The sequence below is a fragment of the Janthinobacterium sp. GMG2 genome, from assembly GCF_033949445.1.
In the GTDB taxonomy this organism is placed as follows: domain Bacteria; phylum Pseudomonadota; class Gammaproteobacteria; order Burkholderiales; family Burkholderiaceae_D; genus Janthinobacterium; species Janthinobacterium aestuarii.
Genome location: NZ_JAXAWA010000001.1, coordinates 57672 through 287291, shown reverse-complemented (window position 1 = coordinate 287291; position 229620 = coordinate 57672). Strand labels below are relative to the sequence as shown.

Here is a 229620-nt window from a genome sequence, read left to right as displayed (position 1 = left end):
CGGCCAGGCGTGCCAGTCCCAGTCCCGCCAGCGCCAGTTGCCGCAAGGCTTCGCCATCGCTGGCCTGTGCATTGCCCGTGACCGGCACGACGACGTCACCCTCGGGCAGGCGCAGCGGCCAGCCCGAGCGGGCGCGCGCGTAATTGGCGTCGAGCAGATTGTGCGAGACCAACTCGGTGGCTAGCTGCGGCGTGCCGCGCCGCGCCAGGTAGGCTGGCGATGCCACGATGACCATGCGCGTCTGGCCCAGCTTGCGCGCCAGCAGGCTGGAGCTTTTCAATGGCCCCGCCCGCACGGCCACGTCCGTGCGCTGCTCGAGGATATCGACGACGGCGTCCGTGAGCACGATGTCGAGCGTCACCTCGGGATAGCGTTCGAGAAACAACGGCGCCAGCGGCAACAAGAAATGCTGGCCGAAGGGCACGTTCGCATTGACCTTGATTCTGCCGCGCGGCACGTCCTGCACGCCAGCGCAGCGCTCGGCCTCGTCCAGCGCCGCCAGCACTTGCTGTCCCCGTTCGTACAGGCCGCAACCCTCGGCCGTCAGCTGCAGCTGGCGCGTGGAGCGGTTCAGCAGGCGCGCGCCCAGGCGCTCTTCGAGCCGCGAGACGAGCTTGCTGACGGCCGACGGCGTCATGCCGCAGGCGCGCGCGGCAGCGGAAAAGCCGCCGAGCTCGACCACGCGCACGAACACTTCCAGCTCGCCGGAGCGGTTCACTTCCAGTCTGGCCATTGTGAATTCAACTCATAAATGTTCTTCGATGAGATAGTCTAGTACATAAATGGCTTTGCTTTCATCATGCAGGCATTCCCCTTGATGAAGCGAGCCGCCATGCAACGATTGTCCCTCTTCCCCGCCATCCTGCTGAGCCTGGCGCTGAGCACTAGCCCCGTCCAGGCAGCCAATGGCGATACCTCCTGGCTGGCCAGCTGGACGGCCAGCCCCCAAGCCGTGTGGAGCAGCGATTTCCTGTTCCCCAGCAATGTGCCCGCCGTGCTGCACGGGCACACCGTGCGCCAGGTGGCACGCCTCAGCGTGGGCGGCCCGCGCGTGCGCATCGTGCTGTCGAATGCGTATGGCAAGGTGCCGCTACGCATCGGCGCGGCCACCGTGGCGCTGGCCTCTTCCGGTTCGGCCATCGAAGCGGGCAGCCTGCGCACGCTCACATTTTCCGGCCAGCCGGCAGCCAGCGTGGCGCCGGGCGCGCCGCTCGTCAGCGACCCCGTTGACCTGTCCGTGCCGGACCTGGCTCGCCTGACGGTGAGCATCCACCTGCCGCAAGCCAGTCCCGTCTCCACGTTTCACTGGGATGGGCGCGAGACGGCGTGGATCGCCCCGCAGGACCAGACGCGGACCGCGCGCATCGATGACGCGCCCGGCGTGCAGACCACCACGGCCCGCCTTGTACTGAGTGCCATCCAGGTGGAAGCGGCGCCGGGGGCGCAGGGAGCGCAAACTGTGGCCATCCTCGGCGATTCAATTACCGATGGCGCCACTGCCAGCCTGGGGATGGATGCGCGCTGGCCCGATTTCCTGGCCAAGCGTCTGGCGCCGCACGGCGTGGCCGTGATCAATGCGGGCATTTCCGGTGCGCGGCTGTTGTCCGATGGCATGGGAGACAATGCCCTGGCCCGTTTCGAGCGCGACGTGCTGGCGCAACCAGGCGTGCGCACGGTGATCGTCTTGTTGGGAATCAATGACATCAGCTGGCCCGGCACGGCGTTTGCGCCACGGTCAAAACGGCCGACGTTGGAGGAGTTAACAAACGGCTACACCCAACTGATCGCCCAGGCGCACAGCCGCGGTGTGCGCGTGATCGCGGCCACCCTGACGCCGTTCGCCGGCGCCCTGCCCGGCACGCCCTTGAGCAACTATTATCAGCCGGAAAAAGATGCGCTGCGCCAGCAATTGAATGCGTGGATACGCGCCAGCGGCAGCTTTGATGCGGTGCTCGACTTCGACGCATTGGCGCGCGACCCTGCGCACCCGCTGCGCCTGCTGCCCGTCTACGACTCGGGCGACCACCTGCACCCGGGCGACGCAGGCAACCGGGCGCTGGCGGAAGGGACAGATCTGTCCCTACTATTTACAAATCAGTCGCCCAAGCCCGCGTACAAAGCCGTGCTCAGGTAGCGCTCGCCGAACGACGGGATGATGGTGACGATGTGCTTGCCCGCGTTTTCCGGACGGCGCGCCACTTGCAGGGCAGCCCACAGGGCGGCACCCGACGAGATGCCGACCAGCAAGCCTTCATCGCTGGCGGCCAGGCGCGCCGTGGCGAAGGCGTCGTCGTTCTTGACGCAAATAATTTCATCATAGATGGCCGTGTTCAAAATCTGCGGCACGAAACCGGCGCCGATGCCCTGGATCGGGTGCGGTCCCTTGGTGCCCTTCGACAGCATCGGCGACGCTTCCGGTTCCACGGCGATCACTTGCAGGCCGGGCTTGCGTTCCTTCAGCACTTCGCCGATGCCGGTAATCGTGCCGCCCGTGCCCACGCCGGCAACGACGATGTCCACTTGCCCATCCGTGTCGCGCCAGATTTCCTCGGCCGTCGTGGCGCGGTGGATGGCGGGATTGGCGGGATTGTTGAATTGCTGCAGCATCAGGTAGCGCGGATCGGCCGCCACCAGTTCCTCGGCCTTGCGGATGGCGCCCAGCATGCCTTCGCTGCCGGGCGTAAGCACCAGCTCGGCGCCATAGGCGCGCAGCAGGATGCGGCGCTCGCGGCTCATGGTGTCGGGCATGACGAGGGTGCAGCGGTAGCCGCGCGCGGCGCATACCATGGCCAGCGCGATGCCCGTGTTGCCGCTGGTGGGCTCGACGATGACGGTATCGGAATGGATCTTGCCTGCGGCTTCCGCGGCGACGATCATGGCCAGGCCGATGCGGTCCTTGACGCTGTGCGCGGGATTGTAGAATTCGAGTTTGGCCAGGATGGTGGCCACACTGCCGGCGGCGATGCGGTTGATGCGCACCAAGGGGGTGTTGCCGATCAGTTCAGTGACGTCGTTGGCGATGTTCATGGGGGTGGTCTCCACAGCAATTTCAGGAGAACCCAGTCTACCGCGTTTCAGAGCGTAAATGGCGGCGGCGCGGGCATGCGCCGCCGCCAAACTGAACAATTACTTCACGTCCAGCAATTCCACGTCGAAGATCAGTGCCGAGTTCGGCGGAATGTCGCCATTGCCGGCGCCGCGCGGGCCGTAGGCCAGTTCGCCTGGAATGATCAGGGTGCGCTTGCCGCCCACTTTCATGCCGGCCACGCCCTGGTCCCAACCCTTGATGACCATGCCCTTGCCGAGCGGGAAGTCAAACGGGCCACGACCGACGGAGCTGTCGAACTTCTTGCCGCGCGAATCTTTCGCCAGCGGACGGTACAGCCAGCCCGTGTAGTGCACGGTGACGTTACTGCCGACGGACGCTTCCTTGCCCGTGCCGACCTTGTTGTCGATCAGGATCAATTTATCGGCGACAGGGCCGGGGCTCAGCGAGACGGCCGAGGCGGGAACAGGCGCTGGCGCCTGTGCCTGCGCCAGCGACGCGGCGACGGAGCAGATCAGGGCAAACAAAACGGAGCTACGCGTCATGATGTATTCTTTCAGTGAGTTTCGGTAAGATCCCTGCCAGTGCAAGTGGGCAGGGAACGCCAATAATAGCAAACCGCCGCAACGATAGGAAAAACTTGTCGCCCGATACACACTGCCCCCGCCTGTTTTACGCGCTGTGGCCCGATGCGGCCACGCGCGCGGCCCTGGCCGCCTGGCAGGCGCGTCTGGAAGGCAAACCCGTGCGTCCGGACAAGCTGCACCTGACCCTGGCCTTCCTGGGCCAGCGCCCGGCCAGCGACCTGCCGCCTCTGCTGGATATTCTGGCGCACACACCGGCGCATCCCATGCCCCTGCTGTTCGATCACGCCAGCCATTTTACGAAGCTGGCGCTGGCCTGGGCCGCCCTGGCGCAGCCGTCGCCCGCCCTGCTGGACTTGCGCTCGGCCTGCATGCGTAACTTGGCGGAACAGGGACTGGCGCCCCGCTTCGAGCACGACCGTTTTACGCCGCACGTGACCCTGGCGCGCCAGGCGCCGCCGCCGGCCATCGGGGACTTCGCGCCCATCGCCTGGCTGGCGGACGAGCTGGTGCTGGTGGAATCGCTCAAGAGCAGCGGCGACTACCGCATCCTGGCCAGCAGGAAATTAAGCTAGGCGGCGTCCGGTATCGACACAGCTACCTCGGCTAATTTGTCCTGGCGCAAGCTTTTCAGCGCATGCGCGGCCGCCACCATGCCGAAGCTGGCCGTCACCACCACGCTGGAACCGAAGCCCGCACAGTTCAGGCCAGTGACGCCGGCGGGCGCGCCGCCATCGATGGCGCACGCTTCAGCGCTCTCGGGGGTGCTCAACGGCTCCATGGAAAACACGGCGTCGACATTGAATTTGTTTTTCACGCCACGGGGGAAACCATATTCGGTACGCAAGAGTTTGCGTACTCGCTTGAGCAGCGGCTCCTGTTCCGTTTTCGACAGGTCGCGCACGGCGATCAGGGTCGGGTCCGTCTGCCCGCCCGCGCTGCCGATGGTCAGCATGGGAATGTTGCGCGCGCGGCAATATGCGATCACGGCCGCTTTCGCCTTGGCATTGTCGATGGCATCAACGAGGTAGTCGAAATCGCGCCCGCCCAGCAGTTGGTCCAGATTATCGGGGGTAATAAAATCCTCGATCTGCGTGACCTGGCAAAACGGGTTGATCAGTTCGATGCGTTCAGCCAGGGCCGTAATCTTGGCCTGGCCAATGGTGTCGCTCATGGCCTGGATCTGGTGGTTGATGTTCGATTCGGCAACATTATCGAGATCGATCAGGGTCAGGCGGCCGATGGCGCTGCGCGCCAGCGCTTCGACGATCCAGGAACCGACGCCGCCCACGCCGATCACACACACATGGGCGGCGCGGAAACGCTCCAGCGCGGGCGCGCCGTACAGGCGGGCGATGCCGCCGAAACGCCGCTCAAAATCGATCTCGGTCAAGTCCATGGAAATTAGTTCATTGGTGGAGGTATGCATGGCGCCATTTTAACGGACACTGCGCTGACGGATATTCTAAAATAGCCGAATTGACACAGCGACAAGCCGTACTGTCGCCACGCCCCCACACCGCCCACCACGAGAACTCGCCATGACCTCTCCCCTGTTCGACTCCGTTCCCGGCTTTGACCAGCCCATCGCCGTGCTCAAGCATTGCCACGACAAGATCCGCAAGCAGCTGACGACCCTGCAAAAACTGCTGGGCCATTTGGCGCAGCACGGCAACACGGCGGATGCGCAGCAGGCGGCCAAGGCGGTGTTGCAATATTTCAATAAAGCCGCCCATCTGCACCATGACGATGAAGAGCAGGACTTGATGCCCATGCTGCAAGCGACCGCCACGGGCGACGATGCCGCCCTGCTGACGACCCTGGTGCCGGAAATCCTGGCCGACCACCAGCGCATGGACCAGGCCTGGCTGACCCTGCGCCCGGAACTGGACGCGATCGCGGCCGGTACGGGCACGCAGCTGTCCGCCGATGGCGTGGCCGCCTACGTTGCCGCCTACCATGCCCATATGAGCAAGGAAGAGGGCCAGCTGGCGCCCATGGCCAAGCGCCTGTTCAGCGCGCAGCAGATGGAGCAGCTGGGCACGGCCATGCAGCGCCGCCGCGGCATCGCGCCCGATGTGCCAGAAGTGGCGGACGCGGCCGCCGTGCTGGCCGCCATGCGCACCGATTACGTCCAGTCCAGCCTGAGCGAGACGGACGTGCTGGCCGATCCCATCGCCCAGTTCCAGAAATGGTTTGCCGAGGCCATCAACGCGCAAGTGATGGAGCCGAACGCCATGGACTTGTCCACCGTCAGCCCTGATGGCAAGCCTAGCTCGCGCATCGTGCTGATCAAGCAATTCGACGAGCGGGGTTTTACCTGGTACACGAATTACCACAGCGACAAGGGCCAGCATCTCGAACACAACCCGCACGCCGCCCTGCTGTTCTTCTGGCGCGAGCTGGAGCGGCAAGTGCGCATCGAGGGCACGGTGGTAAAAACCACGGCGGCCGAGAGCGACGAGTATTTCAATGTGCGTCCCCTGCAAAGCCGGCTGTCGGCGATTGCCTCGCAGCAAAGCGCGCCCATCGACAGCCGTGCCGCGCTGGAAAGCAATTACGAAGCCGTGGCCGCCGCCGTTGGCGACGCGCAGCCGCCGCGCCCGGCCCACTGGGGCGGCTACCGCCTGCAGCCGGAGCGCATCGAATTCTGGCAGGGGCGCCGTTCGCGCTTCCACGACCGCATCGTGTTTACGCGCGGTGCTGACGGGCAATGGAGCATGCAACGCTTGCAACCATAAGCAGGATAGCCAAGGCGGCGCAAAGCAAGCTGGTCAATATCGGTGTAGGCTATGACGTTAGAAGTTACTAAATGACATTGTTTCTCAATTTGCGGCTCCAGCCGGGGCCGCTTCATTGGAGGCCATTTTGTTTGTACAAAACCAACTCAAGTCCTGGATCGCCAGCATCCGCAGCAAAACCGCCTTGCCGCTACGCATAGAATTGTGGAACGGCCAGCACGTCGACCTGTCCAGCGAAGCGCCCAGAGTCACCATCCGCCTGCCAACCGTCGCCTCGGCCCGCTATCTGCTGAACCCGTCGCTGGCGAATCTGGGTTCGGCCTATGTGGAAGGCAATATCGAAGTCAAGGGCACGGCCCAGGACATGATTTCCATCTGCAATGCCCTGGCACGCAATACCCTGAAGCCGGAAGGCAAGCTGGCCCGCATCGTGCGCAGCTTTACGCACGACAAGAGCAAGGATGCGGAAGCCATCCGCTATCACTACGATGTGTCGAATGCCTTCTATGAGCAGTTTCTCGACCCCGGCCTCGTGTATTCCTGCGCGTATTTCGAACAGGGCGATGAAACCCTGGCGCAGGCGCAAGTCAAGAAAATCGACCATATCCTGAAGAAAATCCAGCTGCAGCCGGGTCAGACCCTGCTCGACATCGGCTGCGGCTGGGGCGCGCTCGTCATACGTGCAGCGCAGCAATATGGCTCCCGCTGCGTGGGCGTGACCCTGTCGGAAAACCAGTACGCGCTGGCGCGCGAGCGCGTGGCGGCGGCCGGCTTGGCGCACCTGATCGATATCCGCCTGCAAGACTACCGCGACGTGACGGGCCAGTTCGACCGCATCACCAGCGTGGGCATGTTCGAGCATGTGGGCCTGAAACATTTGCCCAACTACTTTTCCATCATCAACAAGCTGCTGGCGCTGGACGGCATGGCGATGAACCACGGCATCACCTCGACCGATCCGGACAATGGCGAAACGCCGTACGGCGGCGGCGAATTCATCGAAAAATATGTGTTCCCGCACGGCGAATTGGCCCACATCGGCAATGTCCTGAAAACCATGCAGCAGGGGGGACTGGAAGTGCTGGACGTGGAAAACCTGCGGCGCCACTATGCGCGCACGTGCGCCCTGTGGACGGAAAATTTCGAAGCCCATGCCGAGCAGATCCGTCCGCTGGCGGGCGAACGGCGCTTCCGCATCTGGCACGTCTACCTGGCCGGCTGCGCCTATGCCTTCGAGCAAGATTTGATCAGCCTGTACCAGATCGTCTGCGTGAAGGCGGGGCGGCGTTCGTCCACCTTGCCCTGGTCGCGCAACTACATGTATGCGCAGGAGAATACGCAGGAAACAAGGCCGGCGCCCGTGCTCACGCCCTGACAGACGGACACGTGCGGGGCGCTTACTTCAGGCGCCCCGCATACATGGCGCGGAATTTCTCCACCTTGGGCGCGACGACGAGCGCGCAATAGCCCTGCAAGGGATGCTGCTCGACATAATTCTGGTGGTACTCCTCGGCCGGATAAAAGGTGGCTGCCGGCGCCAGCTGCGTGACGATGGGCGCATCCCACACGCCGGCCATCTCGGCGAGCACCTTGCGCGCCACCTTTTCCTGCTCCGCCGACTGGTAATGGATGACGGAGCGAAATTGCGTGCCGACATCGTTGCCTTGCCGATTCATGGTGGTGGGGTCGTGCAAAGTAAAAAAGATTTCCAGCAAGTCGTGATAACTGATGACGGCGGGATCGAATTCCAGGCGCACCACTTCCGCGTGGCCTGTCTCGCCCGTGCACACCTGTTCATATGTGGGGTTGGGTACGCTGCCGCCCGTATAGCCGGCCTCGACGCGCGTCACGCCGCGCACTTCCCCGTACACGGCATCGAGGCACCAGAAACAGCCACCGCCGAATACCGCCACTTCCGTCTGTTGATGCATGATGTCCTCCCGCAACGCCTCTGCGACGTATCATTTCATTACTGTAACGCAAAGCGCCATGGCCTGCAGTGCCGCTTGAAACGGTGCGTGGTGCACCGCACATAAGGGGCATGCCGGCCACGATTGCGCTGGCGCGGCCGATTTTTGGCATAATGTCAGCAAATAGACAGGTCACCCATGAACACACGCTCTCCCCGCGCGCCAGCGCAAGAATTCGATACGGCACATTTCCGCCAGGCACTGTCGCAGTTTGCCACCGGCGTGACGGTCATTACGACGCGCCTGGCCGACGGCAGTTTCCGCGGCTTGACGGCCAGTTCCTTCAATTCCGTCTCGCTGTCGCCGCCGCTGGTGCTGTGGAGCCTCGGTTCCGTGGCGAACAGCATGCCCATCTTCAGCGGCAACTCGCATTACGTCATCAACGTGCTCGGCGCCGAACAGGCGGAACTGGCCACGCGCTTTTCACGCCGCACCCCGAACCCGTTCGACGACGTCGAATACGAACTGTCGCGCACAGGCCAGCCCATCCTGAAAGGCGCGTCGGCCTGGTTCGAATGCCACAACCGCAGCCGCTATCCGGAAGGCGACCACGTCATTTTCGTGGGCGAAGTGGAACAATGCGCGTTTGCCGCGCAACCGCCCCTGATCTTCCACAATGGGAAGTTCAATACACCGCCAGCCTGAGCGGGACAAAAAAAATCCGCCGAGGCGGATTTTTTGTTTTACAGGGTAAAGTTATACCCGATGCTGACACTCACGGCGAGCGGGTCGAGCGTGATGCTCTGCGTCTGCCCCGTCGAGAATTTCGCCTTGGTTTTCAGGAAAGTCTTGACCACGGCCACGTCGGCAAACCAGCGCTCGTTGATCGCCAGGGTGCTGCCAACCACCAGGCTGCCTGCCAGCTTGTTGTCCAGGCGGTAGGTGACCGGTTTTCCACCCGGATCGAGCAAGGCCGTCATCTGGCCCGAGCCTTTTTCTTTCTGGAAATAGGCATATGTCAAACCCGCGCCCACGTAAGGACGGATCATCGCATTGGGCTGGAAGAAGCGGTACTGGATGAAGGCCGTCGGCGGCAAGGCTTCCGCCGTCCCCAGCTTGCCCGTACCCTTGATGGAACCATCGCCGACCAGCTCATGCTTGTACGGCACGCCCAAGATCATTTCAGCGGAAATATTGTCCGTGATCATGTAGGCAAAGGTCAGGATGGGCTTGGTGTCCGCCTTGACGTCGGCCTTGGTGTTCGGCAATGCCGGCGCGGAAATGTCGCCACTGTCGACGTGCGGCGTGATCTTGTTGACGCCGGCCTTGACCATCCAGGTGCCTGCGCTTTGCGCCGAAGCGCCCGTCGCCATGGCCATCGCGGCGGCCGCGGCCAGCACGCGTACAGCGGTATTCAAACGATTCTTCATCTTGTCTCCTGATTCATTGTGTGCGGAGTGTTCCGCTATCGAGTCTTGTCGCTGCCAGCGCCAGCCGCGCCCCGGGGACGCAGCTGGCGCGGCCATCCTTACAGCCAGCCCCGCACAACCATGTCCTTGGCCACATAACGGGCCAGCAACAGGTTGTTGAACGGCGTAGGATGCACATCATCGGCATACGAGTAGTGGCTGACGTCGCCCGCTTTCAGGTTCGTGCCATTGCAGACCAGCGAGCTGCCCAGAATATTGCCTGGCGCGCTCAAGTCGCACGCCGTCTCGCTGACGTTGGTCAAGCCATACGGGCCAGGGTTGGTGGCCTGGTCATGGCTGACGGCAAACACGTCGACCAGCAAGACTTTCGCATTGGCGCTCAGGCCGCCACTGAGTTCGCCGTTGAAAGCGCTGACCATGGCGTTGATGAGCGCCTTGGTATTGGCATCCTTGCTCAGGCCCGACGGCGTACCGGCCACGTCAGGCAGATTGTTGACGATGACATAGTTGGCGCCCTTGGCGATGATCTGGTCCTTGACCAGCGCCACCAGTTCGGTACCCGCTTGTTTCATGGCGGCAACCAGCGTCGGTCCCTGAGCCACAGCGTAATCGGCACCGGCCTTGGCGCCGGCAGCGTTGCCCGTCACCGTCGCATCGGCTTGCGCCTTGGCGGCCAGGGCGGGGGCCAGGGTTGGGGCATTCGTATTGCCGGCAATCACGGCGGCTTGCACGGCGGCGCCGACGATGGTCGTCGACGTGGCGCCCGGCGCGGCGCTGGCCGTCTTGATGGCGGCGCCGATGGCAGCTGCTGCCGTCGCAGGGTTGGTGGCGCCAGCGGCCAGAGCCATGGCCAGGTTGGTGGCGAAAGCCTGGGCGCCTGCGGCCGCGCCTGCAGCCTGGCCAGCAGCGGTCGCACCTGCTTGCAATGCGCCCAGCTGGAACAGCACGTCATTGCCGCCGGCCATCACGAAAACGGCTTCCGTGCCGCTGAACTTGCCGCCGGAAACGGCCAGGTGGTTCGCGATCTGCGTCACCACGGGGACGGTCAAGGCGCCCAGCGGGCTGCCCGTCAATTTGTTGTTCGGACCGACGGGGTTGGTGACGCGCGAACCGCCCATGGCGTAGCCGTAGCAGCCGGCATGCTTGACGCGCGGTACGGAAAGGCCTTGCGCCGCATTCCCCTCCAGACCCGTCTCGGCGGCGCATGGCGCGGCCAGGCCGAATTGCGCGGCCAGGTGCTCGGTCCAGTTCTTGCCCGTCAGTTCAGGATTGATCTTGGTATTGTCGCCATTGATGGTGAACTTGCCGCCACCTTTGGCCTGCACCGTACCCACGGCATACGAGCCGACATCGGACAGGCTGTCGCCGAACGACACCTGCGCCGTGTATTTGACTTTCAAGGCTTGATCACCGCCACTGGCGCCGCCGCAACCTGCCAGGACAGCCGCAGCCAGCACGGCCAGCGCGAATTTTGTTTGATGCATTTTGTCTCCTCGGTCTTTTTTCTGGTTTCTAAACGAACGGGCGTGCTATTCGCTACCCAACTAATATGCCATCGTTCCTCAGGCTTGTATAGAAAATATGTTTTAAAAATCAACGAAATAACAACATCGCCAGCGCCCTGTCACGAGCGGCCGATCTGCTGAATTATGGAGGATTTACTATGTTTCGTGGCAAGCATTGCTATTGCGCTGCATCAATAAAAAGCCCCTTGCGGGGCTTTTTTCAGACGGACAGGAATTGCTGCAAGATACCACTTGAGCCGAACGCGGCACGCCGCAAACGGTCATTGACGCCCAGCCACTCAGGGCCGGTCGGAGGCGCTTCGACGAGTATCAGTTCGGCGCCGACCTGGTCCATCGTGCGCAGCGAGGCATACAGCGCATGTGCGTAGTTTTCCGGCTTGGCGGCCAGGCGCACGCTGGCGCTGGCCGGCGGCAGATCCGAGTAATGGATCAGGGCCACGCGGCGCCCGTCGTTGAGCAGGCGGTTCAAGGTGGCGCTCACGTCATCGCTGTGCTGCATCGCAACAGGCGTATGTGGCGCGTAATGCGATTCCAGGGTACCCGAGGCGCGCGGCGCGGCTGCATCGGCAACAGCCGGTGCGCGGCCGATGACGGCGGCGATCTGCTCGCTGCTGATATGGCCGGGACGCAACAATACGGGACCATGTGTGGCCAGGCGCGACAGGTCGACGATGGTCGACTCGATGCCCACGTCGCTCTGCCCGCCATCGAGCACCGCGCCCAGCAAGCCGCTGTCGAGTTCCGCCGCGAATTCATCGCGCACGTGCTGCGCCGTGGTGGGGCTGACGTTGCCGAATTTGTTTGCCGACGGCGCGGCCAGGCCGCCCTTGCCGCCCTTGAAAGTGCGTAGCAATTCGATAGCCACCGGGTGCGACGGGCAGCGCAAACCCACCGTATCCTGGCCGCCGGACACGGCGTCGGGGATATGCGCGGCGCGCTTGACGATCAGGGTCAGCGGACCGGGCCAGAAAGCGGCCACCAGTTGCTGCGCTTCCTGCGGAATATCGTCGGACCAGTGCGCCAGGTCGGCGCCGGGCGCCACGTGCACGATCACCGGGTGGTCCGAGGGACGGCCCTTGGCTTCATAGATGCGCGCCACGGCGGCCGGGTTTTCCGCATCGGCGCCCAGGCCATACACGGTTTCCGTCGGGAAGGCGACGAGGCCGCCCTCTTCCAGCACGGCAGCGGCCGCCGCCAGGTCTTGTGCGGGCACGCTCACGGCGCGATTCCCAGGATCAGGCAAGCGTCGCTCAACCGCTGCTGCGCCTGCGGCAACGTGGCGGCGATGAAGGTCAAATGGCCCATCTTGCGGCCACGGCGCGGATCGTCCTTGCCATATAGATGCAGACAGGCGCCCGGCAACGCCAGCACCTGGTCCCACGCCGGTTCAGTGACCACATCGCTGTCGCCGGCAAACCAGGCGTCGCCGAGGATGTTGAGCATCACGGCCGGCGAATGCTGGCGCACGTCGCCCAGCGGCAAGCGCGCCATGGCCCGCACCTGCTGCGCGAACTGGCTCGTAACGCAGGCATCCATCGTGTAGTGGCCGCTGTTATGCGGGCGCGGCGCCATTTCATTGACCACCAGGCTGCCGTCTTCCAGCACGAAAAATTCGATGCACAGCACGCCGACGTAACCGAGTTCGGCCACCATGGCTTGCGCCGCGCGCTGCGCCTTGGTGGCGCAATCGTCGGACACGTTCGGGCCCGGCACGGTGGTGGTAAACAAGACGCCGTCGCGGTGCACATTCTCGGCGATCGGATAGACGACCGATTCGCCATCCACGCCGCGCGCCGTCAGCACGGACACTTCATACGCCAGCGGCAGCATCTTTTCCAACAGGCAAGTTACTTGTCCCATTTCCGCAAAGGCGGCGCGCACCTCGTCGCGCGTGCGCACGCGGAACTGGCCCTTGCCGTCATAGCCCATGCGCACGGTTTTCAAGATACCCGGCAACAAGTCGTCGCCGATGGCGTCGATATCGTCTTGCGTGGCGATCACCATGTGCGGCGCCGGCAGCACGCCCGACTTGGCCGCGCAGTCGACAAAGAAACGCTTTTCCGCGATGCGGTTCTGCGCCACCGATACGCCATGGGCGTTCGGCGCCACGAACACGCGTTCGGCCAGGCGCGACAGGCTGTCGGCCGGCACATTCTCGAATTCCGTGGTGACGGCCAGGCATTGCGCCGCCAGAGCGTCGAGACCGGCTGCATCGCTGTAGCCAGCATTGATGAGGCGCTGCGCCACCTGCCCCGCAGGGCAAGTGTCGGCCGGTTCCAGCACAGGTTCAAGAACTGCAACCTGATAGCCCATGCTCTGGGCGGCCTGGGCAAACATGCGGCCGAGCTGGCCGCCACCCATCACGCCCAGCCACGCCGGTGGATTGGCGGCGGGCAGCAATGGGGAAGTCGATTTACTATTCATTATTTTTCAAACACATTAATCAGGCAAGACCATGGCCTTGGCGGCGGCCGTTTGCGTGGCACGGAACGCTTCCAGGCGCTCGGCCAGGGCGTCGTCATTGGCGGCAAGCATCGCTACCGCCGTCAGCGCCGCATTCGCCGCGCCCGCTTCACCGATGGCGAACGTGGCCACCGGCACGCCCTTGGGCATTTGCAGGATGGACAGCATGGAATCTTCGCCGCGCAAGTATTTCGACGGCACGGGTACGCCCAGCACGGGCACGATGGTCATCGCCGCCACCATGCCAGGCAGGTGGGCCGCGCCGCCGGCGCCGGCGATGATGGCGCGCAAACCGCGCGCGCGTGCGCTTTTCGCGTACGCATACATCTCGTCGGGCATGCGATGCGCGGAAATGACTTGCGCTTCGTACGGCACGCCAAACTGTTTCAGCATGGCGACCGCGTTCTGCATCACGTCCCAGTCCGAAGACGAGCCCATGATGACGCCGACCAGTGGCTTGTTTTGCTCAATCATCTCAGGCCTTCAGCTTCTCGCCCGTCAGGCGTTCGATGGCTTCGAAGTACTTGGCCTGGGTTTTTTCGATGACGTCGGCCGGCAGCGCTGGCGCCGGTGCGGTCTTGCCCCAGGTCAGCGTTTCCAGGTAGTCGCGCACGAATTGCTTGTCGAACGACGGTGGCGAAATGCCAGGCTGATACGAATCGGCGGGCCAGAAGCGCGACGAGTCGGCCGTCAGCACTTCATCCATCAAATGCATGACGCCATTGTCGTCCAGGCCGAATTCGAACTTGGTGTCGGCGATGATGATGCCGCGCGTGGCAGCGTATTCGGCGGCCGTCTTGTAGAGTTGAATGGCGACGTCGCGCATCTTGGCGGCCAGTTCGGCGCCGATGCGCTCTTCCATTTCAGCAAAGCTGATGTTTTCGTCATGCTCGCCCAGCTCGGCCTTGGCCGCCGGCGTGAAGATCGGCTCCGGCAGTTTTTCCGCCTGTTGCAGGCCCGCTGGCAGCTTGATGCCGCAGATGCTGCCCGTGTCCTGGTAATCTTTCCAGCCCGAACCGATGATGTAGCCGCGCACGACCGCCTCGACCATGATCGGCTTCAAGCGCTTGGCCACGACGGCGCGGCCCTTGACTTGTTCCACTTCCTCGGGCGCGACCACAGATTCCGGCGCCACGCCGGTCAGGTGGTTCGGCACGATATGGCCCAGTTTCTCGAACCAGAAATCGCTCATCTGGTTGAGAACCTTGCCCTTGCCGGGGATAGGCTCGTTCATGACGACATCGAAGGCCGACAGGCGGTCCGTAGTGACGATCAGGATCTTGTCGTCGCCAACGGCGTAATTGTCGCGGACCTTGCCGTGGCCCAGCAATGGCAGGGAGTGGATGGAAGTCTGATAGAGGCTGTTCATAGCGGGGGAATAGTTGGATGAAACGAAACCGGCAGGCAAGGGGTGCCTGCCGGTCGAGAAAATCGGGCACGGAGGATTGCCTCCGGCCCGTTCCAGACAGAATTTTACTTCACAATTTGCGACAGCTCGCCGGCCTTGTAGCGCTCGGCCATTTTTTCCAGTGGCATGGCCTTGATTTTCGACGCCTGGCCTTCGCAGCCGAATGCCTGCATGCGGGCGCGTACGATTTGCTCTGCGGCAAGACGGGCTGGCTTCAGGTAGTCGCGCGGGTCGAATTTCGACGGGTTCTCGAACAGGTACTTGCGGATCGCAGCCGTCATCGCCAGGCGGATATCGGTGTCGATGTTGATCTTGCGCACGCCGTGACGGATGCCTTCCTGGATTTCCTCGACTGGCACGCCGTAGGTTTCCTTCATGTCGCCGCCGAATTCGCGGATGATGGCCAGCAATTCCTGCGGCACCGATGAGGAACCGTGCATCACCAGGTGGGTGTTCGGGATGCGCGCGTGGATTTCCTTGATGCGGTCGATGGCCAGGATGTCGCCCGTCGGCTTGCGCGTGAACTTGTAGGCGCCGTGCGAGGTGCCGATGGCGATCGCCAGGGCGTCGCACTGGGTGCGCTGCACGAAGTCGGCCGCTTGTGCCACGTCCGTCAGCAGTTGCTCGCGGGTCATGGTGCCGTCGGCGCCGTGGCCGTCTTCCTTGTCGCCCTTCATGGTTTCCAGCGAACCGAGCACGCCCAGTTCCGCTTCCACCGTCACGCCGATGGCGTGCGAGAATTTTACGACTTCACGCGATACTTCCACGTTGTATTCGTAGGAAGCAACCGACTTGCCGTCCGCTTCCAGCGAACCGTCCATCATCACGGAAGTAAAACCCGAGCGGATGGCGGCCATGCAGACGGCCGGCGACTGGCCGTGATCCTGGTGCATGACGACGGGGATGTGCGGATACGCTTCGACGGCGGCGTCGATCAGGTGGCGCAGGAACGCTTCACCGGCGTACTTGCGCGCGCCAGCGGACGCTTGCATGATCACCGGGCTGTTGAGCGCATCGGCGGCGGCCATGATGGCTTGCACTTGCTCCAGGTTGTTGACGTTGAAAGCAGGAATGCCATAACCGTTTTCGGCGGCATGGTCCAGCAGTTGACGCATGGATACGAGAGACATGGTAATACTCCAGATAACAATAGAAACCGTTGTGGCGCTTCGCGGTCGATGACCGCGGCGGCGCCTGAATTCTTTCAACAAAACCAGAACGTCCAGCAAACTGCTCAGGGCTAGGCGCGTTGCCGAAGGCAGTACGACTAGTACGACGAGGCAATGCAACAACGCCCTGGGCGGTTTGTGGGCGTTCTTACTCGAATTCGCCGACCGTGACGATTTTCAAGGCATTCGTGCCGCCCACCTGCCCCATCGGCTCGCCCCAGGTGACGACGATCATGTCGCCCTTGCGGACGATGCCCTGCGCCACCAGCAGCTCTTCCGCCTGCTTCAGCACTTGCGCGCTGGGGGCGTTCTGCATCAGATGATACGCCCGAACATTGCGATACAGCGCGGCTTTGCGCAAAGTCGTGACGCTGGGTGTCAGTGCATAGATCGGCGTGTCGATACTGTGGCGGCTCATCCACAAGGCGGTGGAACCGGATTCCGTCAGCGCCACGATGGCTTTGACGCGCAAATGGTGGGCCGTAAACAGCGCGCCGTACGCGATCGACTGGTCGATGCGGGTAAACGTGACGTTGAGGAAATCGGCATCGAGCTTGTTGTATTCGGACTGTTCCGCTTCCACGCAGATGGCGGCCATCATTTCCACCGTCTCGATCGGGTACTTGCCCGAGGCCGTTTCGGCCGACGTCATGACGGCGTCCGTGCCGTCGAGCACGGCATTGGCCACGTCGGACACTTCCGCGCGGGTCGGCACGGCGTTGACGATCATCGATTCCATCATCTGCGTGGCCGTGATCGCCAGCTTGTTCGATGCGCGCGCCATCTTGATCATGCGCTTTTGCAAGGCCGGCACGGCCGCATTGCCCACCTCGACCGCCAGGTCGCCACGCGCCACCATGATGCCGTCGGAAGCGTCGAGAATCTCTTGCAGCGCAGGAATGGCTTCGGCCCGCTCGATCTTGGCGATCATCATCGGCTTGTGGTGGTACGGTTCGCCGGCGATATTGGCCAGCTGGCGCGCCATTTCCATGTCGGTCGCGCATTTCGGGAAGGAAATAGCCAGATAGTCGGCCTGGAAACTCATGGCCGTCTTGATGTCTTCCATATCCTTGGCCGTCAGGGCCGGGGCCGACAAGCCGCCGCCCTGGCGGTTGATGCCCTTGTTGTTCGACAACTCGCCACCGATCTTGACGGTCGTGTGGATTTCGCTGCCGTGGATGCGCTCAACGATCAGCACGATGAGGCCGTCGTTCAGCAGCAGCACGTCACCCTTGTGCAAGTCGCGCGGCAAGGCCTTGTAGTCGAGGCCGACTCTTTCCTGGTTGCCCAGTTCACCGTTTTCGCCCCACTTGGCGTCGAGGATGAAGCGCTCGCCCGCTTCGAGCTGGATGCGCGTGTTTTCAAACTTGCCGACGCGAATCTTCGGCCCTTGCATGTCGGCCATGATGGCCACTTCGCGGCCGCACTCGGCGGCCGCCAGGCGCACCAGCGCCGCGCGGTCGATATGGTCTTGCGCCTTGCCGTGGGAAAAATTCAAGCGCACCACGTCGACACCCGCACGTATCATTTTGACCAGGATATCGAAGTCAGTGGAAGCGGGGCCGATTGTTGCTACGATTTTTGTACCGCGTGGCATAGGAGTCCTTGTGCGCGAGCGAAGGTGAGCAAGACCTGGCGGCTGAGCCGCCCGGCAAGGTAAAAGCGCAGCGGTCAGGCTGCGCTTGGTGGCACGACAGTCAGGCCGGATCAGCCTGCGCGTTGCATCAGGATCTCAACTGCTGGGAGTGTCTTGCCTTCCAGGAATTCCAGGAAAGCGCCGCCACCGGTCGAGATATAGCTGATTTTATCGGTAATATCGTATTTGGCAATCGCCGCCAGGGTGTCGCCACCGCCGGCAATCGAGAAAGCTTTCGAGTCGGCAATAGCCAGGGCCAGGGTCTTGGTGCCATTGCCGAACTGGTCGAACTCGAATACGCCGACGGGGCCGTTCCACACGATGGTACCGGCGGCGGCGATCTGCTGCGCCAGCAGGGCCGCCGTTTTCGGGCCGATATCGAGGATCATGTCGTCGTCCGCCACGTCGGCCACGTCCTTGACGGTGGCGGCTGCCGTTGGCGAGAATTCCTTGGCGCACACGACGTCGACGGGAATCGGCACTTGCGCGCCGCGCTTGGCCATGATCTCGATGATGGCTTTCGCCTCTTCAACGAGCTCCGCTTCCACCAGCGACTTGCCGACGTTCAAGCCGACGGCCTTCATGAAGGTGTTGGCGATGCCGCCGCCGACGATCAGGTTATCGACCTTGTCGGACAGGGCTTTCAAAATGGTCAGCTTGCTCGATACTTTCGAACCGGCAACGATGGCCAGCAATGGACGGGCTGGTGCGTGCAGCGCTTTGCCCAGCGCATCGAGTTCGGCGGCCAGCAGCGGGCCGGCGCAGGCGACGGGCGCGAACTTGGCGATGCCGTGCGTGGACGCTTCGGCGCGGTGGGCCGTGCCGAACGCGTCATTGACGTAGATATCGCACAATTTGGCCATTTTTTGCGCCAGCTCATCGCTGTTTTTCTTTTCGCCCTTGTTGACGCGCACGTTTTCCAGCAGGACGACCTGACCGGCAACCAGGTTTTCCAGGCCGGCGCCATCGATCCAGTTTTGTTTCAGTGCAACGTCCTGGCCCAGCAGCTCGGACAAACGTGCCGCCACGGGCGCCAGGCTGTCGGCTGGCTTGAACTCGCCTTCCGTCGGACGGCCCAGGTGCGACGTCACCATGACGGCGGCGCCAGCGTCAAGGGCGGCGCGAATGGCCGGCACCGAGGCGCGGATGCGCGTATCTTCGGTGATCTTGCCACTGTCATCTTGCGGGACGTTCAGGTCGGCGCGGATAAACACGCGCTTGCCTTGCAGTGCATTTTGGGCGATCAAATCTTGCAGACGGATGAAGTTGAGAACAGCTGACATGGCGATCCAGATGACGAGTGGAAGGAAGTGCGCTATTTTACCGCAAGGACCAGACCAAATCGCCGATTTGTCCTGCTTTACTGAAAAACATGCAACAGTCGCAAGCCCGTGAAAACCAGCATGCCGAAGACGATGGTTTGCAGCATATTGCGGCGAATCACGAAAAAGAGCGTGGCGGCAATACCCGACAAGAGTTTCAAATTGGATAAGTCGAAGTGCACTTGCTGCTCTTCCATCAGCAGGTCGGGCGCGATGATGGCCGCCAGCGCGCAGGCCGGCGCATAGCGCAGCATCTCGCCCACGCGGCGCGGGATGGTGATGTGATGGCCGATCAGCCAGAAGGTGCTGCGCGTGGCGGCCGTTGCCACCACCAGCACGGCGATGGCGATCCACACGTCTGCCCTGCCCCAGTCGATGCCGTCAATCATGGCGTTTTGCCCATTTTTCAGTCAATTCTTCCACGGCCATGGCGCTGACCATGCCCACCACGACGGCTACCAGCAAGCCCAGCTTATACGGCAGGCTGAAGGCCAGCACGGCCACCACGCCCGCCACCAGCACGCCGCATAGGGCGGCGCGGCTGAGGATCAGCGGCACAGTCACGCACAGGATCGCCAGGGTGCCGGCAAAACCGAGCCCCCATTCGGCCGGCACGACGGCGCCCAGCACGATGCCGATGAAGGAACCGATTTGCCAGGCCAGCCAGTTGGGGTAGATCAAGCCTTTCAGGAAAGGCAGCTTGGCCGGGTCCGGCGTTTCATGGGGGTAGCGTTGCAGGAACAGGCCCACGGTGATGTCGCCGGCCACATAGCCGAGCGCAAAGCGCTGGCGCCACGGCAGATGGGAGAAATGGGGGGCCAGCAGCACGGAAAAAATGACAAAACGCAAATTGACGACGAGGGCCGTGGCAAAGATCACCCACACGGGCGCCTGCGCGGCCAGCAGGGGCAAGGACGCGAGCTGGGCCGAGCCGGCAAAGACAAACAGGGTCATGGCCCCCGCCTGCGCGACAGTCAGGCCGCTTTTCACCATGGCCACGCCCACCACCATGCCCCAGGCGGCGATGCCCAGCAGGGTGGGCGCCCCCAAGTTCAGGCCGGCGCGCCAGGCATCTTTCAGCAGGGCGTCGTCCTTGGCGGCCGGGACGGCGTTCACGCGGCGCTCCGGCCGAGGTAGTGTGGTAACTGCACAACAATGGTGCGCGGAGAACGGCTCCGCAACGGTGATACCGGCAAGGCAAATCCAGTCAGGGTGGCGCTACGGCAGCCATATTGTCGCGAAAAACCGCGCCGCAGCCGAAGATGATCAAGCCGACATTTTAGCCATGATTTTTGCTGTCTGCCTGAATCCGTTAAAATCGTGCTTTTGGCAGCAGCCGACTTCCTTCCATACAGCCTCACGGAGCATGACAAGATGACAAAAACCACCCAGCCAGCGGTCGAACTCGACAGTAAAGACTTGCCAGCCCACTGCCCTAACCCGGCCATGCCGCTGTGGTCGTCGCATCCGCGCGTGTTCCTGGAATTTAACAAGGACGGCGTCGCCAAGTGCCCGTACTGCGGCACGGCCTACACGCTGAAGGAAGGCGCCAGCGCCGGCCATCATTAAACTGCCCAGCGGCGCGCCCCCAGCGCGCCGTTTTTATTTGCATCAAGTTATAGCGATCAGCCCGGAGTCGTCATGAAACGTCTGAAAGAACTCAATGGCAGCGCCGCCGAAGTCGAAGCGGCGTTCTACGATGCCTTGCACCGCGCCGACCTCGAAGCGCTGATGGCGCTATGGGCCGACGATGAAGAGATCGTCTGCATCCACCCGGGTGGCGCGCGCCTGATCGGCCATGCCGCCATCCGCGCCTCGTGGGAAACCATCCTGGCCGGCGGCGGCCTGCACATCGTGCCGGCGCAGCTGCATGAAACGCACAATCTGATGAGTTCGGTGCACACGGTGATCGAAGGCGTGACCCAGGAAGAAGGCGGCCCGGCGCATCTGCTGGCCACGAATGTGTATGTAAAAACGCCGCGCGGCTGGCGCATCGTGCTGCACCACGCTTCCATCGCCCCCGGTGGCGCACCGGCCGACGCCGCGGGGACGCAGATCCTGCACTGATGGCTTTGTCTCTTTCCTACACCGCCCCGCTGTGGCTGCCTGGCGGCCACGCGCAAACGATTTATCCGGCCGTATGCCTCGCCAAGCCGGCCGTGGCCTTCCGCCGCGAACGCTGGCAAGCGCCCGATGGCGATTTCGTCGACGTCGACCTGGTCGACGGCCAGCCTGGCCAGCCCTTCGTGGTGCTGTTCCACGGTCTGGAAGGCTCGTCGAACAGCCATTACGCGCGCTCACTGATGGCCGAGGTGGCCGCGCGCGGCTGGTCGGGCGCCGTGCCGCATTTTCGCGGCTGCTCGGGCGAGGCGAACCTGGCGCCCCGTTTTTACCATTCGGGCGATGCGCAGGAAGTGGATTGGATCGTGCAGCGCCTGCGCCCGCGCGCCACGGGAAAGTTGTATGCGGCCGGCGTCTCGCTGGGCGGCAACGCCCTGCTGTGCTGGCTGGGCCAATCGCAGCACCAGGCCGATTTCATCGATGCGGCAGCGGCCGTGTCCGCCCCGCTGGACCTGGCGCAAGGGGGCAAGGCCCTGTCTTCCGGCGCCAACCGGCTCTACACGCGCATGTTCCTGAACACCTTGAAGCCGAAATGCCTGGCCAAGCTCGAGCAGTTTCCCGGCCTGTTCGCGCGCGACGCCATGCTGGCCGCGCGCGATCTGCACGCCTTCGATAATGTCGTCACGGCACCGCTGCACGGCTACCGCGACGCCGACGATTACTGGCACCGCGCCAGCGCCAAACACGTCTTGCAAGATATCACCGTGCCGACCCTGGTGCTGAATGCGCAAAACGATCCTTTCCTGCCCGGGCGCTTCTTGCCGCGCAGCGCCGCGCCGAAGGTCACGCTCGAGTATCCGCGCCACGGCGGCCACGTCGGCTTTGCCGCTGGCAAGCTGCCGGGAAGCTTGTATTGGCTGCCGCAACGGCTGCTTTCCTTCTTTGAAAACGGCAACATGGCGCCGTTCGCACCGCAAAGCTGGCACGCTGGCGGTGCGCGCACTCACACGGAAAACGCTACACATGGATGAACTCGTCAAGCAAGCCCTGGTCAAATGGCCGAACGTACCCCACTGCTACGGCTGGCTGGGCCTGGACGCGCGCGGCCACTGGCGCATGCGCGACCAGCAGGCGCAACAGCAACAACTGCCCGGCGACAAGATCGCCCACGCGGCCCTGTTGAATTTCATCAACCGCAATTACGCCCAGGATGAACGCGGCTGCTGGTTTTTCCAGAATGGCCCGCAGCGCGTGTATGTGAACCTGGAAGCGACGCCGTACATCGCCCGCAGCGACCCGCAACACGGTTTTGTCTTGCAGACGGGCGCGCCACTATCGAGAATCGAGCAGGTTTACCTGTGCGACAACGGCGCGCTGATCTTGCGCCACGCCGATATCGTGGCGCAGGTCGACGACCGCGACATGGCGCAAGTGCTGGCGTCGCTGCGCGTTGATGGGCTGGCCTTGAGCGACGAGACCCTGCTAGCCTGGCTGGAGCATGCTCAAGGCAATTTGATGTTATTGCATGACAGCAAGGAGATCGCCGTGCAGCCGCTGGGCTATGACTCCGTGCCGCAGACCTTCGGCTTCCAGCGGGCGCCGCAAGCCGATAAAAACTAGCCCTTCTGGTCCTTGATCTGCTCGCGGCGCTTTTCCTGCAGTTCACGCTCGCGCGCATCGATCACGGCCTGGTCATAAAAGGTCGCGTCCGTCGATTTGCGGGCGATCGTCAGCTGGTCCAGCGCGGCCATGGTGGCGCCCTGCAGCACGTAGGATTCAGCCAGCGCCATGTGCTGCAAGGTCATCTTGCCCTGGTCCGCATAGGCTTTCGCCAGTAAATCGTACAGTTCCGGCTCTTCCTTGTAGAGCTGCACCTGCTCGCGCAAATACACGGTCGATTGCTCCAGCTTGCCCGCAGCCATCAGCGCTTCCGCATACTGATGGGCAATACCGCGCGAGAGGGGAAATTGCTGGCGCGCAGCGTCCGCCGCCTTCAGGGCTTGCTGCGCCACTTCCTTCTTTTGCGCCGGCATCAACAGCACTTCCAGCCCCATCGCCGTCAGCAAGGAATTGGGCGCCTGCGTGCCGCCCGAGGTAAATACATTCGGCCCGACCGGCTGGTGCAGGGCCGCATTGGCGGCATCGAGTTCCTTTTGCGCCTCCGCCGGCTTGCCCTGCTTGACAGCGACAAAGGACAAACCGTAATGGGCGGCCGTCACCTGGAAGCGGCTTTGCTGCTCCAGCTGCGTCTTGAAGACGGCCTTGGCGTTCAACAGGCCTTGCACGCTTTCATCCTGCAGCACGCGGGCGCGCGCACGGGCCAGATGGAAACTCAGGCTGTCCGCACGCTGCTTGTAGGGCTGCTCGCGGATGCGCGCCTGGATGTCGGCGATGCGCTCCGTCGTCAGCGGATGGGTCTGCAGATAGGCGGGCATCAAGTCGCTGTACGAGCGGCTGGCCGCCTGCATGCGGCCAAAGAAGGCCACCATGCCGGTGGTGTCAAAGCCGGCTTCGCCCATGATCTGGAAACCGATACGGTCCGCCTCGCGTTCGGCGTCACGGCCGAAATTGAGCTGGCGCTGGATGGCCAGGCCCTGGCCGGCGGCAAACACGCCCATGGCCACATCGCCGCCTGCACGCGAAGCGAGCGCCGCCAGCAGCATGGCCGCCAGCGGCATCAGGGCATCCTGGCGCTGCTGGCCCAGCATGCGCGCGATATGGCGCTGCGCCACATGGCCGATCTCGTGCGACAGCACGGACGCCAGTTCCGCCTCCGTTTGCGCTGCCAGCACCAGGGCCGAGTGCACGCCGATGAAGCCGCCGGGCAAGGCAAACGCGTTCAACTGGGGATCGCGTACGGCAAAGAAGAAATAGTCGTAATTCGTTTCGCCGCGCACGCTGGGGCGTGCCGCCACGAGCGCGTTGCCGAAGGTATTCAGGTATTCGAGCAGGGGCGCGTCGTCGAGATAGTCGCGGTCGCCGCGGATGCCGCGCATGATTTCCTCGCCGATCTTGCGCTCCATCGCCGGCGACAGGTCTTCGCGCGACGTGTCACCCAGGTTCGGCAGGTTCGGCGCCGACGGCACGGCCAGCGGCGTCCAGCCGCTTCCCGGCTTGGCCGCCACGCTGGCGGCCGGCACCGCTGGCGCGGACGTATAGGTTTGCGCCAGCGCACAGGGCGCCGCCAGCCACAAGGCAGCCAGCACGGACGCGCGCCGGGAGCCGCGCAGCCATGCCGCAGCGGCGTTTTCAACGATGATCGGAAGGGGAGTTTTTGAATTCACGGGTGCTATCATACCTTGTTAGCGGCGCCCATTCCCACGCGTCATGCCAGTGGCATGAGGTCGTGACAGGGCGTGCCGCGCTTCCCTTTTCTTACCTATTTTGACGCCATGACAACAGCAGACAAGCAAGCCCCCGCCGGGGAACTGACCCATTTCGACGCCACGGGCCAGGCCCATATGGTCGATGTGGGCAGCAAGGAAGACACGCGGCGCAGCGCCGTGGCCGCCGGCACCATCCGCATGCAGCCGGCCACCCTGGCATTGATCATTTCCGGCAACGCCAAGAAAGGTGACGTGCTGGGCATCGCCCGCATCGCCGCCATCATGGGCGCCAAGCGCACGAGCGACCTGATCCCCCTGTGCCACCCGCTGGCCCTCACGCGCGTCACCGTCGATTTTGAAGTGGATGAAGCGGCCAACAGCGTGCACTGCCGCGCCCAGGTCGATACGACGGGCAAGACGGGCGTGGAAATGGAAGCGCTCACGTCCGTGCAAATCGGCTTGTTGACGATCTACGATATGTGCAAGGCCGTCGACCGCGGCATGGTCATGACGAATGTGCGCGTGCTGGAAAAGCATGGCGGCAAGTCGGGCGATTGGCACGCCGAGGTGTAATTATTTTGCCTAGCGCGCAAGATGGCCCTGGACGCGGCGCAAGTCGCGCAGCAGCCAGACGGCACTGGCCAGGCACAGTACGATGATGGCCATGGACAGGGGCAAGTGGAATTGTTCCAGCCCTGCCAGTGCGAAGCCGGCGTGGATCAGGAACGTTCCCACGCCCAGCGCGGCGCAGACACCAGCGTACAGGGGCGCCCGCGCGGTGGCCAGCAGCACGTGCCGGTAACCGGCCAGCACCACGGTAATCGCCGCCAGGTTAAACACGAGAAAACCCTGCACGCCGCCCGGCAGATGAAACATCTCCCACTCTTTCCAATAGGCAGCGTCGATTTGATGCAAGATCAGGAACAACATGGTCCAGAAGTAGCTGCGCGGCATAAGATTTACATTCGTCAATATTGATCCCATTGTAAAGCCTGCACCACGCACCGGCATGTGCCCATGGCACTTTCGATGTAAAAATGAATTTCATTGATATAAATGCTTTTTCATCAAGAAATCATGCATACTGCGAGTCGTCCATATCCACATGAGCATCGCATGACAAGCAACAGACCCGCCGCGGAAACCAAGCTCCAGGACTTCGACTTCGAGGCCATGAATCTGCAGGTGGGGGGACGCATCCAGTTCATCACGCACCGCACCATCAAACCCATCCAGCATTTCTCGACCGTCATCGGCTATGTGAAAGACGAGTACCTGATCGTCAAGATTCCCATGGAAAACGGTGCGTCCATTGTCCTCAACGAGGGCGACAAACTGACTATCCGCGTGTTTTCCGGTGTCACCGTCTGTTCGTTTTCCTGCAGCGTGCTGCGCATCTTCGGCCGCCCGCTCAACTATGTCCACCTGAGCTTTCCCGATGCCATCCAGGGCACCAGTCTGCGCACGGCCATGCGCGTCAAGGTGGACATTCCGGCGCAGCTGAGCTACCGCGACGTGGCGGCCGTGCCCGTGTTCATCGTCAACCTCAGCGTCTCGGGCGCGCTGATCGAGGCGCCCAGCATGCTTACGCCCGATGACGAAGGCGTGGCGCTGAGCTTTACCCTGCTGGTGCAGCCGAACAAGCATCAGATGCGCGTCAACACGCGCGCCCGCATCCAGAACGTGAGCGTGGGCAAGCCGTCGAATGGCCACGCCACCGGGGTAGCTGAAATTCATACGTACGGCGTGCAATTCATCGACCTGGAACCGACCCACTACACCCTGCTGCAAAACCTCACGTATGAAGCGCTGATCGCGGACCGGCAAAAAATCGTCTGATACCCAACTGGCAAGCGCCACCTACAGCGTCGATGTCACGTCGGGAATGTTGCTTTTGGTAATCGCTTCCTTCGCTGCCGGATTCGTCACGGTGGTGCTATTGAACCAGGTCAGGCTGCTGGTGCCCGGCTTCATGGTCATCGTCACGGTTTGTCCACCGATACCGGTGCCCAGGTCGGCCGCCAGGGTCAGCTCGATATTGCCCTTGTCGACCTTTCCGCTGGCCACTTCGCGCGTGGCACTGAACACGGGGATGGCGCTGGGCACGGCCGGGGTCGGCGTGCTGCAGGCGGCCGCCTCGCCGCCATTTTCCTGCACGCACAGGGCCACGGCAGTCTTCAGCGGCGCAGCGGCCGCCAGCACATTGCTGACCTTGGCCCGCATCGTATAGTCGCCGTACTGGGGAATGGCCACGGCCGCCAGGATGCCGGCGATGGCCACCACGATCATCAGTTCTATCAGGGTAAAACCGCTTTGCGCGCGCATCGTATCCTCCCATTGTGCGTTGCTCGTGCCGTGCATGGTGCAAGCACCATGCCAGCGGCGCGCCCGGGCAGCGGCGGTACGCCTGGAAAGAAAAGCGACGCATTTGGGCGGGTTCGGACCAGCGCCGTCCGCCCAGGCCGGGAATTGGCCTGTCTTGCGGACAAAAAAAAGGAGCCGAAGCTCCTTTTTTGTACTGCATGAACCAGGCTGAAAATTACAGCATGGCTTTCAGCAGACGCGCCATTTCCGACGGGTTTTTGGTCACGGTGATGCCGCAAGCTTCCATGATTTCCAGCTTGGCTTGTGCCGTATCGGCACCGCCCGAGATCAGCGCGCCGGCGTGGCCCATGCGCTTGCCTGGAGGAGCGGTGACGCCAGCGATGAAGCCAACGACCGGTTTTTTCATGTTGTCTTTGATCCAATAAGCCGCGTTGGCTTCGTCCGGGCCACCGATTTCGCCGATCATGATGACCGCGTCGGTATCTGGATCGTCATTGAACATCTTCATGATGTCGATGTGCTTCAGACCGTTGATCGGGTCGCCGCCGATGCCGACTGCCGACGATTGGCCCAGACCCAGTGCGGTCAATTGACCCACTGCTTCATAGGTCAGGGTGCCCGAACGGGACACCACGCCGATACGGCCCTTCTTGTGGATGTGACCTGGCATGATGCCGATCTTGATTTCGTCTGGCGTGATCAGGCCTGGGCAGTTAGGGCCCAGCAGCAAGGTTTTGCTGTTGGCTTTAGCCATGCGGTCTTTCAGAGCCATCATGTCACGGACAGGAATGCCTTCGGTGATGCAAATGGCCAGATCCATTTCAGCTTCGACAGCTTCCCAGATCGCCGCTGCCGCGCCTGCTGGCGGTACGTAGATCACGGAAACGTTGGCGCCGGTTTCTTTTTTCGCTTCGGTCACGTTAGCGAAAATAGGAATGCCTTCGAAATCTTCGCCGGCTTTCTTCGGGTTCACGCCTGCCACGAAGGCAGCTTTGCCGTTCGCGTAGTCGCGGCAACCGCGGGTGTGGAACTGGCCGGTCTTGCCGGTAATCCCTTGGGTAACGACTTTGGTATCTTTATTGATCAGAATGGACATGTTGATTCCTTAATTAAGCTTGACCGGCAGCAGCGGCAACGACGCTCTTGGCTGCATCTTCCATGGTGTCGGCTGCGATGATAGGCAGACCGGAATCGGCCAGCATCTTCTTGCCCAGGTCTTCATTGGTGCCCTTCATGCGCACGACCAGCGGTACGTTCAGCGAGACGGCTTTCACTGCGGCGATCACGCCTTCAGCGATCACGTCGCAACGCATGATGCCGCCGAAAATGTTCACCAGGATGGCTTTCAGGCCTGGGTTTTTCAGCATGATCTTGAACGCTTCGGTGACTTTTTCTGCCGTGGCGCCGCCGCCGACGTCCAGGAAGTTGGCTGGCTCGCCGCCGAACAGCTTGATGGTGTCCATGGTGGCCATGGCCAGACCGGCGCCGTTCACCAGGCAACCGATGTTGCCGTCGAGCGAAATGTAGGCCAGGTCGAATTTCGACGCTTCGATTTCAGCTGGATCTTCTTCGTCCAGATCGCGCAGGGCGACGATTTCCGGATGACGGAACAGGGCGTTCGGGTCAAAGTTGAACTTGGCGTCCAGGGCGATGACTTTGCCGCTGCCGGTAACGATCAGCGGGTTGATCTCGGCCAGCGAGCAATCGGTTTCCCAGTACGCTTTGTACAGGCCTTGCAGGTTGACGCGGGCGTCGGCGATGGAACCGGCAGGCACGCCGATTTTGGCGGCGATGTCGTCTGCCTGGGCATCGGTCAGGCCGGTGCCTGGATCGATGGTGACGTGGTGGATCTTCTCAGGGTGGCTCTCGGCCACTTCTTCGATGTCCATGCCGCCTTCGGACGAAGCCATCAGGACGATTTTCTGGGTGACGCGGTCGGTGACCAGCGAAACGTACAGTTCTTGTTTGATGTCGGCGCCTTCTTCCACCAGCAGGCGGTTGACTTTCTGGCCTTCGGCGCTGGTCTGGTGCGTGATCAGCTGCATGCCCATGATCTGGTCAGCGTATTCCTTGACCTGTTCGATCGATTTTGCCACTTTCACTCCGCCGCCCTTGCCGCGACCACCTGCGTGGATCTGCGCCTTGACAACCCATACCGGGCCGCCCAGGGTTTCCGCAGCCTTGACGGCTTCTTCGACGGACATGCACGGAATACCGCGTGGTACCGTCACTCCGTGCTGCCGGAGGATTTCTTTGGCTTGATACTCATGGATTTTCATGCTGGCTTCCCTTCTGATACTGATTTGTAAAAATACGGTTAGTGGTGCAAAAAAAACAGGAAAAACAGAGCGCCGGGGTCACGCTTTGGCTACCCAGCGCGGGTAATACTGTGCCACCGCCCCGCCATCGGTGCGCAGGGCGTGGCATTTGTCGAGTTGAAACGGCTTTTCATGCGACAAGTCAGCATTCTCACCGTCACGGGTCGACCAGACATCGCCGGCAAATGCCTGAACCGTCGCAGTCGGCAAGACTTGCGCCAGTTCGGTCAAATGGGTACAGCCAGCGATTCCCGCCAGGCGCTGTTTCAAGTCGCGGCGGAAATTCTTCAATAAATTCAAACCGATCAGCGCCCTGTAAGCGGGGCCGATGGTATCGCAAAAACCGGGATAGGGCACGGCATCGGAGGCAGCTTCGGCCTCGACAATGGTCAGTTCGCGATCGACGGTAATGCGCAAGTGGAGGTCATGCAGAGGGGCGCCGGCGGGACGGAGCCCGGAGGCCAGGGTCGCGTCATAGCTTTTGATGTCGGTGATATGGGCGTCAATATCCCACAGGCCGTCGTCGCGCACATACGCTTGGACGTCGATAACGCGGGAGTGCCGTAGGGCGCGCCGGGATACGGGAGTTGACAGGGGCATAAGACCGATGCCGCTTGCGCGGCCATAATTAGTAAGCAGCCATGTGCCTAAAGCACTCTGTTCGCAGCTTCTACGAACAGCAACCGCACCTGCGGCGCCGCAAAAACCCTAAAAGTGTAGCACACAGGGCGCTAGTTGCGCCGCAACATAATTTTTTATTGGTCGTGCCGTCTGCCGCAAATCATTAACGAAAATCGCAAAATCAATGACAATTATTCACAATGCAAATAACTTGAAAGCAGGCCTGCGGCACCGGCGCACTGGCCGGCGCCGCGCCTCAGTCAGCTACACCCAGTGCGCGTAAAACGGGCAAGGTGCGCGCGGAAAAATATTCCGCGCGCGCCAGCAGTTCGGCCAGGTTTTCCTCTTCCGTCAACAAGGCCTGCCCGTCCTTCGTCAGCAGTTGCTCCAGGCGCAGCAGTACCGGCCACGTCGCGCGCACCCATTCTTGCGGCGTTGGACAACCTTGCTGTTTTGCCCACAGGAACAGTTGTTGTAAATGCGATACAACCACACCGCCGCCCGTCAGGGGACTGGCGAGGCTGTGCAAGTCGGTTCTTGCCAGCGCCTGCTCCAGCAAATGCGCATTCAGCCGCGCCGTCCGCGGCCGCGCCACGACGATGTCGACCTCGTCCTGGACGGCAAGCACGCTGCCCTTGCTGACCAGCACCAATATGATCTGCAGCAAGGCGGCCAGGCCGGCTTCGCTACCCGCCAGTTGCTGCTCCAGTTCGCCTATCGTGTACACGCGATGGTCGGCCATGGCGTCGAGCACGGGCGCATACACGCGCTCGTCCATATCGGCGTCGCCCAGCACCCCATGCACGCTCAACACCACTTCGTCGCGGGGCACGGCCAGCATCACGCGCACGGCCCGCACGGCGCTGACCTGGGCCAACGGCGTCAGCCTGCGCGCGCCCTTGACCCAGTAATCCTTGCGGAATTGCTCGTTGACGAGAAAGGCGCGCGTCGTCTCGCGGAAGACGGGATCGGGTATCTCGGCCAGGAATTGCTGGTGTTCGGCCGTCAGGTTCAGCATGTCGACCAGAGCGGTATAGTTGGCGGACGAGGCGAACTCCAGCTTGGCCTCGCCCAGCATGGCCGCAACGCTGGAAAAGGCCATCGGCTGCCAATCCGCATTGAAATATTCGTGTGCAATATAGTTGCGGTCCAGCGCTTTCAGCTTCTCGAAACGGTCCGCCAGCAGGGGATTGGCCTCCAGATAGCGAGGTTGCACGGCGATCATCCTGTCGACAAAATCGATGGCGCCGTCGACTCGTGCCAGCACGCCCACGCCGGGCGCGCTCATGACGCGGCTATGTTCGGCCAGCAAGTCGCGCATCGGCATCATGGCACTCCAGCCCGGCTGCGTGTTATAGCTGATATAGGCGACACCACCCACTTTCAGCTTGCGCTGCAGGAAATCGACGATCAAGGCGCGATTTTCTGCAGAGACCCAGCTCCAGATCCCGTGCAGGCAGATAAAGTCGAAATCGGGCAAGTCGTCACGGCAGCAAAACTGCGCGAACGATTCGTCCGTGAACTGTGCGCCGGCGCCGGCCACGCTGGCCAGCTCCTGCGCAAAGGCGGCCTGGGACGGATTGAAATCATTGCCATGCCAGCGCGTGGAAGACGCCGCCGCATGGATGTTGGCGCTGATGCCCTGGCCAAAGCCCAGCTCGCAAGCCGTGCCGCTATCCGGCAAGGCCAGCCCGGCAGCCAGCAGGGGCAGCCGCAGGCGCAGAGGATTCAATTCTTCGTAATAGCCATAGGTATAGGCAATTTCGGCCACATAGCCGGCATTCCAGTTGCTCATCTCGATCCTGTCACGGTCAGTGGTGCTGCGCGCATCGCACAGCGTTCGAGCGCCAGAATACCTTATCGCGCGGCGTCGCCATACTGGAAACAGACGGCGTTTGAAAGCGCAGTTCATGGGGCACGACGGAGGCCGGCCGGCGCGCCATGGCCAGCCTCATTCCTCGTCAGGATCCAGCCCCTTCAAGGCCGCTTGCACGGCGCGCTGGGAAAAGCCGCGCTGCATCAGGAAGCGCATCTGCTTGTTGCGCTGCTCGGCATCCTGCGCTACTTCACCAAACTTGCGGCGCCACACTTCGCAGGCGCGCGCAACTTCCCCTTCGGCCAGGCCCGCCTTGAGTTCCTGCAGCGCCTCGCCGCCGATGCCATGGCTTTGCAACTCCGCCATGATGCGGCTATTGCCGAAGCGGGCCGAGCGGCGGTGGATCAGCGACTCGGAAAAGCGCTCCTGCGACAGCCAATTGGCTTGCTCCAGGCTGTCGAGCAAGGCTTCCACGTCATCGCCCTCCTGCGCATGGCGCTGCAGCTTGCGCCGCAATTCCATGCGGCTGTGTTCACGCATCGACAAAAAGCGTAGCGCCCTGCCCTTCAGGCTTAGTTGTACTGCGGCCATACACCCACCTTGTCTTTCATTCCACAATCACATCACCCAAACACAATCGCCGCCCGGCGCAACAGCGCGGGACGGCGATCATGGTCCTACCTTGCGGCAAGCCATGCGTAGGTCGGATCAGGGCCCTTGGACCGTAATCCGACAACATTGTTGACGTCTGTGGTGTTGTCGGATTACGCGCGGCTTTGCCGCGCTAATCCGACCTACTCTGGCTTGGCTTCCGCAGCCTTGGCAGCCTTGTCGGCGGCTTTATCCGCTTTTTCCGGCTTTTCAGCAGCCAGCGGCGGCAGTTCGCGCACGCCCAGCGAAGCGCGGACCTTGTTTTCGATTTCGCGGGCCAGCGCCGGACGCTCCTGCAGGAAGGCGCGGGCGTTGTCCTTGCCCTGGCCGATACGTTCGCCGTTGTAGCTGTACCACGAACCGGATTTTTCCACGATCTTGGCATCCGAGCCCAGGTCCAGGATTTCGCCTTCGCGCGAAGTGCCTGCGCCGTACAGGATGTCGAAGTGCGCTTCCTTGAACGGTGGCGCGATCTTGTTCTTGACGACCTTGACCTTGGTTTCGTTGCCGATCACTTCATCGCCGGACTTGATCGAGCCGGTGCGACGGATATCCAGGCGCACGGAGGCGTAGAATTTCAGCGCATTGCCGCCCGTGGTTGTTTCCGGGCTACCGAACATCACGCCGATCTTCATGCGGATCTGGTTGATGAAGATGACCAGGGTATTGGTGCGGTTGATGGAACCGGTCAGCTTGCGCAGGGCTTGCGACATCAGGCGCGCTTGCAGGCCTGGCAGGGAATCGCCCATGTCGCCTTCGATCTCGGCGCGTGGCGTCAGTGCGGCCACGGAGTCGATGACGACGAGGTCGACGCTGCCCGAACGCACGAGGGCGTCGCAGATTTCCAGCGCCTGCTCACCCGTGTCCGGTTGCGAGATCAGCAATTCGTGCAGGTTCACGCCCAGCTTTTGCGCGTAGCCGACGTCGAGCGCGTGCTCGGCATCGATAAAGGCGCACGTGCCGCCCAGTTTTTGCATTTCGGCGATGGTTTGCAGGGTCAAGGTGGTTTTACCCGACGATTCCGGACCGTAGATTTCCACCACGCGGCCGCGCGGCAAGCCGCCCACGCCCAGCGCGATATCGAGGCCGAGCGAACCGGTCGACACGACTTGCACTTCTTCGATCGGTGCGCTGGCATCCATGCGCATGACCGAACCTTTGCCAAACTGCTTCTCGATCTGCGCCAGTGCGGCGGCGAGCGCCTTGGCTTTTTCCGATGCGGGTACTACAGCTTTTTTATCGTCCATATGTTCTTTCAGCCGTTCTACAGTTGCGGATTCACGTGACGCATCTACGTGAACCGTGCAGCCTGCGATAGCGCCAGTGGGTTAAATTCTTTACACAGACAGTACTGTATAAAAAAACAGTGATCAATGCAAGCGGAACGTGGATTTGTTTTGAAACAGATCAATACAACCGCGGATTTTCATAAAAATTCGCCACCTTGCGGAAAATGAAACACAATACAAGCTTCTACCGCCGCAAAGCATAGGAAGTGCACCATGCGTATTTTACTTGCCGAAGATGACAGCGTGCTGGCCGATGGCCTGACCCGCTCGCTGCGCCAGTCCGGTTATGCGATCGACTACGTCAAGACGGGTCAAGAGGCCGATACGGCCCTGTCCACCCAGGAATTCGACTTGCTGATCCTCGACCTGGGCCTGCCCAAAATGTCCGGCCTGGAAGTGCTGCGCCGCCTGCGCGCGCGCGCTTCGCTGCTGCCGGTGCTGATCCTGACGGCCGCCGATTCCATCGAACAACGCGTCAATGGCCTCGACCTCGGTGCCGATGATTATATGGCCAAGCCGTTCGCCTTGTCGGAACTGGAGGCAAGAGTGCGCGCCCTGACGCGCCGCGGCGCTGGCGGCGGCGCCACCATCATCAAGCACGGCCCCCTCAGCTACGACCAGGTGGGGCGCAGCGCCTACATCAACGACCAGATGCTCGACCTGTCGGCGCGCGAACTGGGCTTGCTGGAAATCCTGCTGGGCCGCACCGGCCGCCTCGTCTCGAAAGAGCAGCTGGTCGACCACCTGTGCGAATGGGGCGAGGAAGTGTCGAACAACGCCATCGAAGTGTATGTGCACCGCCTGCGCAAGAAGATCGAAGTGGGCGGCGTGCGCATCGCCACCGTGCGCGGCCTCGGCTATTGCCTGGAAAAATACTCGGAAGCGGCGCGCCTGAACGCTGAAGCGGGCGAGTCGGCAAGCGGACCCGCCAGCAAGTGAAGGCGCGCGAGGCGCCAGCGGACGAGCCGGATGATGACGACTGGTTCGAGCCGCCCACCACGGAGCAGGACGACACCATCGAGCATTCGCTGTTCGGCGAAATCCTCGACTGGATGCTGGCGCCCCTGCTGCTGCTGTGGCCGATGAGCATCGCCATCACCTATCTGGTGGCCAAGGGCATCGCCAATCAGCCGTTCGACCATGCGCTGGAAGACAGCGTGACCGTGCTCACGCAGCAAGTCAAGCAGGCCGATGGCGCCATGTTGCGCCGCGCGCCGGACAAGAACAGCAGCAATAATAATGGCCGCGACTTGCTGCGCGGCGACGATGTCGACACCCTGTATTACCTGGTGGTGGGTCCGCGCGGCGAATACCTGGCCGGCGACCGCGATTTGCCGCCGCCGCAGGATCCCGACAAATACCGCAGCGGCATGGTGCTGTTTCGCAACGACACCATCCACGGCACGCCCGTGCGCGTGGCGTTCAGCTATCTCGACATTCCTGCCGACAACGACGATGAGCCGCACCGCGCGCTGGTACAAGTTGCCGAAACCCTGGAGAAACGCGCCCAGCTGGCCAATGAAATCATCAAGGGCGTGATTTTGCCGCAGTTCATCATCCTGCCCGTGATCCTGGCTCTCGTCTGGTTTGCCCTGGCGCGCGGCCTGTCGCCGCTGGCGCAATTGCAGGAGCGCATACGCGCCCGGCCACCCGACGATTTATCGCCCATCGAATCGGGCCAGGTACCCGAGGAAATCACGCCGCTGGTCGGTTCGCTCAACGAGATGCTGGCGCGGCTATCGCTGTCGATCGACATGCAGAAACGCTTCATCGCCGATGCCGCGCATCAGATGAAAACGCCGCTGGCCGGCATGCGCATGCAGTCGGAACTGGCCCTGCGCCAGACCGACCACGACGAGATCCACCGCTCGCTGCTGCAACTGGCGAAAAGTTCGGAAGCGGCCACGCGCCTCGTCAACCAGCTGCTGGCCCTGGCGCGCGCGGAAAACCAGCCGCAGGCGGGCACGGCGTTCGAGCCGATCGAGCTGAGCGAACTGGCGCGCGGCGTGGTGCAGGACTGGGTGCAAGCTTCGTTTGCCCAGCATATCGACCTGGGCTTCGAGCAGCCCGCGTATTCGATCATGATTTCCGGCAATGCCATGATGCTGCGCGAGCTGCTGAGCAACCTGATCGACAACGCCCTGCGCTACACGCCGTCGGGCGGCAGCGTCACGGTGCGCGTGCGCAGCACCCTGGAACTGGCCATCCTGGAAGTGGAAGATACGGGTCCCGGCATTGCGCCGGCCGAGCGGGCCCACGTGTTCGAACGCTTTTACCGCATTCTCGGCAGCAATGTCGACGGTAGCGGCCTGGGCCTGGCCATCGTGCGCGAAATTGCGCAGCAGCATGGCGCCGAAGTCGATATTTTTAACAATCCGCGCGCGCAGTCGCCGAAGCTGCCGGGCACCCTGCTACGCCTGAGCATCGCCCTGCTGTTGCCGGACGCGCCAGAAGAGGATGACGTCACGTATGGATAAGCCGAGCCCACCCGTTGCCCCGGCGCGGCCATCGCACGCGCCCAGCCCCGAGCTGCAGGCGCGCCGCGACATCCACTGGCGCAAGACGCGGCGCCTGACGGCCATCCTGCTGCTGGTGTGGCTGCTGACGGGTTTTCTAACCGTATTCTATGCGCGCGAGCTGCTGCACCTGAACCTGTTCGGCTGGCCGCTGCCCTTCTATATGGCGGCCCAGGGCGCCTCGCTCGTGTACCTGGCCATCATCGCCTTCTATGCCTGGCGCATGCGACGCCTCGACCGCGACTTTCATGCCGAGGAGCAAGCATGAGCGGCCAGCGCAGTTTCTTTGCGCGGCTGAGCCGCTACTACCTGCTGTTTACGGCCGGTTTCGCCGCTTTCCTGCTGGCCTTGTCCGTGCTGGAACAGGAAGGCATGCCGCGCGCGTGGATCGGCTACCTGTTCATGCTCGTCACCATCACCCTGTACGCCACCATCGGCGTCATCAGCCGCACCTCGAACGTCACCGAATACTATGTGGCGGGGCGCCGGGTGCCGGCCATGTTCAACGGCATGGCCACGGCCGCCGACTGGATCTCGGCCGCCAGCTTCATCAGCCTGGCCGGCGGCCTGTACCTGAACGGCTTCGACGGCCTGGCCTTCATCATGGGCTGGACGGGCGGCTATTGCCTGGTGGCGCTATTGATCGCGCCCTACCTGCGCAAATTCAGCCAATACACGATTCCCGATTTCCTCGCCGCCCGCTACGGCAGCGGCACCGACAAGCGGGGCGCCAGCGTGCGCGTGGTGGCCGTGGCCGCCACCATCATCGTGTCGTTTACCTATGTGGTGGCGCAGATCTACGCCGTCGGCCTGATCGCCTCGCGCTTCACGGGCGTGGATTTTTCCGTCGGCATTTTCCTGGGCCTGGCCAGCATCCTCGTCTGCTCCTTTCTGGGCGGCATGCGCGCCATCACCTGGACGCAGGTGGCGCAGTACATCATCATCCTCGTCGCCTTTCTGATTCCCGCCATGTGGCTGTCGGTCAAGCATGCGGACAATCCCGTGCCGCAGATCGCCTACGGCAAAGTGCTGACGCAACTGAGCGCGCGCGAACACGTGCTGGAAACGGACCCGAAAGAAAACGAAGTGCGCGCCATCTTCCGCCAGCGCGCGCAAAGCTACCAGGCGCGCATCGACGGCTTGCCCGGTTCCTGGGAACAAGGCCGCCTGGCGGCCCAGCGCCAGCTCGATAGTTTGCGCCAGCGCAATACCTCGCTGTTCGACATCCGCAACGCGGAGCGCTACCTGATCGCCTATCCGAAAAGTCCGGACGAGGCACGCGTGCTGTGGCAGGCGGCGCAGGCGCAGAACCAGAAACGCGCCGAGCCGATCATTCCACACGCGCAGCCATTTCCCGCCGCAGACCGCGAGCAATCCGACATCAAGCGCAACAATTTCCTGGCCCTCGTGTTTTGCATGATGCTGGGTACGGCCGCCCTGCCGCACATCCTCATGCGATCGTACACCACACCCTCCGTGCACGAAACGCGCGTTTCCGTGTTCTGGACCCTGTTCTTCATCTTGTTGATCTATCTCACGATTCCCGCGCTGGCCGTGCTGGTCAAGTACGATATTTACTCGGCGCTCGTGGGCACGCAGTACGCGAACCTGCCCACCTGGGTGTCGTACTGGGCCAATGTGGACAAACTCAGTCCCCTGATCAGCATCGTCGACGTGAACCGCGACGGCATCGTGCAACTGGCGGAAATTTCCATCGACGCCGACGTGCTGGTGCTGGCCACGCCCGAGATCGCCGGCCTGCCCTACGTCATTTCCGGCCTGGTGGCGGCAGGCGGCCTGGCCGCCGCCCTGTCGACGGCCGATGGCTTGCTGCTGGCCATCTCGAACGCCCTGTCGCACGACGTCTATTACAAGGTGGTCGATCCCACGGCTTCGACGCAAAAGCGCGTGACGATTTCAAAATTGCTGCTGCTGGCCGTGGCCTTCATCGCCGCCTATGCGGCCTCGCAAAAGCCGGCCGACATTTTGTCGCTGGTGGGCGTAGCCTTTTCCCTGGCCGCCTCGACCCTGTTCCCGCCGCTGGTGCTGGGCGTCTTCTGGCAACGCGCCAACTTCCAGGGCGCACTGGCCGGCATGTTGACGGGCTTTGGCGTATGCCTGTATTACATGCTGCACACGAGCACCATGCTGGGCGGCAATGCCAGCGGTCAATGGTTCCACATCGCGCCCATCTCGGCCGGCATCTTCGGCGTGCCGGCCGGCCTGGCCGCCGCCATCCTCGTCAGCTGGCTGACGCCGGCGCCGGGACGCCGCAGCACAGGGCTGGTCGAACATATCAGGGCGCCGGAGTGAGCGTCCATAGGTCAATTTTTTATTCCAGGTTACAACACACCATGCCCCAGGCTTTCTTGCGTCTGCTACAGATCCTGGCCGCCTGCGCCAGCCTGTTCGCCCTTTCCGCACAGGCGCACACGGCCATCGCGCCGCCACCACTGTCGGCCTTCTTCGCCAACCCCGAATTCAGCGGCCCCCAGTTGTCGCCCGATGCGCGCCATCTGGCCGTGAAGGTAAGCGGCGCGAACAATCGCGAACGGCTGGCCATCGTCAACCTGCTCGATAACAGCATCAAGGTCGTGGCGCAATTCAGCGATGTCGACGTGGGCGACGTCGAATGGGTCAACAACGAACGCCTGATCCTGAACACGCGCGACCGCCAGACGGGGCCCGGCGACATGCGTTTCGGGCCGGGCCTGTTTGCCGTCAACCGCGACGGTGGCAACTTTCGCCAGCTGGCCGCCCGCAGCGCCATGCCCGATGCCTCCACCTCGATCTATAAACTGCTGCCCTGGCATACCTACCTGACGGGCCAGCGCGGTGCGCAGGATTCCCAGGCCGTGTATGTGCGCAGCACCGTGTACGCCTCGACGGGCGAAGTCGACTACGAAGGCTTGCGGCAGCTCGATACGCTCACGGGCCGCAGCACGGCCGTCAAGCCGCCAGGCAAGGTGCGCCGCTGGCTGCTCGACCAGCATGGCGAACCGCGCCTGGCCGTGACCCGGGAGCGCAATATCGAAAGCGTGCAGTACCTTGATCCGGCCAGCGGCGCCTGGCGCACGCTGGCGCAGTTCGACGCCTACCTCGGCGGCCCCGACGCCTTCACCCCGCTCTCCTTCGGCACGGACGGCACCCTGTACGTGAGCGCCCGCATGGGCAGCGATACGCTGTCCGTGCATGCCTACGACCTGGCCGGCAGCCGCATCGTGCCCACGCCCATCATCTCGCTCGACGGCTATGACTTCAGCGGCAATCTGATCGTCGGGCAAGGCAAGCTGCTGGGCGTGCGCCACCTGAGCGATGCGCGCGCCACGCGCTGGTTCGACCCGGTCATGACGGCCACCCAGGCACGTATCGACGCCCTGCTGCCAGCGACCATCAACCTGGTCTCGCTGGCGGCCCGCCCCGCCACACCCTTCATGCTGGTGACCTCGTATTCCGACCGGCAGCCGGGCAAATTCTCGCTGTTCAACAGCGACACGGGCAAGCTGAGCATCATCGGCGAAGCGCAGCCGCTCATCAAGCCGGCGCAGATGAGCGAGCAGCAGCTGGTGCGCTACAAGGCGCGCGATGGCCTGTCCATTCCCGCCTGGCTCACCGTGCCCGCCACGACTTCCGGCAAGCAGTTGCCGCTGATCGTGCTCGTGCATGGCGGCCCGTATGTGCGCGGCAGCTCCTGGCAATGGAATGCCGAAGTGCAATTTCTTGCCTCGCGTGGCTATGCCGTGCTGCAACCGGAATTTCGCGGCAGCACAGGCTTTGGCGCCAAGCATTTTCGCGCCGGCTGGAAACAATGGGGCTTGAAGATGCAGGACGATCTCGCCGATGGCGCGCGCTGGGCCATCGCCGAAGGAATCGCCGATCCGCGCCGCATCTGCATCGCCGGCGCCAGCTATGGCGGTTATGCCGCTTTGATGGGCCTGGTCAACGATCCCGACCTGTTCCGCTGCGCCATCGACTGGGTGGGCGTGACCGACATCAACCTGCTGTATAGCGGCCACTGGAGTTTCAAATCCGACCTCGGCGATGACTGGAAACAGTACGGCATGCCCGAGCTGATTGGCGACCGGACGGCCAACGCGGCCCAGTTCCAGTCCACCTCGCCCATCGCCCAGGCGGCGCGCATCACCCAGCCCCTGCTGCTGGCGTACGGCGCCGCCGATCAGCGGGTGCCGCTGTATCACGGCAAGCAGTTTTACGCGGCCGTCAAACAGCACAACCGCGATGTCGAATGGGTGGTCTACGACGAGGAAGGCCATGGATGGACATTGCCGAAGAACCGCATCGACTTCTGGGGCCGGGTGGAGAAATTCCTCGACAGGACTATCGGAAAAGACAGCGCCCCGGCAAAAAAGGAGTAGGCTGGAGGGCCGTTCCATTTACGAGGAAATCCTATGCCGTCTGGAAAAATTCTTGTCGCCCAGGGAGGCGGTCCCACCGCCGTCATCAACCAGTCGCTGGTGGGCGTGGTGCTCGAATCACGGCGCTTTCAGCATGTCACGCGCGTGTATGGCGCGCTGCACGGCGTGCGCGGCATCGTCAATGAAGAATTCGTCGATCTGACGCAGGAAACCAGCCACAACCTGGAACTGGTGGCCGCCACGCCGTCGTCGGCCCTCGGTTCCACGCGCGACAAGCCCGACATCGCCTACTGCCAGCAAATCTTCGAAGTGCTGCGCGCGCACGAAATCGAACATTTCTTTTATATCGGCGGCAATGACTCGTCCGACACGGTGCGCATCGTCAGCGAGGAAGCGCACAAGGCCGGCTATCCGCTGCGCTGCATCCACATCCCGAAAACCATCGACAACGACCTGGTGGGCAGCGACCATACACCGGGCTTTCCCTCGGCCGCGCGCTTCGTCGCGCAAGCGTTCGCCGGCGCCAACCTCGACAACGCAGCCTTGCCCGGCGTGTACGTGGGCGTGGTGATGGGCCGCCACGCGGGCTTCTTGACGGCCGCCTCGGCGCTGGGCAAGAAGTTCCCCGACGACGGCCCGCACCTGATCTACCTGCCCGAGCGCGTTTTCGTGCTGGAACAGTTTCTTGCCGACGTGAAGGCGACCTATGAAAAATATGGCCGCTGCGTGATCGCTGTCTCGGAAGGCATCCACGACGCCTCGGGCGAGCCGATCGCCAGCCTGCTCGCCCAAGAGGTGGAGCGCGATGCGCACGGCAATGTGCAATTGTCGGGCACGGGTGCGCTGGCCGACCTGCTGTGCGACGAAATCAAGGCCAAGCTCGGCATCAAACGCGTACGCGGCGACACCTTCGGCTATCTGCAACGCTCCTTCATCGGCTGCGTTTCCGACGTCGACCAGCGCGAAGCCCGCGAAGTGGGTGAAAAGGCGGTGCAGTTCGCCATGTGGGGCGACCGCGACGGTTCCGTGGCCATCAAGCGCACGGGCTTTTATTCCGTCGATTACGAGCTGCTGCCCCTCACCGAGGTGGCGGGCAAGACGCGCACCATGGAAGACGAATTCATCAGCGCCAGCGGCACGGACGTCACCGATGCTTTCAGGCTGTATCTGCGCCCGCTGCTGGGTTCGGGCATGCCCGACGCCTTCCGTCTTAGAGCCGCAAAAGTAGCGAAGGTCTTGAAACCCTAGCTGTTTTCCGCCAGCAACAGCGGCCGCAGTTTCACGGCCGCCTCCTTGAGCTGCGGCACGTGCTGCATCAATTGCTCCACGGATTTGCGCGCCACGGGCGCGTGGCAGGCGACGGCCGCCACGATGCGTCCGTCGGCCGCGCAGATGGGCACGGCCACGGCCACCATGCCGTGCACGAATTCCTCGTCGTCGATGCCGATGCCCATGCGGGCGATACGCACGATCTCGCGCTCGAGCAACACGGGGTCGGTAATGCTTTTCGGCGTGCGCGCTTCCAAGGTCAGCATGGACAGCAGCTCGCGCCGCTCCAGCAAACTCATATGCGCAAGGAATAATTTTCCGCTCGCCGTGCAATGCATGGGCGCGCGGCTACCCAGCACCAGGTGCAGGCGCAGCGGTTCCTGCGTTTCCACGCGGTCCACGTAGACGATCGCATTGCCTTCGGGAATGGCCAGGTTGCACGTCTCGCCCGTGATGGCCACCAGGCTGCCCAGGATGCTGCGGCTCACGCGGATCAGGGCATTGTTGCGCAGGGTCGCCAGCGCCAGGTTGGTCGAGGCGGCACCGGGCACATAGCCGCGCCCCACGGGCGTGCGCAGCACATAGCCATGCTGCTCCAAGGTATCGAGCAAGCGCATCATGCTGGCCTTGGGCACTTGCATGCGCGCGGCCAGCTGCGACAGGGTCAAGGGCTGGCTGGCGCTGGCCAGGTGCTCGATCAAACGCAGCACGCGCAATCCCCGCGCCTCGTCGCCATGGCTCGCCGTTGTGCCGGTCTCCACTTGGCCACCTTCTTCGGCCTCGCCCGGCCGTTTTTGAAACGCATCATGCATGTTCTGTTTCACCTCTCGCGTATGCGGCTGTTTCCGCTTGTCCCGGTGCCGCACGTCTTTTATAAATGGAACCAGAAGTTCCAAAAATAACCAATAAAGACCAGTGTATCGCAAAAAACGCCCGCTGAGGCGGTGCGATACCGCAACGCAGGAGACAAGAACAATGTTGCAAATACACTACGATTACATCGTTGTCGGCGCCGGTTCCGCCGGCTGCGTGCTGGCCAACCGCCTGTCGCACGACAGCAACAATCAGGTATTGCTGCTGGAAGCGGGCGGCAAGGACAACAATCCCTGGATACACGTGCCGGTCGGCTATTTCAAGACCATGCACGATCCCAAGCTCGACTGGTGCTACCGCACGGAAGCGGACGCCGGCATCGCGGGGCGCCAGCTGCAATGGCCGCGCGGCAAGGTGCTGGGCGGTTCCAGCTCGCTCAACGGCTTGCTGTACGTGCGGGGCCAGAAGGAAGACTACGACCGCTGGGCCGAACTCGGCAATGCAGGCTGGAGCTATGCCGAGGTGCTGCCCTATTTCAAGAAATCGGAGGACCAGGAACGCGGCGCCAGCGATTACCATGGCGTGGGCGGTCCGTTAAAGGTGTCGGACCTGCGGCTGCGCCGTCCCATCGCCGAGCATTTCATTGCCGGCGCCACGGAAAGCGGCATCCCCTTCAATGCCGATTACAACGGCGCCACGCAGGAAGGCGTCGGCTACTTCCAGCAGACGGCTAGCAAGGGACTGCGCTGGAGCACGGCGAAAGCCTTTCTTCGGCCGGCCCGCAAGCGCGCCAACCTGCGCGTGGAAGTGCGCGCGCAAATCACACGCGTGCTGTTCGAGGGCAAGCGCGCCGTCGGCATCGAATATCAGCAGGATGGCCAGCTGCGCCAGGCGCGCGCCAGCGGCGAAGTGATACTCTGCGCGGGCGCCATCGGTTCGCCGCAAATCCTGCAATGCTCGGGCGTGGGCCCGCGCGCCCTGCTCGATGAAGTGGGCGTGCCGCTCGTGCACGACTTGCCCGGCGTGGGACAGAACCTGCAAGACCATCTGCAAATCCGCCTCGTCTTCAAGACGCGGCTGAAAACCCTGAACGATGAAGTCAACAGCCTGTGGGGCAAGCTGTGGGTGGGCATGCAATATGTGTTTTCCCGCTCGGGACCGTTGACCCTGGCGGCCAGCCAGGTGACAGTGTTTACCAAGTCGTCGCCCGACGTGGAACGGCCCGACATCCAGTTCCACATGCAGCCGCTGAGCGCCGACAAGCCGGGCGAAGGCGCGCATCCGTTTTCCGCGTTCACGTCGTCCGTGTGCCAGCTGCGCCCGCACAGCCGCGGCCACGTGTCGATCAAGTCCGCCGATCCACTCGCTTATCCTGGCATCTACCCGAATTATCTGTCCGACCCGCGCGACCAGCAGACGGCGGTTGCCGCCCTGCGCGTGGCCCGAAAAATCGCTGCCGCCCCGTCGCTGGCGCCGCACATCATTTCCGAGTTCGTGCCCGGCCCGCAGTTCCAGAGCGATGAGGAACTGCTGGACGCGGCGCGGCGCTTCAGCCAGTCGATCTACCACCCGAGCGGCACCTGCAAGATGGGGCATGACGCCATGGCCGTCGTCGACGAGCGTCTGCGCGTGCACGGCATGCAGAACCTGCGCGTGGTCGACGCGTCGATCATGCCGGAAATCGTCTCGGGCAATACGAACGCGCCCACCATCATGATCGCCGAAAAAGCGGCCGACATGATTTTGGCGGACGCCGTGCGCCTGCCCAAGGCGGCCTGACTCTACCCCATTCCGTTCCCAAAGGAGGATGCCAGCGGCGGGCAGAGTGGCCCGCCCCTCAATGACTTGGCAATCAGCCAGGCATCAGAAAAAAACACATAATCGATATCGATAGGAGACTAGATATTATGGATAACAATACGAGCAATCCGAAAAAGGCCAAAGAGCTACGGAAAGTCGTGATGGCCAGCGTGATCGGCGCCACCATCGAATGGTATGACTTCTTTTTATACGGCGTCGTGGCCGGCATCGTGTTCAGCAAGCTGTATTTCCCGGGCGGCGATCCGCTCGTCTCGACCATGCTGGCCTACGGCACCTTTGCCGTAGGTTTTCTGTCGCGCCCCATCGGCGGCGTGATCTTCGGCCACTTCGGCGACAAGATCGGCCGCAAGAGCATGCTGGTGATGACCCTGATGATCATGGGGATCTCCACTTTCCTGATCGGCGTGCTGCCGACCTACGACCACATCGGCTACTGGGCCCCTGGCCTGCTGCTGTTCCTGCGCGTGCTGCAGGGTATCGGCCTCGGTGGCGAATGGGGCGGCGCCGTGCTGATGGCGTATGAATATGCGCCCCCAAAGGAGCGCGGCTTCTATGCCAGCCTGCCGCAGATCGGCCTGGCCATCGGCCTGTGCCTCGCTTCGGGCGTGGTGGCGATCCTGTCGTATACCTTGACGGATACGCAATTCCTGTCCTGGGGCTGGCGCGTCGCCTTCATCCTGTCGGCGGCCCTCGTCTTCATCGGCATGTGGATACGCCTGAACGTGATGGAAACGCCCGAATTCCAGGCCGTCAAGGAGAAGAACGCGGAGACGCAGATTCCATTCTTCGACCTGCTGAAACGCTATCCGGGCAATGTCTTGAAGGGTATGGGCGCGCGCTATATCGACGGCGTGTTCTTCAATATCTTTGGCGTGTTTTCCATCACCTACCTGACCAACACCATCAAGATCGACCGCACGGAAGCGCTGATGGGCGTGATGGCGTCGGCCGTCGTGATGTGCTTCTGCATTCCGTTCTTCGGCAGGCTGTCGGACCGCATCGGCCGCACCAAGGTGTTTTTCTGGGGCTCGTTGATCACGGGCGTGTCGTCGATTCCCGCCTTCTGGATCATGCTCAACCACGCCGACAATCCGCTGCTGCTGTGGTGTTCCGTGATCATCCCGCTGGGCGTGCTGTATTCGGCCGTGTACGGCCCGGAAGCGGCCCTGTTCTGCGACCTGTTCGACGCCAAGGTACGCTACACGGGCATCTCCTTCGTCTACCAGTTCTCGGGCATCTTCGCCAGCGGCCTGACGCCCATCATCGCCACCTACCTGCTCAAGACTGGCAATGGCGAGCCATGGCACATCGTCGGCTACATCCTGTTCGCCTCGCTCGTCTCGGCCGTCAGCGTGGCCATGATCGGAAAAGGAGGCTCGCAGCCGGATGGCCGCATGAAGACGGCGCACGCGCGTTAGACAACATCGTGGCGTAAAAAAGGCAGGCCCTATAAAGGCCTGCTTTTTCTATTGACGTTCCCGCATAATCCTGCAAACAGGAATTATTTACTTCAAAAAATTAACCATAACATAAATTAAAAAATTTCTTTTCAAAAAAAAAAGATAATCCTTATAAGAAAAACTTATTTGACGCACATCAATCAATAAAGCCAACACGGATCTACTATACCGTTCTAAATTAACAGTGTATTTTTAGAAAAATAAATAAACATCAAAAAACTCTTTACTAAAAAATTCAACAAAACTTCTTATTGATGCATTAAAGAATTTTAACAAGGAGGAATAATGAAAAATTATTTATTAAAAATTAGTGATACTGGCAACGAAGTCTTGGGCTTACAACTGGCTTTGGCAGAACGAGGCTTCAACCCCGGGGCGCAAGATGGTGTTTTCGGGCAAGCAACGGTTGCCGCCCTAACCTCTTTCCAGGAAAGCGAAGGCTTATTAGTTGACGGCATAGCGGGCCCACGCACCCTATCGCTGCTTGGCCTGTGCGACAACGACGACTTGCCTGACGTCAGGGCGCAAGTTTCGGTACAAGTGGTCAGTCAAATGTTTCCTGAGACTCGCATTGACAACATCAAGCGCTACCTACCCTCAGTGCTGGACGCATTGGGAAATCATGGCCTAGGGGACAAAGTCATGGTATTGACCGCGTTAGCAACAATCCGTGCAGAAACAGAGGCATTCTTGCCCATCGATGAATGCATTTCCAGGTACAACACCTCCCCCTCTTCCAACCGCCCCTACGATTTGTATGACTACAAAAAAAGTCTTGGGAATCAAGGGCCGCCAGACGGTGACCGCTTTCATGGCCGTGGCTTCATCCAATTAACAGGTAGAGACAATTATTCGCGCTATGGAACACGTTTGACGCCATCGCAAGATTTATTAAAATCTCCCGAGCGTGCAAATGCTCCTGAGTGCGCAGCCAATATTCTGGCTCTTTTTCTCCGCGATAAACAAATAAAAATCAAGCAGGCGCTATTGCAGCGTAACTTCATCTTGGCACGAAAACAAGTCAATAAGGGCAGCTATGGCTTGGAACGCTTCACTTCCGCATATTTAACCGGGGAAAAACTGATTAGCGACGGATTCAATAACTGATGAGCGCTAGTGCGCTATACCAAGAAAGGACAGGATCATGAACGCAAGCATAGAAAAACTGATTTTTCTCGCACGTAAAGAAAAAGGAGTGCGCGAAGGTCCGATCAATAACACCGGGCAGCGGATCGAAGAATTTCAGTCAGCAACCTGGATGACGCCTGGCGCATGGCCTTGGTGCGCGGCCTTTACTGCCTGGCTTATGCGCGAATGGCTACACGAAGAAAGCGTGCGTGATGCCTTGGAGATCGATTCCCTCAACGCCGCCGAAAAATGGCGCTGTCGTGACGCCAGTGCCTTTGGCTGGGAAAAGTGGGCGGCGCAAAAAAATATCCAGTTATTACCAGAAAGTGAAGTCGCCAAGGCGGGTGACTTCGTTGTCTATGATTTCTCGCATATTGGCTTGGTCATCAAGGATCAATCCTCTCAAGCCAATTCGATCATGACCATCGAAGGCAATACCAATGGCAAGGGTGAACGCGACAGCACGGGAGGCGATGGAGTGTGGGAAAAAGCGCGTGCGCCATCGCTGACGAAGTCGTACATCCGCCTGTTTGCCTGACACGACGGGCTAAAAAAAAGCAGGCTCTTGATGGAGGCCTGCTTTCTTGACTCACGCGACAGCGACTATCAGATCACGATGGTCTGGTGCTCGTCGCCGTTACGCGCGCGGATCGTGCCGATGCGCGACACGGTTTCGCCGGCCGCTTGCAGCTGGGCGATGGCGGCGTCCGCGTTCTCTTGCGAGACGATGACGGTCATGCCGATGCCGCAGTTGAAGACGCGGTGCATTTCGGCGTCAGCCACGCCGCCGTGCTGTTGCAGCCACGTGAACAGCGGCGGCATGGTCCATGCCTTCGAATCCAGCTCAGCGACCAGGCCAGGCTGCAGCACGCGCGGGATGTTTTCCACCAAACCGCCACCGGTGATGTGCACCATGCCCTTGACTTCCATGGCATCCATCAGCGCCAGCAGCGGCTTGACGTAGATGCGCGTCGGCTGCATCAACACGTCGGCCAGCTTGCGGCCGTGGAAGTCGCCTTCCAGGTCAGGTTTCGCCACTTCGATGATCTTGCGCACCAGCGAGTAACCGTTCGAGTGCACGCCCGACGAGGCCAGGCCCAGCACCACGTCGCCCGGGGCGATCTTGGTGCCGTCGATGATTTTCGATTTTTCCACGGCGCCGACGGCAAAACCTGCCAGGTCGTATTCGCCGGCCGGGTACATGCTCGGCATTTCCGCCGTTTCGCCGCCGATCAGCGCGCAACCGGCTTGTTCGCAACCCTGGGCGATGCCCTTGATGACGTCGGTGGCAATGGCCACGTCCAGCTTGCCGCAAGCGAAGTAGTCGAGGAAGAACAGCGGCTCGGCGCCTTGCACCAGGATGTCGTTGACGCTCATGGCGACCAGGTCGATGCCGACCGTGTCATGGCGGTTCAGTTCGAACGCCAGGCGCAATTTGGTGCCGACGCCGTCGGTACCCGAGACCAGCACCGGTTCCTTGTACTTCTTGCTGATTTCAAACATGGCGCCAAAACCGCCCAGGCCGCCCATCACGCCTTCGCGCAGGGTGCGCTTGGCAAACGGCTTGATTGCTTCGACTAAAGCGTCGCCTGCGTCGATATCGACGCCAGCGTCACGGTAGGAAAGGGAAACATTAGAAGTCTGGTTCATGGTGTGGTGGCAACGGAGGCGGTAAAATAGAAGGCGGATACCCGCCGGCACGCGCGCGCAAGCATGTTTTTCAACATCGTGCGGCAGGGCGCCAGCGGGTGAATTCGGTCGATCAAGTCGCTATTTTATCAAACTGCCCCGCTATTTCGTAATTAACTGCCTTTTTTTAACGCAACAGTACAAACTACATGCCATTCGCCATCACCGCCGAACAGAAGCAAACAGCATTTTGGATCGCGGTCTGGCTGGCATTTTTGCTGCTGCTCGTCAGCCTCGGCCCCATCCTGACGCCCTTCCTGGCCGCCGCCATCCTCGCCTACGTGCTCAATCCCGGCGTGGACCGCTTGCAGCGCCTCCATTACAAGCGCTTTTACGTGCCCCGTCCGCTGGCCGTGCTGGTCGTCGTAGTGTTGTTTTTCCTCGCCATCACGGCACTCGTGCTGATCGTCGTGCCCGTGTTGCAGAAGGAAATTCCGCTGCTGCAGGCGCAAATCCCGCAATTCCTCAGCAAGGCGAACGAGTTCCTGGCGCCGAAACTGCGCGACCTCGGCATCCGTGTGCGCCTGGACGGCACGGGCATCAAGCGCATGCTGAGCCAGCAAATGGCCACCAGCGGCGATGAAATCTGGAGCACGGTGCTCGCCTCGGCCCGCATCGGCGGCACTGCCGTGCTGGGCTGGCTGGCCACCGTGGTGCTGATTCCCGTGGTGCTGTTCTACCTGTTGCTGGACTGGCATCCGATGCTGGCGCGCATCGCCGGCGCCGTGCCGCGCCGCTGGGTCGGCCGCACGGTGGGCATGGCGCAGGAAGTCGACACCCTGCTGGCGCAATACCTGCGCGGCCAGTTGCTCGTCATGCTGGTGCTGGCCACGTATTACTCGGTGGCGCTGGCCATCGCCGGTTTTGAAGTGGCATTGCCTGTAGGCATCATCACGGGCTTGCTGGTGTTTATCCCCTACCTGGGCTTCGGACTGGGCCTGATGCTGGCGCTGATCGCCGCCCTGCTGCAATTTTCCGACTGGAGCGGCCTCATCGCCGTGGCCGTCATCTACGGCTGCGGCCAGGTCATCGAAGGCTTTTTCCTCACGCCGCGCCTGGTGGGCGAGCGCATCGGTTTAAATCCGCTGGCCGTGATCTTTGCCTTGCTGGCTTTCGGACAATTGTTCGGTTTCGTCGGCGTTTTGCTTGCTTTACCCGCTTCTGCCGTCCTGATGGTCGCTTTTAAGCATCTAAGACGCCACTACCTCTCCAGCAGCTTCTATAATACCTAGTAAAAGCGGATATCATATCAACCTAGCAATACCACGATGCACATGCAGTAATGAAAAACAGGACAAGGCGTACGCCATGAAACAACTGGTGCTCGATTTAGGCACAGACCAGGCGCACAGCCTCGATACCTTCGAGGTGGGACAGAATGCCGAAGTGGCGCAGCTGATGCGCCAGTTCGCCGCGCGCACTTCGCGCGAACATTTTGCCTACCTGTGGGGCGAACTGGCCGCCGGCAAGAGCCACCTGCTCAAGGCCCTGGCCAGCACCGAGCGCGCGCGCTACATTTCGCCATTCTCGATCGAGTCCGAATTCGTGTATTCGCCTGACGTCGACCTGTACCTGCTCGACGACTGCGAAAAGCTGTCGCCGCTGGCGCAGATCGACGCTTTTGCCCTGTTCAATGAAATCCGCGCCAACAAGGCGTTCATGGTCTGCAGCGGCGCCGTGCCGCCCGCCGTGCTGCCCGTGCGCGAAGACTTGCGCACGCGCATGGGCTGGGGCCTGATCTACCAGATCCACGGCTTGACCGACGATGAAAAAATCGCCGCCCTGACCCAGGCGGCCACCACCCGCGGCTTGACCTTGTCGCCCGGCGTGTTACCCTATCTGCTGTCCCATTTCCGGCGCGACATGCGTTCGCTGTCGACGATGCTGGACTCTCTCGACCTCTACTCCCTTGAAACCCAACGCCCGATCACCTTGCCATTGTTGCGCGAGTTGCTGCAGGCGGAAGCGAAAGAATGATGAATCTGGCCCTGTTTGACCTCGACCACACCCTGCTGCCCATCGACTCGGATCACGAGTGGGGCGAATTCCTGGTACGCATCGGTGCCGTGGACGCCGCCGAATTCACCCGCCGCAACGACGAATTTTTCGCGCAATACCAGGCCGGCACGCTCGATCCGGTGGAATACCTGGAATTCTCGCTCGGCACCCTGGCGCAATTCCCGCGCGAACGCCTGGAAGCGCTGCACCGCCAATTCATGGCGGAAGTGGTCATGCCGGTCATCCGCCCGGAAGTCGTGGCCCTGCTGAAACAGCACCAGGATGCGGGCGACCTGCTGGCCATCGTCACGGCGACCAACCATTTCATCACCAAACCCATCGCCGATGCGCTGGGCGTCGAGCACCTGCTAGCCGCCATGCCCGAATATGACGACGCAGGCAACGTCACGGGCAAGCTGGTCGGCACGCCGACCCTGGGCGCGGGCAAGCTGACCCACACCCACGCCTGGCTGGAAAAGATGGGCAAGGAACTGGGGCAGTTCGAGCGCAGCTATTTTTACAGCGATTCGCACAACGACATTCCCCTGCTGTCGGTCGTGACCCACCCTGTCGCGACCAACCCCAATACCGCTTTGAGCGCACACGCATCCCTCCACGGCTGGCCATCACTCCACTTATTCAATGATTAAAAAATTCATCCGCAAGATCCTCGGCGTTAAAAAAGAGGCAGCGCGCGACACCACGGCCCCCATCGTGCTCGGTCCTGCGCAACACGGAATCGACCCGAAACTGGTGTCGTCGAATGCCATCCGCGTCACCAGCAGCCTGCAGGAAGCAGGCTTCGAGGCCTTCGTCGTCGGCGGCGCCGTGCGCGACCTGCTGCTGGGCGTGAAACCGAAAGACTTCGACATCGCCACCAACGCCACGCCGGAACAGGTCAAGCGTTTGTTCCGCCGCGCCTTCATCATCGGCAAGCGCTTCCAGATCGTGCACGTGATGTTTGGCCAGGATTTGCTGGAAGTGACGACCTTCCGCGGCGCCGGCGCCGACTCCGCGCCCAAGGATGAACATGGCCGCGTCCTGCGCGACAACACCTTCGGCTTGCAGCACGAAGACGCGCTGCGCCGCGACTTCACCATCAACGCCATGTATTACAACCCGGCCACGCAGGAAGTGCTCGACTACCACGGCGGCGTGGAAGACATCCGCGCCAAGACCTTGCGCATGATCGGCAAACCGGAAGAACGCTATCGCGAAGATCCCGTGCGCATGCTGCGCGTCGTGCGCTTCGCCGCCAAGCTGAAATTCACCATCGAGCCGCATACGGCCGCGCCGATTCCCGTCATGGCGCCGCTGATCAACAACGTGCCCGCGCCGCGCGTGTTCGACGAAATGCTCAAACTCCTGATGAGCGGCCACGCGCTGGCTTGCCTGCAGCAGCTGCGCAAGGAAGGCTTGCATCACGGCCTGCTGCCGCTGCTCGACGTGGTGCTGGAACAGCCGCTGGGCGCGAAATTCGTCACCCTGGCGCTGGACGCCACGGACCAGCGCATCGCCGCCGGCAAGACCGTCTCGCCAGGCTTTTTGTTTGCCTCGCTGCTGTGGCACCAGGTGCTGGAAAAATGGACGGCCTACCGTGCCGCCGGCGAGTCGACGATCCCCGCGCTGCACCTGGCGGCCGACGACGTGCTCGACTCGCAAACGGAAAAACTGGCCTTGCAGCGCAAGATCGGTTCCGACATGCGCGACATCTGGTCGATGCAGCCGCGCTTCGAGCGCCGCGTCGGCAAGGCGCCGTACAAACTGCTCGAGCACCTGCGCTTCCGCGCCGGCTACGACTTCCTGCTGCTGCGCTGCGCCTCGGGCGAGATCGACATGGACATCGGCGAATGGTGGACAGCCTTTTATGAAGGCGACGAGGAAACGCGCGAAGCGCTGCTTGTCAGCGCCAATGCCGCACCGGGGGCCGTCAAGAAGAAGCGCCCGCCACGCCGCAGCACGCGCAGCAAGACCAGCACGGGCGGCGGTTCGACCACCGGCAGCACCAGCGGCGAATAATGACGGTCACCGCCTACATCGGCATCGGAGCCAACCTGGGCGACGCACGCGCCAACGTGCAGGATGCGATCGCGCGCCTGGCGCGCCTGCCCGGTGCATCGCTGGTCGACGCCTCCGCCAGCTACCGCACGGCGCCCATCGATTCGAGCGGTGACGACTACATCAACGCCGTGGCGCGCATTACAACCACCTTGCCGGCTGAAGAACTGCTGCTGGCGCTGCACGCCATCGAGGCGGCGCACGGGCGCGAGCGGCCATACCGCAACGCCCCGCGCACCCTGGACCTGGACTTGCTGCTGTACGGCGATGAACAGATCGCCAGCGCCACCCTGACGGTGCCGCATCCGCGCCTCACCGAGCGCGCCTTCGTGCTGGTGCCGCTGCTGGCCCTGACGCCCGCCATCGTCGTGCCCGGACGCGGGCCGGCGCAAGCCTTCCTGGCAAGCGTCGCCGACCAGGCCATCAGCCAGCTCTGAGCCACGGCGCCGGACATACACTACAATGCCGCCCCTGCAGCACGCCGCATAAAGTACTACACTAGCGGCGTCGCAATCGCATCACCCCCTTTCACTCTAGAGAATACCTATGTCCGCTTATTTGCAAGGAACAGATCTGGCAGCCAAAGACAAGGCCGCCACACCGGCGCCGGCGCCAGCCAAGCCTGTCGCCAACAAGGCCGTGACCATCCACACGCTGGCCACGCTGCGCGCCGCCGGCGAAAAGATCACCATGCTGACCTGCTATGACGCCAGCTTCGCGTCCCTGATGGACCGCTGCGGCGTGGAGATCCTGCTGATCGGCGATTCGCTCGGCATGGTCTGCAACGGCCACAATTCCACCCTGCCCGTCACCGTGGCCGAACTGGCCTACCACACGGCGTCCGTCGCGCGCGGCAGCAAGTCGGCCATGATCATGTCCGACCTGCCGTTCGGCGCGTACGGCACGCCTGAAACAGCCTATGCGAACGCCGTCATCCTGATGCAGGCTGGCGCGCACATGATCAAGATCGAAGGCGGCGCCTGGCTGGCCGAGACCGTGCGTTTCCTCACCGAGCGCGGCATCCCCATCTGCGCCCACATCGGCCTGACGCCGCAATCCGTGCACCAGCTGGGCGGCTATAAAGTACAGGGCAAGAGCACGGAAAGCGCGGCCGAACTGAAGAACGATGCGCTGGCGCTGCAAAATGCGGGCGCCGCCATCGTGCTGATGGAAGCGATGCCGACGCAGCTGGGCAAGGAAGTGACGGACATGCTGACGATACCGACGATCGGCATCGGCGCAGGTCCCGACTGCTCGGGCCAAGTCCTCGTCATGCACGACATGCTGGGCGTGTTCCCAGGCCGCAAGGCGCGCTTCGTGCGCAACTTCATGGAAGGCGCGGCCAGCATCGACGACGCCGTCACCGGCTATGTCAAAGCCGTCAAGGATGGCAGCTTCCCGGCGCTGGAACACTGCTTCTGATCCAAGTACCCCCCATAAATTATTGTGATTTCTGACCTCCATAACCGGCACTCTGCGGCGTTGCCCACCGCTCGCAGTGCTCGCACTGCGTCGCGGCGGACGCCTTGCATAGCATCCGGCTATGTTCGTCATAATTTCACAATAATTTCCTGAGGATTACTTAGCCTATTGAGGCGATATCGCCCCGGTACTTGCCGGGGCGATTTTTTTTTCGCGCAGCGTTTCTGTCCGTACAAACGCCACCTCCAGTCCAAAAAACTGTCCGATGCGATTCAGCGTCTGGATGGTCGGATTGCCCTTGCCGCTCTCGATTTCCTTGATGACCTTCGTGCTCACGCCCCGGTGCGTCGCAAACTCTGCCTGCGTCATGCGCGAGATAGCGCGCATTTCCTTGACGGCGTGCTGTAGCGTGATGGCTCCTGCTTCAATGGCTTCGTAAAGCACCGCCCTGCGCTGCCGCAGCTCCTCCTTGTCAACGGTCTTTTTGGTACGCGCCATGTCAGTGCTCTCCCAAGGCCTTGAGCTGTTCGATCTGCCCGGCTATATGTGGCCGAAGGAAAGCAATGATGTCATCATCCACGCCTGCCTCCTGCATATGCTGTTCCAGCGCAGTCAGTTGCTGGGCAAATCCGTATAGCGCGAGGCGAACCTGCTCGCGCTCGACGTCCGTCATGCCGATCGTAGCCAGTATCGTCGTCCAGTCATGCAGCTCGTTTTGGGTATCCGGGTGATACCAGCGCGCCGCGCGTGGTATGCCATCCGGGTCCAGATACATCGGTGCAAAATCGAACAGCGGCGTGAGGCGCACCTCGGCACCCACTTGCTGTACCGCCGTATTGCGTGCGTGATTATCGGTATTGCGCATGGCCAGGTTCAAGATATCGCGTTTGAGAAATTCAATGGTTTCCGCAGTCTTGTCGCTGACGACGGCGCGCAGCGCCTGCAATAATACAAACTGGCTGGGCGTGGCTTCAAAGCCAACGATACCTGCCAGCGAAGCGGCGCTTTCCTGATGCAGTCGCAGCACTTTTCCATCGCGGATGCGGCGGTCAAAACGGGGAATGAACAAGGTATCGTCCTGGTAGCGCAGTTGGCCTTCGGTGCGCAAGCCCATCGCGCGCGCCACAGTCATGTATGCGGCTTCATTTCTCAATACCTTGGCGTCGCTGGCGGTCTTTCCGCGCGGACGCTTGACGATGAAATGTGCAGCCGCATACTTGTCCGCCAGAGCGCCATCGGCATGCCAGAAACCAGCATGGTCGGTGGTCAGCAGATATTTCGGTGCCGCTCCTTGTACCCCCAGACTGCCGGCGGCCAGCATGCTATGCATCAGCATGCGCTCATTGAAGGCATCGCCGCGACCTATAATCTCCTCCAGTGAAAAGCCGGTCTGCGGCTTGCCCTTGTCGTGGCGATTCATATGGTGTGCGTAGTACTGCACGGCCTCGGCGATGCGCACGCGCCCGACTGGATTGAATGCACCGGCACACGCAAGCGGAAAATCGGCAGCCGGACCATCGGCCAGTTGAAGCTGCCCAAGCAGATATGCCCGGCCGCTTCCCTGGGGAATCAGGTCAAAGATAAAAGCTGGCCATTGCGCCAGCTTCTGCATTTCTGCCGTGACGGGAAAACGCAGCGAGACAGGTCCACTCTCAAGCTTGAAGAAGGCATAATCGAGGTCATACTCGAACAGGGTACCGGTGCGTGGATTGCCGCCTGCAGGATCAAGCAAAGTCAGCGATGCGCAATCGTGCCACGCATCATCATGAAAAATTTGAAAATGGCAGTGCATGACGGCTCCAATTGGATCTTATAGTAACTAATTGTGTTCAGTTTATCCTTAAATTAGCACTTATACGATCCAATTTCTAAAAAAATACATCGCCATGAAAACTTTAATGGATCCTAAAAGAACTATTTTAAGCCATTAATGCCATAAATTAGTCCTTTTAAGTTCTATTTTAAAAATTATCCCACCTGTATCCAGGTCGTCTTCAATTCCGTGTACTTGTCCAGCGCGTGCAATGACTTGTCACGCCCGTTGCCCGACTGTTTATAACCGCCAAATGGCACGGTGATGTCGTCGCCGTCGTACTGGTTGACGTGCACGGTGCCCGCACGCAGGGCGCGCGCAGTCTGGATGGCCTTGGTGATGTCGGACGTCCACACGGCCGCCTGCAAGCCGTACGGCGTGGCGTTGGCCTGTTTGATGGCTTCGGCGAGATCCGTAAAACTGAGCACGGAAAGGACGGGGCCGAAGATTTCTTCGCGCGCGATCGTCATGCCCGCATCCACGCCGAAGATGGTCGGCTGCACATAATAGCCGCCCGTCTCCGCGCGCACGGCGTCGCCGCCGCCCAGCAGCTGCGCCCCCTCCTGCTTGCCGGAAGCGATGTAGCCCATCACGGTCTTCATCTGCGTGGCGTCGACGATGGCGCCCATGACGGTGGCTTCGTCGAGCGGGTCACCGGGCTGGAAGCGGGGCAGCATGGCCTGCGCCTTGGCGATAAATTCTTCCCTGATCGATTCTTCCACGAACAGGCGCGAAGGCGCGTTGCAGCTTTCGCCCTGGTTGAAGAAAATGGAACCGACGGCGGCCGCCACGGCCTTGTCCAGGTCCGGGCAATCGGCGCACACGATGTTGGCGGACTTGCCGCCCAGTTCCGTCCACGCCCGTTTCAAATTCGACTGGCCCGCCATCTGCACGATCAGTTTCCCCGTGCGCGTGGAACCCGTAAAGCCGATGCAATCGACGTCCATGTGCAGCGCCAGCGCGGCGCCGGCCTCGTTGCCGTAACCTGGCAGCACGTGGAAGACGCCCGCCGGCACGCCCGCTTCCAGCGCGATGTCGGCCAGGCGCAGCGCCGTCAGCGGCGATTTTTCGGACGGTTTCAATATCACGCTGTTGCCGGCCGCGAGGGCGGGCGCGATCTTCCAGGCGGCCATGATCATCGGGTAGTTCCACGGCACGATGGCGGCGACGACGCCCACCGGTTCGCGCGTGATCAAAGCCAGGCTGTTGGCGGGGGTCGGTGCGATTTCATCGTAGACTTTATCGATCGCCTCGCCATACCAGCGCAGGCAGTTGGCCGTGGCGCCCACGTCCACGCTCTGGCTGTATTTGATCGGTTTGCCCATGTCCAGGGTTTCCAGCAGGGCCAGCTCGGGACCGTATTTCTGCACCAGGTCGGCGAACTTGATCAATACGCGCTTGCGCTGCGCCGGCGACTTACCTGCCCAGCGGCGGTCGTCAAAAGCGGCGCGCGCGGCCTGCACAGCCGCATCCACATCCGCACCATCGCAGCGGGCCACCTTCCCCAGCAAGCGCCCATCGATGGGCGACAGATTGTCGAAAGTCTGGCCGGATGTGGCCCAGGCACGCTCGCCGTTGATGAAGGCGCGGCCATCGATCGTGAGCGCTGCGGCCCGCGCATGCCAGCTGGTGTTTTCCGTCATGGTCGTCTCCTGCAAGGTGAAAACGCCAGCTTACTCCTAAGTAGGGCGTAATAAATTATTGTTATTTCTGACTTCCATACCCGGCGCTCTGCGGCGTTGCCCGCTGCTAGCAGTGCTCGCACTGCGTCGCAGCGGGCGCCTTGCAGAGCATCCGGTTCTGTTCGTCATAACTTCACAATAATTTCCCACGACCTACTTAGTCTTCCAAATACGCCGCGGACAGTTGCTTGCGGCGTCTGCGGTCGGCGCGCGCCAGCATCACGGCATACGCGATCACGGCGAGCGTCACGACGAGGATCGTCAGCGCAGCGATGGCGTTCACGCGCGGATCGAGCCCCAGGCGCGCGCGCGAGAAGATCACCAGCGGCATCGTCGTCGAACCGGGGCCGGACAAAAAGGCCGAGAGCACCACGTCGTCGAGCGACAAGGTAAACGTCAGCAGCCAGGCCGACGCCAATGCCTGCGTGATGTTCGGCAGGGTCACGAGGAAGAACACCTGGTGCGCGCGGCAGCCCAAGTCCATGGCCGCTTCGGCCAGCGATTTACTCATCTCCTGCAGGCGCGATTGCACCACCACAGCCGCATACGCCATGCCCAGCAGGGTGTGGCCGAGCCAGATGGTCAGCACGCCCCGTTCGGGAAAACCGAAGACCTTTTGCATGGACACGAGCATCAGCAGCAGGGACAGGCCGATGATCACTTCCGGCATCACCAAGGGCGCGCTGACCATGGACGAGAACAAGGTACGGCCACGGAAGCGCTGGTAGCTCGTCAAGGCAAAGGCGGCAAACGTGCCGAGGATGACGGATGATGTGGCCGACATGAAGGCGATCTTCAGTGACAAACCAAAGCCCGAAATGATTTCCGTATCGCTCATCAACTCGCTGTACCAGCGCAGCGAAAAGCCGCTCCACACCATGTCCTGGCGCGAGCTGTTGAAGGAAAAGACGATCAGCACGATGATGGGCAGGTAGAGGAACAGGTAGCCGAGCGAGAGCCAGCCGCGGCCGAACCAGCGCTGCAGGAAAGTACGTCCGTTCATGTGCGCTCCTCCGCGTCCTGCTCCGTCTTGTATTTGTTAAAAATCCCCATCGGCACGAGGATCAGCAAGACCACCAGCACCGTCACCGACGACGCCATGGCCCAGTCGTTATTGGTGAAATATTCATCCCACAGCACGCGGCCGATCATCAGGGTTTCCGGGCCGCCCAGCAGCTCGGGAATCACGTATTCGCCCACGGACGGAATGAATACCAGCATGGCGCCGGCGATGATGCCCGACTTCGACAGGGGCACGGTGATGCGCCAGAACGCCTGCAAGGGCGTGGCGCCCAGGTCGGCTGCAGCTTCCAGGTAGCGCATGTCCATTTTCACCAGGTTGGCGTACAGGGGCAAGATCATGAACGGCAGATAGGCATACACCATGCCGACGACCAGCGAGAACGAGGTGTTCATCATGTGCAGCGGTTCGCTCACCACGCCCAGCGCGATCAAGAGATCGTTGAGCAAGCCGTGGTTGGCCAGGATGCCCTTCCACGCATACACGCGCAGCAGGAACGAGGTCCAGAACGGCAGCATCACCAGCATCATCAGCACGGGGCGGATCGACGGCTTGGCGCGCGCCATGAAGTAGGCGAACGGATAGCCGATGAACAGACAGATGGCCGTGGTAATCGCCGCGTACTTGATGGAACTGAGGTAGGTGAGCAGATACAGTTCATCGGCGGCGATGAACAGGTAGTTGGCGATTTTCACCTTCAGCACGACGATGCCGTCAACGTACGACAGCAAGCCGCCGAACGGGCTGCCCGCCGTGTCCATGTCGGACAGGCTGATACGCAGCACGATCAGGAAGGGCACGAGGAAGGCGGCCGCCAAGAACAGCGACGGCACGGCGATGACGGCGTTGCGCCCGGTGGCCCAACGCAGGGTGACCAGGCTACGCAGCGATTGCAGGAGGGACGTCATGATGGCCTCAGCTGGTCAGCACGACGATGTCGGCGCCATCCCACCACACCCACACGCGCTGTTCACGCTCGAGGCGCGCGGCGTCGTGGCGGGCCGCGTTGGTGCGCGACACCTTCACCACCGTGCCGCTGTCGAGGCGCACGTGGTAACTGGTTTCATTGCCAAAATACGCCATGGCGACGATCACGCCCTGGGCGCAGTTGTAGCCGTGTTCATTTGGTGACGCACGCTCCTCCAAAGCGGGTGGCGCGGTCTGGATGCCGATTTTTTCGGGGCGCACGGCCACCGAGACATCCATGCCCAAGTTGCCCGTGATGCCGTGCGAAACATAGTGCTCGCCATCGGGCGTGGCGATCACCACGTGATCGGGTTCGTCCTGTGTGATGCGGCCGTCGAACAGGTTGACGCTGCCGATGAAATCGGCCACGAAACGGCAATTCGGCGTTTCATAGATTTCGCCGGGAGCGCCCACCTGCAGGATGCGCCCTTCGCTCATGACGGCGATGCGCGTGGCCATGCTCATGGCCTCGTCCTGGTCGTGCGTGACCATCACGCAGGTGACGCCCACTTGCTCGATGATGTTGACCAGCTCCATCTGCGTGCGCTCGCGCAGTTTCTTGTCGAGTGCACCCAGCGGCTCGTCGAGCAGCAGTAATTGCGGCCGCTTGGCCAGGCTGCGCGCCAGCGCCACGCGCTGCTGCTGCCCGCCCGACAGCTGATGCGGCTTGCGCTTCGCGTATTGGCCCAGCTGCACCAGCGCCAGCATCTGCTCGACGCGTGCCGCCACTTCCGCTTTCGGCAAACCGTCGCGGCGCAGGCCGAAGGCGATGTTGTCCCACACGGACAAATGCGGGAACAGCGCGTACGACTGGAACATCATGTTGATGGGGCGCTGGTGCGGCGGCACATCGACGATGCTGTTGCCCGCCAGGGCGATGCGCCCCGACGTCGGCGTCTCGAAACCGGCCAGCATGCGCAGCAGGGTCGACTTGCCGCAACCTGAACTGCCCAGCAGAGCGAAAATCTCGCCCTTGTTGATCGTCACGGAAATATCATTGACGGCGCGTACGCCATCGAATTCCTTGACCAGTTGATCAATCAGCAAGAAAGGCGCTGGGGCGTCGCTGGCCGACGCGGCTGGTGTTGCTATCGTCATGTGGATGCTTTGGGTAAGTGGCTGTCAAAATGAAAAACTGGCCGCTACAAAGAGCGGCCAGGATGGAAGTTTAGCGGAACTCACCCGTATGTGCTGCGAAAATTGTGATTTCTGTGGCACATTCAGCAGAAATCCGGGGTCAGACCCGGCGGGTCTGACCCCAGCATTCGGCTGCTGTCCAGCGAACGCTTAAACCCAGCCCTTCGCTTTCACATCCGCATACGTCTTGTCCAGGCACAGCCGTATCAAGCCCACCATTTCATCGATCTGCGCGCGCGTCATGACCAGTGGCGGGGCGACGATCATGCGTTCGCCCACGGCACGCATGATGACGCCGTTGTCGAACATGTGGCCGCGGCAGACCATGCCCACGCCCTGGCCCTCGTCGAACAGCTCGTTCTCGTGCACGGTGGCGCCCTTCTTGCGCACCAGGTTCAGGCCCGCGACCAGGCCGCAGCTGTCCGCATAGCCGACCAGCGGGTGTTCGCCCAGGCTGGCGAAGCACTGCTGCAGGTACGGTCCCGTATCCTCGGCCACCTTGGCCACCAGCCGCTCTTCCTCGATGATGCGGATGTTTTCCAGCGCCGCCGCGCAGGCGACGGGGTGGCCCGAATACGTAAAGCCGTGGGTGAATTCGCCACCCTGCTCGATCAGCACCTTGGCGACACGGTCTCCCACCAGCACGCCGCCCAGCGGCACATAGCCCGAGGTGACGCCCTTGGCGAACGTGATCAGGTCGGGCTTGATGCCGAACAGTTCGGAACCGAACCAGCGCCCCAGGCGGCCGAAGCCGCAGATGACTTCATCGGCGATCAGCAAGATGCCGTACTTGTCGCAGATGCGCTGGATTTCGGGCCAGTAGGTCGAGGGCGGAATGATGACGCCGCCCGCGCCCTGCACCGGTTCGCCGATGAAGGCGGCCACCTTGTCGGCGCCGATTTCCAGGATTTTGTCTTCCAGCCAGCCGGCCGCCTTCAGGCCGAACGCTTCCGGGCTCAAGCCGTGGCCCGACTCCAGGTAATTGGGCTGGCCGATATGCGTGATGCCCGGTATCGGCATGCCGCCCTGCGCATGCATGCCATCCATGCCGCCCAGCGACGCTCCCGCCACCGTGCTGCCGTGATACGCGTTGTGGCGGCTGATGATGGTGTGGCGTTCCTTGTGGCCGAGGATGTCCCAGTAGCGGCGCACCATGCGCAAATTCGTGTCGTTCCCTTCGGAACCGGAACTGGTGAAGAACACGTGCTGGAACTGCGGCGGCGATATCTGCGCCAGCTTGGCCGCCAGCTGCGCGGCCGGCACGTTCGTCGTGCCAAAGAAACTGTTATAGAACGGCAGCGTCTCCATCTGTTTGTACACGGCTTGCGAGATCGACGTGCGGCCATAGCCCACGTTCACGCACCACAGGCCCGACATGCCATCGACGATCTTCTTGCCCTGGCTATCCCACAGGTAGACGCCGTCGCCGCGCACCATCACACGCGCGCCTTTCGACGCCAGGTCCTGGAAATCGGTGAACGGATGCAGGTAGTGGGCCGAGTCCATCTGCTGGATGGCGGCCGTGTCGTACACCTGCGGCGCCGCGTTTTTCTGCGCCACGGAGGCAACCAGGGCGGCGCCTGGCGCCAGCGGATTATTGGATGTGCTCATTGAGATCCTTTCTTAAACGTGGAGCAGAAGATGTTCGCGCTCCCACGGGCTGATGACGGTCATGAACTCCTGGTGCTCGAGGTCCTTGATGGCCGCATACACGTCGATGAAGCGCTCGCCCAGCACCGTGCGCAGCTTGTCTTCCGCGCGCAGCAGTTGCAGAGCCTCGGGCAAGCCTTGCGGCAATTCGAACTTCATGTCGTAGGCGCTGCCCACCATCATCGGCGTCGCTTCCAGCTGCTCCGTCATGCCCAGGTAGCCGCAGGCCAAAGTGACGGCCAGGGCCAGGTAGGGATTCGCATCGGCGCCGATGATGCGGTTTTCCACGCGGCGGTCCTGCACGCCCGATTCGGGCACGCGGAAGCCCACCGTGCGGTTGTCCAGGCCCCACTGGATGTTGATCGGCGCGGCCGTGTGGCGCACGATGCGGCGGTAGGAATTCACATAGGGCGCGACGATAGCCATGGCCGACGGCATGTAGCGCTGCAAGCCCGCGATGTAATGCTTGAAAATGGGCGCGGCCGAGCCGTCCTCATTGCTGAAGATATTCAGGCCCGTCTTCGCGTCGACGACGCTCTGATGCACGTGCATGGCGGACCCCGGCTCGCCCGCCATGGGCTTGGCCATGAAGGTGGCATACATATCGTGTTTCAGGGCCGCTTCGCGCAGGGTGCGCTTGAAGAAGAAGACCTTGTCTGCCAGGCCCAGAGGATCGCCGTGCAGGAAGTTGATTTCCATCTGCCCCGCGCCGATTTCGTGGATCAGAGTGTCGACGTCAAGGTTCATCAGTTCGCAGTAATCGTAGATATCCTCGAACAGGGGATCGAACTCGTTGACGGCATCGATGCTGTACACCTGGCGGCTCGTCTCGGCCCGGCCGCTGCGCCCGATGGGCGGTTTCAATGGCAAGTCCGGGTCCGTGTTTTTCGCCGTCAGGTAGAACTCCAGCTCGGGCGCCACGACAGGTTTCCAGCCCTTGTCCGCATACAGTTTCAGCACGCGCCGCAGCACGGAGCGTGGGGCGAAATCGACCAGCGCGCCGTCGGCAAAATAGCAGTCGTGGATGACTTGCGCGGTGGGATCCGTGGCCCACGGCACCATGGTGATGGTGGTGGGATCGGCCTTCAAGATCATGTCGCGGTCGGTGCTGGAAATGGCGCGGTCATAGCCGCCATCGTCGACCGGGTAATTGCCCGTCACCGTCATGCCCAGTACCGCTTCCGGGATGCGCATGCCGCGCTCCTGGGTGAATTTCCCGCGCGGCAGGATCTTCCCCCGCGCCACGCCCGTCAAGTCGGGGACCAGGCATTCGATTTCCGTGACGCGCTTTTCATTGAGCCACAAATCCATGTCCGTATAAGTGAAATTTTCGCGTATTGCCATGTTTCCCTCTCGCTGGTCTTGATCAAACGCCGCGTGCTACGCGTGCGGCGCGCCGGTCATTCTTTCTTTCGGTGCTGCTGTTCCTGGTAATCGCGGCATGCCTGGCCGAAGGAGCCAAACAGGCGCATGGACTGCGGGTTGTCTTCCACTTGCCACTCGGGATGCCATTGCACGGCCAGGGCAAAGCCGGCGGCGCTGGCCACGCTATACGCCTCCACCAGGCCGTCGTCGGCCAGCGCTTCCACCAGCAAGCCATCGGCCAGCCGGGCGATGCCCTGGCCATGCAGGGAATTGACCATCATCTCGCTCTCGCCGCCCAAGAGGCGTGACAGCAGGCCGTCGGGCATCAGCTTGATGCGGTGCGCGGGCCCGTACTGGCGCTCCAAAGGATCGAGCACGTTCTCGCGGTGGTCCTGCATGCCCGGCACCGCATGCACGGCCTGGTGCAGGCTGCCCCCCAGGGCCACATTGACTTCCTGGAAGCCGCGGCAAATGGCGAGCAAGGGCAGCTGGCGCGCCAGCGCGGCGCGGATCAGGGGCAAGGTGGTGGCGTCGCGCGCGGAGTCTTGCGGCAGGTCGGGATGCAGGATGTCTTCGCCATACAGGCGCGCATCGACGTTCGAAGCGGAACCGGTCAGCATGACGCCGTCGGCGATGTGCAGTGCCGCTTCCAGGTCCGCGTCCGCGCCCAGGGCGGGCAGCAGCAGCGGCATGCAGCCGGCGCCGTGCAGCACGGCGTGCAGGTATTTGTCCTGCGCCATGTGCCAGGCGTGGCTGCCAAGCTGGCGCTGGCAGGCGGGAACGAGAACGATGGGACGGCGCATAGAGCTACCTCGCTGGCGTGACGATCCAATGACAACGCCATGACAGCGCTGCCGCTCGCTTCACTGTACAGCAGAGCCGCAGGCAGCGGCCACACCGATGGGCATGGCCAGCGATGGCACACATCGCCTACACTACGGCTTTGCAATATTGCTCTTGATAAAATCATCATATGCCCGTCCGGCGCCAAACACCAGCGCCGCAGGCAAAGTCCCTTACTTTCCCATGCATCCACACCGTTTTTCAGCCTTTTCAGGCACCTTTTTCACCCCGAGGGGGCGGCCATGAAGAGCATGCCATGGCGCGACTTCTTCGCCCTCGTGGTCAGCATCGGCGTGGTCGGCCTAGGCCTGGGCGCCACCATGCCGCTCACCGCATTGACCCTGCACCAGCGCGGCGTGGGCACGGACATCATCGGCATGATCACGGCCGTCAGCGCCCTCGGCATCCTGGCCGCATCGCCATTCGTTTCGCGCTGGGTGGGGCGTTTCGGCGCGCGCGCCACCATGCTGGGCGCCGTGTGGGTGGCGTCGCTGGCGACGATCGCCATGCAGTTTACCGACCATCTGCTGGCGTGGAGCGTGCTGCGCTTCCTGTTCGGCGGCGCCATGGGCGTGCTGTTTACCATCGGCGAAGCGTGGGTGAACCGGCTGGCGCCCGACAATTCGCGGGGCCGTGTGGTGGCCATGTACACCACCAGCTTTACGTTTTTCCAGCTGATCGGCCCCGCCCTCGTGGCGCTGTTCAACGACAAGATCAGCTGGAGCTTCGCCGCCTGCGGCCTGCTGTTTTTGCTGGCCGTGCCGGGATTGATGCTGATCTCGAACAGCGGCCCGGAAAGGGAGCCGGAAGAACATGGCGTGAAGTGGCCCCTGATCCTGCCACGCATGCCGATGATCGTGCTGGGCGCCGCCTTCTTCGCCCTGTTCGATACGCTGGCATTGAGCTTGCTGCCGCTGTACGCGATGGAGCACGGCATCGGCACGGACCTGGCCCTGCTGTCGGCCACCGTGGTGCTGGTGGGCGACACGGGCCTGCAATTCGCGCTGGGATGGATGGCCGACCGCTACGGCCGCGCCAAAGTCCACGCGGGCTGCGGCGTGGCCGTCTGCCTGCTGCTGCCGCTGCTGCCGTTTGCCGTCGGCACGCCGTGGCTGTGGTGGACCTTGCTGCTGTTGCTGGGCGCGGCGGCGGGCGGCATCTACATGCTGGCGCTGGTGGCCTGCGGCGAACGGTTTACGGGCCTGTCGCTGACCAGCGCCAGCGCCATCGTCAACGCCACCTGGGGCGTGACAAGTGGCGGCGGCCCCCTGCTGACGGGCGTCCTGATGCAATCGGTGGGCGTGAACGCCCTGCCGGCCGTGATGTGGGTATGCGCCGCCATTTTCGTCGGCAGCGCCGTGTGGGAACGCAGGAAGGGGATCGTTTAACCCGCTACTTTTTTTCCAGCCGCTGCCGCAGTTCCTCGGCCACCGGATAGTCGGGATAGGCCTGCCGGAACGCCGTCCACTCCTCGCGCGCCAGTGCGTCCTCGCCCGCCTTGAGCAGGGCATCGATCTTCACCAGCCACACGCCAGCGTCGAGTTTTGCGGGCGGCGGCAGCGGGGCGGAGCGAGCCGCGACGGGCGCGGGCATGGCCAGCGCGCGCTGCACGGGTGCCTGGCGCTGCAGGCTGGACTCGGCCTGCATGGCCGCTTGCTGCTCCATCGCCTCACTCATCGCCGTGGCAGGCGCTGGTGGCGGCGGCGGTGCTGGCGGCGCCGGTGGGGCCACTGCTACCGCCTGCGGCGTGGGAAATGAGGCTGGCGCCGGCGGCGCTGGCTTGGCTGCCATTTTGGCCATGGCGCGCGGCGCTGGCGCAGCTGCGGTCGATTCGGCAGCCTGCGGCACTGGCGCCGCTGCTGGCACCACCTCCTGCGTGACCGGTTCCCCCACCACAGGAAATTGCGCCGGCTTCGAGCCGAACCAGTCCACGCCGATCAGGTTCACGGTCAGCAGCACGGCTGCGGCCAATCCCAGCGGAACGCGCCAGCGCTGCAGGTAGTCCGGTGATTTCTTGGCGGGCAAGGTGCGCAGCACGCCATCGGCGCTGTCGTTCGCGGCCGCCGGTTTTTGCAAGGCTTTTTCCGCGTCCGTCAGAATGGCCGCATCGAGCGCGCTGGAAGGCGCGGGCTGCGGCAGGCTGGCCAGCAGCGCGTTCAACTCCTCGTCAATCGGTGCGTCGTTCGGTTTGTCGTTATCTTGATCGTGCGTATTCATGCCTGTCCTCCCGCGCCAGCGGCGCTGTCCAAGCCCGCGCGCAATTTCTGCATGGCGTAGCGCAGCCGGCTCTTGACGGTTTCCGCTTCCGCCCCCGTCACGACGGCGATCTCGAGAATGCTCATGCCGCTGAACTGCTGCAGCACCAGCGCTTCCTTCTGCTCGGCCGGCAACGCGGCGATGGCCGCATGCAGCAACGCATGCTGCTGTTTCTGCTCCAGCGATTGCGGCGGCGACGCGCCCTCGTCCGCCAGTTCGCCCGCAGCGTCGATTTCCTGTCCTTCCCGCTGGCGCAGCAGGTCGATCAGGCGGTTGCGCGCGATCTGGTACAGATAGGTGCGGAACGCCGCCTGCGGCTGGTAGCCGGAGCGCGCCGCATGCAGGCTGGCCCACGCATCCTGCACGATCTCGTCCACCCACGCGCGGCGCGGCGAACGCCAGGCCACGAAGCGGTACAGGCCCTGGCTGTGGCGCCGGTACAGTTCGCGAAACGACGGCAGGTCGCCGGCGCTGTAGCGCAGCATCAGGTCTTCATCCGTCGCGGTCATCAGGGTGTCGGGCATGCGGACCAGTGTAGCCGAACTACGCGGCAGCGGCAATTTCCCTGCGCCGTCAGCGAACAGGGGACGCAATGGGCGCATAGCTGATGCGGCGCACTTCACGGATCTGTCCATCCCTGAGCGCCCCTTCCACCAATTCATAGCCGAGCAAAGCGAAGACCCGGCCCTGCAGGAACAGGGGACGCGCATTGCCATACCAGTCCACGCAGGACGCGCGGCAGCCGTCATCCGGCGCCTGGCCCGGCCGCGCGGCCAGCGCGCCCAGTTCCGTCAATGTCAAACCGCTGTTGCGCAAGTAGAGCACGGAGGCGGATGACTTGTTAAGGCCAGGCCGCTCATCCGCGCCCAGGATGGGCAAGCCGATCACGCCCTCACCGGCCGCTTGCGGCTTGTAGAAAAAGCCGTGGCTGCGCGACTCGCCCTGCGCCGCGTCGGCGCGGATGTAGCGCGTGGCAATCGCCGCCTGCGCCCCCAGGCCGATGGTGCTGAAGTGCAGATCCCTGCCCTGAGCGCCGATCACCACGGCGTCATTGCCCAGCGCCTCGATGCGCTCGACGCCATGCGGCAGGGACAAGGCTTGCACGCTGCCCGCATCGGCCCAGCGCACGGCGTACAGGGGCTGGCGCGGCCAGGCCTGGTCCGCCTTGCGGCGTCCCGGATTGCCCGGATTACCGTACAACAGATAGGACCCCACATAGCGGTTCTGCAAGCCGTAGCCGCCGCCACCGGGCAGCGGCTTGTAGCTGCTGGCGGGCGCGCTGTCGCGGCCATCGGAAAACGACGCCAATGGCACGCGCAGCAGGGCCATGTCGCCCCGCCCTCTTGCGCCATCCCACATGGCGTCGCCCTGGCCTTCGGCGCGCAGCAGCACGTTCAGGTGGCCATCGCCACTTTCCAGGAACGAGAACTGGTCGACGGGCGCGCCGGCCACCTTCAGGGCGCTGGGCGCGCTGCCATCGAGGGGAATGCGGAACACGCCCGAGTCACTGCCGCGCCGCGTCGTCCACACGAAAACGGATTCGCCCGACACATAAAATACGCGGCCCTGCGGCCCCATCACGGCCGTCGCTTCGCAGCGCATGTCGCGTTGCGCCAGGTCGCACACGGTGACCGTGTGCAGGGTCAGGCCGAAGCCCGTTTCTGGTTCTTCATCGGTGCGGTAGATGCGCGTGGCCGGGGCGATGCGCTTGAAGTCGGACGGCACGGCGTCAGGGCGCCAGCGGCGCAGCGCGGGGAAGCCGCCGAACGGGTCACCCCGGCGCAAGTTCAGCGACAGGGGCGAATAGAACACCAGTTTGCCACCGACCAGGCGGCTCGCGTAATTGCGCGACGAGTAATAATCGTTGGAGCGCAAGTGATAGGTGGAGCGGTAGGCCAGCTTGCCGTTCGCATCGATATCGAACAGGCCGATCTCCGTGCCGCCACGGCTGTAGCTGTAGCCGATCACCACGACCGTATCGCCATCGATCAGCATCTCGTCATACCAGCTGCCGGACGGGTCGCTGCCCGGCGCGAACGCGTCGAGCGAGGACACGGGCTGCAGGGCATTGCCCCCCACCGCCACCGTAAACAACTTGCCCCGCCTGAGCATCACCAAGTGCTTGCCATGCAGTTTGACGATGCCGCCTTCGTCCACGCCCGCCGTCTGCACATTGGTGACGGATTCCGCCGCTTCTGCCGATGGCGCGGGGGCAGCCTTGGCCGCCATCGGCGCGGGAGGGGCGGGAGGAGCCGACATGGACTGCGCCGTGGCGCGCTGCAGTTTCTGCTGCTGCAGCAGCAGGGCCGCCTGGCGCGCCTGCAACTGCTGCAGGTAGCTGCTCAAGGCCTGCTCGCTGGCGAACGGCGCCAGGGTCTTGCGCGGCGCCGTGCCGGCGGCGTGGCTGCCTGCCGACAGCAGCAGGGACAGTGTCAATGTGATCTTGAGGGCGCTGGACATCGCTTCTTCTCCGGTTGGCTGGGGTGTCCAACATGAAACGCGGCAGCTCAGAAAAAGGGGTTAAAGGCGCGTGAAAATATTCACGCGGCTGTTACCTTACTCAAAACCCCGTATACGGTCGCCATTGAAATTCGGCAGCCGCCACTCGAAGTGCAGTGCCAGGAAGCGGAACAGGAAACCGGCGCCGATGGACGCCAGCTGCGCCACCGAGCTGTCGACCTTGAAGTACAGCAGGCCCACGTACAGGCTGCCCGTGAACAGCGCCACGGTGGCATACACTTCGCGCTGCAGCACGAGGGGAATCTGGTTGCACAGGATATCGCGCAGCAGGCCGCCGAAGACACCCGTGATCATCCCCGCCAGCACGACGATGGCCGGATGCATCTTGGCCGACATGGCGATGTCGCAGCCGATCACGCAAAACGCCACCAGGCCCAGTCCATCGACCAGCAGGAAGATGGCGCGCAGATGGTGCAGGTAGCGCGCGACAAAGGCCGTCACAATGGCCGCGCCGATGGTAAACAGCAGGTATTCTGGATGCGCGATCCAGCCCAGCGGATAGTGCCCCAGCAGCACGTCGCGCACGGTGCCGCCGCCGAGCGCCGTGACGGTGCCGATCATGCAGATGCCGAACAAGTCCATGCCGCGCCGCATGCCCATGATGGCGCCAGACATCGCTTCGGCGACGATCGCCACCAGGTAAATCGTATATAGCAGCATGCTCTTACTCTTCCGAAAATGATTTGAGAATTTGTTCGCGTTCGCGCGCTTCGCTCAGGGTGCGCGCTTCATTCGTGCCCGTGCTCGAGCCGCCATCGCCGGCATCACCGTGCGCCATGCGCGTATCCGCACCGCCGCTGCCGCAGCCGACGCTGCTGTGGATAAAGGCAAAGTTATCCTTCAGGCAGTCGCCGGCCAGGTATTCGGCATACACGTAATCGCCGTCGAGCAGGGCCAGGCCTGCTGGTTCGGCCAATACTTGTTCGCGGCGGCCCTGCACGGCCACCTGCATGTAGTCGCGCCAGACGGGCAGCGCCAAAGTCCCCCCCGTGGCGTTGCCCAGGCTTTTCGGCTGGTCGTAGCCGAGCCAGACGACGGAGACGAGGCCGGACGAGTAGCCGGCGAACCAGGCGTCGTAGGCGTTGTTCGACGTGCCCGTCTTGCCGGCCGCGTCGCCACGCCCCAGCGCCAGCGCACCGCGGCCCGTGCCGCTCTTGACGACGTCGCGCAGCATGCTATCCATGACGTAGGCATTGCGCGTGGAGATCACTTGCGTGCCCGGTGCCGGCGTATCCTTGGCGCGTGGCGCCGCATCGCTGAACAGCACTTCTCCGCTGCGGCTGCGCACTTCCTTGATCAGTTTCGGCGGCATCTGCATGCCGCCGTTGGCAAACACTGCATACGATTGCGCCAGCTGCAGCGGTGTGACGGCGCCCGCGCCCAGCGCCAGAGGCAGGGACACGGGATTACGCGCGCCCTCGAAGCCGAAGCGCGTGGCGTAGTGCTGCACGTAGCCGGGGCCGGCCGCCTGCATCAGGCTCACGGCCACCAGGTTTTTCGAACGCACGAGGCCGCGCCGCACGCTGATGAAGCCTTCATAGTTGTTGCCGTAATTGCGCGGGCGCCAAGGCCGTGCGCCCGTTTCCTGCGGCAGCAGCAAGCGTTGCGTGTCGTCGACGGCCGTGCCGGGGAAATATCCCTTTTCCAGCGCCGCCGAATACACGAAGGGCTTGAAGCTGGAACCGGGCTGGCGGTAGGCCTGCATGGCGTGGTTGTAGTGGTTGCGGTAAAAATCGAAGCCGCCCGCCATGGCGACGATCTCGCCGCTGTGCGCCTCGACGGAAATGAGCGCGCCTTCCATTTCGGGCAGTTGGCTCACCAGCCAGCCCTTTTTCGCCGCGTCGCGCACCACGCGGATCACGCTGCCCTCGGCGATGGCGCGCTTGCCGTCCCACTGCAGCTTGCCGCCCAGGCGCGCTTCCGAGGCCGTCAGCACGATCTCGTCGCCATTGCGCAGCTGCGCCGTCAACTGGCGCTTGCCGGCGGTATCGACCTTGCGCACAAGGGCGGCGCGCAATTCTCCGCTGTCCGGGTAGGCGGCCAGTTGGCGCGCCACGCTGTCTTCGGAGGCGGCCAGGCGCGCTTCCGGGCCACGGTAGCCACGGCGCGCCTGCGCATTCAATAGCCCATCGCGCAGCGACTTGTCGGCCGCCCGTTGCGGCGCCATGCGGATGGTGGTCGTCACGTCCAGGCCCATGCTGTAAGCGCCTTCGGGATAGCTTTGCAGGATCAGCTGGCGCGCTTCCTCGACCGCATATGCGGCCGCATGCACGGAGCTGTTGCGGTCCTTGTTCAGGGCCAGCTTTTCCGCCACGGCCGCGTCGTATTCGGCTGGCGTGATGTAACCGAGTTCGCGCATGCGCTGCAGGATGTAGTGCTGGCGCACGGTGGCGCGCTGGGGATTGGCGACGGGGTTGTAGGCCGACGGGGCTTTCGGCAAGCCGGCCAGCATGGCCGCTTCGGCGATGCTGACGTCCGCCAGCGGCTTGTCAAAGTAAATGTTCGAGGCGGCGGAAAAACCGTAGGAACGCTCGCCCAGATAAATCTGGTTCATATACAGTTCCAGCAGCTTGTCCTTGCCGTAGTGCTGCTCCAGTTTGTAGGCGAGCAGCATCTCCGTCAGCTTGCGCTGCACGGTCTTTTCGCGCGACAGGAAGAAGTCGCGCGCCACCTGCATGGTGATGGTGCTGGCGCCTTGCGCATGATGGCCCGTGACGACGTTGGCCAAGGTGGCGCGCGTCAAGCCATAGAAGTCGACGGCGCCATGCTCGTAGAAACGCGCATCCTCGATGGCCAGCAAGGCCTGGCGCATGCGCAGCGGGATTTCCTTGAGGGGCAAAAATTCGCGGCGTTCTTCGCCGTATTCGGCCAGCAGCTCGCCTTCGCTCGAGAAAATACGCAGCGGCAGCGCGGGCTTGTACTGGGCCAGGTGTTCGACGGCCGGCAAATCCTGCCACGCCTGGCGCAGCCACCAGCCGCCCGCCAGCGCGGCGGCCATGCCCAGGCCCAGGGTCAATCCCAGGCCGAATTTCAGATTGCGCGCCAGCTTGGACTGGGGCTTGCGGATGCTGCTGTCGTTCGCTTGTGCTTCCATGGTGGGATTCCTTGCTGTCAGGAGGCCGCACGCTGGCGCGCGGTACTCCATCAAAGAGGCATTGTGCACTGCAACACACTCATCCTTATGAAAAGTAAGTATTATTTAGTATTGATAAATTTTTCTTATGCAAGCGATGACCATGGATCTCAATCCCAAACATACGGAAGCATTCCGCGCCGTCGTCGAAACGGGCAGTTTCGAACAGGCGGCGCTGCGGCTGCACCTGACCTCCCCCGCCATTTCCCAGCGCGTGCGGGCACTGGAAAGCCAGTTGGGCAATGCACTGATCGTGCGCAGCCGCCCCGCGCGGGCCACACGCATGGGCCAGCGGCTGATGCAGTATCTGAAACGGGCCAAGTTGCTGGAAGCGGACTTGCAGGCGGAACTGGCGGTGCAGCAGGATGCCCCGCTGACCCTGGTGCTGGCGCTGAACGCCGATTCGATGGGCACCTGGTTTTTCCCCGCCCTGTCCGAGGTGCTGATACGCGAGCGCGTGCTGCTGGATCTGACCGTGGAAGACCAGGACCACACGTACACCTTACTGGAAACAGGCATGGCGATCGGCTGCATCAGCACGGAGCCGAAACCCATGCGCGGCTGCACGGCCGAGCCGCTGGGCGTGATGCGCTACTGGCTGGTGGCCACGCCCGCGTTCCGCCAGCAGTGGTTCGCGCACGGGCTGACGCGCAAGGCGGCGCGCACGGCGCCCGTCGTCGCCTACACGCGCAAGGACACCTTGCAATCGTCGTTCCTGCAAGAGGCGCTGGGGCTGCCCGAAGGGGCCTACCCCTGCCATTACGTGCCGGGCGCCACCTCGCACTTCAACGCCATCCGCTACGGCCTCGGCTACGGCATGGTGCCCGAACTGCTGCTGAAAGCGAACACGGATGGCGAACTGGTGGAAATGCTCACGCCCAAGACCCCGGCCGACGTGGCCCTGTACTGGCACACGTGGAAGGTGCAGTCGCCACGCATGGAGCAGTTGTCGCGGCAAATCATCGCGGCGGCGCGCAGCATGCTGAAATAACTATCGTTGCATGCCCCAGCGTTTCAAGGTGACGCGCTCCAGGCTGCGAAAACCGATGTTTTCCACCAGCAAGCCGATGACGATGACGGCCGCCAGACCGGCAAACACCTTGTCCGTGTACAGCTCGTTGCGGTTCTGGAAGATGTACCAGCCCAGGCCGCCCTGCCCCGACGTCGTGCCGAACACCAGCTCGGCCGCAATCAGGGTACGCCAGGCAAACGCCCAGCCTATCTTCAAGCCCGAGACGATGGAAGGCAGAGCACCCGGCACGAGGATGTGCAGCACCAGGCGCAAGCCGTTCAAGCCATAGTTGCGGCCCGCCATGCGCAAAGTCTCGGGCACGCCCTGGAAGCCTGCATACGTGTTCAGGGCCAGCGGCCACATTACGGAATGGACGATGACGAATATCAGGCTGGCGCGCCCCAGTCCGAACCACAGCAAGGCCAGCGGCAGCAGGGCAATCGCCGGCAAGGGATTCAACATGGCCGTCAGGGTTTCCAGCAGGTCGCGCCCGATACGGCTCGACACGGCAAGCAAGGTCAGCACGAAGGCGGCCAGCACGCCCACCGCATAGCCCTGCAGCAAGACGACGAGGGAGGCGGCTGTGCGCGTGAGCAATTCACCGCTGGCGATGCCGCCGATAAACGCCTGCGCCGTCTGCAAAAAACTGGGCAGCAATAAATCGTTCTGCGTCCAGCGCGCCGCGCCTTCCCACAGCAGGGCCAGGCTGAGCAAAATGAGCGCCTTGCGCCACAGCGCGTGCTGGCTCACACGCTGCCAGCGCGACAGCGGCCGTTCGACGGTGACGCCGGCTGGTGGCGGCGCCGCATAGATGAATTCCTGGCGGATCGGTGGTTCCAGCAGCGCGCTCATACGGCTTCCCGCTGCGCGGTAACTGATTGCGGAACGGGAGCTACTTCCTCATCGAACAGCAAGCCGTGGATGCGGCTGCTGGCAGCCTGGAATTCCACACTGCCCGCGCTGTGCAAGCCGAACTGGTGACTGTTCAATTCGGCACGCACCCGGCCCGGATGGGGCGACAGCAGCAGGATGCGGTTGCCCACGACCAGCGCTTCCTCGATCGAATGCGTAACGAACACGAGGGTAAAGCGCAGCTCTTCCCACAGGCGGCTCAGTTCTTCCTGCATCTTGCGCCGCGTCAGCGCATCGAGGGCGGCGAACGGCTCGTCCATCAGCAGTACTTCCGGCTGCATGGCCAGGGCGCGGGCGATGGCGACCCGCTGCTTCATACCGCCCGACAAGGTGTGCGGATGGGCGTCCTCGAAGCCGGCCAAGCCCACCTTGGCGATCCAGTGATGGGCGCGCTCGCGGGCCGCCTGCTTGTCCAGGCGCTTGCTGGCAAGCAAGGGGAACATGACGTTTTCCAGCACGGTTTTCCACGGCGGCAACTGGTCGAATTCCTGGAACACGACGACACGGTCCGGCCCCGGTTTATGAATGGGCTGGCCCTGCATGGCGATGCTGCCCGCGCGCGGCGCGATGAAGCCGGCCACGGCTTTCAGCAGTGACGACTTGCCGCAGCCCGATGGTCCCAGCAGCACGAAACGGTCTCCCCGAAACACGTCGAAGCTGACGTCGTGCGTGGCGCGCACGGTGCGCTGCTCGGTGCGGTATTCCAGGCTGACATGCTTGACGCTGAGCAAGGGCTGTAGCGCAACCGGAGGACGGACCAGATGAAAAGCGGGTGCGTTCATGTCAGCCTCCTTGTGTGATGGCAGGGTCGTCAAAGAAATAATCGCGCCAGCTGCCGGGCAAGTTGCGGATGGCGCTTACGCGGTGCAGGAATTGCGCCAAGCCATAGGTGTTTTGCGGCGCGATCTTGAATTGCACTTGCGGGTTGGCAAAGATTTTCAGCAGCAGATTGCGGTCCACCTTGCTTTTATTCACCTTGATGTAGATGTCGGCCGCACCTTGCGGATTGCTGCTCGCATACTGCGCCGCTTCCGCCAGCGCGGCAATGAAGGCGCGGTAGGTTTTCGGATTGTCCTTGCGGTACTTTTCCGTCGCATACAGCAGGGTCGACGAGCTCGGTCCGCCCTGCACGTCGTACGAGTTCAGGATGATGCGCGCGTTCGGGTTTTGCGCCAGCTCCTGTTCCTGGAATGGTGAATTGCCGAAGTGGCCGCTGAGCTCCGTGCCGCCGGCGATGATGGCTGCGGCCGCATCCGGGTGCGGCAGGGTTTGCGTGATCTTGTCGAGGCGGGCAAATTCCTTGTCGCCCCACTGTTTCGCCACGGCCATTTGCAAGATGCGCGCCTGCACGGAAACGGAGACGGCCGGCAAGGCGATGCGGTCCTTGTCCGTCAAGTCCGCCAGGCTTTTTACCTTGGGATTATTGCTGACCAGGTAATAGGGGAAATTGCCCAGGGACGCCACGCCGCGCACGTTCTGCCGGCCTTTCGTACGGTCCCAGATGGTCAACAGCGGCCCGAGGCCAGCCCCGGCGATATCGATATTGCCGGACAACAAAGCATCATTGATGGCCGGGCCGCCGGACAAGGTAATCCACTCGACTTTCACATCAACGCCCTGCTGCTTGCCATGCTTTTCAATCAGCTTTTGTTCCTGCGCGATATTGAGCAAAAGAAAAGTGATGCCGTGCTGGCCCGCGATGCGGATCTGCCCTTCGGCCCGGGCCATGGGCATGGCCATGCACAGCACGGCAATGGTGGCAAGCAGGCGGCGGGTAAAAGTAAAGATCGGCAACATGGACACTCCTTGGGTCAGGCTTACAGGGAAAAATCAGTACGGCGCATCGCCTTCGATCGTCGTGCGGTACAGCTTACGGCGCTGCTCGGGCGGGCAACCGGTGGCCAGATGCATCAGGGAACGGTTGTCCCAGAACACCAGGTCGTGCGGTTGCCAGCGGTGCACATACAGGTGCTCGGGACGTACGCTGTGGGCAAACAGTTCATCGAGCAGGGCGCGGCTTTCATCGTCGGGCAAGCCGACGATGCGCGTGGTGAAGTGCTCGCTGACAAACAGGGCGCGGCGTCCCGTTTCCGGATGCACGCGCACGACGGGATGGGTAACGGGTTTGACTTCATCGATCTGCGCCTGCGTCAGCGCGGGCCGCCATGGGTTGCGGCGGCGCAATTCCTCGTACTGGCTCAGGTAGCTGTGTTCGGCACGGGCGCCGCGCACGGCATGGCGCAGCGCGGCCGGCAAGCTTTCCCAGGCCAGGTGCATGTTCGCAAAGACGGTATCGCCGCCCTCGTCCGGCAACTCTTGCGCGTGCAGCATGGAGCCGAGGCTGGGCACTTCCTTGTACGACAAGTCCGAGTGCCAGAAATGGCCCGCGTCCCCGAGGCCGATGGGCTGGCCGTTTTCAACGATATTCGAGATGATCAGCACTTCCGGCTGCGATGGCAGCTGGAACTGGCGCAGCACATGGATTTGCAGCGGGCCGAAGCGGCGGCTGAAATCGACTTGCTGCTGCGGCGTGATGCGCTGGTCGCGAAACACCAGCACGTGATGATCGAGGTGGGCGTGGTGCAGGCGCTGGAAATCGCCCTGCGACAGCGGCTGCGCCAGGTCCAGACCCAGCACTTGCGCGCCCAGGGGCGCATCGAAAGTTTCGATCTGGAAAGGGCTAGTGGATTGCACGGATTTCAGGACGGCCGACATGGGAGTTCGCCAAGAGTCTGGGGAAGTCCACTGTATGCCGGCCTGCTGTCCTTGCAAACGAAGCATTTACTATATGGATATGCGCGGCGCGTTGCGCCACGCTGCAACAGGCACTGTCACGCAATGGCGCAGCAGCAGGGGCTTTGCCCGGGAATGGGGTGAGCATGCAATTTGCTTACCCACCAATTCTCAACCATAGACCAGGATAGCCATGCCCACCTACGCCCTGCTGCTCGCCTTGCTGTTCCCTGCTTTCGCCCACGCGCAGGATAGCGAAGGTGAAAGCGATCTCAGCTACAAAGCCTATGTGCACAGCGACAAACGCATCAAGTGTTTGTACGGCTATGCGGCCGACAAGACGGGCGACCATGCGGCCGCCGTCGCCATCTTTGAAGACTGCATCCGGCGCTGGAACGATGTGTATTCGATGATTTGGCTGGCCCAGCTGTATGAAACGGGCATCGGCGTGCCCAAGGACTTGCAACAGGCGACGGCGCTGATGCGGCGCGGTGCGTATACGAATGATGACGCCGCCTACGCGCGGCTGGCGCGCTACCACTATGGCGTGGCGCTGGCCGAAGGCCGGGGCACGCCGCAGGACATTCCCCAGGCCAGAATCTGGCTGCGCCAGGCGGCGCAGGAGGGTGTGCGGGAGGCGGCCGATTACCTGAGCCGCCTGGACAATGCGGCGCCGTAGGCACGGCGCCGGCATCAATTACGCGATGGCTTCGTAGCGGGCCAGGCGCGTCGCCATGCGCGGCGCCAGTTCGTGGCCGGCCGTGACGGTCACTTCCAGGTCGTTCAGCAAGCCGTCCTTCAAGCCATAGACCCAGCCGTGCACGCTGAGTTCCTGGCCACGTTCCCACGCATCTTGCACGACGGTGGTCTGGCACACGTTCAAGACTTGTTCGACCACGTTCAGTTCGCACAGACGGTCGCCGCGCTGGCGGCTCGTCAGCACGTCGCCCAGGTAGCGCTCGTGCTTCTGGCCCACGTCCTGCACGTGGCGCAGCCAGTTGTCGACCAGGCCGATGCGCGTGCCCGTCATGGCAGCATGCACGCCCTTGCAGCCGTAATGGCCGACGATGATGATATGTTTGACTTTCAGCACGTCCACGGCAAATTGCAGGACGGACAGGCAATTGAGGTCGGAATGCACGACCACATTGGCAATATTACGGTGTACAAACACGTCGCCTGGCGCCATGCCCAGCAGTTCATTCGCTGGCACGCGGCTGTCGGAGCAGCCGATCCACAGGTATTCAGGCGACGTTTGTGCTTCCAGATTCTTGAAGAAGTTCGGGTCCTTCGCCACCATCGAGTCGGCCCAGCGGCGGTTACGCTGCAGCAGTTCCGCCAGGGCCGGGCCATTTTTCTGTTCGGTCATATCGCTCCCATTGTGTACGTACGACTGAATTGGCGGCAGATCGCGCCCATAGGCCGGCGATGCGCGCACATTATTCAGCCGTGATGAAAAAAACGCCGGGATGTTGAAGCATCCCGGCGCATGGTATTACGTGTGCTTATTCAAAAAAATCCTTGACCTTGTCTTTCCAGGTCTTGCTTTGCGGACTGTGCTTGGCACCGCCCTCGGTCGTCGACTTTTCAAAGTCGCGCAGCAGGTCTTTCTGTTTTTCCGTCAGTTTCACGGGCGTTTCGATCGCCACGTGGCAGAACAGGTCGCCCGCGTAACCGGAGCGCACGCCCTTGATGCCCTTGCCTTTCAGGCGGAAGGTTTTGCCCGACTGGGTGCCTTCCGGAATCGTGAACGACACTTTGCCGTTCAGGGTAGGCACTTCGATTTCGCCGCCCAAAGCTGCCTTGGTGAACGAGATCGGCATTTCGCAATGCAGGTCGTCGCCTTCGCGCTGGAACACGGCGTGCGGCTTGATGTGGATTTCCACATACAGGTCGCCCGACGGACCGCCATTCGTGCCCGGTTCGCCGTTGCCGGACGAACGGATACGCATGCCGTTGTCGATACCGACTGGAATTTTCACTTCCAGGGTCTTGTTGCGCTTGATGCGACCGGCGCCGCCGCATGGCGTGCACGGGTCGGTGATGACCTTGCCGCTGCCATGGCATTTCGGGCAGGTTTGCTGGATGCTGAAGAAGCCTTGCTGCATGCGCACCTGGCCGTGGCCACCGCAGGTACCGCAGGTGGTTGGCGACGTGCCCGGCTTGGCGCCGCTACCGTGGCAAGTGTCGCACTTGTCCCAGCTCGGCACGCGGATGGTCGTGTCGAAGCCGTGAGCAGCTTGCTCCAGTGTAATTTCCAGGTTGTAGCGCAAGTCGGCGCCACGGTATACCTGTGGCCCCGCATTGCGGCTGCGTCCACCGCCACCGCCAAAGATGTCGCCGAAGATATCGCCGAAGCTGTCGGCAAAGCCGCCAGCACCGCCGCCGAAGCCGCCACCGCCGCCCATGTTCGGGTCCACGCCAGCGTGACCATAACGGTCATACGCATCGCGCTTTTCCGGATTGGTCAGCATCTCGTAGGCTTCTTTGACTTCCTTAAACTTTTCTTCCGATTCCTTGCTATCCGGATTGCGGTCCGGATGGTATTTCATCGCCAGTTTACGGTAAGACTTTTTGATCTCTTCTTCCGAAGCATTTTTTGCGACACCGAGTGTCTCGTAAAAATCACGCTTTGCCATGTTGTCGGCACCTTGCAGTCTATCTACTGATGTAAAAATTACACGAAAAAGCCGAGTCGAGTGCTGCACTGGGCAACGACTCGGCTCGGCCGGTCTTCGCGGCTAATCCCGCGATGTAGCGTTCAGCCCGGCTGCCCCCAGTTCATGGGAGCGCAAGACATTACTTGCTGTCTTTGACTTCTTTGAAGTCAGCGTCAACAACGTCGTCTTGCTTGGCGCCTGCGTCCGATGTGCCAGCAGCTTGCTGTGCACCTTCCGCGCCGCCGGCAGCTTGCTGCGCTTGCATGTCGGCATACATTTTTTCGCCCAGTTTCTGCGATGCGCTCGACAGTGCTTCCACCTTGGCGTCGATCTCAGCCTTGTCGCCCGCCTTGATGCTTGCTTCCAGGTCGGTGATGGCCGCTTCGATCTTCTCTTTCTCGCCCGCATCCAGCTTGTCGCCGTATTCGGTCAAGGATTTCCGGGTCGAGTGTACCAGAGCATCGGCCTGGTTGCGCGACTCGGCCAATTCTTTGACCTTTTTGTCTTCTTCCGCGTTCAGCTCGGCATCCTTGACCATCTTCTGGATTTCAGCCTCGGTCAAGCCGGAATTGGCCTTGATCGTGATCTTGTTTTCCTTGCCGGTGGCCTTGTCTTTCGCGCCGACATGCAAGATGCCGTTGGCGTCGATGTCGAAGGTCACTTCGATCTGTGGCGTACCGCGCGATGCTGGCGGGATGCCTTCCAGATTGAATTCGCCCAGACCCTTGTTGCCGGCAGCGATTTCGCGCTCACCCTGGAAGACCTTGATGGTCACCGCAGGCTGGTTGTCGTCGGCCGTCGAGAACACTTGGCTGAACTTGGTCGGAATCGTCGTGTTTTTGTGGATCATCTTGGTCATCACGCCGCCCAGGGTTTCGATACCCAGGGACAGAGGAGTAACGTCCAGCAACAGCAAGTCCTTGCGTTCGCCCGACAGGACCGAACCTTGAATCGCTGCGCCCACGGCGACGGCTTCGTCCGGGTTCACGTCCTTGCGTGGATCCTTGCCGAAGAATTCCTTCACTTTTTCCTGCACCTTCGGCATACGGGTCATACCGCCGACCAGGATGATGTCATCGATGTCCGACACTTTCACGCCTGCATCTTTGATAGCAATGCGGCATGGTTCCATCGTGGCCGTGATCAGCTCTTCCACCAGCGATTCCAGCTTGGCGCGGGTCATCTTCAGGTTCAAGTGGACCGGCGCGCCGTTCGCCATGGCGATGTACGGCTCGTTGATTTCGGTTTGCTGCGACGACGACAATTCGATCTTCGCGCGCTCGGCCGAAGCCTTGATGCGCTGCAGGGCGATCGGATCTTTTTTCAGGTCGATGCCGTTGATCTTCTTGAACTCGTCGATGATGTAATCGATGACGCGCTGGTCGAAGTCTTCGCCGCCCAGGAAGGTGTCACCGTTGGTCGACAGCACTTCAAATTGTTTCTCGCCATCAACATCCGCGATTTCGATGATCGACACGTCGAACGTACCGCCACCCAAGTCGTACACGGCGATTTTACGGTCGCCTTTTTCGGTCTTGTCCAGGCCGAACGCCAGCGCTGCCGCGGTTGGCTCGTTGATGATGCGCTTGACGTCCAGGCCAGCGATACGGCCGGCATCCTTGGTGGCTTGACGCTGCGAGTCGTTGAAGTACGCAGGCACGGTGATGACGGCTTCGGTGACTTCTTCACCGAGGTAGTCTTCTGCCGTTTTCTTCATCTTGCGCAGGACTTCAGCCGAAATTTGCGGCGGCGCCAGTTTTTTGTCGCGTACGCCGATCCATGCATCGCCGTTGTCGGCTTTCATGATCTGGTACGGCATCAGCGCGATGTCTTTTTGAACTTCTTTTTCGTCGAACTTGCGACCGATCAGACGCTTGACTGCGTACAGCGTGTTTTTCGGATTGGTCACGGCCTGGCGTTTCGCTGGCGCGCCGACGAGAATTTCGCCATCTTCTTGATAAGCAATAATCGACGGCGTCGTGCGTGCGCCTTCAGCGTTTTCGATTACCTTTGGTTGACCGTTTTCCATGATGGAAACGCAGGAATTCGTGGTTCCCAGATCGATACCGATAATTCTACCCATGATTTATTTCCTTTTATTTGCTAGATTTCAGATGGTTCTTATATGTGGCAAAGCGGCATGGTTTCAAGGCTTGCTTGATGCCGCCCTCTGATTATTTTGCTTGCGCGGTCGTTACAATGGCTGGACGCAGCAGGCGGTCCGCAATCATATAGCCCTTTTGCAAGACTGACACGATGGTATTGGCTTCCTGGTCCGCCGGCACCACGGCAACGGCCTGGTGTTTCATCGGATCGAGCTTTTCGCCCTGCACTGGCAATACTTCCACCAGGCGGTTGCGCTCGAACGCGGCGTTCAGTTGCTTCAAGGTCATCTCGACGCCTTCTTTCAGCGATTCGATGGTCGGTGCTTCCACCGTCAGCGCCGTTTCCAGGCTGTCTTTGACGGGCACCATGGCTTCGGCAAAGCTCTCGACTGCGAATTTGTGCGCTTTAGCAACATCTTCCTGCGCGCGGCGACGGATATTTTCGCCATCAGCCTTGGCGCGCATGAAGGCATCGTGCATCTCTGCAAGACGCGCTTCGGTACTCGCCAGCTGCTCTTCCAAAGTAGGCTCTGCGGGAGTCGATGGGGCAGTCGCCGCGGCGTCCGCTTGCGGATTAGGTACAGCTTGGTTTTCCTGATCTTGCATCTGAAAAGCTCCTACAATCAATGACTTAAATGAGTTAGTCTAACTATCTTTACAACACTAACGGGCAGATGGGGCTATATCCTATTGTTTCAAGGGGTATTCGTGGCAAAACCGGAATTACATCGGTCCATGTTACAGCGTATTACAAAATGCTATCCATTTCGGCCAGCGATCCGTGCGCGCATCCCTTGATTTTCCAGGCTTCCCACGGCAAAGCGGGCATTCTACCAGCCCCGCCGCCGCCATCGCCACTGGCTGTGTTGCTATTTGGAAAGCTGCTTGGCCGCGCCAGACATGACAAAGCCGCGCAAGCGCGGCTTTTTATTGTCAAAAATTTACAATCCTTAATTCGTCGCGCCCAAGGCCAGCGCTGCTGCACGCGCCTGCTCGCCCGCTTTCTTGTCCGCTTCGCGCTGCGCCGCCGTCTTCATCGTCGGCCAGCCAATCATGTGCTGTTCCGCAATTTCCGCCATGCCCGCAATCCAGGCCGGCGTTTCGTTCAGGCAAGCGATGTAGTGAAACTGCTGGCCGCCGGCTGTCTCGAAATCATGCTTCGCTTCCATGGCGATCTCTTCCAGGGTTTCCAGGCAATCGCTGGTAAAGCCCGGACACAGCAAGTCGACGCGCTTGACGCCCTGCTGGGCCAGCGCCACCAGGGTGGGCGCCGTGTACGGCTGCAGCCATTCGGCCTTGCCGAAACGGGACTGGAAGGTCACCACATATTGCTCTTTAGTTAATTTCAGCTTTTCCGCCAGCAAGCGCGCCGTTTTCAGGCATTGGCAGTGGTAGGGATCACCCAGCAGCAAGGTACGCTTGGGCACGCCATGAAAACTCATCACGAGTTTTTCCGGACGGCCATGCGCTTCCCAATGATTCAGCACCGAATCGCGCAAGGCGTCGATATACGTGTCGTGCTCGTGATATTGCTTAATGAAGCGCAATTCCGGCACATTGCGCACGGTGGCGTAATGGGCAAACACGGCGTCGTAGATGGAACCCGTCGTCGTGCCAGAATATTGCGGATAGGCCGGCAGGATGGCGATGCGCTCACAGCCTTCGTTTTTCAGCTTGGCCAGCACTTCCGGCAAGGAAGGCGAACCGTAGCGCATGGCCATCGCCACCGTCACGCCGTCATGGCCGCGCTCGGCCAGGGCGCCGGCCAGCAACTTGGCCTGCTTTTGCGTATGCACTTTCAGGGGCGAGCCCTCGCGCGTCCAGATCGATGCATATTTCTTGGCCGACTGGCCGGAGCGGAACGGCAAGATGATCAGGTTCAGGATGAACCACCAGACGATGCGGGGAATCTCTACCACGCGCGGATCGGACAAGAATTGCTTCAGGTAACGCCGCACGGCCGACGACGTCGGTGCATCGGGCGTGCCCAGGTTGACGAGCACCACGGCGCTGCGGTCGATGCTGCCATGCGTGTACGGCGGTTCTGTTTGAAATGACATGAAGGCTCTTCGAAGGCGTTGGATGGATTAGCCAGTTATTATAGTTGCATTGAGTTAATAGCGAAGTGCTGGGGTCAGACCCTCAATGCCGCTAACGTCAAGCTCAGCGCGGATACAGCCAAGGGCTGGGGTCAGACCCGGCGGGTCTGACCCCGGTCTGCCCCCAGCCATGAATCAAATCGCGAGCAGTTCACGCGCATGCTTGCGCGTGGTGGCCGTGATTTCCAGGCCACCCAGCATGCGCGCCACTTCTTCCACCCTGGCCTTGGCGTCGAGCATGTCGATGCGCGAAGCCGTCTTGCCATTGTCCAGCGTGCTTTTTGCCACCTGAAAATGCTGATTGGCCTGGCTGGCCACTTGCGGCAAGTGGGTCACGCACAGCACCTGACGCCCCTGCCCCAGGCGTTTCAGCAGGCGCCCCACCACTTCGGCGACGGCGCCGCCGATGCCGCTGTCGACCTCATCGAAGATCAGGGTCGGCGTGGTCGTGGCGTGCGAGGTGATGACGGAAATGGCCAGCGCAATGCGCGCCAGTTCGCCACCGGACGCCACCTTGGCCAGGGACCGGGGCGCCGTGCCCGCATGGCCGGCGACGAGGAATTCCACCTGCTCAAGTCCATGGGCGGCCGGTTCGCACGGGTGCAGGGCGATTTCAAAGCTGCCGCCCGTCATGCTCAGTTCCTGCATGGCGCGCGTGACGGCTTGCCCCAGTTCCAGGGCGGCCGCGTGGCGCGTGGCGGACAGGCGCTCGGCCACGGCGCGGTACTCGGCCTCGATCTTCGCTTCCTGGCGCAGCAATCCTTCGATGTCGGAAGCGTCGGCCAGGTGCTGCAGCTTTTCCGACAGCTTCGCGTGTTCCTCGGGCAACTCTTCCGGCGTGACGCGGAATTTGCGGGCCGTGCTGTGCATGGCTTCCATGCGCGCGTCGAGCTGGTGCAGGCGCTCCGGGTCCAGTTCCACCCGGTCCAGGTAATTGTTCAGCGCGTAAACGGATTCCTGCAACTGGATGCGCGACGACTCGATCAGGTCGACAATCGGCTGCAATTCCGCATCGACGGACACGAGCTTGCCCAGCTTCTGGTTCAGGGCCGACAGTTGCGACACGATCGGGTGGTCTTCCGACTCGGAAATGAGGGACAAGGCTTCCTGCGCCCCTTCCAGCAGGCTGGCCGCGTGCGACAGACGGCTATGCTCGTTCGTGATGTCCGTCCATTCACCGGGCTTGGCGGCCAGTTTTTCCAGCTCTCCCACTTGCCATTCCAGGCGTTCACGCTCGTACAGCACGTTGGCCGCATTCGTTTCGAATTCCTCGCGCTGGCGCACGAGGGCGCGCCAGCGCTTGTGCAGGGCGGCCACTTGCCGCGCATCCTGTTCCGCGCCCGCTTCGCGCGCCGTCGCCTGGCCGTCGAGCAAGGCGCGCTGCGCTTCGCTTTTCAGCAAGGACTGGTGCGCGTGCTGGCCGTGGATGTCGACCAGCATGTCGCCCAGTTCGCGCAGCTGCGCGGCCGTGGCGGGGATGCCGTTGATGTACGCTTTCGAGCGGCCCGCGTTGTCGATCACGCGGCGCAGCAGGGCGCCGCCATCGTCGTTGGCGAATTCATGCGCCACCAGCCAGGCTTGCGCCACCTCGCTGACGGAGAAATCGGCCGTGATGTCAGCCTTGGCCGCGCCTTCGCGCACCACGCTGGCGTCGCCGCGCCCGCCCAGCGCCAGGGTCAGCGCATCGATGAGGATGGACTTGCCGGCGCCCGTCTCGCCCGTCAGCACGCTGAAGCCGGCGGAAAATTCCAGTTCAATGGTATCGACAATGACAAAATCGCGAATGGACAGTGTATGGAGCATGGCTTCTGTGGTTGGGCGGCGCACCGCGGGTTGAGGTGGAGAAAAAGTTAGCTGAGCTTGCCCTCGCCCGACGGGTACTCATTCCAGTGCAATTTTTCACGCAGGGTGTTGTAGTAGCTCCACCCTTCCGGATGCAGGAAGGTAATCGTGTGCGGCGAACGGCGGATGAGGATGCGGTCTTGCTGCACCAGGCTGGCAAAGGTCTGCATGTCGAAATTGACGCTGATATCGCGCCCGCGCACGATTTCCACGACGATCTGGCTGGAGTCGGGCAAGACGATGGGGCGGTTCGACAGCGCATGCGGGGCGATCGGCACGAGCACGATGCCGCCCAGGGTCGGATGCAGCAATGGGCCGCCGGCCGACAGCGAGTACGCGGTCGAGCCCGTCGGCGTGGATATGATCAAGCCATCGGAACGCTGGTTGTACATGAAGTGGCCATCGACCTCGACGCGCAATTCGGCCATGCCGGCGCCGGCGCCGCGCGAGACGACGACATCGTTGACAGCCATGCCCACGTGAATCGACTCGCCGTCGCGCAGCACGCTGCCTTCGAGCAAGGTGCGGCGTTCGGCCTTGAAACGGCCGCCGAGAATTTGCGCCAGCACGGGCAGCATGCGCTCGAGCGGGATATCGGTCATGAAACCCAATCGTCCTTGATTGATGCCGATCAAGGGTACGTCGAATGGCGCCAGCTGGCGCGCAATGCCCAGCATGGTGCCGTCGCCGCCCATGACGATGGCGCAATCGGCAGCGGCGCCGATCTCGGCCGGCGACATGGCGCGCACGCCGGGAAACGCCAGGTTCAGGTGCGCGGCCGTCTCCGCCTCGAAGACCACCGTGTGGCCCAGCACTTGCAGGAAATCGACGATGCTTTTCACGGGTTCGGCAATGCCATCCGTATTCTGGCGCACGACCAGGGCGATGGTCTTGGCGCCCAGATTGAAGCGCTCGCCCGGGGCTGGCAAGGTCGCTGCTGGCTGTTCGGCGCGCTGTTCGGCGTGTGTATCGACGGGCATAAGAGTCTCGGTAGTGAATTCGGTGGCAAACCGCCCCAGGCTGTCGCGTCGCACGCCGGCATCGCATGATACTGTATATATGCACAGTATAGTGCGGCTGCCGTGTGCCCGCAAGGGGCGTTCTTGGTGTTGCACGCAGTGTAGCGCAGAAAAAGAATCGTCCATGCGTGCGCCAGCGCTCCCTGCATGGACAAATCCGCTTGCAGACGGCCTGCCGCGGCAGGACACTGATTTCACGTTACTTTTACTGTCAGGAGGCCATATGGTTACCCAGCATAGCGAACGCAAGATCAATACCGATGAAAAGGTCAAGAATGACGGCGTCGACCGTCTGCCCCACGAGCGCGATGAATCGCCCGATGCGCAAAACGTGCGTCCGCGCAAGATCATGCAACAGGCGGCCAGCGACCTGGAACAGGGCCTGGTCGACACGGACCGCCGCGCCCAGCCCGGCGTGGAAAAGGTCAAGCCCACCGAACCGAAACAGGCCCGTCCCGACCCGCAGCTGGAACCAAAGAAGGCGCGCTGACTCCAACTGTCACGCACTGCTAGCGTTATGGAGTACGTCATGCACCGTTACGTCTGTTCCTTGCTGCTGGCCGCCGTCTGCGGCCCCACTACCACCCATGCCCAGGCGCCCGCCATGCCCGTCGGCTTCGGCCCGCAACCCGTGCTGCCTGCGCCGGACAAGCAACTGATTCCCACCGTCAATGTGGCGCCCGTGCAGCGCTGGACGGCGGCACAGCGCCCCGTGGCCGCGCCCGGCCTGGCCATCCATGCCTATGCGCGCGACCTCGACCATCCGCGCTGGCTGTACGTGCTGCCGAATGGCGACGTGCTGGTGGCGGAAACGAATGCGCCGCCGAAGCCCGACGATAACAAGGGCATCAAGGGCGCCATCATGCAGATGCAGATGAAAAAGGCGGGCGCCGCCACGCCCAGCGCCAACCGCATCACCTTGCTGCGCGGCATCGACGCGAATGGCGTGGCGCAAACGCGCAGCGTGTTCCTGCAAGGATTGAATTCGCCATTTGGCATGGCGCTGGTCGGCAACGAGCTGTACATCGCCAATGCCGATGCGCTCATGCGTTTTCCCTACAAGGAAGGCCAGACGAGCATCACGGCGCCTGGCGTGAAGGTGGTGGATTTGCCGGGCGGCCCCATCAATCACCACTGGACCAAGAACGTCATCGCCAGTGCCGACGGCAAATTTCTCTATGTTACCGTCGGCTCGAACAGCAACGTGGGCGAGAATGGTCTTGCGGCCGAAGACGGCCGCGCCGCCATCTGGCAAGTCACGCGCGCGACGGGCAAGGCACGCGTGTATGCGACGGGTTTGCGCAACCCCGTCGGCATGGCCTGGCAGCCGCACAGCGGGGCACTGTGGACGGCCGTCAATGAACGCGACGAGCTGGGCAACGACCTGGTGCCCGACTACATGACGTCCATCAAGGACGGCGCCTTCTATGGCTGGCCCTACAGTTATTTCGGCCAGCACGTCGATGCGCGGGTCAAGCCGCCACGTCCCGAACTGGTGGCCACCGCCATCGCGCCCGACTACGCGCTGGGTGCGCACACGGCCTCGCTGGGGCTGGCGTTTTATGACGGCACCTTGCTGCCCGAACGCTACCGGGGCGGCGCCTTCATCGGCCAGCACGGCTCGTGGAACCGCAAGCCTTTCAGCGGCTATAAAGTCATCTTCGTGCCCTTCGCGAATGGCGTGCCCAGCGGGCCACCGCAGGACATCATTGCCGGTTTCCTCGACAGCAATGGCAAGGCGCAGGGGCGCCCCGTCGGCGTGGCCGTCGACAAGGCGGGCGCGCTGCTGGTGGCGGACGACGTGGGCAATGTGATCTGGCGCGTGACGCCGGCGCCGTGAGCGGCGAAGCCCGGCGCGCGCATGCGCCCCCTGTGTGGCGCAACGAACGGAAGGGCAAGGGTGGCACGCGCATGATGGGCGCTCGAACCACGCAAGGAGTACATCATGAAAAAAACAGGATCAGCCGTCTGGAGTGGCGGCCTTAAAGATGGCAAAGGGTTTATTTCCACCCAAAGCGGCGCGCTCGACAATGTAGCCTATGGCTTCAACACGCGCTTCGAAGACGGTCCCGGCAGCAATCCGGAAGAACTGATCGGCGCGGCCCATGCGGCCTGCTTCACCATGGCCCTGTCCGGCCAGCTGGGCGAGGCGGGCATGCGCGCCACCGCCCTGAAAACCACGGCCGATGTCAGCCTGGAAAAAATCGATGGCAGCTATGCCATCACGGCCGTGCACCTGACCCTGGTGGCGACCATTCCCGGCGCCACCGACGAAGCGTTCCAGGACGCGGCCCTGCGCGCCAAGCTCGGTTGCCCCGTATCGAAGTTGCTGGCCACGGAAATCACTTTGGACGCCCATCTGGAATAAACACCTTAGCTCTCGCTGCCCCTGTCCCCGCGGGCGGCAGGGGCGGTCTCGGCAAGAAAGCCGTAAAACGCATAAAATCCTGCCATTCCCCTACACCCTCAAGGATTTACGATGCGTATTTTGCACACCATGTTACGGGTCGGCGACCTGCAGCGCTCCATCGATTTTTATATCAAGGTCCTGGGCATGACGCTGCTGCGCACCAGCGACAATCCGGAATACCAGTACACCCTGGCCTTCGTCGGCTATGGATCGAATCCCGATCATGCGGAACTGGAACTGACGTATAACTATGGCACCACCAGCTACGAGCTGGGTACGGCGTATGGCCACATCGCCATTTCGGCCGACGACATCGTCGCCGCTTGCGCCGCGGCACGCGCGAATGGCGGCAACGTCACGCGCGAACCGGGTCCCGTCAAAGGCGGTAATACCGTCATCGCCTTCATCACCGATCCGGACGGCTACAAGATCGAATTGATCGAACGCAAGTTCGACGGCCAGGGCGGCGGGCTGTAAGTCCTCAGCCTGGCTCGGCGGCCTGTGCAATGGCCGCGCGTAGCCAGGCGATGCCCGCATCGCCGTCCGTGCGGCGGTGCCGTATCGTTTCAAACGCAAACGGCGCGATGGCAAACGGCGCAGCATACAGCGCCAGCCCCTGCGCCGCACTGTCCTGCAAGGCGCGCTGCGCCACCGTCAGGATCAAGTCCGTCCCCCTCACGACCTCCGGTGCGACCGTCCAGTACGGCACACGCACGGCGATGCGGCGTGTCTGTCCCAGCTTGGCCAGGGCCGCATCGACTTCGGCCGCCATGCCGCCTTCGCTGGATGCCACCAGCACATGCGGGCGCGCCAGATAGGTTTCCAGGCTCAGCATTTCACCGGACGCCAGGCTGGCAGGATCGAGCGCGCACACGAATGTTTCCTCGAACAGGGTTTCACGATGTAACTGCTCGGGCAGTTGCGGGAACACGCCCAGCGCCAGGTCGATCTCGCCATCCTGCACGCCAGCGATCACGGCCGATCGGCTGGCATAGCTGATGGCCAGGTCGATGCCGGGCGCATCCACGCGCAAGCGGCGCAACAAACGCGGCAAGATCAGCGCCGCGCCGTAATCCGACATGGCCAGGCGAAACACGCGCTGCGCCGTGGCCGCCTCGAAGACGGCGCCACCGAGCACGGAGCGCACGCTTTGCAAGGCTTCGGCCAGCGGCCGCGCCAGCTCCAAAGCACGCGCCGTCGGCTGGAAGCCGCCCTTGCCACGCAGCAGCAGCGGATCGCCGAGCAGATGGCGCAAGCGGGCCAGCGCATGGCTGACGGCAGGCTGACTCATGTGCAAGCGCTCGGCTGCGCGCGACAAATGGCGCTCGCTGAGCAGCGCTTCCAGGATCACCAGCAGGTTCAAATCGACGGCCCGCAGATTATTCATTTGCTGCATAGTTGGCTGACAAACTACGAATTGGATTTAATGATGACAGCATAATACGATGACTCCATCAACTCAACTGTGGAGTCACATATGCATGGATGGATTACCGTATTTGCCCCGCTGGCCATGCTGGCCGGCGCCGTCGTCCCGTTCCAGGCCGGCGCGAATGCCGCGCTGGGCCGCAACCTGGGCCACCCGCTGTGGGCCACGCTCGCCTCGCTGGCCGTCAGCGCCGTGCTCGCGTCGCTCGTGATGCTGGTCTGGCGGGTGCCCGCGCCCGATGTCAGTCTCGCCATGCGCGGACCGGGCTGGTCCTGGCTGGGCGGCGCGGCCGGCGTGTTTTACATTACGGCCGCGCTGATGCTGGCCCCGCGCATGGGTTCCGGTCCCTTCATGGCGGCCGTCATCGGCGGACAGATGCTGGCCGCGCTGGCCATCGACCGCTACGGTTTGCTGGGCTTTGCCGTCAAGCACATTTCTCCGCTGCATTGGGCCGGCGCGGGACTGGTGGTGGCCGGTGTCGTGCTGACCCAATTCGCCAACAGCCGCGCCATGTAACACCACTTCAAGACGAAAAAAAACCAGCGCCGTTGCCGGGGCTGGTTTTCATCTGAATCTGCAGAAAAAAGATTACTTGTCGAGCAAGGCGTTGACGGGCATCAAATCCGTTTCCTTCAACGTGCCGGCCGCCGCCTTCAGGCGCAAGCCGTTCATGATGGTGTCGTAGCGGGCTTTCGACAGGTCTTTTTGCGTCGAAAACAATTGTTTCTGCGCATTCAAGACGTCGATATTGATGCGTACGCCCACTTGATAACCGAGCTGGTTCGACTCCAGCGCCGACTTGCTCGACACTTCCGCCGCTTCCAGCGCCTTGACTTGCGCCAGGCCGCTGTTGACGCCGAGGAAAGCCTGGCGCGCGCCTTGCGATGCCGTGCGGCGTGCCGTTTCCAGATCGTTGCGGGCCTTGTTTTCCAACGCGATCGATTCGCGCACCTTGCTGGTGACGGCAAAGCCGCTGAAGATCGGGATGCTCCACTGCACGCCAATGGCGTTGTTGTTGGAACTGCCGCTGCCGCCGCCCGTCGTATAGGTATGGCCCGCGTTGGCGATCAGGTCCAGGGTCGGATAATGGCCGGCGCGGTTGCGGCCGATATCGCGCTTGGCCGATTCCACGTTGAACTGGGCCGTGACGACGCCAAAGTTCTGCTCTTCCGCCGAGCTCACCCACGGTTCGATGGCGGCCGGTTCCGGCGCGCTGATGACCACGCCCGTGCGCATCGGCGCCAGCGACGTTGGCGCTTCGCCGATGATGGTTTGCAAGGCGCTGCGCTTGTTGGCCAAGTCATTGATGGCGGCAAATTCCTGCGCCACCACCAGGTCGTACGCCGCCTGCGCTTCGTGCGTGTCGGTAATCGTTTGCGTGCCGACTTCGAAGTTGCGCTTGGCCGATGCCAGTTGCTCCGTCGTGGCCACTTTTTGCGCCTGCGTGGCGCCCAGGTTGTCCTGCGCGCTCAGCACATCGAAATACGCTTGCGCCACGCGCGTGATCAGATCTTGCTGTACCTGTGCAAATTGCGCTTCCGCAATCGCTTGCGCCAGCTTGCTTTGCTGATAAGTTTCCCAGCGATCCCAGCGGAACAGCGGCTGCGCCAGGGTCAGATTGTAGGTATTCGTGTGCACCTTGACCGTCGGCATGGAAATCGTGCTGGTGATCGGCTCGATGCTGTTGCGCGTATTGCTGCCTGAAGCCGACACTTGCGGCAGCAAGCCTGCCAGTCCTTGCGGAACCCGCTCCATCCCGGCCGACAGGGCCGCACGCGCACTCGCATACTGCGCGTCATTGGCCAGCGCCTGCTGGTACACCTGGATGAGATCGGCCGCCTGCGCTTGCAGCGAGCATGTCATCGAGACAAAGGCGCTGGTCATCAGCACGGCGATAAGGGGTTTCCGCATTGCATTTCTCCGTTGGAGTCGTCAAAAGTTGATGGAATCAAAAATCTGCTACCGCTTGCCTTGCGCCCGCCGGGTGAGCGGGGTACAGGCCTCCACAGGCATGCAGGAAAACATGCCTGGGTGCATCTACTGAAAAAATAACTTAGAACCTATCCCAGTAGGGAGCGTCTTCTGTTGGCAGTTCATCAGGAGCGCGGACAAGGCGTGAGGAGGACGCGTGGCGAGCCACGCAACGACGATCAACGCAGTCCCCGCTTCTGAGGGGCGCCAGCAGGAGATGTATTCATCTACTGGGATAGGCTCTTAGTATTTAGGCATCGCGCTGTCGACTTGCAGCGCCCAGGCGTGCACGCCGCCCGTCAAATTACTGATCTTGCCAAAACCATTGCGCTCCAGGAAGGCAGCCACTTGCATGCTGCGCATGCCGTGATGGCAGATGCAGACGATCTCGGCGTCTTCATCGAGGTCGTCGATGCGGGCAGGAATCGAGTTCATCTGCATCAGGGTGGCACCGTCGAGGTGGCACAGGTCAAACTCCCACTGTTCCCGCACGTCCAGCAACAACGGACGCGGGCGGGAAGGGTCAGCCAGCCAGGCGGCCAGCTGCGGTGCACTCAAATGCTCCATCGAATCGGTCGCCTCAGAACTGGAAATGCGACGGTGCAACAGCTTGCAGCGGCGTGACATTGGTTTCAAACAGCTTGCGCGTGTCGTAGGCCTTGTCCGAGCTGCGCGTGATCAGATGCGCGGACATGATCGGCGCTTCGCCGATGATGGCCAGGATGCGGCCGCCGACTTTCACTTGTTGCAACAACGCTTCCGGCAACACGGCCAAGGCGCCGGACACGACGATCACGTCGTACGGCGCGCCTTTGCTCCAGCCCTGGGCGCCGTCGCCCAGTTCCACGGTGACGTTGGTCACGCCGTTGGCGGCCAGGTTCTGCTCGGCCAGGGTTTTCAATTGGGGAACGATTTCCACACTCGTCACATGCCGCGCCTTGTGCGCCAGCAAAGCGGCCATGTAACCGCTGCCTGTGCCGATTTCCAGCACATTTTCATGCTTCTTGACGGCTACGTCTTGCAAAATGCGCGCTTCCAGCTTCGGCGTGAACATGCATTCGCCGCCGCCCAGTGGAATTTCGGTATCGACGAAGGCCAGGTTTTTATAGGCGGCCGGTACGAAATCTTCACGCTTGACCACGTTCAACAGCTCCAGCACGTCGATATCCAGTACGTCCCATGGACGGATTTGCTGTTCGATCATATTGAAGCGGGCTTGTTCGATATTCATCTTTGGACTCGGTAAGTGAAGTAATAATCCGCCATTTTATCGTTGAACTGGCTGAAAGCACATGTTAACCATAAAGGCGGGGAATGGAGGGAATTTGCGACGATCTGCAGATTTGGGGGGGCGAACCTTGGAAAAGGGGCAACTGAACGGTATCAGCGGACACGGCGCGTCAGCTTTTCCCGGGCGCCTCCACCTGCAGGCTGCGCAAGCTCATGTCGATAAACGCATCCATGTAGGCGATCGGATCGATATTCTTGACCTCGCACGGCAGGAAGGAATGCGTCCACATCATCAGCATGGTGACGGGTGCGCTGAGGATGGTGCTGACGAGCACGGGATCGACCTGGCGGAATTCACCGCGCTGCATGCCCCGTTCAACCAGGGTGGCAATCAGTGCATTCCCACGCGTGACCACCTCTTCGTTGTAAAACTGCGCCAATTCGGGGAAATTGTTTGCTTCGGCCAGCATCAGCTTGGTCAAACCGGCCAGCTTGGTGGCGCCGAACTCTTCCCACCATTGCATCATCATGCTGCGCAACAACTCGGCGCTGCTGCTGTCCGAGGCGGCCATGCTGTCTTCCGCCTCGCCGATCGACTGCACGATATTGTCGCGCACCACGGCCTTGAACAACTCTTGTTTATTCTCAAAGTACAGGTAAAGAGTGCCTTTCGACACGCCAGCCCGCTTGGCCACATCCTCCAGGCGCGTCGATGCGAAGCCCCGTTCGACAAACAGGTCGAGGGCGGCGGCGAGCAATTCCTGCGGGCGGGCATCCTTGCGCCGCTCCCAGCGGGGCTTGGTATCAATCGGGGCTTGCATGTATCTTTCCAAGTAACTTACTTTTGAGTCATTAATAGTAGTCCTGTCTACCGCCAAGGTCAAGCGCGAGGCACCGCCGGGCACGTCGAATACAGGCATTGTACGCTCCGTGCCGACGCCGGGCCTGCGGCGCGGGGTGAAGCAGAATGCGTTTCAGTCCCCATTTTGCGCAGTTCATCGCATTTCCACTCAGCAAGCGTGTCCGATTTGCTACCTTGCCATCGACAGCACGGCAGCCGCGGCGCGGCAGCCGGCTTTTTCTGTTCCCAAGCTAAAACAATCATAAAGGAAACACTATGCGTACCTTGCTGACCCTGTGCTGTGCCGTTGCCCTTGGCGGTTGCGCCATCATCATCAACCCCAACGATGGCGAAGTGCGCCATGTCGACACGGGTGGCAATGCCATCCAGGGCAACGAGCAAGTGAGCCGCGACGTGCGCCAGGTCAGCAACATCAGCACGCTCGACATCGACAGCATGAAACGCATCGATATCAAGATCGACGTGCGCGTCGGGCCAGCTGCATCGCTGGTGATCGAAGCGGACAGCAATCTGCAGCCGCGCATCCATAGCGAAGTGAGCGGCAATACCCTGCGCATCTGGAGCGATACGAACATTCGTAGTAGCAATGGCATCCACGTCATCTACACGACGCCGCAATTGAAGAAGATCACCATTTCCGGCTCGGGCCGCCTGGTGGCCAGCGGTTTCAATGGCGACGATTTCAGCCTGGAACAACGCGGTTCGATGAAGAGCGAACTGTCGGGCACCGTGGGACGCTTCGACGTGGCCAACAATGGTTCCGGCAGCATCAACGCGGCGGCCCTCGCCAGCGGCAACACGGATGCGGTGCAGAACGGTTCGGGCAACATCCAGCTGGGCAATGTGCGCGGCGAGCGCGTCAACGTGGCCGTCAACGGCTCGGGCAGCATCAGCGCCAGCGGCGCCGTGCAGCGCCTCGACGCCAACGTGAATGGTTCGGGCGATATCAACCTGGCCGCCCTGCGCAGCGACGTTGCCTATCCGGCGAGCAACGGTTCCGGCGACGTCGATGTCACCGTCCAGAATGAAGTCAACGCCCGCGCCAGCGGTTCCGGCCGTATCACCGTGCATGGCGATCCGGCCCGCCGCACGTTGTCGGGCAAGCGCGTCAGCATCGTGCGCTGAACGCGCCTTGGCGACGCATGGGAGCCGGCTTGCTATACTGTCGGCTCCTCACCCGTTCGCCTGAAATCCCATGTCATCCTCCGCCACCCTGGCATGCCGTCCTTCGTGCGGCGCCTGCTGCACCGCACCGTCCATCACCAGCCCGATTCCTGGCATGCCGGATGGAAAACCCGCGGGCGTGCGCTGCGTACAGCTGGCTGACGACAACCGTTGCAAGATCTTTGGCCGGCCGGAACGTCCCGCGTTTTGCGGCGGCTTGCAGCCATCCGAGGACATGTGCGGCAGCAGCCGCGAACACGCGATTAGCTGGCTGGCCGAGCTGGAACGGCTGACGGCGCCCTGAACGGCGCGGCGGCGGCTGGCAGATAACGGTTGACCACATCTGCACGTTTGCGTATATTCATGCACATTCCTGCACGTTTACAAGTTCACCATGTCCGCCACCCTGCTCCTCAAACAACGCCACGCGCTGATTCAGCAACAATTGCACGCCGATGGCAGGGTGCTGGCACTGGACCTGGCGCGCCAGCTCGATGTTTCCGAAGATACGATACGCCGCGACCTGCGCGAGATGGCGGCGGCCGGCCTGTGCCAGCGCGTGTATGGCGGCGCCCTGCCGCTGGCGCCCGACGGCGGCACCTTGACGCAGCGCAAGCAGGAAGCGCCCGAACGCAAGGCGCGCCTGGCGCAGGCCGCCGTGTCGCTCGTGCGCGCGGGCCAGGTATTGTTTTTTGATGCGGGTTCAACCAACCTGGCCATCGCCAGCGCCTTGCCAGAGTTGGCGCTCACTGTCATCACCAATGCGCCTGCGATCGCCATGGCATTGATGGAACGCCCGGAAATCGAGCTGATCATGGCTGGCGGCCGGGTCGACCGCCGCGCGGGCGCCAGCCTGGGTCCGCAAGCCTTGCGCACGGTCGAGCGCATGCATCCCGACCTGTGCTTCCTCGGTGCCTGCGGCGCCGATGCGGACGCGGGCGTGACGGCATTCAACTACGACGAGGCCGAGTTCAAGCGCAGCATCGCCGGTGCCAGCAAGGCGGTAGTCGTCGCCGTCACCAGCGACAAGCTGGGCACGGCCGCGCCATTCGGCGTGCTGGCCACGGGCTTGCTGCAGCACCTGGTACTGGAAGCCGATGCCGATGCGGCCCACGTGGCCGCCTTTGAACGGCTGGGCGTGCAGATCTTGCGCGCCCGCGCCTGATTTTATCCACCCGACTCTTGAAAAGCTCCCCCATGCATCTCACAGGAACCCTGCAACAACGCGCCACGCGCCTGGTTTTCTTTGCCGCCGGCCTCGGCATGGCCGCCTGGGCCCCGCTGGTCCCCTACGCCAAGTCGCGCCTGGGCCTCGATGAAGCCACCCTGGGCATTTTGCTGCTGTGCCTGGGCGCCGGTTCGCTGTGCGCGATGCCGTTTACGGGCATGCTCACGGCACGCTTTGGCTGCCGCAAGGTCATCATCTGCGCCGGCCTGCTGTTGACCGCCGTCTTGCCCGGCCTGGCGCTGGCCGCCACGCCGTTGCAGCTGGGCCTGGTGCTGCTGGTGTTCGGCGCGGCCATGGGCACGTTTGACGTGGCCATCAACATCCAGGCCGTGATCATCGAAAAGGCCAACGGCGGCGCCATGATGTCGGGCTTTCATGCGCTGTTCAGCGTGGGCGGCTTCGCCGGCGCGGCCTGCATGGCCCTGCTGCTGTGGCTGGGCCTGACGCCGGCCTGGTCCTGCGTCGTGGTGATGCTGCTGCTGTGCGGTGTGCTGGGCGCGGCGCAAGGCCATCTGCTGCCGACGGCGTCCGCAGCCGGCGAAAAGACGCCGCTGTTCGTCATGCCGCATGGCGCCGTCATTTTCATCGGCCTGCTGTGCTTTATTGTCTTCCTGGCTGAAGGCGCGATCCTCGACTGGAGCGCCCTGTTCCTCACCACCACGCGCGGCGTGGAAGAAGCCAAGGGCGGCCTCGGCTACGCTGCCTTCGCCATCGCCATGACCGTGGGCCGCTTCACGGGCGACAAGGTGGTCAGCCGCTTTGGCGGCAAGCGGGTGCTTACTTTTGGCGGCTTGTGCGCGGCGGCGGGCTTCTTCCTGGCCGTGCTGGCGCCGCATGCCAGCCTGGCCATGCTTGGGTTCGTGCTGATCGGCCTCGGTGCGGCAAACATCGTGCCCATCCTGTTTACGGCGGCGGGCCAGCAACATGCCATGCCGGCCAGCCTGGCGGTGGCAGCCATCACCACCATCGGCTATGCGGGCATCCTGGCCGGTCCGGCCGTGATCGGCTTCGTGGCGCACGCCACCAGCCTGAATATCGCCTTCGCCATGCTGGGCGCCGCCCTGCTGCTGGTGGCGGCCAGCGCGCGCCTGGTGGCGCCGGCAAAACAGGCTTCCTGAACCCTCCCCTTGCCTGGCTGGCAGCGGCAAAAAACCGCTGTCCGCCAGCGCCCAAATCGGCTAGCCGGGCCTGCGGCATGGTAAGCTTCGACCCCGCGCACAGTGCGGGCGCCGCACACTCACCCCATCCTGTCACTTATACCCGTACTTATACCCTTTTATACATCTATGGATCTCATTCTTGCGTTAAAAGCCATCATCATGGGGCTGGTCGAAGGTTTTACCGAATTCTTGCCGATTTCGTCCACCGGTCATCTGATCCTGGCCGGCAGCCTGCTCGACTTTACCAAGGATGTATCGAAAGAAGTCATGGATGTCTTCGAGATCGCCATCCAGGCCGGCGCCATCCTGGCCGTGTGCTGGGAATACCGCCAGCGCATCGGCAGCGTGCTGACCACCTTTGGCAGCGAAGCGAAGTCGCGCAAGTTCGTGCTGAACGTGGCCATCGCCTTCCTGCCGCTGGCCGTCATCGGTCTGGCGATTGGCAAGATGATCAAGCATGCGCTGTTCAAACCAGTACCGGTGGCCATGGCCTTCATCATCGGCGGCATCGTGATTTTGCTGGTGGAGCGCCGCGCGCGCACCAATCCCGTCACCGTGCGCGTCAACTCGGTCGATGAAATGACGCCATTCGACGCCTTGAAAGTGGGCTGCGCGCAGGCGTTCGCGCTGATTCCCGGCACCAGCCGCTCCGGCTCGACCATCATCGGCGGCATGCTGCTGGGCCTGTCGCGCAAGACGGCCACGGAATTCTCGTTCTTCCTGGCCATCCCGACCCTGCTGGCGGCCACCGTCTACTCGCTGTACAAGGCGCGCGATATCCTGTCGGCCACCGACGTGCCCCTGTTCGGCCTGGGCACCGTGTCCGCCTTCGTCTCCGCCTTCCTGTGCGTGCGCTGGCTGCTGCGCTATATCAGCTCGCACGACTTCACGTTTTTCGCCTGGTACCGCATTGTGTTCGGCTTGCTGGTGTTGGCCAGCGCCCACTACGGCTGGGTTGTTTGGGCAGAATAAGGCACTATGAATCAAGATCTTAACCAGCGCGCGCTGCACCTGCTGCAAACCGTTTTCGGCTACCCGGCTTTCCGAGGCCAGCAAGCCGACATCGTCGACCACGTCAGCCATGGCGGCGACGCGCTGGTACTGATGCCCACGGGCGGCGGCAAGTCGCTGTGCTATCAGATTCCCGCGCTGCTGCGCGATGGCGTCGGCGTCGTCGTCTCGCCTTTGATCGCGCTGATGCAGGACCAGGTGGACGCTTTGGCCGAAGTCGGCGTGCGCGCCGCCTTCCTCAATTCCACGCAAACCTACGAAGAAGCGAGCCGCATCGAGCGCCTGGTGCGCACAGGCGGCATCGATGTCGTCTACGTGGCGCCCGAGCGCCTGATGACGCAGCGTTGCCTGGACCTGTTCCAGGCGTCGAAGATATCCCTGTTCGCCATCGACGAGGCGCATTGCGTGGCCCAGTGGGGCCACGACTTCCGTCCCGAATACATCAAGCTGTCGGTGCTGCATGAGCAGTTTCCGGACGTGCCGCGCATCGCGCTCACGGCCACGGCCGACCCGCAGACGCGCGCCGAAATCGCCCTGCGTTTGCAGCTGGAAGACGCGCGCCAGTTCGTCTCCTCCTTCGACCGCCCGAACATCCGCTACCAGATCGTGGAAAAGGCGAATGGCCGCAAGCAGCTGCTCGACTTCATCAACACGGAACACGCGGGCGACTGCGGCATCGTCTACTGCCTGTCGCGCAAAAAAGTCGAAGAGACGGCGGAATTTCTGAACCAGAGCGGCATCCGCGCCCTGCCGTATCACGCCGGCATGGAGTACGCCAAGCGCAGCGCCAACCAGGCGCGCTTCCTGCGCGAAGAAAACATCGTCATGGTCGCCACCATCGCCTTCGGCATGGGCATCGACAAGCCCGATGTGCGCTTCGTGGCCCACCTGGACCTGCCGAAAAGCATCGAGGGCTATTACCAGGAAACGGGGCGCGCGGGCCGCGACGGCATGGCCGCCAACGCCTGGATGGCGTACGGCTTGCAGGACGTGGTGCTGCAGCGGCGCATGATCGACGAGTCCGAAGCGGACGACACCTTCAAGCGCGTGCTGGGCGTCAAACTCGACGCCATGCTGGGCCTGTGCGAAACGCTCAGCTGCCGGCGCATGCGATTGCTCGAATACTTCGGCGAACCGGCTTCGCCGTGCGGCAATTGCGACACCTGTTTGGTGCCGCCCGTATCGTTCGACGGCACGGTGCCCGTGCAAAAACTGCTGTCGGCCATCTACCGCGTCGACCAGCGTTTCGCCGGCGGCCACGTGATCGACGTGCTACGCGGCGTGGAATCGGAACGCATCAAGACCTGGCACCACGATTCCTTGTCGGTGTTTGGCATCGGCTCGGACCTGGGCGAAGCGGAATGGAAATCGATCCTGCGCCAGGCCATCGCGCTGGGTCTCGTCTCGGTCGACCATGAACAATACAGCTCGCTGAAACTGACGGACGCCTCGCGCCCCGTGCTCAAGGGCGGCCAGAAAGTACAGCTGCGCCAGTACCAGAAACCGGTGAAAACCAGCAAGCGCAGCACCAGCGTGGCGAAGGGCTATGTCGAGACGGATCTATCGGCAAGCGAGCAGGCGATCTTCGACAAGCTGCGCTGGTGGCGCGTGGAGACGGCGCGCACGCACAACGTGCCCGCCTATGTGATTTTCGTCGACGCCACCTTGCGCGAAATCGCCAAGGCCAAGCCCACTTCGCTGGAACAGATGCGCGGCGTGAGCGGCGTGGGCGAGAAAAAACTGGCCTCGTACGGCGACGAAATCGTCGCCATGATTCTGGAGATGATTTGATGGAAGCACTCTCGCCGGACCTGATCTATCAGGCCGTGAAAATCCTGGGCGCCCAGCCTGACGCCGAAGATGCGGTGGAAGCGCAAGTACGCGCCCTGGTGCAGGACGACCTCACCGTGCGCCGCCTGGCCGACGTGGTGCCGGAAGCTTTTGGACTGGTGCTGGCGTCGCACCTTCCCGGCGCCGAAAACATGACCCTGCCCAATACGTTCTGCGCGCAGGACGAGGACGGCGAATGGGTGGAGTTCCTCTTGCGCCGCGAGCCGATTTTTGTCGTCGCCGCCGATATCGCCCAGCATACCTTTCACAACGGCCCGCGCGCGCTGCTGCAAAATCTGGCCAACCGCAGCTCCTTGCTGGCGGCCATCAACAAGGGCTTGAACGCGGGCGGCTCGCTCGATGGCACGACCCTGGGTCCGCCGTCCTTCTTTGGCCTGCCCGCCGCGCTGTACCAGCCAGCGGCATCGCCCGAGACGCCTTGACCACTTTACTTTGCCTGTGCCCTTGATAACGGAACGGTCCCGCGATGGAAACCAAATGGCTGGAAGACTTCATCTCGCTCGCTGAAACGCATAATTTCAGCCGTTCCGCGGCCCTGCGCCATGTCACCCAGCCGGCATTCTCACGGCGCATCCAGTCGCTGGAAAACTGGCTCGGCATCGACCTGGTCGACCGCACCTCCTACCCGACGCGCTTGACGCCGGCCGGCGCCGTGTTCTACGAGCAGGCGCTGGAAATGCTGGGGCAGATCAACGGCGTGCGCGCCCTGTTGCGCGGCAAGCGGGCGGCCACGCAAACGAGCGTCGATTTCGCCGTGCCGCATACCCTGTCGCTGACCTTCATGCCGAAGTGGCTGACGGCGCTGGAAGAGGGTTTTGCGCCGATCAACAGCCGCCTGATGGCCCTGAACGTGCACGACGCCGTGCTGCAGCTGGTCGATGGCGGCTGCGACCTGCTGCTGTGCTACCACCATCCGCGCCAACCGGTGCAGCTGGACCCGGGCCGCTACGACATGCTGGTGATGGGCCGCGAAACCCTGCGCGCGTATGCGCGCTGCGGCCAGGACAAGGTGCCGGACTTCGTCCTGCCAGGCAGCGCCAAGGAGCCGCTGCCCTTCCTTTCCTACACCAGCAATGCCTACCTGGGACGCATGGTGGAATTGCTGCTGGCCGACGCCAAGGCGCCCCTGTTCCTGGAAACCTGCTATGAAACGGACATGGCCGAAGGCCTCAAAATGATGGCCCTGGAAGGCCGCGGCATCGCCTTCCTGCCCGAATCGGCCGTCATGCGCGACGTCAAATACAAGCATCTGGCACGCGCCGACGGCGGCGCGCCCGGCTGGGAAATCGAGCTGGAAATCCGTTTATATCGCGAGCGCCCATCGAGCCTGCGCCCTGGCAAGCAGATCGTCGAAAGCCTGTGGCAGTACCTGGTGCAGGCGCAAGATGGCAAAGCGCGCATAGGCAAGCGCCGCAAGCGCGCAGCCGAGGCTGCCCGATCCTGACTGGCAATCCTGGCAATATAACTATGCAATAAATGCATAACCGGATGCGCACAAAGCATTGGCCGGGGCATGAGGCTATCGCCTACGATGCGGTTCCGCTGCGCGCAGCTGCATCTCGGCTGTGCCTCTAACGTATTCGTATTGTCCAGGAGCTTATCAAGCATGACCAGCAAGCACGCACTTCCTTCCTACCTCAATCCTGAAGACCTTGGCCCATGGGGCGTCTACCTCGAGCAGATCGACCGCGTTACGCCATACCTGGGCAACCTGTCGCGCTGGGTGGAAACGCTGAAGCGTCCAAAGCGCATCCTGACGGTCGACGTGCCTATCGAGCGCGATGACGGCACCATTGCCCACTACGAAGGCTACCGCGTGCAGCACAATCTGTCGCGCGGCCCGGGCAAAGGCGGCGTGCGCTTCCACCAGGACGTGACCCTGTCGGAAGTGATGGCCCTGTCGGCCTGGATGACGGTCAAGAATGCAGCGGTCAACGTGCCATACGGCGGCGCCAAGGGCGGTATCCGTGTCGATCCGAAGACCCTGTCGCGCAACGAACTGCAACGCCTGACCCGCCGCTACACGAGCGAGATCAGCATGATCATCGGACCGAACAAGGATATCCCGGCGCCGGACGTCAACACGAATGAACAAGTCATGGCGTGGATGATGGACAGCTACGCCATGATCGGCGGCAATATGTCGACCGGCGTGGTGACGGGCAAGCCAATCTCGCTGGGCGGCAGCCTGGGCCGCCGCGATGCGACGGGCCGCGGCGTGTTCGTCGTCGGTTGCGATGCGGCCGCCAAGGTCGGCATGTCGCTCGAAGGCGCGAAAGTCATCGTGCAAGGTTTCGGCAACGTGGGCGGCGTCGCCGCACGCATGTTCGCTGAGGCCGGCTCGAAAGTGGTCGCGGTACAAGACCACAAAACGACCGTCGTGCACTCCGGCGGCTTGAACATCCCGCAATTGCTGGCACACGTGGCCGAAGTGGGCAGCGTCGAAGGCTTCCCGGGCGCCGAGGCATTCGTGCCACGCGAAGATTTCTGGGGCATCGATTGCGACATCCTGATCCCGGCCGCGCTGGAACAGCAGATCACGGCTGAACGCGCACAAGTCATCCGCGCCAAGATCATCCTGGAAGGCGCCAACGGCCCGACCCTGCCGGCAGCGGACGACATCCTGACCGACCGCGGCGTGCTGATCGTGCCGGACGTGCTGGCCAACGCCGGCGGCGTGACCGTCAGCTACTTCGAATGGGCGCAGAACTTCTCGAGCTTCTTCTGGACGGAAGAAGAAATCAACAGCCGCCTGACCCGCATCATGCGCGAAGCGTTCGACTCGGTATGGCAAGTGTCGCAAGAGAAGAAAGTGTCGATGCGCACCGCCACCTTCATCCTGGCGTGCACGCGCGTGCTGCAGGCTCGCGAAGTGCGCGGCCTCTACCCATAATATCCGGCTAGGAAGACTACAAAAAAAACCCCGCTGCACAGTGATGTGCAGCGGGGTTTTTTATGGGTGGCGCATGTCAACTTTGAATCCAGCCACCTTCAGGCATACTATTGACACCAATATAAACAGGAATACTCATGGGCCGTATTTTAATCTCAGGAAGAACTGGCCAGGTAGGCTATGAGCTCGAACGCAGCCTGCAAGGCTTGGGCGAGGTCATAGCATTGGACCGTAGTCAAATGGATTTGAGCAATCTGCAACAGGTGCGGGACGTCATTCGCCGTGTGAAGCCTACGCTGATCGTCAACCCTGCCGCCTATACCACAGTCGATCACGCGGAACGGGAACCTGAACTGGCACTGCGCATCAATGGCGAAGCTCCCGGCGTCATGGCAGAGGAAGCCAAAAAGCTTGGCGCCACACTGATACATTACAGTACCGACTACGTGTTCGATGGCAACAAGGACAGTGCCTATCTGGAAACTGATCCTACCTGTCCAGTGAATGTTTATGGCAGCAGCAAGCTGGCGGGCGAACAAGCCATTCAAGCCACGGGCGTAACCCACCTTATTCTACGCACCAGTTGGGTGTACAGCACGCATGGCAAAAACTTCCTGCTCACCATGCGCCGCCTGGCCCAGGAGCGTGACGCGCTGAACATCGTGTCAGATCAATTCGGCGCTCCGACATGGAGCCGTACCATCGCCGATACCACCGCGCACATCGTAGCGCAAAGCTTGGCCGCCGCCGACCAGCAAGCGTGGTGGGACGGGCACTCCGGGCTCTACCATTTGACGGCTCAAGGAAAAACCACGTGGTTTGGCTTTGCCGAAGCGATCATGGCCCATGCATCGGTCACAAAAAAGCCGCAGCTGACACCGATACTGGCATCCGAGTACCCGGTCCCGGCGCAGCGACCTGCCAATTCGGTACTGTCGTCGCAGAAACTGATGGAGACTTTCTGCGGATTACCAAACTGGCAAGATGCATTACTGCTATGCCAAAACTAAGTAAATCTCTCTTCTCTCAGGCAAGGTAGCCTTGCGGGTTCTGGTGCTGCCAGCGCCAGTGGTCGCGGCACATGTCGTCGATGTTTTTCTGTGCTTGCCAGCCCAGCAACTCCTTTGCCTTGTCGGCCGAAGCGTAGCAGCTGGCGATGTCGCCGGGGCGGCGCGGCACGATCTCGTAAGGGACTTTGCGGCCGCTGGCGACCTCGAAGGCGCGTAAGGTGTCAAGCACGCTGTAGCCGTGGCCCGTGCCCAGGTTGACGGTAAAGCCGCCCTCGGTGGAAAACAGGCGATTCAACGCGGCCACGTGGCCCAGCGCCAGGTCGACCACGTGGATGTAGTCGCGCACGCCCGTGCCGTCCGGCGTATCGTAGTCGTTGCCGAACACAGCCAGGCGCTCGCGGCGGCCGACGGCCACCTGGGCGATGAAGGGCATCAGATTGTTCGGAATACCGGCCGGATCTTCGCCGATCAAGCCGCTGGCATGCGCACCGACCGGATTGAAATAGCGCAGCACGCCGACTTGCCATTGAGCATCGGCATGCACGAGATCGGCCAGTATCTGCTCGACCATCAGCTTGGAGCGGCCGTACGGGTTCGTCACGGACAGACGCGACGATTCCAGGATCGGCAAGGCTTCCGGATCGCCATACACGGTGGCCGACGAACTGAACACAAAACGCTTCACGTTCGCCGCCGCCAGCACTTCCAGCAGCGCCACGGTGCCCGATACATTGTTATCCATATACATCAGTGGCTGCGCCACGGATTCGCCCACGGCTTTCAAGCCTGCGAAATGGATCACGGCATCGATGGTGTGCTCGCGCAGGACGGCGGCCATGGCCGTGCGGTCGCGCACGTCCGCCTCATAGAAGGGCACGCTTTTGCCGGCAATGCGCTCCACACGCGCCATCGCTTCGCGCGCGCTGTTGCACAGATTATCCATCGCGACTACCTCAAAGCCGGCAGCCAGCAATTCGACACAGGTATGCGAACCGATGAAACCGGATGCGCCGGTCACGAGTATTTTCTTGGACATAATATCAATCAATGCAAAAAAGATAAGACTACCGTAATTCGCCCACCTTGCCTAGCCAGCGCACGATAGCGCGTACATAAAAAAGCCTGCGGCGTCGCCGCGGCAGGCTTTTTCTCGTGCCAACGGCACAGGTGGGCAAACCGCCAGGTTATTTCTTGATGAACACCAGGTCCCACACGCCATGGCCCAGCTTCAAGCCGCGGTTTTCAAACTTGGTCAGTGGACGATATGCGGGTTGGGGCGCGTAGCCCTCTGCGCTATTGCGCAGTTGCGGCTCGGCGCCCAGCACTTCCAGCATTTGCACTGCGTAATCTTCCCAGTCGGTGGCGCAATGCAGATAGCCGCCCGGCGCCAGACGATCGGTCAATTGCTTGACGAACGGCGACTGGATCAGGCGGCGTTTGTTGTGGCGCGCCTTGTGCCATGGATCGGGGAAGAACACGTGGATACCGGCCAGCGAATTGGCAGGAATCATGTGCGTCAGCACTTCCACGGCATCGTGCTGCAGCAAGCGCAGATTCGTCAGCGACTCTTCGCCGATCAGCTTCAACAGGCTGCCAACACCGGGTGTATGCACTTCCACGCCGATGAAATCCTTCTCCGGCATGGCCTTGGCGATATGCGCCGTCGTCGCGCCCATGCCAAAGCCGATCTCCAGGATGACGGGCGCCTTGCGGCCGAAGACCTGCTCGAAGTCCATGGACTCCTTGGCGAAAGGCAGCAGGAACTGCGGCCCCAGGGTCTCGAGTGCGCGCGCCTGCGCGACAGACAGCCGTCCTGCGCGGGTCACGAAACTGCGGATGCGGTGTTCGGTCGGATCGTACATCATCGGCCGCGCCGGGCCGTTTGCTGGGGTATCAGAAGACATGGGAATGAGGAAAATAGTGGCCGCGCCGCACAAAACCAGGCGCCAGCGGAAAATGGAGCGGGTGAAGGGAATCGAACCCTCGTCGTAAGCTTGGGAAGCTTCTGCTCTACCATTGAGCTACACCCGCGAAGCCTGCATTTTACGCGCGATGGCAAGGACTTGGCAAACTTGTGCGGCGCTGTCGAATTCATCAGGAACTCTCGCGACATTGAATAAAAAGATAAGACGGCCGCATCGGCGAGGTAGCGTTTTTGTTAATAAAGAACAACATCACAGGCTGTCAGGCACGGTGAATGGTCTGGTATACGGCTAAAATAGAATAAATTATTGTCACCGTGAACGGTGTGGCGCAGACTAGCAAGAGAAATGTTGCTACAATCGCGTGACAGTTTAGCATTCCCGCTGTTCAACCTAAAAGGATATCCCATGAAGAAAATTCTGATCGCTTCGGCAATCCTGTGCTTCGCTTCCGCACAAGCCATGGCTCAATCGGCACCAGCTCCTGCACCAGCAGCAGCTGCACCAGCAGCTGGCGCTGCTGCCGGCACCACCGTTGCCGGCCTGAGCGTCAGCACCATGATCGCAATCGGCGCAGCAGTTGCCGTTGTGGCCGGTGCCGCCAGCTCGGATTCGACCACCGCGCACACCACCCCAACCCACCATTAATACCTGGCTGCCCAGGCAGCGACAGGTAGGTCCATTCTGCAGCTTGATCTCAAGCCGAAAGATGAAGGCCTGGTACCGCAATAGTTGACATACTCAAATATCTTAGCTATTGCAATAAAAGCCCTTTTCATTTGAAAACGGGCTTTTTTACTTTTTATCCAACATCAAAAAGATTGGCAGCAGTCTTTCTGCTGTGTACGAATAATGCCATATCGTATGATCACGCCTGCGATCCTCATCCATTTCTTAAGAGATCCGCTTTCATGCCATTGACATATCCCACGCCATCGCTACAGTTGCCATGAAGAACCAATCTTTCTTCAAGCGCATGGGATTTGCTCTGCAAGGAATAAGCGCCGCCTTCCGCCTGGAATCGAGCTTTCGCCTGCAATGCCTGGCTGCCTTGATGGTGTTCATCGTACTTTGCTGGTACAAACCAGCCCTGATGTGGTGGGCCTTGCTATTGCTCAATTGCGGCATGGTTCTGGCTGCGGAATTATTTAATACCGCGCTGGAGCATCTGATTGACCACCTCCATCCATCGCTACATCCGAGCATCAAGATTGCCAAGGACTGTGCGGCAGGAGCGGTGTTACTCCTTAGTATGACGGCTGTGTGCGTGTTTGTTGCTTTTTTGCTTGAAACGTTGTGTGCCAAGTAGAAATACCAGGGTAGCAAACTACAATACAGGACGCGCTAAAGTGCGCGCCTCTCAGACTCCAGCGCGTCGAGAGAAAATACAAAGATTCCTGTAATTTATTAAAATATTGCCCCCACTAACAATATTGACGTTTTGCCAGTACATACGCCGCAGCATATAAGCGCGGCAAGCCGGGCAAGTTTTAATACCCAAATGACCAATTATTCAGTTCTATCCAATACTAAATTTAAATTGAAGCATAAATGACTATTCCCCTCTTACCGGTAATTCTTTGTGGTGGTTCCGGCACACGTTTATGGCCGCTTTCGCGCGAAGCGTTCCCAAAGCAGTTTCTGCGCTTGTCGACTCAGGGCAGCATGCTGCAACAAACGCTGCAGCGGCTGGCGGGCATCGACACCGTGTCGCCAGCACTGCTGGTATGCAACGAATCGTCGCGTTTCATCATCGCGGAGCAAGTGCGTGAAATCGGCCTGGAAAATAGCCGCATGTTACTTGAACCCATGCGCCGCAATACGGCGCCGGCGATCGCCTCAGCCGCCTTGCATGCGATGGAGAACGGCGAAGATCCACTCTTGCTGGTGCTGCCATCGGATCACGTCATACTGGATACCCCGGCTTTCCATCGCGCGATCGCGCTGGCACGCACGGCTGCTGAAGCAGGTAATTTGCTGACTTTTGGCATCACGCCAACGGGACCAGAAACAGGATACGGCTATATCCGCGCCGAAGGCATGGCAACCGGGCAGATCCAGCGCGTACTTGAATTCGTCGAAAAGCCGGCCCTGGCGCTTGCAGAACAATATATTGCCAGCGGCGATTACTTCTGGAACAGCGGCATGTTCCTGTTCCGCGCCAGCCGTTACCTGGAAGAGCTTGAGCGTTTCCAACCTGCCGTACTGGCCGCTTGCCGCGCTGCCATTGCCGCCGCGAAGAGCGACCTTGACTTCATTCGCCTGGACAAGGATGCCTACGCTGCCAGTCCCGATATCGCCGTCGACTACGCCGTCATGGAACGCACCGGCCATGCCGCCACGATCGCCCTCGATGCGGGCTGGAATGATATCGGCTCATGGAAAGCCGTACTCGATGTGGCGGAAAAGGATGCCAGCCAGAATAGCACCCACGGCGATGTACTGATCCAGGATTGCAACGATTGCCTGGTGCACAGCGGTAGCCGCCTGGTCACCGCCATCGGTATGCGCAATACCGTGATCGTCGAAACAGCCGATGCCGTGCTGGTCATGGATGCGGATCAGGCACAACAAACGAAATCCATGGTCGCGCAACTGATCGCCAGGGAACGCCCCGAAGCCACCATGCACCGTGAAGTCTTCCGTCCGTGGGGTTCCTATGATTCCATCGGCAATGGCGACCGCTTCCAGGTCAAGCGGATTACGGTCAAGCCTGGCGCCAAGCTGTCATTGCAAATGCATCACCACCGCGCCGAGCACTGGATCGTGGTATCGGGCACTGCCCAGATCACCAATGGCGACAAGGAATATTTGCTGACCGAAAACCAGTCCACCTACATCCCCCTCGGCGTTGTCCATTCTCTGGCCAACCCGGGCAAGCTACCGTTGGAATTGATTGAGATTCAATCGGGTAGCTACCTTGGGGAAGACGATATTGTCCGCTTTGAAGACCGCTACGGCCGCGCTTGACCCACCAAATACGTCATCACCACGCAGTCGGCATCGCAAAAAAAATTCACACTGAAGTTTATAAGGTTTAGCAAGTCATTATGAAACCAATCGAAGGCATCTTTGTACAAGAAGTGAAATGGTATTGCAGCAATAGGGCAGAAAAATATTTTCTCACCTTTGCCGATGCACTTGCCATGTTCATTGCATTCTGGTTTGCTGGCAAATGGATCCTCGATGCCACCGACTTGAACAGCTTCGGGCTGGATAGCTCGCGCCTGCTCAGTTACAGCCTGCTATCTCTGGTCACCCTGGCTATCTTCAAGCTGAAGGGGCATCATGCCAAGCGCCGTCCGTACTCGAATGAAATCAAGGAACTGATGAAGATCGTCATGGTCATGGGCTTGATCGATGCTGCCCTGGTCTTCCTCGACAAGCGCGACTCCTCACGCGAGGCACTGCTGGCTACCTGGCTGCTGGTGCCATGCTGTGTCTTGCTGCTGCGTGGCATGATCAAATACCTGCTGATGAAAGCTGGCGGCTGGATACGCCCCATGGTCATCATCGGATGGGGTGACAACGCCTTGCAAACAGCGCGCGCTTTCGATGAGGAAGCGTTAATGGGCTACCGCCTGATTGCGTTCCTGATCCCCGAAGGTCAAGGCCGCCTCGAACATCGTTATGTCAACCGCAGCAAGCAAATTGTACCCTGCATTCAGCTGGGCGAAAAACCGGAACAAACGCTTAAACTGCTGGGCGACCCGCATACGGTTGTCGCCCTGGAGCAAGGCGGCATCGACGCTTATCAGGGCATGATCCAGCAGGTCAGCCGTTGCGTTGCCAATATGCAAGTAGTACCTGCCGTCCGTGGACTTCCCCTGTACGGCATGGAAGTGAACCATTTCTTTGCACATGAAGTGCTGCTGCTGACCATGCGCAATAACCTGGCGCGGCCAGGCTTGCAGCTGATTAAACGCTGCTTTGATCTGATAGCCTCGGTCGGCGTATTGATCATCGGCGCCCCCATCTTGCTGTGGATCGCAGCCAAGGTCATGGCATCAGGCCGTCCCATCTTCTATGGCCACAAACGCGTAGGCCAGAATGGCAAGCATTTTCTCTGCTACAAGTTCCGCACCATGGCCGTGAACGCCGACGTTTTGCTGAAGGAGTTGCTGGAGCGCGATCCTGAAGCCCGTGCCGAGTGGGACCGTGATTTCAAACTGAAGAACGACCCGCGCATCACCTCGATCGGCCACTTCCTGCGCCGCACCAGCCTCGATGAACTGCCGCAACTGTGGAACGTGCTGAAGGGCGAAATGAGCCTGGTCGGTCCGCGTCCCGTTGTCGATGCGGAACTGGAACGCTACGGCAACCAGATCGACTATTATCTTGAGGCGAAACCCGGGGTCACAGGCTTATGGCAAGTGAGCGGCAGGAACGACGTCAGCTATGATACGCGCGTCTATCTCGATGCCTGGTATGTCAAGAACTGGTCTTTATTCAATGACATTGTAATCCTGCTTAAAACGATTAAAGTCATTTTCAAAAAAGATGGCGCGTATTAGGGCAGGCAACAATATTGCTGATTGACATCAAATATAAAATGCACAATGTCATAGCGCAGTTATACCTCTTGGCAAGTCATTGACGACAAATGCGCACTGGGGAGCACCTGCGAATTCGTTCAAGTAAGTCAAGGAAAGCAATATGATTTTAGTGACTGGCGGCGCCGGCTTCATCGGTTCCAATTTTGTACGCGACTGGCTGGCGCTCAACGATGAGCCCGTGGTCAATTTTGACAAACTGACCTATGCTGGCAATCTCAGCAATCTGGCAAGCCTGGAGCAAGACCCGCGGCATATCTTCGTACGCGGCGACATTTGCGACACCGCCCACATCTCCCGTCTGCTGGCAGAACACCAGCCCCGCGCCATCGTGCATTTTGCCGCAGAGAGCCATGTCGACCGCTCGATCCATAGCCCCGGCGAATTCATTTCGACCAACGTCAACGGCACCTTCAGCCTGCTCGAAGCGGCGCGCGCTTACTGGTCCGGCCTGACAGGCGAAGCCAAGGATGGCTTCCGCTTCCTGCACGTCTCGACCGACGAGGTGTATGGCACCCTGGGGCCGAACGACCCGCCATTCACGGAAACAACGCCATATGCGCCCAACAGCCCCTACTCGGCATCGAAAGCGGCGTCCGATCATCTGGTGCGCGCCTATTTCCATACGTACGGCATGCCGGTGCTCACCACCAACTGCTCGAACAATTATGGCTCCTTCCATTTCCCGGAAAAGCTGATTCCGCTCATCATCAGCAATGCCCGTGCAGGCAAAGCCTTGCCTATCTATGGCGATGGCATGCAGGTGCGCGACTGGCTGTACGTGGGCGACCATTGCTCGGCGATCCGCCGCGTCCTGGAAGCGGGACGCCTGGGCGAGGTCTACAACGTCGGCGGCTGGAATGAAATGGCCAACCTGGAAGTCGTCCATACCTTGTGCGACATTCTCGATACACTAGATCCAAAAACGTCCGGCAGCTATCGCGAACAAATCAACTATGTGCAGGATCGCCCGGGCCACGACCGCCGCTATGCCATCGACGCGCGCAAGATCGAGCGCGAACTGGGCTGGAAGCCGGCCGAAACCTTCGCCACCGGCATCCGCAAGACCGTCCAGTGGTATCTGGACAACCAGGCCTGGGTACGCGATGTACAGTCGGGCGATTACCTGAAGTGGGTCGAGAAAAACTACGCGGCACGCGACACGGCCCAGGAGCAAAAATAATGGGAACCACCATCGAACGCAAGGGCATTATTCTCGCTGGCGGTTCCGGCACGCGCCTGTATCCCGTCACCATGGCCGTATCGAAGCAGTTGCTGCCCGTGTATGACAAGCCGATGATCTACTATCCGCTGACCACGCTGATGCTGGCCGGCATACGCGACATCCTGATCATTTCCACGCCACAAGATACACCGCGCTTCCAGGAGTTGCTGGGAGACGGCAGCAATTGGGGTATCAGTCTGACCTATGCTGTGCAGCCCAGTCCGGATGGCCTGGCACAAGCCTTCATCATTGGTAAGGAGTTTGTCGGCGATGCACCGTCTGCCCTGATTCTGGGCGACAACATTTATTACGGTAACGACTTTGAATCGCGGTTACGCGTAGCCTCCGCACGCACCAGCGGCTCGACCGTGTTCGCCTATCACGTAAACGATCCGGAACGCTATGGCGTGGTGGAGTTCGATGCACAACGTCGTGCCATCAGCATAGAGGAAAAGCCGCTCAAGCCAAAATCGAACTACGCCGTCACCGGCTTGTATTTCTACGACAGCCAGGTGTGTGACATTGCCGCCAATATCGCTCCCTCTCCGCGAGGCGAACTGGAGATCACTGATGTTAACCGTGCCTATCTGGCACTTGGCCAGTTGAACGTCGAATTGATGGGACGTGGCATGGCATGGCTCGATACAGGCACGCATGCATCTCTGCTGGAAGCTGGGCAATTCATTGCCACCATCGAAAATCGCCAAGGTTTGAAAATCGCCTGCCCTGAAGAAATCGCCTACCGTCGCGGCTATATCGACGCTGCCAAGCTCAAGGCATTAGCGCAACCCTTGAAAAAGAACACCTATGGTCAATACCTGCTGCGCCTGCTCGAAGAAAAAATATACTAAAGGCTGCACCGCTCATTTCACATCATGCAAATTCAAAAAACCGCCATACCGGATGTCCTGATTCTCGAACCCACCGTGTTCTGCGACGATCGGGGTTTTTTCTACGAAAGCTTCAACCAGAAGCGCTTTGCCGAACTGACCGGCGTCATCCGCAACTTCGTACAGGATAACCATTCCAAGTCGGCCAAGGGGGTGTTGCGCGGCCTGCACTATCAGATCCAGCAGCCGCAAGGCAAACTCGTACGCGTCACCGCCGGCGAAGTATTCGACGTTGCCGTCGACCTCCGCAAGAGCTCGCCGACATTCGGCCAGTGGGCAGGCGTGACCTTATCAGCGGCTAACAAACGCCAGATATGGATTCCTGAAGGCTTCGCCCACGGCTTCTTGGTCACCAGCGACAGCGCTGAATTCCTCTACAAAACGACCGATTACTGGGCACCGGAATTTGAACGTAGTCTCCTGTGGAATGACCCGGCAATCGGCATCAACTGGCCGCTGGATGGCGAACCGCTCTTGTCGGGTAAGGACAAACTTGGCGCATTGCTGGCCAATGCCGACGTCTTCGCCTAAACACTGCTAACCTCGCGTCCAAAATTTGGCCTGCTGAAGAATCAAAAGGCCAAGCCATACGCTATCGCAGGCCATTCCAGTGCAATCGCTGCTACCAAGCTCTGTCCATGCGAGGCTGCGTCGCCGAACGATGCCGGGTATTCGAAGTGTCGATGACATGATGCCCGGTCGTCGAGCCCACACTTCGACGTTGCACTGCAGCTCAGGACAAAAGCATACCAACACATTTCCGGCCAGCTTGGCCACGTCAGTGCAAGACAGCCTGCTTCAAGACCAGCTGGTTCACTGCCACTGAACTGTCACAAAAATGAGCCAAATACAGCGTTTTTTTTTGCACGACTATACGGCGTTTTTGAATGTGGGTATGCTAGGCAGAATTTATGACAAGCGTGTTACAATAAATACCCAAAAAAAACATTGCCAAATATTCACATCTTTTGGTGCTTTCTGAGATTCTTCCTCGCGCCAATAAAATTCCTTTTTTGCATTTCCAAATTCATGAGTTCACCTTATACACTACAAGAAGATCGATTTCTTTCTCTTCAATCTAAAAAATTCGTATATGTTCGCTGTTTTTTATGGATGTTGTTACCCAGCATTATCTGGAGTTTTGCATTCGGCAGGATATACATATGTATCGAGCCGCTGTTTTTTCCTTACATGGAAAAACGCCTCAAGCCTTGGCTATCTCTCTTGATAAAGACCGTCTGGTTCTTTGTCTTTTTAATTTCCATTTTGGCAAATTGGAATATCAGGCCGAACGCTTATAATTTCTATTTCTTTACAGTAATGGGAAATGCTCCTACGCCTGTATTAGTTACCTGCTTTTTATTTGTGGCAGTAATGTCATTCTTCGTTTTCTCCGACATATATAGAAGAAGTTCCCTAGGATTCAGAAAATTTGCATTAATTATTGGAGTTTTTTTACTTATTTTAAAATCCATCATGTCGATGTTTGATGTGGGTCCAACATCGCTACGGAAAGCGATCATTACACCATCGCCGTTTGCAATAAAAACATTGTTTCTTGATGATATCTCTAGTGACAAGAACTTTTTGGGAAAAACTGCCGAGCCAACATTTTTAAATCATATCAAGGGTGCAGAAAAGATGCCCCAAAAGATGGTTTTGATGGTTGTGGAGTCATGGGGAGAGAGCCAGGCTTCGTTGGTGTCAGTTAAGAAGCGGTTACAACGCGACGGTGTCAAAGTGCTTGACTCAGGTTTTACCGACTATCACGGTTCTACCATGCAGGGAGAGATCCGCGAGTTATGTTCCCAATATATAAAACTCGATTCTGGCACCAACTTTTCATCGGTTGCCGATAACTGCGTTCCTGCGTATATGAAAAACAAGGGGTATGAAGTTTTTGGAGTGCATGGTTATCAAAAAATGTTTTATGCGCGCGATACTGTTTGGAAGCACTTGGGTATCGATAATGCATACTTTCAACCGGAAATGCGGCAACTCAATACCTGCCCAGGACCATTTGCAGGCATTTGTGATGAGGATATGATTACTTTTGGTATTGAATTGATACGTCATGAAGATAAGGCATTTTTATACATGCTTTCATTGTCCAGCCATGAACCGGTCGCCTCGTCCATGCTCGAAACTCCAACCCAGTACTTCCGGGATATCGATGCTATCGGCGATTCACAAATTGTTGCGCGCAATGCCATTGGCAGCATGGTAGCCACCTTGAGCATGAGTACTGATATGGGGTGTACTGAAGCGTACATTGTAGGTGATCACCAACCGCCATCGGCGGTCAATAGTGAACAACTCCCGGCAAATCAGGTTCCATATATGCGGATGTCCTTTCATTGCAAAGAGTAGATGCCATTAATGATCATCAGGAAGCCTGATCGATCAGTTCCACGGCGTGCCGGGCAAAAAACACTATTATTTATAATAAGATTACAATTTTAAAAACAGTAGCGGCGTCTGTCGCGCTTGTAAAAATCAAGGCCAGACCGTGCGCATGCCTGGTCTGGCCTTTTTTACCCGGCGCGGTCCTGAGCAGGTCGCCGTATCGCGCCAGAGGACGGCGCCACATCACTGAGAGACGGAGTGCCTTTCAGGCTGGCGCACATGGTGGCCACGCTTACGGCCAGCCTGATCTTGGTGCCAGCTGGCAAGCCGATCCTGGCAACAGTCGCGCCAGCAGCGGTATACCCGCGTCAACCAAACAGCCTGACATGAAGACGCGCGGCGCTCAAGGGGAGATGGCGGCGAGCCAGCGCTGACGAATTCCACTGGATGAAGTTGACTCCGTCAGCTGATTCATGGATGAAACCGAGATCCTGTATTTCATATTCCGCAGAGAAGCAAATGCGATGGGTTCTCTCTTCGACAGTAACCTCAGTCCTCAAGTCAATAATTTCTCAGGAACTGTAAATTTTCTCTCATTGCAGTCTTCATGGGATTTTTTGACAAAGTCAACAAACTCGCTTTTAAAACGGTCATTACTAAATCGTACAGCATTTTTTCTGCAGTTTTCCGCCGATATCTGTGCAGAGCTATTTTCAAATGTGTTCACCGCTTCGATGACCGACTCGACTGTCTGCTGTGAAAATAACACTCCAGTAGGTGTCTCATGTGATAACGGCAAAACAGTTTCAAGCGCTCCGCCTTTACCAAATGCAATAACTGGCGTACCACAAGCCTGAGCCTCTACCGGAGTGATACCAAAATCTTCCTCTGCCGCAAATACAAAAGCCTTGGCATTCATCATGTATTTTTTTAATACATCAAATTCCTGATAACCCAGTAATTCGACATTTTCGCCAGCCTTCAACTTTATTTTTTCGAAGTCCGGACCGTCGCCAATGACAACAAGCCGCCTGTCCTTCATTAATGAAAAAGCGGCCACAATTAAATCAATTTTTTTGTAGGGAACCATTCTCGATGCGGTGAGATAAAATTCCTCTTTTTCGCCCTGAAACGTAAACGCATCTACATCAACCGGTGGATAAATTACAGTAGCTTGCCGGTGATATGACTTCATAATTCTTCTTGCTATGAAGTGAGAATTGGCCAAAAAATAATCAACACCATTGGATGTACGAGTGTCCCACAATCTGATTTTATGCAAAATCCAGCGCGCCAATATGGATTTCAATCCCTTTGTCAACCCTGATTCTTGCAGATACTGATGCTGAAAATCCCAAGCGTATCGGATTGGAGAATGAACATAGCTGATATGTAATTGATCTGGTCCTGTCAATACACCTTTTGCCACGGCATGCGAGCTGGAAATAATTAAATCGTAAGATGAAAGATCAAATTGCTCTATTGCAATTGGCATCAACGCAATATAATTCCTGTACGACTTCTTTGCCATTGGCAATTTCTGAATAAATGATGTTTTCACCTTTTTATTCATAATAAATTTTCTGCTATCGTCTGGCAAAAAATCAACCAAAGCAAACAGATCTGCATCGGGATAACACTCCAGAATTTTCTCGACGACTTTCTCTGAGCCCGCATAGTTTACAAACCACTCATGAACAATTGCAATCTTCATTATTTTCCACACCTACTTTTAACATTTTTTTCTTGTAAAACAACGCCGACCACAATTCCATGCAAAATCATTATTGGATAAAACAATAAGAAGTTTGAATAAAACATTGAAACTGATGACACAAGAAAATACATTGCATACGGTGCACTTTGGCTATGGGTACTTTCGTTCGCCAAGATTGTGCATGATTTTTTTAATACAGAAATATAAAATACAAAGAAACCAAAAAAACCAAAAAAACCCAGCCTGAATAATATATACAAAAACATATTATCGCTAAAGGTAATTCCTTGAGAGGATAACGGAACAGAAAAAGGAATTCCCTTCAACAGGTATTCATAATTTCCAAAAAATATATCAAGTGCCATGTGCCATTTTTCGAACCTGATGTCATATGAGAAAAGATCGCCGGACAATAGCAACAAGAAGAACAATGCCAAAAGAATGGCTATATTAAGGAAGTACAATTTCCCTGACAAATTGGCCGGCCTTGTCCTTACAAAGATGGCAAACAAGAAAATCAGGAACAGAGACAGCATGGCCGACCTGGACTCGGAAAAGTAGAATGCAAGAAAAACAATCAGGAATACAGCACAGTGCTTTATGTCATATTTTCTTGATGTAGAGAAAATACAAAAATAGAACACCAAAAAATATGCAAAACTATTCGGGTTCAAGAATACAGACGATGCCCTATAATAACCATTCGAGTTTATAAAATAAAGTTCGCGGCCAGCCGTTTTCAAATCGAGCAATGGTAAATTCAGAAAATACAATATCAACCCGATAATGGACAAAGTCCATGCTAGAAAAAATATTATTTTTAGAAATTTAGTTCCGCTCAAGGTATCTATATTCAAACCAATGAATATTGATATTATCCAAAAGGATATTCCAAGAAAAAACCCGCCATCTGGCTCATTGAGCAAGGAAAAAAATAAAAAATTGAAGGCAAGAGCAATTACGCACAAAAAATTCTTATCTATTTCAATTGGAAAATTTTTCCTTATACTCGACAAAGCAAAAACCACGAAAGTGAGTATCATGCAAAATACAAATATGTAGGATGCTGAAAATTCACTTCCTGCAATAGTGAATTTATCTAACAATGCCATAGGCATGGAAATGACACTTAATAAAAAAAAGAAAAATATGAAAAATATCAGGGACTTTCTTATTTTATACATTTGAGTATTCCTTCTGCATAGCCGATATCATGGGAGCAAGTGAAAAAATGCTCATATCGCATGGCTTGTAGGTAAGTTCCTCAAGAATAACCTTTGCCAAATCTGAAGAATTCTCGTTTTCAAAAAGAGAAATGTTATTTTTTATTTCATTAAAAACCGTTTTTATGCCATAGGTATTGCTAGCGATAACCGGCAAATGTGAGACCAGCGATTCGATTAATGTAATGGGTAACCCTTCCCACCTGCTTGGAAGTATGAAAACATCAGCCGCTTTCATCAGCTCATAGACGTCCGTCCGACGCCCTAAAAATCGCACATGTGTATCGATCTTTAGCGTAACGGCTAGTTCCTGCATCGAGGCCAGCTCGGCACCATCGCCAGCAAAGACAAACAGCTGGTTGGTTAATTTATCTTGCTGCTTCAGAAGCCCAATCGCCTTGATTAATACATCATATCCTTTGGGAAAATCAAAACGCGCGACGGTAAGAAAGATTTTCCGATCCAAAGGGATATCTAATAAAATTCTATAGCTATCTTGACTTCCCTGAACATCTTTTATTGCGTCGAATTGAATTCCGTTAAATACGGTCTTTGCCTTAACTCCATATTTTTCTTCAATAAAATATTCATCCTCATATGATACCGAAATGATTTTATCAACTTTTCGATATAAAAATTTCTCAAGATTTAATCGGATGAAATATTGAATTTTTGATACAATTCCTTTTTTGAATTCATACTGGTGCAAATGAATTCCATGTACTGTAAACATGGTTTTCTTGGCTTTACCTCTAAATGCCAGCAACGGCCTTAAATGGTGGAAGTGAATCACATCAGGAGCATAGGCAACAATGGATTCCGAGGTGTATCCGTTATTGAAGACAGTAACATTGTCCAGTAACAGGAATTTGTCCTTGGCATTCCCATCTTTAGCAAACACACCAAACTCTACATCCGGCATGCCGCGACATAGTTGATAAATATGTTCCAATCCCCCGCCGGTAGAAAATTTGTCAGTTACTAAAGCGATTTTCATAAATCAATCCGTATGCTTTTCTTATGGAATCCCAGGAATACTTCTTCTCAGCCAAGTCCCTGGCATTTTTGCGCATTGACGTATAAGCTACTTGATTCTGAAAAATTTCTTCCACGGCTTTTGCCATTTTAAATTCATCAACCTCGACCTGTACACAATCATGACCAGGGGTACATCCGATCCCTTCAAAGCTTACCTTCGTCCCAATGACAACCATCCCCATGGACATGGCTTCCAGAATTTTATTCTTAATTCCACTTCCAAAGCGCAAAGGAGAAATATAGACCTTGGAACGGTTCAGGTATGGTCTCAGATCCTCGACAAAACCAGTCACGGTGATATGTTCACTAGCAAAAGATAACGTAGTTTCATCCGGCTTTTGCCCTACCAGAAGCAGATGTGGTTGAAATTTTTTGTCTATTTTTGGGAGTACTTTATTAACTAAAAAATTGACCGCGTCCTTATTTGGGGCATATGACATGTCTCCTGTAAAAATCAGGAAATTTTTATCCCTTTGAGCCAAACTATCAGACTTGAAGTAATCTACATCTACACCATTAGGAATACAGTAATAATTATCTTTTTTGGTAATTGCCTTGGCATAATCTCGGTCGACATCCGAAACAAAGACGGCAGCCTTGAATATATTATAATATCTCTTCTCGAATGACGAACACTTCAGAAACTCGATCGAATAAATTATTTTTTTAATAATATTCTCTTCATTTTTCTTGCGGCGACACCAGAACAGCGTCATACAGTCGATAGGGAAAATAATCATCTTATTGACAATTTCTGATGGCATGCCAATAGCTATTTCCGCCAGATAGGGGGAACTAAGATGAATAACCGAATAACGAGAGTGATGTTCGAGCAAAAAATCTTTGTATTGACGGACATATTGAGAATATTTCGATACATTAATTGGTTTCATCGAAAAGATGAAACTGAAAATTTGGGAGAACTTATCTTTCTTCTTCCTTGGAGGAATTTTAAATATATTTCCAACATCGGAAGTGTTCAAATCACCTAAATCACCAATACAAAGCATATCGGCATCAAAATAATCATTTTTCTTGAGCAAATTTGCATTTATTTTCGCCAGGCCGTCCCTATACTCGGGATAAGGATAACTGGTCGCAACAATCAATACTTTATCCATTACAGGCGTCCTGATAAATCGTCAAATGTTCACGAGCCTGGCGAACAATAGAAAAATCCTCAGCCCTAACCCTGGCTTGCTCTGGATCAAACATCTCAAAACTCTCGATCATTTCCAATATTGACTTCTTCAGCGCTGTGGAGTCTTCCGGAGTGAACAAGATTCCAATATTTTTGGCGTTAATAATATCTTTAGGGCCACCGATATTCGGACAAATCACTGCCTTTCCATATGCAAGAGCTTCAATTGCTACCATGCTAAAAGATTCATAACGAGAAGGTACGACGACAAAATCACTAGCCGTCAGAAAGGGAGAAATATCTGCCTGGAATCCATCAAAAACAACGTCCAGATTCTCATGCCTTTGCGTTTCCACAATACTATGTAATTCCGCATGGAAATCAATATCCTCTTTTTTATTACTATTCACGCCACCAACAAAGTGCAATTTTATATTAATGTCGCGCCGCTCTTCTGCAATATCCATCAACGCTGACAACAGGATATCCTGGCCTTTTATCCGTTGAAAACGGCCAATGCAGGATATAGTAATATTGCGAGGATCAATTTCTTTTTTCGCTCCTTGGATTTCTTTCATTTTCGTGCCCAGGAATATCTTGGACAGCTTATCTGATCCAAAGCTACAAATATCGTATACATCTGTAGAAACTGCTACTACTTTATCAACAATCAGATTGATGACTTTCGCGCGCAATCCAAAAGGGCTCTCCCAGAAGCCATGCGTAGTCCATATAACAGGGCGCTTCAGAAAAGCCAGCCGGGAAAGAACATTTAATGAGTAAGAGTGAACCACATCAAAACTATTTAACTCTTTTCTGAGCTCAGCAGGGAAAGACAGGAACGGAATAAAGCGGAGCCATCTTTTTCCCGACAAATCAGTTTTTCTACATGCAAGTCCAAGTTCGCTAGCCTTTTGATAAACTGCACCGTCACAAAAAAGTACAACTTCTATACTCTTGCTCAGTTCTTCACACAAATTGAGTAAATTTGACTCGCCACCACCAATGTGATGGTATTCCGTCATTAAAGCCACACGCATATTCTGTCCAATTTCTTATATTAGTTTCTCTTTTAAACTGAAATCTCGAATCTTGGAGAAATAAAGATATCCAACAATAATCGAACTGCTGAATATATGTATGCCGAGTGAAGAAATGGCGGCGCCTATCGCTCCAAAATCGGGAATCAGCAGCAGATTGAGGGAATAACCGATCAAAAGTTGTCCCCAGTTCACAGCAGTCAACAGAAAAGGTTTCTTTATCTGGTAATAGATCAAAGAGATCGGATTGACGATGACGCCAAACATATAGGAAACGACAAGTATCAGTAAGACTGGAATGCTTTTTAAATATGCTTCACCAAATAATATATAGATGATCAACGGTGAGGCCGCTTGTAAAAGCAAGCTGATCCCGATGACATACTTTACTTTCTTGAGTATTTTCTTAATGAATTCTCGAATGGTACTTTCCCTTAAGAAAGCTTCCATTTTTGGCATCAATGTAGCCGTGATCGACATGGTAATCAATGGCAGAATCATTGCCACATTTGACGCGACAGAATAGAATCCAACCGCCTCGGCATCGCCTAATTTCTTCAGCATGACCACATCAATTCTCATCATTATAACGACCGCTACTGATGAGAAAAATATCCAAAATCCCAGCTTGTAAATTTCTTCAACGTATTTCCACTTGAATAAAAATCCGGTCTTCAAGATATAAATAGCGGATACTGAAACAAGCACGACAGCGAAGAAATAAATATAGATAAAATACTCGAACCTTTTTCCTGCAGCAAAAGCAAAGATAACGACGATTACCGCCACGAACCGAATAGCATAATGCGAAATACTGACGAGAGAATACTGCCTGAATTTCTCCAACCCCTGAAAATGGGCAATAACCGTTCCCAAGATAGAATGAAAAACAAGAGCAATGGCGGCCAACCTGAAATAATACTCATACCTGTCTACCGAGAAAAAATACTCTGATATGTCGGATGAAAAAAACCAGATCGCCGCAGAAAATAGAATGCCTGTCAGTGTCTTGAATATCAAAACCGAAGAAAATATTGTTTTCTCCTCGGGTTTATTTTCACTCAAAAACTTCACATAGGAAGTAGACGTACCAAAATCAGATATCTGGGTAAGAAACGTGAAAATGGCAATGATCAGGGCAAAATCGCCATAGCTTTTGGGGCCAAGATCCCGCGATATGATAATTATCGCGAGAAATGATAGTCCTTGTGCTACAACGTTTCCAGAAAGAACTTTAACAATATCTCTCGCGACTTTCGAGCCAGCATATTTCAAGAACATTTGAACGTCCATCCAAAAAAATCGAAGGCAATTTTTCCTCCAGCATAATTATTCATTATTTTTTAGAAATGGATTTCCAGCTTGTGCCAACGCTTCTTTTGAAAATGCCCAGACCAGACCGACAATACCACCCAACATCAAAAATATCATCACCAATATGCTGCGGGTAGGTTTTGACTTCCTATCCGGAATCACCGCATCATCCAGTACCTGAATCATCGAACTATCGCGTGCTTCATCAATACGTGCAATCTCAAACTGCTTCGCCAGGTTTTCGAACAACAGTTCGTTATATTTCACATCCCTGACTTTCCTGATATATTCCATGCCCAGACCCGGCAACTTTTCGGTAGAAATGGAAATATCACCATTGCCCTGATTAGTACCTCGCTCCACTTTCTCCAGCTGAGCCCTCAAGCCATTTATTTCCTGTCTGTTCTGGATATACAGGGGATTGTCTGCGGTGGCAAAAGTACGCATTGCCGCCAAAGCAACTTCTTTCGAGGCGATTTGTGATTTAATCATTGCAATGGCAGTAATCGTTGCCTGTGCCTGACCATCAAGCTTAATGAGTCCCGTTTTCTCCTGAATTTCCTTCAATGCCAGCTCTGACTCATCAAGAGCTTTTTTAGATTCACCCAAACGTTTTTCAAGAAACAACCTGCGTTTTGAAGCTTCCGTGATCGCCAACGATTCTGTCAGTTTCTGCAGCTCCTGAACATAACCATTTGCCAAAAGTGCGGCACGTTCAGGATTTTTATCATCGACATCGATGACAATAATGCCGTCACGTCCATTAGTAATCGTGGTCGCTTTCTTCAGCGCCTTACGGGCGTCACTTTTAAAATCAGCTTTGTATATTTCCATCAAGTTGAATCGCTGGACCAGATTATCGCCAACGGTACGGCTGCCTAGCATGCCGACGTATGTCTCACCTGTATTCTTGCTACCCAAGGCCGCGCCAGCGAGACCGCCAAGGCCGCCGAGTTGCCCAAGCAACTGAGACGCGCCTGATTGCGACTGCGGTGGCAGGATTTTCGCTGACGCAGTATATATATTAGGTAGCAACATACTTACGGCAGCTGTTGCTACGGCAAATGCCAACGGCGTCAGGAATACGATCCTTTTATTTTTTTTTATTATTTTGAAAAAATCAAAAATATTCAAATACTCTGATTTTCCAGCCATCCCGTCACCACTATTATTTGAAGGATTTACAGTTGACATCTTTTTCTCGCTACTTCGTTATTTCACGCATAATAAAAATAACGTGAATATTTTTTAGGGGCTGAATATTTAAAAAACCATCGGGATAACTATATGTCAAGTACGCACCGATGGTATATGAAATTGTCACGCGATAAACGGCGTAGTACTGTAAAACCGCTCTGCCATCAATAGTCACTACCAAAGATGTACTTTACGGTTTACAGGCATTCTAGTTTTTCAACACTTTCAAACCAGCCGCACCCAAACCAAACTGATAAAAGATGGCAGTCCAGTCCTTCAGGCTCTGCATGAACGTGCTACGTTCAATTTTCTCCGGTACCACGACGGTATCGCCAGGGTTCAACGCCGTGCCACCCAGGCCGCTAAACCAGCCCGTGCCTTGACCGCTTTGCGCCGTGCCATCGGCACGAATCACGTACATTTCGGATTTGTCCGCGTTGGATGTGATGCCGCCGGCTTGTTGTACATAATCGTTAACCGTACGTTGCGGACGGTAGACGAACGCATTTTGCTGGAAGACGGAACCAAGCACATCTACCGTACCAGGACGGCGCGGGATCAGGATGGAATCGCCGTCCTGCAACGGCAAATCCGGCAGGTTTTTGACTTGTGTGTCAACGCCGGGCAAATCGAGCACAATGCGGCCCTCGGCCTTAACGGAACGCAGTTTTTGCACGATGCGGCGCTGCTGCTCCACTTCGGCAGCGGTTTTCGCTGCATTTTCCTTGTCACCAGAAGCGGCCATGCGCTGGGTCGCATTCGATTCCAGCTCCCGTTCAAAGCGGTCAGCAACCTGATTCAGTTTGATCTGCTGGGCGCGACGTACGGATTCGCGGTTCAGCTGGGTGGCGTACAAGTAGCCGTTTTCATTGGCGCCGCCGACACGGGCGATCAGCTCGCGCAGCGTTTCACCTTTTTTCAACAGGAAAATACCGCTCTGCTTTGCCTCGCCGGCCACGCGCACGTATTCATTCTGGATTTGTGCCTGCACGGGCACTGCACCAGGCGCGAACACCCGCAGGATATCGGTAGGCTTGACTGCGATACTGGCCAGCTGGGTATGACTGATGTCTTTATCGGCAGCCAACTCCAGCACCGTCTTGTATTGGTTATCGACGTTTCTCTCGACGATCACCTGCTTCGTTTCCGCAGCAGAATCAAAGCCGCCGGCCCAGCTCAACACATCAGCCAGGCTGGAACTGCCCTTCAATTCGAAAATGGCGGGCCGTTTCACGCTCCCCGTCAACGCCAGCAGCGGGCCCACTTCAGGAATATAAATCACGTCGCCGTCGCGCAAGGTGACGTCGCGGCTCTTGTCACCGTTGACCAGCATGTCATACAAGTCGAAGGTGCTGACGGTATCCTTGCCACGCTTGAGCTGGATATTGCGCATGCTACCGGTGGCGTCCGGCCCACCCGACGTAAACAAGGCATTGAGCAGAGTGCTCATGGAGTTCAAGGTATATGTCCCAGGACGCACCGCGTGGCCAACCACGTACACTTGCACGGCACGCGTTTGCGCGATGCTCGCTGTCAGGTCGAAATTGGTATAGATCTTGCCAATGGCTTTCTTCAGGTAGCCTTGCAAGTCCTTGTACTGCACGCCGCTGACCTTGATGGAGCCGACGCGCGGGATGAAAATCGCACCGCTGCGGTCGACCGTGGCACTGACGTCGATATCAACCATGCCCCAGCCGCGTACCTGCAACTCGTCGCCCGTACCGATCACATATTCCTGGTTTACCTGTACTCCATCGAGCGGTGCAAAGGTGGACGGTACATCGCTGAACAAATCCTTGCCAAAGACACTTAATTTTTGCCCTGTGACGCCATCGACATACGCTTCAAATGCGCCAACAGACACATCAGCCGTACTACGCTGGCTGCCGGGATTGGCAGGTGGCGATTTTGCGTGACGCTGTTCATTGATGCCACTACGAATGCTGGGCAAGCTGCTGCCTCCTATGTCATTCGCTTGTGCCCGCGAAAGATCCGTTCGAGGCATGTCAGTCGCGCCAAGCTCCTGCTCTACGGCATAGGCAGAAGTTGCACCCAGCAAGCAGGCCGAGAAAATCACGTGTTTCACGAAAGGCGGGGGAGTACGGAGTTGCTTTTTCATGCTGGTCTTTGTCTGGATGAATGATGTTGTATGAGTAAAGGGGCGCCATGCGCTTTTAATACTTGCCTTGCCAGGTCACGCTGATTTCTTTCGGTCCGGGATTGATCGACAGGCCCGATTTGCTCTGGTCGCGCTGCGCGTGCCACAGCCAGCTGCCCATGGCGTAACCGAGGATGCCGCCGGCGACCGTATCCGAGACCCAGTGCTTGCGGCCAAACACGCGGCCGGCGGAACCCACGGCGGCCACGCTGTACAGCCATGGCGCATCGTATTCCTTGGCAAATGGCGTCACGGCGGCAAAACCGATGGCGGCATGCGCGGAAGGGAACGAGGAATTCGAGCGGGAATTGCCGCTGCCGACGCGGCTCCACGCTCCGCGGTCTTCCTCTGGGCGGGCGCGGCCAAACGCATACTTGCCGGCCACCGCCAGGCCCGTTGCTGCGGCAACCGATTGCAGGGAAATGAGTCCCGTATTTTGCATGCGATCATCGCCCAAAGCGAAAGCAGCGGCAGCGGCGCCCACTGCCGCATAGGGCATGGCTTTGCCCAGCTTGTCCCAGTTGCGGTAGACCTTGGAATCTTCATGTTTCTTGACGAAACGGTCGACAGGTTTGTCGGCCAGCGCGGAAGCCACTACCACGCCGCCGATCAGGGCCGTGGCCTTGACCCACTCGGCCGGTTGCGGCAAGGCGGAAGACGATTGCTCCAGTCGTGCGCGGAAAGCCGGCCACGGGCTGACAAAGGGACGGTCCGGCGGATTGACTGCTGACAAGTGCTGTTCGTCCGGGCGCTCGGCAAAGTTGCCCAGGCCATCGTAGCTGTGCATGTCGGCGCGCGGACGCTCGAACATGTCGTACAGGTCGCCGGGCGAGGCCACCATCTGCCCCACGTCGCGCGTCCATGGCGAGATGGCGAAGCCGGCCGTCGATTGCGTATCCATCGGCAACATGCTGTTCAGCGGCACGGACAGGAAAATACCACGGTCCTGGTACGGCTTCGATGGCGTACCGGGGCTGGTGATATCGTTGCCGTTCGTATGCGTGTACCAGGCGCCGACTTCGATGCCGGACTGGAAGCGGCGCTTGAATTCCATGCGCACGCCCGTGTCTTTGGCCAGGAAGCGGCCGGCACGCGCCGTCACGGTAATATCGTGCGGCAAGCGGTAATGCAGCGAGCCGATCGCCGTCACCGTCTTGTAGTCGCGCGAGTCGAGCAAGCCCTTGAATCCACGCTGCTGCAAGGCATCGACGGCTACGTCGGCAGCCCAGCGGCTGTCTTTCGGCAGGTACAGCACCTGGCCGCCCACACCGCGGAACATGTCTTCATACAGGCCGGCCGACATGCGGGTATACACGCGTTCGGCCGGATTGTTGTATTTGTTCAGCAAGACGCGGCTCAGCGAGAAACGCCCGCCGCGTAAATATTCAGCAATATCGGTACGCACGTGCGGCAAGTTGCTGTTCGATGGTTGCTTGACGCCCGATACCGTTTCCAGCAACTGCAAGCTGGCGGCGCTATTCAGGTACAAGCCATCGCCCAGCCGGCGGTCGTAGTTCGCTACCGCCGAGATCGAATAGCGGAAAGCGCCGCTCGGGTCATTGAAGAAGAAGCCAACCTTGGGAGCGATCTTGAAACGGTTCGCCTCGCGGTCCAGCGACTTGATCTGCACCACGTCGCCATCGACGCCGACCCCGACGGCCAGCTTGCCATCGTCCTTGAGGACGTTGGCAGCCTTGACAGGAGCCGGTGCGGAAACGGCGGGAGCCGGCCTGGTGGCAAGCGCGGGAGCTGCGGCAATTGCCGGCGCGGGCGCAGGTGCAGGCGCGGCGGCAACGACGGGCGCCGGCTTGTCGAGGAACTCCTGCAGCCAGCCTTGCTGGTCATCCCGGATGACATCGCTTTTCTCCGGATAGCGCAGCAGCACGACATCGAGGAAGGCCTTGCGGTCGATCTTGCCTGCCAAATAGTCGTTCAGTTTTGGCAAATCAAAGAATTCGTAGGTGGCGATTGGCTGGTCCAGCTTGGTATACGTGATGCGCAAGGTCGTTACGCCCTTCGGCGTGAAGGCGACAGCCGTGCGCGCGGCACGGCCGACGGCGCGGCCCATGTTCGAAATACGGCTGTTGGTCAGGCTCAGGCTCAGGACATTGCCCTCTTGCTCGACACGGATATTCTTGTAGTCCTGTTTTACCAGAGCATTGACCAGGTCGGCGCCATATACGGGATCGCGGTGCCATTCCTCCTTGCTCGGCAGCGGTGGCGGATTCTTGTCGTCGACGAAATACGGCGGCTCGTACACCTTGGGGATGAACTCGCGCTCGCCAAATGGAATGCTGATAAAGGCGTTCACGCTGAACTGGTCGCGGCTGCGGGCCGCTTGCAGGGCAAGCCAGCCCCAGCGATATTCCAGGCCCACGGAAGCGCCCTTGCGGCGCTTGTCCGCCCCGGTCTCGATGGCGCGGATATCGCGCTGATAATTCGTCGCGTCATATTCGGCCACCATCGACCAGCGCGGCAATGCCTTTGGCGTCCAGCGCATGCCGGCAAACACGCCATCCGGGCGTCTATGGGCATAGCCGAGGCTCGCTTCGATATTCTTGCTGGCACCAAAAGTCTTGGTGGCGACCACATATTGCCCCTTGAACAGCTCAGTACCGAACATATCCGTCATGCCGACAGCGACGGACGGCATCCACTCCGTCTCCGTCCACAGGCGTAATTTCCCATCGACAACCTTATCTTTATAGCGGCCGTATCCTTTGCCATATTCCGGATCACTGCTACCAAACGCCGGAATGCCCGTTATCGATACATAACGTCCCGTCATTTGCAGGAAAGGCAGGATATTCGCCGTGGCCCATAGCTGGCCATAGGGGCTGTCGTAGCTGTAGCCGACGCTGAAGGTGCCGTCCGTTTCCACCACGGCGCTGGGCATATTGATATAACCGGATTGACCACCGTGATTCGGAGTCGCGGCCATCACCGAAGGCGCGCCAAGCACCAGACAGCCACACCAGGTATATTTGATTGATTTTCTGAGTACGCTTAACAAATCCGGCTACCTAAAATATCCTGCACCTGGAATTCCTGACAATATATTCAGAAAATCAATGAGCTTGGGGAAACGTGAATAAAACGAAAAAAGGCCAACTGACGGGCATCTCGCAATGCCACGCATCAGTTCGCCGCTAAAACTGGGCACTCCCTGGCAATTGATCGTTGCTTAACCATGCCTCAGGAATGTATGTCGCAGAATTTTAACATTGTTTTCTTGTAGCAAATGCTTAACTTGTTTCCCTTGCGCCACACCTGTCAACACCGCGCAAACGCTGTCCGCAACCGCTATCACGCTTGAACCGTCACTTCAAACTGCCAAACACCTTGCCGATAATCTTGCTGCCATATGCGAGCGGATTGCTGCGGATGGCTTTTTCTTCCTCGCCGATCATCAGGTACAGGCCGTCAAGCGCCCGATCCGTGACATAGCCTTCCACCGTCGATTGCTGCTGCGGCACGAGTCCCGTCTTGCCGATCTGGCTCATGGTGCTGTTGTATTTGCTGGCCAGGCCGGAACGGTCGGTGACGGATTTCACGATGGGCAGGAATTTGACGGCCAGGGGCGCAGATGTTTTCTGGCGGAAGAAATCCGTGACGGAAGTATCGCCACCGGACAGGATATTTTTCGCATCGCTCACGCTCATCGACTTGACCGCATCGAGCAGCAAGGGCTTGGCCATGGGCACGGCCGACTCGGCGGCGCGGTTCATCGACACCACCAGATCGTCCAGCTGCCGGCCGCGGCCCGTCATTTTCAGCAAGGGCTTGGCTTGCTCCAGGATGCCGGGCAGCTTGATTTTGACCTTGTCGTTGTTCAGGAAACCATTCTCGACACCCAGTTTCGATACGGCGGCGGCGGAACCGGCTTCCAGCGCCGCTTTCAAGCCATTGCTGGCATCCTGGTTGCTGAGGGCATCAAGGGGGCCGACGGCACCTGCGCCGGACGACAGCAGCGCCAGCGCACACAGCATGGCGGCCGGACGGCCAGGGAAAGGGTTCAGGCGCATGGTTTTCCTTTTCTAGAGAATATACAGACCACCTTCTTCTGGAACCTTAGCACATCAAAACTGCAAATACCGCAGCAATTTTGTGCGTCCGGGGGAAACAAGGGGTGCCACAGATGGCGAAGGGAAAGGACTATACAGCACCTGCTGTTGTATCCGCGCACGCTAACGCGGGCGGCAAGGCTCAGCCTGCTATCGCCGCCAGCTGTTCGCGCACCCGCGCCAGATCCGTCTCGCGCATGCGCGCCGCCGTCTGGCGCAAGAATTTTTCCGCGCCGGCCACGCCGGCCGCCACGGCCATCGACAGCCAGATATACGCCTGCTGCAAATCGAGCGGGCCGCCCTGGCCGCTGGCTGCCATCAAGCCCAGATTCATCTGCGCCCGCGCATGGCCCTGGCGCGCGGCCAGCGCATACCAGTCCCAGGCGGCGGCATAATCCTGCGGCACGTCCTGGCCATTGTCATGGCGCAGCCCCAGCGCGAACTGGGCCAGGCTGTGGCCCTGCGCGGCGGCGCGGCAGTAACAGGCGCAAGCCTGCTGACTGTCGGGCGCCGGGCCATCGTCGCGGTCGTGCAAGACGCCCTGCATGTATTGCGCCGGCGCGTAATCTTGATCCGCGGCGCGCCGGTACCACTCCAGCGCCAGCGCCAGATCCTGCGGCACGCCCTGACCATGTTCGTAACGCAGGCCCAGGTCGAACTGCGCCCGTACATGCCCCTGGTCCGCCGCCTTGCGGTACCAGAAGATGGCTTCCTGCGCATCGGCGGGCATGCCCTGACCATGCTCATGCAAGAGCCCCAGCTGATACTGGGCGGCGGGAAAACCCTGCTCTGCCGCCTGGCGGTAGAACGCTTGCGCCTGCGCGTAATCGTGGGCGCCGTGTTCATGGTGCAGGCCCAGGTTGTGCTGGGCCGCCGCATGGCCCAGCCCTGCCGCCTTGACATACCATTCCAGCGCCGCCTGCTTATCACAGGGTACGCCCTGTCCATTGTCGTAGATCAGGCCCAGGTTGAACTGCGAACTGGCGTGTCCCTGCTCGGCGGCGCGCCGGTACCAGGCGATCGCCTGCCGGCTGTCCTGCGGCAGCACGTCGCCATTTTCATAGCGCAGCGCCAGGTTGAACTGGGCCGGCGCATAGCCCTGCTCGGCCGCCTTGCGCATCCAGGCCGTCGCCTGCTGGCGGTCCTGGCGCACGCCCTGCCCATTGTCGTAGCGCAGGCCCAGGTTGAACTGCGCGCGCGCATAACCCTGTTCGGCCGCCTTGCGGTACCAGGCGATCGCTTGCACAAAATCCTGCGGCACGCCCTTGCCATTGTCATACATCATGCCCAGATTGTTTTGCGCGCCCGCGTCGCCCTGCTCGGCCGCGCGACTGAACCACAGCATGGCTTGCCCGCTGTCTTGCGCGAGTCCCTGGCCCTTGGCATACAGCCAGCCCAGGTTGTACTGCGCCGCCGCATAACCCTGCTCGGCCGCCTGCTGGTACCAGTGCGCCGCCTGCGCAAAATCCTGTGGCACGCCCTGCCCCTTCTGGCACATCACACCCAGGTTATATTGTGCGTGCTCGAGCCTCTGCGCGGCAGCCAGGCCGTACCAGTGCAGCGCCTGCGCATAGCTTTGTTCGATGCCCTGGCCATTGAAATACATGAAGCCCAGGCTGTGCTGGGCGTTCGCATTACCCTTCTCGGCCAGACCTTTCAGGCGTAGGAAGTCAGCCGTGTAATGAGCAGCCGTGGAATGAGCGGCCGTGGAGCGGGGATCGGCAAGCGACACGGTCAAGCCTCGATGGTCAGCGTCTGGGACGGCGCGGGGGCGGCATCGGCGATCAGACGGTTCTGCTCCTGCAGCACGCCGATGAAGCTGCCCAGCGAAATGGGCCGGTGGTACAGATAGCCCTGCATCGTGGTGCAGCCCTTGTCCTGCAGGTAGCGCGCCTGCCCTTCCGTCTCCACGCCTTCGGCGATCAGGTGCAGGCCCAGGCCGCGCGCGATCGAGATGATGGCCAGAATGACGGGATAGTGTCCGTGCTCGTCGTGGATTTCCTTCACAAACGACTGGTCGATCTTGATCGTGTGGATGGGGAAGCGGTGCAGGTACGACAACGAGGAATAGCCGGTGCCGAAATCGTCGATGGCCACTGACACGCCCAGCTGGCACAGCGTGTTCAACTGCTCGATCGCATACTGCGGATTGCGGATGCAGATGTTTTCCGTGATCTCCACTTCGATCTTTTCCGGCGCGATGCCGTAGCGCGTCAGCGCGCCGCGCATCTTCTCGAAAAAGTCGCCCCGGTCCAGATATTGCGGCGACAAATTGAGCGACAGGCGCACGGCTTCGCCGCCAGCGGCATCCCATTGCAGCAGGTCGCGGCACAGCGCGCCCAGCATCCAATCCGAGATCGGCAGCATCAAGCCGTTTTCCTCCGCGAATGGCAAGAATTCGCCGGCCGTCAGCAAGCCACGCTGCGGGTGGTTCCAGCGCATCAGGCCTTCGGCGCCGACGATACGGCCCGTCATCACGTCCACCTGCGGCTGGTAATACATCTCCAGCTGGTTCAGCTCCAGCGCTTTGCGCAAGCTTTGCTCGAGCGCGATCTTCTGATGCGACACGTCGAGCATGGACTCGTGATAAAAACTGTGGCCGTTCTTGCCCAGCGCCTTGACCTGGTACATGGCGATGTCGGCATGGCGCAGCAGCTCGTCGATCGTCTCGCCATCGCCCGGATAGATGGCGATGCCGATCGAGGCCGAGATATGCACCTGGTTGCCATCGAGGTCGAACGGCTGGTGCAGGCATTCGAGGAATTTGTCGGCGATCAGGCGCGCATCCTGGCGGTCGCGCAGTTCCGGCAGCACGATGGTAAATTCATCGCCGCCCTGGCGCGCCAGCGTATCGCCGCGGCGCAGACAATCCTTCAGGCGCAGCGCCACCTGCTGCAACAATTCGTCACCCTTCACGTGGCCCAGGGTATCGTTGACCAGCTTGAAGCGATCGAGGTCGATGAACATCACGGCCAGTTCCGTCAGCTTGCGCCGCGCCTGAATCACGGCCAGCCCCAGGCGGTCCTTGAACAGCATGCGGTTCGGCAGGTCCGTCAGGATGTCGTGATAGGCCTGGTAGGAAATGACTTCCTCGGCGCGCTTGCGGTCGGTGATGTCGCGCGCCACGCCGTAGGTGCCGAAGTATTCCTGCTTTTTCGCTTCCTGATCGTGGCCGTGCATGCCGATCGAATTGAGCGGAATCGTCATCAAGGTGTTGTTGAAGGTGCGGTCGCTGCCAGTTCCGCTATGGCACTTCAGGCGCAGTTCCACATTGCGCGAGGCGCGCTCGTCGAGGCGACGCTCATTGAAGGCATAGCGCGCCCGCTCCTGGTCTTCATCGTGCACCAGGATCGAGTAATGGCTGCCGATCAGCTCTTCGCGGCTAAAGCCCAGCAACTGGTGCACCCTGTCGTTGATGAAGGTGATGCGGCCTTCGTGGTTCAAGGTATAGATGATGTCGGGCGAGCTGTCGACCAGGTAGCGGTACATCTTTTCCGAGTTTTCCAGCTGCAGCGCGATGCGCTCGTTTTCCAGCGCCAGCTTGCGCTTTTGCAGCGCGTTCTCCACCGTCTTGAGCAGCTCTTCGCGGCTGTAAGGCTTGCGCAGATAATCGTAGGCGCCGCGCTTCAGGGCGCCGATGGCCGCCTCGATGCCGACGTCTCCGCTCATGACGATCACGTCGCCCTCGATGCCGCGCCGGTTGATGTGGTCCATGATTTCATGGCCGCTCATGTCGGGCAGGCGCAAGTCGAGCAGGATCAGGTCGAAGCGCAGTTTCGACAACTGCGCCAGCGCTTCGCTGCCGCAGGTAGCCGTGTGCAGCTGGTAGCCGCGGTCTTTCAGCAATTCGTGGAGGGAGGCGAGCAAACGGGGTTCGTCGTCGACCAGCAGGATGCGCGGGCTGTTTTCCAGGTCAAACGGAATGGCGGAGGAGTTCATGGACGTTACGAAGACAAGGCGGTATTGCCGGGCGCGGGCAGCGCGGCTGCAGCGCTGTCCGGCAAGGGAATGGGCAGTAAAATTTCAAACGAGGTGCCGGACTTGCTGCTGCGGCAGCCGATCACGCCATGCAGGCGCGTGACCAGGTCATGCACGATGGACAGGCCCAGGCCGTGATGCGCGCCTTCCTTGCTGCTGCGCACGGGCGAGAACAGATTGGCCAGCACTTCCGGCGCCAGGCCGGCACCATTGTCGCTGACGCACAGCTCCAGGTACAGGCGGCGGTCGCGGTTGACGTGGCCACGGTTCGCCACTTCGATGCGCCCGCCATCAGGCAAGGCTTCGACGGCGTTTTTCAGCAGATTAAGCAGGATTTGCTTGAGCATGTCGGCATCGGCTTCCACCTCGCATGGCGCGTCCTGCATGCGCGTGACCACCTCGATCTTCGGCGGCAGGAAGTCGGTGGCGCGGAACAGGCGCAGCACATCGTCGACCACGCGCGCGCAATCGGTCACGCCGCTGGCCGCTGCCGGCTGCAGATCGGCCAGGCCGCCGATCAACTGGCCGACCCGGTCGATTTCCTCGTTCAGGATCGCCATTTCACCGGACACCGGCTCCTGCTTCTCCAGCTTGTGATCGAGCACGCTCAAATAGTTCTTGATGATGGACAGCGGGTTGTTCACTTCATGCACGACGCGACGCGACGCGGCGCGGTATTCCTCGGCCACGTGATCGAGCTGGCGCCGCGCCAGGCCGCGCGCGCTGAAGGCCGTTTCCAGCGCCGTGGCGGCCTGGTTGGCATACGCGCGCAAAAAACCTTCGCGCTTCTGGCAAGCGGGAATCTGCCATGCCGCCACGCCGCCAATGAGCACGCCGAGGCTGCGCTGGCCCGCCACGAGCGGCACGCAAACCAGGCTGTCGGTACCGAGAATGCGGAACAGCTGCTCTTCGACGATGCCCAGCGCCGGCATGTCGCGTTTCAGGAACGCCAGCTGGCACTCGAGCGCGGAGGCGGCCAAAGGCCCGCCCTTGGCCAGCGGGATCGAGAAGCCGGCCAGGCGCTGCTGATGCTCGCCCGCCGCCACGCCGACGAGCGCATGGCCGGTGGGGTTTTGCAGCAGGATGACGGCGGTGTCGAAATCGAACAGGATGCGCGCCGAGCGCGTGATGGCTTCGAGCAGGCTGCTCTCGCCCTGCTGCCGGGCGAAGGTCTGTCCCACTTCGGACACCAGCACCATATTGCGCACTTCGTCGGACAGGCGCCGCTGCACCGGATCGACGGCTGGCGGCGCATACGCGGGCGGCGTGGCGATATCGTCCGCGCCGGCCAGGTCGATGCCCAGGTGCTGCGCGGCCTGCTCTACCTGGCGCGCGACGCTGCCGGCCAGGTCGTCCAGTGTCTCGACGTCCAGCGCACACAGGCTTGCCGCCTGCGTGATGGACTCGGCCTCGTCCGCATCGTCCGCATGGCAGCACAACAGGTGCGCCAGACGCACGATGCGGATCAGGGGATGGCTCGCTTCCAGGCGCGCCAGCGGTTCATGGTGATACAGCACGCTGTCGGCCAGGAAGGAATCAAGATGCCAGCGTTCGATCAGCCAGGCGCCCGCTTCCGCATGCGTGATCTGCAAGGTGCGCTGCTCCACCGCGCACAGGGCGGCATCGTCGCGCGCCGTGAAATTGAATGCGTATTCCTTCGGCGCCGTGGCCAGCAAGGCCAGTCGGCCCACGTTGTGCAGCAAGCCGGCCAGATACGCTTCCTCGGCGTGCGGATAGGCCATGGCCTTGGCCAGCGCGCGCGCCATGACGGCGGCCGACAGCGAACTTTTCCAGAAGGCGCGCAAATCCGTGCTGCCGGAATGAGGGAAGCTGTTGAAGGTCTGGAAGACAGATTCGCTGATGACCAGGGTCTTGATCATGTCCGTGCCGAGCGAGACGAGCGATTGCTCCAGGCTGACGACCTTGCTCTGGCGATGGTAGGCCGAGCTGTTGGCCACGCCGAGTATCTTGCTGGTCATGCCCGCATCCTTGGCGATCAGGGCGGCCAGCTCCGGCATGCCGGCATCGTCGGCCTGCAGGTGGGCGATCAGCTTGAGGAGGATCTGCGGCATGGCCGGCAGGCGGGCAATCAGCAGGCGATTGCGTATATCTTGATCAGATTGATGCATCGTATCAGGCATTGCCGGTTCGAAAAGGATGAGCGCTCAGCAGCGAAGCGCGGCCACGTTCAGAGGAATCCTCCACTCCTGTAAGCAAAAAATGTGTTGCCTGAGAGGATGCCGGGAAAGCAGTCATCTTATCATAAGCGCCGGATATTACTTGCAATATAGAAAATTAAGTTGAAATAAATCCAGCGTTCTACAGTGGAAACTTATGCCTTGAAGGAACCAAGCAAACGGTGGCGGAAGCGCCGCGATATCAGCCACAGGGCCAGCGCCAGCCCCGTAAACGCCAACTGGCCCGACGCCAGCCACAGCACGGAACCGGACAGCAGCGGCGAGATCACGCCAGCCACCACGGCGCCCAGCAAGGTGCTGGCAAACGACTGGCACGAGGCCACCGTGCCACGGATATGCGGGAACAGGTCAAGCGCCAGCAGGGTCGCGCCCGGCCCCACCAGCGACATGCCGAAGGTGTAGAAGAACAGGGGCAGCACCGACCAGGGCAACGATGGCGGCAGGAACAGGTGATACACGACATTGACGCTGGCGGCACACAGCAGGAAGGCAAAGCCGATGCCGATCTGGCGCGCGAACGTGACCTTGCCGGCAATGCGGTTGGCCGCTGCGGCGCCCATGAAAATCCCGCTCACGCAGGGAATGAACAGCCAGGCGAATTGCGATGGTCCCAGGCCCAGCTGCTTGGGCAGCATTTCCGGCGCGGCCGTGATGAACAGGAACAGGCCCGCGAAATTGAGGGCGACGATGCCGGCCTTGATGTGGAACAGGGGCGAGCGCAGGATCTGGCCATAGCTCGACGCGAGGAAACGCGGATTGAACGGCTGGCGCTTGGCCAAAGGCAGGGTTTCGGGCAAGCGCCAGTAGCAGAACGCCAGCAGCACCACCGTGTAAAAGGCGAGGAACAGGAAGATCGAGCGCCAGTCGAACCAGATGACGATCCAGCCGCCGAGAATCGGCGCCACGGCCGGGGCGATGGAAAAGATCATCGTCACCAGCGACAGCAGCCGCGCCGCCGCCGCATCGGCATACAGGTCGCGGATGATGGCGCGGCTGATCACCACGCCGGCGCCGGCCGAGACGCCCTGCATGATGCGGAAGAACCACAGGTAGTGCACCGTGTGCGCCGAAGCGCAGCCCAGCGAGCCGATGGCAAACATCAGCAGGGACACGAGGATGACGTTGCGCCGGCCAAAGGTGTCCGAGATTGCGCCATGCCACAGCACCATGCCGGCAAAGGCCAGCATGTAGAACGTCAGCGACTGCTGCACTTCCAGCGGCGACGCCTGCAGCGACCCCTGGATCGCGCCAAACGCGGGCAGATACGTATCGATCGACAGGGGGCCCAGCATCGACAGCCCGGCCAGCATCATCGCCAGCGCACCGCGGCTCAGCGGCGCCATGTGGCTCGGCGTGGGAGGCGGAACGGGGGTAACCGGGTCTGGCGGCACATCGGCCGGTGGGGTGGGAAACATGATGGATCCAGGGTGACACGTTCGGCTTTCTCAGCTGCCAAAATATCTGAGAAAACCGTAGCGAGCGGAAGTGAATTGTGGCCGAGAGCGCAACCGTACTTTAGTACGGTGAGCACCGCAGGCCGCAAGTCACGACGCGCAGTAGGTTTAATCAGATATTTTTGGGTTTCGCTTCTTCGCGGCGGTTGTAACCTGCGACCATGTCAAAGCGGAACAAACGGCATTCCAGCGCACCGTTGAAGAATGGCGTCTTGCGCGCTTCTTTCAGGCGCAGCAGCTTGGGCAAGCCCAGGTCGGCCGTAAACAGGAACACGGTCCAGCCGGCGAAACGCTGCTTCAGGGTCGTGCCCATGGCCGAGTAGAAGGACGTCGACAGTTCATCTTCCGGGATGGTGCTGTCGCCGCGCACGCCGATACGCTCGCCGTACGGCGGGTTGGTCAGCATGATGCCCAGCACGTCGCTTGGCGGCTTGACTTCCTGCGCCTCGATCTGTTTCAAGGGCACGTCGAAGCGCACGCCGGCGCAACGCAGGTTGTGGCGCGTCATGGCGACCATGTCGCCCGAGATATCGCTGCCGAAAATCGTCGGTTCGGCCGGCAGCGGATTGACCTTGATGGCGTTTTTCATGGCATTCCATGGCGCCGGATCGAAGTCGTGGAAGTTTTCAAACGCGAACTGGCGCGACGCGCCCGGTGGTATCCCCTGCAGCATCTGCGCCGCTTCGGCCAGGATGGTGCCGGAACCGCACATCGGGTCGAACAGCACCATGCCAGGCTTCCAGCCCGACACGCGCAGCAGGCCGGCGGCCAGGTTTTCGCGCAGCGGCGCGTCGCCCGTCTCTTCGCGCCAGCCGCGCTTGAACAGGGCTTCGCCCGAGGTGTCGAGGTAGACGGTAAACGTGTGCGCGTCGAGGAAGCCGACGATGCGCATGTCCGGCGTCTTGGTGTTGACCGATGGACGCTCGTTGAACTGGTCGCGGAAGCGGTCGCAGATCGCATCCTTGATTTTCAGTGTCGTGAATTCCAGGCTGCGCAGCGGCGATTTGACGGCCGTGACGTCGACACGGATCGTGTGGTGCACGCCGAACCAGTCTTCCCAGGATTGCGCCAGGGTCAGGTCATAGATGTCGTTTTCCGTCTTGTAGCCGGAATGGGCCATGCGCATCAGCACGCGCGAAGCGATGCGCGAATGCAGGTTGATGCGGTAGGAATCGAGCAGGTCGCCCGAGCAGTGTACGCCGCCCGGTACCTGGTTGTGGACCTTCATGGTCGCACTATCCTGGGCGATCTCGCCCAGTTCCTCGGCCAGCGCCGCTTCCATGCCGCGCGGGCATGGGCAAAAATATGAAGCCATAATGAGGATACCTTTTATCCGTTGAAAAACAATTAACTAAAAATCCTGCATATCACGTAGGTCGACTTAGCCCGCCAGGGAGTAAGCCGACGTGCGCTGCCGACTGAGCTTGTCGGATTACGCGCGGGGCGCTAATCCGACCTACATCTCTATCTATTTTGCGTCCAGCGCCCGCTCGACGAAATCGAGGCGGTCCTGGCCCCAGTAACCCTCGCCATCGACGATGTACCACGGCGAGCCGAAGACGGATGCGGCGGTGGCTGCCTCCGTATTGGCGTCGTATTCGGCCTGCACGCTGGCCGTTTCCGACGTTTTCAGCAACTGGCGGCCATCGAAACCGGCATCAACGGCGATCTGCACCAGCGTCTCTTCGTCACCGATGTTGCGTTCTTCGGCCCACAGGCCGCGCATGATGGCGTGCGCCAGGTTCAGCGAGGCTTCCACGCCGTGCGCCAGGCGCGTGGCGATGATCAGCTTGGCCGACGCTTCCGGCGACACGGGAAAGAACTTCGGCTGCAGGGTCAATGGCACTTGCAAAAAGGCCGACCAGCGCGCCAGTTCGGCCAGGCGGTAGGCCTGGCGCTGCGGCGCGCGCTTGGCCAGCGGCAGGCCGCCCGAGACGCTGAAGACCTTGCCCAGGTCGAAGGGACGCACGTCGATCTGTGCGCCCGTCTTCGCGGCGATGGCCATCAGGCGCGCGTGGCCCAGGTAGGTCCATGGCGAGTGGGGGGCGAAGAAATACTGCACGACTTTGTTCTGACTTGCACTCATCTCGACTCCCTTAGAAAGGCTTGACCACGACCAGCACGACGACGGCCAGCAGCATCACCACCGGCACTTCATTAAACCAGCGGAACCAGGTGTGGCTGCGCTTGTTGAGACCTTTTTCAAACTTGCGCAGGATGGAACCGCAGGCGTGGTGATAGCCGAGCAGCAGCACCACGAACGTCAGCTTGGCGTGCATCCAGCCCGGCATCTTCATGCGGCCTTCGCCCCCGCCGTACAGCATCCACATCAGGGCCAGCCCCAGCACCATCGCCGGCAGCGCCAGCAACGACATGAAGCGGTACAGCTTGCGCGCCATCAGCAGCAGGCGCTCGGTGGCCACCGTTTCCGTCTCCATCGCCAGGTTCACGAAGATGCGCGGCAGGTAAAACAGGCCGGCAAACCAGGACATGACGAAGATGATGTGGAAGGCTTTGGTCCAGAGAAAGAGCATGGGGTTCCCAGTGTCGGAGGTGGAGAAAAACAGAGCACGGGCCGCCTTGTGGGCAGCCCGCGAGGAGACTACTTGCGGATTTCGCCGTGGCCGAATACCACGTACTTGAGCGAGGTCAAACCTTCCAGGCCCACCGGACCGCGTGCGTGCAGCTTGTCGTTCGAGATGCCGATTTCGGCGCCCAGGCCATACTCAAAACCGTCGGCGAAACGCGTCGACGCGTTCACCATCACCGAGGCGGAATCGACTTCGCGCAGGAAGCGCAGCGCATCGCTGTAGTCTTCCGTGATGATCGATTCCGTGTGCTTCGATGAATACTGGTTGATGTGGTCCATCGCCTCATCGATGCCGTCGACTACCTTCACCGACAGGATGGCCGCCAGGTATTCGGTGGACCAGTCTTCCTCCGTGGCCTGTACCAGGTGCGGATAAGCGGCGGCGGCCAGGATCGCATGGCTTTCCGGATCGGCGCGCAGTTCCACCTGCTTGGTCAGGTACAGTTCGGCCAGTTGCGGCAGCACGGTGGCGGCGATGGCGCGCGACACCAACAGGGTTTCCATGGTGTTGCAGGTGCCGTAGCGGTGGCATTTCGCGTTGAAGCCAATATCGATCGCCTTCCTGATGTCGGCCTTGGCGTCGATGTAGACGTGGCAGATGCCGTCGAGGTGCTTGATCATCGGTACCGTAGCTTCTTCCATCAGGCGCGCGATCAGGCCCTTGCCGCCGCGCGGCACGATGACGTCCACGTACTGCGGCATGGTGATCAAGGCGCCGACGGCGGCGCGGTCCGTGGTGTCGATGACTTGCACCGCATCGGCCGGCAAGCCTGCTCCCTGCAAGCCTTCGGCCACCAGCTTGGCCAGCGCGCGGTTGCAGTGGATCGCTTCCGAGCCGCCGCGCAAGATCGTCGCGTTGCCGCTCTTGATGCACAGGCCGGCCGCGTCCACCGTCACGTTCGGACGCGCTTCATAGATGATGCCGATGACGCCCAGCGGCACGCGCATCTGGCCCACCTGGATGCCCGTCGGGCGGAATTTCATGTTCGAGATTTCACCGATCGGGTCGGCCAGCGAGACGATCTGCGTCAAACCTTCGACCATGGTGGCAATCGCGGCGTCGGACAGGGTCAGGCGGTCGAGCATGGCCGGCGCCAGGCCGGCGGCAGCGGCCGCATCGAGATCGCGCTGGTTGGCCGTGCGCAGCAGATCGGCATCGCGCACGATGGCGGCGGCGATCAGGCTCAAGGCGCGGTTGCGCGTGGCGCTGTCGGCACGCGCCATGGCGCGCGAAGCGGCGCGCGCGCGCGTGCCCACGTCCTGCATATATTCTGTGATGTCCATGCTCGTATCCATAAAAGTTAACCTCGGGCGATCTTCAGGCCCAGCTGCAGCATGGCGTCCCAGGCATCGCCCGCGTAGCCCTTGGCGCGCAAGCCCTTGATCATCTTGTCCACCTGCGCCGCCTGCTGCAGCGCCGCTTCCAGCACGGGCAGCGAAATGCGCCGCAGGGCCGGTTCCATCATCCGCTCGCGCGGACCCCAGATGCGGTATTCCTTCAGCAGCGCGCCCAATGGACGCCCTTGCGCCATGCCGGCCTTCAATTTTAACAGCGTGCGGATTTCCTCGGAGACGGCCCACAAGACCAGCGGCAGCGCCTCGCCCTCGCCTTTCAAGCCTTCGAGCATGCGCACCAGGCGCGCCGGATCGCCGGCCAGCATGGCTTCGGACAGCTTGAAGACATCGTAGCGGGCCACGTTCAGCACCGCGTCCTGCACTTGTTCGTACGTCAGCTTGCCCGCGGCATGCAGCAAGCCCAGTTTCTGGATTTCCTGGTGCGCCGCCAGCAAGTTGCCTTCCACCCGCTCGGCGATGAAGTCGATGCTGGCCCGTTCGGCACTTTGTCCCTGCGCGGCCAGGCGCTGCGATATCCATGCCGGCAACTGCGCCCGTTCCACATTCGGAATATCGATATACACGGCCGCCTGCTGCAGGCTGGCGACCCAGGCCGCCTTCTGCGTGGCCCAGTCCAGCTTGGGCAAGGTGATCAGGGTCAGATTATCGGGACTGAGGTTTTTGGCGTAGCTTTGCAGCGCCGCGCCGCCATCCTTGCCCGGCTTGCCGGTGGGGATGCGCAGCTCGATCAGTTTTTTATCGCCGAACAGCGACAGCTCCTGGTTCGCCGCCAGCAGTTCGCCCCACTTGAAGCTGCGCTCCACCGTCAGCACGTCGCGCTCGGAATACCCTTGCGCGCGCGCCGCGCGGCGGATCTTGTCGGCCGCTTCCAGCGCCAGCAGGTGTTCGTCGCTGGTGATCACATACAGCTGCGCCAGCGGCTTGGCCACATGCCCATCGAGCGCGTCTATCCGCAATTGCATGGCGTCCCCGTTACTGCTGCGGGGCTACCGGCGCGACCGGCGTCACGGGCGCTACTGGCGCCACCGACATGGCCGGCAGCACCGGCTTGATGGCGGCCAGACGGCGCATGATCTGCTGCACCAGGTCGTTGCGCATGTCGCGGTACAGCGCCGCTTCCTCGGTTTCCTTGGCCAGCACCTGTCTGTCGTCGAAGGTGATAGGACGCACCAGGCTGATGGTCGTCGGTGCCAGCAACTGGTTGCCGGCCTTGTCCAATACGCGGAAATTGATCGCATAGCCGAGTTGGTACTCTTGTACGCGGCCGCTGGTATTCAGGGACAAAATGGTCTTGGTACGATTCCTCTCCGGATCGCTGAGCACCTCAAGAACGGCGTCGGCGCCATCCTTGGTATTGACCACCTCCGTGCTGCCAATGGCGCGGATATAGCGCTTCAGGCCGATCGCCAGCGGCGACGAGTCGGGCAAGCCGATGTACATCGTCGCGAACGGCAGCATGAAACTGCCGTTCGAACCGCGCAAGTGAAAGCCGCAGGCTGACAGCAGGACGGTCAGGCCCAGCGCCAGCACGGCGCGGCGGCCCAACAGCGATACTTGAGAGGAAGTCGTCATGATTACACCACGATGCTGATTAACTTGCCTGGCACGACGATGATCTTCTTCGGCGTGGTCTCGACGTACTTCTGCACACTTTCGCACGCCAGCGCGGCCGCTTCGATGCTGGCCTTGTCCGCATCCTTGGCGACCGTGATCGAGCCGCGCAGCTTGCCGTTCACCTGGATCATCATCTCGATCTCGGACTGTTCCAATGCGGCCGGGTCGACCTGCGGCCATGCCACGTTGAGCAGATCGCCGTGCACGCCAGCGTAACCGAGTTCCTGCCACAGCACGTGGGTGATGTGCGGCGCGACAGGGTTAAGCAGGCGCAGGAAGATGGAGAAGCCTTCGGCGATCAGCGCCTTCGACTGCGCGCTGTCATCGAGCTTCGCCGATTCCAGCGTATTGAGCATCTTCATGCAGGCCGACACCACGGTGTTGTACTGGATGCGCTTCAAGTCGTAATCGGCTTGCTGCAGCAGCTTGTGCAATTCGCGGCGCAGGTTTTTCTGCGCGTCGCCCGTGGCCGGTGCGGCACCGCCAGCCAGTGCGGCCTGGATCGTGGCCGACTGCGCGTAACCGAAGTTCCACACGCGGCGCAGGAAGCGGTTAGCGCCTTCGACGCCGCTGCCCGACCATTCCAGCGTCTGTTCCGGCGGCGAAGCGAACATGGTGAACAGGCGGGCCGTGTCGGCTCCGTACTGCTCGATCTGCGCTTGCGGGTCGATACCGTTGTTCTTCGACTTCGACATTTTTTCCGTGCCGCCGATTTCCACCGGCTGGCCATCGGCCACCAGGACGGCGCTTTGCGGGCGGCCCTTGTCATCGAGCGACAAGCGCACGTCGTCCGGGTTGAACCAGGTGGTCTTGCCCGCCGCGTCCTTGCGGAAGTAGGTTTCGTTGAGCACCATGCCCTGCGTCAGCAGGTTGACGAATGGCTCGTCGAACTTGACCAGGCCGAAGTCGCGCATGATCTTGGTCCAGAAGCGCGCGTACAGCAAGTGCATGACGGCGTGTTCGATGCCGCCGATGTACTGGTCCATCGGCATCCAGTAATCGTTGCGCGCGTCGACCATGGCGTCGTTCGAGCCTGGCGAGGTATAGCGCATGTAGTACCACGACGAATCGACGAAGGTATCCATGGTGTCCGTCTCGCGGCGCGCCGGCTTGCCGCACTGCGGGCAGTCGCACTGCAAAAAGGCTTCATATTTGTTCAGCGGATTGCCCGTGCCGTCCGGCACGCAGTCTTCCGGCAGCACTACCGGCAAGTCTTTTTCCGGCACCGGTACCACGCCGCAATCGGCGCAATGGATCATCGGGATCGGCGTGCCCCAGTAGCGCTGGCGCGAAATGCCCCAGTCGCGCAGGCGGAACGTGGTTTTCTTTTCGCCCAGGCCCAGTTCGGCCAGGTCGGCCGCCACCGCATCGACGGCGGAAGCGAAATGCAAGCCGTCGTATTTGCCGGAAGCGACGCAGACGCCGTCCTTGCTGCCATACGATTCCTGCCAGGCGTCCGTCGAAAATTCCTGGCCCTTGACTTCGATCACTTGCTTGATTGGCAGATTGTATTTCTTGGCAAAGCCGAAATCGCGCTCGTCGTGCGCCGGCACGCCCATCACGGCGCCATCGCCGTAGGTGATCAGGACGTAGTTGCCGACCCAGACTTCCACTTGCGCGCCCGTCAACGGATGGGTGACGAACAGGCCGGTCGGCATGCCCTTCTTCTCCATCGTTGCCATGTCCGCTTCGATCACGGAACCGAGCTTGCATTCGGCGTTGAAGGCCGCCAGCGCAGGATTGCTTTGCGCGGCGTGGATGGCCAGCGGGTGCTCGGCGGCCACGGCGCAGAAGGTCACGCCCATGACGGTGTCAGGACGCGTGGTAAACACATACAGCTTGCCGTCGCCGATCAGAGCGCCTTCGGCATCCGCGATTGTGTGCGGGAAGGCGAAACGCACGCCCGTCGACTTGCCGATCCAGTTGGTCTGCATGATGCGCACGCGCTCGGGCCAGCCCGGCAACTTGTCGTCCACATAGGCCAGCAATTCTTCCGCGTAATCGGTGATGCGCGCGTAGTACATGGGGATTTCGCGCTTTTCGATCAGCGCGCCCGAACGCCAGCCCTTGCCATCGACCACTTGTTCGTTGGCCAGCACGGTCTGGTCGATCGGGTCCCAGTTCACGGTACCGGTCTTCTTGTAGATGATGCCTTTTTCCAGCATCTTGAGGAACATCCACTGGTTCCATTTGTAGTATTCAGGCTTGCAGGCGGTCATTTCGCGCGACCAGTCGATGGCCAGGCCCATCGATTCCATCTGCTGCTTCATGTGGGCAATGTTCGAGTACGTCCATTGCGCGGGCGGCACGTTGTTGGCCATGGCCGCGTTTTCCGCCGGCATGCCGAACGCATCCCAGCCCATCGGCATGAGCACGTTGTAGCCGTTCATGCGCAGGTAGCGGTACATCACATCATTGATCGTATAGTTGCGCACGTGACCCATGTGCAGCTTGCCCGAAGGGTAAGGCAGCATCGAGCAGGCAAAATACTTGCCTTTCGGGAAACGCGGGTCGTGTTCGACGGCTTTATAGGCGTCGATCGCCTTCCAGTGCGATTGGGCGGCTTGTTCGACGTCGGCGGGACTATATTTATCTTGCATGATGTGCGGCCAATAGTGGATATGAACCGAGCATTATACTGGTTGTCGCCGCTCGATAGCGCGGCGCGCTGGCGGCCCGGGCGCGCATATTTTGGCCGGCGCACAATTATGCTGTGTAAGATATACGCAATCTTGTTCTTTGCATCAAAGCCGGCCATGATCGTCTACCAGGAATATCCGCCCATCCCCGCCCTGCGGCCCTGGCTGGAGTGCGTCTGGACGTGCCGCGTGCAGACGGGCGCCACGCCCTTCACGCACCAGGTCTTGCCCGACAATTGCATCGACATCCTGTGCCAGGACCAGCAGGACGCCAGCTTTGCCGTCGGCATGATGACGGCGCCCATTGCCGTCGTCAGCCAGGGCCTCGTGCAAACGGTGGCGGCCCGCTTCAAACCGGGCGCGGCGGCACGCTTCTTCCAGCTGCCCTTGTGTGAACTCAACGATGGCCGCACGGGATTGCAGCAGCTGTGGGGCCGCGAGCTGGCGGCGCGCCTCGGTGACGCGCTATGGAGCGAGCCTTTGAGCAACGTGCAACGAGTTTCCATTTTGCAAGAATATCTGCTGCTGCGCTTGCGCACCGCGCCGCCACGGCGCCAGGCTGGCGCGGCCGACCACGCGATCGCGGCCATCGAGGCGGCATCGGGTCAGGTGCGCGTGGATGGCCTGGCGCGGCAACTGGGCGTGTCGCGCCAGCACCTGGCGCTGCAATTTCGCCAGCAAGTGGGCATCAGCCCGAAGCTGTTTGCCCGCATCTGCCGCTTTCGCGCGGCCAGCCAGGGCATGCGAAGTCTGGCGGGCCAGCAGGACTGGGCGCAAGTGGCCTTGCAATATGGCTATTTCGACCAGTCGCACCTGATCCACGACTTCCAGGATTTCGCCCGCAGTTCGCCCGAGGCGTGGCTGGCGGGTCGGCGCACTTGAATACCTTCCATTTTTACAATCACACGCCGCGCGCCGGTGGCATGATGACCGTATTCTTCATTCATCAGGAGTAGCACATGATCAAAGGTTTACGCACCGTCACCTATCCCGTCCCCGACCTGGACAAGGCCAAGGCCTGGTACAGCCAGGTATTCGGCACGGCGCCATATTTCGACCAGCCCTTCTATGTCGGCTTCAATATCGGCGGCTTCGAGCTGGGCTTGCTGCCGGACGGCCAGCCGGGCACGCAGGGCAGCGTGACGTACTGGGGCGTGGACGGCATCGAGGCAGAGGTCGAACGCATCGTTGCGCTGGGCGGCACCCTGCACCACCCGCTCACGGACGTGGGCGACGGCATCCGCACGGTGGAATTGCTCGACCCGTTCGGCAACCAGATCGGCCTGATCGACAATCCCCATTTCGATACCGCCAAGGTCGCCTAGGCCGCCTCGTCCTGCAACCATTGCCGGAACTGCTGCAAAGCCAGTTTTTCATGCGCCGCCTCGGGCGTGATCAGGTAATACGCGCGCTGGCCGCGCAGTGGGCGCTCGCATGCGATGCGCAATTCGCCGCGCGCCAGTTCCGCTTCGACCAGCATACGCGGCAGCAAGACCACGCCCTGCCCCTGCACGGCCGCCATGGCCAGCATGGAAAACAGCTCATAGCGGGCGCCGTAGCGCGCCAGTTCCCCATCGACCTGCATGGCGTCAAACCACTGGCGCCAGGCGCCCGGGCGCGTACTTTGCTGCAACAAGGTCAATTCCAATAAATCCTGCGGCTGCCAGTCGCTGCGCGCGGCCAACAGGCGGGGGCTGGCGACGGGCACGATTTCTTCATGCATGAGCAAGGTGGCGCGCGTGCCGGGCCAGCGCGCCAGTTGCTCGGGCGTGCCCGCGTACAGGGCGCCGTCGTATTCCGTATCGGCAAACATGAACGGTTTCGTGTAGGCGTCGATATGCACGACGATGTCCTGGTGCAAGCCCGCCAGTGAAGCCAGCCGCGGCATCAGCCAGCGCGTGGCAAACGTGGGGACCGAAGCCAGCTGCAAGGCCCCGCCACCGCCCTGGCGCGCCATGGTGTCGAGCGTGTCGCGCTCGAGGCCATCGAGACGCGCCGCGATCTGCCGCGCATACGCGGCGCCGGCGCTGGTCAGCAGCACGCCATGGCGCGTGCGCTGGAACAGTTGCACGCCGAGAAAGCTTTCCAGGGATGAAATCTGGCGAGACACGGCACTTTGCGTCAGCGACAGTTCGCGCGCCGCATGCGTGTAGCTCTGGTGCCGCGCAGCCGCCTCGAAGCAGTTCAGGGCTTGCAGCATGGGAATTTTGCGTGACATGGGGAGTATCCGGCCGGTGAAAGGCTCCTAGTATGCCGCAAGATATGCGCCACACGCATGTCTGGGTGCGAAAAAATCGTTTGCGCAAGGCTAGGCAAAAACCTACCATGAGCCATATTCAATCTTGCGCCGGTCACCGGCGCTCACCTGCGAGGCCTGTGATGAGCAAAACCGTATTCGACTGGAATTCCCCCCTGCTGCTGGAAGAACAACTGACGGGCGATGAACGCGCCGTGCTGGAAGCGGCCCGCGACTATTGCCAGGGCAGCCTGGTGCCACGCGTACTCGAATCGTTCCGCCATGGCCGCACGGATGCGGCCATCTTCCGCGAAATGGGCGAGCTGGGCTTGCTGGGCACCACCATTCCCGAAGAATACGGCGGCGCCGGCCTGAACTATGTTTGCTACGGCCTGGCCGCACGCGAAGTCGAGCGCGTCGATTCGGGCTACCGTTCGATGATGAGCGTGCAATCGTCCTTGGTGATGGTGCCGATCAACGCCTTCGGCAACGAAGAAACCAAACAGAAATACCTGCCGAAACTGGCGACGGGCGAATACATCGGCTGCTTCGGCCTGACGGAACCGAACCACGGCTCCGACCCTGGCAGCATGGTCACGCGCGCCCGTAAAGTGCCGGGCGGCTACAGCCTGTCGGGCGCAAAGATGTGGATCACCAACAGCCCGATCGCCGACGTGTTCGTCGTCTGGGCCAAGGACGATGAAGGCGCGATCCGCGGCTTCGTGCTGGAAAAAGGCTGGAAAGGCTTGTCGGCGCCGGAAATCCACGGCAAGGTCGGCTTGCGCACCAGCATCACCGGTGAAATCGTCATGGATGAAGTATTTTGCCCTGAAGAAAACGCCTTCCCCGACGTGCGCGGCCTGAAAGGCCCGTTCACTTGCCTGAACAGCGCCCGCTACGGCATTGCCTGGGGCGCGCTGGGTGCGGCCGAAGACTGCTACCTGAAAGCACGCCAGTACACGATGGACCGCCAGCAATTCGGCCGCCCATTGGCCGCGAACCAGCTGGTGCAAAAGAAACTGGCCGACATGCTGACGGAAATCACCATGGGCTTGCAAGGCTGCTTGCGCCTGGGCCGCATGAAGGATGAAGGCTCGCCCGCCGTGGAAATCACCTCGATCATGAAACGCAACAGCTGCGGCAAGGCGCTCGATATTGCCAGAGTGGCGCGCGACATGATGGGTGGCAACGGCATTTCCGACGAGTTCGGCGTCATCCGCCACCTGGTCAACCTGGAAGTGGTCAACACCTATGAAGGCACGCACGACGTGCACGCGCTGATCATCGGCCGCGCCATCACCGGCATCGCCGCCTTCAACTAATGGACGCCTTGGCTTCCACCTTGCGGCCCGCGCCGCTGACCGGCTTGCGCGTGCTCGACCTGTCGCGCGTGCTCGCCGGCCCGTGGGCCGGGCAAATGCTGGCCGACCTGGGCGCCGACGTCGTCAAGGTGGAACAGCCTGGCCGCGGCGACGACACGCGCTCCTGGGGCCCGCCGTATCTGAAAGACGAGGATGGCCGCGACACGGCCGAGGCCGCCTATTTCCAGTGCGCCAACCGCAACAAGCGCTCCCTGTGCATCGACCTGGCCGCGCTAGAAGGGCAAGCGCTGGTGCGCAAGCTGGCTGCCGAATCGGACGTGCTGCTGGAAAATTTCAAGCTGGACGGTTTGAAGCAATATGGCCTCGATGCGGCCAGCTTGCTGGCACTCAACCCGCGTCTCGTCTACTGCTCCATCACGGGCTTCGGCCAGGATGGGCCGTACGCGGCGCGCGCCGGCTATGACTTCCTGATCCAGGGCATGGGCGGCTTGATGAGCATCACGGGCGTGCCTGATGGCCAGCCGGGCGCCGGGCCGCAAAAAGTGGGCGTGGCGCAGACGGACATCCTGACGGGCCTGTACGCCACCATCGCCGTGCAGGCGGCGCTGGCCGAACGGGAACGCTCGGGCCTGGGCCAGCATATCGACCTGGCCTTGCTCGACGTGCAGGTGGCGGCGCTGGGCAACCAGGCGGCCAATTACCTGTGCGGCGGCAAAGTGCCGCAGCGCATGGGCAATGCGCACCCGAACATCGTGCCTTACCAGGACTTTCCCACGGCCGATGGCGACATGATTCTGGCGATCGGCAACGATGGGCAGTTTTCGCGCTTTTGCGCCGTCGCCGGCCACCCGGAATGGGCGCAGGATGAACGCTTCGCCACCAATCCGCAGCGTGTGGCGCACCGGGCGATATTGATCCCCTTGATGCGCCAGACCACGGTCATGCGCACGACGGCCGAGTGGATCAGCGCGTTCGAGGCGCAAGCCGTGCCCTGCGGTCCCGTCAACCGCATCGACCAGGTCTTTGCCGACCCGCAAGTGGTGGCGCGTGGCTTGAAAGTGGAGATGCCGCACCCGACGGCGGGCACGGTGGCGCTGGTGGCCAATCCCGTGCGCCTGTCTCAGTCTCCGGTGCAATACCGTTTGCCGCCGCCGTTGCTGGGGCAGCATACGCAGGAAGTGCTGCAACAGTGGCTGGGATTGGACAGTGCGGAAATTGACGGCTTGCGTGAGCGCAAGGTGGTGTAAAGATTGATTGGAAGAACGTAGGTCGGATTAGCGCTTGCGCGTAATCCGACACCGCACCCAGCGCCAACAATGTTGTCGGATTACGGCCCGCAGGGCCTAATCCGACCTACGATTCTATTTACTTGAGTACCAGCTTCAACGCCGGCTTTTCGCCGTAATCGTCGTAGCGCTCATTGATGCCGGCGATACAGAACGTGATTTCTTCCAGTAAATCAGGCACTTGCGCCTTCATGGTCTCCGCATCCTGCACAACAATCTCGAGCACTTCGTTCGGCTTCAAACGGAATTGCGTCATGTTTTCGTCATCGCGCAAATAGCTGAGGCAATCGACCCAGGCATCCATGCTGTTGCCGTAGAACTCGGGGAAACCGAAGGCTTGCACGCATTGCGCGTGAAAGCTCGCTTCGTCGCTGATGTCTTTTCCATTCAGGATGGCAGTGGCCATGGTGCTCCTCAGCTCTTCAGCGACAGCACATCCTGCATGTCGAACAGGCCGGTCGGCTTGTCGGCCAGGAAACGCGCGGCGCGCAGGGCGCCGTGGGCGTAGGTGACGCGGCTGCTCGACTTGTGGCTGATCTCGATGCGCTCGCCGATGCCGGCAAACAGCACCGTATGGTCGCCGACGATATCGCCGCCGCGGATGGTGGCAAAGCCGATGGTCGACGGATCGCGTTCGCCCGTCACGCCTTCGCGGCCGTAGACGGCGCATTCCTTCAGGTCGCGGCCCAGGGCGCCGGCCACCACTTCACCCATTTGCAGGGCGGTGCCCGATGGCGCATCGACCTTGTGGCGGTGATGCGCTTCGATGATTTCAATGTCATAACCTTCGGACAGGCTTTTCGCGGCCAGTTCCAGCAGCTTCATGGTGACGTTTACGCCCACGCTCATGTTCGGTGCGAACATGATGGCCGTCTTTTCGGCGGCGGCGGCAATGGCGGCCTTGCCAGCGTCATCGAAACCGGTGGTGCCGATGATCATCTTGATGCCGTGCTCGGCGCAATACGCCAGGTGCTGCAAAGTGCCTTCAGGGCGCGTGAAGTCGATCAGGTAATCGGCGCCGGCCAGGCCGGTGGCCAGGTCGGACTCGATCAGCACGCCGGCAGGCTTGCCGAGGAAAGCGGCGGCATCCTGGCCGACGGACGGTGAGCCGGCGCGGTCGAGCGCGCCAGCGAGCACGGCGTCGGGCGCGTTGCTGACCGCTTCGATCAGGATATGGCCCATGCGGCCGCTGGCGCCAGCGATGGCGATTTTCAGTTCAGTCATTTTATTCTCTTACAACAGCTTATTTGATGGGTTCGGCAGCAGGTGCAGGTGCCGGCTCGGCGGCAGGCGCCGTTGCGGGTGCAGGGGCAACTTCAGGCTTGCTCACAGGAATAGCGGGGGCGGCATCGGCCGGCACCGGCACGGCGCTTGGCGCCACGGGCGATGGCACGACGGCGGCAGGCACGTCGGCCTTGGCGACCTTGGCGAATGGCGACGGACCGGCGATACGGTCGATGTATTCTTTCTCCGTCGGCAAGTTGCCGCCTTCGAAACGTTCCACTTTGCCATCCTTGCCGAAGTACACAACCACGCGGCTGCTGGTGGTTTCGCCACTGCCCCGGGCCAGGCGGAATGGGTAATCCCAGCGGTCGGCATGGAAGATATCGGTCAGCAGCGAGGTGCCGAGGACGAAACGCACCTGGTCGCGCGTCATGCCCACTTTCAACTGGGCCAGCATCTCTTCGGAGACAAAGTTGCCTTGTTGAATGTCAGGACGATAGGGCGAGAAAAACCACATGAATTTTTGCAGCGGCGTAATAGTGGTCGTTTGTGCGCCCTGTTCGGGGACCAGTTCCTTGCCTTCTTTTTGAGCAGCTGCCGGCTTTTCGCCAAGGATGCCACGGCTGGCGCAGCCGGACATGGCCAGCGCGACACAGACCATGCCTGCCACGACTGGTGCTCGGAATGAAATACGGTGCCAGAGAGATGGCAATACAGCCGGTGTTACGCGCATAAATGACCTCAATTTGATGAACAAAACGCCAGGAGTGGCCGGCCTGCCAAAAAATGCATATTTTGGCACTCCCCGCTAAAACGCTATATGATAAAGCACCTGACCCACATACGAGCAACAAACATGAGTAACAATCCTAGTGATCTCAAGGCAAGCGGCCTGAAAGCCACCCTGCCACGGCTGAAGATACTCGATATCTTCCAGAGTAGCCCGGTACGCCACCTGACGGCGGAAGACGTCTACAAGATTCTGCTGGCCGATAATATGGATGTCGGCCTGGCAACTGTCTACCGCGTCCTGACCCAATTCGAACAGGCAGGCTTGCTCAACCGCAACCATTTTGAAACCGGCAAGGCGATTTTCGAACTCAACGAAGGCTCCCACCACGACCACCTGGTGTGCCTCGACTGTGGCCGGGTCGAAGAATTCTTCGACGAAGAAATCGAAATCCGCCAGCAAAAAGTGGCCGAAGAGCGCGGCTTCAAGATCGCCGAACACGCGCTGGCCATCTACGGCAACTGCACCAAGACGGCTTGCCCGCACAAAACCGCCTGATTCGTTCCGGCCGCTCCCATGGAGCGGCTGGCGCATCAGGCAGTACGATCAATGATGGCTGAGCGCGCTTGACAGCAACTTGGCCGTGATATCGACAATCGGGATGACGCGCTCGTAAGCCATGCGCGTCGGTCCGATCACTCCCAGCGTTCCCACGATCTTGCCGTTGACTTCATACGGCGCCGTCACCACGCTCATTTCATCCATCGGCACCAGGTTCGATTCGCCGCCGATGAAAATCTGCACGCCCGTCGCCTTGCTCGACACGTCGAGCAGCTGCATCAAGCCCGTTTTTTGCTCGAACATATCGAACATCTGGCGCAGCGAATGCATATTCGATGACAGATCGCTCACGCTGAGCAAGTTGCGCTCGCCGGAAATCACCATGTCGTCGCTATGGTCGGCCATCGCCTCGCTGCCAGCCTCCACGGCCGCCTGCATCAGGCTGCCCATGTCGTCGCGCAACTGGCGCAGCTCGCCCTGCAGGCGCACGCGCACGGCGTCGAATGACAGGCCGCCATAGTTCTGGTTGATGTAGTTGGCCGATTGCACCAGTTGCGCCGGCGTATAGTCGGCCTCCGTCAGCAATAAACGGTTCTGCACGTCGCCGCCGGGCGCGACGATGACGAGCAGGATGCGTTTTTCGGACAGGCGCAGAAATTCGATTTGCTGGAACACGGATTCGCGGCGCGGGCTGAGCACGACGCCGGCAAACTGCGACAGCGACGACAGCATCTGCGCCGCGTTGGCGATGGTTTTTTGCGGCTGCGGCGTCTGCAGGCGCATGCGCGACTCCACCAGATGCTCGTCCAGATGCCGGACAGTCAGCAAGGTGTCGACAAAGATGCGGTAGCCACGCGGCGTGGGGATGCGTCCGGCCGAGGTATGCGGACTGGACACATAACCGAGCTCTTCCAGGTCAGCCATGATGTTGCGGATCGTGGCTGGCGACAGGTCGAGGCCGGAAATTTTCGACAAGGCGCGCGAACCGACCGGCAGGCCGTCGGCGATATATCGCTCGACCAGGGCTTTCAGCAGTGTTTGGGCACGTGTATCGAGTTGCATGGTGTTTTATTTAAGCAAGTATTTTATTAAGCAAGCGGCAACGAAAGCGGCCGAACGTGCATCAACAGCGCCTATTATGCACGTTCGTCCGCCCGGCGGCGATCAATCTTCCAGTTGCCCCTGCAGCCACAGCAGCAATTCATCAAAGTTGGCGCAGATGGCGTCGGGCTGCACGCCGGCGGCCAGGTGGGCGTCGCCACCCTTGCGGTTCATCCACACGGCACGCATGCCCGCCCCTTGCGCCCCCGTCACATCGAAATACAGATCGTCGCCGGCATACACGGCTTCATGGGGCGCCACGCCCAGCGCGGCGCAACCGGCCAGGAAGATGCTGGCGTCGGGCTTGGCCACACCGAAATCGCTGGCGGCGATCGATACCTTGAAATGCTGCGCCAGGCCGATAATTTCAAGGTCCGCATTGCCATTCGAAATGGAGCCGACCAGCATGCGCTGGCCCATCCAGGCCAGGCCAGGCAACACATCGTCATACGGCTGGACGCGATGGCGCGCCGCCAGGAACTGCGCGATGGCGCCATCGACGAGGGCCGGATCCTCGCCGGCGGCCTCGAAGGCGGTCAGCAAGCCCGCGCGGCGCAACTCGATCAGGTTGCCATGAAAATGCGGTTGTTCATTGAGCATGGCTAGCCGGTGCTGGCGCAGCACCTCGATGGAAAACTGCTGCGCCACCTTGGGCGCATGCGTGGCCAGCCAGTCGTGCAGCAGGGTTTCGGCGGCGGCAATCACGGGCGCGATGGGCCACAGAGTATCGTCGAGGTCGAACAGGATGGCCTTGGGCGGCACGGCAGGTTTTACAGGAGCAAGGGACATGGGATTCACGGTGGATGCCGCGCCACAGTGCGCAGCCTGCATCTATTGTCGCACCGATCGCTGCCACCGGCATGGCTGCGCCCCCGTGAAATGGGGCCGGGCCAGCGCTTCCCGGCGAAAAATTGTTACAGGGTGATACAAGGCAAGATCATTCAGCTTGCCAGATAGACTAAAATAGGCGCCATTCCAATGCGGCGCCAGCGTCCGCGTTGCGCTACCCAACCTAATTCGTTTTGGAGAATGTATGAAAAATTTGTACCTGCGCTCGATGCTGGCGGCGGCTTGCGCCGTCACATTGGCAGCCTGCGGCGGCAGCGGCGGCAACCTGTATCTGAGTGGCCAAGTGTCCAATCTGGCAAAAGACGGCCTGATTCTCCTCAATGACGGCGAACGCTTGCCGGTCTCCGCAGGCCAGACCTCGTTTGTTTTCACCAAGCTGGTCAACACCGATGACCGCTACGACATCAGCATCGCACAACAGCCCAAAGGCGCCGTGTGCACGATTACCAATAGCGCAGGCAAGGCATCGAGCTATACCGTGACCACTGCCCTGGTGACTTGCACGACCAATACCTACCCGCTGAGCGGCACGATCACGGGCCTGACCGCCGACGGCTTGACCTTGGCCATTGGCAACGCCAGCACCAGCCCGCTGAAAGGCAGCACGAGCTATACATTCCCGGCTGTCAATGACGGCATCGCCTACAATATTTCCATAGCGACGTATCCAGCGGGCCAGACGTGCAGTTTCGTGGGCTCTGCCAGCGCCAACGGCCGCGATGTCGTCGGGACCATGGGCTCAGCCGCCACGACCGGCGCCACACTGAACTGCACGGCGCAGTAAGCCACGCGATTCGTCACCACTATATTGGATTGGAGAAATACATGAAGTTATCCTGCCTGCGCCCACTCGCCGCGCTGCTGTTGACCCTGGGACTGGCTGCTTGCGGCGGCAAGGCCTCGTATGATGTCAGTGGCACCATCAGCAACTTGAACACCGACGGCCTGGTCCTGGCCAACGGCGGCGTCCCCCTCCCGGTCAAAGCCGGCCAGACCTCGTTTACCTTTGCCAAGCGCATCGACTATGGCACCGACTACAACATCACCGTGCAGACCCAGCCAGCCCACATGACTTGCGCCATCAGTGGCGGGACCGGTTCGGCCGGTCATTACCTGAGCATCCAGGCAGCGGTCGTGTGCACGCAAAATAGCTACACGGTTGGCGGCACGGTGACTGGCCTGACAGCCGACGGCCTGGTCTTGATCAACGGCAATGCGCAAACCACGGTGGCCAAGGGCAGCACGACCTTCACCCTGGCATCGCGTGTTGCCGATGGCGACAAGTATGGCATCAGCGTATTTACCCAGCCAACCGGCTTGAAATGCAGCGTGGCGCCCAACACTGGCGTCGGCGTGATGGGCGAAGCGAACGTGACCACCGTGCAGATCGCCTGCAATCCGGGCTAACGCAGTAACGCTGGCAGCCGCGACGCAGCTGCCAGGAAGAGATATCACTGAAATATATAGTTGATATTCGAAAGATAAATTGGAGTTATATGTGGCGATGCAGCATAATGCATCTGTCTCCTCCAACTCTTCCAAGAATTGGATTTAGCCCGCTTTTACCAGCGGGCTTTTTTTTGCCCAAAATTCCTCAAGCGGGTTTATTCAAGTCCGGCTGCAGCATCTGCACGATGCTGGAGAAATCCTGCTGCGCATAACCGGCTTGCGCATGCATCTGGTACAACTGGCGCACCAGCCCGCCCAACGGCGTGGGCGCGTTTGCCGACAGGGCCGACTGCTGCGCCAGGCCCAGGTCTTTCAGCATCAGCGCCGTGCCGAAGCCGCCCGTGTAATTGCGCGACGCGGGCGTGCCATCCATGACACCGGGCCACGGGTTGTACACTTCCAGGGTCCAGTTGCGCCCCGAGCTCTTGGCCATGATGTCGGACAACACTTTCGGATCGAGGCCATGCGCCACGCCCAGGTTCAGCGCTTCGGCCGTGCCTGCCATCAAGATCCCCAGCAGCATGTTGTTGCAAATCTTCGCTACCTGGCCCGCACCTGCCTCGCCCGCATGGAAGATGTTCTTGCCCATCTTTTCCAGCAATGGACGCGCCTGCTGCAAGGCCGCTTCGCTGCCGCCGACGATGAACGTCAGGGTGCCGGCCGCCGCGCCCGCCGTGCCGCCCGAGACGGGCGCATCGATCATGGCAAAGCCGCGCTCGCTGGCCGCCTGCGCCACTTGCCGTGCCACGTCGGCCGCGATGGTGCTGCAATCGATGAACAGGGCACCGGGCTTGGCCGAATCGAGCACGCCGCCGGCCGCCAGGTACAGCTCCTGCACGTGCTTGTTGGCTGGCAGCATGGTGATGATGGCGTCGGCCGTCTGTACGGCCGCGCTGGCGGAAGCAGCCGCCGTGGCGCCCGCTTCAACGAGGGATGCGACGGCTGCTGGCGCCAGGTCGAAGACGGACACGTGGAAGCCGGCGGCCACCAGGTTGCGGGCCATCGGCGCGCCCATGTTGCCCAGGCCGATGAAAGCGATATGTTGCATGTATGTCTCCTGTAGCGCCTAAAAAAGCCCATGGCGTTGTTGCCTTGCCTCTTCGTACTAGTCGTACTGCCTTCGGCAAGGCGCCTAGCCCTGAGCATTTTTATGCACTACTTAAATGTTTAAATGGGTAAATCGGCCAATGGATGCTGTGTCCACGGCGCGGCAAAATATTCGTCCAGATGCGTTGCGCTGACGTCGGCCAGGCTGGCCGGCTGCCACTGTGGCGCGTTGTCCTTGTCGATCAGCAAGGCGCGCACGCCTTCGCTGAAATCCGCATGGGCGCAGCATTGCACGGCCACGATCAGTTCCAGCTGGAACACTTGCGCCAAACTCATGTGGCGTGTGCGGTCGCGCATGGCCCAGACCAAAGCGGCGGAACTGGGCGCGCCCTTGGCCAGCGAGTGGGCCGCCTTTTGCAGCCAGGCCGAATCGCCGTCATACGCGGCAATGGCGGCCACCACTTCGGGCAAGGTGGGCGCTTGCGTCAGTGCCGCGATGGCGTCGAAGTTGGCGCGCACTTCGGAGATGGGCAGCATGGAGGCTGGCGCCGAGAAACCGCGCAGCAAGCGGCCCAGCTGCTCGCCGTTCGCCTGCGGGCTGGCTTGCCATTGCGCCAGCGCCAGCGAGTCGAGCACCATGGCGCGCTCTTCCTGGCGCAGGAAATAGTCGCCGAGCCCTGTGAACAGGGCGTCGGCCGCGTTCATCGGCGCGCCCGTCAAGCCCAGGAACAGGCCGCTGCGCCCCGGCATGCGGCCCAGGAACCAGCTGCCGCCCACGTCCGGGAACAGGCCGATCGTGATTTCCGGCATGGCGATGCGCGTGCTTTCCGTTACGACACGGTGGCTGGCGCCCGCCATCAGGCCCAGGCCGCCACCCATGACGATGCCGCCGCCCCACACCAGCAGCGGTTTCACGTACGTATGGATGCGGTGGTCGAGCCGGTATTCCTCGGCAAAGAAGGCCAGCGCCTGCGGGTTCGGCACGATACCTGGCTGCTCGGCAACGGCCGAGCGCAGGCTGCGTACGTCGCCTCCCGCGCAAAAGGCCTTGTCGGTCGACGAGTGCAGCACCACGCAGGCGATGGCGTCGTCACTGGCCCAGCGCACGAGGGCGCCATCGATGGCGCGTATCATGTCCAGGGTCAGGGCATGCAGCGACTTCGGTGCATCGAGGGTGATGACGCCAAGCTTCATGCCGCCGGGACAGTCGCGCTCCTCGATCTTCACCGTATCAATCAGGGTGCTTTCAGCCAAGATTTCAGCCATTGCGCCACTCCGCCGGACGTTTTTCCAGGAACGCTTGCACGCCCTCTTTCTGGTCTTGCGTATCGAACAGGCCCAGGAACAGGGTGCGTTCGTCGGGCAAGGAGTTGACCAATGGATGGCTGCGCGCGCCCTGGATCAGGGTCTTGCACGCCGTCACGCTGCTGGGGCTTTGGCGCGCCACCTTGGCGGCCAGGGCCAGCGCCGTGGCGGCAGCCTTGCCGGTTGGCACGACTTCTTCGACGAGGCCGATGGCCAGGGCCTTGGCCGCATCGACCCGCTCGCCGCATAAAATCATGCGCTTGGCCCAGCCTTCGCCCACCAGCCATGGCAAATGCTGCGTGCCGCCCGCGCACGGCAGCAGGCCGACGGATGCTTCCGGCAAGGCCATCTGCGCGTGCTCCTCGGCGATGCGGATGTCGCAGGCCAGCGCGCATTCGAGCCCGCCGCCCATGGCATAGCCATTGATGGCGGCGATGCTGACGCCGCGAAACGCGGACAATGCCTCGAACGCCTCGCCAAACGCGGCGGCCATGGCAAACGCCGTGTCCTTGTTACCATCGGCAAACACGTTCAAGTCGGCGCCGGCCGAGAAGAACTTGGCGCCGCCCCCCGTAATCACGAGCGCATACACGTCCGGGTCGGCATTCAGGTCGGCCACCAGCTGCGTCAGCCCGTTCAGGCTGGCCAGGGTCCACGTGTGGGCCGGAGGATTATCGAGGGTCACCAGGGCCGTGTGGCCACGGCGTTCCAGCAGTAAATTTGTATATACTTTGCTCATCGTAAGGTCTCCGTGGCGCCGTCTTTCAAAATCGCTCGCGCGACGATCAGGCGCATGATTTCATTCGTCCCTTCCAGGATCTGGTGCACCCGCGTGTCGCGCACATGGCGCTCGAGCGGGTACTCGCGGATGTAGCCATAGCCGCCATGCAATTGCAGCGCATCGTTGGCCACATTGAAACCCACATCCGTGGCGAAACGTTTTGCCATGGCGCAGTACGCCGTGGCGTCCGGGCTTTCCTGGTCCAGTTTCCAGGCTGCCAGGCGCACCATCTGGCGCGCCGCCACCAGTTCCGTCAGCATGTCGGCCAGCTTGAATTGCAGGGCCTGGAACTGCGCCAGCTCGCGGCCAAACTGCGTGCGCTCCTTCATGTACGCTTGCGCGCGCGTGAGGGCCGCCTGCGCCGTGCCCACCGAGCACACGGCGATATTGATGCGCCCGCCATCGATGCCCTTCATGGCAATGGTAAAGCCTTCGCCTTCCGCGCCCAGCAAGTTACCGACAGGAACTCTTACCTGGTCGAAGCTGATGATGCGCGTGGGCTGGCTGTTCCAGCCCATCTTTTCTTCCTTCTTGCCATACACGATGCCGGGCAAATTCGCCGGCACGGCAAACGCGGAAATACCGGCCGCGCCCTCGCCGCCCGTGCGCGCCATGACGATCAGCATGTCCGTCTGGCCCGCGCCCGAAATGAAGGCCTTGGTTCCATCCAGCACATAGAAATCGCCATCCTTCACGGCTTTCGTGCGCAAGGATGCCGCGTCGGAACCCGATTGCGGTTCCGTCAGGCAATAGCTGGCCAGCTTCTGGCCGGCGGCCAGGGCCGGCACCCATTCGTCGCACAGGGCTTCCTGGCCCCAGCGCGACAGCATCCACGTGGCCATGTTGTGGATCGTGATGTAGGCCGTGGTCGAGGTGCAGCCACCGGCCAGTTCCTCGAAGACAATGGCCGCATCCTGGCGGCTCAAGCCCAGGCCGCCCCAGCGCTGCGGCGTGTACAGGCCGCAAAAGCCCATCTCGCCCGCCTTGGCGATGGTTTCCACGGGAAAGATCGATTCCGCATCCCAATGGGCCGCATGCGGCGCCAGTTCGCCTTCGGCAAACGCGCGTGCCGCCTGCTGGAACTCGCGCTGCTCGTCGCTCAGTTCAAAGTCCATGCCAGCTCCTTATTTGAGGCTGATGGTCGTGTTGACCTTGCCCACCGAGGCCGCGTCCGTGAACCAGCGCTGGGTAATCGTTTGCGTCTGCGTGTAGAACAGCACGACTTGCTTGCCGAACGGGCCCAGGTCGCCCAGCTTGGAGCCGCGCGACCCCGTAAAGCTGAACAGGGGAACGGGCACGGGAATGGGCACGTTGATGCCGACCTGGCCCACGTCGATTTCTTCCTGGAAGTAGCGCGCGGCCGCGCCGCTTTGCGTAAACAGCGCCGTGCCGTTGCCGTTCGGATTCGCGTTCACGAGAGCAATCGCTTCATCCAGGGTATCGACTTCGACGACGATCAGGACGGGGCCAAAGATTTCCTGGTCATACACGACCATGCCGGGTTTCACGCCGGACAGAATCGTCGGGCCCACGAAGTTGCCGTTCGGATAGCCATCGACCTTGACGTCGCGGCCATCGAGAGTCAAGACGGCGCCCTGTTCGATGCCCTTGGCAACGAGGCTGTGCACGCGCTCCTTGGCTGCGCAGGAAATGAGGGGACCGAGGTCCGGATTGTCCTTGCCCGCACCGACGCTCAAGCCTTGCGCCTTGGCGGCCAGTTCCGGCAACCATTCGCGCGCTTCGCCCACCAGCACGGCGACCGAGGCGGCCATGCAGCGCTGGCCGGCCGCGCCGAAGCCCGCACCCAGCAACTGGTTCAAGGTCTGTTCTTTATTTGCATCCGGCAAGACGACGGCATGGTTCTTGGCGCCCATCATGCATTGCGCGCGCTTGCCGTTCAGGCTGGCGCGCTGGTACACATGCGTGCCCACCTTGCTGGAGCCAACAAACGAGATCGCCTTGATGTCCGGATGGTCGCACAGGGCGTTGACGACGTCTTCGCCGCCGTGGATCACGTTCAGCACGCCGGCAGGAATACCCGCCTGCAAGGCCAGGCGCACGAGTTTTTCCGTCACGAGCGGATCTTGCTCCGATGGTTTCAGCACGAAGGTATTGCCGCAGGCAATTGCCATCGGGAACATCCACAAGGGGATCATGGCGGGAAAATTGAACGGGGTAATGCCGGCGCACACGCCCAGCGGCTGCATCACGCTGTAGGTATCGACGCCGCCGGCCACGTTTTGCGCGTATTCACCCATTTGCAGGGTACCGATATTGGCCGCGTGTTCCACCACTTCCAGGCCACGGAAGACGTCGCCTTCCGCGTCCATCAAAGTCTTGCCCTGTTCCATCGTCAAGGTGGCGGCCAGGTCGGCCATGTTTTCACGGATCAGCTGTTGCAGCTTCAAAAAGATACGTGCGCGCGCACCGATCGGCGTCTTGCGCCAGGTTTTGAAGGCGCGCTGGGCCGAGGCGATGGCCGCGTTGACTTCGTCCGGGGTAGCGAACGGCACCTTGGCCAGGACTTCCTGCGTGGCGGGGTTGACGACGTCGCGCCAGACGGTGGTCTGGGATTCAACCCACTCGCCGTTGATCAAGAGGGGAACGGTCGGAATAGCGTTTTGCGTGGTCACTCGGTGTCTCCTTGTGTGGGTATAAGTCTGTTTGCATTATTCGCACAATCGCCACCGCGAACAAGGCGTGAAAATGCGAGATAATGCAAAGCTGAATCTGTTAATCTGCAAAGATTGTAAATTTGCAGATTCCACAAACCGGGGAAGAGGAAACGCGATGGCAAAGGTTTTCATGGGCGTGCGCCTGCAGCGGCTGCGCGAGGAACGGCGCATGACGCAGGTGGCGCTGGCCAAGTCCCTGGGCATTTCGCCCAGCTACCTGAACCAGATGGAGCGCAACCAGCGCCCGCTGACGGTGCCGATTTTGCTGCGCATCGGCACGGTGCTGGGGGTCGATCCGCAAATCTTTTCCGAACACGACAGCGCCAGCCTCGTGGCCGACGTGCGCGATGTGTTTGGCGAATTGCCGGACGCGCCGCCGACGTCGATGGCGGAATTGAAAATGCTGGTGGAAAACATGCCGGAACTGGCCCGCTCGATCTTGCTGCTGCAGCGGCGCTACCGGGTGATGGCGGAGCGGGCCGACACCCTGGCCGCGCGTCTTGACGACGGCAGCCGCGGCGCCAGCTCGGCGGCCCCCTCCACGGACGAGGAAGTGCGCGAATACCTGAACCGGCGGCAAAACTACATCGACGAACTGGACCGGGCGGCGGAGCTCGTGGCCGGCGAATTCGATCCCGCCCTGCGCACGCTCGATGCGCTGCAAGGCCGGCTGCTGGAACGCCACGGCATCGAAGTGCGCCTGTCCGATGGCGACGCGGGCATGGTGCGCAAGCACCGCTACGACGCCCAGCAACAGATTTTGTGGCTGCCCGACACCCTGACGGGCGGCCAGCGCGCCTTCCAGATGGCGGCGCAAATCAGCCTGCTCGAACAAAGCGACCTGATCGACGCTCTCGTGCTGGCGGCGGGATTGTCCGGCGCGGCCGCGCAAACGGGCGCGCGCCTGGCTTTCTCGAATTATTTCGCGGGCGCCCTGCTGATGCCCTACCAGCGCTTCCTGCAGGCGGCGGAAACGCGCGCCTACGATATCGAGCGTCTGGCGCACCAGTTCGGCGTGGGTTTCGAAGCCGTGTGCCACCGCCTGAGCACCATGCAGCGCCCGGATGCGGCGGGATTGCCGTTTTTCTTTGTCAGAGTCGACCGGGCCGGCAATGTCTCGAAGCGCCAGTCGGCCACGGACTTTCACTTTTCAAGGGTGGGTGGCACCTGCCCGCTGTGGATCGTCTACGATGCCTTCAGCCATCCGGGCCAGGTGCTCACGCAAGTGGCCAGCATGCCGGACGGCTGCACCTATTTATGGATCGCGCGCCAGGTCAGCACGGCGTCGCCTGGCTTCCGTGCGCCCGGCAAGACGTTTGCCGTGGCGCTGGGCTGCGACATCTCGCAGGCGCACCGCTTGATCTATTCGAAGGGACTCGATTTGCACGACCCTTCCAGCGCCACGCCGATCGGCACGGGCTGCAAGGTGTGCGAGCGCCAAAGCTGCCCGCAGCGGGCGTTTCCGTCGCTGCTGCTGGCCGTGCCGCCCGTGTCGGCTTAGGACTCGTCGGCCACGCGGGCGCGCAGCGCATCGAATTCGCGCGTAAATTGCGCGCGCCAGTCGCGCCGCGTGCTCTCGTCGATCCAGGCCGCGTCGAGGCCATTCAACATGAAGCCGCGCATGTCGTCGAGGCCGAAGCCGAATTCGCGCATCATCATCCAGGCGCCCGTCGGCGTCACGTGGTGCAGGGTCGGATCGTCCGTGTTCGGATGCAGTTTCAGACCCAGCTTGGCCATGGCGCGGATCGGATGATCCAATGCCCAGCGTTCGGGCGCCAGCGTGCGCAGATAGTAGGAATTGGTCGGCACCACGGTAAACACGAGGCCCCGCTCCACGCAGCGCTGCGCCAGTTCCGGATTGTCGACAATCGTATAGCCATGGTCGACCCTGTCCACCTTCAATTCGTCTATCGCCGTCTCCACGTTCATCCACGGCATGCCGAATTCGCCCGCATGCGCCGTGCATTTGAAGCCGGCTGCGCGCGCGGCGCGGTAGGCTTCGATGAAGAGTTCCGGCGGGCGGTCGTTTTCGCGGTAGTCGATGCCGATGCCGATGACTTCCGGCGCGCGGTAGGCCTTCATCCATTCCACCATCTGCACGGCTTCGGCGGGAGCCGCTTCGCGGTCGATGCTGGGGATCAAACGGCCGATCACGCCGAAGTCGCGTTGCGCGTCGCGGATGGCGGCCACGATGGCGTCTTGCGCCGATTCATAGCGGATGCCCGACACGCGCACGGTGCCGGTCGGGTTCCAGAAGAACTCCGCATAGCGCACGCCGTGGCCATGCGCGTCTTCCAGGTATTCGTAGGCGAGGCAATACAGGTCCGTCGGCGAGACGATCAGGTGCGCGTCGAGCGCGCGCAGTACGCGCAGCACGCCGACGGGCTTGTCGCCGCGCGTGTAGAAAGAGTCGATTTCCTCTGGCGTGACGACATTGCGCGTCTTGGCGGCCAGCGCGCGGAAGGTTGCCTGGCGCACCGTGCCGAACAAATGGCAATGCAGCTCCACTTTCGGCATGGCGCGTAAAAACTGTTCGATGCTCAGGGATGAATTAGACATGAAGCTCGTTTCGTAATGGAGTGGATCAGGCGAGAATGCCGGCCAGGCGCCGCATCAGCAGTTCGATGGCGGCCGGGCCGTCGGCCAGCATCGCCACCTGCGTGTTGATGGGCGCGCGGCGCGGTACGCGGAACTCGCACACCGTCATGCCGCGCGTCAGTTCGCCCGTCAATTCGATGGCCACGTGGGCGCTCTGGAACTGGAACAGCTGCGGCGCTTCCAGGTACAGGGCCACCACGGGGTCGTACATGGGCATGGGCACGGAACCGTCGGCGCTGCGGATGCGCACGTACGCTTCCAGGTAGCCGGACAAAAGCTGCGCGCGCGGCGTGCCGATGGCGCGCAGCTGCCGCACTTCCCCATTCGTCACCAGCAACTGGCGGCACAGGTTCAAGCCGAACATGCGCAGCGGGATACCGGCCTGGAAGACCTGGGCGGCCGCTTCCGGGTCCGCATAGATATTGAATTCGGCCGCCGCCGTGTGGTTGCCCTGGTCGGTGGAGCCGCCCATCAAAATGATCTCGACGATTTTTTCCGCGATGTCGGGCGCCTTGGCCAGCGCGGTTGCGATATTCGTCATCGGCGCAATCGCCACGATGGTGATCTGGCCGGGGTGGGCGCGCACGGCGGCGATCAGCGCGTCGACGGCGTGGCCGGCAGCGTCCGTGGTCGCGCCGGGCGGCAGGATCTCGCCCGTCGTCGGCATGCCGCTGTCGCCGAGGATGCGCTGCGCCGTTTCGATGACGCCGGCCAGCGGCTGGTCGCAGCCGCGGTAGATCGGCACCGTCAAGCCGTCATGGGCCTTGATGCGCAAGGCGTTGTCGTAGGTGATGTCGACGGGCGCATTGCCCGCCACCACGCTCACGCCCAGCCACTCGATAGCGGGATTGCTGCCCAACAGCAGCATCGTCAGCCAGTCGTCGAAACCGGGATCGGTATCGAGCCATATCTTTTTCAAGGGTTTGTCCATGATGGTTTCCAGTCGAAGTTAGGCACCCAGCCACAGGGCGCTGTCGGCAGGGAGCACGAACGAGACGGCCGTGCCTTCGCGCCAGGCGGCGCCACCGGCCGCGCAAATGCCCTTGACCTGGCCCAGCGGCGTTTGCAGCAGGTATTCGACGGTGTCGCCCAGGAAGCCGCGTGCCAGCACGGTGCCCGGGTATTGGCCTGCAACGTCATCCGATGCGCAGACGCGCACCTTGTCCGGACGCCAGCCCAGCACCGTGGTGCCGGCGGCGACGGGAGACGTGTACGGCAGGCTGGCGCCCGCGTGGTGCAGCGCGCCGTCGCGGTAGTCGAACAGGTTTTCAAAACCCATGAAGTTGGCGACAAAACGCGTCGACGGCGTGTTGAACACGGCTTCCGGCGCGGCCAGCTGCTCGATTCGCCCGCCGTTCATGACGACGATGCGGTCGGACAGGGCCAGCGCTTCTTCCTGGTCATGCGTCACGTACAGCATGGTGATGCCCAGTTCGCGCTGGATGCGGCGCAGCTCGGCGCGCATCTGCACGCGCAGCTTGGCGTCCAGGTTCGACAACGGTTCATCGAGCAGCAGCAGGGCCGGTTCGACGACGATGGCGCGCGCCAGCGCCACGCGCTGCTGCTGGCCGCCGGACATCTGCGCCGGCAAGCGCGTTTCAAAACCCGTCAGGCCCACGGCGGCGATCACGGCTTCCACTTTCGTTTTCAGCAGGGCCGGCGCGACCTTGCGCAGGCGCAGCCCAAAGGCGATGTTGTCGTACACGTTCAGGTGCGGGAACAGCGCATACGACTGGAACACCATGCCGATATTGCGCTTGTTCGGCGCCAGCTTGCCGATCTCGCGGCCGTCCAGCACGATGCGGCCCGACTGCAGCGGCATCAGGCCGGCAATCGCGCGCATGGTGGTGGTCTTGCCGCAGCCGCTGGGGCCCAGCAGGGAAATCAGTTCGCCCTGCTCGACGTGCAGGTCCAGGTCTTTCACGGACGTCGTGTTCTTGGCGTAGCCGAGATTCAGCTTGTGCAGTTCCAGATAACTCATCGTGTGTTGCCTCTTACATGTATTTAGAAATGCCCAGCACCTTCTCGGTCACCATCACGAAGGCCATGGTGAACAAGACCAGCAAGGTCGACAGGGCAGCGATCGATGGATCGAAGCTGTTTTCCATATGGCCCAGCATCTCGATCGGCAAGGTGCTGATGCCGGGTCCCGTGAGGAACAGCGACACGGGCACCTGGTTGAACGAGGTGACGAAGGCGAGGAAGAAGGCGGCGATCACGGCGTTGCGGATATTCGGCAGCACGATCATGAAAAACGCGCGCAGGCGCGACGCGCCCAGGGTGATGGCGGCATCCTCGATATCCACGCGCAGGTTGACCAGGCTGGCGTACACGACGCGCACCGAATACGGAATCAACAGCGCGATATGGCCGATCAGCAGTCCCACGTAGACGGGCGCGTTAATCGTCAGCACCAGGTGGTGCAGCAAGCCCAGGCCCACGAGGATGGCGGGAATGATCAGCGGCGACGTCAGGATTTGCCGGATGGCTCCGATGCCCGGTGGCGGCATGCGCGAAAACGCGTACGCGACGGGTATGCCCAGCAGCAGCGCGATGACGGTCGCTATCAGGCCGATTTCCAGGCTGGTCTGGAAGGCGCGGCGGAACTCGGGCGCCGACCACACTTCGATGATCCAGCGCAGCGAGTAGGACTCGGGCGGGAAGGCCAAGGTTTCGCCGCCGGAAAAGCCCGCCAGTACGACGATGGCGAAAGGCCCCAGCAGGAACAGGAATACCAGCCATAAAACGGCACGTGAAAAGAGGCTTTCTTTCATACGGAACTCCGGCTCGAGGAAATACGTTTAAGGCCGGCGTTGACCAGCAGGGTCATGCAGACGAGAATGACGGCGATGACATTCGCGGCGCCGAAATCGCTTTCCACGCTGACCTTCTGGTACAGCAGCGTTTCCAGCATCAGCACCTTGGTGCCGCCCAGCAGGGCCGGCGTCACATAGGCCGTCACGCAGCCCGTAAATACCAGCGTGCCGCCGACAACCAGGCCTTCCTGCGTCAGCGGTAGGGTGACCTTGCAGAAGACTTGCCATGGATTGGCGCCCAGGGTGGCGGCAGCCGGTTCCACGTCGCGCGGCAGGTTTTCCAGCGCGCCCGCCAAGGACATCAGCATCAGCGGCAGCAGCAGTTGCAGCAGGCCGACAAAGACGGCAAATTCGCTGAACAGCAAACGCAGCGGCTCTTCCGTGAAGCCCATGTTGACGAGTGCCGCGTTGACGGCGCCGTTGCGCCCCAGCAGCACGATCCAGGCGTAGGTACGCGCGATCGGCGAGACCATCAGCGGCAAGATCATCATGCCCACCACCAGGCCGCGCCACTTCGGCGACACGCGCGCCACGGCTTGCGCGGCCGGGTAGCCGAGAATGATGGCCGCCAGGGTCACCAGCGCGGCGATGCGCAAGGTGCGCCAGAAGATGGTGCGGTTGAACTCCTGCGAGAAGAAGTCGATGAAGCGGTCGACGCCCCACTGCATGCCATCGCCGACGCGGAAGGCGTCGACCAGCAAGGCCAGCACGGGCAGCAGGAAGCAGACGACGATAAAGATCAGCGCCGGCAGGACCAGCAGCAGTCCCAGGCGCTTTTTTGGATCAGCAAACATGGTGTTCTCTCCTCGTCACCACTATTTGCTCATGGCCTTGTTCCACTGCGTCATCCAGTTGCTGCGCTGTTTGATGATGGTTTCCGGTTTGACGAATTTCAGCGAGTTGATCTGGTCGGCGCCATAGGTATTGAATTGCGCGGCCGCCACGGACAGGCGCACGTCCTTGTTGACGGGCGAGTCGACCAGATTGGTCGCCAGCTGCGTCTGCACTTCCTTGGACAGCCAGAAATCCATCAGCTGGTAGGCCAGGTCCGCATTCTTCGAACCGGCGACGATGCCCATCACGTTCATGCCGGCCGCCTGGCCTTCGGCCGGGATGCTCCATTTCAGGGGCAGGCCCGTCTTGAGCATTTGCGACCACGTAAAGCGCGCCACGGGCGCGGCCCAGATTTCATCCTGGGCGAACAGAGCCGCCAGCTGCGCGCTGTTTTTCGAGAACGTGACGACGTTGCCCTTCATGCCGACGATCTTCGCAAAGCCGGTCGCGTAGTCGTCCGTCTTGCCGCCCCAGGCCGCATCGGCCATGCGCAGCATCAGCGGGCCCTGCGTGGTGCTCACGTCGGGGAAGGCCACGCGGCCTTTCAGTTCGGGGCGCCACAAGTCCTTCCACGACGTCAGCGGGGCGATCTTGTCGCTGCGATACACTAGGCCCACGGAATACAGCGTGTAGCCGACGGCGTAGTTGCCGCCGATGGGATTTTTCGCCACGTCGTACAAGGCTTTGTAATTGCTCAGCTTGGAGTAATCCATGGGCTGGATCACGCCCTTTTGCGCCGCTTCCAGCATGCCGGAATCGGACAGCAGCACCAGGTCGATCACCGGATTCTTGGCGTGCACCACCAGCTTGGCGATGCGGTCCGCGTTATTCCCCGTTTCCACCTTGATATCGCAACCGCATTTGGCCTTGAACGGCTCGTACACATACTTCATGAACAAGGGCTGGGCAATCGGATAGGCCGAAATGACCAGCTCGCGTTTTTCCGCGTGAGCGGCGTTAGCCAGCAAGCCTAGGCTCAACGCCAACATGAGGTGCTTTTTCAAGATGCTTCCTTTCAGAGGCGGCGCTGCGGGACAGCGCCTGTAAAGATGAATCAGAGTCAGAAATAATGTCGCATGCCGGCGATCAGGACGCTTTGCGTCTTGCCGCCCGAGGCGCCGAAGCCGAACACGCGGGCGAACGTCGCATCGCCGGCCGCTTTCTGGTAGCTCCAGGTGATGGCGATATCGGTGCGCTTGGACAGGAAGTAATCGGCCTGGAAGTTGACCTGATGCCATTTCGGCGTCTTGTTGATCACGTCATATTTACCGGTGGTAAAGAAATACGAGGCGCCCAGGTTCAACGCTTCCGTCAGCTTGTGGTTCACGTTCAAGTCCACGTTTTGCAAGGTCAGATTGCTTTGATCCAGGTAGTGGTAGCGCACGTTGGTGTACAGCGCGCCGAACTTGGTCTTGCCGACATTATAAAAGCCTCCCGTGCCGGCGATGGCCTGGTCATTCACGCCGGCGCCGCTGACGGCGCTCTTGTTGAAGATCAACAAGGAGCTGCCATAGTCATTGCCGATGGCGCCATTCGGCGCATCGGGGCTGTTCGGACGGTCCATCTTGGTGTAGGCGACGGCCCAGCTGAAGGCGTCGACCTTGTAGCCGGCGCCCATGCTGTAGACGCGGTTGCGGTTCGAGTCTTCCGGGTTTTCGCTGAAGCCGTACAAGCCCGTGAACGACAAGTTGCTGATGTTCGGGCTGACGTATTTGACGGCGTTTTGCACGCGCAGATTGTTGTAGCCATTGTCGTTGTCGCCGATGTGCACGCCGTTACTGGCGATGACCACGGGGCCCAGCAGATCCTTGACGGCTTCGTACTGGCGCCCCAGTGTCAGGGTACCCTTGTCGTTGCTGGACAGCCCCACATACGACTGGCGGCCGAACAGACGGCCGCTTTGCGAGGCCGTGCCCGTCATGACGTTAAAACCGTTTTCCAGCACGAAGAGTGCCTTGGTGCCGTTACCCAGGTCTTCCTGGCCGCGGAAACCGATGCGGGGATTCTGATTCGTGCCGCTCAGCGCATGCGTGCGGCTGCCCTTGCCTTCATCCGATACATAGCCGATACCGGCCGACAGCAAGCCATACACTTGCACGCTGCTTTGCGCCTGCGCCACGCCGTGCGCCGCCAGCAAGCCCCCCACCACCATCGTTCCCGTCATCCATTTGTTCATCGCCGCCACCCTAAAAAGAATAAACCCTGAGTTTTTTTGGAATTATTTTATTGATGCATCCCTTGCATGGCGTGCTGCCGCGAGTACCGGCGCCGCCTGGCAAGCGCTTCTCTGAAGATTGTTGCCTTCAAGACAAGTAAGGACCAGTCCAGAATATGGTAAATTGCAGGATAAGAAAATTTGTTTATTTTTATAAATCCATTACTTTTTCTAATAAGCAAACCCATGCATGAACTGAGCAAGAAAATTTCCTTACGACATTTGCAAGCGTTTGCCACCCTAGCCCGGGTAAACAGCTTCAGCAAGGCCGCACAGGAATTGTGCGTGACCCAGCCGGCCCTCAGCGCATCGATCAAGCTGCTGGAAAACCAACTGGGAAAAAAGTTGTTTAACCGCACAACCCACCAGCTGGAATTGACACGCGAAGGCAAGCTGGCGCTCGACTACGCCACGCATTTATTGAATACGGCGAGCAATACCTTTGCCGATATCCAGCGCGCCATCGGCAGCGGCCGGCACCGCATCCGCATCGGCGCCATCCCGTCGGCCATGGCGATGACGGCCGTGGTGGTGGCGCGCTACTGCGAGCAGCATGGCGATGAAGTGGAAATCGTCCTGTCGGACATGCCCAACGATGGCTTGCTGCACGCGCTGCATTCGGGCCAGCTGGACTTTTGCGTGGGCATCGAAGTGCCCGGTTCCGTGTCGCTGGAAAGCGTGGGCCTGTTCGAAGACGAGCTGGTGCTGGTGACGGCGGGACGCCATGCGCTGGCGCCGCTCAAGGAAGTGCGCTGGGACCAGCTGGCGGGCCAGGAAATCGTCGTGTTCACCAAGGGCAGCATCTGGGAGTTCGCCTCGAGCGCGCTGCGCCAGCATGGCTTGAGCCCGTCGAGCCTGTACCAGATGATCCACAGCGAATCGCTGTACGGCGTGGTACGCGCCGGCATCGCCGTGGGCATCATGCCCAGCCTGTACACGACCTTCCTCAACGACGAGGACCTGCACGTGGCGCCGCTGCGCCAACCCACGTGCAAGCGTAAGATCGCCCTGATGCGGCGCAATGAAATCAGCCGCAACCACCATGTGGACGACTGTTTTTCAGCGCTGCGGCAGGATTTGCAGCAGGTCGACCAGTGGTTTTAAGTTAATACTTAAGCAGGTGCCTTCAGCAAGTTCGCCAAAGCCACATACTGCTCCAGCCCCACCGTTTCCGGACGCAGGGTTGGGTCGATGCCGGCCGCCTTGATCTGCTCTTCCGTAAACATCCCGGCCAGGCAGTTGCGGATCACCTTGCGGCGCTGCGAGAAGGCCTTCATGACGACGGCTTCCAAAGTCGCCTGATCGCAAGCCAGGCGCTCGGCCACGGGGATCATGCGCACGATGGCCGATTCCACTTTCGGAGGCGGATCGAAGGCCGTCGGCGGCACGATGAACAGCAGCGACATCTTGTAGCGCCACTGCAGCATCACAGACAGGCGGCCATACGCCTTGCTGCCCGGCTCGGCCACCATGCGTTCGACCACTTCCTTTTGCAGCATGAAATGCTGGTCCTGCACCAGCGGCGCGAAGTCCGCCAGGTGGAACAGCAGCGGGCTGGAAATGTTGTACGGCAAGTTGCCCACGATGCGCAGCTTCTGGCCGGCCGGCACGGGGATTTGCGCGAAATCGAATTTCAGCGCGTCGCCCGAATGGATCGTCAGCTTGGCCGGATTGAAGGTTTTTTCCAGGCGCACGATCAGGTCGCGGTCCAGCTCGACCACATGCATCTGCTTCAAATGGCGCAGCAGCTGCTCCGTCATGGCGCCCAGGCCGGGGCCGATCTCAACCATGGCATCGTCCGGCTGCGGCCCGATGGCGGCCGTGATGTCGTCGAGGACGAAGCGGTCATGCAGGAAGTTCTGGCCAAAGCGTTTGCGGGCAACGTGTTTCATAATGTGTTTTCTATTAATGCGGTAAAGCCGGCACAGGCCGGCGGAATCGGTTGAGCAGGCAGCGTCGGGTTACGCCGTGCCGGCTAACCCGACCTACGCTCTATGCTCTGGTCGGGGTGCTGGCGCGCAACATGTCGAGCGCCGTTTGCAGCGCTTGCTCCATGCTGTGGCCGTCGGCCAGCCCCAGCCCTTGCGCGGCCAGGTCCAGCGCCGTGCCATGGTCGACCGAGGTGCGTATCAACGGCAAGCCCAGGGTGATATTGATGCCGCGCCCGAAGGTCGCGTATTTCAGCACGGGCAAACCCTGGTCGTGGTACATGGCCAGCACGCAGTCGGCATCGGCCAGGTATTTGTGCTGGAACAGGGTGTCGGCCGGGTACGGTCCGCGCGCATCGATGCCGCGCGCTTGCGCCGCCGCAATCGCCGGGGCGATGACATCGATTTCCTCGCGTCCCAGATAGCCGCCCTCGCCCGCGTGCGGGTTCAGGCCGGTGACGAGGATGCGCGGCGCGGCGATGCCGAATTTCCGTTGCAGGTCCGACTGGAGGATATCGAGGGTGACGGCCAGGCTGTCCATGGTGATGGCAGCGGACACGTCCTTCAACGGCAGATGCGTGGTGGCCAGCGCCACGCGCAGGGTCGGTTCGCCATGGCCGGGTTCACCGGCCAGCATCATCACCACTTGCGGCGTGCCGGTTTTTTCTGCCAGGTATTCCGTATGGCCGGAAAAAGCCACGCCGGCGTCGTTGATCGTGCTTTTTTGCAAGGGCGCCGTGACCATGGCGCCAAACCAGCCGGCTTCGATGCCTTCCACGGCCGCGTCCAGGGTCGCGAGCACGGAACGCCCGTTTTCCTTGTCCAGCACGCCGGGAATGACATTGTTCACGGTGGGAATATCGATCACGGCCAGGCGGCCGGGTCCGAACTGGGGCAAGCCGCTGTTGCGTACGGCTTGCAGCGACAGCGCCGCCAGACGGATCTCCGGGTCGATCAGGCTGGCCGTCAGCGCCAGGAAGGCGGCGTCGCCCAGCAGGATGCAGTTGACCTCATGCCGCATGGCCCAGGCGGCGCGGATCGAAATTTCCGGGCCGACACCGGCCGGTTCGCCACAGGTAATGGCGATGGCCGGGCGGCGGGCAACAGGCAAGTTACTCATGCGCAATCAGTCAGCGGCATTACTGGTCGTCCGCGCGGAATTCGACGTAGGCACGGTCGCGCACTTCGCGCGCCCAGTTTTCCGTCGCTTCTTCCAGCTTGCGTTCGCGCAAGGCGTTGCGTGCGGCAGCGCGCTGCTTCTCTTTCGAGACGTCATCGCTCTTGCGTTCCAGCACTTCGATCAGATGGAAGCCAAAGCTCGATTCGATCGGTTCGCTCACCTCGCCCGGTTTCAGCGCATTCATCGCCGTTTCGAATTCCGGCACGGTGTCGCCTGGATACAGCCAGCCCAGGTCGCCGCCCTTGGCCGCGGAGCCGTCGTTCGAGAACAAACGGGCCAGGTCTTCGAACTTGGCGGCCTTGTTGTCGAGACGCTCTTTCAGCTCCAGCAATTTACGCTTGGCTTCGGCCGCCGACAGGGTCGGCGTCACTTTCAGCAGGATGTGGCGGGCATGCGTCTGCTGCACGGCGGCGACGGCTTGCGCCTCGGCAGCGCTGCGGCGGTCCACCAGTTTCAGGATATGGAAGCCCGTGTTGCTCTTGATGATAGGCGTGATCTGGCCCGGCTTCAATTTCAGCAATTGCTCCGTGAACAGGGGCGGCAGGCGGTCGCTATTGCGCCAGCCGATATCGCCGCCGCTCAGCGCATCGCTGGCGTCGGAATAGCTGGCGGCCATCTTGGCGAAATCGGCGCCCGTGCGCAGTTGGCGGCTGACTTCTTCGGCGCGCGCGCGGCGTGCGGCGATTTGTTCAGGGCTCGAGTTTTCCGGGATGCGCACGAGAATTTGCGCCAGGTTCAGCTCCACCTGTTCGCTGGCGGCCGCCTTTTCCGCTTCCAGGAAGTTATCCACTTCGGAATCGGAAATCTGGATCTTCGCGTCGACTTCGTGCTCGCGCAGGCGCTGCATGATGATTTCATCGCGGATTTCTTCGCGGAAGGTCGCAAACGGCGTGCCTTCTTTTTCCATCTGGTTGCGCAGCTCTTGCACCGTCATCTTTTGCTGTTCAGCAATACGGCCAATCGCGCGGTCCAAGGTCAGGTCATCCACGCGGACGCCCATTTCCTTGGCCAGCTGCATTTGTGCACGCTCGACAATCATGCGCTCGAGCAGTTGACGACGCAGGTCGGCAGGATCCGGCAAGGGCACGTTCTGCGCCTTCATGCGCTGCTCCACGCTCTTGATACGGGCCGCCACTTCATTGCGCGTAATCACATCGTCATTGACGACGACGGCGATGGAATCGATGGTCTGGCCACTGCTCGACGCGGGGGGAGTGAATCCCTTGACCGGCGCTGGGGCAGCAGCAGCGGGCTTGGCCGCAGGAGCTGGCGCAGCCTGTTGCGCCCAGACACTACTGGTCGTGGCGCCGGAAATGGCGCACAACAAAACCGTTGCAATTTTGAGTTGGTGCATACTGGCATTACGCATAATGTGTAGAGCGCTCATGAGTTCAGGTGAATAAAAAAACCGGTTTGTGCCAGCGCCGGGAACACCGGCGGCGGCAACGGAGCCTATCTTAACGGAGTGGCTGGCTCAATGTCTGGTAACCAGGGATGGTTTTTGTAAAAGTTTCCAGGCCATTCGCACCCAGGCCCAGACCATTCGACAAGCCCGTCAATTCCAGCTGGAAGAAGATCGGCGTCGAGACAGTCTTGGTCGTCGTCACGAAACGCTGCGCGCCCATGCGGAACACCCAGCAGTCGCCCTTGTATTCCAGGCCGACCAGGCTTTCCAGCATGCTGCGATCCTTGATGGAGTAACTGATGCGGCCGACGCCATACAGCCGGTCCGTCAACGGCCATTGCGTCGACACTTCCGCATTGCGCAGGACGTCACGCTGAAAACGGTTACTGAAATTCAATACCTTCTTCGGCCCTGGCTGATATTGCAAGGTGTAGTTGTAGCTCATCAGGCGGCGATCGCTGGGATTGTACTGCAACAGGCTGTCAGCGGTCCAAGTCTCGGACACGCGGCCCGTTGCGGCCAGCAGGATATCCGAACGCGACTGGTTGACGGGCGTCGTCGAATTGAGCTGCACGCGCTGGTCGGCAAAATAGAAACGCTGGCCGAAAGTCAGGCGCATGCGCTCCGTGCCGTCCGATTGCAGGAAGCGCGAGACGACGGCGGCCGTGACCTGGTTGGCGTCGCCGATGCGGTCGCTGCCGACAAAACGGTTTTCCGTGAAGATCTGCGTCAGGTTGAACGTGCCATCGGCCGTATCGAAGTTCGGGAACTGCGACTGGTCGCGGTACGGCGTGTAGACGTAGAACAGGCGCGGCTCCAGGGTTTGCGTGCCACCCTTGGCGCCAAACAGATTCGTGTCGCGTTCAAACACCAGGCCGCTGTCGACGGAGAAGGTCGGCACGGCGCGCGTAAACGAGGTGTCCTTAAACAGCGCCTTGGTCCGGGCGTCATTGTCGAGTTGATACGCGCTCGCATTGAGCATCAGCTTGGGCGTGATGAAGTAGCCAGGGCGCATGATGGGGAAACTCACCTGCGGCACGGCCACGAGGCGCGAGCCTTGCACCAGGGTCGGATGCGCGAAGCGCGTCGCTTCCGCGTCGAAGGTCCAGTCGAAACCGCCCCAGACGTCGTATTTGCCAGCGTGGAAGTTTACCGCGGGCAAGCGGTCGTACGGACGTGGCACGACCACATTGGGATCGGGATCCTGCAGCACCTGGTAATTCTGCACGCGTGCCGTCAGGCTCCAGTCCTCGGTGCGGTAATCGGTGCGCAATTCGCGCAGCAACTGGCGCTCGGTGGCGGAGGCGACGGTTTTCGAGAAATCGTTCGGGTAATTATTGTCCGACGCCTCGCGCAGATCCCAGCTGTAAGTCCAGCCCTTGGCCAGCGCCTGCTCATGCTTGGACTTGATCATGTAGCGGTTGGTCTTGGTTTGCTTGTCGTTAGGCAAGAATTCAAACGACGTTTCACCGCCATACAAGCCGGCATCCGTCTCGCCCATGTAGCGGCCCGTCGCACCGAGCTGGATGCCGCGCCGCTGGATGTAGCGAGGGAACAGGGTCAGGTCGCGGTTCGGCGCGATGTTCACGTAATACGGCATCAGCAGCTCGAAGCCGTTCTTCGAGGCAAAGCCCGGCGTGGGCGCCAGCCAGCCCGAGCGGCGCGCACCCGACAGCGAAAACGAAATGCCCGGCGTGCCCAGGATCGGCACGTCCTTGAAATAGATGATGGTCTTGCTGCCGGTGCCCACGTCGCGGCCCGTATCGAGGTTCAAGGTGCTCGATTTCAGGTACCAGTCCGGATTCGGCCCTTCGCAGGTACTGTACGTGCCGTCGATCACAGTGGCTTCGTCTGGATTGATGAAGTCGACGCGCTCGGCCTTGCCCTGGCCGCCGCCCACTTCGAAGCGGTAGGTCGGGTTGAGCAGGAAACCCTTGCCGGTCTCCATGTTCAGCTTCAGGACGTCGCCCGTGTAGTAATCGCCGAAACGCCACATCTTGATATGGCCCTCGGCGTCGAACTGATCTTCAACTTGTTTGTAACAAGCTGTATCGGCCGTCATTTTTGTGGTTTTTCCGCGCTCAATCACGACATTCTGGTCGAGATTGATCTCTCTTTCCGGTCGTCCGTTCATGCTGTTCGCCGTCATGACGGTGGGCGCGTCGGGATCTTCCACATGCACGGGACGCGGTGCTTTCTGGGCGTGGACAGGCACCGTCGTGGCGGCGACGAGCGCGCTGATGGCGAAAGCCCAGCGCTGCGAAGGGGGGGAGGCCGAAAACCAGCTCATGAATTGGAAGGGGCAAGCACCATTGACAGGCGATTTTTTGATTTGAATCCCTTATTATATGGGAATCTGCACCATCAACCCGATTCCACAGGCCGCTTAATGTCATTCTCCCCCAATTCCTCCACCGCGCCGGCCTCCGCCGACGCTCGCCTGACCCTGTTGAAAGCCTGGTTGACCTCGCTTAACCTCGTCGCGCCCGAATCCGCCCGCCCCGCTTCCAGCGATGCCAGCTTCCGCCGCTACTACCGTCTCGATGTGCTGCCAGGCAACACAACATTGCCAGGAAGTACACTGATCGCCATGGATGCGCCGCCCGAGCGCGAAAACGTGCCCGCCTTTGTCAAGGTGGCCGGCTTGCTGAAAGGCGCCGGCGTGTCCGTGCCCGAGATCATCGCGCAAGACCTGGAGCAGGGCTTCCTGCTGCTCTCCGACCTGGGCACGACCACCTATCTCGACGCCCTGAACCACGACAACGCCAGCGTGCTGTACGCCGAAGCGCTGGAATCGTTGATGAAAATCCAGCTGGCCAGCCAACCGGACGTCTTGCCCGAATTCGACCGCGCCTTCATCCTGCGCGAAATGAATCTGTTCCCGGAATGGTTTATCGGCAAGCACTTGGGCGCCACCTTGACGGATGTGCAACAAACCCAGCTGGACAAGGTCTTCGAAGCCATCACGGCGAATATCTTGTCGCAGCAGCAAGTATTCATGCACCGCGACTACCATTCGCGCAATTTGATGCACATCAACGATGGCTCCATCCCGAATCCCGGCATCCTCGACTTCCAGGACGCTGTTTTCGGCCCCGTCACCTACGACATCGCCTCGCTGCTGCGCGACGCATATATCCAGTGGGATGAAGAACTGGTGCTCGACTGGGTGATCCGCTACTGGCAGCGCGCCAAGCAGCTGGGCTTGCCAGTCAATCCGGACATCGACGCCTTCTACCGCGATTTCGAATTCACGGCACTGCAGCGCCACCTGAAAATCCTCGGCCTGTTCGCACGCCTGAATTACCGCGACGGCAAGGATCTGTACATGGGCGACCTGCCAACCGTGCTCGACTACGTGCGCAAGACAGCCAACCGCTATACGGAACTCAAGCCGCTGGTGCGTTTACTCGATGCTCTTGAGAACAAAACGCCGCAAGTCGGCTATACATTCTGATCACTTCAGAGCAATTTACAATGAATCAGAAAACGAGTACCCCATGAAAGCCATGATCTTTGCCGCAGGCCGCGGTGAACGGATGCGTCCGCTTACCGACACCTGCCCCAAACCGCTGCTGAAAGTGCGCGGCCGTCCGCTGATCGTCTGGCATGTGCTGAACCTGGTGCGCGCCGGCATCACGGACATCGTCATCAACCATTCGCACCTGGGCCATCTGATCGAGGAGACCCTGGGCGACGGCAGCGCGTACGGCGCGCGCATCGCGTATTCGCCCGAGACCACGCCGCTGGAAACGGCGGGCGGCATCGCGCAAGCGCGCCACTTGCTGGGCGAGGAACCGTTCCTCGCCATTTCCGGCGACATCTATTGCCCGTATTTCGATTTCAAGCAGGTGCTCGACGTGCTGGCCGACAAGGATGTGCTGGGCACGCCGTACCCGGCCGACCAGCGCGATATCGCCTGGGCCTATCTGGTGCCCAATCCCGACTTCCACCCGAAGGGCGACTTCGGCCTGACCTTGTTCGCGATCAACAATACGGACGACACCAGGTGGACCTTCGCCAATATCGGCGTGTACCGTCCTGAAATGTTCGACGGCATCACGCCCGGCAGCCACGCCAAACTCGGCGATTTGCTGCGCCGGTATGCGGACCAGGGCCGCGTGGGCGGTGAAGTCTATACCGGCGAGTGGACCAATGTGGGCACGCCGGCACAGCTCGACACGCTCAATGGCGTGGCAGCGAAGGCGCCTGCGGCATGATGGCCAATTACGCGGCACGGCGCGCGGCGCTGCTGGCGCAGATGCTGCCGGGCAGCGTGGCCATCCTCGCCACGGCGCCCGAAGTGCCGCGCAACAGCGATTGCGATTATCCATATCGCCACGACAGCTATTTCTATTACCTCAGCGGTTTCACGGAACCCGACAGCGCCGTGGCCCTGGTGGCCGCCAGCGCCACGGCGCCCGCGCGCGCCATCCTGTTTTGCCGCGCCAAGAACACGGAGCGCGAAATCTGGGACGGTTTCCGCCACGGCCCCGAAGCGGCCCGCGCCAGCTTCGGTTTTGACAGCGCCTTCCCCATCGAGGAACTCGACGTGGAAATGACACGCCTGCTGGCCGACGCCCCCGCGATCTACCATGCGCTGGGCGGCAGCCTCGATGCACAGGTTAAGGTCTGGCGAAACAATGTGCGGCAAAAGGCCCGCAGCGGCGTCACGGCGCCCGCCATAGCGCATGACATTCATGGCATGCTCGACGCCATGCGCCTGCTGAAAGACACGGAAGAACAAAACCTGATGCGCCGCGCGGCCGCCATTTCCAGCGCCGCCCACGTGCGCGCCATGCGCGCCACGCGTCCCGGCATGCACGAATATGCGCTCGAAGCGGAGCTGCTGTACGAATTCCGGCGCAGCGGCGCGCAGTTCCCCGCGTATTCCTCCATCGTGGCCGGCGGCGGCAACGCCTGCATCCTGCACTACAGCGCCAACAACGCGGTATTACAGGACGGCGAGCTGGTATTGATCGACGCCGGCTGCGAACTCGATGGCTACGCCTCGGACATCACGCGTACCTGGCCCGTCAACGGCCGTTTCAGCGGCCCGCAGCGGGCGCTGTATGAACTCGTGCTGGCCGCGCAGCAAGCGTCGCTGGACATGGTGCGCCCCGGCTTGCCGCACAGCGCCATCCACGAAGCGGCCGTGCAGGTGCTGGCGCAGGGCATGCTGGACCTCGGTTTGCTGGACCGGCAAAAAAGCGGCGGTGTGCAGGACGTCATCGCCGACAAGAGCTATATGCCCTTCTACATGCACGGCACCAGCCACTGGCTGGGCATGGACGTGCACGACGTGGGCGCCTACCGCGACACGGATACCCCCGGCAAGCCGTGGCGCGCGCTCGAAGCGGGCATGGTGCTGACGGTGGAACCGGGCATCTATGTGCGTCCTGGCCCGGGCGTGCCGGAGCAGTTCTGGCATACGGGCATCCGCATCGAAGACGATGTGCTGGTCACGCCGCAAGGCCATGAAGTCTTCAGCACGGCGCCCAAGAGCGTCGCTGAAATCGAACAACTGATGTCACAGGATTAACGCCGCCGCATGCATACACCGCCCACTTTCGATCTCGCCATCTGCGGCGCCGGCCCCGTCGGCATGGCGCTGGCCGCCTTGCTGGTACAGCGCGGCAGCCGCGCCGCCGGCATCGTCCTGCTCGACGCCAAATCCATCGAACAAGCGAGGCGCGATCCGCGCACCATCGCCCTGTCGCACGGCAGCCGCCAGATTCTCGAGGAAGCGGGCGCCTGGCCCGTGGAAGCGACGCCGATCCATCAAATCCACGTCTCGCGCCGCGGCCAGTTCGGGCGCAGCCTGATGGACCGCAGCGAACATGGCGTCGAGGCGCTCGGCTACGTGGCCCGTTACGGCGCCGTCGTCAGTTCGCTGGCCGACGTGTGCGAGCGCCTTGGCGTGGCCAGCCTGCGCCCGGCGCTGGTGACGGGCAGCGTGGAAGACGCCGATGGCGTGAGCGTGCAGATCGACCAGGCGGGCGCCGCGTCGAGCTTGCGCGCCAGCCTGCTGGTGCAAGCCGAGGGCGGCCTGTTCGGCCAGCAGCCGGAACGGGCCGTCAGCCGCGACTATGGCCAGAGCGCCATCATCGCCCATGTGCGCACAAGCAGCCCCATCGTCCACCGCGCGTATGAGCGCTTCACCGACGAAGGCCCGCTGGCCCTGCTGCCGCAGGACGATGGCTACGCGCTCGTGTGGTGCGTGCCGCCCACGCGTGCAGAACAATTGCTGGCGCTGGACGACGGTGCCTTCCTGGCCCGCTTGGGCGCCGCCTTCGGCAGCCGCCTGGGACGCTTTACGCATACGACGCCACGCTTGGCCTATCCGCTGGGCTTGAACGCGCAGGCGAACGGCACGGCGCGCACGGTCGCCATCGGCAATGCGGCGCAAACCCTGCACCCGGTGGCGGGACAAGGCTTGAACCTGGGCTTGCGCGACGCCGCCGTGCTGGCCCGCGTGCTGGCGCAGGACGGCAGTCCGGCCGGGCTGGAACGCTACGCCAGCCTGCGCCAGACCGACCGGGGGCTGACCGTGCGCGTCACCGACACCATGGCGCGCATCTTCACGGGCAGCGCCCCCACGCAAGGTTTGCTGGGCCTGTCGCTGGGTTTGCTGGACGCATTCCCCCCAGCACGCAAGGCATTGGCTGGGCTGATGATGTACGGCCGCCGATAAGGCTTAACAATAAGGAAAGAGCTGGGGCGAAAAAGAAACAGGGAACATATCCGGCATGGAATAAACGGCCCGCGGATGCGACAATGGCTGTCACCTGGCTTTTGGCGACCGTTCCATGACAGATGTATTGCCCGCAGCACCGCCTGCCGCTCTTCCCGAAGTGCTCTTTTCCCGCCTGCTGGAAGACGCCCTCGACGCCGTCATCATCATCGACGAGCATTGCCGCATCCGCTATATCAATGGCGCCATGCAGGCATTGTCGGGCTATGCGAGCGGGGAATTGCTGGGCCAGACCTTGAACGGCCTGCTGCCAGACGCCGTCGGCGCGCAGCACGACAATCACGTGATCAATTACATCCGCAGCTCGCGCACGTCCAGCGTGCTGGGCAAGATACGCGAATTCGCCATCCGCCACCGCGACACGCAGATGATCCCCATCGAAATGAAGGCGATGGACCTGGGCGTGGTCGACGGCATCCGCTATTTCGGCGCCTTCTTGCTCGACGTGCGCGAACGGCGCGAACTGGCGGCCAAAAACGCCAGCCTGCTGGCGCAGCTGGAACAGCAGGCGCTGCACGATGCGCTGACGTCGCTGCCGAACCGGCGCGCGTATGAAGCGCAAGCCGAGCAGGCGATGGCGCGCGCGGCGCGCAGCGGCGCCGCCCTGACCGTGGGCGTGGCCGACCTCGACCATTTCAAGAAGATCAACGACCGCTACGGCCATGCCGTGGGCGACGCCGTACTGCGCACGGTGGCGCAGGCGCTGCGCGACACGGGACGCATCACCGACGTGGCGGCGCGCCTCGGTGGCGAAGAATTCGGCCTGCTGTTCCCCGACGCCAGCCTGCAGCAGGCGCATAGGGTGGCCGAACGCATCCGCGCCGCCGTGGCCGCCGCCATCACGCCGTTGCCCGATGGCGGCGAACTGCAGGTGACCATCAGCATCGGCGTGGCCTCCCTGACGACCGGCGCCACGCTGGATGCGGCCATGTCCGATGCCGACAAGGCTCTGTATGCGGCCAAGCACCAGGGCCGCAACAAGGTCGTGGCGGCCCAATAAAACGGCCCGCGCAAGGCGGGCCGTCCGGTCGCTGCAAGCCGTGCTTATTCGACGGCTTTGAGCATATCCTCGATCACCTTCTTCGCATCGCCAAACACCATCATCGTGTTCGGCTGGTAGAACAGGTCGTTGTCCAGGCCCGCATAGCCGGACGCCATCGAGCGCTTGTTGACGATGATGCTCTTGGCTTTATACGCTTCCAGGATCGGCATGCCGGCGATCGGCGATTTCGGGTCCTTCGCCGCCGGGTTGACGACGTCGTTCGCGCCCAGCACCAGCACCACGTCCGTCTGGCCGAATTCGCCGTTGATGTCTTCCATCTCGAAGACCTGGTCGTACGGCACTTCCGCCTCGGCCAGCAGCACGTTCATGTGGCCCGGCATGCGCCCCGCCACCGGGTGGATCGCATACTTAACGGTGATGCCCTTGTGCGTGAGCTTTTCCACCAGTTCCTTCAGCGAGTGCTGCGCGCGCGCCACGGCCAGGCCGTAGCCGGGCACGATGATGACGGTTTCCGCATTGCTCATGATGAAGGCGGCATCGTCGGCCGAACCCGATTTCACGGGCCGCTGCTCCTGTGCACCGGCCGCGCCGGCCGCTGGCGCATCGCCGCCGAAGCCGCCGAGGATGACGTTGAAGAACGAGCGGTTCATGGCCTTGCACATGATGTACGACAGGATCGCGCCAGACGATCCCACGAGCGAACCGGCGATGATCAGCATCGAGTTATTCAGCGAAAAGCCGATGCCGGCCGCGGCCCAGCCCGAGTAACTGTTGAGCATCGACACCACCACCGGCATGTCGGCGCCGCCGATGGGGATGATGATCAGCACGCCCAGCGCAAAGGCGATCAGGGTCATCACGATGAACGGCGTCCATGCCGGTTCGACGCCATCGGCGAAGCAGAACGCCAGGCCCAGTCCCACCATCACCAGCGCCAGCACGAGGTTGAGCATGTGCTGGCCCTTGAAGCTGACGGGCGCGCCCTGGAACAGGCGGAACTTGTATTTGCCCGACAGCTTGCCGAAGGCGATCACGGAACCGGAGAACGTGATGGCGCCGACAAAGGTGCCGATGAACAGTTCGAAGCGGTTACCGATTGGCAGCGCCTCGCCGTGCTTGGCGATATTGAAGGCCCACGGCTCCGACACGGCCGCCACGGCGATGCACACTGCGGCCAGGCCGATCAGCGAGTGCATGGCCGCCACCAGTTCCGGCATCTTCGTCATTTCCACGGTTTTCGCCAGGTAGGCGCCGATGGCGCCGCCCGTGACGATGCCGATGATGACGAGGGTCAGGCCCATGCCGCCCGTTTGCTGCTCCTTCAGTTTCAGGATCAGCGCCACGGTGGTGACGGCGGCAATGGCCATGCCGCTCATGCCAAAGGCATTGCCGCGGCGCGCCGTCGATGGCGACGACAGGCCTTTCAGGGCCTGGATGAAGCACACCGAGGCGATCAGGTACATCATCGTCACCAGGTTCATGGTGACGAAGCTCATGGCGTGACTCATTCTTTTGCTCCTTGCTTGGCCTTCGGTTCTTTTTTACGGAACATCTCGAGCATGCGCTGCGTGACGAGGAAGCCGCCGAACACGTTGACGGCGGCCAGCGCGACGGCCAGGGTGCCGGCCACTTGCGCCAGCGGGCCATCGGTCAGGCCGGCCGCCAGCATGGCGCCGACGATGATGATCGCGGAAATGGCATTGGTGACGGCCATCAGCGGCGTATGCAGCGCCGGCGTGACGGTCCAGACGACGTGGTAGCCGACATAAATGGCCAGCACGAAGATGATCAGGTTGGTGATGGTATGACTGATTTCCATGATGTTGTTCTCTCCGGCACCGCGTTATTTTCTGAGGATGTCATTGCCTGCGCAAACCAGGCTGGCCTTGATGATTTCATCCTCGCGGTCGATCAGCAATTGATCGTCCTTGTCGATGATGAGCTTCAAGAAGTCCAGCACGTTGCGCGCATACAGGGCCGAAGCGTCGGCCGCCACCAGGGTGGCCAGGTTCGGCTCGCCCACGATGTAGACGCCGTGCTTGACCACCGTCTTGCCCAGTTCCGACAGCGGGCAATTGCCGCCCTGCTCGACGGCCAGGTCAACGATGACGGAGCCCGGTTTCATGGCTTTCACCGTTTCTTCGGAAATGAGCACGGGCGCGGCGCGGCCGGGAATCAGCGCGGTGGTGATGATGATGTCGGCCAGTTTCGCCCGTTCGTGCACGAGTTCGGCCTGGCGGCGCATCCAGTCGGCCGGCATGGCGCGCGCATAGCCGCCCGAACCCTTGGCGATCTCTTTTTCTTCATCGGTGAGGAAAGGCACGTCGAGGAACTTGGCGCCCAGGGACTCCACTTGTTCCTTGACGGGCGGGCGCACGTCGGACGCTTCGATGACGGCGCCCAGGCGCTTGGCCGTGGCGATCGCCTGCAGTCCTGCCACGCCCACGCCCATGATCAGCACGCGGGCCGCCTTGACGGTGCCGGCCGCCGTCATCAGCATCGGCATGAAGCGCTGATAGGTATTCGCAGCCACCAGCACGGCCTTGTAGCCGGCGATGTTCGCCTGCGAGGACAGCACGTCCATCGACTGCGCGCGCGTGATGCGCGGCACGGCTTCCAGGGCGAAGGCGGACAGGCCGGCCGTGGCCATGGCGGCGATATTGTCCGCGTCAAACGGGTTCAACATGCCGATCAGCACCGTGCCGCTGGCCATCAGGGCCCGTTCATCGGCATCGGGCGCGCGCACCTTGAGCACGATGGCGCAGCCATAGGCTTCCTGGGCGGTGCCGATCTGCGCGCCGGCGGCGGCATAGGCGTCGTCGGGAATCGAGGCTTGCAGGCCCGCTCCGGACTGCACGACGACTTGATGCTTGGCTGCCAGCTTCTTGACTGTCTCGGGCGTTGCCGCCACCCGCGTTTCACCAGGCCGTGTTTCGGCCGGTATGCCTATCCTCATGATGCCTCCGCTAATTGATAAACTGACTAGAATCTAACACGGAAAGCAGCGCGTTAAACGTTTGTGAAGCAGCAACTTTTAGTCGTACGACACTAATTTACCCGTAATACCAATCCTTGTTCCGCCATGCGGTATGGCGACCATATTGTGGGAAAGGTGTGTCAATCTCACCACAGTCGAGCACGCGTACGCGCTTGTTTTGACCACAGGGAAAGCCTATATTAGCGGGCGCTTGCTGCCCTCTTGCCGACTAAGCCCCCATGCTAGTGCGCTCCCCGGGACAGACGTAAGTACCTCCCACCGCTATTTGCTAAAACGTTGTCATTTATCAATATGTCCGCGCAACAAAAGGCCGGCTTCAAACCGCGCGCGCAGAACAAGATAAAATGTCGGCTCTTTCAAGGATGGAATCATGCCGAGAATCTGGAAACCCTCTGTCACCGTTGCCGCCATCGTCGAACGCGACGGCCTGTTTTTACTGATTGAAGAAGAGACCAGCGAAGGCATCAAGATCAATCAACCGGCCGGCCACCTCGACCCGTTCGAGTCGCTGGAGCAGGCGGTGATCCGCGAAACGCTGGAAGAAGCGGCTTACGATTTCATCCCCACGGCACTGGTCGGCATGTACATGTCGCGCTATCAGTCCTTGCGCACGGGCGAGGACGTGACCTACTTGCGCTTCACCTTTTGCGGCACGGCCGGCGCCGAGCATGACCGCCCGCTGGACGAAGGCATCATCCGCACCTTGTGGATGACGCGCGACGAGCTGGCCGCGTGCCAGGAGCGCCACCGCAGCCCGCTGGTGCTGCAGTGCGTGGACGAATACCTGGCTGGCAGGCGCGCGCCGCTGGCCCTGCTGCACACGCATGCGTCCGTTTTCAATAGCGCATAGCAACATTATCTAAAGTACACTGGAAAGCAAGATGAGCAAGAAGAAAGTCGTTATCGGCATGTCGGGCGGGGTCGATTCCTCGGTCGCGGCATGGATGCTGAAGGAACAAGGCTATGAAGTCATCGGCCTGTTCATGAAAAACTGGGAAGATGACGACGATTCGGAATACTGCTCCACGCGCCAGGACTGGATCGACGCGGCCAGCGTGGCCGACGTCATCGGCGTCGATATCGAAGCCGTCAATTTCGCCTCCGAATACAAGGACCGCGTGTTCGCCGATTTTCTGCGCGAATACCAGGCCGGCCGCACGCCGAACCCGGACGTGCTGTGCAACGCCGAAATCAAGTTCAAGGCCTTCCTCGACCACGCCATGACCCTGGGCGCCGACCTGATCGCCACCGGCCACTATGCGCGCGTGCGCCAGGCGCCGACCGATGCGGGCCGTTATGAACTGCTCAAAGCCGTCGACGCCAGCAAGGACCAGAGCTACTTCCTGCACCGGCTGAACCAGGCGCAGTTGTCGAAAACCCTGTTTCCGCTCGGTGAAATCCCGAAGACGGAAGTACGCAAGATCGCTGAAAAACTGGCGCTGCCGAACGCGCAGAAGAAGGATTCGACGGGCATTTGCTTTATCGGCGAGCGCCCGTTCCGCGAATTCTTGAACCGCTACCTGTCGTACAAGCCGGGTCCGATGAAAACGGCCGACGGCAAGACCGTGGGCGAACATGTGGGACTGAGTTTTTATACCCTGGGCCAGCGCAAGGGCATCGGCATCGGCGGCGTGAAGTCGTACCAGAACGCGGACGGCAGCAGCGACGCCTGGTATGTGGCGCGCAAGGATATCGCCAACAACACCCTGTGGGTGGTGCAGGGCCATGACCACCCGTGGCTGCTGTCGCCGGCCTTGACGGCCGACCAGGCCAGCTGGGTCGCCGGCACGGCGCCGCAGGCGGGCGCCTTGAGCGCCAAGACGCGCTACCGCCAGGCCGACGTGGCTTGCCAGCTGCTGCCGGATGGGAATGAACACTTCGGCCTGGCCTTCGACCAGGCGCAATGGGCCGTCACGCCTGGCCAGTCGGCCGTGCTGTACGACGGCGACGTGTGCCTCGGCGGCGGCATCATCGCCAGCGCGACGGGCCTGGCTGGCGTCTAACTATTGCCTTGCGCGGCGGCGGCCAAAGCCTGCTGCTTGCGCACCATGGCGATCACCGTATTGCGCACGGTTTTCAGGACCGTGTCGGCCATGAACGGTTTCACGATGAAGCCCGACACGCCCATGGCGTGGGCCGCCTGCAGCGAGGTGGCGTCGATGCCGCCCGAGACCATGAAAATGAGCGTCTTCGGATACTGGGCGCGGATGGTCTGCACCACGTTGGTCCCGTCTTCCACCTGCTCGCGCGCGATGCAGACGAAATGCGGATGGTGCTTGACCAGCAGCGCCAGCCCCAGCGCGCTCGTATGCGTCTGCCCGCAGACATCGTAGCCGCCATCGGTCAGGACCGTGTTCAGCAGGCCGCGCGCCACGGCGCTGCTATCGATCAGGACTGTCTTTAACATCATGATTTACTTCCCTTGCTTGATTGTTCTTGCCTGGCGCTTTACTTTTCCCACACCAGCTTGTTCCAGGTGACGCCCAAGGTCACGTCGGTCTTGAGCGCAACTAACTTTCTTGAAAGATACAGTATTTCCCGCTCTTTTCGCAGGCTTTCGCCCAGCGCGCCCGGTAAAATGCCCGCGCCGGCCATCACGGCGTCAATATTGCCGTAGGCGCGCAACAGTTTTGCGCCCGTCTTCAGGCCGATCTTCGACACGCCGGGGATGCTGTCGGTGACGTCGCCCATCAGCGCCAGCAGGTCGGGCAGCAGTTCCGGCGGCACGCCGAACTTTTTCTCGACCCAGGCGTGGTCGTGCCAGACACCCTTGAAGTGGTCCCACACGAGCGCGCCGTGGGCGATCAGACCGTGCAAATCCTTGTCGGTGGTGGCGATGACGGCTGCGCCGCGCCCCTCGTGCAGCCAGCGCATGACGGCCGTGCCGATTACGTCGTCGGCCTCGACCTCAGGAATGCTGACCACGTGCATGCCGAAGCTGACCAGGGTGGCGTAAAAGCCGGGCAAGGCGTCGCGCAGCACCTGCGGCATGGGCTGGCGTCCCTCGCGGTAACCGGCATACAGGGCGTGGCGCCAGGTCGGGCCGCCGAAATCGAAGGCCGGCAGGATATGCGTCGGCTCGTGGTCGTTGATGAGCGTGCGGAACGACGACAGCGCATGGCGCAGCGCGATCTCCGCCTTCAGGTCGGAATCGGGTTCAGGACTGGCTTCGTAGACGCGGCGTACGATATTCAAGCCGTCGATAGCGAGGAGTCTGGCCATGCGGTAAATGGATACTGGTTGAATCGATCATTTTACCGTATGGGCCGCTCCGAAAGCAGTTTCACATCCCCGCGCCGCCTGGGAAGAGTTGATTGACCAACTCGCCAATCTTTTGATCCGCATCGATGAACTTCGCCGTATTCATGCCGGCGCGTTTGGCGTCGTATACGACTTCGCCCACCACTTTGCCATTGTTGTACACCTTAATATTCGCATAATTCATGTACATCGCCAGATCCCAACGCCAGTTTGCCGTGTAGGTGGACGTCAGGGGGCATTCGATGATCGATGCGGTAGGCGGCAGTTGACGGGCGATATATCCCTTGCCTTCGAGCGCTCGCTTGTACGACGTAATAAACCCGACTCGCACATCGGGGTTATCCAGAATGCATACTTCCTTGCTGGCGAAATGCTCCACCGGCTTGACTGTCTGTTTAATTGCGCATCCCGTGAATAGCAGCATCAGGGCGGAAACAAGCGTTATTCTTTTGAGCATGGAAGGAGCGCATCGCAGCGCGGTTAGATGGTTGCATGAAGGAAAATATTCTATAGCAAAATAATATGAAAAAGTAATATTAATTTCCTTGCATGCCATCTTCCGCACTCATCATTTTACTTTGCGAAATCGTAGGGCCCGCCACGTTCGAGCGCCCGCTGGTAGGCTGGCCGCGCATGGATGCGCTGCAGGAACGCCGTCAGCTTCGGCAGGCGCTCGTCGAGTCCGCCGCGCATGGCCGCCGCTTCCAGTGGAAAGCTCATCTGGATGTCGGCCGCCGTGAATTCATTGCCGGCAAACCATTTGCTGTTCTCCAGCTCCGCTTCCATGTAAGCCAGCTGGCTGTCGATATTGGGCAGGATGAAGCTGCTCTTGACCTTGCTGGCGATGCCGCGCGCGATCGGTTTGACGAAAAACGGCATCGGCGACGATTCGACCTTGTCGAATACCAGCTTCATCAGCAGCGGCGGCATGGCCGAGCCTTCCGCGAAATGCAGCCAGTAGGTCCAGCGCAGCTTCTCCGGCGTGCCCGCCGCCGGGATCAAGCGGCCATTGCCGTAGCGCTCGACCAGGTACTCGATGATGGCGCCCGATTCGGCGATGGTGTTGGCGCCATCCGTGATCACGGGCGACTTGCCCAGCGGATGGACGGCCTTCAGCGAGGCGGGCGCCAGCATGGTTTTCGGGTCGCGCTGGTAGCGCTTGACCTCGTAATCGAGGCCCAGTTCCTCGAGCAGCCAGAGCACGCGCTGCGAGCGCGAATTGTTCAGATGATGGACGACGATCATGGTTTTCCCGTTAAGCGATGGTTGAGTTCCAGTATAGCCGGGACGGCCGGATCGGGGCGGCGCAAGGGAATCTGCAAAAAAATTGCGAAAAACAGTATTTTCAATTGATAACTTTTCAATCTTCCCTTATCTTGTTTTGTTTCCAATAAGTAAGGAAACCCCCTGTGGATTTCGACACCAACAACACCACGCCCAAGCGCGAAGCCATCACCTTCAGCGCCACGGGCAGCGAATACTTCCGCATCTGGATCGTCAACCTGCTGCTGAGCATCGTCACCCTGGGCATTTACTCCGCCTGGGCCAAGGTGCGCCGCAACCGCTATTTCTATTCCAGCACCCACCTGGCTGGCAGCAGCTTCGAATACCATGGCAATGCCGTGGCCATCCTGAAGGGCCGCATCGCGGCCGTCGTGCTGATCGGCGGCTACAACATCGCCTTCCAGATCTCGCCCATCATCGGCCTGATCATGCTCGTCTTGATGATGGCCGTGCTGCCATGGCTGGTGTGGAAAAGCCTGCAATTCAAGCTGTACAACACCAGCTACCGCGGCATCCGCTTCGGCTTTGACGGCAGCGCCAAAGAAGCCTACAAATACTTCCTGTGGCTGCCCATCCTCAATACCTTCACGGCTGGCCTGATGACGCCGTTCCTGCACCAGCGCCTGAAGCGCTTCCAGCACACGCAAAGCCGCTTCGGCAGCAGCAACTTCAGCTTCGACGCCTCGGTCGGCAGCTTCTACAAAACCTATTTGCTGTTCTTCGCCCTGCTGCTGGCCGGTTTCCTGGTCCTGATCTTTGTCGTCTTCGCCAGCGTCTTCGCCACGTTTGCCACCGATGCCAACGATGTCACCAAGGCCGGCAGCATCTTCGGCGCCGTGGCCGCCCTGTATGCCTGGGCCTTTATCGTGCTGCCGCTGTTCCTGACCATGATCCAGAACCTGATCTGGAACCATACGCGCCTGCAGCAGCACCAGTTCCAGTCGCAGCTGACGTGGGGCCGCACCACCTTCATCATGCTGACCAACCTGCTGGGCATCGTCGTCACCTTGGGCCTGTTTTCGCCATTCGCCCACGTGCGCTGGCTGAAGTACCGCCTGGAAGCGACTTCGATGCTGGTGCACGGCAGCCTCGACGCCTTTGTCGCCGCCACCGGCGAGCAAGTGTCGGCCACGGGCGAAGGCATGGTCGACCTGCTGGACTTCGACCTGTCGCTGTAACATGACGCTCGACAATCAAGCGCCGGGCGCGGCCCCCGTGCCCGCGCGCTATTTCGACGGCCAGACCTCGCGCCTGTACCACGTCACGCTCAGCGTGCGCGATGGCATGGCCGTGCTGGCCGGCGATATCGAGCGCAGCTGTCCGCTGGGCGAGCTGCACGTGTCCGAACGCAGCAGCCATGCCGTGCGCAAGGTCAGCTTTCCCGACGGCGCCTACCTGGAAATCGCCGACCAGGCGGCCTTCAACGCCGTGCTGCATGACACGGGCCACCGCGACGGCTGGGTGGTGCGGCTGCAGCAAAGCTGGCGCGGCGCCCTGCTGGCCACGGTCGCCACCGTGCTGGCCCTGTGGCTCAGCTATCAGTACCTGCTGCCGGTCGTGGCGAAGGGGGTCGCGTATGCGATTCCCCAGTCCGTCGAGCGCCAGCTGGGCCAGGGCGTGCTCGATTTCCTCGACGAACACGTGTTTGAGGCAAGCAAGCTCGCTGACGCGCGCCAGCAAGCCTTGCGCGCCCGGTTCGCGCGCCTGGCCACGCCCGGCGACAGCACGCCCGAGCACCGCATCGTTTTCCGCAAGAGCAAGATCGGTCCGAACGCGTTCGCCCTGCCGTCCGGCGACATCGTGCTGACCGATGAAATGGTGGAACTGATGCCGGACGACGATGCCATCATGGGCGTGCTGGCGCATGAACTGGGCCATTTGCAGCAGCGCCACCTGACGCGCCGCCTGATCCAGACGTCGGCCGTGGGCGCCGGCGCGGCGCTGCTGTTCGGCGACGTGTCGACCGTGGTGGCGACCTTGCCGCCGCTGCTGCTGGACTTGAAGTATTCGCGCGACGTCGAGCGCGAGGCGGACGACTACGCGATCGCCATGCTGCGCCAGAACGCTATTCCACTGGAACACCTGGCGCAAGTGTTTGTCGCCCTGGGCAAGCTGGATCACGGCACGCCCTACCTGTCTAGCCATCCGGCCAGCGCAGAGCGTGTCGAGCGTATCCGCGCCGCACAGCGCTAAGTCTTCACGCGGCGTCCACCGGGCGCCGCTTTCTTTCCCTCCAGCACGTTCGGCGAATCGAAGGTAGACTCGACAGTTACCAGTCTGACTTCACCGGAGTGCCCATGCACCTAGTACCATTTCGCTACCTGACCTTCATTGCGACGGCAGCCATCTTTGTCCTGTCCCTGTTTTACTACGATCATTACTGGCTGCCCGTGCTGGCCGGTGCGCTGACCCTGGTCGGCATCAGCGACCTGCTGCAAACGAAGCGCGCCCTGCGCCGCAATTACCCCATCCTCGCGCATTTCCGCTTCTTTTTTGAGAGCATCCGCCCCGAAATCCGCCAGTATTTCCTGGAAAGCGACAGCGAAGCGACGCCGTTCTCGCGCAGCCAGCGCAGCATCGTCTACCAGCGCGCCAAGGAGCAGACGGACAAGCGTCCGTTCGGCACCCAGCTCGACGTGTATGAAGCGGGCTACGAATGGATCAACCATTCCATCGCGCCCGCCAAGGTAACGGGCCACGACTTCCGCATCGAGATCGGCAACCATCCGGACTGCCCACGTGAAAAGCCGTATTCGGCCAGCGTCTTCAATATCTCGGCGATGAGCTTTGGCGCCCTGTCGGCCAACGCCATCCTGGCCCTGAACGGCGGTGCGCGCAGCGGCGGCTTCATGCACGACACGGGCGAAGGCAGCATCAGCCCCTACCACCGCGAAAACGGGGGCGACCTGGTGTGGGAAATCGGCTCCGGCTACTTCGGTTGCCGCAACCAGGACGGTACATTTTCGGAAGAACGCTTCATCGCCAACGCCAGCTCGGAGCAAGTGAAAATGATCGAGCTGAAAATGTCGCAGGGCGCCAAGCCGGGCCACGGCGGCGTGCTGCCCGGGCCGAAAGTGACGATCGAGATCGCCACCACGCGCGGCGTGATGGTGGGCGAGGATTGCGTCTCGCCGGCCGCGCACAGCGCCTTTTCCACGCCGCTGGAAATGCTGCACTTCATCGACCGCCTGCGCACGCTCTCCGGCGGCAAGCCGACGGGCTTCAAGCTGGCCATCGGCCATCCGTGGGAGTTCTTCGCCATCGTCAAAGCCATGCTGGAAACGGGCATCACGCCCGACTTCATCGTCGTCGACGGCAGCGAAGGTGGCACGGGCGCCGCGCCCCTGGAATTCACGGACCACGTGGGCACGCCGCTGCAGGAAGCGTTGGTGCTCGTGCATAACACGCTCGTGGGCGCCAATCTGCGCGCGAAGATCAAGATCGGCTGCTCGGGCAAGATCATCACGGCCTTCGACATCGCCCGCCTGCTTGCGCTGGGCGCCGACTGGTGCAATTCGGCGCGCGGCTTCATGTTCGCGCTGGGCTGCATCCAGTCGCAAAGCTGCCACACGGACCGCTGTCCCACGGGCGTGGCCACGCAAGACCCGCAGCGCCAGCGCGCGCTGGTGGTGCCCGACAAGATCGCCCGCGTGGCGCACTTCCACCAGAACACCATGAAGGCGCTGGCCGAACTGATCGCCGCCGCCGGCCTGGCGCACCCGCAGGAATTGCGCCCGCACCATCTGGTGCGGCGCATTTCGCCGAACCAGGTGAAACTGGCGTCGGCCCTGCTGCCGTTCCTGGAAGCGGGCCAGCTGCTCGACCCGAGCCAGTTGCCGCAATTGCCGCCCGTGTTCGGCTTGTACTGGCCAAAGGCGCAATCGGCTTCGTTCCAGCGCCTCGATTGACAGCGCGGCTGCGCAAGTGGAGCAATACCACTTAATAACCACTTGCGCAAATATCCAAATCCAATACAATACCAAAATAAGTATAAAACCAAGGCAGCTTTTCCGGTGATTGTCCAGACGCGTCACCAGGGGCCAGAATACGGACTTGTCGTCATCAGAATGAATACCGGAGGAGTTGCAGCATGGAACAGGGTTTGCGCGAGAAAGTAGGACAGCTATTCATGGTGGGCTTCGACGCCCTGCAGGCGGACGAGCATATCAAGACCTTGATACGCGAAAAGAAGGTGGGCGGCGTGATCCTGTTCCGCCGCAACGTGCATACGCCCGCGCAAGTGTCGGCCCTGTGCCGCGAACTGCAGGAGATCAACGCGGAAGTGTCCGACACGCCGCTGCTGATCTCCATCGACCAGGAAGGCGGCATGGTGATGCGCATCGAACAGGGGGTCACGCCGATTCCCGCGGCGATGGCCTTCCAGGCGGCCGGCTCCATCGACGACTGCGAACGCATGAACCAGATCAGCGGCGATGAAATGCGCCAGGTGGGCATCAATATGCTGCTCGCGCCCGTGCTGGATGTGAACAACAACCGCAACAACCCCGTCATCGGCGTGCGCGCGTATGGCGAGGATGCCGCCACCGTCATCGACTACGGCATGGCAGCCATGCGCGGCCAGCGCGCCAGCGGCGTGGCCGTCACGGCCAAGCACTTCCCCGGCCACGGCGACACGGCCACCGACACGCATTACGCCATGGCCCTGGTCCCGCACGACAAGGAACGCCTGCGCGCCGTGGAACTGGCGCCGTTCCGCGCGGCCATTGCCGGCGGCGTCGATGCCATCATGACGGCGCACGTGGTCTTCCCCGCTTTCGAGGCCGATACCAGTGTGCCGGCTACCCTGTCGAAAGGCGTGCTGACGGACCTGCTGCGCGGCGAGTTGAAATACCAGGGCGTCGTCATCACCGACTGCCTGGAGATGGCGGCCATTGCCGACGGCATCGGCATCGCCCAGGGCGCCATCGCCACCTTGCAGGCTGGCGCCGACATCGTCCTCATCTCGCACCGCGAAGCGCAGCAGACGGCCGCCATCGATGCCGTCATCGCCGCCGTGGAGCGCGGCGACATTGCCATCGCCCGCATCGACGCGGCTTGCGCGCGCGTGGCGGAACTCAAGCGCAACCGCGCCGTGCGCGACTGGCGCACACGCCCCGTCACCCCGCCGGCGCTGATGCAGCCGGCCGCCATGGCCCTGTCGCAGCTGCTGCAAAAGGCCGCCTTGCGCGTGCAGGGCGACTACCGCCCGCTCGATGCCAGCCTGCCCGTGACCCTGCTGACGGTGGAAGTGCGCTCGCGCAGCGAAATCGACGAAGTGGCGCTGGGCCGCAACAAGGAAGCGCGCAGCTCGATGCTGCCGGCGCTGCTCGAAGCGGGCCTGGACGTACGCGAGTATGCCTTGTCGGCCGAGGCGCTGGACGACGAAGTCAATGAAGCCATCGCCTTTGCGCAAGGCGCGCGGCAGATCGTGCTGCAAACGTATAACGCCATGTTCGTCGGCGGCCAGCGCCGCCTGGTCAAAGCCCTGCCGCACGACAGACTGTGGCTGGTGGCAGGCCGTTTGCCGTATGACCTGGACCTGGCGCCCGACGCGCAAGGCCGCCTGGCCGCCTTCGGCTGCCGCCCGGCCGCGCTGGTACCGGTGGTCGACAAGCTGGCCGGCAAAGCGTAAGCGCAGCGCTGCAGACGTAAAAAAACCCGCATGCGCGGGTTTTTTTCATTCAGCTTGGCGCAACGGGCGGCAGGGCCGCCACCGCCAGCAAGGCAAACGGACCGAGGAACAGGCCGATGCCGAACCAGAGTCCCCCGTGGCGGCCGCGCCGGCTGGCGAGCAGCCAGGTGGCGACCGCAAACAGAAACATGAAGATCAACAGTATCGCCATTGCCACTCCTTGCCATGCGGAAAGCCCAGTGTAGCCCACAGGCGCGCCCGTGGCTACACTGAAATACAAGCCCTAGCGCTGCACCTGCATCAGGATCACGCGCTTGCTGCTGCCGTCGGCCGGTGGCGTGGCGGACGGCGGCGGCGGGCTGTCGCAGGAGCCGCAGGAACCGCAGCCGCTGCCGCAACCGGGCGCCACCTTGAAGAAGGTCGACATCTTCGCCTCATCGAGGCCGCAGCGCACGAGGCCACGCACGATGGCGCGGCGCACGCCGGCCGGCAGGTACTTGGTCGAAAAATGCAGCAGCGCGGCTGCGACGATCAGGGCGACGATGAGGGTTTGCCACATGCTTTTCTCCTAAGCGCCCAGCATCAGGGCGATGCGGTACGTGATGAACGAGGCGGCATACGCCAGGGCGAACATGTAGCCGGCCATCAGCAGCGGATAGCGCCAGCCGCCCGTCTCGCGTTTCACCACGGAGAGGGTCGACAGGCACTGCGGCGCGAATACATACCAGGCCAGCAGGGACAGCGCGGTGGCCATCGACCACGAATGGGCGATCAGCGGCTCGAGCGTGGTGGCAAGCGCGTCGCCCGTTTGCGACAGCGCATACACGGTGCCCAAGGCGCCGACGGCAACTTCACGCGCCGCCATGCCCGGCACCAGCGCGATGCAGATCTGCCAGTTGAAACCGATCGGCGCGAAGATCACTTCCAGGCCGCGGCCCAGGATGCCGGCCAGGCTGTAATAGATCGGCGGGTGGATCGCGTTGTCCGGCGGGCCGGGGAAGGTGCTGAGGAACCACAGGATGATCATCAGGCTCAGGATGATGGTGCCGACGCGCGTGAGGAAGATCTTCGCGCGCTCCCACAGGCTGACGGCCAGGTTGCGCAAATGCGGCCAGTGGTAGGCCGGCAGTTCCAGCAGCAGCGGCTGGTTGCCGCGCACACCCATGCTGCGCTTCATGACCCATGCCACGGCCATGGCCGAGATGATGCCGGCAAAGTACAGGACGAACAGCACCAGGCCTTGCAGGCTCAAATAGCCCCACACCTGGCGTTCCGGAATGAAGGCGGCGATGATCAGCGCATATACGGGCAAGCGCGCCGAACACGTCATCAGCGGCGCGATCATGATGGTGACGAGGCGGTCGCGCGGATTCTGGATGGTGCGCGCCGCCATCACGCCGGGAATGGCGCAGGCAAAGCTCGACAGCAGCGGGATGAAGGCGCGGCCCGACAGGCCCACGCCGCCCATCAGGCGGTCCAGCAAAAAGGCCGCGCGCGGCAGGTAGCCGCAGTCTTCCAGGCTCAGAATGAAGAAGAACAAAATCAGGATCTGCGGCAGGAAGACCAGCACGCTGCCGACGCCGCCGATGATGCCTTCCACCAGCAAGCTTTTCAGGTGGCCGTCAGGCATGTTTGCCGTCAGCAGGGCGCCCAGGTGGCCCACGCCATCGGTGATCATTTCCATCGGCGTGGCGGCCCAGGCAAACACGGCCTGGAAGATCAGGAACATCAGCACGGCCAGGATGATGGGACCGAAAACGGGGTGCAGCACCACGTCGTCGATCTTTTCCGTCAGGTTGCCGCTGTCGCGCGTGTCGTTGCTGACGGCGGCCAGGATGCGGCGCACTTCGCGCTGGGTTTCTTCGACGCTGACGGCATCGATGGCCGCCAGCGGTTTCGCTTCCACCACCGGCAGCGGCAGCATGGCGTCGATGGCGTCGAGCAGGGCTTTTTCGCCATCATGCTGCACCGCGATGGTTTCCACTACGGGCATGCCCAGTTCCTGCGACAGCCTGGCCGTGTCGATGACCATGCCGCGCTTGCGCGCCACGTCCGTCATGTTCAGCGCCAGCAGCATGGGCAGGCCCAGGCGCTTGACTTCCAGCACCAGGCGCAAATTCAGGCGCAAATTGGTGGCGTCGACGACGCAGATGATGGCGTCCGGACGCGGGTCGCCGCGGCGCAGGCCGCCCACTACGTCGCGCGTGATCGCTTCATCGGGCGTGGTGGCCGACAGGCTGTAGGCCCCCGGCAGGTCGAGCACGCGCACGGGCTTGCCGGCGGGCGACGTGAAATGGCCTTCCTTGCGCTCGATGGTGACGCCGGCGTAGTTCGCCACTTTCTGGCGTGCGCCCGTCAAACGGTTGAACAGGGCGGTCTTGCCGCAGTTCGGATTGCCCAGCAAGGCAATTTGTGGCTGATGCGGCGGCTTGTGCACGCCCGCATCGACGATTGTTTCGACAGCACCCATGGTCATTCCGGTTGAAGCAGCGGTTGAATCGTAATCAGCGCCGCTTCGAAGCGGCGCAGCGCGAACGTGGCATTGCCCACCTTGATGGCCAGCGGATCGCCGCCGGGAATGCCGCGCTTGAGCATGCGGATGCGTTCGCCGGGAACGAATCCCAGCTCCATCAGGCGGCGGACGAGGTCGACGCCGTCCTCCGTCTGTCCTGCCGTGTGGGGCGTGATATGCAACACCGTGCCGCTCTGGCCAACTGCCAGCGCGTCGAGCGTCATCATGGGTGGAACTAGAGTCATGAGCAAATTCCGTTCAAATTAAGAACACCGGGGACAGACTGCTGCGCGTGGCGCATCGTGTTTGACGTGGGTGTTGTGAGGTAAAACGCAACTGTTGCGCATTACCGACAAGCGGCCTTTCAATATGTCCAGACGGCGACCGTCCGAGACAATACCAGCATTATAAACATGAATGCGAATAGTTTTTATTTAGCCCGGAGAGCCGCCCCCATCAAGGGCTGCGCCATCCGAAGAAATGGCATATCGATGCGCCGCGCCAGGCCGCCAACTGCCGCACACTTGATCAAAATCGCTTGCATTGTCCCGCACTTTGCGCGACAATGAAACGTAATGATAATGATTCTCATTAAAACACTAGCAACAATGCTTCCAAGCACTAGTGTCTGTTCATCCTCCAGCCAGAAGGTGTATCAATGATTGTATGTGTCTGCAACAACATATCTGATCGTGAAATCCGTCAAGCCGTTGATCTTGGCCTGTCCAGCATGGCCGAACTGCGCCGCGACCTGGGCGTGGCCACCTGCTGCGGCAAATGCCACACCTTCGCGCGGGAAGTGCTGAACGATCACCTGAACGCCACCGTGGCGCTGCAAGAAACCGTATTGATGCGAGCTGTACTGACAAACTAAGAAAGCGATGAATGCCATGACGATGATGCCCCCGCCCGTAACGGTGCAGGCCGTGCAGCAATTTGCCGACTTCGACAAGAAGCGCAACAAATTCGCGCCGCTGATGGCCATCGTCGTCCTGCATATCGCCGGCTTTTACGCGATCCAGAGCGGGCTCTTGAACCGCGTCGTCACGGCGGCCATGCCGACCATCACGACCATCAGCATCATCGCCCCGCCGGCGCCGCCGAAACCGCCGGCGCCGTCCGTACCGAAAACCGTGGAACTGAGCGCGCCCGTGCCGCGCGCCGTGATCCCGCCGCTGCCGCTGATCGCCGTGGCGCCAAGCGAACCGACGATCACGCCGCCGCAGCCGACGCGCGCCGAAGCGGCACCTGTCGCCACCGCCGCACCAACAGCGCCAGCGGCACCATCGCCGACGCCGCCAGCACCTTCGACACCGCGCACCGTCAGCAGCGTCGAATACATCAAGGCGCCGCAACTGATCTACCCGAATCTGTCGCGCCGTCTGGGCGAAAGCGGCACCGTCGTGCTGCGCATCCTGATCAATGAAAAAGGCTTGCCCGAGCAAATCCTGATCCAGAAATCGACCGGCTACAACAACCTCGACGAAGCAGGCCGCCAGGCCGCGCAGCGCGCGCTGTTCAAGCCGATGATCGAAAACGGCAAGCCCGTGCCCGTCTACGTTTTAGTACCGCTGACCTTCCAACTGAGCTAGCCTTCCGGCGGCCCTTGGGCCGCTGCCAGCCCGCAAGCACCGCACCCTGTGCCCTGCTTGCTTTTTTGCGCCCGTTTTAGTCAAGCGATTTGCTTGTTTCAGTCTGCCAGCCTACATCCCCGGGCCAGGCAGACTTTTTTTTGCCTGCTATGGGGTCAGACCCTCAACACCGCCAACGCCCAGTTCAGCGCCAACGTCGCCGGGGGTCTGACCCCAGCCTTACATCTCCGCCCACATCCTGAGCAAATTATGATAATGCCCCGTCAGTCCCACCGTCGCCGGTGAATCGCCATGCGCCGCGCGCACGCTCTGGATATTCTGATCGAGCTCGAACAGCATGCTGCGTTTCCAGTCCTCGCGCACCATGCTTTGCGTCCACAGGAAGGAGCAGATACGCTCGCCGCTGGTGACGGGCAGCACCTGATGCACGCTGCTCGACGGATACACGATCACGTCGCCGGCCGGCAGTTTCACTTCATGCGTGCCGTAGGAATCGACCACCACCAGCTCGCCGCCTTCGTACTCGTCCGGCTCGCTCAGGAATACGGTCGACGAGACGTCGGCGCGCATCGATTGCATGCCGTTTTTCGGCGTGCGGATGGCGCCGTCGATATGCAAGCCATAGTGCTCGCCGCCCGCATAGCTGTTGAAGAATGGCGGCAGGATGCGCAGCGGTAGCACGGCCGCAAAGAACAGCGGATTGGCCATCAGCGCGCGGCTGACGATCTCGCCCAGCTCCAGCGCCAGCGGCGAACCTTCGGCCAGCTGGCGGTTGCGCTTGACTTGCGCGCCTTGCGCTCCGACGCTGGCGCGTCCGTCGACCCAGTCCGTCTGCGCCAGGCGCTGGCGAAACTGCGTCACCTGTTCCGGCGTCAGCACGCCGGGTATATGCAGCATCATCTTGCTATCCTTTTTCAGTAAATATCGCTGCCCGATTATCGCATCGCCGGCGTCGGCCAAGAAGGCAGAAAAGCAAGAACGGACCAACATTTCGCGCCTTTTCAGCGCGGCCATGCACGCGCGCCAGCGGCGGCAAAACAGCGCTGGAAACGCGAATGAGAATGGCCTTCATTTTCCTTAACAAATAAAAAACGGCGCAAGTGAGCAATCCATTTGAGAATGGGTTTTATTCGCACGATATTTACGTTAAAAAGACGGAAAAATGCCGTTTAGCACCGGAAATCGCCGGCATTTTGCGCTATCATGCGGGCATAGCGAAACCGGCAACCTGCGCGCCACCAGGCAGCCAACGCCACCCGGCAGTGAACGCCAGCAGCCTGCGGTTTCATCATCGAACACGACACAGAACAAAGGAAATCCCATGAAGGGCGATAAAGAAGTCATCCGCATGCTCAACGCACAGCTCACCAACGAACTGTCGGCCATCAACCAGTACTTCCTGCATGCGCGCATGTACAAGCACTGGGGCCTGGAAAAGCTGGGCAAGAAGGAATACGAAGAATCGATCGGCGAAATGAAACACGCCGACAAGCTGATCGACCGCATCCTGATGCTCGACGGCCTGCCTAACCTGCAAGCGCTGCACAAGCTGCTGATCGGCGAGAACACGCCGGAAATGCTGGAATGCGACTTGAAGCTGGAACGCGCCGCGCACGCCACCGTCAAGGAAGGCATCGCCATCAGCGAAAAAGCGGGCGACTACGTCTCGCGCGACCTGTTCCTGATGATCCTTGAAGACACGGAAGAGCATATCGACTGGCTCGAAACGCAGATCGACCTGATCGCCAAGGTCGGCATCCAGAACTACCTGCAAAGCCAGATGGCGATCGAAGAGTAATTGTTCTTCGAGGCAGATAAAAAAAACCGGCAGCGCCGGTTTTTTTTCGCCTGCCGTCAAGCCTTGCCGGTCTGCGGCGGGCGCAGCTTGACGAACAGTACGGCCACCGCCGCGCACAGCAACAGGGCACCGGCGAGCCGGATGACGTTTTCCGGATTGCCGCCCAGCCAGCTGCGGTAATACAGCGGCAAGGTGAAGATCTGGATGATCATCGGGATGACGATGAACATATTGAAAATGCCCATGTAGACACCCGTGCGCTCGGGCGGAATGCAGCCGGCCAGCATGATGTAGGGATTGCCCATGATGCTGGCCCAGGCCAGGCCCACGCCCAGCATCGGCAGCAACAGCAGCGCCGGGCTGTGGATCAGCGGGATGCCCAGCATGCCCACGCCGGCCGCGCACAGGCACACGCTGTGCATGCGCTTGGGACCGAAGCGGCGCGTGAACGGCACCAGCGCGAAGGCGGCGACAAAGGCGACGAAATTGTAGAAGGCGCCCACCTGCCCGTTCAACAGGCCCGCGTCGCGAAAACCTTGCGACGCGGGGTCCGTCGTGTGAAACAGGGTGGCCGCCAGCGACAGCGCGATGTACTGCCAGTAGCAGAACATGGCGTACCACTGGAACAGGTTGACGAGGGCCAGCTGCTTCATCGTCGGCGGCATGTCGCGCAAGGCCGCGCCGATATCGGCCAGCGTGTGGCGCCAGCCCGGCGGACGGCTGCGAATGGCCGCCAGCTCGGCCGCCGTGAGCGGGTTTTCCGGCGTCGTCTTCAAGGTCCACAACACCGAGGCGAGCGAGAACACGGCGCCGATCATGAAGGCGGCGATGACGATGTGCGGGATATGGCTGCCATTGACGGCATCCTTGTTCATGCCCAGCATGACGAGCAACGACGGCGTCAGGTAAGCCAGTGTCTGTCCCAGTCCCGTAAACGCGCTTTGCGTGAGAAAACCCAGCGAGTGCTGCTTCTTGTCGAGCTTGTCGCTGACAAAGGCGCGGTAGGGCTCCATCGTCACATTGTTGGCCGCGTCGAGTATCCACAGCAGGCTGGCCGCCATCCACAGGGTGGGGCTGAACGGCATGGCCAGCAGGCCCAGGCTGCACAGGATGGCGCCGATCAGGAAATACGGCGTGCGGCGGCCCCAGCGCGTCACCGTGCGGTCGCTCATGGCGCCGATCAATGGTTGCACGAGCAACCCCGTCATGGGGCCGGCCAGCCACAGGTAGGGCAGGCTCGCCTCGTCGGCGCCCAGGTATTTGTAGATGGGACTCATGCTGCTTTGCTGCAGCCCAAAGCTGAACTGGATGCCGAAAAAGCCGACATTCATGTTGACGATCTGCCAGAACGACAGATGCGGACGGTGCGCGCCGGCATCGCTCATGCTGGTTCCCTTTCCAACCACAGCATATGCCAGGGCTGCAAGCCCACCGTGCCGGACAGCACGCTGCCATCGAGGCTGTTGCGCCATTCGCCCGGGGGTAAAGTGTAGCGCTGGCTGGCGCCGCTGAAATTGCTCAGGTTGAGAAACGCGTCGCCGCGCAACAGCGCCAGCACGGCCGGCGTATCGGCGGGCAGCACGCTGCGCGGCGCGGCGGCGGCCAGGGCCGGCAAGCGCCGGCGCACGTCGACCAGCTGGCGCAACGCCAGATACAGCCGTCCGCTGGCGCTCACACCATCGTGGCGCCATGCCAGCAGGCTGTCGTCGAACGCGGGACGCTGCAGCCAGCGGCTGTCCATCGCCCGGTCGGCCCGCTGCGTGTAGCTGTGATCGTTGGTCATGCCCAGTTCATCGCCCATGTACAGCACGGGCAAGGCGCCAAAGCTCAAGGCCAGGCCATGCAGCAGCAGCAGGCGCCGCAGCGCGTATTCCTGCTCCTGCACCGTGGCGGCGCTTTCCAGCCCGGTCAGCGAAGCGGCCATGCCGTTGCTGCCATGCGCCTTGTCGGCGCTGCTGCTCTGGAAGGCGGCGCCGCGCGCATAGCTGCCGGGCGCACCGGCAAAAAACTGCGCGATGCGCGCCAGGCGCGCCGGTCCGTTCGCGCCCGCTTCGTTGAGCAGCACGTTCCAGCCGATGTCGTCGTGGCAGCGCACATAACTGAGCCAGCTGGCGGCCGGCGGCAGCGGCGGCGTGGCGGCGATCACCTGCTGCAGCAAATCCGTGCTTTCCTCGGCCAGCGCGCCCCAGCCGGCGGCCATCAGGCTGCTGTGATAGGCGATATGGCATTCAGGCGCCGCATCGCTGCCGAAATAGGCGGGCAGCTTGGGCGTGGGCACGATGGCTTCGGCCTTGAGCAGCACGCTCGGCGCGACGATGGCGGCGATCGCGCGCAACGCCTGCAGCAGGCTGTGGGCTTCGGGCTGGTTCATGCAATCGCTACCTTCGCGCTTCCACAGGAAGGCCGTCGAATCGAGGCGGAACACCTCGATACCCTTGTTGGCCAGGCCCAGCATGGCGCCGGCCATGGCCGCGAAGACGGCCGGATTGGCGTAATTCAAATCCCACTGGTACGGGTAAAACGTGGTCCAGACCCAGCGCTCGAGCTCCGGCACGAACGTGAAATTGCCGGGCGCCGCCTGCGGGAAGACCTGGCCCACGGTGCGCTCGTAGCGGTCCGGCTGCACGCGGTCGGGATAGGTGTGGAAAAAATCGCGCAGCAGCGGATCGCCGGCCTTGGCGCCCAGCGCCCACGCATGGTCGTCGGCCACGTGGTTGAGGATCAGGTCCGAGCACAGGCTGATGCCGGCCGCGCGCAGCTGCGCCGTCAACGCCAGCAAGTCGGCATTGCTGCCCAGCGCGGGATCGACTTCCTCGAAGCTGGCGACGGCAAAACCGCCATCGCTTTCGCCGGCGCGCGGACGCAGGAACGGCAGCAGGTGCAGATACGTCACGCCCAGTTCGCGCAGGTGGGCAATGCGCGCCGCCACGCCCTGCAAGCTGCCGCCAAAGCGCTGCACGTACGCGCTGTAACCGAGCATGGACTGGCTGGCAAACCAGTCCGGTTGCGCTTCGCGCTGCGCATCCTGCCGCCGCAGCTCGGGGGCGCGCGCCGCGTACAGCCGCCCCACGCTTTCCATCAGGTCGCCCAGCCAGGGCAGGAAGTCCGGCCGCTGGCCATACAGGCTACCCAGGCGGTCGAGCAAGACCGCCTCCTGGCGCGCATAGCGGCGCGCCGCATCGTCGCGCAAGTGCGTGGGGAGCGGCGCCAGCAGGCGCGCCAGGGGGCTGCGTATCGACATCATGAATCCTATCCTTGCTTAAAATGCGTATTTCAGGCTGACCTTGACGGCGCGCCCCGTGATCGAGCGGGCCGCATGGCCGTCGCCCTCGACTTCCGTATAGCCGATCTTGTCGAGCAGATTGTTCGCCGTCAGCGCCACCTGCATCTGCGGCGTGAGCTGGTAATTGACGAAGGCGTTGAGCACCTGGTAGGCGGGCAAGGTGATCGTGTGCGCATCGTCGCCCCACGACTTGCCCGTGCCGACCAGGCTCGCGCCCAGGGTAGCCTGCCCCCATTCATAGGTGGGCGCGATCTGGTACACGACACGCGCCTGGCGCCGCGGCGTATTGCCGATCAGCGCCACGTCGGCCGCCGCCGTGCCCGTGATCTCGGCATCGGTGAACGTCAGGCCGCCATTGATGCGGAAGTCGCCGGCGCTGTAGGCCGCTTCCAGTTCCACGCCCTTCGCCTCATAGCTGTTGGCCGTACGCAGCTGGGTGGTCGCTTCGTAATTGCTTTCTTTCGTCTTGGCCTGGAACACGGTGACGAAGGTGCTCAGGGGGCCGCGCCGCCATTTCACGCCGCCTTCGAGCTGGCGCACGGTGTTGATGGCTACCGGTACGCTGCCATCGAGCGGCGTGCCGAACAGGATGCGGTCGGCATTGAAGGCCACGCCTTCGCTGACGCGGGCAAACACGGCCAGATTCCCCTGCAGCTTGTAGTTCGCACCCAGCGAGTACGAGGTGTGGCCCAAGGTGTAGTCGACCTGCTGCACCGTCGACGGCAGATACGCTTGCGCGCCGGTGGCCTGGTTGGCCGTGCCGCTCGCATGCTGGCGGTCGCGCCGCAGGCCGCCGTCGAGATTCAGCGCACCGCTCTCCCAGGCCAGGTTCAGATACGGCGACACCGTGCGGTATTCCATGTCGACGGCGCGCGAGCAGCAGGCGCCGAAGGCCGGGCCGATATAGCCTGGCGTGCCGCTCGCCGTCTGCAGCAGCGCCGGCTGGTCGCCCGTGGCCTGCATCAGGTATTCATTGAAGTTCCAGGTCAGGCCCAGCTTTTGCTGCGACAAATACAGGCCGGCCGTGGTGGTCAGCTTGCCGCTGTCGAGCACAAAGGTCTTGGCCAGCTTGGTATCGCTCAGGGTGTTGCTGGCGTCGTCGATCGAGGTGTTGAACACCACGGCGGAAAACGCGCGATCGATGTAGGGTTTGCCCTGGTTCGGGCCGCTGGCAAACACATAGCTGCCGTCGCTGCCATTATTCGACGGGAAGACGCCGGTGAAGCGCCCCGAATTGTCGGCGTAGCGGAAGTTTTCGCTCACGCTCCAGCCCTGCCCCAGCTTGAACGACGCTTCCAGGCCCACGGTATCGCTCTTGACGTGCAAGCCGTCGTTGACGCGGGTGGCCACGCGCTGGTTATCCTTGTTCAGCACCGTGTCGGGCACCCAGTACGGCGAATAGAAACTGGCCTGGCGCGGGTCGATGCCGGCGATTTCCCCGATGCGGCCATTGCGCACGCTGACGGGCACGGGCAAGGCCGTGGGCGACTGGTCGTCGAGGTGCTTGAACGACAGGCGCACGAAGCCGCTGTCGAATTCATGCGTGACATTGCCGCGGAGCTGGCCCCCTTTTTCGCTGTTGACGCCACTGTGGCGGATACCTTCACCCGTGCGCCAGGAGCCGCCGATGAAGAAGCGCGTGCGCTCCGAAACCGGCGCGCCGTAATCAAAATCGACCCTCGTCTGGTCATAGCCCAGGCCACGGCTGATGGCCACGCTGCCGCCCTTCTCCTTGCCATTTTTGCTGATGAAATTGATGATGCCGCCCGGCGAATTGGTGGCCAGGGTGGAAGCCGAACCGCCGCGCACCACTTCCAGGTGGTCGAGCGTGGAATCGATCTTGACGAAGCTGTCGGGCGTCGTGAAATTGAAGTCGCCGAACTGCAGCACGGGCAAGCCGTCTTCCTGGATCTGCACATAGCGCGCGCCGCCAGCGGAAATGGGCAGGCCGCGCACGGTGATGTTGGCATTGCCTTCGCCGCCCGAGGATTCGGCGCGCAAGCCCGGCACCGAGCGCAGGACTTCGGCCGCGCTGGTCGGCGCGTTGTGCAGGATGGTGTCGAGCTCCATGCTGCTGACGGAATTGCTCGATTTCATTTTGGACGTGCCGCCGGTGGTACCCGTGACCACGATGCGTTCCAGGTTCAGGCCATCGGCGGGAGCGGCGCTGGCGGTGTCGGCGGCCGATTGCGCGTGGGCGGCGCCCAGTTGCAGCATGGCCAGGGCGACGGCGGCAGCCATGCAGCCGCGTTGAGCAGTATGTGCGTTCATTTTGTCTCCAGTGTTGTATGCCGATACATCGAGGTATCCGCTTGTTATGGGTACTGGCCGCCGCATGCCGTGGCGCGCTGGCTGAGCCGGTACGTCATTATTGAACGAATAAGAATTTATTGCAATCGATTGCAATCGAGCACTGCAACATGAGAATGTTGTTGTTTTTAAGGGAATATTACGGGCAATATAGAGGGAAACAGGCGAGGATCGACGTAATGTCAGGCTTTTTCATGCTGCTGTGCAGCATGGAAATTCACGGATATATTTGAAATGATTGCAATCGGTTGCAATACCTTGCCAATGCGTTTCAACGGCCCGAGGCGCGTACGATCAGCTCGGTTGACAATTGCTGCGATGGCGCAGGCGCGCCATCGACCAGCGCCAGCAGCGAAGCCACCAGCGCGCGTCCGGCGGCGCGGATCGGCTGGCGCACGGTGGTCAGCGGCGGATGGAAATACGCGGCCAGTTCGATATCGTCGTAGCCGACCACGGCCACCTGTTCCGGCACGGCCACGCCGCGCGCGCGCAGGGCGTTGATGGCGCTCATGGCCAGCAAGTCGCTGCAGGCAAAGATGGCGTCGAACGGCAGCTGGCGGTCCAGCAGTTCCTGCACGTCCGTCGCGCCGCCCTGCGGCAGGAAGGAGCCGGCCACGTACAGCTGCGGGTCCGGCGCCAGCCCTTGCGCGGCCAGCGCCTGCGCATAGCCCGCGTGGCGCTGCGCCACCTCGGGCAGCTTGGCGTCGCCAAAGAAGGCGATGCGCCGGCGCCCCGCCGCCAGCAAGTGCTCCGTGGCCAGCCTGCCGCCGGCGACGTTATCGCCGCCGACGGTGCAATACAGCTGCTGCGGCAATTGCGCGCCCCACACGACGATGGGCACCTGGCGCGCGGCCAGCTGGTTCAGTTGTTCATGGTGGCGCCACTGGCCGATCAGGATGATGCCGATCACGCGGCCGCTGTCGAAGGACAGGGCGGCCGCATCGAGCGTTTCCGCATCCACGCGCGAAATGAGCATGTCGAAGCCCTGTTCCGTCAGCGCATCGGCCAGACTGCCCAGCATGCTGAGAAAGAAAGGATCGGACAGGTGCTGGCGCGTGGCCGCGTCATACGGCACCACCACGCCCACCGTGCGGTTCTGTTTCAGGCGCAGGTTTTGCGCGCCGATATTGATGGAGTATTTGAGCGAACGGGCCAGTGCGATGACGCGCGCGCGCGTCTCTTCATTGACCAGCGAACTGCCGCTCAGCGCGCGCGACACAGTCGATGTGGACACGCCGGCCAGGCGCGCGATATCGGCCATCTGCAGGCGCTGCTGCGCCTTCGAATCGTTGCCGGTCATCGTGCGCTCACTGCGGCGCGGTGTCCTTGAACGATGGGCGCTCGGACAGTTTGTCGAACAGGCGCGCCAGCGCCGGGTGATCCGCGCGCCAGTCGATTTCCGGGAAGCGGAAGCTGAGCCAGCCCAGGGCGCAGCCCACGGCCACGTCGGCCAGGGTGTAGTTCTTGCCGGCACAATAGGCGCTCTCGCCCAAGCGTGCTTCCAGCGCCGCCAGGCCCAGAGTGACTTTGTCCAGCTGGCGCGCGATCCAGGCCGCGCTTTGCTGCTCGGGCGGGCGCTGCGTGCGCTCCAGGCGCACCAGCACGCCCGCGTCGAGGATGCCGTCGGCCAGCGCTTCCCAGTTCTTGATATCGGCCCGCTCGCGGCCATTGCCGCCGGCCGGCAGCAGTTTACAGACGGGCGTGAGCGTGTCGAGGTATTCGACGATGACTTTCGAATCGATCAGCGTGCTGCCATCCTCCATCACCAGGCAGGGTACCTTGCCCAGGGGATTGGCCTGGGCGATGCGGGTTTCCGGCGCCCACACGTTTTCCAGCTCGAAAACATAGTCGAGCTTTTTTTCCGCCAGCACGATACGGGCTTTGCGGACATACGGGCTGGCGAGGGAACCGATCAGTTTCATAGGTACTTTAAGGTAAAGGAGCAGCTAGCAGTATAGCATCGGCGGCAGCGGTGTTTGGCAGCACGCGCCCGGCGGCCTCCAGTGTGTGGCAGGCACGCCGCATCGGGGCCGGATTCGGCCAACATGGGGGCTATCCGCAGCCGACGGACGGCTGGCCAGCGGCCAGCGGTGGTAAAATCGCCCTTTACTGTGGCGCCGTCAGTGTTGCTGTATTGCAATAGCCCCGCCCTCCCCGCGCGCCACACGCCAACCGTTTCTTTAACTTGCGTCCGCTCTCATGACTTCTACTACTCCGTATTCCACGCTGTCGGCCCTGTCTCCGCTCGATGGCCGCTACGCCAGCAAGACCGATCTGCTGCGCCCGATCCTGTCCGAAGCCGGTTTCATGCACCACCGCGTGAAAGTGGAAATCTCCTGGCTGCAAGCGCTGTCGCAAGCCGGTTTCGCTGAAATCAAGCCGTTCTCGGCAGAAGCGAGCGCCCTGCTCGACAAGATGGCAGCCGATTTCTCGGAAGCCGACGCGGCCCGCATCAAGGCCATCGAAGCGGTCACCAACCATGACGTCAAGGCGGTCGAGTACTGGCTGAAGGAACAAGTGGCGGACGTGCCGGAACTGGTGGCGGCGTCGGAATTCATCCATTTCGCCTGCACCTCGGAAGACATCAACAACACCTCGCACGGCATGATGCTCAAAGCCGCGCGCGATGGCGTGATGCTGCCGGCATTGAACGGCCTGGTGGCCAAGCTGACGCAGATCGCGCACGACAATGCCGACGTGCCGATGCTGTCGCGCACGCACGGCCAGACGGCCAGCCCGACCACCCTGGGCAAGGAATTTGCCAACGTCGTGGCCCGCTTGCAGCGCGCCGTGAAACGCATCGAACAAGTGGAAATCCTCGGCAAGATGAATGGCGCCGTCGGCAACTACAACGCCCACCTGTCGGCCTACCCGGGCTTCGACTGGCCGGCATTCTCGCAGGCCGTCATCGAACAGCGCCTGGGCCTGGTCTTCAATCCGTACACCATCCAGATCGAGCCGCATGACTACATGGCCGAACTGTTCGACGCCTTCGCACGCGCCAACACGATCCTGCTGGACCTGAACCGCGACATCTGGACGTATGTGTCGCTGGGCTACTTCAAGCAAAAGCTGAAAGCGGGCGAAATCGGTTCGTCGACCATGCCGCACAAGGTCAACCCGATCGACTTCGAAAACTCGGAAGGCAACCTGGGCCTGGCCAACGCCGTCTTGAAACACCTGTCGGAAAAACTGCCCGTCTCGCGCATGCAGCGCGACCTGACCGATTCGACCGTGCTGCGCAATATCGGCGTGGGCCTGGGCTACACCCTGCTGGCGTATGACAGCTGCCTGCGCGGCCTGAACAAGCTGGAAGTGAACCACGCGCGCCTGGCGCAAGACCTGGACGCGACCTGGGAAGTGCTGGCCGAGCCCGTACAAACCGTGATGCGCCGCTATGGCATCGAAAACCCGTACGAGCAGCTGAAAGAGCTGACGCGCGGCAAGGGCATCTCGAAAGAAGCGCTGCAAACCTTCGTCAATGGCCTGGCCATTCCGCAAGATGCCAAGGATGTGCTGCTGACCATGACGCCGGGCAACTACATCGGCATCGCCGCGCAATTGGCCAAAGCCATCTAAGCAGTTTCCACATGGGGATCCTGCTATCCCACTCCCGCGGGGCGGCCAGCACACAAATGCTGCCCGCCCCGCGGTTTTTCCGGCAATCTTTCTTGTAGAATCTCCGGCACGCAGCGCAATTTGCTTTTCTTTGGTATATTAGGCCGAATTAGTCCTAATACGTACTACTTTCAAGAAAGCCATCGATGCAACGCTACACCACCACCGCCATCATCCTGCACTGGCTGACCGCCCTGCTGATCATCAGCGCCTTCGTCATGGGCCTGGTCATGGTCGATATTCCCGGCCTGACGCCCACCAAGCTCAAATATTTCTCCTGGCACAAATGGCTGGGCGTGAGCGTGCTGGCCATCGCCGCCATCCGCCTGCTGTGGCGCAAGGCCAATGTGCCGCCGCCGCACCCGGCCAGCATGGTTGCCTGGCAAAAGAAGGCGGCCGACGCCATGCACGTGCTGCTGTATATCCTGATCTTCGCCGTGCCCGTCTCCGGCTACCTGTACACCTTGGCCGCCGGCGTGCCCGTGGTCTACCTGGGCCTGTTCCAGTTGCCGGTCATCATGGCGCCGAACCCGGAACTTAAGCCGCTTTTAAAAGAAATTCATTATGTTCTGAACATGACGATGGCCGCCGCCGTGGCCGCCCATGTGCTGGCGGCGCTGAAGCACCAGTTCATCGACCGCGATGGCGTGCTCAAGCGCATGCTGCCGTAGCACCGACTTCCCCTTGCTCACTGAAAAACTACAGGAAAAAAACAAGATGAAAACCACCCAACGCATCGTCCTCGCTTCCCTGCTGGGCCTGTCCGTGGCCGCCACCGCCGCCACCTTGCTGAAAGTCGATCCCGCCAAGACCAGCGTGTCGGCCGTGTTCAAGCAAATGAACGTGCCCGTGGAAGCGAAGTTCAAGAAATTCAATATCGCCATCGATTACAACCCGGCCGCGCCGGACGCCTCGAAGGCGTCGGTGGAAATCGAGACGGCCAGCATCGATATCGGCGACCCCGAGTACAACAAGGAAGTGGCCAAGAAAGAATGGTTCAACTCGGCCCAGTTCCCGAAAGCCACCTTTGTCTCGAGCAGCATCAAGGCGGCCGGCGCGGGCAAGCTGACGGTGACGGGCAAGCTGAGCATCAAAGGCAAGACCAGCGACGTGACCTTCCCCCTGGCGGTGAAAGCCGACGGCGGCAAATACGCGTTCGACGGCGCCCTGCCGATCAAGCGCCTGACCTACAACATCGGCGAAGGCGAGTGGAAAGACACGAGCATGGTCGCGGATGAAGTTACCATCAAATTCCACGTTGCCGCTCAATAACACCTGAGAAAACGTCCATGGCTGCGTTGCTCTTGCCTCGTCATACATTCGTACTGCCTTCGGCAAGGCGCCTTGCCCTGAACGTTTTTCATGCATTATGAAAAACAACCCCAAAACCTGTTCAACTATAGGATCTGCATGAAATTTTCGCACTTGATGATCGCCGTGCTGGCAGCCGCCGGCGCGGGTTCGGCCATGGCCGCTACCGACACCTACAACCTCGACCCGACGCATACGTTCCCCAGCTTTGAAGCCGATCACATGGGCATGTCCGTGTGGCGCGGCAAGTTCAACAAGACCAAAGGCACGGTCACCCTGGACCGCGCCGCCAAGACGGGTAGCCTGGACCTCGTCATCGATGCCGATTCGATCGACTTCGGCCTCGATGCCATGAATACGCACGCGAAAAAAGCGGACATGTTCAACGTCGAGAAATTCCCTGAAATCACCTACAAAAGCAAGTCGCTCAAGTTCAACGGCGATCAGCTGGTGGAAGTCGATGGCGAACTGACGCTGCTGGGCGTGACCAAGCCCGTCAAGCTGAACGTGAGCAAGTTCAAGTGCATCATGCACCCGCGCTACAAGCGTGAAGTGTGCGGCGCCGACGCCACGGCGGAATTCAAGCGCAGCGACTTTGGCCTGAACTACGGCATGCCGGCGTTCTCGCCGGAAGTCAAGCTGGCCATCCAGGTAGAAGCGATCAAGGCCGATTAAACACGGCCTTGCCGCATGACAAGCCCGCCTCGCTGCCCGCAGCCAGGCGGGCTTTTGCATGCGCCATGCGAATCCGCTGGACTTTTCTATCGTGCGGCATCACTATCCATTGGCATGATGTTGTTCTGACATGGCACACCTACTTATCCATCGCGCGGAGGACTACATGAATTTCATTATCTGGATCGTTATTGGCGGCGTCATTGGCTGGCTGGCCAGCATGGTCATGAAAACCAATGCGCAACAGGGCATCTTCCTCAATATCATCGTCGGCATCGTCGGCGCCTTCCTGGGCGGCTGGCTGCTGGCCCCGCTGTTCGGCACGGGCACCATCAATAGCGACAATTTCAGCCTGGCTTCGCTGCTGGTCTCGTTCCTGGGCGCCGTGATCCTGCTGGGCATCGTGAATCTTTTGCGCCGCGGCAAAATACGCTAAGCAGTCAAAAAGAGCGCAGCAACACATGGCCGGGCCGCGCAAGCGCCCGGCCATTTTTCATTGCCGCCAGGACACGTATGTACAAATACCACAGCCGGCGCACGGAAAAATGCGCGCTGGCAGCCGGTTCCCGCCCCTGCGCCACTCAAAATAATATCATTCAAACAAGCACATACGAACATGCTGCCCGGAAAATGTGATTGACTAGTGCGAGTTCGATACGGATACTCTATGTCGCCCGCTGCACAATCAGCGGGTACTCCGCTGATTCCGACTTCCCTACAATGTAAAAGAACAGAACTCGAATGAAAAAATCTCTCATCGCGCTCGCCATCCTGAGCAACTTCGCACACGCCGACGAAGGCATGTGGATGCCCCAACAGCTGCCACAAGTAGCCAAGGAACTGAAAGCGGCCGGACTGAAACTCGATCCGACCAACCTGACCAAACTGACCGAATTCCCGATGGGCGCCATCGTCAGCCTGGGCGGCTGCTCGGCATCGTTCGTCTCGCCGCAAGGCCTGGTTGCCACCAACCACCATTGCGTCTACAACAGCGTGGCGGTCAATTCGACCAAAGAGCGCGATTTGCTGGCCAACGGTTTCCTGGCCAAGACTTTCGCTGAAGAATTGCCAGCATCCCCAGGCAGCCGCATCTTCGTCACCTCGGCCGTGACGAATGTCAGCGACAAGATCATCACCGCCGACGTGGCCAAGCTGCAAGGCAAGGCACGCATCGACGCGATCGAGAAAAACCAGAAGAAACTGGTCGCCGAATGCGAAAAAGAAGCGGGCTTCCGCTGCACCGTGTCGGCCTACTACGGCGGCCTGGAGTTCTACCTGATCAAGCAACTGGAAATCCGCGACGTGCGCCTCGTGCACGCGCCTCCAGCGGGCGTCGGTAAATTCGGCGGCGACACCGACAACTGGATGTGGCCACGCCACACGGGCGACTACGGCTTCTACCGCGCCTACGTCAGCAAGGACGGCAAAGCGGCCGACTTCAGCAAGGACAACGTGCCGTACCAGCCAAAACACGTGCTGAAACTGGCCAAGGATGGCTTGAAAGAAGGCGATTTCGTCATGGTCCTGGGCTATCCTGGCCGCACCAACCGTCATCGTCTGCCATCGGAAGTGGCGTACACGTTTGACTGGAACTACCCGGCCTTCGTGAAAGCGTCGGGCGAAACCCTGGCCATCATCGCGCGCGAAACCAAGGACAACAAGGATGTTGCCCTGAAATACGCGGGTCAAGTTGCCGGCGTGAACAATTACTACAAGAACCGCCAAGGCATGCTGGACTCGTACGCCGGCAGCGACTTCCTGGCGCGCAAGACGGCGGAACACGAAGCCCTGAAGACCTGGGTCAACGCCACGCCAGCACGCAAGGCCGAATTTGCCGGCGACATCGAGCAAGTGGAAAAGCTGATCGCCGAGCGCGATGCCGACACCAAGCGCGATTTCTTCCTCAGCTACGCACAGCCACGCCTGCTGAACACGGCTCGCAGCCTGTACCGCCTGTCGAACGAAGGCACCAAGGCCGATACGGAACGCAAGTCCGGCTACCAGACGCGCGACTTGCCACGCCTGGAAGCGGGCATCACCTCGGTCGAGCGCACCTACGATGAAAAAGTCGACAAGGCGCTGGTACTGAACAGCCTGACCAAGTACGCCGCGCAGCCGGCAGCACAACGCCGCGCCAGCTTCGACGCCGCCATCGGCATCAAGGACGGCATGTCGCCAGCCGACCTGTCCGCCGCTCTGGACAAACTGTATGCAGGCAGCAAGCTGGCCGACAAGGCCGAGCGCGCAGCATGGCTGAAACGCACGCCAGCCGAATTCCAGGCCAGCAAGGACAGCTTCATCCAGGCAGCCGTCGCCATGTACCCGGATTCGCTGAAAAACGAAGCGGAAGACGAAGAATTGGCAGGCAAGATCCAGCAGGCCTACGCCAACTACATGAAAGCAAAAATCGCCTTCATGAAGAGCAAGGGCCAAGCCGTCTATCCTGACGCCAACAGCACCCTGCGCGTGACGTTCGGCAAAGTGGCCGGCCGCGACCATGGCGCCGACGGCACCACCTGGTCTGCCTTCACCACCGTCAATGGCGTCGCCGCCAAAGCCACGGGCCAGGGCGAGTTCAATGCACCGGCAAATCAACTGGCCGCGATCAAAGCCAAGGACTTCGGTAAATTCGTCGATCCGAAGCTGAAAACCGTACCGGTCGACTACCTGGCGACCCTGGACATCACCGGCGGCAATTCCGGTTCGGCTGCCCTGAACGCCAAAGGCGAATTCATCGGCCTGGCATTCGATGGCACCCTGGACTCGATCATTTCCGATTGGGACTACAACAAGGCCAACACCCGTTCGATCCAGGTCGACCTGCGCTACATGCTGTGGAACATGAAACACATCGACCACGCAGACAACCTGCTGAAAGAAATGGGCGCTGAATAACAAGAAGCAATAACCCGGCAACGGGCGCTTTAGCCTGAGCCACTCCTGCGGGAGTGGCTTTTTTTCGCCTAGCGCTTTACCTTGGTGAAGCGGTACGGCACCGCTTGTTCCTCGCCAAACACCTGCGCACGGCCACTTCCCAAGGGCAGCATCACTCTCCGGCCATCGTGCAGCAGCAAAGCCAGGTCGGCGCCGGGAAAGCGCTGCGCCAGCAGCGGATAGGCTTGCCGCGCGATGGGGGCGGCGGGTATCACGATGCGGTAGTCGCCATCGCCAAAGTCCAGCAGCAGCGCGGGAAGCTCATCGGGGCCGGGCAGCGCCGTGATGCGCAGGCGCGCGCTACCCTTGACGAGCTCGAACGCTGACCACAGGGGCAAGCTGCGCTGCGTGGATCCCATCTGCAGCTGCGGTGCATGGCCCGCCTGCGCCGATGCCAGTACGACGTCGGGCCGCTGCTCCGATACGGCGCCATCGACGGCCAGCAGCCAGCCCCGGTAGCGTATCAGCGCGCCCTGCGCGGCAGCCGTGACGGACCCGCCCTGCGCCAGCGGTCCCTTGCCCACTGGCAAGCGCAATGGCGCCGCCTGTGCCGCCAGGCAAGCCCACCACAGCGCCGCCGCCATCGCCATCTTGCCCATGCCGCCTCCCTCGTGCGTGAAACGTATTCATAACACAAGTCCGGCCCGGTCCCTCTGCCGCGCCTCAAGGCGCCAACGCCGGTGCTACAATTGGCCCCTAGCGGGCGTGCTTACCCAGCGCGCCTTCCCCCTCCCAGACTCAGACCGCTATGCCACCAGACTTGCGCACGACCTACGAACTCGGCAACCACAACCAGACCACGACCTGGCTGGAATGCATCACCTTCTATCAAGATCTCGCCGCACGCTATCCGCAAGTGCTGCATTTCGAACAGATCGGCCTGTCCGACTCAGGCGTGCCCATCCACGCTGGCGTCGTCAGCGCGGACGGCGTCTTCGACCGTGAACAGATCAAGCGCGCGGATCGCACCGTGTTCTTCAACAACAACGGCATCCACCCGGGCGAACCGGAAGGCATCGACGCCTGCATGGCCATCGTGCGCGACCTGTGTACGCAGCCGGAACGCCTGGCGGCGCTGGGCAGCACCGTGCTGCTGTTCATTCCGATCTACAACGTCGATGGCAGCCTGAACCGCGCCAACACGTCGCGCGTGAACCAGGATGGCCCGGAGCAATTCGGTTTCCGCGGCAACAGCCGCCACCTGGACCTGAACCGCGACTTCATCAAGTGCGACAGCCTGAACGCGCAAGTGTTCAACCGCCTGCTGGCCAGCTGGGACCCGGACGTGATGGTCGACACGCATACGTCGAACGGCGCCGACTACCCGTACACGATGACCCTGATCCACACGCAGACGGACAAGCTGGGCAATGGCCTCGGCCCCTTCCTGCAAGACACCATGCTGCCGCACATCTTTGCGCAGATGGAACAGGCCGGCTGGCCCACCTGCCCGTATGTGAACCCCGTCAAGGACAGCCCCGACCACGGCATCGCCGAGTTCCTCGAAGTACCGCGTTTCTCGACCGGCTTTGCGGCCTTGCACCACGTCATCGGTTTCATGCCGGAAACGCACATGCTGAAACCGTTTGCCGACCGCTACGCTTCCATGCGCGCCCTGCTCGACATCACCATGGCGTTCACGGTCAAACATGGCGAACAGATCAAGCAACTGCGCGCGCAAGCCAAGGCGGCGGGACGCACGCAAGCCGAGTGGCCCATCCACTGGAGCATGAACGAAGAACAGCCGTCGACCTTCCCCTTCAAGGGCTATGCGGCGCAATACACGCCAAGTATCCTCGGCGACTACCAGCGCCTGTCCTACGACCGCTCGCAGCCGTGGGAACGCGATATCAAGTATTACAACCGCTTCGATGCGGACGTCACCGTGGCCGCGCCGAAAGCCTACGTCGTGCCGCAAGCGTGGCGCGAAGTCATCGAGCGGCTTCGCTGGAACGGCGTCGAAATGAGCCGCATCACCGCCGAACAGACGGTAACGGCGCGCTACTACCACATCACCAAGGTCGGTACGCGCGCCACGGCCTACGAAGGCCATATGTTCCACGACACGGTGGAACTGGAAGCGCGCACGGGCCAGTTCACCGTGCAAGCGGGCGACTATGTGATCAGCCTGGCCCAGGACAACGCGCGCTACGCCGTGGAAACGCTGGAGCCGCAGGCGCACGACAGCTTCTTCCGCTGGGGCTTCTTCAACAGCGTGCTGGAGAAGAAAGAAGCGTTTTCCGATTATGTGTTTGAGGACATGGCATCCGAATTGCTGCGCGACGAGCCGGCGCTGGCGGCCAAGTTTGCCGACTGGAAAGCGGCCAACCCGGCCTTGCTGAGCAATCAGGAAGCCGTGCTCGACTTCATTTTTGCGCACTGCCAGCGCTTTGCCGAGCCGGAATGGCGGCGTTATCCTGTGATCGCCCTGATGTAACTCGGGGCTGTAGCGACTGCAACATCCTGGCGCCGCATCGGAGACCCCGGTGCGGCGCCTCTTTCTGTGCCCTGCCCACAAGGTAATCCCATGCACTACGCACTGAACCTGCGCACCTTTATTTACAGCCATTATTTTTACCTGGGCTTGCGCGTGGCCATCGGCCTGGTCGGCCTGGCCTTGCTGACCCAGGAAATCAGCGACAGCGCCACCGCCATGACGGTGTGCATCGGCGCCCTGTGCACGACCCTGATGGACATGCCCAGCCCGCTGCGCCACAAGTTCAACGAAATGCTCGCTTCCGTACTGCTGTGCAGCGCCGTAACGCTCCTGATCAGCCTGTGCGGGCCCGTGCAGTGGCTGTTGATGACGGTGCTCGTGCTCGTCAGTTTCCTCGCCAGCATGATGGTGGTGTACGGCAAGAAATCCATGCCCTTGCAACTGGCCGCCCTGTTCATCATGACCATGTCGATGGAGCATCAGATGACGTGGCAGCAATCGTTTCACCACGCGGGCCTGTTCATGCTGGGCGGCTTGATCTATCTGGCCTATGCCATGGCCATCGCCTGGGTCTTGCGCCACCGCATCAAGCAGCAAGTGCTGGCCGAAGCCCTGTTCGAACTGGCCGCCTACATCGACATCAAGGCCGATTTCTACGACACGCGTTTCAATTTGACGGAGCAGTTCAACAAGCTGGTGCGCCATCAAAGCATCCTGGCCGACCGCCAGCAGGCGTCGCGCGATTTGATTCTGCGCAGCCACAAGAACAGCAAGGATGCCATCGTCGTGCAGGTGCACGTGTGCATGCTCGATCTGTATGAACTGATCCTCTCGACGCACACGGATTACGCGCTGCTGCGCCAGCATCTGGCCGACTCCGACGTGCTGAAATCCCTGCACGACCTGGCCTATAAAGCGGCGCGCGACATCGAATCCGTCGCCTACGCCGTCACGCGCAAGCGCGCTTCGTATGCGCAGATCAGCTATGACAAGGAATGGGCCGACATCGAAGGAGAAATTGCCCGACTGCAGACAAAGGGCGACGCTGCGCAGGAAGCGCTGGCCACCCTGCGCGCGCAGCGCAACAAGATCCGCGCCATTCTGAAAATGATCGGTGAACTGCATTTGGCCACGCAAAAAGTCTATGACAACGTGCCGTTCTGGAGCGGAGCGGACATGGCGCCATTCCTGTCGCAGCAGAAATACGAACTGAAGACCCTGCTGGCCAACCTGCGCCTGGACTCGCCCGTATTCCGCTTCGCCCTGCGCGTGTCGATGGCCATCTCGGTGGGACTGCTGATCGGCCACTGGCTGCCGTATGCGGCGCACAGCTACTGGATCGTGCTCACCATCGTCATCATCCTGCGGCCCACGTTCAGCATGACGCGCCAGCGCCGCGCCGACCGCATCATCGGCACCATCATCGGCTGCGTGGTCACGGCCATCGTGATCCGCTACGTGCACAGCAATATCGTGTTGATGGCCATCCTGTTCCTCTCCATCGTGGCCACGCCCACCTTCATCTATTTGCGCTACCGCTACACGGCCATTGCCGTGAGCCTGATGATCTTGCTGCAAATGCATCTGGTGGCGCCCAGCAACCCGAACCTCGTCAGCGAGCGCCTGATCGACACCCTGATCGGCGCGTTTGTTGCCACCGTGTTCAGCTTCGTGCTGGCCAACTGGGAATACCAGAGCCTGCCGCGCCTCGTGCGCCAGGTGCTGAACGTGAACCTGTCATACATGCAAGCCAGCTTCGCGCTGCTGCAGGGAAAGTGTTTCGATGACTTCGCCTACCGCATCGAGCGCAAGCGTTTGATGGACAGTCTGGCCGCGCTCAGCTCGGCGCTGGTGCGCATGCTCGATGAACCGGCCAGCAAGCAGCGGGCCGTGGAAGACATCAACCTGTTCATCGTGCAAAATTACTTGCTGGTCGCCCACGTGGCGGCGCTGCGCTCGATCCTGGGGCGCCATGCCAGCCAGCTACCCGTCGCACCCGTCAACGCCCTGCTTGGCCACAGCCATACGCAAGTGTGTCTGACCCTGTCGCGCGCGCTCGATCAGCTCGACAACAAGGCCGCCATCAGCGCCCCGCTGGCGACCCCTGCCGCACCGCCCGTGAGCGAAGTGGACTGGTCGGGCTGGCCGCTGGTCAAAAGACGCATCCGCCTGTTGCAGGCCGATGCGGACAAGATCGTGGTGCATAGCGCGGCGATCGTGCATATCGTGGCGCCCAGATAATCTTTTGGGAGCGCCCTGGCGCAAGTGGTGTCATCAGGAGGTCATCTGGCCTCTCTATGCTGCCATGGTTTTTCCACTTCCAGCCAAGGTCATCCATGCACGCATTTCCCCTGAGCCGGCGCCTGCCGCTGGCGCTGGCCATCAGCGCCGCCCTCGCCCTTGCCGCCTGCGGCGGTTCCGACCACCAGGAAGCAGCGCTCGTCATTCCCGCCGCGCCCGCCGACCAGGGTGCGCCCGACACGGCGCCGCCATCGGCCACGGCCATCCCCTTTGTCGACAATATCGCCAGCAACCAGCGCGGCGATGCGCGCTACGCCACAGCCGCCACGAATGCGGGCGTACGCGTACTGGCCGGCATGCTCGACATATGGAAACCATTGACGGAAATCGTCGATGCCGGTGTCTCGGCGCCGGCCGTGGACGGCTTCCCTGCGGTCGTGCCTTCCGCCTGGACGGGCGTGCCCAACGATGGCACGCCGGGCGGCACCATCGTCAATACCAGCGTGCACAATGCGAACATCGATTTCGCCGTCAAAGCCACCACCAGCCGCACGCCGGCGCAGGAACTGGCCGCCTACCTCGATGACCGCCGCGGCAAGGGCTACAGCATCACCGACGGCATGGGTCCGCTGACGGACGCCTGGCGCAGCGCGGCGCGCCAGACCACCAGCATCACAGACATTGCGCCGGATGCGACAAGCAAACTCTACAACGACAGCGGCAGCAACACGGGCGTGGCGGGCAGCGCCAATGCCGAGTTCGGCAACGTGGTGGGCCTCGTCAACGCCATGGGCAACAATGGCTCGACGGAACCGGCCAAGCGCTTCTACAAATATGCACGCCCCTTCCGCTGGAGCAGCAACGTGGCCGTAATCCCGGCCCTGCTGCCGGCCCGGAGCGCCACGCCCGCCACCGATGGCGGCTTTACCAGCGGCCACTCGGCCGAAGCCGTGCGCGGTGCGCTGGGCATGGCGTATGCCTTGCCCGAGCGCTACCAAGAAATGGTGGCGCGGGGGCTGGAACTCGGTGAAAACCGCATCATCGCCGGCATGCATTCGCCGCTCGACGTGATCAGCGGCCGCGTGCAGGCGCAAGCCATCGTCGCCGCCAACCTGCTCGACCCGGCAACGGCCGCCACCAAGGCCGCCGCCGTGACGCAGGCGCACACGACCCTGATGGCGAAAACCGGCACCACGGCCGACACCTTCTACGACTATGCCCACTCGGGCACCGGCGCCAACGACCGCTTTGCGGACTACGCCAGCACCAAGGCCGCCTATATCCGCCGCCTGACCTTCGGTTTCGCGCAGACGGGCGCCGCCAATGCGCCAGCCGTCGTGCCGAAAGGCGCGGAAGTGCTGCTGGAAACGCGTTTGCCGTATCTGTCCGATGCACAGCGCCGCGTGGTGCTGAAAACAACGGCCTTGTCATCGGGCTACCCGGTGATGGACGATGCTGAAGGCTGGGGCCGCTTGAACCTGTTTGCCGCCGCCGACGGCTATGCCGTCTTCACGGGCAATGTCGTCATCAGCATGGATGCGGCCAAGGGCGGCTTCTACGCCGTCGACCGCTGGCGCAACGACATCGGCGGCACGGGCAAGCTGAACAAGCAAGGCACGGGCACCCTGAAGCTGGGCGGCAACAATAGCTGGAGCGGCGGCACGCAGCTGGAAGGGGGCCGCCTGGAAGGCTTGTCGGCCACGGCCTTCGGCAAGGGCGACGTGTATGTCAGCGGCGGCACCCTGGTCAGCAATGCCCCGTCCGGCCTGGCGCTGGCCGGCAAGTACACGCAGCTGGCCAACGGCAACCTGGAATTAAAGCTGGGCAGCGGACAGCTAGGCCGCCTGAGCGTGGCGGGCCAGATGACGGTGGCGGGCGGCAACCTGAAAGTGACGTTCCAGAACGGCTACAAGCCGGCCGCCGGCGACACCCTGACCGTGCTGCAGGGCGCCAGCCTGAAAGGCAAGTTCGACAGCATCACGGTCGATGGTTTCAAGGTGACGCCGACGTACACGGCAACGGGCTTGCAGCTGCGCCTGGATGTATAGGCGAGCTACTTGAGGTAGCGCTCAAACCAGCCGATAGTACGCTTCTGCAAGTCGCGCTGGTGCTCGGGCTTGCGGAAGGAATGGCCTTCGCCGTCGTAGATGAACAGGCTGGACGGCACGCCCATGGCGCGCAAGCCGTGCCAGAATTCCAGCGACTGGGCGGCCGGCGTTTCCACGTCGCGCTCGCCCACGTAGATCAGGGTTGGCGTCTTGGCCGCCTTGATCGATTCGATCGGCGACGCCTTGCGGTAGACGGCCGGATCGTCATAGGCGGAGGCGCCAAAGAACGGGATCATCCACTGGTTGATGCCGTTCTGGCCGTAATAGCTGATCCAGTTCGACACGCCAGCGCCCGCCACGGCCGCCTTGAAGCGGTCGCTGTGCGTGACGCCCCACATGGTCATGAAGCCGCCATATGAATGGCCGATCAGGCCCAGGCGCTCGCCATCGACGGGCGCCACTTTTTGCACGGCGTCGATGCCGGCAAGAATGTCGCGCCAGTCGCCGCCGCCAAAGTCCGCCATGTTGGCACGCGTAAAAGCCTGGCCCTGGCCAAAGCTGCCGCGCGGATTGGGCAGGAAGACAAAATAGCCTTTTTGCGTCAATTCGTGGATCAGGGTGCCCGCGCCCACGTAACGGGGCGAAGCTGCCGCGCCAGGACCGCCATGCACGTTGACGACCATCGGGTGGCGCTTGCCGGCGTCCGTCTTCAACGGCCCCAGCAGCCAGCCCTGCACCTTGTATTGCTCGTTGTTCCAGCCCACGTTTTGCACCGTCAGCTGCGGCGCAAAACCGTCATTGTCGCGCGTGATCTTTTTCAGCTGGGCCACCGGCCCGGCCACCAGGTAGGAAGCGTGCGTAAAATCTTCCTGTGCGGCGGCCGCTTGCAAGCCATCGGCGCTGAACGACAGACGGCCATCGCTGCCGCTGCTGCTGATTTCTCCGAGCAGCACAGGTTGGCTGGGGCCGGTCTGCGCATCGACGGGCACCAGCGCCAGCTGCGAATCGATCAGGGCCGTTGCCAGCAAGCGGGCGCCGCGCCAGACGACGCCATTGAAGGTACCGCGATAGTCTTGTGTCACATTGCGCGGCGTGCCGCCGGCCAGCGGCACCGTATAGATATCGCCGCCGATGGAGCCAAAATCGCTCATCAGGCCGCCGATGAAGACCACTGTCTTGCCATCGGGCGAGACCGAAGGCAGGTTCAGCTGCATGGCCGGCGACGCGATCACGCGCAGGGCGCCCGTGGCCGCATCGATATGGCTGAGCTTGGCGACCCACCAGTTGCTGTCGCCATTGCCCTGCGCGCTGGTGGCGACAAAGCCGCGGCCATCGGGCGTCCAGCTGTATTCATACACATAGGTGTCGGCGGGCGACAGCAGACGCGGCTCGCCGCCGCTGGCCGGCACGACGGCGATGCGCTGGGCATCGTCTTCGCTGCCCACTTCGCCCACCTGGCGCGCGCCCGCCTCGACGGCGCCGGCCAGCTTGCGCGCGCCCACCGTGGCCAGCAAGGCCAACTGCTTGCCGTCCGGCGACCAGAGCGCCGTGCTGGCCACGCCCTTGATGCTGGTCAACGTTCGGACTGGCGTTTGCGACAGGGTGGCCAGGTAGAGCTGCGCCGTGCCCGCCTTGGCGTCGTAGCCGATGAAGGCCAGCTGTTTTCCATCTGGCGACCAGCTGGGCTTATCGTAGGAACACACGGCACACGGGTCGAATTGCTGCACGATGGCGCCATTGGCGTCGCGCACGACGATGGCAGCGTGCGGGCGCTGCGCTTGCTCGCCGGCCTTGTTCGATTCGATGGCGGCGATGCGCTGGCCATTGGCCGACAGGGCCACAGCGCGGTAATCGCGCAATGCCGGCCCGGTTGCAGCGGCGGCGTGTGCCGTGGTGCCCAGAAGGCTGCTTGCCAGCAAGCCGCAGGCGGCCAGATCAGTTATTTTCATCATGTAAATTCCGGTTAGAAATAAAAAAAACCGCCGGCAAGCGCGGCGGTTTTGGATGGAACAGACTGCATTAGCGGGCCTTCTTGCCCAGGTGCGAATGCCGCATGCTGTACAGGAAGTAAATGGCCACCGTCACCGTCATCCAGATACTAAACACGACAAACGTCGTATGCGGCAAATCGCGCATGATGTACAGGCAGGCGAGTACGCTCAGGCCGGGAATCACATACGGGCCGAACGGCACGCTGAAGCCTTCGATGCGGTTCGCGCCCTGCTTGTGGCGCAGCACGGGCACGGCGATCGAGACCACCATGAAAGCCGTCAGGGTGCCGATGCTGACCATATCCCACAGGTAAGTCGCATCGATGGAACCCGCCACCACGGCCACGACGAGGCAAACGATGATGGTATTGCTGACCGGCACCAGGGTGCGCGGGTGGATCTTCTGGAACGATTTCGGGATCAGGCCGTCGCGGCTGACGGCAAACAGGATGCGCGTCTGGCCATAGATCGTCACCAGGGTCACGCTGAAGACGGAAATGACGGCGCCGGCCGACAGCACCAGCGCGGGCCAGGTCTTGCCCGTCACGTTTTGCAGGATCACCGCCAGGCCCGCTTCCTGGCCTTCGAACAATTTCGCCTGTTGCGCACCGAGGGCGGCCACGGCCACCAGCAGATAGAACACGGTGACGATCAGCAAGCCATACAGGATGCCGCGCGGGACATTGCGCTTGGGGTCTTTCACTTCGTCGCCGGCCGTCGCCACCGTATCGAGGCCGATGAAGGAGAAGAAGACGGTGCCGGCCGCGGCCGTTACGCCCGTCATGCCGGCAAAGCCCTTGCTATTGTCGGTATTGAAGAACGGCACGAAGTTGTCGGCGTTGAAACCGGAAAAGGCAATGGCAATGAAGAATACGAGGATGGACAGCTTGATGATGACCATGATGGCATTCATCAGCGCCGATTCCTTGGCGCCGCGCAACAGCAGGAAACCGCACATGCAGATCAAAAAGATCGGCGGCAGGTTGATGTGGCCGGCGTGAAACTCCATGCCATGCGGGCCGGAAACGATCATCGGCGTGCGCAGCATCTCGGGTATGTGCCAGCCAAACGCATTTTCCAGGAAGTTGTTCAGGTAGGACGACCAGCCGATGGCCACGGCACTGCCCGCCAAGCCGTATTCGAGCAGCAGACAGGCGGCCATGATGAAGGCAAGAAACTCGCCGACAGTGGCGTAGGCAAACGAATACGAGGAGCCGGAGGCGGGGATGCGGAACGACAGCTCCGCATAGCACAAGGCCGTCAGGCCGGCCGTGATGGCGGCGATCAGGAAAGACAGAACGACCGAAGGGCCCGCCTTGGGCACGGCTTCGACCATGGTAAAGAAAATGCCCGTGCCGATGGTGGCGCCGACGCCGATCATGGTGAGGGAAAACAGGCCGATGGATCGGCTCAAGCCACTGCTGCTGAGGCCTTCACCATATTCGACCGTAGTATCGATCGGCTTGGTGCGGCAAATTTTCTGGACCAGGGTTTGGCTCACTAATATTCCTTTATGAGGCACACATATTCGTATGACGGGTAAAAACAAATAGCGCTCCGGCCCTACCTGGCAAAAAACCGGAAAGATCGCGTCCATTTTCAAAACTAAGCGATTATAGGGCTTTCACCGGCACAGCCAAACAGAACTTTGATGCATGGAAACAACGCCAGGCGTGCGCCACCAAACACGCAAGAGTGCTGGCGAAGAAGATATTGCTTCTATGAAAGAAAAAGCGCGCCGCTGCAGGGGCAGGGGCGCGCTTCTGGTTCAGCTCAGGTCAGCTGAATTACTTCTTGCCGTGCGGCGCATCAGCCGGCGACCAGCCCGCCTCGTAGCCTTGCGGCACGTCGTCGCGGCCCTCTTTCGGCGCCAGGCCCAACACGTAGTACAGCACCGTCAGCAGGATCAGCCAGGCCGGTCCCACCATCAGGGCGATGCGCGTATCGGGGAAATACGCCATCAGGCCGATCACCAGTGCCAGGAAAGCGAGCGAAATCCAGGAGCCATACGGTGCGAACGGCATGCGGAAGGCCAGGTTCTTGATTTCCAGTGGCGTCAGGGTCTTGCGGAACTGGATCTGCGTGACGAGGATCACGCCCCAGGTCCAGACGGCGCCGAAGGTGGAAATCGAGGTGACCCAGATAAACACTTTTTCCGGCACCAGGTAGTTCAGCAGCACGCCCAGCAGCAGCGCGAAGACGGACACGAGGATGGCGCGGCGCGGCACGCCGCTGGCCGTGGTTTCCGCAAACGCCTTCGGCGCCTGGCCTTGCAGCGCCAGGTTGTACAGCATGCGGCCCGTGCTGAAGATACCGCCATTGCACGACGACAAGGCTGCCGTCAGCACGACGAAGTTGATGATGCCGGCAGCCGTCTTGATGCCCAGGCGTTCGAACGTCATGACGAAGGGGCTGCCGGTGGTGCCGATTTCATTCCATGGATAGATCGACAAGATGACGAACAAGGCGCCGACATAGAAAATCAAAATGCGCCAGAACACGGAATTGATGGCGTCTGGGATCGATTTCTTCGGGTTGGCCGCTTCGCCAGCCGTCAGGCCGATCATTTCCACGCCCAGATAGGCAAACATCACCATCTGCAGCGACATCAGCACGCCCTGCGCGCCATTCGGGAAGAAGCCGCCATGCGTCCACAGGTTCGAGATACCGATGGCCACGCCATCGTTGCCCAGACCGAAGACGATCATGCCCGTGCCGCCGATAATCATCAGGATGATGGTGACGACCTTGATCAGGGCGAACCAGAACTCGAACTCGCCGTAGGCTTTCACGGCCAGCAAGTTGATCGCGCCCATGGAACCCAGGGCCGCCAGGGCCCAGATCCAGCGCGGCGTGTCGGGGAACCAGATGCCCATGTAGATGGCGACGGCGGTAATTTCCGCCACGCACGTGACCAGCCACAGGAACCAGTAGTTCCAGCCCGTCAGATAGCCTTGCAGGGGTCCCAGGTAATCCTGGGCATAGCGGCTGAAGGAGCCGGCGACCGGGTTGTGCACGGCCATTTCGCCCAGCGCGCGCATGATCATAAAGATGACCGCGCCACCGATGATGTACGACAGCATGATGCCGGGACCGGCCATCTTGATGGCGTTGCCCGAACCCAAAAACAGGCCCACGCCAATCGCGGCGCCCAGCGCCATCAGGCGGATCTGCCGCTCACCCAGGCCGCGGTGCAAGCCTTGTTCACTCGTTTTCATTACATGTCTCCGTTTTTTTCTTGAATACACCGATCCCTCCACCCCAATGGCGGTTCCGCTCTTGCTGGAAAGGAAGAAAGGGCGAGCCGGCGGCAAGCGCCGGCATGCTCATGTGGTCAGGCCACTGCGTCAGGCCAGTTCAGCGATCAGCTCGATCTCGACGCAAGCGCCCAGCGGGATTTGCGCCACGCCGAAGGCGGAGCGCGCGTGCTTGCCGCTGTCGCCGAACACTGCGACGAACAGTTCCGAGGCACCATTGGTGACCAGGTGCTGTTCCGTGAATTCGGAGGTGGAATTGACCAGGCTCATGACCTTGACGATGCGCTTGACCTTGTTCAAGTC

The 229620-nt window shown here is 61.1% G+C and carries 209 protein-coding genes, 1 tRNA gene and 1 pseudogene (2 of these 211 running past the window's edge); 86 read left to right on the top strand and 125 right to left on the bottom strand.

Going from position 1 to position 229620, the window contains the following annotated elements:
• On the bottom strand, positions 1-733 hold the 5' portion of the coding sequence (locus SKZ59_RS01295) for a LysR family transcriptional regulator (protein ID WP_319990588.1). Its footprint begins 173 nt before the window's first position; the window shows 733 of its 906 coding nt (coding positions 1-733); it begins with the start codon at positions 731-733; its stop codon lies off the left edge, out of view.
• A gap of 99 nt (positions 734-832) precedes the next feature.
• Between SKZ59_RS01295 and SKZ59_RS01290 the strand changes: the two genes are divergently transcribed.
• Positions 833-2134, top strand: a complete 1302-nt coding sequence (locus tag SKZ59_RS01290) for an SGNH/GDSL hydrolase family protein (RefSeq protein WP_319990587.1) — start codon at positions 833-835, stop codon at positions 2132-2134.
• Here the strand turns inward: SKZ59_RS01290 and cysK are convergent.
• Complete coding sequence (gene cysK, locus SKZ59_RS01285; protein ID WP_128141793.1) at positions 2095-3027, bottom strand: cysteine synthase A; 933 nt, start codon at positions 3025-3027, stop codon at positions 2095-2097. The genes SKZ59_RS01290 and cysK overlap by 40 nt on opposite strands.
• 99 nt (positions 3028-3126) lie before the next feature.
• Positions 3127-3591 (bottom strand): FKBP-type peptidyl-prolyl cis-trans isomerase, encoded by a 465-nt coding sequence (locus SKZ59_RS01280; protein WP_034746152.1) that lies wholly within the window; start codon positions 3589-3591, stop codon positions 3127-3129.
• Between the two features lie 95 nt (positions 3592-3686).
• Here SKZ59_RS01280 and thpR point away from each other — a divergent pair, with 95 nt between their 5' ends.
• On the top strand, positions 3687-4205 hold the full coding sequence (gene thpR, locus SKZ59_RS01275) for an RNA 2',3'-cyclic phosphodiesterase (RefSeq protein ID WP_319990586.1): 519 nt from the start codon (positions 3687-3689) through the stop codon (positions 4203-4205).
• Here thpR and SKZ59_RS01270 read toward each other — a convergent pair.
• Positions 4202-5059, bottom strand: a complete 858-nt coding sequence (locus tag SKZ59_RS01270; RefSeq protein WP_319990585.1) for a tRNA threonylcarbamoyladenosine dehydratase — start codon at positions 5057-5059, stop codon at positions 4202-4204. The two genes, thpR and SKZ59_RS01270, sit on opposite strands and share 4 nt — an antisense overlap.
• Before the next feature lie 112 nt (positions 5060-5171).
• Here SKZ59_RS01270 and pdxH point away from each other — a divergent pair, with 112 nt between their 5' ends.
• Together pdxH and SKZ59_RS01260 are read left to right on the top strand one after the other, a co-directional pair.
• Positions 5172-6371 (top strand): pyridoxamine 5'-phosphate oxidase, encoded by a 1200-nt coding sequence (pdxH, locus tag SKZ59_RS01265; protein WP_319990584.1) that lies wholly within the window; start codon positions 5172-5174, stop codon positions 6369-6371.
• Between the two features lie 127 nt (positions 6372-6498).
• Positions 6499-7746 carry a cyclopropane-fatty-acyl-phospholipid synthase family protein gene (locus tag SKZ59_RS01260; RefSeq protein ID WP_319990583.1) on the top strand — a complete coding sequence of 416 codons (1248 nt, stop codon included), beginning with the start codon at positions 6499-6501 and terminating at the stop codon, positions 7744-7746.
• A gap of 22 nt (positions 7747-7768) precedes the next feature.
• Here the strand turns inward: SKZ59_RS01260 and msrA are convergent, their stop codons facing one another.
• On the bottom strand, positions 7769-8302 hold the full coding sequence (msrA, locus tag SKZ59_RS01255) for a peptide-methionine (S)-S-oxide reductase MsrA (protein WP_319990582.1): 534 nt from the start codon (positions 8300-8302) through the stop codon (positions 7769-7771).
• 177 nt (positions 8303-8479) lie between these two features.
• On the opposite strand from msrA, the gene SKZ59_RS01250 reads away from it, so the two are divergent.
• Positions 8480-8986 (top strand): flavin reductase family protein, encoded by a 507-nt coding sequence (locus SKZ59_RS01250; protein ID WP_034746143.1) that lies wholly within the window; start codon positions 8480-8482, stop codon positions 8984-8986.
• A gap of 38 nt (positions 8987-9024) precedes the next feature.
• On the opposite strand, the gene SKZ59_RS01245 is transcribed toward SKZ59_RS01250, so the two are convergent.
• From SKZ59_RS01245 to SKZ59_RS01195, 11 genes are all read right to left on the bottom strand, one after another.
• A complete protein-coding gene (locus SKZ59_RS01245) occupies positions 9025-9711 on the bottom strand; it encodes an OmpW/AlkL family protein (protein WP_072454932.1) in 687 nt (228 codons plus the stop codon).
• 98 nt (positions 9712-9809) lie between these two features.
• Positions 9810-11195 (bottom strand): SGNH/GDSL hydrolase family protein, encoded by a 1386-nt coding sequence (locus SKZ59_RS01240; RefSeq protein WP_219328028.1) that lies wholly within the window; start codon positions 11193-11195, stop codon positions 9810-9812.
• 241 nt (positions 11196-11436) lie between these two features.
• Positions 11437-12456, bottom strand: a complete 1020-nt coding sequence (locus SKZ59_RS01235; RefSeq protein ID WP_319990581.1) for an L-threonylcarbamoyladenylate synthase — start codon at positions 12454-12456, stop codon at positions 11437-11439.
• Positions 12453-13661, bottom strand: a complete 1209-nt coding sequence (locus tag SKZ59_RS01230; RefSeq protein WP_319990580.1) for a 5-(carboxyamino)imidazole ribonucleotide synthase — start codon at positions 13659-13661, stop codon at positions 12453-12455. Before SKZ59_RS01230 ends, SKZ59_RS01235 begins: the two co-directional genes overlap by 4 nt.
• Positions 13662-13676: 15 nt before the next feature.
• Positions 13677-14174, bottom strand: a complete 498-nt coding sequence (gene purE / locus SKZ59_RS01225; protein ID WP_319990579.1) for a 5-(carboxyamino)imidazole ribonucleotide mutase — start codon at positions 14172-14174, stop codon at positions 13677-13679.
• Position 14175: 1 nt separating this feature from the next.
• Entirely contained in the window at positions 14176-15069 is an 894-nt protein-coding gene (locus tag SKZ59_RS01220) for a phosphoribosylaminoimidazolesuccinocarboxamide synthase (RefSeq protein ID WP_034746123.1), read from the bottom strand.
• Positions 15070-15173: 104 nt separating this feature from the next.
• A complete protein-coding gene (fba, locus tag SKZ59_RS01215; RefSeq protein ID WP_034746119.1) occupies positions 15174-16238 on the bottom strand; it encodes a class II fructose-bisphosphate aldolase in 1065 nt (354 codons plus the stop codon).
• A gap of 187 nt (positions 16239-16425) precedes the next feature.
• On the bottom strand, positions 16426-17874 hold the full coding sequence (gene pyk, locus SKZ59_RS01210; RefSeq protein ID WP_034780607.1) for a pyruvate kinase: 1449 nt from the start codon (positions 17872-17874) through the stop codon (positions 16426-16428).
• Positions 17875-17984: 110 nt separating this feature from the next.
• On the bottom strand, positions 17985-19196 hold the full coding sequence (locus tag SKZ59_RS01205; RefSeq protein WP_319990578.1) for a phosphoglycerate kinase: 1212 nt from the start codon (positions 19194-19196) through the stop codon (positions 17985-17987).
• Positions 19197-19273: 77 nt separating this feature from the next.
• Positions 19274-19624 carry an AzlD domain-containing protein gene (locus SKZ59_RS01200; protein ID WP_319990577.1) on the bottom strand — a complete coding sequence of 117 codons (351 nt, stop codon included), beginning with the start codon at positions 19622-19624 and terminating at the stop codon, positions 19274-19276.
• Positions 19617-20351 carry an AzlC family ABC transporter permease gene (locus SKZ59_RS01195; RefSeq protein ID WP_319990576.1) on the bottom strand — a complete coding sequence of 245 codons (735 nt, stop codon included), beginning with the start codon at positions 20349-20351 and terminating at the stop codon, positions 19617-19619. Before SKZ59_RS01195 ends, SKZ59_RS01200 begins: the two co-directional genes overlap by 8 nt.
• 258 nt (positions 20352-20609) lie before the next feature.
• Between SKZ59_RS01195 and SKZ59_RS01190 the strand changes: the two genes are divergently transcribed.
• From SKZ59_RS01190 to SKZ59_RS01175, 4 genes are all read left to right on the top strand, one after another.
• Positions 20610-20804 carry a zinc-finger domain-containing protein gene (locus SKZ59_RS01190; RefSeq protein WP_034746106.1) on the top strand — a complete coding sequence of 65 codons (195 nt, stop codon included), beginning with the start codon at positions 20610-20612 and terminating at the stop codon, positions 20802-20804.
• Between the two features lie 72 nt (positions 20805-20876).
• On the top strand, positions 20877-21302 hold the full coding sequence (locus SKZ59_RS01185) for a YybH family protein (protein ID WP_034746103.1): 426 nt from the start codon (positions 20877-20879) through the stop codon (positions 21300-21302).
• Positions 21302-22327, top strand: a complete 1026-nt coding sequence (locus tag SKZ59_RS01180) for a YheT family hydrolase (protein WP_319990575.1) — start codon at positions 21302-21304, stop codon at positions 22325-22327. The genes SKZ59_RS01185 and SKZ59_RS01180 overlap by 1 nt, the downstream gene beginning before the upstream one ends.
• Positions 22320-22916: a DUF2946 family protein gene (locus SKZ59_RS01175; RefSeq protein ID WP_319990574.1), complete on the top strand. Its 597-nt coding sequence runs from the start codon at positions 22320-22322 to the stop codon at positions 22914-22916. The genes SKZ59_RS01180 and SKZ59_RS01175 overlap by 8 nt, the downstream gene beginning before the upstream one ends.
• Here the strand turns inward: SKZ59_RS01175 and SKZ59_RS01170 are convergent.
• Positions 22913-24421: a M48 family metalloprotease gene (locus SKZ59_RS01170; RefSeq protein ID WP_413774531.1), complete on the bottom strand. Its 1509-nt coding sequence runs from the start codon at positions 24419-24421 to the stop codon at positions 22913-22915. The two genes, SKZ59_RS01175 and SKZ59_RS01170, sit on opposite strands and share 4 nt — an antisense overlap.
• Before the next feature lie 267 nt (positions 24422-24688).
• Between SKZ59_RS01170 and moaC the strand changes: the two genes are divergently transcribed.
• The gene (moaC, locus tag SKZ59_RS01165; RefSeq protein ID WP_034746095.1) at positions 24689-25195 is read left to right on the top strand and encodes a cyclic pyranopterin monophosphate synthase MoaC; all 507 of its coding nucleotides are present in this window, start codon (positions 24689-24691) and stop codon (positions 25193-25195) included.
• Positions 25196-25204: 9 nt separating this feature from the next.
• On the opposite strand, the gene SKZ59_RS01160 is transcribed toward moaC, so the two are convergent.
• The gene (locus SKZ59_RS01160) at positions 25205-25576 is read right to left on the bottom strand and encodes a DUF6713 family protein (RefSeq protein ID WP_319990573.1); all 372 of its coding nucleotides are present in this window, start codon (positions 25574-25576) and stop codon (positions 25205-25207) included.
• 162 nt (positions 25577-25738) lie between these two features.
• Between SKZ59_RS01160 and SKZ59_RS01155 the strand changes: the two genes are divergently transcribed.
• The gene (locus SKZ59_RS01155; RefSeq protein ID WP_319990572.1) at positions 25739-26461 is read left to right on the top strand and encodes a flagellar brake protein; all 723 of its coding nucleotides are present in this window, start codon (positions 25739-25741) and stop codon (positions 26459-26461) included.
• A 21-nt stretch (positions 26462-26482) separates the two neighbouring features.
• On the opposite strand, the gene SKZ59_RS01150 is transcribed toward SKZ59_RS01155, so the two are convergent.
• The 7 genes from SKZ59_RS01150 to recA form a co-directional block, all read right to left on the bottom strand.
• Positions 26483-26983, bottom strand: coding sequence for a pilin (locus tag SKZ59_RS01150; protein ID WP_070301057.1), 501 nt, complete (start codon positions 26981-26983; stop codon positions 26483-26485).
• Between the two features lie 178 nt (positions 26984-27161).
• Positions 27162-28043, bottom strand: a complete 882-nt coding sequence (sucD, locus tag SKZ59_RS01145) for a succinate--CoA ligase subunit alpha (RefSeq protein ID WP_034746085.1) — start codon at positions 28041-28043, stop codon at positions 27162-27164.
• Positions 28044-28056: 13 nt separating this feature from the next.
• Positions 28057-29226 carry an ADP-forming succinate--CoA ligase subunit beta gene (gene sucC, locus SKZ59_RS01140; RefSeq protein ID WP_034746081.1) on the bottom strand — a complete coding sequence of 390 codons (1170 nt, stop codon included), beginning with the start codon at positions 29224-29226 and terminating at the stop codon, positions 28057-28059.
• Between the two features lie 78 nt (positions 29227-29304).
• Positions 29305-29865 (bottom strand): DUF2889 domain-containing protein, encoded by a 561-nt coding sequence (locus SKZ59_RS01135; protein ID WP_319990571.1) that lies wholly within the window; start codon positions 29863-29865, stop codon positions 29305-29307.
• Between the two features lie 277 nt (positions 29866-30142).
• Positions 30143-31681 carry a class I SAM-dependent methyltransferase gene (locus SKZ59_RS01130; RefSeq protein ID WP_319990570.1) on the bottom strand — a complete coding sequence of 513 codons (1539 nt, stop codon included), beginning with the start codon at positions 31679-31681 and terminating at the stop codon, positions 30143-30145.
• A gap of 156 nt (positions 31682-31837) precedes the next feature.
• A complete protein-coding gene (gene recX / locus SKZ59_RS01125; RefSeq protein WP_034746072.1) occupies positions 31838-32293 on the bottom strand; it encodes a recombination regulator RecX in 456 nt (151 codons plus the stop codon).
• Positions 32294-32496: 203 nt separating this feature from the next.
• Entirely contained in the window at positions 32497-33600 is a 1104-nt protein-coding gene (gene recA / locus SKZ59_RS01120; RefSeq protein WP_034746069.1) for a recombinase RecA, read from the bottom strand.
• 255 nt (positions 33601-33855) lie between these two features.
• Between recA and SKZ59_RS01115 the strand changes: the two genes are divergently transcribed.
• From SKZ59_RS01115 to SKZ59_RS01090, 6 genes are read left to right on the top strand one after another with little or no spacing between them, the layout of a single operon-like run.
• Positions 33856-34581, top strand: coding sequence for a response regulator transcription factor (locus SKZ59_RS01115; protein ID WP_319990569.1), 726 nt, complete (start codon positions 33856-33858; stop codon positions 34579-34581).
• Positions 34578-36119, top strand: coding sequence for a sensor histidine kinase (locus SKZ59_RS01110; protein ID WP_034746063.1), 1542 nt, complete (start codon positions 34578-34580; stop codon positions 36117-36119). Before SKZ59_RS01115 ends, SKZ59_RS01110 begins: the two co-directional genes overlap by 4 nt.
• Positions 36112-36426, top strand: a complete 315-nt coding sequence (locus tag SKZ59_RS01105) for a DUF4212 domain-containing protein (RefSeq protein ID WP_219328040.1) — start codon at positions 36112-36114, stop codon at positions 36424-36426. Before SKZ59_RS01110 ends, SKZ59_RS01105 begins: the two co-directional genes overlap by 8 nt.
• Entirely contained in the window at positions 36423-38471 is a 2049-nt protein-coding gene (locus tag SKZ59_RS01100) for a sodium:solute symporter family protein (protein WP_070301053.1), read from the top strand. Before SKZ59_RS01105 ends, SKZ59_RS01100 begins: the two co-directional genes overlap by 4 nt.
• 41 nt (positions 38472-38512) lie before the next feature.
• Complete coding sequence (locus tag SKZ59_RS01095; protein WP_319990568.1) at positions 38513-40534, top strand: alpha/beta hydrolase family protein; 2022 nt, start codon at positions 38513-38515, stop codon at positions 40532-40534.
• Positions 40535-40567: 33 nt separating this feature from the next.
• Positions 40568-41782, top strand: coding sequence for a 6-phosphofructokinase (locus SKZ59_RS01090; protein WP_319990567.1), 1215 nt, complete (start codon positions 40568-40570; stop codon positions 41780-41782).
• On the opposite strand, the gene SKZ59_RS01085 is transcribed toward SKZ59_RS01090, so the two are convergent.
• Positions 41779-42564, bottom strand: coding sequence for an IclR family transcriptional regulator (locus SKZ59_RS01085; RefSeq protein ID WP_319990566.1), 786 nt, complete (start codon positions 42562-42564; stop codon positions 41779-41781). The genes SKZ59_RS01090 and SKZ59_RS01085 overlap by 4 nt on opposite strands.
• Positions 42565-42778: 214 nt before the next feature.
• Here SKZ59_RS01085 and SKZ59_RS01080 point away from each other — a divergent pair, with 214 nt between their 5' ends.
• The 4 genes from SKZ59_RS01080 to SKZ59_RS01065 all read left to right on the top strand — a co-directional run bounded on the left by SKZ59_RS01080 (position 42779) and on the right by SKZ59_RS01065 (position 47563).
• Positions 42779-44395 carry a choline dehydrogenase gene (locus SKZ59_RS01080; protein ID WP_319990565.1) on the top strand — a complete coding sequence of 539 codons (1617 nt, stop codon included), beginning with the start codon at positions 42779-42781 and terminating at the stop codon, positions 44393-44395.
• Between the two features lie 128 nt (positions 44396-44523).
• Positions 44524-45855, top strand: coding sequence for an MFS transporter (locus SKZ59_RS01075; protein ID WP_070301050.1), 1332 nt, complete (start codon positions 44524-44526; stop codon positions 45853-45855).
• Positions 45856-46182: 327 nt separating this feature from the next.
• Positions 46183-47004 (top strand): peptidoglycan-binding protein, encoded by an 822-nt coding sequence (locus SKZ59_RS01070; protein ID WP_319990564.1) that lies wholly within the window; start codon positions 46183-46185, stop codon positions 47002-47004.
• Positions 47005-47041: 37 nt separating this feature from the next.
• Positions 47042-47563: a CHAP domain-containing protein gene (locus tag SKZ59_RS01065; RefSeq protein WP_319990563.1), complete on the top strand. Its 522-nt coding sequence runs from the start codon at positions 47042-47044 to the stop codon at positions 47561-47563.
• A 68-nt stretch (positions 47564-47631) separates the two neighbouring features.
• On the opposite strand, the gene purM is transcribed toward SKZ59_RS01065, so the two are convergent.
• The gene (gene purM, locus SKZ59_RS01060; RefSeq protein ID WP_034746051.1) at positions 47632-48675 is read right to left on the bottom strand and encodes a phosphoribosylformylglycinamidine cyclo-ligase; all 1044 of its coding nucleotides are present in this window, start codon (positions 48673-48675) and stop codon (positions 47632-47634) included.
• A 188-nt stretch (positions 48676-48863) separates the two neighbouring features.
• On the opposite strand from purM, the gene SKZ59_RS01055 reads away from it, so the two are divergent.
• From SKZ59_RS01055 to panB, 6 genes are all read left to right on the top strand, one after another.
• A complete protein-coding gene (locus SKZ59_RS01055; RefSeq protein WP_219328042.1) occupies positions 48864-49946 on the top strand; it encodes an AI-2E family transporter in 1083 nt (360 codons plus the stop codon).
• A 76-nt stretch (positions 49947-50022) separates the two neighbouring features.
• Positions 50023-50691 carry a DnaA regulatory inactivator Hda gene (hda, locus tag SKZ59_RS01050; RefSeq protein ID WP_058048421.1) on the top strand — a complete coding sequence of 223 codons (669 nt, stop codon included), beginning with the start codon at positions 50023-50025 and terminating at the stop codon, positions 50689-50691.
• Positions 50691-51362, top strand: coding sequence for an HAD family hydrolase (locus SKZ59_RS01045; RefSeq protein WP_034747702.1), 672 nt, complete (start codon positions 50691-50693; stop codon positions 51360-51362). The genes hda and SKZ59_RS01045 overlap by 1 nt, the downstream gene beginning before the upstream one ends.
• Positions 51355-52731: a polynucleotide adenylyltransferase PcnB gene (gene pcnB / locus SKZ59_RS01040; protein ID WP_034746042.1), complete on the top strand. Its 1377-nt coding sequence runs from the start codon at positions 51355-51357 to the stop codon at positions 52729-52731. The genes SKZ59_RS01045 and pcnB overlap by 8 nt, the downstream gene beginning before the upstream one ends.
• Positions 52731-53207 (top strand): 2-amino-4-hydroxy-6-hydroxymethyldihydropteridine diphosphokinase, encoded by a 477-nt coding sequence (folK, locus tag SKZ59_RS01035; protein WP_319990562.1) that lies wholly within the window; start codon positions 52731-52733, stop codon positions 53205-53207. The genes pcnB and folK overlap by 1 nt, the downstream gene beginning before the upstream one ends.
• A 109-nt stretch (positions 53208-53316) precedes the next feature.
• Complete coding sequence (gene panB / locus SKZ59_RS01030) at positions 53317-54192, top strand: 3-methyl-2-oxobutanoate hydroxymethyltransferase (RefSeq protein WP_181878004.1); 876 nt, start codon at positions 53317-53319, stop codon at positions 54190-54192.
• A 165-nt stretch (positions 54193-54357) separates the two neighbouring features.
• Here the strand turns inward: panB and SKZ59_RS01025 are convergent, their stop codons facing one another.
• The 9 genes from SKZ59_RS01025 to SKZ59_RS00985 all read right to left on the bottom strand — a co-directional run bounded on the left by SKZ59_RS01025 (position 54358) and on the right by SKZ59_RS00985 (position 64629).
• Positions 54358-54690, bottom strand: a complete 333-nt coding sequence (locus SKZ59_RS01025) for a helix-turn-helix transcriptional regulator (protein WP_070301047.1) — start codon at positions 54688-54690, stop codon at positions 54358-54360.
• Position 54691: 1 nt separating this feature from the next.
• A complete protein-coding gene (locus tag SKZ59_RS01020) occupies positions 54692-55984 on the bottom strand; it encodes a type II toxin-antitoxin system HipA family toxin (protein WP_319990561.1) in 1293 nt (430 codons plus the stop codon).
• Between the two features lie 176 nt (positions 55985-56160).
• Positions 56161-57648, bottom strand: a complete 1488-nt coding sequence (locus tag SKZ59_RS01015; RefSeq protein WP_319990560.1) for an aldehyde dehydrogenase — start codon at positions 57646-57648, stop codon at positions 56161-56163.
• A 196-nt stretch (positions 57649-57844) separates the two neighbouring features.
• Positions 57845-58690, bottom strand: a complete 846-nt coding sequence (locus SKZ59_RS01010; protein WP_034746027.1) for an ABC transporter permease — start codon at positions 58688-58690, stop codon at positions 57845-57847.
• Complete coding sequence (locus SKZ59_RS01005) at positions 58687-59616, bottom strand: ABC transporter permease subunit (RefSeq protein ID WP_319990559.1); 930 nt, start codon at positions 59614-59616, stop codon at positions 58687-58689. Before SKZ59_RS01005 ends, SKZ59_RS01010 begins: the two co-directional genes overlap by 4 nt.
• A gap of 7 nt (positions 59617-59623) precedes the next feature.
• Positions 59624-60772 (bottom strand): ABC transporter ATP-binding protein, encoded by a 1149-nt coding sequence (locus SKZ59_RS01000; RefSeq protein WP_319990558.1) that lies wholly within the window; start codon positions 60770-60772, stop codon positions 59624-59626.
• A gap of 189 nt (positions 60773-60961) precedes the next feature.
• The gene (locus SKZ59_RS00995) at positions 60962-62422 is read right to left on the bottom strand and encodes an aspartate aminotransferase family protein (RefSeq protein WP_319990557.1); all 1461 of its coding nucleotides are present in this window, start codon (positions 62420-62422) and stop codon (positions 60962-60964) included.
• A 12-nt stretch (positions 62423-62434) separates the two neighbouring features.
• Entirely contained in the window at positions 62435-63805 is a 1371-nt protein-coding gene (locus SKZ59_RS00990) for a glutamine synthetase family protein (RefSeq protein WP_035822563.1), read from the bottom strand.
• Between the two features lie 56 nt (positions 63806-63861).
• Entirely contained in the window at positions 63862-64629 is a 768-nt protein-coding gene (locus SKZ59_RS00985) for a gamma-glutamyl-gamma-aminobutyrate hydrolase family protein (protein ID WP_319990556.1), read from the bottom strand.
• A 282-nt stretch (positions 64630-64911) separates the two neighbouring features.
• Between SKZ59_RS00985 and SKZ59_RS00980 the strand changes: the two genes are divergently transcribed.
• The gene (locus tag SKZ59_RS00980) at positions 64912-66057 is read left to right on the top strand and encodes an MFS transporter (protein ID WP_319990555.1); all 1146 of its coding nucleotides are present in this window, start codon (positions 64912-64914) and stop codon (positions 66055-66057) included.
• 4 nt (positions 66058-66061) lie between these two features.
• Here the strand turns inward: SKZ59_RS00980 and SKZ59_RS00975 are convergent, their stop codons facing one another.
• The 5 genes from SKZ59_RS00975 to SKZ59_RS00955 form a co-directional block, all read right to left on the bottom strand.
• Positions 66062-66886: a hypothetical protein gene (locus tag SKZ59_RS00975; protein WP_319990554.1), complete on the bottom strand. Its 825-nt coding sequence runs from the start codon at positions 66884-66886 to the stop codon at positions 66062-66064.
• On the bottom strand, positions 66883-67449 hold the full coding sequence (locus SKZ59_RS00970; RefSeq protein WP_319990553.1) for a sigma-70 family RNA polymerase sigma factor: 567 nt from the start codon (positions 67447-67449) through the stop codon (positions 66883-66885). Before SKZ59_RS00970 ends, SKZ59_RS00975 begins: the two co-directional genes overlap by 4 nt.
• Before the next feature lie 49 nt (positions 67450-67498).
• Positions 67499-69385 (bottom strand): beta-propeller domain-containing protein, encoded by a 1887-nt coding sequence (locus tag SKZ59_RS00965; protein WP_319990552.1) that lies wholly within the window; start codon positions 69383-69385, stop codon positions 67499-67501.
• A 96-nt stretch (positions 69386-69481) separates the two neighbouring features.
• A complete protein-coding gene (locus tag SKZ59_RS00960; RefSeq protein ID WP_034746006.1) occupies positions 69482-70105 on the bottom strand; it encodes a trimeric intracellular cation channel family protein in 624 nt (207 codons plus the stop codon).
• 4 nt (positions 70106-70109) lie between these two features.
• Positions 70110-72539 carry a PBP1A family penicillin-binding protein gene (locus SKZ59_RS00955; protein ID WP_319990551.1) on the bottom strand — a complete coding sequence of 810 codons (2430 nt, stop codon included), beginning with the start codon at positions 72537-72539 and terminating at the stop codon, positions 70110-70112.
• A gap of 136 nt (positions 72540-72675) precedes the next feature.
• Here SKZ59_RS00955 and SKZ59_RS00950 point away from each other — a divergent pair, with 136 nt between their 5' ends.
• Positions 72676-73569, top strand: a complete 894-nt coding sequence (locus tag SKZ59_RS00950; protein ID WP_034747696.1) for an HTH-type transcriptional regulator ArgP — start codon at positions 72676-72678, stop codon at positions 73567-73569.
• Here SKZ59_RS00950 and SKZ59_RS00945 read toward each other — a convergent pair whose 3' ends face one another.
• Genes SKZ59_RS00945 through SKZ59_RS00930 form a run of 4 tightly spaced genes read right to left on the bottom strand, consistent with a single transcriptional unit; the run spans position 73570 to position 77217 of the window.
• Positions 73570-74442, bottom strand: a complete 873-nt coding sequence (locus SKZ59_RS00945; protein WP_319990550.1) for an ABC transporter permease — start codon at positions 74440-74442, stop codon at positions 73570-73572.
• Entirely contained in the window at positions 74439-75284 is an 846-nt protein-coding gene (locus tag SKZ59_RS00940) for an ABC transporter ATP-binding protein (protein WP_319990549.1), read from the bottom strand. Before SKZ59_RS00940 ends, SKZ59_RS00945 begins: the two co-directional genes overlap by 4 nt.
• A gap of 1 nt (position 75285) precedes the next feature.
• Positions 75286-76299, bottom strand: coding sequence for an ABC transporter substrate-binding protein (locus tag SKZ59_RS00935; protein WP_413774522.1), 1014 nt, complete (start codon positions 76297-76299; stop codon positions 75286-75288).
• Positions 76300-76332: 33 nt separating this feature from the next.
• On the bottom strand, positions 76333-77217 hold the full coding sequence (locus SKZ59_RS00930; protein ID WP_319990548.1) for a TauD/TfdA family dioxygenase: 885 nt from the start codon (positions 77215-77217) through the stop codon (positions 76333-76335).
• Between the two features lie 211 nt (positions 77218-77428).
• On the opposite strand from SKZ59_RS00930, the gene SKZ59_RS00925 reads away from it, so the two are divergent.
• Positions 77429-77914, top strand: a complete 486-nt coding sequence (locus SKZ59_RS00925; protein WP_319990547.1) for a sel1 repeat family protein — start codon at positions 77429-77431, stop codon at positions 77912-77914.
• An 18-nt stretch (positions 77915-77932) separates the two neighbouring features.
• Here SKZ59_RS00925 and can read toward each other — a convergent pair whose 3' ends face one another.
• From can to SKZ59_RS00890, 7 genes are all read right to left on the bottom strand, one after another.
• A complete protein-coding gene (gene can, locus SKZ59_RS00920) occupies positions 77933-78604 on the bottom strand; it encodes a carbonate dehydratase (protein ID WP_034788731.1) in 672 nt (223 codons plus the stop codon).
• A 136-nt stretch (positions 78605-78740) separates the two neighbouring features.
• A complete protein-coding gene (dnaJ, locus tag SKZ59_RS00915; protein WP_034745985.1) occupies positions 78741-79874 on the bottom strand; it encodes a molecular chaperone DnaJ in 1134 nt (377 codons plus the stop codon).
• Between the two features lie 160 nt (positions 79875-80034).
• Positions 80035-81978, bottom strand: coding sequence for a molecular chaperone DnaK (dnaK, locus tag SKZ59_RS00910; RefSeq protein ID WP_319990546.1), 1944 nt, complete (start codon positions 81976-81978; stop codon positions 80035-80037).
• 91 nt (positions 81979-82069) lie between these two features.
• Complete coding sequence (gene grpE, locus SKZ59_RS00905; RefSeq protein ID WP_034745977.1) at positions 82070-82606, bottom strand: nucleotide exchange factor GrpE; 537 nt, start codon at positions 82604-82606, stop codon at positions 82070-82072.
• Positions 82607-82950: 344 nt separating this feature from the next.
• Positions 82951-84060, bottom strand: coding sequence for a ferrochelatase (gene hemH / locus SKZ59_RS00900; protein WP_034745975.1), 1110 nt, complete (start codon positions 84058-84060; stop codon positions 82951-82953).
• Between the two features lie 174 nt (positions 84061-84234).
• Positions 84235-85902, bottom strand: a complete 1668-nt coding sequence (gene recN / locus SKZ59_RS00895) for a DNA repair protein RecN (protein WP_319990545.1) — start codon at positions 85900-85902, stop codon at positions 84235-84237.
• Between the two features lie 47 nt (positions 85903-85949).
• Entirely contained in the window at positions 85950-86921 is a 972-nt protein-coding gene (locus SKZ59_RS00890; protein ID WP_225242741.1) for an NAD kinase, read from the bottom strand.
• 262 nt (positions 86922-87183) lie between these two features.
• Between SKZ59_RS00890 and SKZ59_RS00885 the strand changes: the two genes are divergently transcribed.
• From SKZ59_RS00885 to gloA, 4 genes are all read left to right on the top strand, one after another.
• On the top strand, positions 87184-87450 hold the full coding sequence (locus tag SKZ59_RS00885; protein WP_128141755.1) for a hypothetical protein: 267 nt from the start codon (positions 87184-87186) through the stop codon (positions 87448-87450).
• A 39-nt stretch (positions 87451-87489) separates the two neighbouring features.
• Positions 87490-88800 carry a sorbosone dehydrogenase family protein gene (locus SKZ59_RS00880; protein ID WP_319990544.1) on the top strand — a complete coding sequence of 437 codons (1311 nt, stop codon included), beginning with the start codon at positions 87490-87492 and terminating at the stop codon, positions 88798-88800.
• Positions 88801-88905: 105 nt separating this feature from the next.
• A complete protein-coding gene (locus SKZ59_RS00875; RefSeq protein ID WP_034745965.1) occupies positions 88906-89328 on the top strand; it encodes an OsmC family protein in 423 nt (140 codons plus the stop codon).
• A gap of 111 nt (positions 89329-89439) precedes the next feature.
• Positions 89440-89847, top strand: a complete 408-nt coding sequence (gene gloA, locus SKZ59_RS00870; protein ID WP_319990543.1) for a lactoylglutathione lyase — start codon at positions 89440-89442, stop codon at positions 89845-89847.
• A gap of 4 nt (positions 89848-89851) precedes the next feature.
• Here the strand turns inward: gloA and SKZ59_RS00865 are convergent, their stop codons facing one another.
• A complete protein-coding gene (locus SKZ59_RS00865) occupies positions 89852-90757 on the bottom strand; it encodes a LysR substrate-binding domain-containing protein (RefSeq protein ID WP_319990542.1) in 906 nt (301 codons plus the stop codon).
• Positions 90758-90847: 90 nt separating this feature from the next.
• Between SKZ59_RS00865 and SKZ59_RS00860 the strand changes: the two genes are divergently transcribed.
• Positions 90848-91315, top strand: coding sequence for a DMT family transporter (locus SKZ59_RS00860; RefSeq protein WP_319990541.1), 468 nt, complete (start codon positions 90848-90850; stop codon positions 91313-91315).
• A 72-nt stretch (positions 91316-91387) separates the two neighbouring features.
• On the opposite strand, the gene SKZ59_RS00855 is transcribed toward SKZ59_RS00860, so the two are convergent.
• The 4 genes from SKZ59_RS00855 to SKZ59_RS00840 all read right to left on the bottom strand — a co-directional run bounded on the left by SKZ59_RS00855 (position 91388) and on the right by SKZ59_RS00840 (position 94821).
• On the bottom strand, positions 91388-92710 hold the full coding sequence (locus SKZ59_RS00855; RefSeq protein ID WP_034745957.1) for a TolC family outer membrane protein: 1323 nt from the start codon (positions 92708-92710) through the stop codon (positions 91388-91390).
• Positions 92711-93013: 303 nt separating this feature from the next.
• Entirely contained in the window at positions 93014-93337 is a 324-nt protein-coding gene (locus tag SKZ59_RS00850) for a rhodanese-like domain-containing protein (protein ID WP_034745954.1), read from the bottom strand.
• 13 nt (positions 93338-93350) lie between these two features.
• A complete protein-coding gene (locus SKZ59_RS00845) occupies positions 93351-94001 on the bottom strand; it encodes a protein-L-isoaspartate O-methyltransferase family protein (RefSeq protein WP_215403331.1) in 651 nt (216 codons plus the stop codon).
• Between the two features lie 169 nt (positions 94002-94170).
• Positions 94171-94821, bottom strand: coding sequence for a TetR/AcrR family transcriptional regulator (locus tag SKZ59_RS00840; protein WP_034745948.1), 651 nt, complete (start codon positions 94819-94821; stop codon positions 94171-94173).
• A 296-nt stretch (positions 94822-95117) separates the two neighbouring features.
• Between SKZ59_RS00840 and SKZ59_RS00835 the strand changes: the two genes are divergently transcribed.
• From SKZ59_RS00835 to rfbD, 10 genes are all read left to right on the top strand, one after another.
• On the top strand, positions 95118-95987 hold the full coding sequence (locus tag SKZ59_RS00835) for a head GIN domain-containing protein (protein ID WP_319990540.1): 870 nt from the start codon (positions 95118-95120) through the stop codon (positions 95985-95987).
• A 70-nt stretch (positions 95988-96057) separates the two neighbouring features.
• Positions 96058-96330 carry a YkgJ family cysteine cluster protein gene (locus tag SKZ59_RS00830; RefSeq protein WP_319990539.1) on the top strand — a complete coding sequence of 91 codons (273 nt, stop codon included), beginning with the start codon at positions 96058-96060 and terminating at the stop codon, positions 96328-96330.
• Between the two features lie 90 nt (positions 96331-96420).
• Positions 96421-97191, top strand: coding sequence for a DeoR/GlpR family DNA-binding transcription regulator (locus tag SKZ59_RS00825; protein WP_070302905.1), 771 nt, complete (start codon positions 96421-96423; stop codon positions 97189-97191).
• Between the two features lie 32 nt (positions 97192-97223).
• Entirely contained in the window at positions 97224-98372 is a 1149-nt protein-coding gene (locus SKZ59_RS00820) for an MFS transporter (protein WP_319990538.1), read from the top strand.
• A gap of 168 nt (positions 98373-98540) precedes the next feature.
• A complete protein-coding gene (locus tag SKZ59_RS00815) occupies positions 98541-99386 on the top strand; it encodes an undecaprenyl-diphosphate phosphatase (RefSeq protein ID WP_319990537.1) in 846 nt (281 codons plus the stop codon).
• A gap of 6 nt (positions 99387-99392) precedes the next feature.
• Positions 99393-101216 (top strand): DNA helicase RecQ, encoded by a 1824-nt coding sequence (recQ, locus tag SKZ59_RS00810; RefSeq protein WP_034745931.1) that lies wholly within the window; start codon positions 99393-99395, stop codon positions 101214-101216.
• Entirely contained in the window at positions 101216-101698 is a 483-nt protein-coding gene (locus SKZ59_RS00805) for a hypothetical protein (RefSeq protein WP_319990536.1), read from the top strand. Before recQ ends, SKZ59_RS00805 begins: the two co-directional genes overlap by 1 nt.
• Positions 101699-101742: 44 nt before the next feature.
• Positions 101743-102720 carry a LysR family transcriptional regulator gene (locus SKZ59_RS00800; RefSeq protein ID WP_319990535.1) on the top strand — a complete coding sequence of 326 codons (978 nt, stop codon included), beginning with the start codon at positions 101743-101745 and terminating at the stop codon, positions 102718-102720.
• A gap of 162 nt (positions 102721-102882) precedes the next feature.
• Positions 102883-104169 carry a Glu/Leu/Phe/Val family dehydrogenase gene (locus SKZ59_RS00795; protein WP_034745922.1) on the top strand — a complete coding sequence of 429 codons (1287 nt, stop codon included), beginning with the start codon at positions 102883-102885 and terminating at the stop codon, positions 104167-104169.
• Positions 104170-104306: 137 nt separating this feature from the next.
• Positions 104307-105179 carry a dTDP-4-dehydrorhamnose reductase gene (rfbD, locus tag SKZ59_RS00790; RefSeq protein ID WP_319990534.1) on the top strand — a complete coding sequence of 291 codons (873 nt, stop codon included), beginning with the start codon at positions 104307-104309 and terminating at the stop codon, positions 105177-105179.
• 16 nt (positions 105180-105195) lie between these two features.
• On the opposite strand, the gene galE is transcribed toward rfbD, so the two are convergent.
• From galE to SKZ59_RS00775, 3 genes are all read right to left on the bottom strand, one after another.
• On the bottom strand, positions 105196-106215 hold the full coding sequence (gene galE, locus SKZ59_RS00785; protein WP_319990533.1) for a UDP-glucose 4-epimerase GalE: 1020 nt from the start codon (positions 106213-106215) through the stop codon (positions 105196-105198).
• A gap of 148 nt (positions 106216-106363) precedes the next feature.
• Complete coding sequence (gene trmB / locus SKZ59_RS00780) at positions 106364-107044, bottom strand: tRNA (guanosine(46)-N7)-methyltransferase TrmB (protein ID WP_070302896.1); 681 nt, start codon at positions 107042-107044, stop codon at positions 106364-106366.
• Positions 107045-107136: 92 nt separating this feature from the next.
• Positions 107137-107210, bottom strand: a tRNA-Gly gene (locus SKZ59_RS00775).
• 299 nt (positions 107211-107509) lie between these two features.
• Here SKZ59_RS00775 and SKZ59_RS00770 point away from each other — a divergent pair.
• The 8 genes from SKZ59_RS00770 to SKZ59_RS00735 all read left to right on the top strand — a co-directional run bounded on the left by SKZ59_RS00770 (position 107510) and on the right by SKZ59_RS00735 (position 116139).
• Positions 107510-107749 (top strand): hypothetical protein, encoded by a 240-nt coding sequence (locus tag SKZ59_RS00770; protein ID WP_139143361.1) that lies wholly within the window; start codon positions 107510-107512, stop codon positions 107747-107749.
• 301 nt (positions 107750-108050) lie between these two features.
• A complete protein-coding gene (locus SKZ59_RS00765) occupies positions 108051-108410 on the top strand; it encodes a diacylglycerol kinase (protein WP_070302894.1) in 360 nt (119 codons plus the stop codon).
• A gap of 242 nt (positions 108411-108652) precedes the next feature.
• Positions 108653-110071 carry a mannose-1-phosphate guanylyltransferase/mannose-6-phosphate isomerase gene (locus tag SKZ59_RS00760; protein WP_319990532.1) on the top strand — a complete coding sequence of 473 codons (1419 nt, stop codon included), beginning with the start codon at positions 108653-108655 and terminating at the stop codon, positions 110069-110071.
• Between the two features lie 80 nt (positions 110072-110151).
• The gene (wbaP, locus tag SKZ59_RS00755) at positions 110152-111615 is read left to right on the top strand and encodes an undecaprenyl-phosphate galactose phosphotransferase WbaP (protein WP_319990531.1); all 1464 of its coding nucleotides are present in this window, start codon (positions 110152-110154) and stop codon (positions 111613-111615) included.
• Positions 111616-111757: 142 nt separating this feature from the next.
• A complete protein-coding gene (gene rfbB / locus SKZ59_RS00750) occupies positions 111758-112837 on the top strand; it encodes a dTDP-glucose 4,6-dehydratase (protein ID WP_319990530.1) in 1080 nt (359 codons plus the stop codon).
• A complete protein-coding gene (rfbA, locus tag SKZ59_RS00745; RefSeq protein ID WP_319990529.1) occupies positions 112837-113730 on the top strand; it encodes a glucose-1-phosphate thymidylyltransferase RfbA in 894 nt (297 codons plus the stop codon). Before rfbB ends, rfbA begins: the two co-directional genes overlap by 1 nt.
• Positions 113731-113754: 24 nt before the next feature.
• Positions 113755-114300: a dTDP-4-dehydrorhamnose 3,5-epimerase gene (gene rfbC / locus SKZ59_RS00740; protein ID WP_319990528.1), complete on the top strand. Its 546-nt coding sequence runs from the start codon at positions 113755-113757 to the stop codon at positions 114298-114300.
• 498 nt (positions 114301-114798) lie between these two features.
• Positions 114799-116139 carry a sulfatase-like hydrolase/transferase gene (locus SKZ59_RS00735; protein ID WP_319990527.1) on the top strand — a complete coding sequence of 447 codons (1341 nt, stop codon included), beginning with the start codon at positions 114799-114801 and terminating at the stop codon, positions 116137-116139.
• 586 nt (positions 116140-116725) lie between these two features.
• Here SKZ59_RS00735 and SKZ59_RS00730 read toward each other — a convergent pair.
• Both SKZ59_RS00730 and SKZ59_RS28165 read right to left on the bottom strand, forming a co-directional pair.
• A pseudogene (locus SKZ59_RS00730) lies at positions 116726-117829 on the bottom strand (glycosyltransferase family 4 protein); the annotation flags it as partial.
• Positions 117829-118476: an O-antigen ligase family protein gene (locus tag SKZ59_RS28165; protein ID WP_413774530.1), complete on the bottom strand. Its 648-nt coding sequence runs from the start codon at positions 118474-118476 to the stop codon at positions 117829-117831. The gene SKZ59_RS28165 and the pseudogene SKZ59_RS00730, both read right to left, overlap by 1 nt.
• 142 nt (positions 118477-118618) lie before the next feature.
• Here SKZ59_RS28165 and SKZ59_RS00720 point away from each other — a divergent pair, with 142 nt between their 5' ends.
• The gene (locus tag SKZ59_RS00720) at positions 118619-118894 is read left to right on the top strand and encodes a hypothetical protein (RefSeq protein WP_319990525.1); all 276 of its coding nucleotides are present in this window, start codon (positions 118619-118621) and stop codon (positions 118892-118894) included.
• Positions 118895-119008: 114 nt separating this feature from the next.
• On the opposite strand, the gene SKZ59_RS00715 is transcribed toward SKZ59_RS00720, so the two are convergent.
• From SKZ59_RS00715 to leuS, 19 genes are all read right to left on the bottom strand, one after another.
• Positions 119009-120052 (bottom strand): glycosyltransferase family 4 protein, encoded by a 1044-nt coding sequence (locus tag SKZ59_RS00715; RefSeq protein WP_319990524.1) that lies wholly within the window; start codon positions 120050-120052, stop codon positions 119009-119011.
• Positions 120030-121214 (bottom strand): glycosyltransferase, encoded by a 1185-nt coding sequence (locus SKZ59_RS00710; RefSeq protein WP_319990523.1) that lies wholly within the window; start codon positions 121212-121214, stop codon positions 120030-120032. Before SKZ59_RS00710 ends, SKZ59_RS00715 begins: the two co-directional genes overlap by 23 nt.
• Positions 121207-122274 (bottom strand): glycosyltransferase family 4 protein, encoded by a 1068-nt coding sequence (locus tag SKZ59_RS00705; protein WP_319990522.1) that lies wholly within the window; start codon positions 122272-122274, stop codon positions 121207-121209. Before SKZ59_RS00705 ends, SKZ59_RS00710 begins: the two co-directional genes overlap by 8 nt.
• Before the next feature lie 15 nt (positions 122275-122289).
• Positions 122290-123555 carry a flippase gene (locus SKZ59_RS00700; protein ID WP_175444532.1) on the bottom strand — a complete coding sequence of 422 codons (1266 nt, stop codon included), beginning with the start codon at positions 123553-123555 and terminating at the stop codon, positions 122290-122292.
• Between the two features lie 48 nt (positions 123556-123603).
• Positions 123604-124782 (bottom strand): GumC family protein, encoded by a 1179-nt coding sequence (locus SKZ59_RS00695; RefSeq protein ID WP_083292673.1) that lies wholly within the window; start codon positions 124780-124782, stop codon positions 123604-123606.
• Positions 124783-124993: 211 nt separating this feature from the next.
• Positions 124994-126904 carry an SLBB domain-containing protein gene (locus SKZ59_RS00690; RefSeq protein WP_319990521.1) on the bottom strand — a complete coding sequence of 637 codons (1911 nt, stop codon included), beginning with the start codon at positions 126902-126904 and terminating at the stop codon, positions 124994-124996.
• A 55-nt stretch (positions 126905-126959) separates the two neighbouring features.
• The gene (locus tag SKZ59_RS00685) at positions 126960-129839 is read right to left on the bottom strand and encodes a YjbH domain-containing protein (RefSeq protein ID WP_413774521.1); all 2880 of its coding nucleotides are present in this window, start codon (positions 129837-129839) and stop codon (positions 126960-126962) included.
• A gap of 424 nt (positions 129840-130263) precedes the next feature.
• On the bottom strand, positions 130264-130968 hold the full coding sequence (locus SKZ59_RS00680) for a DUF4197 domain-containing protein (RefSeq protein WP_319990519.1): 705 nt from the start codon (positions 130966-130968) through the stop codon (positions 130264-130266).
• A 181-nt stretch (positions 130969-131149) separates the two neighbouring features.
• On the bottom strand, positions 131150-132739 hold the full coding sequence (locus SKZ59_RS00675; RefSeq protein ID WP_319990518.1) for a tetratricopeptide repeat protein: 1590 nt from the start codon (positions 132737-132739) through the stop codon (positions 131150-131152).
• Between the two features lie 2 nt (positions 132740-132741).
• Positions 132742-134946, bottom strand: coding sequence for an EAL domain-containing protein (locus SKZ59_RS00670; protein ID WP_319990517.1), 2205 nt, complete (start codon positions 134944-134946; stop codon positions 132742-132744).
• 5 nt (positions 134947-134951) lie between these two features.
• Entirely contained in the window at positions 134952-137057 is a 2106-nt protein-coding gene (locus SKZ59_RS00665) for an HDOD domain-containing protein (RefSeq protein ID WP_319990516.1), read from the bottom strand.
• A 260-nt stretch (positions 137058-137317) separates the two neighbouring features.
• On the bottom strand, positions 137318-138598 hold the full coding sequence (locus SKZ59_RS00660; RefSeq protein WP_198511227.1) for a multidrug effflux MFS transporter: 1281 nt from the start codon (positions 138596-138598) through the stop codon (positions 137318-137320).
• 151 nt (positions 138599-138749) lie between these two features.
• Positions 138750-139952: a THUMP domain-containing class I SAM-dependent RNA methyltransferase gene (locus tag SKZ59_RS00655; RefSeq protein WP_413774520.1), complete on the bottom strand. Its 1203-nt coding sequence runs from the start codon at positions 139950-139952 to the stop codon at positions 138750-138752.
• 153 nt (positions 139953-140105) lie between these two features.
• On the bottom strand, positions 140106-140723 hold the full coding sequence (locus SKZ59_RS00650; protein WP_034745748.1) for a 2-hydroxychromene-2-carboxylate isomerase: 618 nt from the start codon (positions 140721-140723) through the stop codon (positions 140106-140108).
• Between the two features lie 10 nt (positions 140724-140733).
• Entirely contained in the window at positions 140734-141171 is a 438-nt protein-coding gene (locus SKZ59_RS00645; protein WP_034745744.1) for a CopD family protein, read from the bottom strand.
• A gap of 68 nt (positions 141172-141239) precedes the next feature.
• Positions 141240-142511 (bottom strand): glutamate-5-semialdehyde dehydrogenase, encoded by a 1272-nt coding sequence (locus SKZ59_RS00640; protein ID WP_319990515.1) that lies wholly within the window; start codon positions 142509-142511, stop codon positions 141240-141242.
• Positions 142512-142528: 17 nt separating this feature from the next.
• Positions 142529-143545 (bottom strand): DNA polymerase III subunit delta, encoded by a 1017-nt coding sequence (gene holA / locus SKZ59_RS00635; RefSeq protein ID WP_058048018.1) that lies wholly within the window; start codon positions 143543-143545, stop codon positions 142529-142531.
• Between the two features lie 10 nt (positions 143546-143555).
• Positions 143556-144155: an LPS assembly lipoprotein LptE gene (gene lptE, locus SKZ59_RS00630; protein WP_319990514.1), complete on the bottom strand. Its 600-nt coding sequence runs from the start codon at positions 144153-144155 to the stop codon at positions 143556-143558.
• Between the two features lie 2 nt (positions 144156-144157).
• A complete protein-coding gene (leuS, locus tag SKZ59_RS00625; RefSeq protein ID WP_219328086.1) occupies positions 144158-146797 on the bottom strand; it encodes a leucine--tRNA ligase in 2640 nt (879 codons plus the stop codon).
• Between the two features lie 132 nt (positions 146798-146929).
• Here leuS and SKZ59_RS00620 point away from each other — a divergent pair, with 132 nt between their 5' ends.
• Together SKZ59_RS00620 and SKZ59_RS00615 are read left to right on the top strand one after the other, a co-directional pair.
• Complete coding sequence (locus tag SKZ59_RS00620; RefSeq protein WP_319990513.1) at positions 146930-147718, top strand: helix-turn-helix domain-containing protein; 789 nt, start codon at positions 146930-146932, stop codon at positions 147716-147718.
• A 77-nt stretch (positions 147719-147795) separates the two neighbouring features.
• On the top strand, positions 147796-148161 hold the full coding sequence (locus tag SKZ59_RS00615) for a VOC family protein (protein WP_034747639.1): 366 nt from the start codon (positions 147796-147798) through the stop codon (positions 148159-148161).
• Here the strand turns inward: SKZ59_RS00615 and SKZ59_RS00610 are convergent.
• A complete protein-coding gene (locus tag SKZ59_RS00610; protein ID WP_319990512.1) occupies positions 148158-149054 on the bottom strand; it encodes a LysR substrate-binding domain-containing protein in 897 nt (298 codons plus the stop codon). The two genes, SKZ59_RS00615 and SKZ59_RS00610, sit on opposite strands and share 4 nt — an antisense overlap.
• 161 nt (positions 149055-149215) lie before the next feature.
• Here SKZ59_RS00610 and SKZ59_RS00605 point away from each other — a divergent pair, with 161 nt between their 5' ends.
• Both SKZ59_RS00605 and SKZ59_RS00600 read left to right on the top strand, forming a co-directional pair.
• On the top strand, positions 149216-150394 hold the full coding sequence (locus SKZ59_RS00605; RefSeq protein WP_034745726.1) for an acyl-CoA dehydrogenase: 1179 nt from the start codon (positions 149216-149218) through the stop codon (positions 150392-150394).
• Positions 150394-151641 (top strand): CaiB/BaiF CoA-transferase family protein, encoded by a 1248-nt coding sequence (locus SKZ59_RS00600; RefSeq protein ID WP_319990511.1) that lies wholly within the window; start codon positions 150394-150396, stop codon positions 151639-151641. Before SKZ59_RS00605 ends, SKZ59_RS00600 begins: the two co-directional genes overlap by 1 nt.
• Positions 151642-151759: 118 nt before the next feature.
• On the opposite strand, the gene SKZ59_RS00595 is transcribed toward SKZ59_RS00600, so the two are convergent.
• Genes SKZ59_RS00595 through SKZ59_RS00585 form a run of 3 tightly spaced genes read right to left on the bottom strand, consistent with a single transcriptional unit; the run spans position 151760 to position 153565 of the window.
• Positions 151760-152086, bottom strand: coding sequence for a barstar family protein (locus tag SKZ59_RS00595; protein WP_319990510.1), 327 nt, complete (start codon positions 152084-152086; stop codon positions 151760-151762).
• An 8-nt stretch (positions 152087-152094) separates the two neighbouring features.
• Positions 152095-152904, bottom strand: coding sequence for a 4-hydroxy-tetrahydrodipicolinate reductase (dapB, locus tag SKZ59_RS00590; protein ID WP_319990509.1), 810 nt, complete (start codon positions 152902-152904; stop codon positions 152095-152097).
• A 19-nt stretch (positions 152905-152923) separates the two neighbouring features.
• Positions 152924-153565 carry an outer membrane protein assembly factor BamE gene (locus SKZ59_RS00585; RefSeq protein ID WP_223278887.1) on the bottom strand — a complete coding sequence of 214 codons (642 nt, stop codon included), beginning with the start codon at positions 153563-153565 and terminating at the stop codon, positions 152924-152926.
• A gap of 195 nt (positions 153566-153760) precedes the next feature.
• On the opposite strand from SKZ59_RS00585, the gene fur reads away from it, so the two are divergent.
• The gene (gene fur / locus SKZ59_RS00580) at positions 153761-154192 is read left to right on the top strand and encodes a ferric iron uptake transcriptional regulator (protein WP_034745717.1); all 432 of its coding nucleotides are present in this window, start codon (positions 153761-153763) and stop codon (positions 154190-154192) included.
• Positions 154193-154240: 48 nt separating this feature from the next.
• On the opposite strand, the gene hrcA is transcribed toward fur, so the two are convergent.
• Both hrcA and SKZ59_RS00570 read right to left on the bottom strand, forming a co-directional pair.
• Positions 154241-155257, bottom strand: a complete 1017-nt coding sequence (hrcA, locus tag SKZ59_RS00575) for a heat-inducible transcriptional repressor HrcA (protein WP_034745713.1) — start codon at positions 155255-155257, stop codon at positions 154241-154243.
• A 102-nt stretch (positions 155258-155359) separates the two neighbouring features.
• Complete coding sequence (locus tag SKZ59_RS00570; RefSeq protein ID WP_319990508.1) at positions 155360-156085, bottom strand: HAD family hydrolase; 726 nt, start codon at positions 156083-156085, stop codon at positions 155360-155362.
• A gap of 244 nt (positions 156086-156329) precedes the next feature.
• Between SKZ59_RS00570 and SKZ59_RS00565 the strand changes: the two genes are divergently transcribed.
• Together SKZ59_RS00565 and SKZ59_RS00560 are read left to right on the top strand one after the other, a co-directional pair.
• Positions 156330-156929, top strand: coding sequence for a hypothetical protein (locus SKZ59_RS00565; protein WP_319990507.1), 600 nt, complete (start codon positions 156330-156332; stop codon positions 156927-156929).
• 41 nt (positions 156930-156970) lie between these two features.
• Positions 156971-157552 carry a hypothetical protein gene (locus tag SKZ59_RS00560; RefSeq protein WP_319990506.1) on the top strand — a complete coding sequence of 194 codons (582 nt, stop codon included), beginning with the start codon at positions 156971-156973 and terminating at the stop codon, positions 157550-157552.
• Between the two features lie 187 nt (positions 157553-157739).
• Here the strand turns inward: SKZ59_RS00560 and mmsB are convergent, their stop codons facing one another.
• From mmsB to SKZ59_RS00535, 5 genes are all read right to left on the bottom strand, one after another.
• A complete protein-coding gene (mmsB, locus tag SKZ59_RS00555) occupies positions 157740-158642 on the bottom strand; it encodes a 3-hydroxyisobutyrate dehydrogenase (RefSeq protein WP_319990505.1) in 903 nt (300 codons plus the stop codon).
• 119 nt (positions 158643-158761) lie between these two features.
• Positions 158762-159907: an enoyl-CoA hydratase/isomerase family protein gene (locus tag SKZ59_RS00550; protein WP_319990504.1), complete on the bottom strand. Its 1146-nt coding sequence runs from the start codon at positions 159905-159907 to the stop codon at positions 158762-158764.
• Positions 159900-160685 (bottom strand): enoyl-CoA hydratase, encoded by a 786-nt coding sequence (locus SKZ59_RS00545; RefSeq protein ID WP_034745699.1) that lies wholly within the window; start codon positions 160683-160685, stop codon positions 159900-159902. Before SKZ59_RS00545 ends, SKZ59_RS00550 begins: the two co-directional genes overlap by 8 nt.
• Positions 160682-161842 carry an acyl-CoA dehydrogenase family protein gene (locus SKZ59_RS00540; protein ID WP_034745696.1) on the bottom strand — a complete coding sequence of 387 codons (1161 nt, stop codon included), beginning with the start codon at positions 161840-161842 and terminating at the stop codon, positions 160682-160684. The genes SKZ59_RS00545 and SKZ59_RS00540 overlap by 4 nt, the downstream gene beginning before the upstream one ends.
• A gap of 9 nt (positions 161843-161851) precedes the next feature.
• A complete protein-coding gene (locus tag SKZ59_RS00535) occupies positions 161852-163360 on the bottom strand; it encodes a CoA-acylating methylmalonate-semialdehyde dehydrogenase (RefSeq protein WP_319990503.1) in 1509 nt (502 codons plus the stop codon).
• 157 nt (positions 163361-163517) lie between these two features.
• On the opposite strand from SKZ59_RS00535, the gene SKZ59_RS00530 reads away from it, so the two are divergent.
• Positions 163518-164903 carry a short-chain fatty acyl-CoA regulator family protein gene (locus SKZ59_RS00530; protein WP_319990502.1) on the top strand — a complete coding sequence of 462 codons (1386 nt, stop codon included), beginning with the start codon at positions 163518-163520 and terminating at the stop codon, positions 164901-164903.
• On the opposite strand, the gene SKZ59_RS00525 is transcribed toward SKZ59_RS00530, so the two are convergent.
• Genes SKZ59_RS00525 through SKZ59_RS00495 form a run of 7 tightly spaced genes read right to left on the bottom strand, consistent with a single transcriptional unit; the run spans position 164900 to position 171826 of the window.
• A complete protein-coding gene (locus tag SKZ59_RS00525; protein ID WP_319990501.1) occupies positions 164900-165961 on the bottom strand; it encodes an adenosine deaminase in 1062 nt (353 codons plus the stop codon). The two genes, SKZ59_RS00530 and SKZ59_RS00525, sit on opposite strands and share 4 nt — an antisense overlap.
• A gap of 25 nt (positions 165962-165986) precedes the next feature.
• A complete protein-coding gene (locus tag SKZ59_RS00520) occupies positions 165987-166931 on the bottom strand; it encodes a nucleoside hydrolase (protein ID WP_319990500.1) in 945 nt (314 codons plus the stop codon).
• A gap of 18 nt (positions 166932-166949) precedes the next feature.
• Positions 166950-167981 (bottom strand): ABC transporter ATP-binding protein, encoded by a 1032-nt coding sequence (locus SKZ59_RS00515; RefSeq protein ID WP_219328094.1) that lies wholly within the window; start codon positions 167979-167981, stop codon positions 166950-166952.
• Between the two features lie 13 nt (positions 167982-167994).
• Positions 167995-168774, bottom strand: a complete 780-nt coding sequence (locus tag SKZ59_RS00510) for an ABC transporter permease (protein WP_034778814.1) — start codon at positions 168772-168774, stop codon at positions 167995-167997.
• A complete protein-coding gene (locus SKZ59_RS00505; protein ID WP_034745679.1) occupies positions 168771-169610 on the bottom strand; it encodes an ABC transporter permease in 840 nt (279 codons plus the stop codon). Before SKZ59_RS00505 ends, SKZ59_RS00510 begins: the two co-directional genes overlap by 4 nt.
• 21 nt (positions 169611-169631) lie before the next feature.
• Positions 169632-170654 (bottom strand): ABC transporter substrate-binding protein, encoded by a 1023-nt coding sequence (locus SKZ59_RS00500; RefSeq protein ID WP_034745676.1) that lies wholly within the window; start codon positions 170652-170654, stop codon positions 169632-169634.
• 56 nt (positions 170655-170710) lie between these two features.
• Positions 170711-171826, bottom strand: a complete 1116-nt coding sequence (locus SKZ59_RS00495) for a porin (RefSeq protein WP_319990499.1) — start codon at positions 171824-171826, stop codon at positions 170711-170713.
• 225 nt (positions 171827-172051) lie between these two features.
• On the opposite strand from SKZ59_RS00495, the gene SKZ59_RS00490 reads away from it, so the two are divergent.
• Entirely contained in the window at positions 172052-172969 is a 918-nt protein-coding gene (locus SKZ59_RS00490) for a LysR family transcriptional regulator (RefSeq protein WP_034745670.1), read from the top strand.
• Positions 172970-172977: 8 nt separating this feature from the next.
• Here the strand turns inward: SKZ59_RS00490 and rsmA are convergent, their stop codons facing one another.
• The 4 genes from rsmA to SKZ59_RS00470 all read right to left on the bottom strand — a co-directional run bounded on the left by rsmA (position 172978) and on the right by SKZ59_RS00470 (position 178668).
• Positions 172978-173757 (bottom strand): 16S rRNA (adenine(1518)-N(6)/adenine(1519)-N(6))-dimethyltransferase RsmA, encoded by a 780-nt coding sequence (rsmA, locus tag SKZ59_RS00485; protein ID WP_034745667.1) that lies wholly within the window; start codon positions 173755-173757, stop codon positions 172978-172980.
• Positions 173758-173857: 100 nt separating this feature from the next.
• Entirely contained in the window at positions 173858-174913 is a 1056-nt protein-coding gene (gene pdxA, locus SKZ59_RS00480; protein WP_219328096.1) for a 4-hydroxythreonine-4-phosphate dehydrogenase PdxA, read from the bottom strand.
• A gap of 19 nt (positions 174914-174932) precedes the next feature.
• Complete coding sequence (locus SKZ59_RS00475; protein ID WP_254671579.1) at positions 174933-176327, bottom strand: peptidylprolyl isomerase; 1395 nt, start codon at positions 176325-176327, stop codon at positions 174933-174935.
• A gap of 103 nt (positions 176328-176430) precedes the next feature.
• Positions 176431-178668 (bottom strand): LPS-assembly protein LptD, encoded by a 2238-nt coding sequence (locus SKZ59_RS00470; protein WP_070302867.1) that lies wholly within the window; start codon positions 178666-178668, stop codon positions 176431-176433.
• A gap of 99 nt (positions 178669-178767) precedes the next feature.
• Between SKZ59_RS00470 and SKZ59_RS00465 the strand changes: the two genes are divergently transcribed.
• From SKZ59_RS00465 to SKZ59_RS00445, 5 genes are all read left to right on the top strand, one after another.
• On the top strand, positions 178768-179835 hold the full coding sequence (locus tag SKZ59_RS00465; protein WP_319990498.1) for an aminoglycoside phosphotransferase family protein: 1068 nt from the start codon (positions 178768-178770) through the stop codon (positions 179833-179835).
• Between the two features lie 43 nt (positions 179836-179878).
• Complete coding sequence (gene murU / locus SKZ59_RS00460; RefSeq protein WP_072457265.1) at positions 179879-180598, top strand: N-acetylmuramate alpha-1-phosphate uridylyltransferase MurU; 720 nt, start codon at positions 179879-179881, stop codon at positions 180596-180598.
• The gene (locus SKZ59_RS00455; protein WP_319991075.1) at positions 180598-181920 is read left to right on the top strand and encodes an aminopeptidase P N-terminal domain-containing protein; all 1323 of its coding nucleotides are present in this window, start codon (positions 180598-180600) and stop codon (positions 181918-181920) included. The genes murU and SKZ59_RS00455 overlap by 1 nt, the downstream gene beginning before the upstream one ends.
• Before the next feature lie 9 nt (positions 181921-181929).
• Positions 181930-183072 (top strand): UbiH/UbiF/VisC/COQ6 family ubiquinone biosynthesis hydroxylase, encoded by a 1143-nt coding sequence (locus SKZ59_RS00450; RefSeq protein ID WP_319990497.1) that lies wholly within the window; start codon positions 181930-181932, stop codon positions 183070-183072.
• A gap of 115 nt (positions 183073-183187) precedes the next feature.
• Positions 183188-184132 (top strand): sensor domain-containing diguanylate cyclase, encoded by a 945-nt coding sequence (locus SKZ59_RS00445; RefSeq protein WP_319990496.1) that lies wholly within the window; start codon positions 183188-183190, stop codon positions 184130-184132.
• 44 nt (positions 184133-184176) lie between these two features.
• On the opposite strand, the gene SKZ59_RS00440 is transcribed toward SKZ59_RS00445, so the two are convergent.
• The 3 genes from SKZ59_RS00440 to SKZ59_RS00430 are packed head-to-tail and all read right to left on the bottom strand — an operon-like array spanning position 184177 to position 187091.
• Positions 184177-185631, bottom strand: a complete 1455-nt coding sequence (locus SKZ59_RS00440) for an NAD(P)(+) transhydrogenase (Re/Si-specific) subunit beta (RefSeq protein WP_092712002.1) — start codon at positions 185629-185631, stop codon at positions 184177-184179.
• 8 nt (positions 185632-185639) lie between these two features.
• The gene (locus SKZ59_RS00435) at positions 185640-185954 is read right to left on the bottom strand and encodes an NAD(P) transhydrogenase subunit alpha (RefSeq protein WP_034745644.1); all 315 of its coding nucleotides are present in this window, start codon (positions 185952-185954) and stop codon (positions 185640-185642) included.
• A 24-nt stretch (positions 185955-185978) separates the two neighbouring features.
• Positions 185979-187091 carry a Re/Si-specific NAD(P)(+) transhydrogenase subunit alpha gene (locus SKZ59_RS00430; RefSeq protein WP_319990495.1) on the bottom strand — a complete coding sequence of 371 codons (1113 nt, stop codon included), beginning with the start codon at positions 187089-187091 and terminating at the stop codon, positions 185979-185981.
• A gap of 412 nt (positions 187092-187503) precedes the next feature.
• On the opposite strand from SKZ59_RS00430, the gene SKZ59_RS00425 reads away from it, so the two are divergent.
• Positions 187504-187983 carry an NUDIX hydrolase gene (locus tag SKZ59_RS00425; RefSeq protein WP_034745637.1) on the top strand — a complete coding sequence of 160 codons (480 nt, stop codon included), beginning with the start codon at positions 187504-187506 and terminating at the stop codon, positions 187981-187983.
• Between the two features lie 31 nt (positions 187984-188014).
• Entirely contained in the window at positions 188015-189136 is a 1122-nt protein-coding gene (mnmA, locus tag SKZ59_RS00420) for a tRNA 2-thiouridine(34) synthase MnmA (protein WP_034745634.1), read from the top strand.
• On the opposite strand, the gene SKZ59_RS00415 is transcribed toward mnmA, so the two are convergent.
• The 4 genes from SKZ59_RS00415 to SKZ59_RS00400 form a co-directional block, all read right to left on the bottom strand.
• Positions 189133-189540 carry a response regulator gene (locus SKZ59_RS00415; RefSeq protein WP_289907367.1) on the bottom strand — a complete coding sequence of 136 codons (408 nt, stop codon included), beginning with the start codon at positions 189538-189540 and terminating at the stop codon, positions 189133-189135. The genes mnmA and SKZ59_RS00415 overlap by 4 nt on opposite strands.
• A gap of 41 nt (positions 189541-189581) precedes the next feature.
• Positions 189582-190355, bottom strand: coding sequence for a 5'-3' exonuclease (locus tag SKZ59_RS00410; RefSeq protein ID WP_319990494.1), 774 nt, complete (start codon positions 190353-190355; stop codon positions 189582-189584).
• A gap of 61 nt (positions 190356-190416) precedes the next feature.
• Positions 190417-190950, bottom strand: a complete 534-nt coding sequence (locus tag SKZ59_RS00405; protein WP_219328102.1) for an Sbal_3080 family lipoprotein — start codon at positions 190948-190950, stop codon at positions 190417-190419.
• A 17-nt stretch (positions 190951-190967) separates the two neighbouring features.
• Positions 190968-191639, bottom strand: a complete 672-nt coding sequence (locus tag SKZ59_RS00400) for a glutathione S-transferase (RefSeq protein ID WP_319990493.1) — start codon at positions 191637-191639, stop codon at positions 190968-190970.
• A gap of 164 nt (positions 191640-191803) precedes the next feature.
• On the opposite strand from SKZ59_RS00400, the gene SKZ59_RS00395 reads away from it, so the two are divergent.
• From SKZ59_RS00395 to nagZ, 4 genes are all read left to right on the top strand, one after another.
• Complete coding sequence (locus SKZ59_RS00395) at positions 191804-192856, top strand: YjgN family protein (RefSeq protein ID WP_319990492.1); 1053 nt, start codon at positions 191804-191806, stop codon at positions 192854-192856.
• A gap of 1 nt (position 192857) precedes the next feature.
• The gene (locus SKZ59_RS00390) at positions 192858-193871 is read left to right on the top strand and encodes a M48 family metallopeptidase (protein ID WP_319990491.1); all 1014 of its coding nucleotides are present in this window, start codon (positions 192858-192860) and stop codon (positions 193869-193871) included.
• A 104-nt stretch (positions 193872-193975) separates the two neighbouring features.
• Complete coding sequence (locus tag SKZ59_RS00385; protein WP_072457277.1) at positions 193976-195586, top strand: FMN-binding glutamate synthase family protein; 1611 nt, start codon at positions 193976-193978, stop codon at positions 195584-195586.
• A gap of 182 nt (positions 195587-195768) precedes the next feature.
• Positions 195769-197310, top strand: a complete 1542-nt coding sequence (gene nagZ, locus SKZ59_RS00380) for a beta-N-acetylhexosaminidase (RefSeq protein ID WP_319990490.1) — start codon at positions 195769-195771, stop codon at positions 197308-197310.
• Between the two features lie 49 nt (positions 197311-197359).
• Here the strand turns inward: nagZ and SKZ59_RS00375 are convergent, their stop codons facing one another.
• From SKZ59_RS00375 to SKZ59_RS00360, 4 genes are all read right to left on the bottom strand, one after another.
• Positions 197360-197521: a hypothetical protein gene (locus SKZ59_RS00375; RefSeq protein WP_157814699.1), complete on the bottom strand. Its 162-nt coding sequence runs from the start codon at positions 197519-197521 to the stop codon at positions 197360-197362.
• A gap of 72 nt (positions 197522-197593) precedes the next feature.
• Entirely contained in the window at positions 197594-197869 is a 276-nt protein-coding gene (locus SKZ59_RS00370) for a hypothetical protein (protein WP_070302856.1), read from the bottom strand.
• Between the two features lie 9 nt (positions 197870-197878).
• Positions 197879-199780: a ferrous iron transporter B gene (feoB, locus tag SKZ59_RS00365; RefSeq protein ID WP_319990489.1), complete on the bottom strand. Its 1902-nt coding sequence runs from the start codon at positions 199778-199780 to the stop codon at positions 197879-197881.
• A 2-nt stretch (positions 199781-199782) separates the two neighbouring features.
• Entirely contained in the window at positions 199783-200067 is a 285-nt protein-coding gene (locus SKZ59_RS00360; RefSeq protein WP_034745614.1) for a FeoA family protein, read from the bottom strand.
• A gap of 413 nt (positions 200068-200480) precedes the next feature.
• Between SKZ59_RS00360 and SKZ59_RS00355 the strand changes: the two genes are divergently transcribed.
• Complete coding sequence (locus tag SKZ59_RS00355; RefSeq protein ID WP_319990488.1) at positions 200481-200696, top strand: bacterioferritin-associated ferredoxin; 216 nt, start codon at positions 200481-200483, stop codon at positions 200694-200696.
• A 16-nt stretch (positions 200697-200712) separates the two neighbouring features.
• Positions 200713-201414 (top strand): energy transducer TonB, encoded by a 702-nt coding sequence (locus tag SKZ59_RS00350; protein ID WP_319990487.1) that lies wholly within the window; start codon positions 200713-200715, stop codon positions 201412-201414.
• Between the two features lie 219 nt (positions 201415-201633).
• Here SKZ59_RS00350 and SKZ59_RS00345 read toward each other — a convergent pair whose 3' ends face one another.
• Positions 201634-202314: a Fe2+-dependent dioxygenase gene (locus SKZ59_RS00345; protein WP_058048040.1), complete on the bottom strand. Its 681-nt coding sequence runs from the start codon at positions 202312-202314 to the stop codon at positions 201634-201636.
• Positions 202315-202735: 421 nt separating this feature from the next.
• Between SKZ59_RS00345 and bfr the strand changes: the two genes are divergently transcribed.
• Positions 202736-203212, top strand: coding sequence for a bacterioferritin (bfr, locus tag SKZ59_RS00340; protein WP_034745609.1), 477 nt, complete (start codon positions 202736-202738; stop codon positions 203210-203212).
• Between the two features lie 56 nt (positions 203213-203268).
• On the opposite strand, the gene SKZ59_RS00335 is transcribed toward bfr, so the two are convergent.
• The 5 genes from SKZ59_RS00335 to SKZ59_RS00315 all read right to left on the bottom strand — a co-directional run bounded on the left by SKZ59_RS00335 (position 203269) and on the right by SKZ59_RS00315 (position 210727).
• On the bottom strand, positions 203269-204597 hold the full coding sequence (locus tag SKZ59_RS00335; RefSeq protein ID WP_319990486.1) for an MFS transporter: 1329 nt from the start codon (positions 204595-204597) through the stop codon (positions 203269-203271).
• The gene (locus tag SKZ59_RS00330) at positions 204594-206456 is read right to left on the bottom strand and encodes an alpha-amylase family glycosyl hydrolase (RefSeq protein ID WP_319990485.1); all 1863 of its coding nucleotides are present in this window, start codon (positions 206454-206456) and stop codon (positions 204594-204596) included. The genes SKZ59_RS00335 and SKZ59_RS00330 overlap by 4 nt, the downstream gene beginning before the upstream one ends.
• A gap of 15 nt (positions 206457-206471) precedes the next feature.
• Positions 206472-208766, bottom strand: coding sequence for a TonB-dependent receptor (locus tag SKZ59_RS00325; protein ID WP_319990484.1), 2295 nt, complete (start codon positions 208764-208766; stop codon positions 206472-206474).
• A 310-nt stretch (positions 208767-209076) separates the two neighbouring features.
• Positions 209077-210105 carry a LacI family DNA-binding transcriptional regulator gene (locus SKZ59_RS00320; RefSeq protein ID WP_319990483.1) on the bottom strand — a complete coding sequence of 343 codons (1029 nt, stop codon included), beginning with the start codon at positions 210103-210105 and terminating at the stop codon, positions 209077-209079.
• Positions 210106-210112: 7 nt separating this feature from the next.
• A complete protein-coding gene (locus tag SKZ59_RS00315) occupies positions 210113-210727 on the bottom strand; it encodes a glutathione S-transferase N-terminal domain-containing protein (RefSeq protein WP_319990482.1) in 615 nt (204 codons plus the stop codon).
• A 277-nt stretch (positions 210728-211004) separates the two neighbouring features.
• Here SKZ59_RS00315 and purB point away from each other — a divergent pair, with 277 nt between their 5' ends.
• From purB to SKZ59_RS00285, 6 genes are all read left to right on the top strand, one after another.
• Positions 211005-212384 (top strand): adenylosuccinate lyase, encoded by a 1380-nt coding sequence (purB, locus tag SKZ59_RS00310; protein ID WP_034745594.1) that lies wholly within the window; start codon positions 211005-211007, stop codon positions 212382-212384.
• Positions 212385-212569: 185 nt separating this feature from the next.
• Positions 212570-213094, top strand: coding sequence for a cytochrome b (locus SKZ59_RS00305; protein WP_319990481.1), 525 nt, complete (start codon positions 212570-212572; stop codon positions 213092-213094).
• Positions 213095-213140: 46 nt separating this feature from the next.
• Positions 213141-213695 (top strand): YceI family protein, encoded by a 555-nt coding sequence (locus SKZ59_RS00300; RefSeq protein ID WP_034745589.1) that lies wholly within the window; start codon positions 213141-213143, stop codon positions 213693-213695.
• A gap of 138 nt (positions 213696-213833) precedes the next feature.
• Entirely contained in the window at positions 213834-214409 is a 576-nt protein-coding gene (locus SKZ59_RS00295; RefSeq protein ID WP_034747598.1) for a YceI family protein, read from the top strand.
• Positions 214410-214575: 166 nt separating this feature from the next.
• Positions 214576-214845 (top strand): GlsB/YeaQ/YmgE family stress response membrane protein, encoded by a 270-nt coding sequence (locus tag SKZ59_RS00290; protein ID WP_034745587.1) that lies wholly within the window; start codon positions 214576-214578, stop codon positions 214843-214845.
• Between the two features lie 305 nt (positions 214846-215150).
• Positions 215151-217304 (top strand): S46 family peptidase, encoded by a 2154-nt coding sequence (locus SKZ59_RS00285; protein WP_034745584.1) that lies wholly within the window; start codon positions 215151-215153, stop codon positions 217302-217304.
• A gap of 68 nt (positions 217305-217372) precedes the next feature.
• Here SKZ59_RS00285 and SKZ59_RS00280 read toward each other — a convergent pair whose 3' ends face one another.
• Complete coding sequence (locus tag SKZ59_RS00280) at positions 217373-217942, bottom strand: hypothetical protein (protein ID WP_319990480.1); 570 nt, start codon at positions 217940-217942, stop codon at positions 217373-217375.
• Positions 217943-218091: 149 nt separating this feature from the next.
• On the opposite strand from SKZ59_RS00280, the gene SKZ59_RS00275 reads away from it, so the two are divergent.
• The 3 genes from SKZ59_RS00275 to SKZ59_RS00265 all read left to right on the top strand — a co-directional run bounded on the left by SKZ59_RS00275 (position 218092) and on the right by SKZ59_RS00265 (position 224069).
• Positions 218092-219780 (top strand): M14 family zinc carboxypeptidase, encoded by a 1689-nt coding sequence (locus SKZ59_RS00275; protein ID WP_319990479.1) that lies wholly within the window; start codon positions 218092-218094, stop codon positions 219778-219780.
• A 90-nt stretch (positions 219781-219870) separates the two neighbouring features.
• Positions 219871-222021 carry an FUSC family protein gene (locus tag SKZ59_RS00270; RefSeq protein ID WP_319990478.1) on the top strand — a complete coding sequence of 717 codons (2151 nt, stop codon included), beginning with the start codon at positions 219871-219873 and terminating at the stop codon, positions 222019-222021.
• A 95-nt stretch (positions 222022-222116) separates the two neighbouring features.
• The gene (locus SKZ59_RS00265) at positions 222117-224069 is read left to right on the top strand and encodes an acid phosphatase (RefSeq protein WP_319990477.1); all 1953 of its coding nucleotides are present in this window, start codon (positions 222117-222119) and stop codon (positions 224067-224069) included.
• Between the two features lie 5 nt (positions 224070-224074).
• Here SKZ59_RS00265 and SKZ59_RS00260 read toward each other — a convergent pair whose 3' ends face one another.
• From SKZ59_RS00260 to SKZ59_RS00245, 4 genes are all read right to left on the bottom strand, one after another.
• Positions 224075-226021 (bottom strand): S9 family peptidase, encoded by a 1947-nt coding sequence (locus SKZ59_RS00260; protein ID WP_254671567.1) that lies wholly within the window; start codon positions 226019-226021, stop codon positions 224075-224077.
• A 67-nt stretch (positions 226022-226088) separates the two neighbouring features.
• The gene (locus tag SKZ59_RS00255; RefSeq protein WP_034745575.1) at positions 226089-227561 is read right to left on the bottom strand and encodes an amino acid permease; all 1473 of its coding nucleotides are present in this window, start codon (positions 227559-227561) and stop codon (positions 226089-226091) included.
• Positions 227562-227847: 286 nt separating this feature from the next.
• Positions 227848-229278, bottom strand: a complete 1431-nt coding sequence (locus tag SKZ59_RS00250) for an amino acid permease (RefSeq protein WP_319990476.1) — start codon at positions 229276-229278, stop codon at positions 227848-227850.
• A gap of 129 nt (positions 229279-229407) precedes the next feature.
• A protein-coding gene (locus SKZ59_RS00245; RefSeq protein ID WP_319990475.1) for a RidA family protein crosses the window boundary here: on the bottom strand, positions 229408-229620 show its 3' portion. Its footprint extends 246 nt past the window's final position; 213 of the gene's 459 nt are visible here — the last part of the coding sequence; its start codon lies off the right edge, out of view — the gene reads right to left on this strand; it ends in the stop codon at positions 229408-229410.

Bases quoted from the DNA above. Each gene is read 5' to 3' on its own strand.
- SKZ59_RS01290 (WP_319990587.1), top strand. From the start codon at position 833: ATGCAACGATTGTCCCTCTTCCCCGCCATCCTGCTGAGCCTGGCGCTG.
- cysK (WP_128141793.1), bottom strand. From the start codon at position 3,027: ATGAACATCGCCAACGACGTCACTGAACTGATCGGCAACACCCCCTTG.
- SKZ59_RS01280 (WP_034746152.1), bottom strand. From the start codon at position 3,591: ATGACGCGTAGCTCCGTTTTGTTTGCCCTGATCTGCTCCGTCGCCGCG.
- SKZ59_RS01270 (WP_319990585.1), bottom strand. From the start codon at position 5,059: ATGCATACCTCCACCAATGAACTAATTTCCATGGACTTGACCGAGATC.
- pdxH (WP_319990584.1), top strand. From the start codon at position 5,172: ATGACCTCTCCCCTGTTCGACTCCGTTCCCGGCTTTGACCAGCCCATC.
- msrA (WP_319990582.1), bottom strand. From the start codon at position 8,302: ATGCATCAACAGACGGAAGTGGCGGTATTCGGCGGTGGCTGTTTCTGG.
- SKZ59_RS01250 (WP_034746143.1), top strand. From the start codon at position 8,480: ATGAACACACGCTCTCCCCGCGCGCCAGCGCAAGAATTCGATACGGCA.
- SKZ59_RS01245 (WP_072454932.1), bottom strand. From the start codon at position 9,711: ATGAAGAATCGTTTGAATACCGCTGTACGCGTGCTGGCCGCGGCCGCC.
- SKZ59_RS01240 (WP_219328028.1), bottom strand. From the start codon at position 11,195: ATGCATCAAACAAAATTCGCGCTGGCCGTGCTGGCTGCGGCTGTCCTG.
- SKZ59_RS01230 (WP_319990580.1), bottom strand. From the start codon at position 13,661: ATGAATAGTAAATCGACTTCCCCATTGCTGCCCGCCGCCAATCCACCG.
- purE (WP_319990579.1), bottom strand. From the start codon at position 14,174: ATGATTGAGCAAAACAAGCCACTGGTCGGCGTCATCATGGGCTCGTCT.
- SKZ59_RS01220 (WP_034746123.1), bottom strand. From the start codon at position 15,069: ATGAACAGCCTCTATCAGACTTCCATCCACTCCCTGCCATTGCTGGGC.
- fba (WP_034746119.1), bottom strand. From the start codon at position 16,238: ATGTCTCTCGTATCCATGCGTCAACTGCTGGACCATGCCGCCGAAAAC.
- pyk (WP_034780607.1), bottom strand. From the start codon at position 17,874: ATGCCACGCGGTACAAAAATCGTAGCAACAATCGGCCCCGCTTCCACT.
- SKZ59_RS01205 (WP_319990578.1), bottom strand. From the start codon at position 19,196: ATGTCAGCTGTTCTCAACTTCATCCGTCTGCAAGATTTGATCGCCCAA.
- SKZ59_RS01200 (WP_319990577.1), bottom strand. From the start codon at position 19,624: ATGATTGACGGCATCGACTGGGGCAGGGCAGACGTGTGGATCGCCATC.
- SKZ59_RS01190 (WP_034746106.1), top strand. From the start codon at position 20,610: ATGACAAAAACCACCCAGCCAGCGGTCGAACTCGACAGTAAAGACTTG.
- SKZ59_RS01185 (WP_034746103.1), top strand. From the start codon at position 20,877: ATGAAACGTCTGAAAGAACTCAATGGCAGCGCCGCCGAAGTCGAAGCG.
- SKZ59_RS01180 (WP_319990575.1), top strand. From the start codon at position 21,302: ATGGCTTTGTCTCTTTCCTACACCGCCCCGCTGTGGCTGCCTGGCGGC.
- SKZ59_RS01175 (WP_319990574.1), top strand. From the start codon at position 22,320: ATGGATGAACTCGTCAAGCAAGCCCTGGTCAAATGGCCGAACGTACCC.
- moaC (WP_034746095.1), top strand. From the start codon at position 24,689: ATGACAACAGCAGACAAGCAAGCCCCCGCCGGGGAACTGACCCATTTC.
- SKZ59_RS01160 (WP_319990573.1), bottom strand. From the start codon at position 25,576: ATGCCGCGCAGCTACTTCTGGACCATGTTGTTCCTGATCTTGCATCAA.
- SKZ59_RS01155 (WP_319990572.1), top strand. From the start codon at position 25,739: ATGACAAGCAACAGACCCGCCGCGGAAACCAAGCTCCAGGACTTCGAC.
- SKZ59_RS01150 (WP_070301057.1), bottom strand. From the start codon at position 26,983: ATGCACGGCACGAGCAACGCACAATGGGAGGATACGATGCGCGCGCAA.
- sucD (WP_034746085.1), bottom strand. From the start codon at position 28,043: ATGTCCATTCTGATCAATAAAGATACCAAAGTCGTTACCCAAGGGATT.
- sucC (WP_034746081.1), bottom strand. From the start codon at position 29,226: ATGAAAATCCATGAGTATCAAGCCAAAGAAATCCTCCGGCAGCACGGA.
- SKZ59_RS01135 (WP_319990571.1), bottom strand. From the start codon at position 29,865: ATGCCCCTGTCAACTCCCGTATCCCGGCGCGCCCTACGGCACTCCCGC.
- SKZ59_RS01130 (WP_319990570.1), bottom strand. From the start codon at position 31,681: ATGAGCAACTGGAATGCCGGCTATGTGGCCGAAATTGCCTATACCTAT.
- recX (WP_034746072.1), bottom strand. From the start codon at position 32,293: ATGGCCGCAGTACAACTAAGCCTGAAGGGCAGGGCGCTACGCTTTTTG.
- recA (WP_034746069.1), bottom strand. From the start codon at position 33,600: ATGGACGATAAAAAAGCTGTAGTACCCGCATCGGAAAAAGCCAAGGCG.
- SKZ59_RS01115 (WP_319990569.1), top strand. From the start codon at position 33,856: ATGCGTATTTTACTTGCCGAAGATGACAGCGTGCTGGCCGATGGCCTG.
- SKZ59_RS01105 (WP_219328040.1), top strand. From the start codon at position 36,112: ATGGATAAGCCGAGCCCACCCGTTGCCCCGGCGCGGCCATCGCACGCG.
- SKZ59_RS01100 (WP_070301053.1), top strand. From the start codon at position 36,423: ATGAGCGGCCAGCGCAGTTTCTTTGCGCGGCTGAGCCGCTACTACCTG.
- SKZ59_RS01095 (WP_319990568.1), top strand. From the start codon at position 38,513: ATGCCCCAGGCTTTCTTGCGTCTGCTACAGATCCTGGCCGCCTGCGCC.
- SKZ59_RS01090 (WP_319990567.1), top strand. From the start codon at position 40,568: ATGCCGTCTGGAAAAATTCTTGTCGCCCAGGGAGGCGGTCCCACCGCC.
- SKZ59_RS01080 (WP_319990565.1), top strand. From the start codon at position 42,779: ATGTTGCAAATACACTACGATTACATCGTTGTCGGCGCCGGTTCCGCC.
- SKZ59_RS01075 (WP_070301050.1), top strand. From the start codon at position 44,524: ATGGATAACAATACGAGCAATCCGAAAAAGGCCAAAGAGCTACGGAAA.
- SKZ59_RS01070 (WP_319990564.1), top strand. From the start codon at position 46,183: ATGAAAAATTATTTATTAAAAATTAGTGATACTGGCAACGAAGTCTTG.
- SKZ59_RS01065 (WP_319990563.1), top strand. From the start codon at position 47,042: ATGAACGCAAGCATAGAAAAACTGATTTTTCTCGCACGTAAAGAAAAA.
- purM (WP_034746051.1), bottom strand. From the start codon at position 48,675: ATGAACCAGACTTCTAATGTTTCCCTTTCCTACCGTGACGCTGGCGTC.
- SKZ59_RS01055 (WP_219328042.1), top strand. From the start codon at position 48,864: ATGCCATTCGCCATCACCGCCGAACAGAAGCAAACAGCATTTTGGATC.
- hda (WP_058048421.1), top strand. From the start codon at position 50,023: ATGAAACAACTGGTGCTCGATTTAGGCACAGACCAGGCGCACAGCCTC.
- SKZ59_RS01045 (WP_034747702.1), top strand. From the start codon at position 50,691: ATGAATCTGGCCCTGTTTGACCTCGACCACACCCTGCTGCCCATCGAC.
- pcnB (WP_034746042.1), top strand. From the start codon at position 51,355: ATGATTAAAAAATTCATCCGCAAGATCCTCGGCGTTAAAAAAGAGGCA.
- folK (WP_319990562.1), top strand. From the start codon at position 52,731: ATGACGGTCACCGCCTACATCGGCATCGGAGCCAACCTGGGCGACGCA.
- panB (WP_181878004.1), top strand. From the start codon at position 53,317: ATGTCCGCTTATTTGCAAGGAACAGATCTGGCAGCCAAAGACAAGGCC.
- SKZ59_RS01025 (WP_070301047.1), bottom strand. From the start codon at position 54,690: ATGGCGCGTACCAAAAAGACCGTTGACAAGGAGGAGCTGCGGCAGCGC.
- SKZ59_RS01020 (WP_319990561.1), bottom strand. From the start codon at position 55,984: ATGCACTGCCATTTTCAAATTTTTCATGATGATGCGTGGCACGATTGC.
- SKZ59_RS01015 (WP_319990560.1), bottom strand. From the start codon at position 57,648: ATGACGGAAAACACCAGCTGGCATGCGCGGGCCGCAGCGCTCACGATC.
- SKZ59_RS01010 (WP_034746027.1), bottom strand. From the start codon at position 58,690: ATGAACGGACGTACTTTCCTGCAGCGCTGGTTCGGCCGCGGCTGGCTC.
- SKZ59_RS01005 (WP_319990559.1), bottom strand. From the start codon at position 59,616: ATGACGTCCCTCCTGCAATCGCTGCGTAGCCTGGTCACCCTGCGTTGG.
- SKZ59_RS01000 (WP_319990558.1), bottom strand. From the start codon at position 60,772: ATGACGATAGCAACACCAGCCGCGTCGGCCAGCGACGCCCCAGCGCCT.
- SKZ59_RS00995 (WP_319990557.1), bottom strand. From the start codon at position 62,422: ATGAGCACATCCAATAATCCGCTGGCGCCAGGCGCCGCCCTGGTTGCC.
- SKZ59_RS00990 (WP_035822563.1), bottom strand. From the start codon at position 63,805: ATGGCAATACGCGAAAATTTCACTTATACGGACATGGATTTGTGGCTC.
- SKZ59_RS00985 (WP_319990556.1), bottom strand. From the start codon at position 64,629: ATGCGCCGTCCCATCGTTCTCGTTCCCGCCTGCCAGCGCCAGCTTGGC.
- SKZ59_RS00980 (WP_319990555.1), top strand. From the start codon at position 64,912: ATGAAGAGCATGCCATGGCGCGACTTCTTCGCCCTCGTGGTCAGCATC.
- SKZ59_RS00975 (WP_319990554.1), bottom strand. From the start codon at position 66,886: ATGAATACGCACGATCAAGATAACGACAAACCGAACGACGCACCGATT.
- SKZ59_RS00970 (WP_319990553.1), bottom strand. From the start codon at position 67,449: ATGCCCGACACCCTGATGACCGCGACGGATGAAGACCTGATGCTGCGC.
- SKZ59_RS00965 (WP_319990552.1), bottom strand. From the start codon at position 69,385: ATGTCCAGCGCCCTCAAGATCACATTGACACTGTCCCTGCTGCTGTCG.
- SKZ59_RS00960 (WP_034746006.1), bottom strand. From the start codon at position 70,105: ATGCTGCTATATACGATTTACCTGGTGGCGATCGTCGCCGAAGCGATG.
- SKZ59_RS00955 (WP_319990551.1), bottom strand. From the start codon at position 72,539: ATGGAAGCACAAGCGAACGACAGCAGCATCCGCAAGCCCCAGTCCAAG.
- SKZ59_RS00950 (WP_034747696.1), top strand. From the start codon at position 72,676: ATGACCATGGATCTCAATCCCAAACATACGGAAGCATTCCGCGCCGTC.
- SKZ59_RS00945 (WP_319990550.1), bottom strand. From the start codon at position 74,442: ATGAGCGCGCTGCTGGAACCACCGATCCGCCAGGAATTCATCTATGCG.
- SKZ59_RS00940 (WP_319990549.1), bottom strand. From the start codon at position 75,284: ATGAACGCACCCGCTTTTCATCTGGTCCGTCCTCCGGTTGCGCTACAG.
- SKZ59_RS00935 (WP_413774522.1), bottom strand. From the start codon at position 76,299: ATGTTGCCGATCTTTACTTTTACCCGCCGCCTGCTTGCCACCATTGCC.
- SKZ59_RS00930 (WP_319990548.1), bottom strand. From the start codon at position 77,217: ATGTCGGCCGTCCTGAAATCCGTGCAATCCACTAGCCCTTTCCAGATC.
- SKZ59_RS00925 (WP_319990547.1), top strand. From the start codon at position 77,429: ATGCCCACCTACGCCCTGCTGCTCGCCTTGCTGTTCCCTGCTTTCGCC.
- can (WP_034788731.1), bottom strand. From the start codon at position 78,604: ATGACCGAACAGAAAAATGGCCCGGCCCTGGCGGAACTGCTGCAGCGT.
- dnaJ (WP_034745985.1), bottom strand. From the start codon at position 79,874: ATGGCAAAGCGTGATTTTTACGAGACACTCGGTGTCGCAAAAAATGCT.
- dnaK (WP_319990546.1), bottom strand. From the start codon at position 81,978: ATGGGTAGAATTATCGGTATCGATCTGGGAACCACGAATTCCTGCGTT.
- grpE (WP_034745977.1), bottom strand. From the start codon at position 82,606: ATGCAAGATCAGGAAAACCAAGCTGTACCTAATCCGCAAGCGGACGCC.
- hemH (WP_034745975.1), bottom strand. From the start codon at position 84,060: ATGTCATTTCAAACAGAACCGCCGTACACGCATGGCAGCATCGACCGC.
- recN (WP_319990545.1), bottom strand. From the start codon at position 85,902: ATGCTCCATACACTGTCCATTCGCGATTTTGTCATTGTCGATACCATT.
- SKZ59_RS00890 (WP_225242741.1), bottom strand. From the start codon at position 86,921: ATGCCCGTCGATACACACGCCGAACAGCGCGCCGAACAGCCAGCAGCG.
- SKZ59_RS00885 (WP_128141755.1), top strand. From the start codon at position 87,184: ATGGTTACCCAGCATAGCGAACGCAAGATCAATACCGATGAAAAGGTC.
- SKZ59_RS00880 (WP_319990544.1), top strand. From the start codon at position 87,490: ATGCACCGTTACGTCTGTTCCTTGCTGCTGGCCGCCGTCTGCGGCCCC.
- SKZ59_RS00875 (WP_034745965.1), top strand. From the start codon at position 88,906: ATGAAAAAAACAGGATCAGCCGTCTGGAGTGGCGGCCTTAAAGATGGC.
- gloA (WP_319990543.1), top strand. From the start codon at position 89,440: ATGCGTATTTTGCACACCATGTTACGGGTCGGCGACCTGCAGCGCTCC.
- SKZ59_RS00865 (WP_319990542.1), bottom strand. From the start codon at position 90,757: ATGAATAATCTGCGGGCCGTCGATTTGAACCTGCTGGTGATCCTGGAA.
- SKZ59_RS00860 (WP_319990541.1), top strand. From the start codon at position 90,848: ATGCATGGATGGATTACCGTATTTGCCCCGCTGGCCATGCTGGCCGGC.
- SKZ59_RS00855 (WP_034745957.1), bottom strand. From the start codon at position 92,710: ATGCGGAAACCCCTTATCGCCGTGCTGATGACCAGCGCCTTTGTCTCG.
- SKZ59_RS00850 (WP_034745954.1), bottom strand. From the start codon at position 93,337: ATGGAGCATTTGAGTGCACCGCAGCTGGCCGCCTGGCTGGCTGACCCT.
- SKZ59_RS00845 (WP_215403331.1), bottom strand. From the start codon at position 94,001: ATGAATATCGAACAAGCCCGCTTCAATATGATCGAACAGCAAATCCGT.
- SKZ59_RS00840 (WP_034745948.1), bottom strand. From the start codon at position 94,821: ATGCAAGCCCCGATTGATACCAAGCCCCGCTGGGAGCGGCGCAAGGAT.
- SKZ59_RS00835 (WP_319990540.1), top strand. From the start codon at position 95,118: ATGCGTACCTTGCTGACCCTGTGCTGTGCCGTTGCCCTTGGCGGTTGC.
- SKZ59_RS00830 (WP_319990539.1), top strand. From the start codon at position 96,058: ATGTCATCCTCCGCCACCCTGGCATGCCGTCCTTCGTGCGGCGCCTGC.
- SKZ59_RS00825 (WP_070302905.1), top strand. From the start codon at position 96,421: ATGTCCGCCACCCTGCTCCTCAAACAACGCCACGCGCTGATTCAGCAA.
- SKZ59_RS00820 (WP_319990538.1), top strand. From the start codon at position 97,224: ATGCATCTCACAGGAACCCTGCAACAACGCGCCACGCGCCTGGTTTTC.
- SKZ59_RS00815 (WP_319990537.1), top strand. From the start codon at position 98,541: ATGGATCTCATTCTTGCGTTAAAAGCCATCATCATGGGGCTGGTCGAA.
- recQ (WP_034745931.1), top strand. From the start codon at position 99,393: ATGAATCAAGATCTTAACCAGCGCGCGCTGCACCTGCTGCAAACCGTT.
- SKZ59_RS00805 (WP_319990536.1), top strand. From the start codon at position 101,216: ATGGAAGCACTCTCGCCGGACCTGATCTATCAGGCCGTGAAAATCCTG.
- SKZ59_RS00800 (WP_319990535.1), top strand. From the start codon at position 101,743: ATGGAAACCAAATGGCTGGAAGACTTCATCTCGCTCGCTGAAACGCAT.
- SKZ59_RS00795 (WP_034745922.1), top strand. From the start codon at position 102,883: ATGACCAGCAAGCACGCACTTCCTTCCTACCTCAATCCTGAAGACCTT.
- rfbD (WP_319990534.1), top strand. From the start codon at position 104,307: ATGGGCCGTATTTTAATCTCAGGAAGAACTGGCCAGGTAGGCTATGAG.
- galE (WP_319990533.1), bottom strand. From the start codon at position 106,215: ATGTCCAAGAAAATACTCGTGACCGGCGCATCCGGTTTCATCGGTTCG.
- trmB (WP_070302896.1), bottom strand. From the start codon at position 107,044: ATGATGTACGATCCGACCGAACACCGCATCCGCAGTTTCGTGACCCGC.
- SKZ59_RS00770 (WP_139143361.1), top strand. From the start codon at position 107,510: ATGAAGAAAATTCTGATCGCTTCGGCAATCCTGTGCTTCGCTTCCGCA.
- SKZ59_RS00765 (WP_070302894.1), top strand. From the start codon at position 108,051: ATGAAGAACCAATCTTTCTTCAAGCGCATGGGATTTGCTCTGCAAGGA.
- SKZ59_RS00760 (WP_319990532.1), top strand. From the start codon at position 108,653: ATGACTATTCCCCTCTTACCGGTAATTCTTTGTGGTGGTTCCGGCACA.
- wbaP (WP_319990531.1), top strand. From the start codon at position 110,152: ATGAAACCAATCGAAGGCATCTTTGTACAAGAAGTGAAATGGTATTGC.
- rfbB (WP_319990530.1), top strand. From the start codon at position 111,758: ATGATTTTAGTGACTGGCGGCGCCGGCTTCATCGGTTCCAATTTTGTA.
- rfbA (WP_319990529.1), top strand. From the start codon at position 112,837: ATGGGAACCACCATCGAACGCAAGGGCATTATTCTCGCTGGCGGTTCC.
- rfbC (WP_319990528.1), top strand. From the start codon at position 113,755: ATGCAAATTCAAAAAACCGCCATACCGGATGTCCTGATTCTCGAACCC.
- SKZ59_RS00735 (WP_319990527.1), top strand. From the start codon at position 114,799: ATGAGTTCACCTTATACACTACAAGAAGATCGATTTCTTTCTCTTCAA.
- SKZ59_RS00720 (WP_319990525.1), top strand. From the start codon at position 118,619: ATGGACAAAGTCCATGCTAGAAAAAATATTATTTTTAGAAATTTAGTT.
- SKZ59_RS00715 (WP_319990524.1), bottom strand. From the start codon at position 120,052: ATGAAAATCGCTTTAGTAACTGACAAATTTTCTACCGGCGGGGGATTG.
- SKZ59_RS00710 (WP_319990523.1), bottom strand. From the start codon at position 121,214: ATGGATAAAGTATTGATTGTTGCGACCAGTTATCCTTATCCCGAGTAT.
- SKZ59_RS00705 (WP_319990522.1), bottom strand. From the start codon at position 122,274: ATGCGTGTGGCTTTAATGACGGAATACCATCACATTGGTGGTGGCGAG.
- SKZ59_RS00700 (WP_175444532.1), bottom strand. From the start codon at position 123,555: ATGTTCTTGAAATATGCTGGCTCGAAAGTCGCGAGAGATATTGTTAAA.
- SKZ59_RS00695 (WP_083292673.1), bottom strand. From the start codon at position 124,782: ATGTCAACTGTAAATCCTTCAAATAATAGTGGTGACGGGATGGCTGGA.
- SKZ59_RS00690 (WP_319990521.1), bottom strand. From the start codon at position 126,904: ATGAAAAAGCAACTCCGTACTCCCCCGCCTTTCGTGAAACACGTGATT.
- SKZ59_RS00685 (WP_413774521.1), bottom strand. From the start codon at position 129,839: ATGCCCAGCGCCGTGGTGGAAACGGACGGCACCTTCAGCGTCGGCTAC.
- SKZ59_RS00680 (WP_319990519.1), bottom strand. From the start codon at position 130,968: ATGCGCCTGAACCCTTTCCCTGGCCGTCCGGCCGCCATGCTGTGTGCG.
- SKZ59_RS00670 (WP_319990517.1), bottom strand. From the start codon at position 134,946: ATGAACTCCTCCGCCATTCCGTTTGACCTGGAAAACAGCCCGCGCATC.
- SKZ59_RS00665 (WP_319990516.1), bottom strand. From the start codon at position 137,057: ATGCCGCAGATCCTCCTCAAGCTGATCGCCCACCTGCAGGCCGACGAT.
- SKZ59_RS00660 (WP_198511227.1), bottom strand. From the start codon at position 138,598: ATGTTTCCCACCCCACCGGCCGATGTGCCGCCAGACCCGGTTACCCCC.
- SKZ59_RS00655 (WP_413774520.1), bottom strand. From the start codon at position 139,952: ATGGCTTCATATTTTTGCCCATGCCCGCGCGGCATGGAAGCGGCGCTG.
- SKZ59_RS00650 (WP_034745748.1), bottom strand. From the start codon at position 140,723: ATGAGTGCAAGTCAGAACAAAGTCGTGCAGTATTTCTTCGCCCCCCAC.
- SKZ59_RS00645 (WP_034745744.1), bottom strand. From the start codon at position 141,171: ATGCTCTTTCTCTGGACCAAAGCCTTCCACATCATCTTCGTCATGTCC.
- SKZ59_RS00640 (WP_319990515.1), bottom strand. From the start codon at position 142,511: ATGGACATCACAGAATATATGCAGGACGTGGGCACGCGCGCGCGCGCC.
- holA (WP_058048018.1), bottom strand. From the start codon at position 143,545: ATGCAATTGCGGATAGACGCGCTCGATGGGCATGTGGCCAAGCCGCTG.
- lptE (WP_319990514.1), bottom strand. From the start codon at position 144,155: ATGACGACTTCCTCTCAAGTATCGCTGTTGGGCCGCCGCGCCGTGCTG.
- leuS (WP_219328086.1), bottom strand. From the start codon at position 146,797: ATGCAAGATAAATATAGTCCCGCCGACGTCGAACAAGCCGCCCAATCG.
- SKZ59_RS00615 (WP_034747639.1), top strand. From the start codon at position 147,796: ATGATCAAAGGTTTACGCACCGTCACCTATCCCGTCCCCGACCTGGAC.
- SKZ59_RS00610 (WP_319990512.1), bottom strand. From the start codon at position 149,054: ATGTCACGCAAAATTCCCATGCTGCAAGCCCTGAACTGCTTCGAGGCG.
- SKZ59_RS00605 (WP_034745726.1), top strand. From the start codon at position 149,216: ATGAGCAAAACCGTATTCGACTGGAATTCCCCCCTGCTGCTGGAAGAA.
- SKZ59_RS00600 (WP_319990511.1), top strand. From the start codon at position 150,394: ATGGACGCCTTGGCTTCCACCTTGCGGCCCGCGCCGCTGACCGGCTTG.
- SKZ59_RS00595 (WP_319990510.1), bottom strand. From the start codon at position 152,086: ATGGCCACTGCCATCCTGAATGGAAAAGACATCAGCGACGAAGCGAGC.
- dapB (WP_319990509.1), bottom strand. From the start codon at position 152,904: ATGACTGAACTGAAAATCGCCATCGCTGGCGCCAGCGGCCGCATGGGC.
- SKZ59_RS00585 (WP_223278887.1), bottom strand. From the start codon at position 153,565: ATGGTCTGTGTCGCGCTGGCCATGTCCGGCTGCGCCAGCCGTGGCATC.
- fur (WP_034745717.1), top strand. From the start codon at position 153,761: ATGAGTAACAATCCTAGTGATCTCAAGGCAAGCGGCCTGAAAGCCACC.
- hrcA (WP_034745713.1), bottom strand. From the start codon at position 155,257: ATGCAACTCGATACACGTGCCCAAACACTGCTGAAAGCCCTGGTCGAG.
- SKZ59_RS00570 (WP_319990508.1), bottom strand. From the start codon at position 156,085: ATGTCCCTTGCTCCTGTAAAACCTGCCGTGCCGCCCAAGGCCATCCTG.
- SKZ59_RS00565 (WP_319990507.1), top strand. From the start codon at position 156,330: ATGAAAAATTTGTACCTGCGCTCGATGCTGGCGGCGGCTTGCGCCGTC.
- SKZ59_RS00560 (WP_319990506.1), top strand. From the start codon at position 156,971: ATGAAGTTATCCTGCCTGCGCCCACTCGCCGCGCTGCTGTTGACCCTG.
- mmsB (WP_319990505.1), bottom strand. From the start codon at position 158,642: ATGCAACATATCGCTTTCATCGGCCTGGGCAACATGGGCGCGCCGATG.
- SKZ59_RS00550 (WP_319990504.1), bottom strand. From the start codon at position 159,907: ATGGCTGAAATCTTGGCTGAAAGCACCCTGATTGATACGGTGAAGATC.
- SKZ59_RS00545 (WP_034745699.1), bottom strand. From the start codon at position 160,685: ATGAGCAAAGTATATACAAATTTACTGCTGGAACGCCGTGGCCACACG.
- SKZ59_RS00540 (WP_034745696.1), bottom strand. From the start codon at position 161,842: ATGGACTTTGAACTGAGCGACGAGCAGCGCGAGTTCCAGCAGGCGGCA.
- SKZ59_RS00530 (WP_319990502.1), top strand. From the start codon at position 163,518: ATGGCAAAGGTTTTCATGGGCGTGCGCCTGCAGCGGCTGCGCGAGGAA.
- SKZ59_RS00525 (WP_319990501.1), bottom strand. From the start codon at position 165,961: ATGTCTAATTCATCCCTGAGCATCGAACAGTTTTTACGCGCCATGCCG.
- SKZ59_RS00520 (WP_319990500.1), bottom strand. From the start codon at position 166,931: ATGGACAAACCCTTGAAAAAGATATGGCTCGATACCGATCCCGGTTTC.
- SKZ59_RS00515 (WP_219328094.1), bottom strand. From the start codon at position 167,981: ATGAGTTATCTGGAACTGCACAAGCTGAATCTCGGCTACGCCAAGAAC.
- SKZ59_RS00510 (WP_034778814.1), bottom strand. From the start codon at position 168,774: ATGAAAGAAAGCCTCTTTTCACGTGCCGTTTTATGGCTGGTATTCCTG.
- SKZ59_RS00505 (WP_034745679.1), bottom strand. From the start codon at position 169,610: ATGTTTGCTGATCCAAAAAAGCGCCTGGGACTGCTGCTGGTCCTGCCG.
- SKZ59_RS00495 (WP_319990499.1), bottom strand. From the start codon at position 171,826: ATGAACAAATGGATGACGGGAACGATGGTGGTGGGGGGCTTGCTGGCG.
- SKZ59_RS00490 (WP_034745670.1), top strand. From the start codon at position 172,052: ATGCATGAACTGAGCAAGAAAATTTCCTTACGACATTTGCAAGCGTTT.
- rsmA (WP_034745667.1), bottom strand. From the start codon at position 173,757: ATGAAACACGTTGCCCGCAAACGCTTTGGCCAGAACTTCCTGCATGAC.
- pdxA (WP_219328096.1), bottom strand. From the start codon at position 174,913: ATGAGTAACTTGCCTGTTGCCCGCCGCCCGGCCATCGCCATTACCTGT.
- SKZ59_RS00475 (WP_254671579.1), bottom strand. From the start codon at position 176,327: ATGCACCAACTCAAAATTGCAACGGTTTTGTTGTGCGCCATTTCCGGC.
- SKZ59_RS00470 (WP_070302867.1), bottom strand. From the start codon at position 178,668: ATGAGCTGGTTTTCGGCCTCCCCCCCTTCGCAGCGCTGGGCTTTCGCC.
- SKZ59_RS00465 (WP_319990498.1), top strand. From the start codon at position 178,768: ATGTCATTCTCCCCCAATTCCTCCACCGCGCCGGCCTCCGCCGACGCT.
- murU (WP_072457265.1), top strand. From the start codon at position 179,879: ATGAAAGCCATGATCTTTGCCGCAGGCCGCGGTGAACGGATGCGTCCG.
- SKZ59_RS00455 (WP_319991075.1), top strand. From the start codon at position 180,598: ATGGCCAATTACGCGGCACGGCGCGCGGCGCTGCTGGCGCAGATGCTG.
- SKZ59_RS00450 (WP_319990497.1), top strand. From the start codon at position 181,930: ATGCATACACCGCCCACTTTCGATCTCGCCATCTGCGGCGCCGGCCCC.
- SKZ59_RS00445 (WP_319990496.1), top strand. From the start codon at position 183,188: ATGACAGATGTATTGCCCGCAGCACCGCCTGCCGCTCTTCCCGAAGTG.
- SKZ59_RS00440 (WP_092712002.1), bottom strand. From the start codon at position 185,631: ATGAGCTTCGTCACCATGAACCTGGTGACGATGATGTACCTGATCGCC.
- SKZ59_RS00435 (WP_034745644.1), bottom strand. From the start codon at position 185,954: ATGGAAATCAGTCATACCATCACCAACCTGATCATCTTCGTGCTGGCC.
- SKZ59_RS00430 (WP_319990495.1), bottom strand. From the start codon at position 187,091: ATGAGGATAGGCATACCGGCCGAAACACGGCCTGGTGAAACGCGGGTG.
- SKZ59_RS00425 (WP_034745637.1), top strand. From the start codon at position 187,504: ATGCCGAGAATCTGGAAACCCTCTGTCACCGTTGCCGCCATCGTCGAA.
- mnmA (WP_034745634.1), top strand. From the start codon at position 188,015: ATGAGCAAGAAGAAAGTCGTTATCGGCATGTCGGGCGGGGTCGATTCC.
- SKZ59_RS00415 (WP_289907367.1), bottom strand. From the start codon at position 189,540: ATGTTAAAGACAGTCCTGATCGATAGCAGCGCCGTGGCGCGCGGCCTG.
- SKZ59_RS00410 (WP_319990494.1), bottom strand. From the start codon at position 190,355: ATGGCCAGACTCCTCGCTATCGACGGCTTGAATATCGTACGCCGCGTC.
- SKZ59_RS00405 (WP_219328102.1), bottom strand. From the start codon at position 190,950: ATGGCATGCAAGGAAATTAATATTACTTTTTCATATTATTTTGCTATA.
- SKZ59_RS00400 (WP_319990493.1), bottom strand. From the start codon at position 191,639: ATGATCGTCGTCCATCATCTGAACAATTCGCGCTCGCAGCGCGTGCTC.
- SKZ59_RS00390 (WP_319990491.1), top strand. From the start codon at position 192,858: ATGACGCTCGACAATCAAGCGCCGGGCGCGGCCCCCGTGCCCGCGCGC.
- SKZ59_RS00385 (WP_072457277.1), top strand. From the start codon at position 193,976: ATGCACCTAGTACCATTTCGCTACCTGACCTTCATTGCGACGGCAGCC.
- nagZ (WP_319990490.1), top strand. From the start codon at position 195,769: ATGGAACAGGGTTTGCGCGAGAAAGTAGGACAGCTATTCATGGTGGGC.
- SKZ59_RS00375 (WP_157814699.1), bottom strand. From the start codon at position 197,521: ATGGCGATACTGTTGATCTTCATGTTTCTGTTTGCGGTCGCCACCTGG.
- SKZ59_RS00370 (WP_070302856.1), bottom strand. From the start codon at position 197,869: ATGTGGCAAACCCTCATCGTCGCCCTGATCGTCGCAGCCGCGCTGCTG.
- feoB (WP_319990489.1), bottom strand. From the start codon at position 199,780: ATGGGTGCTGTCGAAACAATCGTCGATGCGGGCGTGCACAAGCCGCCG.
- SKZ59_RS00360 (WP_034745614.1), bottom strand. From the start codon at position 200,067: ATGACTCTAGTTCCACCCATGATGACGCTCGACGCGCTGGCAGTTGGC.
- SKZ59_RS00355 (WP_319990488.1), top strand. From the start codon at position 200,481: ATGATTGTATGTGTCTGCAACAACATATCTGATCGTGAAATCCGTCAA.
- SKZ59_RS00350 (WP_319990487.1), top strand. From the start codon at position 200,713: ATGACGATGATGCCCCCGCCCGTAACGGTGCAGGCCGTGCAGCAATTT.
- SKZ59_RS00345 (WP_058048040.1), bottom strand. From the start codon at position 202,314: ATGATGCTGCATATACCCGGCGTGCTGACGCCGGAACAGGTGACGCAG.
- bfr (WP_034745609.1), top strand. From the start codon at position 202,736: ATGAAGGGCGATAAAGAAGTCATCCGCATGCTCAACGCACAGCTCACC.
- SKZ59_RS00335 (WP_319990486.1), bottom strand. From the start codon at position 204,597: ATGAGCGATGCCGGCGCGCACCGTCCGCATCTGTCGTTCTGGCAGATC.
- SKZ59_RS00330 (WP_319990485.1), bottom strand. From the start codon at position 206,456: ATGATGTCGATACGCAGCCCCCTGGCGCGCCTGCTGGCGCCGCTCCCC.
- SKZ59_RS00325 (WP_319990484.1), bottom strand. From the start codon at position 208,766: ATGAACGCACATACTGCTCAACGCGGCTGCATGGCTGCCGCCGTCGCC.
- SKZ59_RS00320 (WP_319990483.1), bottom strand. From the start codon at position 210,105: ATGACCGGCAACGATTCGAAGGCGCAGCAGCGCCTGCAGATGGCCGAT.
- SKZ59_RS00315 (WP_319990482.1), bottom strand. From the start codon at position 210,727: ATGAAACTGATCGGTTCCCTCGCCAGCCCGTATGTCCGCAAAGCCCGT.
- purB (WP_034745594.1), top strand. From the start codon at position 211,005: ATGACTTCTACTACTCCGTATTCCACGCTGTCGGCCCTGTCTCCGCTC.
- SKZ59_RS00305 (WP_319990481.1), top strand. From the start codon at position 212,570: ATGCAACGCTACACCACCACCGCCATCATCCTGCACTGGCTGACCGCC.
- SKZ59_RS00300 (WP_034745589.1), top strand. From the start codon at position 213,141: ATGAAAACCACCCAACGCATCGTCCTCGCTTCCCTGCTGGGCCTGTCC.
- SKZ59_RS00295 (WP_034747598.1), top strand. From the start codon at position 213,834: ATGAAATTTTCGCACTTGATGATCGCCGTGCTGGCAGCCGCCGGCGCG.
- SKZ59_RS00290 (WP_034745587.1), top strand. From the start codon at position 214,576: ATGAATTTCATTATCTGGATCGTTATTGGCGGCGTCATTGGCTGGCTG.
- SKZ59_RS00285 (WP_034745584.1), top strand. From the start codon at position 215,151: ATGAAAAAATCTCTCATCGCGCTCGCCATCCTGAGCAACTTCGCACAC.
- SKZ59_RS00280 (WP_319990480.1), bottom strand. From the start codon at position 217,942: ATGGGCAAGATGGCGATGGCGGCGGCGCTGTGGTGGGCTTGCCTGGCG.
- SKZ59_RS00275 (WP_319990479.1), top strand. From the start codon at position 218,092: ATGCCACCAGACTTGCGCACGACCTACGAACTCGGCAACCACAACCAG.
- SKZ59_RS00270 (WP_319990478.1), top strand. From the start codon at position 219,871: ATGCACTACGCACTGAACCTGCGCACCTTTATTTACAGCCATTATTTT.
- SKZ59_RS00265 (WP_319990477.1), top strand. From the start codon at position 222,117: ATGCACGCATTTCCCCTGAGCCGGCGCCTGCCGCTGGCGCTGGCCATC.
- SKZ59_RS00260 (WP_254671567.1), bottom strand. From the start codon at position 226,021: ATGATGAAAATAACTGATCTGGCCGCCTGCGGCTTGCTGGCAAGCAGC.
- SKZ59_RS00250 (WP_319990476.1), bottom strand. From the start codon at position 229,278: ATGAAAACGAGTGAACAAGGCTTGCACCGCGGCCTGGGTGAGCGGCAG.